Here is a 194796-nt window from a genome sequence, read left to right as displayed (position 1 = left end):
GAAGAATAACTAGAGTCCGAAAACCTAGCAAAACAAAACGCCAGCAAAAAGATTTGCTGACTAAATGTCCAACCTCTCAACCGGGGGGTATGAGAAGCCGGAACCAATTAAATAATTGGCACTGACATTCATCGACACACTATTGAGTTCTCAAAGAACACACGCACACACTTCACCCCCGGCGCTAACCGGTTCGTCCGTGAGGCAACTGTTCCAGCCTAAACGGCATCTCTCGCAGAGTCAAGTCCGCGTGATCACCTTAGGTTTCTAGCTGATGGCCAGGCGCTCTCGTACTACCTCGTTTCCCGGTCCATCCGCTCAGCGTTCCCGCTGGGCTTCTCGGCTCCGGGTCGGTGTCCGTGTCGCTCTGACTCGAACTAAGTTACGCGGCGGATAACGCAGAGTCAAATCCACTGCTCGTGCCGGTGTTTCCCCAGGTCAACGCCCTGGTGCCGACCTGATCGGGGGCTTGAATCACACGGATGTGATTCAAGCCACCGCGATCTTCATGCACCTGCCCGCAGTACCCCCGCGAGGTTCTTCTTTCCACGCCGCAGCACCAGCCAGCGCCCATGCAGGTAGTCGCCGTCGGCGGGGGTCCATTCCAGATCCGAGACCCGCTCGTTGTTCACCGAGGCGCCGCCCTCGTTCACCGCCCGCCGGGCTGCCCCGCGACTCTCGCTCAGCCCGGTGGCGACGAGCAGATCGACGATCGTGCTCGGCTCCCCCGCACCCAGCTCGGCCACCGCGGCCTCCCGCAGCGCCGCACCCAGCGTCGGCTCGTCCAGGTCACGCAGCTCGCCGCGCCCGAACAACGCCTGACTCGCCAACTGCACCGCACTCGTGTTCGCCTCGCCGTGCACCAGCGTGGTCATCTCCGCCGCGAGCTTGCGCTGCGCTTCCCGCGCGTGCGGCCGCTCGGTCGTGGCCTGTTCGAGCTCGGCCAGTTCCTCCCGCGACAAGAAGGTGAACCAGCGCAGGTACCGCATGACATCGGCATCGGCGGTGTTCACGAAGTACTGGTACCAGGCGTACGGGCTGGTCATCTCCGGATCGAGCCACAGGCTGCCGCCGCCGGTCGACTTGCCGAACTTCTTGCCGTCGGCCGAGGTGACCAGCGGAACGGTGAGCGCGTGCACGGACGCGCCGTCGACCCGCCGGTTCAGCTCGACGCCGGCGATGATGTTGCCCCACTGATCGGAGCCGCCGACCTGCAATGTGCAGTCGTACTGCCGCCGCAGCTGCAAGTAGTCGTTCGCCTGCAACAGCATGTAGCTGAACTCGGTGTAGGAGATGCCCTCGCCGTCGAGCCTGCGCTTGATGGTGTCGCGGGCCAGCATGACGTTCACCGAGAAGTGCTTGCCGATGTCGCGCAGGAAGTCGACGGTGGACAGTTGCGCGGTCCAGTCCATGTTGTTCGCGATCACCGCGCCGGTGGTCGGGTCGTCCAGGTCGACGAAGCGTTGCAGCTGCGAACGGATGCGGCCGGCCCACTCCTGCACGGTGTCGGTCGAGTTCATCGTGCGCTCGCCGACATCGCGCGGGTCGCCGATGAGTCCGGTGGCGCCGCCGGCCAGCACGATCGGCCGATTGCCCGCGCGCTGGAACCGCTTCAGCGCGAGCAACGGAACCAGGTGGCCGGCGTGCAGGCTGGGCCCGGTGGGATCGAAACCGGCATAGACGGTCAACCGTCCCGCGTCCAGGGCCGCACGCAGCGCGTCCAGGTCGGTGGATTGCGCGATCAGTCCGCGCCAGGTCAATTCGTCGATGATGTCGCCGCTCACGGTGTCCCATCTTTCCGCACGGGTAGTAGGTGGTTGGACTGCACCTCAGTGTGTCGAGGTCCGCCGCCCCGGGTCGAGCGAATTACCCGCCCACAACGAACCTCCGGCGCCGGGCGAGCTGACCGGCTGGGGTCGCGAGGGTGCCCGAGGTCGCGGGATGCGCGAGCAGCGTCACGCGGAGTCCGTGTGCCATCGCGGTCACGGCATCGGTCCACGGCCGATCGCCCGCGGGCAGCAACTCCGCCATCGATTGCTCCCCGCCGGGTCCGCACGCTGCCCGGGCACGAGATGGCAGCGTCGCCGCGCCGAGCCGGCCGACCCGCCTGGATGGCGCGCATCGCCCCGATCGAGGAACGCCGCTACGAACGCATCCGGCACCTGGTGGGCGAACCGACCTTGAACGCCGTGTACCGGATGATCGCGGAAGATGCTCTCTCCCAAGCGATTACGGAACGACCCCGCAACCCAGCAGAACGATCGACGGACCGAGGTCCGCCGATCGTCCGCGAATCGTTCAGCGAGACAGCGCGCCCCGCAGCGCGATGATGGTGTCGCGCCGCTCGTAGGCGATCCAGGCGAACACCACGGCCAGCACCAGCGGGAAGGGCGCGAGGGCGGGCGCGTCCAGCAGGAACGCCTGGGTCGCGGCGGCCAGCACCATGGTGATCGACAGCCCGGCCGCGGCCAGCCCGCTGAGCCGCGGCACCAGCAGGCCGATGCCGCCGGAGAGTTCGACGATGCCGGTGAGGTAGCGGAACCAGTCGCCCCAGCCGATGTCGTCGAAGGACTGCACGGCGTCTTCCTGGCCGAACAGCTTCGGCAGCGCGGAGGCGATGATGAAGAACAGGCCGAGCAGGATCTGCAAGGTCCAGAGCACGCGGTTCAGCGTCTTGCCGGGGCGAGCGGTGGGGGCGGCGGGCACGGCGGTCATGATGTCTTCCTTCAGGTCGGTCACGCTGGGCGTTAGCGCGTTCACCTGATAGGACGTGGTCCCCCGCAAAAACTCATCGCCGGTCGCCGAAGAATTTTCAGGACGCCTCGGCGCGCGGCGCACGCGGACTGCGCCGGTAGGTCGACACCGCCGGCGAGGACGGTAGCCAGAACCGCCAGGCCAGATCCGCCGCGGTGCTCACGCCGACGCGCGGACCGCTGGCGATCTGCTTCGCGGGAACAGCCTTGCCGAGTTCCAGCCGGATCGCCGAGTTCGCGTCGAACAGCGGAGTTCCGTAGTCGCTCAAGGTGATTCCCAGCGCACTACCGAGATTGCCCGGCCCCCTGGCCAAGTCGGCATCGGAACGAGCGGCAGCCCGCCGAGCTCGCGCCTCGTCCGCTCCGGCGATCACCTCACCGGACCTGATCAACGCGGCGCTGGCGATCCCGTCCGGCCCGCTGGTCACATTGATACAGGTGTGCATCCCGTAGCTGAGGTACACGTACAGCACCCCCGCCGGCCCGAACATCACCGTGTTCCGTTTGGTCCGCCCGCGCCCGGAGTGCGACGCGGGATCCGGCCACGGCCCGGCGGGATCACCCCCGTACGCCTCGACCTCGACGATCCGCACGCCGACCGCCCCGGACCAGAGGGTGGCCCCCAGCAGTCGGCGGGCGGCGACGGGCGGTTCGACGGCTAGTTCATCGGCACACACAGCCGCCATTGTCCAAGACGACGGCTACGGCAGATCGACCAGCCACTGCTCGACTCCCTTGTGCCCCGAGCAGGTGCCTTTGCGGGTCAGGCTGGAGCTGTAGGTGCCGTCCTTGCACTTCGCGGTCGCCCCATCCGGCGGGGTCGCGGCCTGTTGCGGGCGCGGCACACACTTCTTGTCGATGTTCTCGTACTGACTCGCCGGGCACCCCGCGTGCAGCACCGGCGTCGCCGCCGCGGGTGCGGACAGCAGGGCGCCGATGCCGGCGATGGCCGCGAACAGCCCGAGCAGAGGTTTCGTTCTCATTGCGAAATTCCTTGCGACAGAATGATATTCGCAACAACTTAGCGCGGGCGCAGGACGGTCCGGTATCGGTCACATGATCTACACGTAGGAGCTGTGCTGACCGCTGCGCAGGGTGATCAGGTCATCGATGATGACCGCGGCATAACCCACCGCGACCAGCGCCGCCAGCTGCCCCCACGACACCCACACCACCCCGATCGGCGTGGTCGCGGCGACCGCGGCGGCGGCGATCAGCCGGCTCCACGCCCGCGGCAACCGCAGCGCCCGGCGGAAGAAGAACTGGCCGAGGAAATACAGCGCGACCCCACCGGACAACGCGGCCGCGGTCGCGACGGACGCGGGTTCATTGCCGTGCGCGATGCTCATCTGAATGCCCGCCGCCGTCACGATGATGCCGACGAGCAGGACGTACAGCGAATATCCGTACCCGAGCACGGCAGGCCGGGACCGCTCCCGCTCCGGCACCGCCGCGAGCGCGTGTTCGCCGCGCTCGTCATCGATGCCGAAGTACGCCCACCACAGCACGTAGGCGAGGCACAGCCCCAGCGCCACGTTCGCGATGAGCGGCACCGTGATCTCCTCCCCCGCCAGCCCCACGCCGATCGCGACGATCGACTCGCCGATCGCGACGATGATCACCAGCCCGTGCCGCTCACAGAAATGGCTGGCCCGGATCCGGAAGTCGCCGGTATCGACCAGGTAGGGGCTCACCACCTGCACCGCGAGCGCCGCACCCCACAGCGCGTACTGATGCCAGCCGTGCACGAATCCACCGGCCAGCACCAACCCGGCGGCGAGGGTATTGAGCGGCGCGATCCGCTTGATCGCGAGGACGGCGGACTCACCGCCGTTGCTGTAGAACAGCGCCGTGTGCACCGCGGTGATCACGAAGTAGCCGACGCCGAAGGCCACGCCGGTGCCGTGGAAGGCGTCCGGAATGGCCAGTGACACCACGAAGAAGCCGAACATGCCGATCAGCAGCCAGGTGCGCCGGGCCGAACTGCTCGGCGCGACCTCGTTGGTGAGGAAGACGAATCCGCTGTACATCCACCAGATCACGCCGAACAGCAGCGCCACCTGACCCAGCGCCTGCCAGCCGGGGTGATGGGTGAAGACATGGGTGAGCTGGGTGATGGTGAAGACGAACACCAGATCGAAAAACAGTTCCAGCGTCGAAGCCCGCAGCTGTCCCCCGTCTGCGGACGGGGTCGCGTTCTCGTTGGTCACCGCAGGAGCCTAAATCGGACACGCCGTCCACGCCCGGTGGAGGGTGGGCGCGTCGCGTCAGCCGAGCGGTTCGATATAGAGCCCCTTGAGCTTGCCTGGGTTCACCTGGAACCGCAGATTCTGGATGCGGCCGTCGACGATGTCGTAGGTGAACGCGCCGCCCGGATTCCCGCCCAGGCAGGCGAGCGTGCCGAGTTCGCCGTTGATGTAGGCGGATTCGAGTTCGAAGCCCGCGGACACCGGCTTGGCGAACACGCCGAGCAGCCAGCGGGCCACGTGATCCGGGCCGTGCAGCGGGCGGCGCGCGGCCGTGACCACGCCGCCGCCGTCGTTCCACAGGGTGACGTCGGGGGCGAGCAGATCCATCAGCGCGTTGAGGTCGCCGCCGGCGCAGGCGGCCATGAACTGGGCGGTGATGTGGTCGCGTTCGGCTTTGTCGGTGTCGAAGCGCGGGCGGCGGGCCTGCACGTGGGTGCGGGCGCGGTGCGCGATCTGCCGGATGGTCGGTTCGGGGCGGTCCAGGGTGTCGGCGATCTCGGCGTGCGTGTAGCCGAACACCTCGCGCAGCAGGAAGACGGCGCGTTCGACGGGGCTCAGGGTTTCCAGCACGACCAGCATCGCGGTGGAGACGGTGTCGGCCAATTCGGTCTCCTCGGCGATGTTCGGGGTGGTGAGCAGTGGTTCGGGAAGCCAAGGGCCGACGTAGTTTTCGCGGGTGGCCCGGGCGGAGGTGAGCCGATTCAGGGACAGATTGGTGACGGTGCGGACCAGGTAGGACTTCGGGTGCCGCACCGTCGTGTGATCGGTGTCGTGCCATTTGAGCCAGGTGTCCTGGAGGATGTCCTCCGCGTCGGTGACGGTGCCCAGCATCCGGTACGCGGTGGCGAACAGGAGGCGCCGGTGTTCGAGGAAGGGATCCGGCTGGGCAGTGACGTCGACCATCTGGTCATGCTCCCAAATCGGTTTCCGGTCGAACAACGCAGGTCAGGGCCGGACGGCCGACCTTCAGCTTGATCGGGACGTTCATCCGGCGGCTGAACCGGAAGACCGGGACGGGGCTGGCGCTGACCGACTCCTTGTACGCGGCCGCCATCCGACCGGTCAGGTAGAACCGGCCGGGTGTGTCGTCCGACTTGGTGAACTGGATGACGCCGTCGCGGCGGCCGAGGCTGACCGGCTGGTGGAAGTAGCCGAAGCGGAAGGGGCGCACCGCCTTTCCACGCAGGCGCCGGGCGATGGCGTCGGCGGTGTACGCGGCAGTCGGCAGGCCGCTCTGACAGGTGCCGTGGATCTGGCCCCACGGCATGCGCACCGCGGCCGCGTCGCCGATCGCGTGGATGTTCGGGTGCGAGAGCGAGCGCAGCGTCTCGTCGACCACGATCAGCCCGCGGGCGTCGGTCTGGATGCCCGCGCGGGCGGCCAGTGGTGAGACGCGGACGCCCGCGGTCCAGAGGGTCAGGTCGGCGGGAACCAATGTGCCGTTGGCCAATTCGACCGCGTCGGGCAGGACCTTGGTGACGGCCTGGCCGGTTTCGCGGTTGACGCCGAGGCGGTCCAGGGTCCGGTGCAGGTAGGCGCGGGCCTTGTCGCCCATCATCGCGCCGGGTTCGCCGGTGCTGATCAGCGTGACGCGCAAACCCGGGTGACCGTCGGCGATTTCGGCCGCGGCCTCGATGCCGGTCAGGCCGCCGCCGCAGATAGCGACCGTACCGCCTTGGGCCGCAATGGCATTCAGTTGTCCGGCGAACAGGTGGGCGATGCGTGGGTCGTTGAGGGTCCAGGCGTGGTCGGCGACGCCGGGGACAAGGGTGGTGTCGGTGACGCTGCCGAGGGCGTAGACCAGTTCGTCGTAGGGCAGGGTGACCACGTCGTCGATGATCACCCGCTGGGCCTCCGGATCGATGGAAGTGGCCCAGCCCTGGACGAATTCGACGCCGGTGCCGGTCAGGATGTCGGCGATGCGGTGGTCGGCGAGTTCCTGGCCGGCGGCGATCTGGTGCATGCGCAGGCGTTCGGTGAAGCGCGGCGACGGGTTGACCAGCGTGATCCGGACGTTCAGCTTGCGGGTGCGGCGAGCCAGTCGCGCGGCGGTCAGCAGGCCGGTGTAGCCGGCGCCGAGGATGACGATCCGCTGTTCGGTGTTCATGGCGTTGCTCCGATGGTCCGGTCACCGGGGTTGGTGACGACCATGGGACAAACAACCCTCGGCAGACGTGACAGAGTGCTTATGTGACCTGAGTCACGTCTTCTGATCAGGCCTTATTCGGTCTTTCGGGCAACCCCACCCTGGTCCGGTTGTCTGGAAGTCAGGGGTGAATTAGGGACGCTCCCGGATGTGCTGCGGGGGCGGTGATTTCTACCGTCAGCGGATGGTTTCGGTTTCCCGGCCGCGCAGGTGGCGGCGGTTGTTTCTCGGTCTGGCCGCGTTCGTGGCGCTGCTCGCGCTCGCGATCGGTGGCGGCGTCACGCTGGTGTATGTGAATGCGGACGTATCCACGGTCGGCACTACCGAATTCAGCGATGAGCTTGCCATTCCCCCACTCGCAGAGGGACAAGTGCGACCGGACGGGACGCGCGAGTTCCAGCTCGATATGCGTTCGGGGCGAACGGAATTCAAGCCCGGGCAGGCGACCGAGACTTGGGGATTCAACGGCAGTTACCTCGGTCCGACCTTGCGGGCCCGGCGCGGGGAGAAGGTCGCGGTGACCGTCCGCAATCAACTGCCCGAGGCGTCGACGGTGCATTGGCACGGCATGCATGTGCCCGCGGCGATGGATGGTGGTCCGCACCAGATGGTTCCGGCGGGCGGTACCTGGAATCCGCAGTGGACCGTCGACCAGCCCGCCGCGACGCTCTGGTATCACCCGCATCCACACGGCGCGACCGAGCAGCATGTGCGGCGTGGGCTCGCCGGGATGTTCCTGCTCGACGACGAGGTGTCCGACGCGCTGCCGCTACCGAAGAACTACGGCGTCGACGATCTGCCGGTCATCGTCCAGGACGTGAAATTCAAAGGGGCAAAGCTCGATTCGGCGCGGGCGATCTTCCGGGACATCGGCTTTCTCGGTGATCAGACCATGGTCAACGGCACACTCACGCCGTACCGCAACGTCGGCGACGAGCTGGTCCGGCTGCGCCTGCTCAATGCCTCGACGGCGCGGATCTACACCTTCGGTTTCGCCGACGAGCGTCAGTTCTCGCTCATCGCGACCGACGGCGGACTGATGGAACGTCCGGTCGCACTGGATCGAGTGCAGCTGTCGCCCGGCGAGCGGGCCGAGATCATCGTGCGGGTGCGCCCAGGTGAGCGAACGGTGTTGCGCGGCAACAAACTCGACGCCGGGCTCGATTTCTGGGGACAGCGCTTCGCCGGCGGCGACGACACGTTCGACATTCTCGAACTGCGCGCCGCCGATACCTTGCGACCGTCACCGGAATTGCCTGCGGCACTTGCGCATCCGTCTACTCCGGACGGCTCGGACTCGGTGCAGGAACGCCGCTTCGATATCACTCTCGCCGGCATCAACGGCAAGCCGATGGCCATGGACCGGATCGATCTGACCGTCACCCGCGGCACAACCGAAACCTGGATCGTGCACAACAACGACGGCATGCCGCACAACTTCCACATCCACGACGTGCAGTTCCGCGTGCTGGCTCGCAACGACGGCCCACCCCCGGCCGAACTCACCGGCCCGAAAGACACCGTCTTCCTGCCGCCGAATGCCACGGTGAAGCTGGCCACGCGTTTCGACGGGCCCGCCGACCCGAACACGCCTTACATGTATCACTGCCACCTGCTGTGGCACGAGGACCAGGGCATGATGGGCCAGTTCGTGGTCGTCGAGCCGGGCAGCTCGGCCGGCGCTCCGCCCCAACACCACGGGCATTAGGCAGACACGCCGAAACCAGCCATTCAACCCTTGCCGTTGCGGCATACCCGCGCTAAATTCATCACACAGTGAATTCAACACTCGATGAATTGAGGCGACCATGTCGCAAAACACCTCATCACCTGCGGTCGAGGTGCAGAACCTGACGGTGCGGCGCGGCGGACGCGAAGTTCTGCACGACGTCTCGCTGACGATTCCGCGCGGTTCGATCACCGGCCTGCTCGGTCCGTCGGGCTGCGGCAAGACCACGCTGATGCGCAGCATCGTCGGCACCCAGATCGTCGAGTCCGGGGCGATCTCCGCGCTGGGCCGGCCCGCGGGGTCGGCGGAGCTGCGGCGGCGGATCGGTTACGTCACGCAGGCGCCGAGCATCTACGCCGATATCAGCGTGCACGAGAACGTCGCGTACTTCGCCGCGCTGTACGGGCGCGAGCGTGGCGCCACCGACGACGCGATCAACGCGGTCGGCCTGACCGAACACGCCTTTCAGCGCGGCGATCAGCTGTCCGGCGGGCAGAAGACTCGCGCCTCGTTGGCGTGTGCGTTGGTTGCCCAGCCCGAGTTGTTGATTCTCGACGAACCGACGGTCGGGCTGGATCCGGTACTGCGCGTCGATCTTTGGAAGCAGTTCCGCGAATTGGCCGCCAACGGAACCACTTTGATGGTGTCCAGCCACGTCATGGATGAGGCGGAGCATTGCGATCGGCTGCTGCTGATGCGCGACGGTCGCCTGCTCGCCCAGCTGAGCCCGGACGAATTGCGCGCCGAGACCGGCGAGCAGAATCTCGAACGCGCGTTCCTCTCGCTGATCACGAAGGCGCATGCCGCATGATCACCCTTCAGCACCGTTGCGCCACAACAGCACCGACTTCCAGGCAGGAACCATGACCGCCATCCTCGAGCCGCCGACCCGGCGGACGCCCACCCTTCGCCCGTATCTCGCGACGACCACCCGCATCCTGCGCCAACTCCGCAACGACCACCGCACCGTCGCGATGATCGTGGTGGTCCCCGCGCTGCTGATGACGTTGCTGTATTTCATCTACAAGGACACCCCGGCCAACCCGTTCAACCCGGTGTCGCTGTTCGACCGGGTCGGCATCAGCATGCTCGGCATCCTGCCGTTCATCGTGATGTTCCTGATCACCGCCATCGCCATGCAGCGCGAACGCACCTCGGGCACGCTGGAGCGGCTGCTCACCACGCCGCTGGCGAAACTCGATCTGCTCGGCGGTTACGGCACGGCGTTCTCGCTGGCCGCGGCGGCGCAGGCGGTGGTGGCGTGTCTGGTGTCGTTCGGTCTGCTCGGTCTCGACTCGGCCGGTAGTCCCGGCTGGGTGGTGCTGATCGCGGTGGTCGACGCGGTCTGCGGGGTCGCGCTGGGTCTGCTGGCAAGTGCGTTCGCGCGCACCGAGTTTCAAGCCGTGCAGTTCATGCCCGTGGTGGTGGCGCCGCAGATCTTCCTGTGCGGCTTGCTCGTTCCGCGCGGCGAGCTGCCCGGCTGGCTGGAGGCGATCAGCAATGTGCTGCCGTTGAGTTACGCCGTCGATGCGCTGCAACAGGTTTCGACGCATACGAACCCGACCGGCGCGATGTGGCGCGACCTGGCGGTGGTCGCCGGGTTCGCGATCGTCGCCCTGTGCCTCGGCGCGGCGACGCTACGGCGGCGCACTCCGTGACGGCGAACGGTTCCGATACCGGGGATCGCCCCGCCCGCTCCGGCCGCCGGCCCGGCCAGTCCGGCGCGCGCGAGGCGATCCTGGCCGCGGCCCGGGCGCGGTTCTCCGAGGTGGGTTTCGACAAGACGTCCATCCGCGCCGTGGCCTCGGACGCGGGCGTCGACCCCGCGCTGGTGCACCACTACTTCGGCACCAAACAGCAGTTGTTCGGCGCGGTCGTGCAACTGCCGGTCAATCCCGAACTCACCCTCTCGGTCGTCGACGCCGCCCCTCTCGACCGGCTCGGCGAAACCATCCTGCGCGCGGTCCTCGGCGTCTGGGACTCCCCCGCCGGCCCCGGCATCGTCGCGATGGTCCGCAGCATCATCGGCGGCGGCGACAACACCCTGGCCCGCGCGTTCATCCTGGAAGTCGTCATGGAACGCGTCCGCCAACGCATAGCCACCCCTGAAGACGACGGCCGCCTACGCGTATCCCTCCTCGGCTCCCAAATGATCGGCCTCCTGATGGCCCGCAAGGTAATCGGCATCGAACCCATGGCCTCAACCGAAGCCGAAACCCTCATAGCCGCCATAGCCCCCACCCTCCAGCGCTACCTCACCGGCGAGATCGATACTCCCCCAACACAACCCAACTGAGCTACGAACGCGGTCGATGCCGACCTGGTCGAGGATGCGGCCATTGCACTGAACAGGACATGGTCATGGCAAGAGCCGAAGCAGAGCGCCTCATCGAAGGGCCTCGACAGCCGCACACCTTCTTGCCTGCCGCACACCGACTCGCCGCGCCAACACGCGTGCGTATGTCAAAAGGTGTGCGGCCGTGGGCTCTAGCCTCGGGTGACCGGGGAGTCGTCGCGCTCATCGCCATCGGCGAGATCACGGGACTCCGCAGACGCATACCTTCTGATTGCCCGCACACCAACTTGCCGCGCTGACACGCGTGCGTATGTCAAAAGGTGTGCGGCGGTGGGTTCAGGCCTCGACCGGCTGCTCGATGAAGTCGTTGTGCTCTTCGTCGGAGACGTCGCGGGCCTCGTCGATGAGCAGCACGGGGATGCCGTTGTCGATGGGGTAGGCGCGGCGCAGGCGGGGGTTGTAGAGGACGGTGCCCTCGGTCGCGCGGACCAGCAGTAGTGGGCCCTTGTCCTGGGGGCAGGCCAGCAGGCTCAACAGCGTGGCGTCCAAGGTGTGCTCCGGCATGAGCAAAACCTACCCGACGGCGTGGTCCGGTTCGACCGGTGGTCGGCGCCGGAAGGAGATGTGCCGGTGGCCGAAGTAGCTGGCGACGGCGACCAGGGCCATCACCACGACCGCGGCAGGCTTGTCCGGGAAGTGCCAGACCGAGACGGCCAGCTCCAGCAGCGCCATATTCAGCAGCAGCCCACCGGAATTGACCGCGACGAACCGCAGAAAGTCGCGCAGCAGATGTCCGCGCACCCGGAACACCAGCGTCCGATGCAGCACGAACGCGATGACGATGCTGACCGCATAGGCGGCCGCCACCGCGACGGACGGCGGCACATTGTCGCCGAGCACCGCCAGCCAGACAATCGTCAGCCCGATCCCGAGCGCGGTATTGAACCCACCGACCGCGGCGAACGCAACCTCCTGCCGCTGCACGAGCCGCAACAGTGGTCCAGGCTTTGCCGGCTCGGTCGCATCGAGGTCGTGCGCAAGATCAACAGACCCCGCCGCCGAACGAGAAGCGTCAAGGTCACGGGCTGAACCAACCGATCCCGCCGCCGAACTCGAAGCATCGCCATCACAGGCTGAACCAACCGATCCCGCCACAGGACTCGAAGCACCGCGATCACCCTCGCGACCAACCGGTTCCGCCGCCGAGCGCAGAACATCAAGGTCGTGCGCTGATTCAATCGGTTCCGTCACCGGGGTCGAAGCATCAAGGTCCGCGCTGCGCACCCCCGACCCATCGGCATCGGCCAACGACCGCACGTCTCGCGTAACCGTCGGCGCAACCCCGTCCCCACCCGCGGACGCCGCACTTCGCTCACCGTTGAAACCCATCAGACGCCCACCTCCAGTCGCGCCAGGCACTCTATCGCCCCACCCAACCAGCCGATCGGCGGGCGCACCCAACCCACGCAAAAACCCACCCCACCCACACACCCCTCGGCCCGCAACCCAGCCCCCAGCCGCACCACTTCTGATTTCCCGCACCAGAATTCGCATGCAATTCCCGGTGCGAGAAATCAAAAGTAGTGCGGCAACGCGAGCCAGCCCCCCGCGCCCAGCAGGGCAGCTGCACGTGCCAGCTCCCCGCATCCAGCAAGATGGCTGCGCGAGTCAGCTCTGCATCATCAGGTTGGATGCCTCGTCAACAATGCACGCCCTCGATGCGGGCGACAGCATGTCCTGGACCCAGGACTACCCGCAGCCGCACACTTTCTGATTTCCCGCACCAGAAATCGCATGCCAATTCCGGTGCGGGGAATCAAGGGTGGTGCGGCTGGTTTGGTGTTTGCGTTCGCCGAGGCTTCAGTGTGCCGGGTTCGACCGACCTGACGATCGGGTCCGCCGGCCGGGCACCACCGGGTCGATTCGCGCGGTTTCGAGGCATCGCTGAATCAGGGGGTGGGTCGATTCACGCGACCTCAGCTCTTCGCGTCGACCAGGTCGGGTTGGGGGGTGGTGGGTTCGTCGGTGTCTTCCGGCGAGTCCAGGTCTTCGTCGCGTCGCCGACTCCGGAGGAACGCCCACTGGAGCGCGCCGACTCCGAGCAAGCCGAGCAGGATCGATGCCCCGCCGATCTTCCAACCGGGGGGACGCCAGGTCAGCTCCAGGTCGCCGTTCTTGGTGCCTGCCGGGATATCCAGTGCGACAAACGTTTTCGCTACTACCCTGATCGGGATATCCCGACCGTTGAGGGTTGCTCGGTACCCTGGCCAGCCGAGGCGGGCGAAGACGACCTGGCCGCCGTTGTCCGAATTCACTCGAACTCGGCTGTCCATATCCGATTCGGAGACGGACGTCGCCACCACACCCGACGTCGCCGCTACCCGCCCATTGCGGGTCGAGATCGGCCCGTTCACCCGCTCCAGCACGGAGATGTACTGCTCGTGGCCGGGGTAATCGACCCACTTCCACCCCTCGGGCGCGGGCAGGTTGCGTGCGTCGGGGTACATCGACCGCTGCAAGACCACCCGATCGACCTTCATCAGGTCGACGATCGTGCGCCCGGTGGTCGGCTCGACCTCGAACGCCCGCCGGAACGCATCGGGGCAGACACTGGTGTCCCACCGCATGCAGAGCATCTCGCCGAACCAGAAGTGCCCGTTCGGCGTGTACCCGCTGACGTAGGTCAGCTCCAGATCCTTGGCGTAGTTGCCGAACACGAGCGACCCGTAGGCCCCCTTCAGGTTCTTCTCCGCCGGCGGAATCGGCCCACGATCGGCGAGTTGCAGTGTGGTGCCGGGGAAGTCCGGGAACGCCGCCTTCATCTCCGACCGATTCTCCGGCAGATTCCAGCTCATCGGCGTCGGCTGCACGGCCCACACCTGCACATAGGCGATCGGGAACACCGCGACCAGCGTCAGCACGCAGGCCGCGACCATCCCCTTGGTCCGCGCGAGCCACACCACCGCGGCCCCGAGCGCGGCCACCGAAACCGCCGCGAGCACATGCCAACCCAGCTCCCGCGGCGCCGCGGAGAACGACCGCACGAACAGCAACCCGATCAGCACACCCGCCGCGACACCACGCCGCCGCCAGCCATCGAACGTCGCGTACCGCCCGAGCAACACACACACCAGCACCAGCAGCCCGAGCGCCACCATCGGCAACACCCGCGCCGGCCAACGCAGCGGCCCGATGGTCCCCGGCCCCGCGGTCCACATCAACCCCATGATCGCGACGAGCGCGATCGCGGTGAACTCGCGCCAGTTCTCCCGCGCCTTGTGCCAATCGATGAACGCCAGCGCCGGAATCAGGAACCACGCGATATAGACCACCGGCATCGGCTGCACATAACCCCACCAGGAGCTGTACGCGGGCAACGTGCTCGGCAGGCTGGCATTGAGCGATTCCGACCACGGCACGGTCAGGAACTGATCGTTGTTGATCTGCGCGGTCCCGCGCCAGGTCACCTTCGCGGACAGAATGCTCGGCAGGTACGTCGCCAGACCGGCCAGCGCCGCACACGCGGACACCGCGAGTAGCCACAGCGACGGCACCCACTTGCGTTGGTAGACAACCTCACCGACAGCAACCGCGCCGATCATCAGCCCGGCCTCGACCGCCGGGAAGATGTACTGCACCGAGATCGCCAGATACAGGAAAACGAACGTCGGAATCGGCCCACTGCGCCCCCGCGCATAACGAACACCCGACGCCCACGCATGCACCAACCACGCCGTCCCGACAAACGCGGTGTACCAACTCGCCTCGTCGAAGAACAACAACCACCCGGTGAACGGAATCGCAACGCCCGCAACCGCAGACCACGGCGCACTCGCCCCGTACTCCAGGCACACCCGGTACACACCGAGCCCGAGCACGATCGCGAAGAGCAGCTTGACGATGGTGGCGTAGAGCGCGACGTTGTCCACCGAAGGCGCGATCAGATCGATCAGCAGCTGCGGCGGATTGAGCAGACCCGCCTCTTCGATGGCGTAGTTGCCGGCCATCCAATGTTCGGGAACCATCGCCGGGAACTGCCCGTCCCGCAGGCGATTCCCGAGCATCACCCACAGCGGGGCGTACTGCGACTCGGTGTCGTCGGTGTAGAAATGCCGGACGTTGGCCAGCAGGACGGCACCGTATCCGGCCACCACGCCGAGCGCGGTTATGAGGCCCCACTTGTACACGTCCCGCCGGGCGAGGGCGCTGCTTTCCACCACGAGTTCCAGACCCTACAGGGCCTTCGCACGCCGCCGGGACCGCACGTACAGCCAGTGCAGCACGCCCGTGCCGACCACACCCGCCGCCAGCGCCGCGATGCCGATCTTCCAGCCCGGCGGACGCCAGGTCAGCACCAGTTCGGCGTTCTGTGTGCCGGCGGGGATATCCACGGCGACAAACGATTTGGCCACGGTGGTGATCGGAATCTGCTTGCCGTCGATAGTCACTCGATAGCCGGGCCAGCCGAGCCGGGCGAACACCACGCGGCCGCCGTTCGGCGAGCTGACCCGCACCCGGCTGGTGGTGTCGGTTTCGGCGATCGACGCCGCGGTCACGTTCTTCGCGGCCGCGACCCGACCGTTCACCGTGGAGATCGGCCCGTCGACCCGTTCCAGCACCGAGATGAACTGCTCGTGGCCGGGATAGTCGACCCACTTCCAGCCGTCGGGCGCGGGCTGGTTGCGCGCGTCCGGGAACAGCGCGCGCTGCAACACGATCCGGTCCAGCAGCATCAGATCGGCCAGGTTGCGCCCGGTGGTCGGCTCCGGGGTGAACATCCGCCGGAACGCGTCCGGGCAGACGCTGCTGTCCCAGCGCATGCAGAGCAGTTCACCGAAGTAGAAGTGCCCGGTCGGGGTGTAACCGTTGACGTAGGTCAGCTCCAGCGACTTGGCGTAGTTGCCGAAAACCAAGGAGCCGTACGCGCCGTCGAGGCTCTTGTCCCCCGGTTGGACCAGTCCGCGCTCGGCGAGTTGCAGTGTGGTGCCGGGGAAATCCGGGAACGCGGCCTTCGCGTCGGAACGGTTGGTCGGCAGGTTCCAGGTCATCGGCGTCGGCTGCGCGGCCTGCACCTGGAAGAACGCGATCGGGAACATCGCCACGATCACCAGCACGCACGCCGCGGCGATCCCCTTGACCCGATCCAGCCACAGCACCGCGGCGCCGAGCGCGCCGAGCGCGACCGCTGCGAGCACATGCCAGATCACGTCGTGCGGATCGGCGGAGAACGACCGCACCCACAGCAGCAGGATCAGCACGCCCGCCGCGATACCGCGGGTCTTCAGATCCTTGGTCGTCCCATAGCGCGCGAGCAGCACGCACACCAGCACCAGCAGCCCGATGGCCAGCATCGGCAGCACCCGGACCGGCCAGCGCAGCGGACCGATCGACCCCGGCCCGGCCGCCCACATCAGCATCACGACCGCGAAGAACGCGACCCCGGACAGTTCCCGCCAGCTCTCCTTCGCCCGTCGCCAATCGATGAACGCGAGCGCCGGAATCAGGAACCAGGCGATGTAGACCACCGGCATCGGCTGCACGTATCCCCACCAGGAGGTGAACGCGGGATGCGTGCTCGGCAGGCTGGCATTCAACGATTCCGACCACGGCACGGTCAGGAACTGATCGTTGATGATCTCCATGGTGCCGCGCCAGGTCACCTTCGCCGAGAGCATGCTCGGCAGGAAGGTCAGCAGACCCGCGAGCCCGGCACACCCGCCGACGATCGCCAGCCGCAGCACCGGCCACCACTGCCGCCGGTAGACGACCTCCCCCACCGCGACCGCGAGCAGCATCAGCGCCGCCTCGACCGCCGGGAAGATGTACTGCGTCGAGATGGTCAGATAGAGATAGACGAAGACCGGGATCGGCCCGCCCTGGCCGCGCGTGTAACGCACCGACGACGCCCACGCGTGCACCAGCCACGCGGTGCCGGTCAGCGCGGTCATCCAGCTGGCCTCGTCGAAGAACAGGAAGAAGCCGGACAGCGGGAACGCGACGCCCGCCACCGCGGACCACGCGGGCTTGCCGCCGTAGACGAGGCAGATCCGGTAGACGCCGAGCGCGGCGATGATCGCGAAGACCAGTTTGACCACGGTCGCGTAGAGCGCCATGTTGTCGACGGACGGCGCGATCAGATCGATCAGCAGCTGCGGCGGGTTGAACAGGCCCGCGTCGTCCATCGTGTTGTTGCCCGACATCCAGCGCTCGGGCACCAGCACCGGGAAGGTGCCCTCGCGCAGCGCGTGGCCGAGGCCGACCCACAATCCGGTGTACTGGGATTCGGTGTCGTCGGTGTAGAAGTGCCGAGCGTTGGCGAGCAGCACCGCGACGTAGCCGAGGACCACGCCGACGGCGGTGATCAGGCCCCAGAGGTAGACGTTGCGGCGGGCGGCGCGGTCGGGATCGTCCGGGGCGGCGACGACCGCGGCCTCGGCGGTTCCGGCCGGAACTTCTGCCTCGGCCGGGTCACCCCCTGTGACCTCGGCGGACCCTGGGCGCGTCACCCTCGACACTGCACTATCCGTCACGAGTTCCAAACCCTACACAGCAGTGTGGCGCTTGGCATCCGGCCGCCGACGCGATGATGATAGGGGGATGCCTCGGCCCCGATTCCGAAACCCGCACCATGCTAGAGTTCTGGGCGGCTCGGGCCCTGCTGTCCTGCGGGGGACACCGGCACGCACCGTCATCGAAAGTCGATCCAGCTGATGCCGATTCCCTCCCGCACGCCCCGCCCCGCCGCGGTCACCTCGAACGGCAGGCCGTCTCGGTCCCATGCCATTTCGGTGGTCGTGCCGATCTATCGTGGCGAGGACACCATCGGCGGACTGGTCGCCGAACTCCACGAGCTGACCCGGCCCACGCAGACGCCCGGCGGCACCACCTTCCAGGTCGACGAGATCATCCTGGTGCACGACCGCGGCCCGGACCGCTCCGACGTGGTGCTGCAAGAACTCGAGCAGGCCTACCCCGAGGTGCGCACCATCTGGTTGAGCCGCAACTTCGGCCAGGACGCCGCGACGATCGCGGGCATGTCCGCGGCCGGCGGCGACTGGATCGTCACCATGGACGAGGACGGCCAGCACGATCCCCGGTTCATCGGCACCTTCCTCGACGCCGCGCTCACCGAGCGCGCCGAGCTGGTGTATTCGAAGCCGAGCAACACCCGCCCGCACGGCTTCCTGCGCAACATCACCTCGCGCGGGGCGAAGCTGGTGCTCGCGACGCTGTTCGCGTTCCCGGATTCCACCCGGTTCGAAAGCTACCGGCTCATTCGCGGCGCGATCGGCCGGCAGCTGGCCGACGTCGCGTCCAACGGCGTGTATCTCGACGTCGCGCTGACCTGGGTGGTCGGCACGGTCGCGCAGGCGCCGGTGGTGCTGCGCGCCGAGGGCCGCGAGGAATCCGGCTACAACTACCGCCGGCTGTTCTCGCTGTTCTGGAAGATGGTGCTGTGCAGCGGAACTCGCGGCCTGCGCCTGGTCAGCCTGCTCGGCGTGACGCTCGGCCTGGGCGGCGGCGTGATGGCGGGTGTGATCGTCTACGAGGCGCTCACCACCGACAACTGGGCGCCCGAGGGCTGGGCCTCGATGATCGTCGTGCTGCTGCTGGTCTCCGGCGCGATCCTGTTCTCGCTCGGCCTCATCGCCGAATACCTCGGGGTGGCGTTGCATATCCTCGTGGGTAAGCCGCTCTATCTGACCGTCGATTCACCGACGCCGCGACCGGCCGCCGCGACCGACTACCCGGACGATGCCCGGGAACTGACCACGACCACCGCGAACAAGGGGAACGACCGGGTTGAGCACTGACCGCATCATCTTCAGCCGCCCGTTCCGGGCTCGCCGCGAACTGGCCAACCTCGAGACGGTGCTCGGCTCCGACCAGAGCCACGGCGACGGGCCGTTCACCGCGACGGCGACCGAGAAGCTGAAGGTCATCACCGGCGCGCCGCACGCGCTGCTGACCACCTCGTGCACCTCCGCGCTGGAGATGGCCGGTCTGCTGCTGGAACTGGGTCACGACGACGAAGTGATCGTGCCGAGCTTCGCGTTCACCTCCACCGCGACCGCCATGGCGTTGCGCGGGGCCACCTGCGTGTTCGCCGACATCGACCTGGCCACCGGCAACCTGGACCCGGCGTCGGTGGCGGCCGCGATCACCGAGCGGACCAAGGCCGTGGTGGTCATCCACTACGGCGGCGTGGCGGCGGAGATGGATCAGCTGCTCGCCCTGGCCAATACGCACGGCTTCGCCATCGTCGAGGACAACGCGCACGGCCTCGGCGGTCGCTGGCAGGGCCGCCCGCTCGGCACCCTCGGCAGCCTGGGCACGCTCAGCTTCCACGACACCAAGAACGTGCACTGCGGCGAGGGCGGCGCGCTGCTGCTCACCGACGAGATCCTGATGGCCCGCGCGGAGATCATCCGGGAGAAGGGCACCGACCGGGCCCGCTTCCTGCGCGGCGCGGTGGACAAGTACTCCTGGCAGGACATCGGCTCCAGCTACCTGCCCAGCGAGTTGAACGCGGCGGTGCTCGACGCGCAGCTCGACGAGTTCGACACCATCCAGGCCGGCCGGCACCGGGTGTGGAACGCCTACGCCGCCGCGCTCCCGGAATGGGCCGCCCGCAACGACGTTCAGCTGATGACGGTGCCCGCCGACCGCGAACACACCGCCCACCTCTACTACCTGCGCACCCCCACCGAGGAGCGCCGCGACGACCTGATCGCGCACCTGCGCGCCCGCGGCATCGTCGCGCCGTTCCACTACGTCCCACTGGACTCCAGCCCCGCCGGCCTCAAACTCGGCCGCACCCCGCACCCCTGCGTGCGCAGCGCGAAGTTCTCCGGAACCGTTGTCCGCCTGCCCCTCTGGCCGGACCTCACCGACGATCAGGTCGGCCGAGTCATCGAGGCCGTCACCGACTTCACCGTCTGACGCTCGAACTCGGTATCCGCGTTATCGATCGTCGACGGGTCCACCGTCGCGGAAGACCAGCCGGATGAAGGTCTCGACGTATCTGCAAACCCGTCTGACCGTCAGTCGCGTTTGCGGTAGTGGAGCAGCAGGCACTGGGCGGATCGATCGCTGTCGTGCAGCTCGAAGTGCTGGAGGGTGCCGTCGTCGACGAACAATCGCCGCCCCCGGCCGGCCAGGTTCGGCGCTACGACCAGGCGCAGCTCGTCGACGAGGTGCGCGGCGAGCAGGGACCGGGCCAGCTCGAGGCTGCCGTGGATGCCGATGTCGCAGCCGGTTTCTCGTTTCAGTTCGGCCACCACGGATTCGGCAGGCTCGGTGACACGGGTGGTCGCCGTCCATTCCCGGGCGAGTGGTTCGCTGGACCAGACGAGTTTCGGCGTGTGGTTGACGAAGTCGGCGAACGGCTGCATCGTCGACTCCGGCCAGTCGACCGACCAGGCGTCGAAGGTGCGTCGGCCGAGCAGGACGGTGTCCTGGCCGGCGATGATGTCGCCGCGGGAAAGCCTGACCCAAGCTGGACAGCTCACGACTGAGTTCGCGGTCGCGAACGTTCGCATCTGCCGCGGTATAACCGGAGTGAGGCTGTGCGGGTTTTCGGACTGTGTGGCGCTGGTGTCTGCCGCGAAGTTCGTCCAGTGTTGATTCAGGACCGAGTCGCGACGAATTTGAAGTTCGTCTGATACTTCAGTTCGATCGATCCTGACAGGGTCGTCACACGGGTGCCGCTCGCGCAGCTAGGGAATGCCGCGTACCTGCCGCTGGGGTGGAAATGTGTCTGATATCCGAGGGTGGCGACGCCAGGGCCGCTCGTGCCGATCCTGATTTCGATCGGTCCATCATCCGAGTACTGCTGGCCAGCGGGGGTGGTGACAGTCTGTGCCATCCTGCCCTTCAGGTGCGTCGGAGTGAATGTGATGGAGTAGCCATCAATTGCCTCATCATTCCGATTGGTCAGCTTGGTCAGGGTGAAGGCGGTATCCAAACTATCCGTGCCGACATAGTCGGCCACCGCGGACCCGCAGACCGGTGCCGCATGTGCCACGGGCACCGCGACCGCCAAAGTCGTAGTAGCCAAGCCGACAACGACGACGGCAGAGCCGAGACGTGTTCGATCCAAATGCATGGCAGTTCCCATCCTCATACGTAGCTGGGCTGACTGATGGCTGATCGGCATTTACGAACTTCAGCCCGGTCGGCGACGCCGGATCCGCTACTCAGCTGAAGTTGATTCAGGACCGAGTCATAACGAATGAGTATCGGGTCTCCGTATCCAGTTCGAGGCGCCCCGACAATTTGGTTACCCGGGTACCGCTCGTGCAACTGACGTCCGCCGATCCCTTACCGTTCGGGCCGTAGTGGGAGAGATACCTGACCATGGCGACGCCCGCGTCCATGCTCCCGATCACGATTACGATCGGTCCCTCGTCCGTGTACTGCTCGCCGTCGGGGTTCTTGATTGTGTAGGCCATCCGGCCGCTCGAGTCAGTCGGAGTGAATGTGATGGAGTAGCCATCAATTGCCTCATCATTCCGATTGGTCAGCTTGGTCAGGGTGAAGGCGGTATCCAAACTATCCGTGCCGACATAGTCGGCCACCGCGGAACCGCAGACCGGTGCCGCATGTGCCACGGGCACCGCGACCGCCAAAGTCGTAGTAGCCAAGCCGACAACGACGACGGCAGAGCCGAGACGAGTTCGATCCAAATGCATGGCAGTTCCCATCCTCGCAGGTAGGCAGACTCAACCAGACGGAATTACGTTACTGTCGAACAATTCGATTGTGTCGCCGACACGGCCGCGACACTCGGGTTGCGGCCTTGCGAAAGGCGCACACGGTCTGACTGCCTATTCGTCACCGTGAAGGTTCTGGATGGGCACAAATTTTCAACCATCGCCGACATCACCACCGCCATAGCGTGTGGAGCCAAGCGGCTGTTCCGAAACATCCGGCAATGGCCTTCCGACAAACGCACGCGTGTCAGGGCGGCGAGGCGGTGTGCGGGAGGTCAGAAAGTGTGCGGCGGTTAGGGATTGGCGTCGAGGACGTAGAGCTTTTCGCGGCCGCCGGCGATCAGTTCTTGGCGGACCACCTGTGACTCGTACGGGCGGAAGAAGTCGTCGAGGGTGGGTTCGGTGAAGCGGTGGGCTTGGACGCCGTCGCCTGCATTGGTGAAACGCTGGCCGACGGCAGCGAGGACGCGGTTGTCGCTGCTGGCCATGTTGCGGACCGGTTCGGCGATGATCACCTGTTTGCGGGCGGCGGCGAGCATGCGGTCGAGTACGGGAGTGGCCTCGGGGAGGAAGTGGTAGAGGCTGGCCTGCATGAGGACGTAATCGGCTTCGGGCAGCGGCTCGGCGGAACTCAGGTTCCAGACCTTGCCCTGCCCGTCGGCCTTGGTCAGCTTGCCGACGAAACGGTCGTTGCGGTCGAGGCCGGTGTAGTCGACCGACTTCTGCCGCAGGTAGCGGGTGTAGAGCGTCGCGGGTCCGCAGCACAGGTCGAGCACGCTGGCGCCGTCCGGCACGAGGGCCGCGACGGCACGGTAGCGGGCCGTGTAGTACCGGCCGTAGAGCGCGCGGATCAGCAGCTCGTAGAGGGTGGCGTTGCGATAGATGAGGCTCGTACTCACACCAAGTACTCCTGACAAATCGGGCAGCAACGTCAGCGTCGGATGGTACGGCGCAGGGTACCCGCGCGCACGACCGGGTCGAGCGGCCGAACCGGTGAATCCGGCCGCTCGACAACTCGATTCAGTGCGTCAGCTGTCGCCGAGGATCCGCGCCGCGTCGTCCTCGGTGAGGATCTCGTAGGCGTCGGAGGTCCGATTGAACCACCAGGTGTCGGGGCTCGGCACCGGACGTCCCGCGGCTTGCACGGCCCGTGTGGACGGCCGGTAGGACGAACTGCGCGGGATCTCGTCCACCACATAGACCAGATCAGGTCGCTTGCTGGGTTCGAGCGCACGCAGCGCCTCGGTCACGTCCTTCGGCTCGACCCGGAAACCCTTGCGCACGCTGATGGCAGCAACAGCGATGCAGTGCTCCCCGACTCCGAGCCCATACGCAACTTCCATATCGATCGCGGTGATGTCATTGAGCACATCGACGATCGGCTGCCCGTAAACCGGCCCGCGCGGCGTATGAATCACCGTGTCCTTGCGGTCGATCAGCCAGTAATCACCCTCGCTGTCGCGCCGGAACAGATTCTCCGTCGGCATCCACGAATCACCGGGCGCGAACACCCCGCGCAACCCGCCCGCGGAGATGTCCACCCCTTCGGAGGCCTTGCCGATCAGCAACCCGACCTCGTTGTCCGCGCAACGCCGGGCGTACCCCGAACCGTCGACCAGGATCTCCTCGGCGATCGGGTCGTAGGCGACCAGCTCGACCCGGGCGGTACCCGGCACCGGCCTGCCCTTGCAACCGCGCTTCACGCCCTTCACATTGGCCAGCACCACGTCGCCCTCGATCGAGGCGTAGAACTCCAGCACCCGGGCCGGGGCGAACTGCTCGGTGGTGCGCCGCCACAGCCCTGCGGGCATGCCGGAACCGATGAACAACCGGATCGGATGCCGATGCCCGGCGGGGAACACCTCGGCGTCAAGGATGTCGCGCAGCATCGTCCAGGTGTAGGTGACCACGGTGACGCCGTAGCGGTGCACCTCCTCGGCGAACTGCGCCGGATCCAGCGAACGCGCCAGCGCGATCCGGCTGCCGCCCGCGATCGCCCCGCCGAGGCTGACCAGTAGTCCGGACGAATGATGCAGCGGTGCAAGGCAATACACCGTGTCCCTGCGGTTCAGATCGGCGGTCGTCGCGGTGCCGAACGCGGACAGCGCCCAGCGATGATTGCTGATGAACTTGGTCTCCAGCCGATCACCGGTACCGGTGACGAGCACGAACGCCAGCTCGCGCGCCAGACCGGGATCTGGCCGATACCAACCGGGCAGCCTCACCTGCGCCGGATCGATCTGCTCGAGGTCGATCACCTTGTCGCTCAACGGAATACCGAGCTGACGGGAATCGCCGCCGCCGAGCACCAGCACCCGCGCACCGGTCGACGCCGCCTGCCGCAGATTCTCCGGATCCGCGACCACCGTGTCCACGCCGGTGATTTCGAGCGCCCGAGCGAGTTCACTGCCCGGCGCGAGCAGCACCGCCACCGCGCCCAGCCTCGACAGCGCCGCGACCGTGGCCAGCGCACTCGGCCGGGTCTCCATGATCACGCCGACCCGCATCGCCGGCCGGATCCCGACCGAGATGAGCCCGCGCACCACATTGTCGATGCGCACGTTCACCGCGGCGTTGGTGTGCACCCGATCCTCGAACAGGAACAGATCCTTCAACGGCGCGCGCCGGCCCTGCTCGGCGATCAATCGCCCGAGCGAGATCCGGGTATGCGGCTGGATCATGCCGAGCCTGGTCAGCCGCGGCAGCGCCCGCGCCGCCTCACCGGCCAGCTCGACCGAGCCGCGAACGGTATTGCTCGCGATGCCTTCCAGCGCCTTGCCGACACCCGCTCCCGCTTCGGCCAGCGTCGCGGCGGTGTGCACCATGCGGGTGGCCGCCGAACGCGGCCGGTTGCTGTCCACATGCTCGGCCATCCGGTGGATCTCCGGCGGCAGCACCTTGTCCCGCTCGAGCCAGTCGATCCACTGCCGCACCAGCGGCCAGGTGTGGTTGGTCGCCGTGCTGCCCGCCACCAGGCCGAAGTGCCCGGCGACCAGGTTGGCCTCGTACACCTCCGCGTTCGGCGCGGCCCGCACGATGCCGCGCACCGCGGCGGGCTGGCCGATGTCGTCGACCTCGCCGACGAACGCCAGGATCGGGCACTTCAACTCGGCGAGCGAGACCGGCTGATCGCGAATCACGAAGCCGCCCAGCATCAACCGGTTGTGCGCGACGAACTGCTTGAGCAGGTCCGCGGCCGCCGGCCCGGCGTAACCGACCCAGCCGTCGTTGTTCAGGAACCGGCGCTGGCGCTCCTTGGGCAGCAACGCCTCCCGGTCGTGCAGCTGACGCAGGAAGTCGATCCTGGCCTTGGCCGTCTTCATCGGGTCGAGCATCTGGAAGCCGATGCGCACCATGGAATCGGTGATCGGCAGCCGGGTGACCACGTGATCGGCCAGGAAGTCGGCGACGTCGGACACCATCCCGTAGGGCAGCCCGAACGGCATGCCCGCGACCACGTCGACCGGGCTGCCGAAGGTCACGATGCTCTGCACGCCCTTGCCGTACCGGTAGGCGGCGACCTGGTAGGCGAACATGCCGCCCTGCGAGTAGCCCATCAGGTGCACGGCGCTGCCGGTCGCCTCGGTCACCGCGTCGATCGCGCTGCTGACCGCGAGCACGTGATCGGCGAGGTCGCGCTCCCAGCCGCCCTCTTCGCTCGCCGGTGAACCGAAATCGACCACCCAGCAGTCGATTCCGCCGCGCTGCAAGATGCCGACGGCGCCGTCCTCGACGTTCACGTCCCAGATGTCGGCGTTCACCATCAGCGGCGGCACGAGCAGCGCGACCGGGCGGCCCGGCGTGGTGTCGTCCGGGAAGTAATGCCGCAGCCGGTACATCCGCCGTCGCTCGACCACCTCGAACGGGGACGACTCGACATCGTGGGTCAACCCGCCGAAGCGGATGACCTCGAGGCCGTTCTGCGCGGTCGCCATCAACCGCTGCACCGATCCGACCAAATCCTTCGCACTGAACTTCAAGATCGCTCCTGGCCCTACCCTAGAACGTAACCCTCATCCGCATCCGCGTACTCCACCGGAGGGATACCCTTCGGTCCCCAAAGAAGTACGCGGCGATGTTTCAGACGAGCTTCCCACATCGTGTGTCCATTATGTGTCCGCTGTGACCCGATCCATGCACGTAATGCCGGGTCAGTGACCGATTATCGGCAGATTCACAGCGACGCGCGCCGCGCACGGTAGCTACCGGACGGCGATCTGTCCGCGGTTCGGTCGATTCCCGCCCGGAAGTTATGCCCCGGCGATTCGATCGGCAGCGTGTCGTAACCATCCGCGACGGCATCCGCCGTTTCGCTGCGTGCGGCGCGCTGTCCGGCCTACGATCGATGCCGTCTGGAACGCACTGTCGCGTAAGCCATTTCGCTCGAGTGACTGGTTTCGCGGGCCGTATTGCCCGCTTGTTTTGCTGTGCAGAATAACCGTCGCCGCATTACGGGGTGACCCTCTCGAGGTGAGGACAACGCATGACTATCGAAATGCCGGTCCAAACGGAAAACAACCACCGCAAGAGCCTCAGCACCTCGGCCGCGGCCAAGCTGGCGCACACCACCAAATCCGAACCCCAGATGCAGGGCATCAGCTCGCGCTGGCTCACCCGCATGCTGCCGTGGACCCAGGTCAAAGGCGGTGTCTACCGGGTGAACCGGCGGCTCACCCACACCGTCGGCAACGGCGAGGTCGAATTCGACGTGGACGGCCCGCAGGCCCGCGTCATTCCGTCGGAATTGCGCGAACTGCCCGCGCTGCGCGATTTCGACGACGAAGAGGTGCTGCACGCTCTCGCGCAGCGATTCCAGCAGCACGATCTGACGCCTGGCAGCATCGTCGCCGAATTCGGTAATCCGATGCATCAGGTCGTGCTGGTCGTGCACGGCAAGCTGAGCAAGAACGGTACCGGCGAATACAACGAACGCACCATGCTCGGCATTCTCGCGGGTGGTAATTTCTTCGGCGATCAAATCTTCACCGACCCGCATGCGGTCTGGCCGGTCACCGTCAAAACCGTCACCAGGACAACCCTGCTGGTGCTCCCCCGGCAGGCCCTGCACGACCTGCTCGGCAACTCGCCGCGGCTCCGTGAGCAACTGTCCAGAATGGCCGAGGCGCCGGCCCACCCGCAGAACGCCAAGGGCGAGGCCGCGATCGAGATCACCTCCGGCCACGCCGGCGAGCCGCTGCTCACCGGAACCTTCGTCGACTACGACGCCGCACCGCGCGAATACGAGCTCAGCCTCGCGCAGAGCGTGCTGCGGGTGCACACCCGCGTCGCCGATCTGTTCAACGATCCGATGGATCAGGTTGAGCAGCAGTTGCGCCTGACCGTCGAGGCGCTCTACGAGCGCCGCGAGCACGATCTGGTCAACAATCCCGACTTCGGGCTGCTGCACAACTGCGACCTCAAGCAGCGCATCTCCACCGAGTCCGGCCCGCCGACGCCCGACGACATGGACGAGCTGCTCAGCATGCGGCGCAGCACGAAACTCTTTCTGGCACACCCGAAAGCGATCGCCGCGTTCGGTCGCGAGTGCAGCAAGCGCGGCCTGTACCCGGACCCGGTCGACGTCGACGGACACCGCGTGCCCGCCTGGCGCGGCGTGCCGATCTTCTCCTGCGGCAAGCTCGGGGTCAGCCCGACCCAGACCACCACGATCCTCGCCATGCGCACCGGCGAGAAGGATCAGGGCGTGGTCGGCCTGCACCAGACCGGCATCCCGGACGAGTACGAGCCGAGCCTCAACGTCCGGTTCAAGGGCATCGACGACCAGTCGATCATCTCCTACCTGGTCAGCTGCTACTACTCCGCCGCCGTACTGGTGCCCGACGCGCTGGGCGCACTCGACAATGTCCTGGTCGCCCGGCAAAGCGACTGACGGGGTGATGAGCCATGTCGATGCTCTCGCGCACGCTCGCCTTGCCCGCGACCCACGAGGTCGCCACCGCCGTCGCCGCGCTACTGTCCGACCTCGGTGGTGGCGCGCCACCGGTCCTGGGCGGCAACGCTGCACCCACACCGGCAGCACCCGAAGCGGCCACGCCGGACGTACCCAGCCCACCAACTCCAGATACGCCGGCGCCGACACGAATACTCGGCCCGCGCGGACTCGGGACCGCGACGCTACTGTTCACCGCGCCGGTCACAGAGCCGGGATCGACTGTCCCGCCGTTCATTTCAACGACAGCATCGGCACCACCCAGCGTGCAGACCACCGGCACGGCAATCCCCACCGCCCCCTCCGGATCGAGCACCAGGACGACGCGCCACAACAACACCGAATCCGCGGCCCGCGCAGGCGTGGAGCAGCCGGCACCGTCGACCAGCTCCCTCGACCTCGCCCGCACTCCACCGGTCGGCCGATCCACCGAGTCGACCGGAAGCCGGATCCCCACCGGCCCAACTGGATTAGGTAGTGCATCGGCTCGTCGCACCACCGGGGGTTCCGCGATCCCTCCGCTCTACTGCCCACCGCCGATGCGCGACGACCCTGTGCTGGCTGCCGTGGTCAACGAGCGAATTCTCGCTTGGGCCACCTCCATCGGTCTGTACGAAGGGCGATTGGACGATCTGCGTGACGCGGGCTTCGGCCGGTTGATCATGCTCGCCCATCCCGACTGCGACGACCCGGATCGGCTGCTCGCCGCGGCGAAATGCGCGGTCGCCGAATGGTCGGTCGACGACTACTACTGCGACGCCGGGGCCAGCGACACCGCACCCGACGGCACGCCGTCCAGCGCCGAGGCCGAACTCGGCCCCCGCCTCGAACTGGCCGCCGCCGCAATCGATCCCGTGCATCTACCCGCCCGCTATGCCGCCCGGGTCGAGCGCGCATTGCAGGCGGATCCGATCCTGCGCGCGTTCCGCAGCGGTTTCGCGCACCTGGCGCAGTTCTCCACCCCCGCGCAACTGGGCCGGCTGCGCACGGAGATCGCGGGCTGGTTCATCGCGCTCGGCGCCGAGGCGGGCTGGCGGCAGGCCGACCGGACACCGCAGGCCTGGGAGTACCTCGCCAACCGGCAGCCACACAGTTTCCTGCCGTGCATGGCGCCGATCGACACGGTCGGCGGCTACGAACTCCAGGCCGCCGAATACACCGATCCCCGAGTGCGCCGGGTCATCACCACCGCCGCGCTGGCCAGCCAGCTGGTGAACGACCTGTACTCGATGGCCCGCGAAGACCGCTCGGACGGAAGGGAATTCAACCTGCCGACGGTGCTGGTCGCGGCGGAGGGCTGCACCAGGCGCGAGGCGGTGCTGCGCACGGCCGAGTTGCACGACGAGCTGATGCACCGCGTCGAAGCCGAGGCGGCTCCCTTGGCCGCCGCCGGCTCCGCCGAACTACGCCGGTTCCTCACCGGCGTCTGGGCGTGGCTCGGCGGCAGCCGCGCCTGGCATGCGGAGAGCAAACGGTACGCCGACAAGTAGATCGCCGAAGCCGTAACACCTCGGCAGCGGTGATCTCCGCCGATGAAATATCCAGTGCTGCAACGAGAGAGGGTGAATTTGCATGACCATTCTCAATCCGGACACCGATTCCGTGCTTCAGACCAGCTACCAGAAGTCCGTTGCCGCGTACTGGAACAACAATCCCAACGATGACCGGGTCAACACGAAACTCGGTGAGGTGGACGGGCTTTACCACCACCACTACGGCATCGGCGCCCCCGATCTGTCGGTGCTGACCGGGCCGGAGGAGACCCGGCAGGAGCGAATCGTGAAGGAACTGCACCGTTTGGAGACCGCGCAGGCGCAGCTGCTGCTCGACCATCTCGGTGCCGTCCAGCCCGACCAGCGCCTGATGGACGGCGGATCCGGCCGGGGCGGCACGAGTTTCATGGCGAATCAGCGCTTCGGCTGCCAGGTCGACGGCGTCACCATCTCCGAGTACCAGGTCCGCTTCGCCAACGAGCAGGCCGCCAACCGCGGCGTGGACGACAAGGTGCGGTTCCATTTCCGGAACATGCTGGAGACCGGTTTCGAGCCGTGGTCGATGCGCGGCATCTGGACCAACGAGACCACCATGTACGTCGATCTGTTCGACCTGTTCCACGAGTTCTCCCGGCTGCTCGAACCGGGCGGGCGCTACGTCTGCATCACCGGCTGCTCCAACGACGTGACCGGCGGCCGCTCGTCCTCGGTCAGCTGGATCGACGCGCACTACGGCTGCATGATCCATCCGCGCAGCGAATACTTCCGCGCGATGGCGGAGAACAACCTGGTCCCGGTCGACGTGACCGACCTCACCCCGGCCACCATCCCGTACTGGGACCTGCGCACGAAATCCGAGCTCGCGACAGGTGTCGAGCAGCCGTTCCTCACCGCGTACCGGGAGGGCAGCTTCCAATACCTGCTGATCGCCGCCGATAAGGTGGGCAGGTGACCGACACCGCTACCCCGGCCTTCACGGATCGCGAGGCCCTGCCCGTCGAGCTCGTCGACGACGCGGGGCACGCCATCGGCACCTGCCCGGTGTCGCAGGCGCATCAGGCGCCCGGCCGACTGCACCGCGCGTTCTCGGTGCTGCTGTTCGACGACGCCGGGCGGGTGCTGTTGCAGCAGCGGGCGGCCGTGAAGACCCGGTTCCCGTCGCGGTGGACCAACACCTGCTGCGGCCATCCCGCGCCGGGCGAACCCGTCGCGGCGGCGGCCGCGGTGCGCTTGGCCGAGGAGATGGGCCTGGCCACGCCCTTCACCGAGGTGGGCGTGTACCGCTACCGCGCCCAGGACCCGTCGACCGGCCGGGTCGAGTTCGAATGGGACCACGTGCTGGTCGGCCGGCTCACCGTCGGCGCCCCGCGGCCGAATCCGGACGAGGTCGCCGACTATGTCTGGATGGAGCCCGGCGCGCTACGCGAGGCGATGGCCGCCGAGCCGGACGCCTACACGCCGTGGCTGGCCGGCGTGCTCGAGCTGGCCGAGCGGGCACTCACTGAAACGTGGCAGCGCTGAGCCGTCCGACGCCGGTGCGCAAGCCGGGACCGAGGCAGCCGCCGACCATGGCCGGCGTAATCATCTCGTAGTCGGCGGTGATCCGGACCCGGCTGCCCTGCCCCAGGCCGTCGACCACGTCCAGGGTGCCGATCGTCGGCTGCTGCATGGTGACCGGCCACGGACCCCACAACCTGCTCGTCTCGCCGTTCGACCAGAGCACGTCCACGGTGATCGGGCCGTCCGCCGGACGCATGCAGTCCGACGTCGCGACGTGCGTACCGGTGAAGGTGCCGCCGGTGATGCCTCCGGGCCCTCCGGAACAGTCGCGCAGCGTGCCGACCGAGGTGAAGGTGAGCGCGTGCGGCGTCATATCGATCGCGCCGTCCACCGCGGTCCAGCGGAAGTCGCCGTTCGCGCAGGTACCCGCGGGCGGCAGCGCGGACGCGGCGGGGAGGTCGAACGGGACCAGCAATGCCGCGGCCACGGCGGTCGTCAGGGCGATCTTCCCGAGCATCAACACTCCGGCACCTCTTCTCGCGGGCGGTGTACCTGCAAAAACGGGTGGAGCACGAGCAGGGGAAGAATCCCATACCGTCCATGCTGTTTTTGGTCCGACACACGCTGAACTGAGCCTTGATACGTGGGGCGACCACATTGATAGATGCGCATATCTACGTAAAGCCATGTCCTAAACCCTGAGAGAAATCATAGGAACGGCACAGGCTATGACCAGGTCCGTCCGGCATTGTGAGGTCTGTAGGAGTTGTCGGCGAAGTGAGGTGCGCGATGGTCGAAATCGAGGTCACGGGGACGACTGTGACGATCCAGGTGGTCGGTGGGCATCAGGTCCTCGCCCTACGCGAGCACATCACCTTCGATCTGGCCGACATCACCCAGGTGGTCCGGGCTGAGGTAGACCTGCGCCCGCCGTGGGTGCGCGCGCCGGGCACCTTCTTCCCCGGCGTGATCGCCGCAGGCACCTTCCGCGGCAAGGGCCGTAAAGAGTTCTGGGACACCAGGTTCGACGGTCGCGCCGTCCGCATCGAACTCGACGGTGGCCCATTCACCCGCCTCGTCGTAGACGTCGATGACCCCGACCTGATCCTGCACGCCCTCCACACCGCCGTCGCCGCCTGACCCGCACGCCTTCTGATTTCCCGCACCGGATTTCGCATGTGATTTTCGGTGCGGGAAATCAAGAGTGGTGCGGGAACCAGGGCTTATCCGCCGAAGCGACGCAACAGGCCGGTATACGGCTTGGGCGGGGGCGCGGCGAACTCTCCCCTACCGGACTTGCGCAGGCCGAGCGTGATCAGCGACTGCACGGTCAGCGTCGCTGCCGCCACCCCATCGATCACCGGCACGCCGATCTCGTCGGCGATATGCGCGCACAGGTCCGCCATTCCCGCGCAGCCCAGCACGATCGCGTCGCAGCCGTCTGCGTCGACCGCCTCGCGGCAGGCTTCGGTGACGATCTTGCGGGCGTCCGGATCGGAGTCCAGCGCGAGGACCGGCAGCTCACAGGCGTGGATGCCGAGGCAAAAGCGTTGCCGCCCATATCTTTCCACCAGATCGCCAGCCCGTCCGATGGTCCGGCTCAAGGTCGTGACGACACTGAACCCGCGGCCGAGGTGACTGGCCGTCGCCATCGCCGCCTCGGCGATCCCGATCACCGGTCCCCCGGCCAATTCTCGCGCGGCATCCAATCCCGGATCACCGAAGCAGGCGATCACATACCCGTCGACGCCCTCCTCCTCCCCGCGCCGGATGGCGGCGAGAATCCCTGGGACGCTGAGGGCTTCGTCGTAGTGACTCTCGATCGACGCGGGCCCCATCTCGGCGGTCACCGCGTCGAGCAGTGTGCCCGGACCGGCGACGGCCCTGGCACACTCCTCGATCGTGTCGGTCATCGCCCGGGTCGTATTCGGGTTGACCACACGGATACGCATCAGGCAGGTACTCCCTTCACCGCCAACCTCGTTCGGGTGGCCAGCACGTAGTAGACGGCGAACCCAAAACCGCAGCCGATGAACCAGCTGTACTGCGCCGCGGTGTACATGCCGGTGATGTCCTTGGCCAGCACCGGAATCACGGCGATCACGGCGCCGATCGCGGTGGCGAGGACCGCCGCCGGGTTGTATCCCTTGCTATACCAATAACTTCCGGCCTTCGACATGGTGAACAGGTCGTCCACCACCACGTGCTGCTTGCGCACCAGGTAGTAGTCGGCGATGAGCACGCCGAACAGCGGACCGATGAACGCGCCGAGCACTTCGAGCGTGTAGTGGATGACCTCGGGGTTGTTGTAGAGGTTCCACGGGGTGATCAGCACCGAGCCGACCGCGGCGATCATGCCGCCCGCCCGCCAGCTGATCCGCTGCGGGCTCACGTGCGAGAAGTCGAAGGCCGGCGAGATGAAGTTCGCCACGATATTGATGCCGACGGTGGCTACGGTGAAGGTCAACGCGCCCAGCACGATCGCGAACGTGCTGTCGATGCGCGCGACGGTCGCGACCGGGTCGGTGATCAGCTCGCCGTACACCGGCACGGTCAGCGAGGCGGTGATCACCACCAGCAGCGAGAACAGCAGGAAGTTGACCGGCAGGCCGAGCAGGTTGCCGCGCCGCACCGCGGCGAAAGTCTTTCCATAGCGGGAGAACCCGCCGAAGTTCAGCATCGGCCCGGAGAAGTAGGACACCACCAGCGCGATGGCGCCGAGCATCACCGGCAGCGAGTCCCAGCCGGTGTACTTCACGTCGCCGAGGTTCAGATCGATGGCGCTCCAACCGGCTTTCGCGATCAGGTACCCGCAGAGCAGGAACATCACCACATAGACCGCGGGCCCGCAGAAGTCGATGAACTTGCGGATCGATTCCATGCCGCGCCAGAACACGCACGCCTGCACCACCCACAGCGCCAGATAACTCCCCCAGCCGAGCAGCGAAAGACCGAGGAAGCCATAGTCGTCGACCACCGCGTACGGCGCCAGACCCGGAAAGAGCTTCACCAGAACGACATCCAGCGCCGCCGACGCCAGGAACGTCTGAATCCCGTACCAGGCCACCGCGATCAAGCCGCGAATGATGGCCGGGATATTGGCGCCGATCACCCCGAACGCGCTGCGGCACATGACCGGATACGGCACGCCGGTCACCTGGCTCGGCTTCGCCACCAGATTGCAGAAGAAATAGACGATGGTGATGCCGATCAGCAGGGCCGCCAGCACCTGCCAGCTGGCCAGGCCGAGCGCGAACAGGCTGCCCGCGGTGACGTAGCCGCCGACGCTGTGCACGTCCGACATCCAGAAGGCGAAGATGTTGTACGAACCCCAGGTTTGCTCGCGCAGCGGTGCGAGGTCGGCATTGGTCAGTCGTGGATCGTAATTCGGCAGCGTGGTGTCGGAAATGGCGACGGGTGGCGGTGCCGCGACGCTCGGTGCCGCGATGGTTTCGGTCATTGTGTTTCCCATCCGGGAGTGAAACTGTGATCGAAACGACGGTAGGGATTCGCCATTGCCCGCCCGTTGCGCCGTTATTGCCCGGCTATTGCGCGGCAGATATATCTTCCGGCGCGAGCAGCCCGGTATCCGTCGGCAGGGTCGCGATGACGGTCTCCAGCCTGCGGTGATGGCGTTCGGCGATGAGCAGCAGCCGATCCACGTCCCGGGCCAGGAACGCGTCCATCATGAGCGCGTGGTCGGTGTGCAGCCGCACCCGATCGCCCCGGCTGATGTGCACCATCGACTGCACCGGCTCGGTCACGTTCCACGCCGATTCCAGCATGTGCAGCAGCCGGAACATGCGCGACGGCCGGGTCAGCGCGACGTGGAAGTTGCGCGATTGCCGGTGGTAGGCGGCCGGATCGTCGTCCCGGATCGCCTGCTCCAGCAGCGCGTTAACCTCGATCAGCTCGGCCCGGTCGGCGGCGCTCGCGTTCAGCGCGGCCGCGGCCAGCGAGGCGTTCTCCAGGGTCTCCCGCACGATGTACATCTCGCGCAGCTCGGCGGCGGTCAGCTGGGCCACCGCGTAGCCGCCGTGCGGTTCGTGGGTGACCAGCCCCTCCCCGATCAGCGTCTTGAGCGCCTCCCGGACCGGGATGTGACTGACCCCGAACAGCTCGGCCACCTCGCGCAGCGGGATGACGGTGCACGGCGGCACGGCGCCGTCCAGGATCACCCGGCGCAGTTCGCCGAGGATCACTTGCGGTCGGCCGGGTGCGTCGACAACCAACCTCGCGAGCAGCGCCGAACGTCGTCTCGGGGGCATGCGAAACACGCTAGGCCAGGCGTGTTGCGGTTTCGGTCAGCTGTGTGACGCTGAGGAAACGTATTCGGACAGAACCAACCGGTCACGCAGGAGGACCTTTGCGACGATTCGGCCCGCCCGTGTAATTCTGGATCGGACACGTACTACAGAGAGTTCTCGATGACGGTTTCGGCAGCACAGTTCGTAGATCGCCGGTTCGCGACCCTGGTCGCCGAGTTCGACCGGCTCTTCCGGCGACCCGGCGACGGCGGTGGGGCGCTCGCGGTCTACCTGCACGGCGAGCCGGTGGTGGACGTCTGGGCCGGGTACGCGCAGCCGGCGGTGCCGTGGGCGCACGACACCGTGGCAATGGCGTATTCGACCGGCAAGGGCGTGGCCAGCACGCTGCTGCACCGGCTGGCCGAGCGCGGCCGGGTCGACTATGACGAGCCCGTCGCGACGTACTGGCCCGCCTTCGCCGCCGCCGGCAAGGACCGCATCACGGTGCGCGAATTGCTCAGTCACCGAGCGGGTTTGCACCGGCTGCGCGGCATGCTGCCCGGCCCGTACCACCGATTCTTCGACGACGCCGCGGTGACGGCGGCGCTGGCCGCGGCCGAGCCGGATCCGCGCCGCCTGGTCACCAGCGGATATCACGGCATCACCTTCGGGCACTTGGTCGCCGAGCTGGTGCGCCAGATCACCGGCACCGAGTTCACCGAGGTGCTGCGCACCGAGATCGCCGAACCGCTTGCCGCCGAAGAGCTCTGGTTCCGGGTGCCGGTGGCCGAGCGCGACCGCATCGCGACCAACTTCCCCCGGCTGACCGTCGCGGGAATGAGCTGGGAGAACAGCTCGCGGCTGCTCGGCCGGACCCGGTTCGCGGCCGCCATGGACACCACCCCGAAGGGCTTCGCCGACCTGGTTTCCGATCCGCGCCTGCACGATTCGGTGATGCCGGGCCTCAACGGCGTCTTCTCCGCCCGCGCGCTCGCCCGCGTCTACGGCGCGCTCGCCAACGGCGGCGAACTCGACGGCTACCAGCTGCTCCGCCCGGAGACCATCGAGCTGATCACTCAGCGTCAGGTCTTCACCCCGGATTACGTTCTGGCCCTGCGCGTTCCGTGGGCGCTCGGCTACCACGCCGTCCCGATGAAGCCGTCCAAGGCCGACCCGATCTCCGCCTTCGGCCATTTCGGCCTCGGCGGCTCCGGCGCCTTCGCCGACCCCGCCACCGGCATGTCCCTCGGCTTCGTCACCAATCGCCTCGGCGGTCGCCTGACGCCACTGGGCGACGCCCGCCTCGCCCGTCTGGGCGCGGTCGCCCACAATCTCGCGAAGGCGGGCTGACGGCGGCGGGCCAGTCTTGGGGACGAGACACCCACTGGGGAATCGTGGGACGTATCGGCCCGGGGGTGGCAGCATGTGCGGCATGGAGTTGGTCGGTATGGAACGAATCGCCGCTGCCGCGGAGTTGCTCGCGCCGGTGATTCGGAAGACGCCCATCGTGGCGTCGCGCGTGCTGTCCGAGCGCGCAGGCACCGAGGTGTGGCTCAAGTGCGAGAACTTGCAGCGGACCGGGTCGTTCAAGCCGCGCGGCGCCTATAACCGGATCGCCAACCTGCCCGCCGCGGACCGGGCTCGCGGGGTGGTTGCGGCGAGCGCGGGCAACCACGCGCAAGGGGTGGCCTGGGCGGCCACCTCGCTCGGCATCACCTCCACGGTTTTCATGCCGGTGGGCGCCTCGCTGCCCAAGCTGGCCGCGACCAAGGCCTACGGCGCCGAGGTGCGACAGGTCGGCGAGACCATCGAGGACGCGCTGGACGCGGCCAAGGAACTCGCCGAGCGCACGGGTGCGACGCTGATCCACCCGTTCGACCATCCGGACATCGTGGCCGGGCAGGCGACGGTGGCGCTGGAGATCCTGGAGCAGATCCCCGACGTCGGCACGGTGCTGGTGCCGACCGGCGGCGGCGGGCTGCTGGCCGGCATCGCGGTGGCGCTGCATCAACTGGCCCCGCAGGTGCGGGTCATCGGGGTGCAGGCGAAGGAGGCGGCGGCCTGGCCGGGCTCGCTGGCGGCGGGCAAGCCGGTGCGGGTCGGGCGGATGTCGACGATGGCCGACGGCATCGCCGTCGGGCAGCCGGGCCAGGTGCCGTTCGTGCATGTGGCCGAGCATGTTTCGACGATGCTGACCGTCGACGAGGACTCGCTGTCCAAGGCGCTGCTGCTGTGCCTGGAGCGGGCCAAGCTGATCGTCGAGCCCGCGGGCGCGGCGGCGGTCGCGGCGTTGATGAGTTGTACCGCAACAGAACTGGCGTTGAAGGGCCCGGTGTGCGCGGTGCTGTCCGGCGGCAATATCGACCCGCTGCTGCTCACCCGCCTGATCGGCCACGGCCTCAGTGCGGCGGGACGTTACCTCGATGTGCGCGTGACTATTTCGGATCGACCGGGCGGCCTGAGCGCGCTGCTCGGGGTGGTCGGCAAGACCGGCGCCAGCGTGGTCGACGTGGCGCACGCCCGCACCGGCACCCGCCTGGCCCTGGGCGAGGTAGAGGTCTCGCTCACCTTGGAGACGCGCGGCCCGAACCACCGCGACGACGTCCTGAACGCCCTCGCCAACGCGGAATACTCGGTCCGAGTGGAGGACTGACGGCCATCTCGCCGTGATCGGATCTCGCCCAACTCGATCCGATCACGGCGAGGTCCCGTCGGACACCCTCCCGCACAACCGAACTCACGCTGGACTATCGGACGCTCAGCTGCCCAAGAACAACATGGGGCTCACGATGGCGGCCATCGGCAGCAGCACGGCGTCCATGATGGAGCCGCCGATCGGAAAAGCGACGGCCAGGACGGCGGCCATGAACATTGCCAGGGTGTTGCCCACTAGGGATCCGATCATTTCCTCTTCTCCTTCTGTTCGTTACTTCCGGTAGCTGTCGAGCTGTACGAAGACTCGAAGTGCCATCAAGCAGAGAACCGGGTAGAGGCCACCTCGCCTGATCAAAGGCGAGGTTCACGGCCGCCCAGCAAAGGGGCGCCGCGAATCATGATAGGTCACGAATAGTCCGTTTTGAGTGTTTCCGGATATTTGCTGAAGACCCGCGTCGGCGCGGGGCCAGCACCCGTGCCGACCGGACGCGAGGGGGCGTCCGGTCGGCCCCTCATCGGGCAACCGTCAGCACTTCCGCTTGTAGAAGTACTTCGAGTTGGCGTCCATATCCGCCTGGGTGATGGCGATCATGTCGGTCTGGATGTTGCGGGTGACCGGCTTTCCTTCGATCGCCGCGGCCGCCTGATCGACGCCCTTGGCGCCGATGCCCGCCGGGTCCTGGGCGATAAGGGCTTGCACCGTACCGGCTTTCAGATCCTCGACCTGCTTGGGACTGGCGTCGAAGCCGACCAGCTTGACCTGGCCGAGCTTGTTCGCGTTGCGCAGACCGGTGGCCGCGCCCTCGGCCGAGCTGAGGTTGGTCGCGAAGATGCCGGCCAGGTCCGGATGCGCGGCCAGCGTCGCGGTGACGATCGACGCCGCCTGTGCCGCTTCGTTGTTGTTGTACTGCACGCCGAGCGAGGTGATGCCGGGGAAGCTCTTCACCGCCTCCTCGAAGCCCTGGGCCCGCGCGTCGGTGGTGGACGTGCCCGCTTTGGTGTTGATCACCAGCACCGGACCCTTGTCCCCGACCAGCTTGGCCAGGGTCTGCGCCGCGAGCGCGCCGCCCTTCTTGTTGTCCGACGAAATCGACGACAGCGCAATGGAAGTGTCGTCCAGCGCGGTGTCCACCTCGACGATCTTGATGCCCGCGTCCTTGGCCTGCTTGATCGGATTGGCCATGGCGGTGGCGTGCGTCGGCGCGATCAGGATGCCGCCCGGCTTGTTCGCCACCACGCCGGTCAGCACCGGGGTCTGCGAGCCTGCGTCGAACTTGGTCGGCGCCTGCGTGTCCAGCTTGTAGCCGAGCTTGTTCGCCTCGTCCTGCGCGCCGCACTGCATCGAGATGTAGAACGGCTCGTCGGCGACACCCGGAATCAGCACCAGCTTCTTGCTGTCGCCGCCGCCCGAATTGCTCACCTGCCCACTACAGGACACCAGCAGCGCGCCGACCGACACCATCGCGCCGATCACCACCGCTGTCCGCTTGGCCACCCTCATTTGGCTACCTCCGCCGTATTGTGTTGTTCCACTGTCGAATTCCTACTTCCGGTCGCGGGCCCGGCGGCGGAGCTGGTCGAACCAGACCGCCGCGACCAGCACCACGCTCACCGCGATCGGCTGCCAGAACACCGGCACCTGCGCGATGACGAACCCCTTCTTCAGTACCGACGGAATGAACACGCCGATCACCGTGCCGACGATCGACCCGACCCCGCCGAACAGGCTGGTGCCGCCGATCACCACGCCCGCGATGGCATCCAGGTTGTCGGTGGTGTGCCCACCGATCGTGGTGGTGCCGAAGTAGGCCAGGTTCATGAAGCCGGCCAGGCCGGCCAGCACGCCGGTGAGCAGGTACACCGTCACCAGATGCCGGGTGACCGCGATGCCGGAGCGGCGGGCGGCCTCCTCGTTGGACCCGATGGCGTAGGTGTAGCGGCCGAAGCGGGTGGTGTGCAGCACCCAGGCGGCGAGCACGGTCACCACGGTGGCGACCAGCACCAGGTTCGGGATGCCGCCCAGCGTGGTGCCGAAACCGAGAGTGTCGCGCAGGTTTTCGGGCACCGTCCGGGTGTCCACGCCGCCGGTGATCAGCTGGGCCGCACCGAGCGCGGCGCCGAACGAGCCGAGGGTGACGATCAGCGGCGGAATCTTGGCCTTGGCCACCAGCAATCCGTTGATCAGGCCCCAAACACCGCCGCCCGCAATGGAAAGCAGGAAGCCGATCGCGATGATGCCCCAGCCCGCGTTGGTGGCGTCCTGGTCCGGGCTGAGCCACTCCATCGACTTCGCGCCGATCACGCCGGAGAAGATCAGCACCATGCCCACCGAGAGATCGATGCCGGAGGTGATGATCACGAACGTCATCCCCACCGAAAGCACCAGCAACACGGAGGTTTCGATCAGCAGCGTCTGAAAGGTGAAGCGGGTGGGGAACGCATCCGGGCGCAGCACGCTGAACACGATGCACAACGCGACCAGCACGACGCCGATCCACACCGTGCTCGCGCCGAGAAGTCGTTGCAGGACAGTGCGTTCGGGTAACTCGGGCCCGCCGCCGTTGCCGTTCCCGTCGACACCGACGGACTTGACCTCACTCATGCCTGCGCCTCGCTGGCGCTCGGCTCCGGCATGTGCGATGCACACTGTGACATGATTCGTTCGCTTCGCTCACTCATTGTCCTGCACCTCAGGGAAATTCGACGCCGTGGGGCACGGATGTCTCACGCCGCCCCCTCCTGTGACAACGCGCCGGTCATGGCGCCCACCAAATGTTCGAGCGTGGCCTCGGCCGCGGTGAACCGGGCCACCCGCCGGCCGAGCCGCAGTACCTCGATGCGGTCCGCGACGGCCAGCACCTCGGGCATGTTGTGGCTGATCAGCACCACCGCGATGCCCTGGTCGGCGACCCGGCGGATCACGTCGAGCACCCGCTCGCGCTGCACCACGCCGAGCGCGGCGGTCGGCTCGTCCATGAATACGACCTTGCTCGCCCACATCACCGCCCTGGCCACCGCGACGCTCTGTCGCTGGCCGCCGGACAGTGAGCCGATCGGCACGTCCGCGCTCTGCAAGGTGACGCCGAGGCGCCGGAAGTGTTCCACCGCCTGGGCTCTCATCGCGGTGCGATCCAGCATGCCGAGCTTGCCCGGCAAACCCTTGCGCACCAACTCCCGGCCGAGGAACAGGTTCGCGGCCGGGTCCAGATCGGGGGCGACCGCGAGGTCCTGATACACCGTCTCCACGCCGAGTTTGCGCGCGGCCGTCGGAGTATTCAGCACCACCTGCTTGCCGTCCAGCACAATCCGGCCGGAATCCGGCTGCTCGGCGCCGGAAAGGCATTTCACCAGAGTCGATTTACCCGCGCCGTTGTCGCCGATCAACGCGACGACTTCACCCGCGCTCACCTCGAAGTTGGCGCCGCGTAACGCCTCGACCCCGCCATAGCGCTTCACCAACTCCTCGGCCCGCAGCACCACGGCGGAATCCGCAGCGGTTTCGGCCGGTTTCACGGCATCGTCCGAGGTCATCGGCCACATCCGTGCGCGCACAGCTGAGCAAACGTCCAGTCCATCCCGCGATGCTACGTTCGCCCCATCGTCTCGTGGGACGTATTCGGCAAAATACGGACGACGCAATGCAATCCAGGTTTCCGGGCCGAGAAAACAATGCACTCAATACCCGAACGTCCATCCCATCGGGTAGTGGATCAGCAATCGCTCAGTTTCACTGCTGAAACTCATCGGGATTCACCGGAACCATTGCCCTGCACCCCATATCAAACGGTAATGCATGACGTTACGTCACCGTGGAAAAAGTGCGCCGTTCGATCAATGCTGGCCGCCGAGTTCGAGGGCGAGTACGCCGATGATGACCAGGGCGATACCGCCCACTTGGATCAGCGTCAGGCGTTCGTCGAGGAACAGCGCGCCGATGATCGCGATGGCGGCGACCCCGACGGCGGACCAAATGCCGTAGGCGACACCGATTTGCATGCCGCGCTTGAGCGCCTGGGAAAGGAACCAGAAGGCGCTGCCGTAGCCGAGCACGACCAGGATCGACGGGATGACCTTGGTGAATCCGTCGGAGATCTTCAGCGAGACGGTGGCGGTCACCTCGGACGCGATGGCAATGGCCAGCAGCAACAGGGTCATGGCGGCAGCGTAGCGAGTGGCGCAGAATGGGAGGTTGGCGCGCTATCGGATGCGTAGCGGCCTGGGGGTACTCGGGGATCGAGGCGTTGCTTCGACGACCGGCGACAAGGAGTGGGGGGATCGGTCATGGATCCAGTGGAGCTCGGTGTCTACGCGTGTGTGGGTCTCGCGGTCGTCGCGCCGGCCGCCATTATCCTGCTAGCCGTGCGCAACGATCATCAACGCCGGAATGCGCTGTGGGAGTGGACGACAGACAACAACTGGACCTGCACGCAGAATGCCTACGCGAACTGGACGGCCAGGCTGCCCGGCGGCACCAAGGGCCGGCTCGACCTGGCGATGACCGGCCGGTTGGGCGACCGGTGGGTGACCGTGGCGGACTACCGGTATCAGACCACGCGCGTCACCTACGACTCGGACAACAATCCGTCGAAAAAGGTCACGACGCACCACTACAACGTCGTTGTCGTCCACCTGGACCGCCCGTATCCGCCGATCGCGGTCGTCCCCCGCGGCCCGCTCTCGCAGCTCGCCCGCACGATGTTCGGCGACAAGCCCACCGCCACCGGCAACCCGGACTTCGACTCCCGCTACCGAATCCACACCGGCGAACCCGACTACGCCCGCTGGCTCATCGGCAAACCGCTCATCGACGCCCACCTGTCCGGCGTGATACCCCACTGGAGCCTCGGCGGCCACGAACTACTCACCTACCGCGCAGGCCGCCTCCAGCACCCCGACGCGATCCCATCCCTCGCCGCGCCCCTGCTCCACATAGCAGACCTACTCCCCCGCTGAACAGCACACCCGCACTCTCTCTCGGGATTTGCACTCGCTCTAGGGCCCTAGAGCGAGTGCGTATCCCGAGAGGGAGTGCTGATCTGGGCGCGGAGGTCAGCCGAGCCAGGTGCGGAGTTGCGCTGTGGTGGCGGCGATTTCGTTGAGTTGGAGCGCGACCTGGGTGCCTGCGGTGCCGCCGCGGGCGTTGCGGGAGGCGATGGAGCCGTGCACGGTGAGGACCTCGCGGACCTTCGGCGTGAGCGCCGGGTCGATGGCGGCGAACTCCTCGTCGGTGAGTTCATCGAGACCGACCCCGCGAGACTCGGCGGCGCGCACACACGCACCCGCCGCCTCGTGCGCGACCCGGAACGGAACACCTTGGCGGACCAGCCATTCGGCGATATCGGTCGCGAGCGTGAAACCGGCGGGGGCGAGTTCGGCCATCCGGTCGGTGTGGAAGGTCAGCGTGCCGACCAGACCCGCGATGGCAGGCAGCAACAACTCCAGCTGCGCGACCGAGTCGAACAGCGGCTCCTTGTCCTCCTGCAGGTCCCGGTTGTAGGCCAGTGGCTGCGCCTTCAGCGTGGCGAGCAACCCGGTGAGGTTGCCGATCAGCCGGCCCGCCTTGCCGCGGGTGAGTTCGGAAACATCCGGGTTCTTCTTCTGCGGCATGATCGAGGACCCGGTCGACCAAGCGTCCGCGAGCGTGATGTAACCGAATTCCGGTGTGCTCCAGAGGATCACCTCTTCGGCCATCCGGCTGAGATCGACGCCGATCATGGCCAGCACGAACGCGGCCTCGGCGGCGAAGTCGCGCGCGGAGGTGGCATCGATCGAATTGGCCGCGGACGCATCGAAATCCAGTTCGGCGGCGATCGCCTCGGGATCGAGCCCGAGCGACGAACCGGCCAGCGCGCCGGAACCGTACGGCGACACCGCCGCCCGCTTGTCGAAGTCACGCAGCCGGTCGATGTCGCGCAGCAGCGGATGCGCGTGCGCGAGCAGATGGTGCGCGAGCAGTACGGGCTGCGCGGCTTGCAGGTGCGTCTTGCCCGGCATCACCGCGTCCGGATGCGCGCTCGCCTGCGCGACCAGCGCGTCGACCACGTCGAGCACACCGGCCGCGACCCGGCGCACGCCGTCGCGCAGCCACATCCGGAACAGCGTGGCCACCTGATCATTCCGGGACCGCCCGGCGCGCAGCCGCCCGCCGAGTTCGGCGCCGACCCGTTCGATCAGCCCGCGTTCCAGCGCGCCGTGCACGTCCTCGTCGGAGTCGGCGGGCGCGAACGCACCCGAATCCACGTCCGCGGCAAGCCGATCCAGTCCGGCGAGCATGCCCGCCAGGTCGCTCTCGGAGAGCAACCCGGCCTTGTGCAGCACGCGCGCATGGGCTTTGGACGCGCGCACGTCGTACGGCGCCAGCACCCAGTCGAACTGGGTCGACTTGCTCAGCGCCGCCATCGCCTCGGCCGGTCCGGACGCGAAGCGCCCGCCCCAGAGCGCCCCCGTGTTGGTGCTGCCGCTCTGCGTCATGGTGTGCTGTCTCCTCCGGGTCGGGTTGCGGTCATCAGTAGGTGGGTGCGCATCTGTTCGGCGACTTCGCCGGGTACCTCGCGGCCGCGCTCGGTCAGCACGGCGACCGGGTCGGCGCGCACCGCCGTCCAGCCCTGTTCGGTGAACCAGCCGACGGGGTCGCTGCGCCCCTCGATCGGGTACCAGAGCGCGTTGACGTCGAGATCGATGTCGAGGGTGGCGAGCAGCCGGTCGCGGCCGTCTTCCGGTTCGGACCGCGACGGCGCCCGGTCGTCCTGGGTCATGTTGAGCGCCACCCGGCTACCCGGCGCGCTGAGGGCCGCGATGGCGGTCAGGAGCCGATCCTGCGCGTCCGCCGGGAGGTAGCGCAACAGCCCTTCGACCAGCCAGCCGGTCGGAATCTCGGGGTCGAAACCGTTGTCGCGCAAGGCCGTCGGCCAGTCGTCGCGCAGGTCCACCGGCACCTCGCGGCGATCGGCGGCGGGCTTGCGCGCGGCCAGCGCGGACGCCTTGAACTGCAACACCTTCGGCTGGTCCAGCTCGAAAATCGTGGTGCCGGAGGGCCAGTCGAGCCGATACGCCCTGGCGTCGAGCCCGGCCGCGACGATGACGATCTGCCGGATGCCCGCGGCGGCCGCCGCCTCGAGATAGTCGTCGAAGTAGCAGGTGCGGGCCACCAGCAGATCGCCGAGCGCGCCGTAGGAGCGCACCAGCGACTGGTCGATCTCACCGATATCGCTCTGGCTCAGTCGCGTCCACGCGGCCGAGCCGACCGCGCTCACCATCAGTTCGGCGTACGGATCATGGAACAACGCGTCGGTCCGCCGGCTTTCGCCCGCGCGCAGCGCCGCGACGCCGAGGGCCGTCGCGCCCACGCTGCTCACGATGTCCCAGCTGTCGTCTTCGGTCCGCATCGTCGCTCCCTTCGAGTCGAGCCGATTCCTCGACCGCCCTGAGACTACGACTGCTTCCCGAGTGGGCCGCCGATTGCCGGGCGGCCCACTCGGAGGCTGGGCGTCGCGGCTTACTTCTGGTTCAGGTCCCGGCGCGCGGCGACCTTGGAGGACAGGCCGTGGATCTGCACGAAGCCCTTGGCCAGCGACTGGTCGAAGGTGTCGCCCTCGTCGTAGGTGGCCAGGTTGAAGTCGTAGAGCGACTGCTCCGAGCGCCGGCCGTTGACCACCGCGTTGCCGCCGTGCAGCACCATCCGGATCTCGCCGGAGACGTGCTCCTGGGTTTCGCCGACGAACGCGTCCAGCGCGCGCTTGAGCGGGGAGAACCACAGGCCGTCGTAGACCAGCTCGCCCCAGCGCTGCTCGACCTGCCGCTTGTACCGGCCCAGCTCGCGCTCGACGGTGACCGCCTCCAGCTCCTGGTGCGCGGTGATCAGCGCGATGGCGCCGGGCGCCTCGTAGATCTCCCGGCTCTTGATGCCGACGAGCCGATCCTCGACCATGTCGAGGCGGCCGACGCCCTGGCGGCCGGCCCGGTGGTTCAGCTCGACGATCGCCTCGAGCACGCTGACCGGGCGGCCGTCGATGGCGACCGGGATGCCCTTCTCGAAGGTGATGATCAGTTCGTCGGGCGCCTCGAAGTTGACCGTCGCGTCGGCGGTGTAGTCGTAGACGTCCTTGGTCGGCGCGTTCCAGAGGTCCTCGAGGAAGCCGGTTTCCACCGCGCGGCCCCAGACGTTCTGGTCGATGGAGAACGGCGACTTCTTGGTCACGTTGATCGGCAGCGAGTTCTCCTCGGCGAAGGCGATGGCCTTCTCCCGCGTCCAGGCGTAGTCGCGGACCGGCGCGATCACGTTCAGGTCCGGCGCGAGCGCGCCGATGCCGACCTCGAAGCGGACCTGGTCGTTGCCCTTGCCGGTGCAGCCGTGCGCGACCGTGCTGGCGCCGTGGAACTTGGCCGCCTCGACCAGGTGCTTGACGATGAGCGGGCGGCTGATCGCCGACACCAGCGGGTAGCGGCCCATGTACATGGCGTTCGCCTGGATGGTCGGCAGGCAGTAGTCGTTGGCGAACTCGTCGCGCGCGTCCACCACGATGGCCTCGACCGCGCCGCAGTCCAGCGCTCGCTGGCGCACCACGTTCATGTCCTCGCCGCCCTGGCCGAGGTCGATGGCCACGGCCACCACCTCGGAACCGGTCTCCTTGGCAATCCAGCTGATCGCCACGGAGGTGTCCAGCCCACCTGAGTAGGCGAGTACGACGCGTTCGGACATGGTCTGTGTGCTCCTTGTTTTCGATGCCTGTGTGCGCAAGTACGGACCGGCTTCCCGCCGCAGCGGCCCGCATGTCCTGCAAATGATTATGCACGATGATGCAAGCCCATTCACAACGGGGGTCCGGTAAATCCCGTCACAACCCCCGATCGTTCGCGAAAGTCACTGCCCATCAAGCGAATTACCCCCTTGGCGAGCCCACCCCCATGTGCGACCCTGAAGAGCGGAATCCTCCGGCGGGTAGAAGGACGGACGCAATGCTGCACCTCATCGCGCAAGATTTCAGCACCCTCGGCAACGATGTCCTCAACATCGGACGAGCCGTAGTCGACCTCGTCCAAGACATCATCAACGTCGGCACCCCAGGCAAAGGCCCAGGCGGCGGCACCGGCCAATACCCGTTCTCCTGACCTGAGGTCAGGCGATCTCCTCGATCTTCGCCGCCAGTTCGGCGCCGGTGAGGGGTTCCCGGGCGATCACCGCGATGGTGTCGTCGCCCGCGATCGTGCCGACGATGTAGGGCAGGGCGGCGCGGTCCAAGGCGCTGGCCAGGTAGTGGGCGGCGCCGGGTGGGGTGCGCAGGACCGCGATGTTGCCGCTGTGGTCGGTGGAGACCAGTAAATCGCCGAGCAGCTTGGCGAGGCGGTCGGTGCCGCCGATGACGCCGCGGATGGGGTTGCCGTCCTCGGGGACGACATAGACGCCGGCGCCGCCGTCGGCGGCGCGCAGCTTCACCGCGCCGAGTTCGTCGAGATCACGCGAGAGCGTGGCCTGGGTGGTCTCGATGCCCTCGGCGGACAGCAGCGCGGCCAGCTCGGTCTGGCTGCGGACCGCGTGCGCGGTCAGCAGTTCGACGATGCGGGACTGCCGACCGGCGCGGGTGCGCGCGATCTCCGGTCCGGTCTTGCCATGTTCCGGATGCGCCACGCTCACGACTGCGCCTCGCTGACGCTCGGCTCCGTCGTTCCCGTAGACGCTGTGTCGATGGTTCGTTCGCTGCGCTCACTCACGATCGCACCTCACATCGGTCGCACTCCATCACGACAGACCACCATTTCGCTTGGCCAGCAACCACACCAGCAGCGCCTTCTGCGCGTGCAACCGATTCTCCGCCTCGTCCCAGACGACGCTGTGCGGACCATCGAGGACCTCGTCGGTGACCTCCTCGCCGCGATGCGCGGGCAGGCAGTGCAGCACGACGGCGTCCGATTGCGCGTGCGCGAGCAGCTCGGCGTTCACCTGAAACGGACGGAACGGGCCGACCCGGTCGAGGCCGTCGTTTTCCTGCCCCATCGAGGTCCAGGTGTCGGTCACCAGCGCGTCCGCGCCGTCGGCCGCGGCGATCGGGTCACCGGTCAGCGTGATGGTGGCGCCGGTGTCGGCGGCGCGCTTGCGGGCGGCCTCCAGAATCCACGGCAGCGGCTCGAAACCCGCGGGCGAGGCGATGGTTACGTTCAAACCGGCGGTGACGCCGCCTAGTAGGAGCGAGTGCGCCATGTTGTTCGCGCCGTCGCCGAAGTAGGTGAGATTGCGCCCCGCCAGGTTCCCCTTGCGCTCGACCAGCGTCTGCAAGTCGGCCAGCACCTGGCACGGATGGAACTCGTTGGACAGCGCGTTCACCACGGGAACCGTTGCGGTCAAAGACATTTCGTCGAGCCGGGACTGCTCGAAGGTGCGCCACACGATGGCGTCGACGTAGCGCGACAGCACCGTTCCGGTGTCGCCGAGGGTCTCCTCGCGGCCGAGCTGGGTGTCACGCCCGTCCACCACCACCGCGTGCCCGCCGAGCTGGGCGATGCCCACCTCGAAGGAGAACCGGGTGCGGGTGGAGTTCTTCTCGAAGATCACCCCGACGCCGCGCGGCCCTTCCAGCGGACGCTGAGAGAACGGCGCCTGCTTGAGTTCGGCCGCGAGGGTGAGGATTTCGGCCTGCTCGGCCGGGCTCACATCGTCGTCGCGGAGGAAGTGCCGTACCGCGTGCTGTGCTGAAGTCATTGCGCCGCAGCCTCCTTCGCATCTTGGGTCGCCGCGTCCAGAATTTCCGGCAGATCGGCGACGAAATTGTCGGCCTGGGTTTCGGTGAGGATCAGCGGCGGTGCGAGCCGAATCACGTTGGGCTTGGCCGGGTTGACCAGGTATCCGGCGGCCCGGGCGCGGGCCTCGACCTGCACGGACACATCGTCGGTGAGCACGATGCCGAGCAGCAGTCCGGCCCCGCGCACGTGCTCGATCAGCGGATGCTCCAGCAGTTCGATGCCGTCGGCGAGCCGCTTGCCGACCGACTCGACATAGGCCAGCAGACCCTCGTCGTCGATGGTGCGCAGCACCGCGAGCGCGGCCGCCGCGCAGACCGGGTTGCCGCCGAAGGTGGTGCCGTGCAGGCCCGGGGTGAGCAGTTCGGCGGCCCGGCCGGTGGCCAGCACCGCGCCGATCGGCAGCCCGCCGCCGAGGCCCTTGGCCAGGGTGATCACGTCGGGCACGATGCCGACGGCCTGGTGCGCGTAGAACTTTCCGGTCCGGCCGATGCCGGTCTGCACCTCGTCCAGGATCAGCAGCGCGCCGTGTCTGCTGGTGATCTCGCGGGCCTTGGCCAGGTAGTCGATCGGCGGCACGACGACGCCGCTCTCGCCCATCATCGGCTCCAGGAACACCGCGGCGGTGTCCTCGTCGACCACGGCTTCCAGCGCCGCGGCGTCACCGTAGGGCACGTGCACGACGCCGGCCGGCATCGGCTCGAACGGCGTGCGCTTGGCCGCCTGCCCGGTGAGCGCGAGCGCGCCCATGGTCCGGCCGTGGAACGCCTCCTCGCAGGCGACGATTTTGCGCCGCCCGGTCAGCCGCGCGATCTTGAACGCGGCCTCGTTGGCCTCGGTGCCCGAGTTGCAGAAGAACGCGCGGCCGCTGTGCCCCGCGTCGGAGGAACCGTCGCCGAAGTGCGCGAGCAGCCGCTCGGCCAGCTCGACGGTCGGCTGGTTGATGTAGAGATTCGAGGTGTGCCCGAGCGTGCCGAGCTGCTCGGTAACCGCGGCCAGGATGGCCGGGTGCGCGTGGCCGAGGCTGTTGACCGCGATGCCGCCGAGGAAGTCGACGTAGCGGTTGCCGTCCGCGTCGTAGACCACCGCGCCGGCGCCGCGCACCAGCGCGAGCTTCGGGGTGCCGTAGTTGTTCATCATCGCGGCGGTCCACCGCGTCTGGAGGTCTTGGTCTGTGCTCATTCTTTCGTCACCATCGTTCCGATTCCTTCTCCGGTGAACAGTTCCAGCAGCATGGCGTGCGGCACGCGACCGTCGATGACGTGCGCGGTCGGCACCCCTCCTTGCACGGCGCGCAGGCAGGCCTCCATCTTGGGCACCATGCCCGCATCCAGGCGGGGCAGCAACTCGGCCAGCGCCGAGGTATCGATGCGGGTGATCAGCGAGGTGCGGTCGGGCCAGTCGGTGTAGAGGCCCTCGACATCGGTCAGCACCACCAGTTTTTCGGCGCCGATGCCCTGGGCGAGCGCGGCGGCCGCGGTGTCGGCGTTGATGTTGTGCACCACGCCGTCCGCGTCCGGCGCGATGGTGGAGACCACCGGGATGCGGCCCGCGTCGATCAGGTCGAGCACCGCGTCCGGGTTGACCGAGGTGACGTCGCCGACCAGGCCGATATCGGTCGGCACGCCGTCCACCTCGACGGTGCGGCGGGTCGCGGTGAACAGGTTCGCGTCCTCGCCGGAGATGCCGACCGCGTACGGGCCGTGCGCGTTGATCAGCCCGACCAGCTCGCGCCCGACCTGACCGAACAGCACCATCCGCACGACATCCATCACCTCCGGGGTGGTCACCCGGAAGCCGCCGCGGAATTCCCCTTCCAGGCCGAGCTTTTTCAGCATCGCGCTGATCTGCGGGCCGCCGCCGTGCACCACCACCGGGTGCACACCGACCGTGCGCAGGAAGGCCATGTCGGCGGCGAAGGCACGTTCCAGTTCCGGATCGACCATGGCGTTGCCGCCGAACTTCACCACCACGATCTTGTCCCGGAACTTCTGCAACCAGGGCAGCGCGTCGGCCAGGACGTGCGCCTTGTCCAGCGCCGAAAGGTCGTGGTGGAGTTGGCCGGTCATGAGCTGTAGGCCGAATTCTCTTCGACGTAACCGTGGGAGAGGTCGGTGGTGCGGATAGTCGCCTGCCCGTCACCGACATTCAGGTCGATGCGCACCTCGATGTCCATCCCGGACAGGTCGACGTCGCGGGCGCCCGGTGCGCCGACGCCGTCGATGCAGACCGGACTTCCGTTGAACGACACCGAGATCCGATTCGGATCGAGGGTGATCGGGGCCATGCCGACCGCGGCGAGCACCCGGCCCCAGTTCGGGTCGGAGCCGAAAAGCGCGGTCTTGACCAGGCTGTCGCGGGCGACGGTGCGGGCGGCGGCGACCGCCTCTTCCTCGCTGACCGCACCGGCGACGGTCACCAGCACCCGCTTGGTGACACCCTCGGCGTCCGACATCAGTTGCGCGGCAAGGTCGTCGCAGACTGCGAGCACGGCGGCGTCGAGGTCGGCCTGGCTCGGGGTGACCTCGCTCGCGCCGTTGGCGAGCAGCAGCACGGTGTCGTTGGTGGAGCAAGAACCATCGACATCGAGGCGATCGAAGGTGCGCCCGGTTGCGTTGCGCAGCGCCTGATCCAGTTGCTCGGCGGTGACGGCGGCGTCGGTGGTCAGCACCACGAGCATGGTCGCCAGCGAGGGGGCGAGCATGCCCGCGCCCTTGGCCATGCCGCCGACGTTCCACTTGTCCCGGTGATGGAAGGCGGCCTCCTTCGGCACCGTGTCGGTAGTCATGATGGCGTGCGCCGCGTCCAGGCCGCCGGACAGGCCGCCGCCCATTTCGTGCACGATCTCGGTGATCGCGGGCAGCAGCTTGTCCATCGGCAGCCGGTCGCCGATCAGACCGGTGGAGCAGACGGCGATTTCGCCGGCGCCGGTCTCGGAACCCCAATTGCTCAGTGCGGCAGCGAGTTCCTCGGCGGTCTTGTGCGTGTCCTGGAAGCCGCCCGGGCCGGTACACGCGTTCGCGCCGCCCGAGTTGAGGATCACCGCACGCAGGCGGCCGCCGGAGAGCACCTGCTGTGACCACAGCACCGGGGCGGCCTTCACCTGGTTACGGGTGAACACGCCCGCGGCCGCGTATTCCGGGCCCTCGTTGAAAACCAGGGCCAGGTCCGGCTTTCCGCTCGCCTTGATGCCTGCGGCGATACCGGCCGCACGGAAACCGAGCGGGCCGGTCACGCCCTGGTTCCGCACCAGCTTGCCGGTTTCGATCGATGCGGATGTCGTCACGGTGCCACTCCTACGGTGGAAAGTCCTGCGGTCTCGTCGAATCCGACGGCCAGGTTCATGGATTGCACCGCGGCGCCCGCGGTGCCCTTGGTCAAGTTGTCGATCGCGCCGATCACCACGAGCAGGCCCGCGTCGGCGTCCACCGCCACCTGCAAGGTGACGGCGTTGGAGCCGAGCACCGAACCGGTCTGCGGCAGTACACCTTCCGGCAGCAGGTGCACGAAGGGTTCTTCGGCGTAAGCCTTTTCATAGACCGCGCGCGCTTGCGCGGCATCCACGGTGGTCGGCGCCGTGCAGGTCGCCAGGATGCCGCGCGGCATCGGCGCGAGCACCGGCGTGAACGACACGGCGACGTCGACACCGCCTGCCGCGGACAGGTTCTGGGTGATCTCCGGGGTGTGCCGGTGCGCGCCCGCGATGCCGTAGGCCCGCGCCGAACCCATCACCTCGGAACCGAGCAGCCCGACATCGAGCTTGCGGCCGGCCCCCGAGGTTCCGCTCACCGCAACGACATTCACCCGCGGTTCGATGATGCCCGCCGCGATGGCGGGCGCGAGCGCGAGGCTGGCCACGGTCGGGTAGCAGCCGGGGACCGCGATCCGGCTCGCGCCGCGCAGCCGGTCCCGTCCGCCGGGCAGCTCGGGCAGGCCGTACGGCCAGCTGCCCGCGTGCTTGCTCCCGTAGTACTTCTCCCACGCCGCGGCATCGGTCAGCCGGAAGTCGGCGCCGCAATCGATGATCACGGTCGACTCGGGCAGCTGCCGCGCGATCGCCGCGGACTGCCCGTGCGGCAGCCCGAGGAACACCACATCGTGCCCGGCCAGTTCCTCGATGCCGGTCGGCGCGAGCACTCGATCGGCGAGGGGCAGCAGATGCGGCTGCAACTCCCCCAGCAGGCTCCCGGCGTTCGCCCCCGCGGTCAGCGCCCCGATCTCGAGGCGCCCGGCTCGATACGCCGGATGCCCCAGCAGCAGCCGCAACACTTCCCCGCCCGCGTACCCACTCGCCCCGGCCACCGCAACCCGCAACGCAGGCCCGCCCGGCTCCGGCGCGTGCACCGAATCAACCATGTGATGATTATGCACGACCATGCAAGCTCATTCACCACGTGGGGTGGTGCGACCGCCCCGATGCTACGTAGCGGGGCGGGTGATCCAGGCGATCAGGTCGTCTTCGACCTGGTCACGGTTGGTCTCGTTGAGGATCTCGTGGCGAGCGCCCGCATAGACCCGATAGGTGAGGTCGGTAAGGCCGGCCGCGCGGTAGCGGGTCAGCAGGAGTTCGCTCAGGCGTAGTTCGTCGTTGAGCGGGTCCGCGTCGCCGACCATCACGTACAGGGGTAGATCGGCGGGGACGGTGACCGGTTTCGCCAGACGTTCGGCGGCCACCGTGGCCAGCGACGCCATGTTCGCGGCGTCGATCTCGAAACCACACCAGGGATGGGCCAGGTAGGCGTCGACCTGATCCTCGTCGCGGCTGAGCCAGTCGGCGGTGGTGCGCGTGGGCTGGAAGCGAGCGTTGAACAGCCCCAGCAGATCCGTGCCGGACTCGGCGATCATGACGAAGAGCTGGTCGACCGAGGTGGTGCCGCACAGGACGACGTCGTCGATCAGATCCGCGTGATCGAGGATATATTGCTGAACCGCGAAGGAGCCGAGGCTGTGACCGAACAGCACGACCGGGAGGCCGGAGTGCTTGGCGCGCAACAGCTTTGTCAGCGTGACGAGATCCTCGACGAGCAGGTTCCAGCCGTCGCTGCCGAGTTCGCCCGGCTGACCGGTGATGCTGTGGCCGTGGCCGCGGTGATCGTCGGCGTAGACGGCATATCCACGGCCGGCGAGCTTTTCGGCCAGATGGCCGTAGCGGGCGGCGTATTCGCCCATCCCGTGCGCGATCTGGACGACGCCGATCGGCGCGCGGTCGGCGGGCAGCCATTCCTGCACGTGAATGAGGATGCGGTCGCTGCTGGAAAAGGTGAACATCGGGATACGCCGACCTTCCGATTGGGCGGAACTGCCTCGCCGAAATCGTCGCATCCCGATGTCGCCGAGCATATGGGTGCGCGGAACAAGATTGCCGGGAAGCCGATTGTCGCCGGGGACGAGATGCGCCCGCGCGGTGGCGGCGGTGGCCTGTCGGACCGCACCGCTACCCTGCACCGAAAGGCACTGCACGAGACGGCGATCGGGGTTGGCAGATGGGCATGGTGGTCTCGTTCACGCGGGTGACGAGCGCGGAGCTGGCGCGAATCAAGGCCGCCCCACACGACGCGACCGACATCATCGACGCCCGCGAGCGCACCAGGAAGGAACCCAGCGGCTACATCGACAAGGCCTGGGGCGGCCTCGAGTACCTGTTCGAACACGCCCGCATCGGCGTCGACCTGTTCGCCGACGGCGAGCTGATCGACGAGGACCGCATGCTCTACGCCTGGACCGCCGGCTTGGTCAGCGCCACCGCCGAGCAACTCCGCGCTACCCCGTTCACCGAACTGGCCGAACACTTCGACGCCGAAGACATGGACGACTCCGACGTCTACCCGACCATCTGGGTCCGCGACGGCGACGACCTAGGCCTCGGCTACCTCCGCCTCCACTACACCGAACTGACCCGCTTCTTCGAGTACGCCGCCAAATCCCGCTCCGCCGCGATCATGACCTTCGGCTGACCGGATCACCCTGCGTCAGAGGCATTTTCACCGCACGGGGTGGGCACGTACCTCATTCGACGAGATAGCGCAGCATTGTCGCGGAGTTGAAGTGCTTCGTCTCGGCCAGTCGGAGCCGGATGCGCTGGTCCAGCGACGGGAAGAACGGGGTGCCGCCGCCGAGCACTACGGGCATGACGAACATCTGGTATTCGTCGATGAGCCCGTGCGGCAACAGCGCGGCCGCGAGGCTCGCGCCGCCGACCTCCAGGACGCCGTCTCCGCCGGCCTTGAGCCTGCGCACCTCCTCGACCGCGTTCTCGCTGACCAGCGTGCTGTTCCAATGCACTTCGGTGAGCGTCCGGGAGAACACGACCTTCGGCTTCTCCGTCCAGAGCCCGGCGAACTCACGCTGGATCGGCGGCGCGTCCGCAGGCACATGCGGCCAGTACTCGGCCATCAGTTCGTACAGGCGACGGCCATGCAGCGAGATCTCGATCACGCGGTAGCGATCGTTGTGGAACTGGTGCAGTTCGTCATCCGGATCGGACCAGTCGATGCTGCCCTCGCGGTCGTTGATGTAGCCGTCCAGGGACACGCTGAACCCGTAGATCAGTTTCCTCATGACTGGACAGACCTCCCACGCGCTCGAAACTCATCGGCGGACATCACTGACAGTGACAGATTCGCCGCCTCGTCGCAGCCGATGTGACAAACCACCACGATCGTCACCGGTGGCGGGCGTCGACCGTATTCGAAATCAGAGAAGCGCCCCTCCATGGGTGCCGGTTCATCCAGCGGACCAATTCATATGACGTCGCGGTCATCGTCGTTAGGTTGGAAATCGCCTATTGCAATCCTTTTCGTCGCGGATGCTTCGCGTGAATATCACAAACGGCAGACCGACTCCTGAGGAGACATTCATGCCTAACGAAAATCCTTCCAACGATAACGACAACCGGACTGGCACGCCCCCGGCGAACGGCGTCGGCCGCGGTGAAATCTTGCCAGGGCCTGACTGGCCCGCCGAAGCGGCGGAATTCGCCCGACGGCAGGCCGGGACCGTCCGGTCGGAACCTGTACTGGCGGTGCATCGTGACGCCGCCGCGTCCTGGCTTCAAGAGAAAGCCAATGGATTCCGGAATGACGCCGGAGCACTCGTGGACGAGGTCATCGCACGGGCCCTGGCCCGCCCCGATCAGACAACGCTGCTGGAAACGCACGCCCTGCTGACCGAACTGGGCCGCGACCCGGAGATCTCCGCCCTGATCACCGAGCGACTGACCGGCGACGTCGTGCAACAGATCATGCAGCTCAGCGCCGCCGGCCGACCAGAGGAGGACTGACCGATGACCGTCCAGGCAACCACCGTCAACTACAAGGGCCCCAACCAGACCGGCGAGTCCAGCTACGGCTATCTCGCGCAGGGTGACCGCTATGGCCACCAGAACAGCCACGACCTCCAGGAAGGCGGCTTTTACGAGCAGATCAAATCCGTGAAACTGTTCGACTCGTCGATCCAGGATGTCTGCCAGATCTTCTTCACCGGTGACCAATACGACAACGTCTACCAGGCGTGGTACACGCTCAAGGGGAAGGGCTATATCAATGTGACGGGCGGCTGGGGACCCGTGCGCAGTTATATGCTGGTCGCCACGTCCCGGGACGGAGAGAACGAGCTCAGGTTGAGTTATCGGGACCTGTTCTTCAGGGATTGGATCACCATGATCGACGAGATCAAAGGTGACTCCATTCGCCGAGACGTCGACCCGGTTCTCACCTGGGAGATGTTTCCCACCGACCCGCGCTACACCTGGCTCGACCCGAAGCTGCCGTATCTCAAGGTCCATCAGGACCTCATGGCGCTCGTGCCTTGGCCGTACACCGACTACCACATCTGGATGGAGTACTGGATCTATCTGTACCCCAGCGGCACGGGCGTGCGGGCGCACGTTCCGCAGTACTGGTGGTACGTCGACGGCGGCGCTCTGCACGAAAACATCCGCGACAGATTCGTCTGGCGGGTGCGCGACGGCGCCGTGGCGCTACAGAACAAACTCAACGAAAAACTGGCCCAGTTCGACGGAATGGCGCCCAACGGAGTGCACGACGTGTACTACCTGCCCGGCAGAGCGCTGACCCGGCCCTCCGGCACCGGTTTCAACGACGGGAACGTCACCACCAGCGATATCACCATCATCGCCACCGCTCAATGACCGTTCGGCGGGGATGCGCTATCATTAGAACATGCGTTCGAACGGAGCCTTTGAGGAGCAGGTCAGCGCGCTGGAGCGTGCGGTGACGGCGCTGCGCGGGCTGGACGTTTCGCGGGCCACCGAGGAGGAGTTGGCCGAGTTGCTGGAGCGGTTGGAATCGGCGGCTCGGATGATGGCGGGGATCATCTCGCGGGTTGCGTATCGGCTTCGGCAGTTGCGGGATCCGGCGTAGGGCCGAGTTCGAGGGCGGACGGTTCGATGCCCAGCAGGGTGTGCAGGCCGGACGCGCCTTTCGGGGTGACGCGGATGGCGCGGCCGGTGCCGACGCGGGTGATCCAGTCGAGTTCGTGCAGGCGGCGGCAGAGGTGAGCGCCGGCGGTGCCGCCGAGGTGGGTGCGGCGTTCGGTCCAGTCCAGGCAGGCGCGGGCGAGGGGGCGGCGGGTGGCGTGTAAGTCGGCGGGTCGGACGCCCAGCGGTCCGGTCAGCCAGGACATACCGGCTTCGGTGAGCGCGAAACCGCCGTCCTGATCGAGCAGGGAGCGGGTGGTCATGGCGTCGGTGATCGCGACGCCGAGGCGACCGGCCAGGTGGTCGTAACAGGTGCGGCCGCGCGCCAAAGCCGCGGCGACAGTGGCGGTTCGGAGGTTGGTCACGACCGGGCGGGGCGGGTCGAGGTGGGTGACCATGGACTCCAGCAGCTCGGCCACCTGCGGGCCCGCGAGTTGCACGTAGCGGTGCCGGCCCTGCCTGCGTTCGACGAGCAGCCCGCCGTCGAGCAGGCGGTTGAGATGTTCGGTGGCGGTCGACGCGGCCACGCCGGCGTGGCGGGCCAGCGCACCCGCGGTCCACGCGCGGCCGTCGACCAGCGCGAGGCACATGTCGGCGCGGGTGCGGTCGGCGAGCAACGCGGCCAGGCCGGCCAACTCGGCTCCTCTGGATGACACCACCCCATGATGGTGCGCCGACGTTTCGGCGGCCACCGAAACGACCCGGAGTTACGGTCACCGCATGAATCGGACAGTTCCGCTGATCACCGACCCCGATCAGGTACGCGCCACCTTGATCGACGCACCGGTACCCGCCGTGCCCGCGGTGGACGCGCCGGTCGGCATCGCCTGGTTGCGCGCGCATGTGCCGCGCTTCAGTACCGGTTCCGAGCATCAGCGTTTGCGCGCGTTGGTCACCGAGGAACTCGACCGGCTCTCTCCGGCCGACCTCCGTGAGCGCGCGCGGGCAGCTGAGGGGCCACTGCCGCACGTCCGTGCGCTAGCGGAAGCTCTTGGACTGCAAGATATTTCCGTCGAAACCGTTGGTTTGGTGGCCGCGCACTATCAACCGTTCGAGCCGGACAACCCCGCCGCCGACGACGCCGTCGTCGAATTGGTCGCGGCCTGCGGGGGTGTCGCCGATGACGCCACCGCGGCTCGAATCTGCCTGCTGGTTCAGGCCTGCGCGGCGACCAGCGCGTTGGTCGCCAACGCTCGGCAGTTGGACGCACCGGGTACGGCCGAACAGCTCATCGAGCGAACCATGAACGAGAACCCACCACTGCGCTCGACCAGAAGAGTCGTCGACGGCGAGGTCGTCGAGCTCGACATGCGCCACCCTGGATTAGGTTTCGGCGCAGGCCCGCACGCCTGCCCCGGCCGAGCACACGCCATCGCCATCGCCACCGGAATCATCGAGGGGTCCGAATGAACAAGACGAAGCTCTTCCACGAACTCCATCACGGCGACCAACCGCTGGTCCTGCCGAACGCGTGGGACTACGGCTCCGCGGCATTGCTTGCGGCCGAAGGCTTTCCGGCGATCGGCACCACCAGCCTCGGCGTCGCCGTGGCGGCGGGCCTGCCGGACGGCACCGGCGTAACCAGTGCGGCGACCCTCGCGCTGGCCACGCTGCTCGCCCGCCTGCCCGTGCCGGTCACCGTCGACATCGAGGGCGGCTTCAGCGAAAACCCCACTGCCGTAGCCGAATACGCCGCGCAACTCGCGGACCTGGGGATCGCCGGCATCAACCTGGAGGACGGCCGCGCGGAAAGCACCCTCGCCGACCCGGAACACCAAGCCACCCTGATCACCGCGATCAAACAACGCGTGCCGGACCTGTTCATCAACGCCCGAGTCGACACCTACTGGGTGAAAGACGACATCGCCCGCACCCTCGACCGCGCCGAGCGCTACACCGCCGCAGGCGCCGACGGCATCTTCGTCCCCGGCCTCACCGATCCCGAGGGCATCACCCAACTAGTCACCACAATCCCGCTCCCCATAAACATCCTCTACTCCCCCACCGGCCCCGCCATCGCCACCCTCGCCACCCTGGGCGTCCGCCGAGTAAGCACCGGCTCCCTCCTCTACCGAGCCGCCCTGACCACAGCCCTCGACACCGCCCGCGCAGTCCGCCAAGACAACCCGATCCCGGTCGCGGCCCCGCCCTACACCGAAATCCAAGCCCTCACCGACCCCGCCTGACCTCCCCGGAATTTACCGGTCCGCAACTGCGCGCGGGGATTCACTGCGCGGCGACCAGGTCATACGCCACCGGATCTCCCGCCGACGAGCGGGGACATGGCCGAGTCAAACGTCGCGCCTCTCCGGCGAATCCCCATTCAGTGGCACATGGTGGCGGCAAAACGCGAGAAGGTCCCGCCATGGTGTGCCACTGAATGGAGATTCAGCCGGGCTGCTGCGATAGGAGTTTCTTGGCGGTGGTTTCTAAGTTTCGTCGAGGAGGACGGTGTCGGCAGCGGAGACGCTGATGTCCCGCTCAGCCGGTCACCTGGGCTGATTCTGGCCTGGCCGAGACATACCGGGATGAAGGGTGCGAGGCGATGCGCTCGTGTCCCGTTTGAGGGGAGGGTGTGGCTAGAGATTCGCGGGGAGAAATTTCGGAAGCGGTGTCGATGTGGTGGGGAGCCGTTCGTGTAGTCGGTGACGCCGGCTATGGGTCGGTCTTATCGAAGGAGCTGGGATGGGCAGGATTACTGCGTTCGAGCATGTGACGTTGGACGGGGTCATGCAGGGGCCGGGGCGGGCCGATGAGGACACTAGAGATGGGTTCGGGTTGGGTGGGTGGGCGCATCGGTTCAGTGATTCGGTGCAGGGCAGGGTGATGGGTGAGCACATGGCGGGGCATGAGGGGGCGTTGGTGTTCGGGCGGCGGACGTACGAGGACTTCGCGGGGTTCTGGCCGTATCAGACCGATAATCCGTTCACCGGGGTGCTCGACAAGACGCAGAAGTACGTCGCGTCGCGCACGCTGACCGAGCCACTGCCGTGGCAGAACTCCACGTTGCTGCCCGGCGACGCCGTCACCGCGATTGCCGAACTGCGCCGCGAACTCGATCTGGTGCTGCTCGGCAGCGGCGATCTGCTGCAATCGTTGATGCGGCGCGATCTGGTCGACGAGTACGTGTTGCTGATCAGCCCGACCGTGGTCGGCGCCGGCCGTCGTCTCTTCGACGGCGTCGAACTGGGCGACCTGCGGCTCGTCACGTCGAAACCGACGACAACGGGCGTCATCATCGCCACTTACCAGCGCGGATGAGGAGGACCACGATGCCGCAATACCTGCTCAGCATCAATCAGCCCGACGGCGAGGGCGTGCCGGACAATATCGACGAGATCATTCGCGATCTCGATGCCGTCAACGCCGACCTGCGCGCCGCGGGCGCCTGGGTGTTCGCCGCCGGACTGCACGCCCCGAGCACCGCAACCGTGTTGCACGCCAAGGGCGATGACGTGCTGATCACCGACGGACCGTACGTCGAGGGAAAGGAACATATCGGCGGATTCACCATCATCCAGGCCGCCGATCTGGACGAGGCCCTGGAGTGGGGTCGCCGGCTGGCCGCGGCGATCACGCTGCCGATCGAGGTCCGGCCGCTCCGGGACAGCTAGATGGCCGAACCCGTGACCGCCGCGGTCATCGAAGCGGTGTTCACCGAGCACTACGGCCGCGCGGTCGCCAGCCTGATCCGCGTCTTCGGCGACATCGGAATCGCCGAAGACGCGGTGCAGGACGCGTTCACCGCGGCGGTGCTGCGCTGGCCGGCGGACGGGCTGCCGCCGAGCCCGCCCGGCTGGATCATCACCACCGCCCGCAACCGCGCGATCGATCGGCTCCGCCGGGAGGCCTCGCGCGCCGACCGCTACGCACAGGCCGCGCTGCTGCACGCCGACGACGACGAACCGGCCGAGGAGGGTGCGGTGCGCGACGACCGACTGCGGCTGATCTTCACCTGCTGCCACCCCGCGCTGGCCCGCACCGCACAGGTGGCCCTCACCCTGCGGCTACTCGGCGGCCTGACCACTCCGGAGATCGCCCGCGCCTTCCTGACCGCGGAATCGACTATGGCGCAACGGATTGTCCGCGCCAAGGGCAAGATCCGCGACGCCCGCATCCCCTACCGCGTACCCGCCGACGCCGATCTCCCGGCGCGGTTGCAGGCCGTCCTCGCGGTCATCTATCTGATCTTCACCGAGGGGCACACGGCAACCTCCGGTGATCAGCTCGTCCGAGCCGACCTGTGCGCCGAGGCAATTCGCCTCGGCCGCCTGCTCACCGAACTCATGCCCGACGAGCCGGAAGCCGCCGGCCTGCTCGCGCTGATGGTGTTGACCGAGGCCCGCCGCCCGGCCCGCACCGCCGCCGACGGTTCGCTCGTACCGCTACCGGAACAGGACCGCACCCGCTGGGACCGCGAACACATCGCGGAGGGCCACGCCATCGTGCGAGAGTGCTTGCGCCGCAACCAACCTGGCCCCTATCAAATTCAGGCCGCGATCAACGCCGTGCACACCGACGCCCCGATCGCGGCGGCCACCGACTGGCCGCAAATAGTGCAACTCTACGACCAACTGACCGCGCTGACACCGAGCCCGATCGTCGCGCTCAACCGGGCCGTCGCCGTAGCCGAAGTCGACGGCCCCGCAGTCGCGCTCGCGCTGCTCGATGCTCTCGACCTCGAAAACTACTACCTGTACTACGCGATTCGAGCCGACCTCCTCGAACGCCTCGGCCGCACAACGGAAGCCGTATCCGCCTTCGACGCCGCGCTCACCCACACCGAGAACGCCGCCGAGCGAGCCCTTCTCACCCGCCGCCGCGAATCGCTCACCGAACGCGACTGAATTCCGGGCCGCGCCCGCCTTTTCCTCCACCCGACAAACGCATATCGACCAGCAACTCCGCATTGTTGACTACCATCGAAATCAGCGGCCGATGGCCGAAAGGGGGTCGCTATGTTCGAGAGATTCTCCGATCAAGCCCGCCGGGTAATCGTGCTCACCCAGGAAGAGGCGCGCGAGCGCGGCCACGACTACATCGGCGCGGAACACATGCTGCTCGCCGTCCTGCGCGCCTGCGAGATCGGCTCCGCGGCCACCACCGCGCGCGCCCTGACCGAGCTGGGGATCGATCCGACGACGGCCAGGGTACAGATCGCGCTGCCGCCCGGCACCGCGGATCACAGCATGTCCGGGCACATCCCGTTCACCAAGCAGGCCCGAAAAGCGCTGGAGAACAGCCTGCGCGAAGCCCAGGCGCTCAACCACGTGCACATCGAACCGAGCGACCTGTTGCTCGCGTTGACCAGCACCGCCGCCGACGATCCCGAGACACCGGTCGGGACCGCCGTCACCGCGCTCGGCCTGACGCACGAGAAACTGCGGCGGGCGCTGCGCGTCGGCGCGACCTATCAGGCCGCGCCCTCGATCACCCCGCACTTCACGACCAAAGCGCAGCAGGCATTGGCCCGCGCCAACATCGAAGCGCGAAAATCCAGCGGCAGCGGGGTCGATACCGGGCATTTGCTGCTCGGGCTCCTCGCGCAGGAGGACGAGGTCGTTCATCCCGCGCTGCAAGCGCTCGGCATCGATCCCCAGCAATTGGCGACCGAAATACTCGATCGGTTGCCGCACGCGGAATAAGCCTCGCGCCGAACAGATTTCACGCCAGTCGGCCGCCACCGTCGACATGCAGCGTCGTGCCGGTCACGAACGGATTGGTCAGCGTGAGCAAGGCAGCTGCCGAGATGTCGGCCGGATTGCCGACGCGGCGTGCGGGATTGGCCGCGGCGATCCCGGCGAAGAAGTCGTTCTTGTTCTCCCCCAAGCCATCCCACACACCCGAGTCGATGATGCCGGGTGACAGCGCGTTGACCCGGATCGGTGCGAGTTCCACCGCGAGAGCCTGGGCGAGGAAGCTCACCGCACCGTTGGTCGTCGCCATCACGGCGCGTTCGGGTGCGGGCCGCCACGCCGCGAATCCGGAGAACAGCAGTACCGCACCGCCTTCGCGGATGTACGGGGCGAAGTGCTTGGCCAGCAGGATCGGTCCGATCACCTTGGCGTCGAACGCCCGCGTCACCGCGGCCCGGTCCAGGCCGGCCACCGGTCCGTTGGCGTGCGCGGCGGCGACGGACACCAGGTAGTCGATCTCCCCTACCTCCTCGGCCAGCCGCGCGATGGATTCCTCGTCGCCCAGATCGACGGCCGCATTGCTCGCGCGGTCGCCGAGATCGACGAACGTTCCCGGGTTGCGCCCCGCCAGGACAACCGTCGCGCCCGCGTCGATCGCGTCGGCGGCGATCTGCCGTCCGATACCGGAACTGCCGCCGATGAGGACCAGTTTCTTGCCGTCCATCGAGCCTGTCATTGCTGTCTCCTCGGTTGTGGTTGACCTACACCGAGTTCCAACGCGGTCGTTCGACGGAGCAATCCCGTCGTCATATCGATTGTTTCTGGCTGTCCGATAGAATTTGCGAATGGCAACACTGCGCGCGCTCGAATGTCTCGTAGCCGTGCTCGACTACGGATCGGTGACCGAGGCGGCCGCGCGCCTGCACATGTCGCAGCCTGCGCTGTCGCATCAGCTCGCCGCGCTGGAGCGGGAGATCGGCACCCCCGTGGTGGAGCGGTTGCCGCGCGGGGTGCGGGCGACGGCGGCGGGGCGGGCGATCGTGGTGGATGCGCGGGCAGCGCTGGCGGCGGCCGAGCGAGTGGTGACCACCGGGCGGGCCGTGGCGGCCGGCGCGCAGGGGCAGTTGCGCATCGCCTGCGCCGAGAGCATGACCGCGGGGCTGCTCGCGCCGGTATTGCGCGGATGGTGGCGGCGGCATCCTGACGTGCACGTCATGCTGAACGAAATGTCCAGTGCCGACGCACTTTCGGAGCTGGTGCGGGCGGGCGCCGCGGATCTCGGTCTCGGACCGCGACCAACCCGATGGGACGGCCACCTGGAGGTGATCGGTCGCGAGGAGATCGTCGCCGCCCGCGCCGCAGCGGATACCGCGAAACCGTTGACCCTCAACGACATTGCCGCCGAACCGGTGGTGCACTATCACCCGGACAACGGACTCGGCGCCTGGCTGGACGACATCGCCGCCGACCGCGGCGTCACCCTCACCGCCGCGACCCGCACCAAGCAGGCGAACACCGCGGCGCAACTCGCCGCCGCCGGTCTCGGTACCGCGCTCGTGCCGACCTCCGCGCTGTCCGCGAGCTTCCCCGGCGTCGTCCGCAGCCTGCGCCCGCCGATCTTCCGCGACGTCGTCTGCCTGACCAGCACGCCGAACGACCCACTGGTGCAACGGTTTCAGCACGAGGTGCGCAAACGCGGCGTCCCGGTCCCGGCGGCGATCGCCGCTCAGCTCACACCGCAGCGCTGAAACCTCAGTGCTTGCGCACGACCCGTTCGCCCTGACCCGGCTTCCAGATGGTGATGTCGAGATGGTCGTCGACGACCTCGACGGTCGACGCGCTACTCAAGTCCGCGACGTAGAAGTGGTCGAACTCCTGCCCGCGAATATCGAACCCCGTGTCATCGAACAGTTGCTGTGCGAACCGGACATGCACGTCCTTGTCCGGCAGGTCGACGACGGTGCCGAACAGTTTCGCGTCACCGTCGCTGACCTTCGTGTCGATGGTCGCGGTGTGCAGGCAGAACCGCGGATCGCGCGCCAGATCGCGGAACTTGGTCGTGCCCGGCATGCCCGAGAGCACCAGCATGTCCTCGAAGAACCGCGGTTCCACCGGACTGATCCGCGGGAACCCGTCCGAGCGGAGGGTGCCGAGCATGCACAGGTTGCCGGTGGCGGTGTGCCTGCGCACGAACAGGTCGGAGATGCGCGGTGCTTCTGCGGTGAATTCGCTCCAAGTGGTCATATCTCCGACGATACGATCGATCCTTGACATCTTCTGTCATATTTTCCGACTAATCTCGACCCATGCGCGCGAGTCGACTGGTGCAGTTGCTGCTGATCCTGCAAACGCGGGGCCGGACCACGGCCGGCGAGCTCGCCAAGGAGCTCGAGGTGTCGGTGCGCACCGTGTATCGGGATGTCGAGGCGCTGTCCGCGGCCGGGGTGCCGGTGTACAGCGAGCAGGGCCGGGCGGGCGGCGTGCAGTTGGTCGACGGGTACCGCACCCGGTTGACCGGGCTCACGACCGACGAGGCGGATGCCGTGCTCCTCGCCGGATTGCCCGGCGCCGCAGCCGATCTCGGACTCGGCACGGTGCTCGCCACCGCCCAGCTCAAGGTGCTCGCCGCGCTGCCGCCCGAATTACGCGGCCGCGCAACCAGAATCGCCGAGCGAGTACACATCGACGCACCCGGCTGGTTCCGCCCGCCGGACGAAACCCCCACCCTGAACCTCGTCGCCGACGCACTCTGGCACGACCGGCGATTGCAGGTTCGATACGGCCGCAAGGACAAGGTCGTCGACCGCCGCCTCGACCCGCTCGGCCTCGTCATGAAGGCCGGCACCTGGTATCTGGTCGCCCGAGACGGCCCGGCAGTCCGTTCCTATCGCGTCAGCAGGATCATCTCCGCCGAACCGACCACCGAATCCTTCACCCGCCCAGCAGATTTCGACCTATCCGCGCATTGGTCCAGGTCAGCCGACGATTTCGCCCGTTCGATGCTGCGCGTCCGCGCCCGCTGCCGAATCCCCGCCACCCACCTACGCCTGCTCCGCCTCTGGCACGAACCCGTCGCCGTCGCCGAAGCTCTGGCCTCAGCAACCGAACCCGACGCCGAAGGATGGGTCGAACTGACCCTCCCCTCCGAGTCCTACGACGTCCTCGCCCACGCCATCCTCCCGCTCGGCGAACACTGCGAGGTACTCGATCCGCCAGAACTACGGGCCAGAATGGCGGAGACGGCGGCACTGATGCACGCCCGTTACGACAGCTAGCGACCGCAACGCACCCGCACACGACCTCGGCGCACCGCCACCCGTGCGGCGTCAAACCGCGTGCGGCCGCGCAGGGCGATCGTGACCAGCGAGCATCTGCCGCATCAGCCGCACACTTTCTGACCTCCCGCACAGCAACTCGCCGACATGACACGCGTGCGGATGTCAGAAGGTGTGCGGCTCCGAGAAATGCATGACCGCAGCAACGTGTCGGACCGCGGCGGCTACCGACTTAGGACAGTCTCGTTCCTAACCGTCTGCCATCCTGAACTACATGCTGGAAACATCAGCGCGCCTGCTCAAACTGCTCGCCCTGCTGCAAACGCACCGCGACTGGACGGGCGCGGAGCTCGCCGAACGCCTCAACGTCACCGGCCGCACCGTGCGCCGCGACGTCGACCGCCTGCGCGAACTCGGCTATCCCGTGAACGCCACCCAGGGCACCGGTGGCTACCGGCTCGGCGCCGGCGCGGCCCTTCCCCCGCTGCTCCTCGACGACGAAGAAGCGGTGGCGGTAGCGGTCGGCCTACGCAGCGCATCCGACGGAACCGTCGCAGGCATCGAAGAATCCTCGCTGCGCGCACTCACCAAACTGGAGCAAGTCCTCCCCCCGCGCCTACGCCATCGCGTCCGCACCTTGCGCGGCGCCACCCTCCGAGTCGCCGCCCCCGGCACCCCCGTCGAACCGGAGACCCTGATGGCCATCGCCGAAGCCTGCCAACGCCACGAACGCCTCCGCTTCGACTACCGCGCCCACGACGGCACCACCACCGTCCGCACCGTCGAACCGCACACCCTGGTCAACTTCAGCCGCCGCTGGTACCTCGTCGCCTGGGACACCGACCGCACCGACTGGCGCACCTTCCGCGCCGACCGCATCACCCCCCGCACCCCCACCGGCCCCCGCTTCCCCCCGCGCGACCCACCCGAAGGCGATGTCGCAACCTACCTTTCCCACCAACTCTCCACCCGCACCTGGCCCCACCGCGCCACCGTCCGCCTACACGCCTCCGCCGAAACCGCCGCCCCCAACGTCTGGCCGGGCATGGGCGTCCTCGAACCCCTCGACTCCACCACCTGCCACCTCCACCTGGGCGCCGAAACCCCCGAAGCCCTCGTCTGGATGATCACCGCAGTAGACCTCGACTTCACCCTCCTAACCGGCCCCCCACAACTAGCCACCGCCCTCCGCACCCAAGCCACCCGCTGCCACAACGCCCTAACCAATTTCCCTGTACCGGAGAAAGATTCATGACCCCACCAAACCCACCCCGCCCTCGCCGGACTCATCACCATCGGACCTGATCACCTGCGTCCCGTTGTCCCCGTCAGCACCGACCTCGTCATCGGTATACCCCTCGAGGCCGGTGTCAGGTAAAGCCCCATCGAAGTACTTCACCAGGAAGGACATCACCGTGCAGCTGCTGACCGGCAATCCATGGCCCGACCTGTTCGGACGGTGCCAACGGGAGGCGTTCCACTTGGAGGTCAAAGACACCTAAGCGGTGCCGAACGAGTCGGAACCGTTGCGGCGCTTCCTCGATGACGAACCGAACGACAACGCTTGGTTCGAGCCATGGGGTCAGCTCGTGCGAGAGACGACGAGCCGGGGCGTGCGGGTGACCCGAGTCCGTGTCGTCACAGTCCCGCACGTCGACTATCAACGATGGCTGCTCGAGCTGACAACCCTGAATGCCGAGGCAGGAGAAGACATCCGGTACCTACCCCGGCACGAGGTGAGCGCCGATTTGGTGCCGGCAGATGACTTCTGGCTGCTCGACGACAAGAGGGTGGTGTTCAATCTCGTTGACGTGAATGGCCGGGCCGCTGGGGCCTGCGCACTCACCACCGACCCCGGCATCGCCAACCGCTGCCATGCAGTCAAGCAAAACCTGTGGCCGCTAGCGAGCCTTCCATCTCGAACAGCGGGACTCGTACGCCGTGCCTGCCGAGGCGGAACGGATCAAGCGCTACCTTGCCGGCGAAACACCTCCGGTCAGCACCAACCGAGAATGGCCGGACCTAATTCACGAGGCAACAGGGCGTGGAGTTACCGTTTCCCGAGTCCGCGTGGTTACGTTGCCTCACAGTGACTATCACCGCTGGTTACTGTCCGTGACGAACATTCGGGTGGACGACGGCGAGGATATTTGCTATTTGCCACGTCACCTCGCCGGCGAAGTTCCGCCGGACGATTGGTGGCTGTTCGATGATGCGAAGGTCGCCTACAACCTGGCGAACGAATCCGATGGCCCAGCCGGACTGGCAACAACCACCGATCCCCGGATAGTCAGGTACTGCGCCGACGTGAAAGAGCGCCTGTGGCAGCTCGCCATTCCGTACACAGAGTATCTGGAAAGCGACTTCGCCCAGCAGTGACGAAGCGGTCCTCAGCAGGTCCAGTCGAGGATTGGGGACAGGGAGTTAGCTTGGGTTGAGGTGGGGAGGAGGCGGAGGGCGGTGTTGCGGAGGGTTACCAGTGGGGGGAAGGAGAGTTGGGCGAGGGTGCCTAGGTGGCGGGAGCGGGATACGAGCATTTGGGTGCGGGGGCGGCGGAGGGTGTCGTAGCGGGTGAGGGTGGGGTCTTCGGTGGCTACTCGGGCGAGGATTACGGCGTCTTCCAGGGCCTGGCAGGCGCCTTGGCCGAGGTTGGGGGTCATGGCGTGGGCGGCGTCGCCGAGTAGGGCGATGCGTTCGGCGACATAGGTTTTCAGGTCGGGGAGGTCGTAGAGGTCGTGTTTGAGGACGGCGGATTCCTCGGCGGCGGCCAGGAGGGCGGGGATGGGGGCGTGCCAGGCGCCGAAGCGGCGGCGTAGTTCGGCGAGGCCGTCGCCGGAGGTGCCTGCGGGCAGGTTGGCGGTGGCGAAGCAGTAGACGCGGCCGTCGGAGAGCGGCGCGTAGCCGAAACGTTCACCCCGGCCCCAGGTTTCGCCGAGATCGGCGAGCGGTTCGGTGGGGGTGACGATCAGGCGCCAGGCGGTGTAGCCGCGGTAGCGCGGGGTGATGTCGCCGACGACCGCGCGGCGGACCACGCTGCGGAGGCCGTCGGCGCCGACGATCAGATCGCCTTCGGCGGTACCGGCGGAATGGGTGACGGTGCCGTCGGGGTTTGCCGAGGTCACCGAGATGCCGGTGCGCAGTGCGGTTTCCGGGAGGGCCGCGCGCAGGATGTCCAATAGATCGGCGCGGTGCATCATGATCGGGCTGCCGAATCGGGTGCGGATGGCTTCGGTGTCGGCGCGGGAAATCCAGTGGCCCTTGCTGTCCCGGATGCCGGCCGAGTTCTGTTCGATGGCCCGCGCGCGCACCTGGTCGCCGAGGCCGAGCGCGTCCAGTGCGCGAAGCGCGTTCGACCACAGCGAAAGTCCCGCGCCGACCTCGGCGATCGTGGTCGCCCGCTCCAGCACCTCGACGTCCCAGCCTCGCCGGGTCAATGCGACGGCCGCTGCCAGTCCGCCGATTCCGCCGCCCACGATGATCGCCTTGGCCATCTCGCAACTCCTCCTGCTCGGATGATCACGATCGTAAACCTCGGCTCGTGCGGTGCCGGAAACACCGATGCGGGGCTGGACAACGGTGGAGACCACCAGTTGTCCAGCCCCGCATCGGGTTCGAAACGACCTACCGCTAGCTGACGATGGCGAACAACACCGCCGCCACCGCGAAACTCACCACCGACAGGATGGTTTCGAGCACGGTCCAGGTTTGCAGCGTCTGCTTCACCGACATGTTGAAGAACTTCGCGATGATCCAGAACCCGCCGTCGTTGACGTGACTGAGAATGATCGACCCCGCCGCAATCGCCATGGCGATCAAGGCGATCGACATCTGCGAGTAGTCGTGACCGGTCACCAGCGGAGCCACGATGCCACCGGTGGTGACGATGGCGACAGTGGCCGAACCCTGAGCGATGCGCAGACCACAGCTGATGATGTAGGCCAGAACGATCACCGGAAGCCCGGCCGCGGACATGGTGTCGGCCAGCGCCGTGCCTATTCCGGTGGCGGAGATGACCTTTCCGAAGAACGCGCCCGCGCCGACGACCAGCAGCAACATGCCGACCGGACGCAACGACTCCGCGGTGAGCTCACTGAGCTCCTGCACGGTGGACCCGCGCCGCACGCCGAGCACGTAGAAGGCGATGAGTACCGCGATGAGCAGCGCCACCGCAGGCGTGCCGAAGAACGTCAGCACCTGAAGCAGCTGAGAGTCCTTGTCCAGCAACTGAGTACCGAACGTCGCGCCCAGGATCAGCACCAGCGGGATGGCGATGATCGCACCGATCAGGCCGACCGACGGCGGAGTCGTCGTCACCGGCCGCTTGGTGGCGACGCCGCCGGCACCGTCGGAAACCCGCTCCCCCTCATCGGGAGCGGTCTCCTTCTCCTCGTCCTTGCGCACGAGAAACTCGTCCGGCACCTCGACCTGGATGCGCTTGCCGATGTAGCTACCCCACACGATGCCCGCGGCGATGAATCCCGGGATGCCGCAGACGAATCCCATCAGGATCAGCCAGCCGAGGCTCACCCCGAGCAGGCCGCCCAGCGCCACCGGACCGGGGTGCGGCGGCAGGAACGCGTGCGTCATGGACAACCCGGCCAGCATCGGCATGGCGTACAGCACCAGCGAACGCCCGCCGCGCTTGGCGGCCACGTAGATCAGCGGCGCGAGCACGAAGATGCCGATGTCGAAGAACACCGGGATGCCGAAGATGAGCCCGAGCAGGCCCATGGCGACCGGAGCGCCCTTCTCGCCGAACAGGTTCAGCAGCTTGCCGGTCAGAACGTCGGCGCCGCCGGATCGTTCGAGGATCGCGCCGAGCACCGTGCCGAGGCCGATGATGACGGCGATATGCCCGAGGATGCCACCGAATCCGGTCTCCAGGATGGAGTCACCGGCTTTGATCGCCGTGCCGACGATCTTCGACACCGGCAGCCCGGCGGCGAGCGCCAGCGCTAGACCGGTGAGCAGCAGCGCGATGAACGGCTCCAGCTTGACCTTGATGATGGCGAACAGCAAAACCGCGATCGCAAGCCCACAGAGCACAAGCAGCCCCGGGGTGGTAGTGCGCAGCCAATCGACGGTAGCGCCCATGGTGGACCTCTCAATTCATGGATCGAACGAACGACGCCGCGCGGGAAGCGATTTCGGACCAACGGCCCGCGGCGACATCGGAAGGGGAGACGACGTCGGTTCCCGCGGTGACCGCAATCGCGCCCGCAGCAAGGAATTCGGCGGCATTACCCGCATTGACGCCACCGGAAGGGATGAGCGCCACGTCAGGGAACGGACCACGCAGGTCCTTCAGGTAGCCAGGGCCCAGGGCCCTGGCGGGGAAGATCTTCACCGCGGCCGCGCCGAGATCCAGCGCGGTGAGCACCTCACTCGGCGTGAAAGCGCCCATCACGACGGGAATGTCGTGCTGTGCGGCGACCTCCGCGACATCGACCCGCAGCCCCGGCGTGACCAGGAACTGCGCGCCACTGTCGATGGCGGCCTTGGCTTGTTCACCGGTCAGCACGGTGCCGACCCCGAGCACGGCCCCCTCGGCGGCTCTTGCCGCGGCCAGATAGCCGAGCACGCCGGGCGTGGTGAAGGTCAGCTCCAGCGCCCGGATCCCGGACGACGCCAGCGCTTGCGCGAGCGCGACCGGATCGGGGATCTCCGGCGCCCGAACCACGCTCAGCACGCGATCGGCACGGATCACCTCTATGGCCGTGGTCACAATGTCTCCTTCCGCGAGGCGTCCATGCGCAGCGCACGTCCGGCGAGATTCCCGGTGGGCGCGCCGTTCTCGATGGCGAACTCACCGTTGACGAGCACGTGCCGGATGCCGCGCGCCTGCTGTTTCGGGTTGTCGAAGGTGGCGGTGTCCACCACGGTCTCCGGGTCGAACACGACCAGATCCGCGGCGTACCCGGCGAATACGAGCCCGCGATCGCGCAACCGCAACCGATCGGCGGGCCGGCCGGTCAAATGGTGCACGCAGTCTTCGAGTTCGAGCACGCCCAGCTCGCGAACGTAGTGCCCGAGGTAGCGCGGGAAGGTGCCCCAGGCCCGCGGATGCGGCCGGGCCGGCGCGAGCAGCGCATCGCTGCCGCCCATGTGCCCGGGGTGCACCATGATCGCGCGCACGTTCTCCTCGTGCCCGACATGCTGCAGGATGCTGGTCGCGAACTGATCCCGGCGCAACAGATCGAAGAACACCTCGACCGGCGCCATCCCCCGGTCCACGGCGATCTCGTTCAACCGCTTGCCGACATACCGGTCGAGTTCCGGGTTGGCGACACCGCTGATCTGAATGGTCTCCCATTCGACGGTCACGCCGTGACAACCATCGGACCCGTTCACGTTGACATCCAGGGCAATTCGCGCCCGGGTCGCTTCATCGTCGAGCCGCGCCAGCGCCGCATCCGGCCCGCCGGACATCGCCCAGCTCGGCAGCAACGCCGAAAGGGTCGTCGCGCCAGGCAGATACGGATACGTGTCCAGGGTGATGTCACACCCCTCGGCCCGCGCCGCATCGATCAAGGCCAGGAATTCCGGTGCCCGCCCGGCATTCACGTGGAAGTTCATCGTGGCGTGCGTGAGGTGCAGCGCGCAGCCGGTGGTCTTGGCCAGCTCGACCATCTCCGCGTACGCCTCGAGCGCACCCGCACCGTAGGACCGGGTGTGCGGCGCATAGAACCCGCCGAACTCGGCGACCACCTTGCACAGCTCCGCCAATTCCCCGGTGTCGGCATACATTCCGGGCGTATAGGTCAACCCGCTCGACATTCCGACCGCACCCTCGCGCAACCCCTGCGCGAGCAGTTCCTGCATCCGGCGGATCTCCGCCGCCGTCGCGGCCCGCTGCTCCGAGCCGACCACGAGCAACCGCAACGTGCCCTGCGGCACGAGATAGGCCGCGTTGGGCGTGATTCCGCGATCGAGCCGATCGAGGTACTCCCCGACGGTGCGCCAGGAGAAGTCGAGATCGGCGGGATTGCCGTTCCACCCGGCGATCTGCCGGCGCACCACCGCGAGGGTGGCGTCGTCGATCGGCGCGTAGGACAGTCCGTCCTGACCGATCAGCTCGGTGGTGATGCCCTGGCTGACCTTCGGGAAATGCCCCGGCTCGGTGAGCAGATGCAGATCCGAATGGGCGTGCATGTCGATGAAGCCCGGGCACAGCACCGCACCGGGGCCCGCATCGATGATGCGGTCGGCGTCGGCGATGCTGCCAGGCTCGGCGATCCGCGCGATGCGTCCCTGCTCGACCAGCACGTCGCCGCGGAAGCGCGGCGACCCGGTGCCGTCGATGATGTCGATGTCGCGAAAGAGTAAGTCCGTCATAGTCTTCGGCTCGTCAGAAGAACGTGTGCAGCAGGTCGACGACCCGCGGCGACTCGGCGTCGGCGGCATCGATCACGGGAATGAGCCGCCACTTGTCGAAGGCGGTACACGGATGCGACAGCCCCAACCGCACCACCGCGCCCACCGGCAGGTCGCTGCCCGCGGGCAGCCGCAGGAAGGTGTGCTGATCGTTGAGCGCGGACACGGTCGCCGCCGGGTCCAGGGCCGAACCCGGTTTCCCCGCAACGAGTTGCGGCACCGGCAGCCCCTCGTCGTAGGGCAGGTCGCGCTTACCGGCGTCCAGCAGCGCCAAGCCCGGCTCCGGACGGGAGACGGCCCGCGCCCAGCCGTGCATGGCCGAACGCAGCGGGTGGTCGGTGCGCGACGCGGCGAACGGGGAAATGCCCGAGTAGAACCCGTCGTCGTGAATGATGTACGCCCCGGACCGCAGCACGATCGAGGTCGGAATACCCTGTGCGCCTTGCTCATCGGCCAGGCCGGCCAGCCGTTCGACGACCAGGTCCGGGTAGGCACTGCCACCCGCGGTCACGATCGCGCCGTCCGAATACTGCCCGGCGGCGGCGATCTCACGATGTAGGCGGGCGAGTTCGTCGAGGTAATGCCGCACGGTGTCGACGCCCTCGGTAGTGCGGTCGTGCGCGAGTGTGCCCTCATACCCGCCGACTCCGGCGAGCGTCAGCCGTCGCGCATCGACAATCGCGGCCGCGACCGCGTGCGCCTGCTCGACGGTGCGGGCGCCGGTACGCCCGTGCGGCCCACCGAGTTCGACCAGAACCCGGACCTTCGCCGAGCCGGGCGCGGACCGCAGGTGCTCGTCCATCAACTCGACGGTCTCGACACTGTCCGCCCAGCAGACGAACTCGAAACCCGGGTCCTTCGCCAATTCGGCGGCGACCCAGCGTAATCCGACCGGATCGACCAGCGCGTTGGCCAGCAGCACCCGGCCGACGCCGAAGGACCGCGCCACCTGCACCTGCCAGATGGTGGCCAGCGTGATACCCCAGCACCCCGCGGCCAGCTGCTGCGCCCACAGCTGCGGCGACATGGTGGTCTTACCGTGCGGCGCGAGTTGCACACCCGCGGCGCGCGCCCAGTCGGCCATGAGGGCGACGTTCGCCTCCACCGCGGACCGGTCGATGGTCAGCAGCGGTGTCTCGAACTGATCGAGACTCGGTGCGGTGGCGAGGAATTCGCGCACGGTGCGCCCCCAGGCAGCGGGCGGCAGCCCTTTGTGCTCGGGACCGATCGTCCGGTCTCCGAGTCCTGCTACGACGTCTTCGTCGATCGCCACGGCATTCCTTCCCAGCGAATTCGCCTCATTATGCATAGCGTCTTGCTATTGCATATTTTGCAATGCTTGTTGCGCATCGTGTTTCGTGTGGTTATTCTGCACGGGATGGCCGGTGGCCGCAAGCACAGGAAGGAGATCGGTGTGACGTGGCCTACGTCGACCCGCTCACGGGCGGTAACTGTCGGCGAGGGACTCGCGGTGCTGGTGGCGCAGCCGGGACCGCTGGAGGAGTCGGAGATCTTCGAACGGACCGCGGGCGGCGCGGAGGCGAACGTGGCCACCGTGCTGCGTCAGCTGGGGGTCGACACGGCCTGGCTGTCCAGGGTCGGCGACGACGGCTTCGGCCGCTACCTCGTAGCGCATCTGGCCGCGCACGGTGTCGACGTGTCGGCGGTGGTCACCGATCCGGGCCGGCCGACCGCGGTGTACGTCAAGGAGCGCGGGAGCGGCTCGGGCAAGGCCACCGATCTGGCCGAGCGGGCGAGTCGCATGCTCTACTACCGGACCGGCTCGGCGGCCAGCGCGCTCTCCCCCGCCGATCTCGCGGCGACCGCGGCGGCCGAGCTGCTCGCGCACTGCGGCCTGGTCCACTTCACCGGGATCACCACCGCGCTGTCCGCGACGGCGACCGGTCTCACCGAGGCGCTGCTCGCGCTCCCCCGCAACGGCAGGCTGGTCAGCTTCGACCTGAACTTCCGCCCCGCGCTGTGGGCCGGCCGCGGCGAACTGGCCGCCGAGGTGCTCGCCCGGCACGTGCGCGGCAGCGACGTGGTCTTCCTCGGCGCGGACGAGGCCGGCGCGGTCTTCGGCACCGACGACGCCGACGAACTGCGCGCCCTGTTCCCGGAACCCGCGCAGCTGATCGTCAAGAACGACGCGCACACGGTCACCGGATTCGCCGGCGCCGAACGGGTCGAGGTGCCCGCGCTCGGACTGGAGATCACCGAACGGATCGGCGCGGGCGACGCGTTCGCCGGCGGCTACCTCGCCGCGCTGCTGCACGACCGGCCGCTGGTGCAGCGCTTGCGATTCGGGCACCTGTGCGCAGCGGCCGCCCTGACCGGAACCGGCGACGGCGCCGAACTGCCCGCGACGGCGATCCTGGAACGGCTGGCCATGCTGGACGAAATCGCCTGGGCCGGGCTGCATTACAACGACAGCGTCATTCAGAATGTGGCGTCATGAGCCATCCCGAGGAGTCTCAGCCATGAGTCAGAGTTTGTCGCGTGCGTTGACCATTCTTGTTGCGCTGGGCGAGGATTCGCGCTCGCTCGACCAACTGGCCACCCAGCTCGGCGTGCACAAGTCGACGGTGCTCCGGTTGCTGCAGACGATGGAGGCCCAGCGCTTCGTCACCCACGACAGCCAGCACCGCTACGTGCTCGGGTCGCGGCTGTTCGAACTGGCCAACCGCACCCTGGAGCAGCGCGACGTGCGCACCCTCGCACGCCCGCACCTGAGCGCGTTGAACGCCGACACCAAGCAGACCATCCACCTCGCCACCTACGAGTCCGGCGACGTCATCTACATCGACAAGCTCGACGCGACCCAGAGCGTGCGCATGTACTCCAGGGTCGGGCGCCCGGCGCCGCTGCACTGCACCGCCGTCGGCAAGGTGCTCATCTCGGCGCTGCCCCGCTCGGAGTGGCGGGTCATCGCCGAGAAGATCGACTTCCATCCGTTCACCGAGCGGACCATCCGCACCCCCGAGCGCTACCTGATCGAACTGGAAAAGGTTGCCGCGCTGGGCTATGCGGAGGACCACGAGGAGCACGAGAGCTTCGTCAACTGCATCGGCGTCCCGGTGCGCAACGGCACCGGCGCGATCGTCGCCGCGGTCTCCATGTCGGTGCCGGACATGTTGCTCGACCACGATCAGGTGCTGGCCGAACTGCCGCGGGTTCGCGCGGCCGCCGACGCCATCTCCGCCGAGCTCGGCTGGATCCCCGGCCGCGCAACCACCCCCACGAAAGGCTGACCATGAGTGAGAAGATCGCCGTCCGCACCACCGACGCGCCCGCACCCGCGCACACGTTCTCCCAGGGCGTGCGCAAGGGACCGTTCGTGCAGGTCTCTGGACAGGGTCCGGTGGACCCGATCACCAACGAGTACCTGTACCCGGGCGACGTTGCGGCACAGACCATCCGCACGTTGCAGAATGTGAAGGCGATCGTCGACGCGAGCGGGGCGACGTTCGACGATGTGGTGATGCTGCGCGTCTACCTGACCACCCGCGACGACTTCGGCGCGATGAACGAGGCCTACGGCGAGTTCGTGAACGCCAACACCACCGGTGACGTATTGCCCAGCCGCACCACCGTTTTCACGGGACTGCCGCGGGCGGAGATGCTGGTCGAGATCGACGCGATCGCGATCGTCACCGAGTAGAGACGAAGCAGCCGCCCCGACCAGAAGGTCGGGGCGGCTGGGCCGCGTCGCGTAGTCAGCCGCGACGCGGAGCCTCGGTTCGGCTGCGGGCCTTAGACTTTCGCAGCCAGTTCACTGTCGACGGAAGCCTCGACGTCATCGGCTTCGTCGCTCTTCTCCACATTATCCGGCACCGCGTCGCCGACCACACCGGTTCCGGGAATCGCGTCCAGCAGTTGGCGCGTGTACTGATCGGCGGGCGCGGTGAGGACTTCTTCGACCGGTCCCTGCTCCACCACTCGCCCGTCCCGCATCACCACGACGTCGTGCGCCAGCGCGCGAACCACCGCCAGGTCGTGCGAGATGAACAGGTAGCTGACGCCGAGCCGCTCCTGCAAGGACGCGAGCAGCGTCAGGATCTGGTCCTGCACCAGCACATCCAGCGCCGACACGGCCTCGTCGCACACCACGAGCTGCGGCTCGATGGCCAGGGCCCGGGCGATCGCGACCCGCTGACGCTGGCCACCGGACAGCTCGTTCGGGTAGCGATGCGCCATCGCGGCCGGCAACGCGACCTGCTCCAGCAGTTCGGAAACCCGCTTGCGCCGCGCCGCGCGATCACCGATGCCGAAGGCGCGCAACGGTTCCGCGATCAACCGCTCGACCGTCCACATCGGATCCAGCGACGCGTACGGATCCTGGAACACCGGCTGCATGGACAACCGCGCCGCGCGCAACGGCGCACCGCTGAGGCCGACCATGTCGACACCGTTCAGCTTGATCGTGCCGGAGGTGGCGGACACCAGGCCGAGCACCATCCGCGCGGTCGTGGTCTTGCCCGAGCCGGACTCGCCGACGATCGCCGTGGTGCGACCGCGGGTGATCGAGAACGACACGTTGTCGACCGCACGCAGCACGCCGCCGCGCCCCCGGATCTTGTACTCCTTGCTGATGCCGGAGACCTCGAGGATCGGCGAAGCCTTGGCGGGCTCGACAATTGCGGGCTCGGCTTCGGCGACCTTCTCGACGGACACCTTCGCGTCGTCGGTCTCGACCCCGGCCGCCTGGTCAGCAGCGTCGGCCTCGATCGACTTGTCGTCAGCGGCCTTCGCGCCGTCGACCGCCTCCGTTTCGGCAACGCTCTTCGCGTCAACGGCCTTCGCGTCGGCCACCTTGTCGTCGCCGGCGGCTTCCGCCTCATCGTCGGCAACCTTCTCGCCGCCAACGACTTCCGCCTCGGCAACCTTGTTATCGCCGGCGGCCTCTGCCTCAGCGACCTTCTCGCCGCCGGCTACCTCTGCGTCGGCAGCCTTGTCGTCTGCCTTCTCGGCAACAACTTCCTCGTCGGAAACCTTTTCGCTCGAAGGCTTCTCGGCGGCAACCGCACCATCGGCTGCCTCGGACTTCTCGGCTACTACCTTCTTGGAAGCCACCTTGCCGTTGGCGGACTTGCCATTCGCGGCAGCATCGACGGCCGTCTCCTCGGCAACGTCGCCCTCATCGACGACGCTGCTCTCGACCGCCTTCTCCTCGGCATCCGTACCGTCAGAAGCCTTTTCGCCGACAACCGGCTCGGCGACAACCGTCTCGACCGCGGCCTGCTCCTCGAGCACCTCATCCACCACAACCGGATCGGCCCGCCGCGGCGCGATCAACGCCGGCGCCGCCGCGACCAGCCGCCGCGTGTACTCCTCCTGCGGATCCGTCAGCACCTGCCGAGCCGGACCGGACTCGACGATCCGCCCATCCGACATCACCACGACCCGGTCCGCCCGCTCAGCGGCCAACCCGAGGTCGTGCGTGACCAGTAGCAGCGCCGTGCCCAGCTCCTGCGTCAGCTTCTCCAGATGGTCCAGGATCTGGCGCTGCACAGTCACATCCAGCGCCGAGGTCGGCTCATCGGCGATCAGCAGATCCGGCCGGCAGGCCAGGCCGATGGCGATCAGCGCCCGCTGGCGCATACCGCCGGAGAACTCGTGCGGGTACTGCCGCGCGCGCCGCGCGGGCTCCGGCAGCCCGGCCTGGCCGAGCAGCTCGATGGCCCGCTCCTTCGCCTCGCTGCGCGAGCAGATCTTGTGCGCCAGCAGGGTTTCCGACACCTGACGGCCGACCCGGGACACCGGGTTCAGGTTCGACATCGGATCCTGCGGGACGAGCCCGATCTCCTTGCCGCGCAACGCGCGCAGCCGCTTCTCCTCGGCGTGCGTGATGTCCTCGCCGCGCCACCGGATGCTGCCGCCGGTCACCGCGCCCGAGCCGGGCAGCAGGCCGATGATCGCATGGGCCAGGGTGGATTTGCCGGATCCGGAGGCGCCGACCACCGCGACCCGCTCCCCCGGCTGCACGACCAGGTCCGCGCCTTTGACGGCGTTCACCTCGCCGAAGGACACCCGCAGATCGCTGATCTCCAAGAGTGGTTCTGTCATTGCGGGCTCCTTCAGCGCCGTGTCTTCGGGTCGAGCGCGTCCCGCAGGGCGTCGCCGAAGAGGTTGAATCCCAAGCAGATGATCGCGAGCGCCACACCGGGGAAGATGCCCGGCCACGGCGTACGGAGCAGGTACTGCTGTGCGTCGGACAGCATGATGCCCAGGCTGGGCGCGGGCGGCTTGATGCCGAGTCCGAGGAAGGACAGGATCGCCTCGCCGATCACCGCGGTCGGCATGATCACCGTGGCCTGCACGATGATCGGGGCCAGCGAGTTGGGCAGGATGTGCTCGCCGAGGATGCGCCAGGACGGCACGTCCATCGTGGTCGCGGCGAGCACGAAGTCGGTTTCCTTGAGCCGCAACGTTTCCGCGCGCACCACCCGCATCATGATCGGCACCTGCGCGATCCCGAGCGCGATGGCGGCGTCGGCCAGGCCGCCGCCGTTGATCGCGGTCAGGCCGACCGCGAGGATGATGAACGGGAAGGCGAGCAGCACGTCGGACAGGCGGGACAGGACCATGTCCAGCGTCCGCCAGTACCCGGCGAGCAGGCCGAGCGGCACGCCGATCAGCACCGCGCACAGCACCGAGAGCACGCCGACCTCGAGCGAGGCGCGGGTGCCGTAGAGCACACGGGAGAGGATGTCGCGGCCCAGATCGTCTGTGCCCAACAGGAATCCGACGGTGCCCGGCTGCTGGAACGGGGTGGAGAAGTGCACCTCGCTCGGCGAGTAGGGCGCGAGCAGCGGCGCGAACACGCCGACGAAGATCACGATCAGCAGCAGCACCGCGCCGACCATGCCGAGCGGGTTGCGCCACAGCTGGCGCAGCACCCGCCCGCGCACCGCGGTCAGCGGCGGGGTCTCGAGGGGCTTGTTCTCGACGCCGGGACTGGTCTCGACGACCGGGGTTTCGGTAATGGTCACTGCGCCCTCCCGGACACTCGCACGCGGGGGTCGATCACCGTGTACAGCACATCGACCAGCAGGTTGATCACGATGTAGGCGGCGGCGATCACCATGATGACCGCCTGGATCACCGGGTAGTCCCGGGTGAACACCGAGTCGAGGGTCAGCTTGCCCATGCCGGGCAGGCTGAAGATGCGCTCGGTGACCACCGCGCCCGCGATGAGCCCGCCGAGTTGCAGGCCGACGATCGTGGTGACCACGATCAGGCTGTTGCGCAGGCCGAAGCGGAAGATCACCGCGGGGCGGCTCAGGCCCTTGGCCCTGGCCGTGCGGACGAAGTCGGCGGTCAGCGTCTCCACCATCGACGAGCGGGTCTGGCGCTGCACCACCGCCGCGTGCGCGAGGCCGAGGATGATCGCGGGCAGGGTCAGGAAGTAGAGGCCGCGCAGCGGATGCTCGAACGGCGAGACGTAGCCCGAGGCCGGGAACCAGTTGAGCTGCACGGACAGGTACAGCACCGCGAGGATGCCGACCCAGAACGTGGGCACCGAGAGCGCGGCCAGGGAGAACCCGTTGGCCACCCACTCGGGCCAGCGGCCGCGGTACACCGCCGCGATGACGCCGCCGATCACGCCGGCCAGCACCGCGATGATCATCGCGTACACCGCGAGCTGCACGGTCACCGGCAGCGTGGTGCCGATCATGTCGATCACCGGCGTGCCGGTGCGGATGGACCGGCCGAAATCACCGGTCAGCGCGTGCCAGACGAATTCGAAGTACTGCACCGGCAGCGACCGGTCCAGCCCGAGATCGGCGCGCACGGCGGCGATGGCCGCCGGGTCGGCCTGCTCGCCCGCCATCGTCGTGGCGGGGTCGCCGGGAAGCGCGCGCACCCCGATGAAGACCACGATCGAGGCGAGCACCAACGTGACAGCGGACTGCCACAGACGGTGAAACACATACTGCAACATGGTTTTTCAGCCCTTCCGATCCGCGACGAACGCGGCCTTGCCGAGCCGGACAGCGCCGTCGGCGTACACCTCGATGCCCGTCACCCATGTCGAGTGCACGGTCAAGTTACGCAGCCGGTAGGTATAGATGAACGGGTTTTCCCGCGCGATGAACCGAACCGCCTGCTCATAAAGCGCACCGCGTTGCGCGGCGCTCGTACTGTGTGCTGCCCAGTTGAGGATGTCGTCCAATTCCGGTGAGTTGTATCCGCTGTAGTTACCGCTCGAGCCGGTGGTCATGAATCGAGCGGTATTGCCGTCCGGGTCGATCCGGCCCGACCAGCCGAGCAGCAGGGCCTCGTAGGTGCCGCGCTTCTGCGCGTCCAGCATGGCCGAGTATTCGGTCGGCACGATCCGCAGATCGAACCCGCCTTGCGCGACGCTGTCCCGCAGCGCTTCGGCGTACTGGAGATAGTCCTGAGTGTTGGTGACCTGCATGGTGACCGGATACGGCAGCTGCACGCCCGCCTCCTCGAGCAGCTCCTTGGATCGCTGCGGGTCGAAGAGCGGGCAGGCGGTGCTGGCTTGCGTCGCGTACGAGGTACGCGGCGCGATCGGCGTGCAGGCCGTGTCGTACCAGTTGTTGAACACCTTCTTGACCAGGGTCTCCCGATCGGTGGCCAGCGAGAACGCCAACCGCACCCGGGCATCCTTGGCGATGGCGGTGTTGATCGGCTTGACCGGCTTACCCGCGCCGTCGACATTGCCGATATTGAGATACAGGCCCTGGAACCCGAAGGACCCCGATTGCAGGACCCGCAGCTGCGGCAACTTCACCAGGCTGTCGATGTCCATCGGGGACATCGTGTCGCCCACCTGGATATCGCCGGAGCGCAGGTTCGCCGAGCGGGCCTTCGCGTCGGGCATGATCCGATAGGTGATCGAATCGAAGTGCACGTTCTTCGCGTCGTAGTACAGCGGGTCGCGAGCCACCTGGATCGAGGTGTTCGGGACCCGCTTGACGAACTTGAACGGCCCGACGCACACCGGATGATCGCCGAAGTTCTTCTCCGACTCCTTGAGCGCGGCCGGCGACATGATCATCCCGGCGCGGTCCGCGAGCGCGGCGGTGAGCGGCGCGAACGGCTCCTTGTACTTGATCGTCACGTGCGTCGAGTCGACGGCCTCGATCTCGTCGATCGGGCCCATCTCGCCGGTACGCTGGGAACCTTCCATCTTCCAGTGCCGCTGCAGGCTGGTCTGGACCGCGTCGGCATTGAACTGGGTGCCGTCGGCGAACTGGATCCCGCTGCGTACGGGAATGGTGACGGTGAGCCCGTCCGAGGAGATGTCCGGCAGCGCGGTGGCCAACTGCGGCACCAGGTTTCCGGAGGCATCGTTGTCGTAGAGCTTCTCGCAGATCGTGCTCATCACGTAGCGCATGTAGAGCGAGCTGGAAGTGGTCGGGTCGAGCTTGTCGGGTTCGTTCGACAGGCCCATCACCAGGTCACCGCCCTCGCGCACCGGCTGCGTACCTATGGGCGTGCCGTAATCGTCGACGTGCGTTGCGGTCTCGGTGGCGTGTTGCGTCGGTGCGCAGGCAGCGAGGACGGCGGCGACGACACCGAGGACCGCCATCCGAGTGGAGCGAACGAGCATGCGCTACAACATACTTCAACACGGTGCATTTTTCGCCACCACCGTTTCTTTTTGTACATTGTTCTCTTAGCCGCCACCAGCAGAAATCACGGCGAGCGGAAATCGATACGGAAAATAGCGGTCCGGCGAATCCGGACCGCTATTCCTCGTCGATGTTCGGCTATTGCGCTAGGCAGCGCCTATTCAGCTCTTCTCATCCGTGAAGGCGGCCTTACCGAGGCGGACGACACCGTCGGCGTAAGCCTCGATGCCGGTCACCCGCGTGGTGTGCACGGTCAGCACGCGGATTCGGTAGGTGTAGATGTACGGGTTCTCCTCTTGGATCACCTTTGTCGACTGCCCATAGAGTTCGGCCCGCTGCGCGGTATCGGTGGTGCGCGCGGCCTTGGCGAGCAAGTCGTCGAGTTTAGGCGAACTGAAACCGCCGTAGTTACCGCCCGAACCGGTGGTCATGAATCGGGTGATATTGGCGTCCGGGTCGAGCCGGCCGGACCAGCCGAGGAACAACGCCTCGTAGGTGCCGCGCTTCTGCACGTCCAACAGGGTGGAGTATTCGGTGGGCACGATCTTCAGGTCGAATCCGCCCTCGGCGACGTTGGCCTGCAACGCCTGTGCGTACCGGAGCTGATCCTGGGAATTGGTGACCTGCATCGTGATCGGGTACGGCAGCTGCACCCCCGCCTCGGCCAGCAGTTGCTTGGACCGCTGCGGATCATATGTGGGGCACGCGGTTCCGGCCGGCGTCGCATAGGTGCTCTTCGGCACGATCCCCGAGCACGCGGGCTCGTACCAGTTGTTGAAAACCGTGTTGACCAGGGTCTGCCGGTCGACGCTCAGCGAAAGCGCCTCGCGGATCTTGGCGTTCTTCGCGAGCGGGGTGTCGATCGGCTTGGCCGGCTTGCCGACGCCGTCGACATTGCCGATATTGAGGTAGATGCCTTGGAAGCCCAGCGATCCCGTCTGCAACAGGTGCAGGTCCGGATTCTTGGCCAGGGCGTCGACATCCTGCGGGGAGATGGTGTCGGCGACCTGGATGTCACCGGAGCGCAGGTTCGACGCGCGGATATTGGCGTCGATCATGATCCGGTAGGTGACTTTGTCCAGGTGCACGTTCTTCGCGTCGTAGTACAGCGGATCGCGTTCGACGATGATCGAGGTCTGCGGGATGCGCTTGACGAACTTGAACGGCCCGACGCACACCGGGTGATCGGCGAAGTTCTTGCCTTCGTCCTTCGCGAGTTCGACCGGGGACATGATCATTCCGGCGCGGTCGGCGAGCGCGGCGGTGATCGGCGCGAAGGGCTTTTTGTAGCGAATCACAACGTGCGACGGATCGGCCGTCTCGATCGAAGCGACCGGACCCATTTCACTGGTCCGCTGCGAGGTCTTCATGGTGAAGTGCCGCTGCAGGCTGGTCTGCACCGCGGCCGCGTCGAACGGGGCGCCGTCGGCGAATTTGATTCCGGTGCGCACCGGAATGGTGACGGTCAGGCCGTCCTCGGAGACGGTGGGCATCGCGGTGGCCAACTGCGGCACCAGATTTCCGGACGCGTCGTTGTCATAGAGCTTCTCGCAGATCGAGTTCATGACGTAACGCGTGTAGAGGGAGCTGGAGGTGGTCGGGTCGAGCTTGTCGGGTTCGGAGGAAAGGCCCATCACCAGATCGCCGCCCTCACGTACCGGCTGCGATCCCACGGGTGTGCCGTAATCATCTGTGTGCGTTGCGGTCCCAGCGGGGTGCTGTACCGGTGCGCAGGAAGCGATGGCGACGGCGGTTACGCCGAGCACCAGCATCCGTGTGAAGCGAGCGAGCATGCGCTACAAGATACTTCAACGTTTCGCACTTTTCTCGCCGGGTATTCCTTTTCGTAGAATGTTCTTGTCGACGCCATCACGCGAATCGGCCGCAACTTCCAAATGACACGACAAATAGCGGTCCGGCGTAACCGGACCGCTATTCTCCATTTAGTCGTTCAGTTATCGTCCCGCGGCGTAGCCCTGCATGCCCCGGGGATTGGCTCCCGCTGAAAGTACACCGTTCTCGCGGTCGCGAGCCACCGCGCACAACCGGCCTTCCGACCACGGCGGGCCGACGGTCACGCTGTGTCCGCGTCGTTCCAGGTCCGCGATGACCTCGGTGCCGATGCGCGACTCCACGATCACCGCACCCGGGCTCATCGCCCGCGGATAGAACGAACCGGGGAAACTTTCCTGATGCCAGTTCGGGGCATCGATGGCGCCTTGCAGATCCAGGCCGCCGCGCACTTTCTCGCGCATTGCCACGGCCAGGAAGAAATGCAGGCTCCACTGATCCTGTTGATCGCCGCCCGGCGTACCGAATGCCATCACCGCTTCACCGTCGCGCAGCGCCAGCGACGGGCTGAGCGTGGTGCGCGGGCGGCGGCCCGGCGCGAGCGAGTTGGGCAGTCCCGGCTCCAGCCAGGACATCTGTAGTCGGGTGCCGAGCGGGAAGCCGAGTTCGGGGACCACCGGATTGGATTGCAGCCAGCCACCACTGGGCGTCGCCGCGATCATGTTGCCCCAGCGATCCACGATGTCGAGCTGGCAGGTATCGCCGCGGGTGGCGCCGGAGGTGGCCACCGTCGGCTCGCCCGCGCCCACCGCGGCATCAACGGCCCCAACGGAATTGGTCTGCACGTAGCCACTCAGTCGCGGCCGCTGGCCGTCCGGGCTGCCCGGGCGCAGTTCGTAAGAAGCCTGCGGCCCGATCAGCGCGCTGCGCTGCGCGTTGTACCAAGGGGAGAGCAGGGTCGAGAGCGAGACCTGGGTGCTGTCGCCGTACCACGCCTCGCGGTCGGCCATCGCGAGCTTCGAGCCCTCGATCAGCGTGTGGTAGTACTCCGGCGTGCCGTACTCCAGTCGTTCCGGCAGCAGCGCGAGCTGTTGCAGCATGACCGGGCCCTGGCTCCACAGGCCGGGCTTGGCGACGGTCCAGCCGTTCCAGGTGTAGGTGACCGGATTCTCGTACGACGCACTGAAATTCGCGAGATCGTCACCGGTCAGCCAGCCGGCGTGGCGTTCGCCGGAGGTGTCCATGGTCGGGCGCGCGGCCGCGGCGACCAGCGCGTCGGCGATGAAGCCCTCGCGCCAGACCCTGCGGGCGGCCTCGATCTGCGCCTCCCGGTCCGAGCTTGCCGCCTCGGCCTCGGCGATCAGCTTGCGCCAGGTCGCGGCGAGCGCCGGGTTGCGCAGCAATGCGCCTGCGGCGGGGGCCTTTCCGTCTTTCAGGTAGAGCTCGGCGGAGGTGGTCCATTCGTTCTCGAACAGCTCGGCGACCGTCTCGACGGTCTCGCCGACCCGCTCGACCGCGGGGTGACCGCGCTCGGCATTGCCGATCGCGTAGGACAGCACCTCGGACAGCCGCTTCGTGCCGTGATCGCGCAGCAGCACCATCCAGGCGTCGAACGCGCCGGGAACGGCGGCCGCGAGCGGACCGGTGCCGGGCACCAGGTCCAGGCCGAGCGCGTTGTAGCGGGCGATGGTGGCGCCGGCCGGGGCGGGACCCTGGCCGCACAGCACGCGCGGCGGCAGGCCCGCGGGCGCGAGAATGATCGGCACCTCACCGGCCGGGCCGTTCAGATGCGGCTCGACCACGTGCAACACGAACCCCGCGGCGACCGCCGCGTCGAACGCGTTACCGTCGTTCTCGAGCACCGCCATCGCGGCGGCCGAGGCGAGCCAGTGGGTTGACGACACCATCCCGAAGGTGCCCTGCAAGGTAGGACGCGTGGTGAACACCTGCCGAGTATCGCCTTATAGCGGTACGTACGTCCAAGACATCTATGGCACCAAACCGATAGCCTATGGTTATGGAACGCAGGCAGCTCGAGTACTTCGTCGCCATCGTCGAGCACGGCGGGTTCACCCACGCCGCGCGGGCTTTGCGGGTAGCCCAGCCGTCGCTGTCGCGGGCGATCGGCAAGCTGGAGCGCGAGCTCGGGGTGGCGCTGTTCCACCGGGTCGGGCGCAACGCCGTGCTCAGCAACGCGGGCGAGTTCATGGCCGATCGGGCGCGGCAGGTGCTGCGCGATCTGGACGCGCTGCGGGCGGCCGCGCAGGCGGTCGGCGAGGGTGTGGTCGGGCGGGTGGATGTGGCGGCCACCTCATCGTCCACGCTGGAGCCGGTGATCAGCACCATCGCCGAACTGCGCGAGCATCACCCCGGACTGACGGTCGGCACCTGGTCGGCACTGTCCGCCGCCGAGGTGGTCGCCATGGTGTTGCGCGGGCGCTGCGAGGCGGGGGTCTGCGGTAGCGCGGAGCGCCCCGCGGGACGCGGTCTGGTGGCGCATCATCTGCGCGACGAACAGTTCCTGCTCGTCACTCCCCCGGGCACGAAGATCGGCACCGATGGCACAGTTACGCCAGAAGACTTGCGCGGCATGAGCTTTGTCATCACCCAGCCGGCCACCGCGGTCCGGGCGCGCTTCGACCGGCTCGCCGCCACTGTCGGCGATCTGCACATCGCGGCCGAGGTCGGCGACCGCAGCGTGGTGCTGCCGATGGTGCTGCGCGGCATCGGCTCCGGGCTCATGCCCGACGGCTGGCACGACCTGGCGATGCGTGCCGGAGCCGAGGTCTACCGGTTCGACCCGCCGGAGCAGCTGCCGCAATGGCTGGTGCACCGCGGCGGTCCGTTGACCGCCGCGGCCCAGGCGTTCGTCGACACCACGCTCGCCCAGGCCGAACGGGCCCGCGCGGCACAGTGATTCGCTAGCCCGAGTTGCGCAGCGCGGTGGCGAGGCCGTTCATCGTGAGCAGGATGCCGCGCTTGACCAGTTCCGAATCATCGCCCGCGCGAAGCCTTCTCAGCAGTTCCACCTGCATCTGGTTCAGCGGCTCCAGGTACGGGAAGCGGTTGTGGATCGACTCGGCCAGCGACGGGTTGTCAGCGAGCAGGTGATCGTTGCCGGTGATCGCGGCGTGCATCCGGATGGTCCGGGCGTGCTCGTCACGGATCATGCCGAAGATCTGCTCGCGCAGCGCCGCGTCCTCGACCAGTTCGGCGTAGCGGGCGGCGATGTCGAGGTCGCTCTTGGCCATCACCTGCGCCAGGTTCGACAGCACGGTGCGCAGGAACGGCCAGCGCCGATACAGATCCGTCAGTGTCGCAAGGCGTTCGGGGTCGCCGCCGATCCACTCCTCCAGCGCGGTGCCGGTGCCGTACCAGCCGGGCAGCATCACCCTGGCCTGGCTCCAGGACATCACCCACGGGATGGCGCGCAGGTCCGACACCGAGTTGGTCGGCTTGCGCGAGGCGGGCCTGCTGCCGATGTTCAGGTCGCCGACCTCGGCCACCGGGGTGGACTGGCGGAAATACTCGACGAATCCCGGTGTTTCGTGGACCAAGCGGGCGTAGGCGGCGCGGGCGCGCTCGGCCAGTTCGTCCATGAGTTCGTAAGACGGTTCCGCGTCCTCGCCGAGGCCCTCCACGTCGAGCAGGGTGGACTCCAGGGTGCCCGCGATCAGCGACTCCAGGTTGCGGTGTGCCGCACCGGGTTCGGCGTACTTGGCGGCGATCACCTCGCCCTGCTCGGTCAGGCGCAGCGAGCCGCGCACGGCGCCGGCGGGCTGGGCGAGGATGGCGTCGTAGCTGCGGCCGCCGCCGCGGCCGACGGTGCCGCCGCGACCGTGGAAGAGCCGCAACCGGATTCCGGCCTTGCGCGCCACCTCGACGAGGTCGAGTTCGGCCCGGTACAGCGCCCAGTTGGCGGCGAGGTAGCCGCCGTCCTTGTTGGAGTCGGAGTATCCGAGCATGACTTCCTGGCGCATTCCGCGCGCGGCGACCAGGTCGCGGTACACCGGAACCTCCAGCGCGGCAGCCAGAGTCGCCGCGCCCGCGCCGAGGTCCTCGATGGTCTCGAACAGCGGGACGATGCCCACCGAGCAGCGCGGCGGGCCGTCCGGCTCGCCCGGATCGAGCAGGCCGCCCTCCTTCAGCAGCAGTGCCGCCTCCAGCATGTCGCTGACCGAGGTGCACATGCTGATGATGTAGTTGGGCACCGCCTCGGTGCCGAAGGTGTCGACGACATCGCGTGCGGCGCAGACGATGTCGACCTCCTTGCGGGCCAGCTCGCTGAGCCTGGCGTGCGGGCCGAGCAGCGGCCGGCGGGTGCGCAGTTCCGCGGCGAGCAGCTCGACGCGCTCGGGTTCGGACAGGCTCGCGTAGTCCGGATGCACACCGGCCCAGGCGAACAGCTCGGCGACGACCTGTTCGTGCACCTCCGAGTTCTGCCGCATGTCCAGGCCCTGGAGATGGAAGCCGAAGGTCTCGATGGCGTGGCGCAGCGCGGCGAGGCGGTCGTCGGCGAGCAGGTCGTCGCCGCTGCCGCGCAGGGAGGCGTCCACCGCGTCGAGGTCGTCGAGCACGGCCTGCGGGGTCGGGTACGGTTCCGCGCCGACGTCGAGTCCGTCCGGCGGCACTTCACCGAGGGCACGGCGCGCGGTCGCGGTCAGCCGGCCTCGAATGGTGTGCAGCGCACGGCGATACGGTTCGTCGGCGTGGGTGGCGGGGTCGGGATATCCGGCCTCGGCGAGGGCGGCCACCTCGGGTGTCACCTGAACCAGCCGCGCCGAGAGCGCCAGCGCCTTTTCCAGTTCCACGAGTTCGCGCAGATACCGGGAGAAGGCGACCGTCGACGCCTGGTGCCCGGCCTGACGCACGACATCCGCGGTCACGAAAGGGTTTCCGTCACGGTCGCCGCCGATCCAGGAACCGGGGCGCAGGATCGGCCGGGGCAGCAGTTCGGCGCCGGGCCAGCGCGAGCGCAGCGCGGCGCGCACCTCGGCGTTGATCGCCGGGATCACGTCGAACAGGGTGATGTCGTAGTAGCGCAGGCCGACCGAGATCTCGTCCTGGATCCGCAAGCGCTGCAACCGGATCAGCGCGGTGCGCCACAGGCTGAGCACCTGCCTGCGGATCTGCTGCTCGAATTCGGCGCGCTCCCGGTCGGTTTCGGTGTAGCGCTGACGCAGTCGCATCAGTTCGGTGATCCGGGTCTGGCTGTCGAAGACCGTGCGGCGGCGAGTTTCCGTGGGGTGCGCGGTGATCACCGGCGACACCAAGGCGTCGGCCAGCAGGTCGGCGACCTCGGCGCCGTCCAGGGCGGCCGCGTCGAGCTTGCGATAGGTGGCGGCCAGCGACGAATCCTGCGGCGGCTCACCGGCCGCCTCGTGTGCCTTGCGCCGGCGATCGCGCTGGATGTCCTCGGCCAGGTTGGCCAGCAGCACGAAATAGCTGAACGCGCGGATCAGCGGCAAGGCCACGGCGATGTCGACCCCGTCGAGCATCTCCGCCACCGCGCTGCGGTCGACCTCGGCCCGGCGCACTCGGAAGGCCTCGATGCGCACCCGCTCGATGAGGTCGAATACCTCGGGACCCTCGTGGTCGCGGATGGCGTCGCCGAGCACCCCACCGAGAAACCGGATGTCGTCGCGTAGCGGCCGGATGGCGTCGTGTTGCGTCTCGCTCGTCGATTCACCCATGATCAGACAGTATTGCCGTCCGGCCCCCGTTGGTATGCGACGCCGCCCACATCGTGTCGCCGCGGGCCATGGCACGGCGCCGCAGCACACGGGAGGACGACCATGGCCGAGCACACCCCCGACAAGCCGGGCTCGCTGACGCTCAGCGGCCGATTCGCGCATTTCGGCAGCACCCGGTTGACCGCGATCAGTCGCTGGCAGAGCCGCCTGCACAACGCGGTGTATCAACGATTCAACGGCACGGTCCTCGGAAAGTTCATGGGCCGCCCGGTATTCCAGCTGACCGTGCCGGGCCGCAAGTCGGGCGAGCCGCGCCCGGTGATCCTGATGCTGGTCCGCGACGGCGACGATCTGCTGGTCACCGGGTCCTACGCGGGCAACCCGAAACCGCCGGCCTGGTGGGGCAACCTGGTCGCCGCGGGCGGCGGGCAGGCGCGGGTCGGCCGGGAGAGCTGGCCGGTGACCGCGCAGGTGATCACCGACCCGGCCGAGTACGCCGGGTACTGGCGCAAGTTGGTAGCCCAGTACCCGGATTTCGAGACCTATCAGGCGCTCACGTCGCGCAAGCTGCCGATCGCAGTGCTGACCCGCGCCAGTTGACCCCTGGGAAGTCCAGGGGGTCAACGAGTTTCGGGCAACTCAGCCGAGGACCTCGGAGAACCGGAGGTGGTTGCCCCACGGATCGCGGAACCCGCAGTCGCGCATGCCGTAGGGCTGGGTGGTCGGCTCCTGGGTGACCTCGGCGCCCGCGTCGCGCAGGCGGGCGAAGGTGTCGTCGACGGCGTCGGTGGTGAAGATCAGCGTGCTCTGCGCGCCGCTCTTCAACCGCGCCTCGGCGGCCGCGCGCAGCGCGTCGTCGGGGACCATCGCGGGGACCTCGAGGATGAATTCGAGGGCGGGCTGGCCGACCGGTCCGACCGTCAGCCAGCGCGCACCGAAGAACGGCATGTCCTGGCGGACCTCGAGGCCGATCACGTCGCGATAGAACTCGAGCGCCTTGTCCTGGTCGCCGACCAGCAGGGCGACGTGGGACAGTGCGAGATCTTTACTCATTGTTAGTTCTCCTCAAGTAGGCGTGGCATCACTACTGACGGCGGGGCCGAGGCGAACTCATCGGCCAGGGGCGTGTCCGTCGTCACGGGTCAGAAAATATCGCCGGTAGCCGACGACTGCCTAGCGTTTCGGCCAGTACCAGGGCGGTTGGTCGAGCCTGCCTTGGCCCGCGATGGTGGTTGCGCCGTTCTCCTTGACCAGCTCGAGGGTGTGCAGCTCGGGCGCGCTCGCGGTCAGGGCGGTGACCAGCGGTTGTGCGTGGGTGACGACGACGACCTGGGTGTGCTCGGAGACGGTGGCGATGAGGTCGGCGAGTGGGGCGAGCAGTTCGGGGTGCAGGCTGGTTTCGGGCTCGTTGAGGACCAGGAGTTCGGGTGGGCGCGGGGTCAGAAGGGCGGCCACCAGGAGCAGGTAGCGCAGCGTGCCGTCGGACAGTTCGGCGCCGCCGAGCGGGCGGACCAGGCCGCGCTGGTAGAGCGCGAGTTCGAATCTGCCGTCGCGGTCGATGATCTCGACCTCGCTGCCGGGGAACGCGCGGTCGACCGCCTGGGCGAGGATGTGGGCGTCGCCGATCTCGCGGATGGTTTGCAGGGCCGCGGCGAGGTCGGCGCCGTCGTGGCCGAGGACCGTCGTGCGGGTGCCCACCTGTGGTGATCGGGCGGGTGCGTCGGCGTCGGTGCGCAGATGGTCGTAGAACCGCCAGGATCGGATGCGTTCGCGCAGGACCAGCAGGTCCGGGGCGCTCTGCGGATCGGCCAGTTCGCTGAGCATGCTGTCGAACGGTTGCAGCGTGTGCGGCACCATCGCCCAGCCGCCGTCTTCGTCGCGTAGGCGCACGACCGGACCGCCGCGTTCGGCCAGCAAGGTGGACGGGCGCAGCACCGGCCCGGCCCAGACCGCCTCAGCCTTGATCACCGGATCGAGATTGAACATCGAGGTGGCGTCCGGCACCGGCATGCCCAGTTCGGCGGCGTAACCGAAGTCTTCCCCGGCGAACCCGACCCGCACGCCGAGCGCATCGCCCTTGGCCGTTCCGTCCCCGATGCCGCCCTGCCCCGCCCACAGCGTCGACGCCACCCCGCCTTCGCGCGCCAGCGCGGCGATGGCCCCGTTGCGGGAGAAGTCGGCCAGCAGCCGCAACGTCCGATACAGGCTGGATTTGCCGCTGCCGTTGGCCCCGGTCACCACATTGAGCCGGCCCAACGGCATGGTCAGCTGTCGCAACGACCGGTAATTCTCGATAGCCAGGGTCCGCAACATGTCCCCAGGCTAACTACCGGCTACGACATGGCTACAGCTCACGGATCACCCGCGCCGGATTGCCTGCCGCGAACACCTTCGGCGGCAGATCCCGGGTGACCACGCTCCCCGCGCCCACCACAGTGTCGTCCCCGACGGTCACCCCCGGGCACACGATCACCCCGCCGCCGAACCACACGTTGTTCCCGATCCGGATCGGCGCGGCCGTCTCCCAGCGCTGTCTGCGCAGTTCATGGTCTTCCATCGGGTGCAACGCGGTCAGCAATTGACACCGCGGCCCGATCGACACGTCGTTGCCGATACTGATCGGCGCGCAATCCAGCAGGATCGCATCGAAATTCAGGAAACTGTTCGTCCCGATCTCGATCAGATATCCGTAGTCGCACTGGAACCGCGGCCTGATCCACGACCCCTCGCCGAACTTCCCGAGCAACTCCCGCAGCGTCGCCTCGCGCCCCGCCCGATCCGCGGCCTCGCTGCGATTGAACTCGTCGCACAACCGCTGCGCGCGCTCGCGTTCCGCCTCCAGCTCGGGATCGTTGTCCCGGTACAACTCCCCGCGGAGCATCCGCTCCTTCTGCTCACCCACCCCCGCCACCTTAGACGCCGAACGGGACAGGACCCGGCCCCGATTTTCGACGGCTGCCGTGGTCGTGTCCCGTTCGATGGAGATCGTCAGGCAGGCAGTCCCTGCACCGATAGTCGATGGAACAGGACCTGCTCCAGGAGGGCGACGAGCACGTCCTTGACCGATTCACGGTCGCGCGCATCGCATTCCAGGACCGGGATCCAGTCGTCGAGCTCCAGGGCCTCGCGCACCTCGCCGAGGTCGAAGTGCACGCCGTTGTCGAAGCGGTTGACCACCACCACGAACGGCGTCTGCTTCTCCTCGAAGTAGTCCAGCACCGGGTAGCAGTCACCGATCCGGCTGGTGTCCACCATGATCACCGCGCCGAGCGCGCCGTCCACCAGGTCGTCCCACAGGAAGACGAAGCGATCCTGGCCGGGCGTGCCGAACAGGTACAGGATCAGCGAGCGGTCCAACGTGATTCGGCCGAAGTCGAGCGCGACCGTGGTCTGCGTCTTCTCCGCCCGCCGGCCCGGATCGTCGATGCCGAGCGACACCTCGGTCATCGCCGCCTCGGTGACCAGCGGCTCGATCTCGGAGATCGCGCCGATGAAGGTGGTTTTGCCGACACCGAATCCGCCGCTGATCACGATCTTCACCGAGGACGGCATCGTCGGCGGTGGCGGCGCAGTGTTCATGTCAGAGTGCCCGTACAAGGTCCCTGATCCTCTCGATGGCAGCGGTAGACAGTTGATCGGCCTCGCGCACGGTCGCGTACCCACCGGCGACGAGATCGCTCACGACGACCTTCGCTACACCGACCGGAACGCGCAGCGCGGTACCGATTTCGGCGATGGAGTGTGGCTGCTGGCACAGCTGCACCACGGTGCGCTGCTCGAATTGCAGCGGTGCGGAGAGCGCCGAGGGCGGCGCCTGCACCAGGGTTTCGATGCGCAAACCGTCCATCAACGGCGTAGTGCGCCCCGCGGTGACGACAAAGGGACGCACAAACTGTTCATCACTGTCGACAAGTTCTTCGGCCGGTGGTTGTTGCTGGCCTGGGCGGTCCGGATCGAACCACCCGAACATCTGATTCATCGGGATCATCCGCGGGTCCGGCAGCCTCGGCCGGTCAGGATCTCTCATCTTCGCAACGTCTCTCGCAACTCGGATATCAACGTCGGGTCAAGGAGCGACCCGGCGCGTTCGGCCAGCACGGCCATTTCGTAGCCGACAAGGCCGACATCGCAACTGCCGTCGGCGATTACGCCGAGGCAGCTGCCGTCACCCATGGCCGAGACGAGCAGGAAGCCCCGCTTCATCTCGATCATGATCAGTTTGAGTCCGTCGAAGGAGTAACTGCGTGACGCGCTCTTGGCGAGGCTGGCCAGCCCCGAAACCATGGCCGAGAGGCGGTCCGCTGAGGTGCGGTCCAGGCCGTCCGACATCGCGATGAGCAATCCGTCCGAGGAGACCGCGACGGTGTCGCGGACACCGTCGGTTTCCCGGACGAAGTTCGCGAGCATCCAGTTGAACGTGTGCGGGTCGGCGCTCGGCAAGTGAGTGGTCACCGGTTCTCCTCTGCGGGGGTCTGAGCCTGATCGTCGGCGCGGGTGTCGTGGTCGCGGGCACCGACATACGGACGAGTGGTCGACGGCGGCGGCGGGGCGCCGCGCTCGTGTCCGGCCCGGAACGACGAAAGCATGCTACGGGTTTCGTCCGGCGAACGCTCCGGAATCGGCGCCCGATCCGGACGTTCGGCCGATCCGTTCGTGTCGCGGCGCGGATCGGCGCCCGGCGCGGTGCCCGCGGTGCGGGACTTCTTGTTGCGCTTGACAAGTCCGTTGCGCGTGGTGCGCTGCGCGGAGCCACCGGTCGCCGAACCGTTTCCGCTGTACAGGCTTTCGGCGACACCGTAGTGACCGTCCGGCGAATCGGGCAGGCGCCAGGTTCCGGTGTCGGTCAGGTTGTCCGACTGCGTCGGCATCGCCGGCGGCGGCGGAGGCGTGGAAACCGTTGGCGGGGACACAAATTGGGAGTACGCGGAGGGTGCGGGAGCGCTCGGCGCGGCATGCTGCGGACCGTTGTACTGGTCGTCACGCGGGACCGCCCGCTGGGCCGCGGTCCACGGACCCTCGGCCCGGCGGTCCGCACCGTTCTGCTCGTTCGACGAGATCGCCGGCGCCGCATGGGCGGGGCCGCGCGGGTTCGGCGGGATCGGCTCGGCGGTGTTGCCGCGGATCACGGCCGGAGAAGTCATGGCGCCGTTGGCATTCGGCGCGGGCTCCAGTTCGGGCGCGCTGTTCGACTCCGAGTCCGCGCCCCAGGACCGTTCCAGCCCGGTGCCGGAGATCTTCGCCTGCACCGCGGCCGGCCGTCGATCTTGTTCCTGCACAAGAATTTCCAGCGGCAGCGACATCCGGGCAACGATGCCGCTGACCGGCGAGACATTCAGCTCGACGTCGATGCCGAGCCGCTCGGCCAGGCGACCGACCACGTAGTGGCCGAGGTAGCGGGTCGGCGCGACGATGAAGTCCTGCTCGCCGCGCAGCCTGGCGTTGGACTGGGCCAGCTGGTCCATCGGCATGCCGACACCGTGGTCGACCACGGCCAGCAGGTACCCGTGCGGCACCCGGCGGCCGTAGATCTCGACCTCGAGATCCGGTGGGGAGAAGGCGAGTCCGTTCTCGATCAGCTCGGCCAGCATGTGCGCCAGCTCGCTGACCACCGCGCCGGTGATCATCACGTCGTCCACCCGGCGCAGTACCACCCGGCGGTAGTCGTCGACCTCGGACAGGCCGGCGCGGATGACGTCGCTCAGCGCGATCGGCTGCGCCCAGCGGCGCGGGCTCGCCTCGCCGACGAGCACCAGCAGGCTTTCGGCGTTGCGGCGCATGCGGGTGGCGAGGTGGTCGAGCTCGAACAGGTTGGACAGACCCTTGGGATCGAGCTCCTCGCGTTCGAACTCGCTGATCAGGCCGAGCTGGCGGCGCACCAGGTTCTGGTTGCGCCGGGCCAGGTTGGCCATCGACTCCGTGGTGTTGCGGCGCACCAGCGCCTGCTGCGAGGCGAGCTCGAAGGCGGTGGTCTGCACGCGGTTGAGCGCGCCTGCCAGCGCGGCGATTTCGGTACTCGCACCCGCTGGCGCCAGCACCGGCATCGGCGCCTCCGGCCTGCTGTCGTCGGCCCGCGACCAGGCCTCGATGACCTGGGGTAGTCGGCGCGAGGCCACGTCGTCGGCCTCGCCGGCCAGCGCGGCCAGCGGGCGCACGATGGCCCGCACCGAGGTGATCACCAGCGCGATCATCGCGGCGATGGCGATGGCCGAGACGACGAGGAAGGCGATCAGCTTGGTCGCCGCGGCGGCGCGCAGGCTGTCCGCGCGGGCTTGCACGTCGTCGCCGACGGCCTGCTGCACGGTGCGCTGTTCGTCGAGGACGCTGGACATCTGCGTCCACCAGGTCATCGGATCGACCTCGCGGACCAGCGGCCCGTCGCTGGAGGCGATCGCGATGCTCTCGGATTGGTCTGCCTTGGTGGCGTTCTCGCTCAGCATCGCCGCGTCCAGCTTGGCCTGCTGGCTCTTGGTCGCGTAACGGGAGAACGCGGTGAAGCCCGCGAGCTTGGTCGAGCGGATCTCCATGAACTGCACGTACTCGCCGCCGTTGAACCGGCCCGCGGTGAAGACGCCGTTGAGGAAGCCTCGTTCCTTGTCGACCTCCTCCTTGGCCGCGCCGAGCGCGTACAGGGCCTGGAGCCCGCGCTGGATCTGCGGGTCGCGGGCCTGGTCGAGGCCGAGCGCGAGCCGGTTCAGCGCGGTGACGCCGTCGGTGTAGAACTGGAACACCACCTGGCGGCTGACCCGGCGCGAGTCGATCTGCGTGCGCGTGTTCGCCAGCAGGTTCAGCTGGCCGAGCGCCGCCCGAACCTGGTCCGCGCCAGGGGCATCCCCGGCGGCGGCGCTGGTGAGCGAACCGAGCGCGGCGTCGACCTTGCCGCGCTGATCGAGCAGCGGCTGCTGCAGGCGGTTGTCGCCACCGAGCAGGCCGTTGCTCAGACCGAGCTCACGCTGGATCTGGTTGGTGAGGTCCTGCACGTTCAGCGCCAGCGAGACGGCCTTCACCGTGTCGTTGGACTCGCGGTAGTCCGAGAGTTCGCGGTAGACAGTCACTCCCAGCAACGCGAGCACCAGAATCAGCGCGAGCGCCAGAATTCGGGTCAGCTGACCGCCGATGGTGCGCGGCCGCGCGATGGCCGCAATTCTCCCGCTGGGCAACGCGGAGGGAACCGCAATAGTGAGATCCGGTGTGTCCCCGGGCTTTGGTTGCCGTAGACGTGAACGCACCAACCTGCTACTCCTCCGAAAAGCCGGCCGTGACAGCTCCACGACGAGCGCACGGAAAGTCTCCGAGCAAAATCCCATATGCCCGGTCCGGCGTCAACTCGAGAACCCCGAATAGGGAACTTTGTTCATACTTTTCAACCCGCGCTGCAACCTGTTGCCACCCGCTGTCCAGTTCAGGACAGAAAAGGTCGTACAACGTTGAAGCAGAACTTAATAACCCAGCCTGGTCGGATGGGACATCAGGAGATCAGTCGGCATCCGGGCGCCGGCCCGAAATGCCCTCGGATCGTAGCCGAGTCGCAGCCGTTCGCGCACCTCGTGCGACGGCCGCTCGCCCCGCCGCCGCGCGCAGTGACCTGCGCACGGTCGGCAACCACTCAGCTAGCGAAGGGTGGGGGGTTACGCCCCGCCGAGAATGGCGAGTACCTTCTCCGAGGTGTAGAACGGCTCCAGCCGCTCCCGAATCAACGTGGCCAGCACGCCGTTTCGCTTGGCGCCCTCGATGACCGCGGGTCCGTAGCGCAGGATTTCGGCGCTGATGTCGGCGGCGGACAGTCCCAGCTCCGGCAACATGGCCGCCAGGGTGTAATCACCGTACTTCGTGAAGAACACCTCGACACATTCGTCGACGAGCAGCCCGAAGTATTCCTTCTCCCTTGTGGTGACCGCGATTTCGTAGCAGATCAGCACCAGCTCGTTCAGGTCCTTCTGCGACAGATAATCGCGCAGGCCGCTGACCGGCTCGTCGGCGTGCAGATCCCAGAATTCCATGGCGGCGTCGTGTACCGGTGCGTCCCGCAGCATTTCGCGGATCGCGTTGTTGGTCCGCTTGAGCGCGTACACCGCGCCCTTGCCCGCCATGTCGCCGATGAAGGTGCTCTCCGTCGCCTTCTTCGCGGTCTTGGCCGCGGACTGGCCCATGGAGATCAGCGAGGAGACGCCGGGGATCTTGCCGGCGATCTGCTTGTTCGCCTCCATGAAGTCGGAGATCAGCTTGTCCACGAACTTCGACGCGACGGTGGCGACCAGCGGGCTCTCGGTGAGCCGGTCCAGGATGCGTTCCTGCGCCTGGTGCATGCCGAAGATCTTCTCCAGCAGCGCCTCGACCGGTTCGCGGTCGACCACCTGGCCGAGGGTGTAGTCGTTGTTGGCGGCGATGTTGTCGTAGATCGAATCGGCGAAAACCCCGACCATGTCGGCGATCACCGGGCTGCCGCCGATCAGATCGATGATGGTCGCGACGGTCTGCTTGGCCTGATCGACCTCGACGATATCGCGGAAGATCAGCGTATCCGCGACGCCGAGCACCGAATCGACATCGCGGGCAACGACTTCCGCGAAGCGATCACCGGTGACCTCGGCGAGCAGGAATTCCACCTGGGCATCGAGTAGCCGTTCGGCAATCTCGCGCGGCTCCGTCATCGTGTTCCACCCATCACAGTCGTAGTACGGTGCGCCCGGTCAGGTTACGGTCCGTGTGTTTCGGTATCGTTGCCGCGCAACGACTTCCGTATCTGATCCAGGCGTTCACGCGCCGCCTGCTCGCGCGCGTCCCATTGCTCGTCGACGCTGCGGCCCGCCGGGGTCTGCTGATCCAGCTCGCCCATGCCCTGCGCGGTGCCGAAGCGCTGCTCGACCTTATCGCGAACTGACCCCCAAGTAGGGACACCGGACGGCGAATATCCGCCTGTCTCAGTCGGTGCCGGGATACCGGTCGGCGGTACCGGTACCGCGGGTACCGCAGAACCGCCTCCGACCTGGCCGGATACGTCGTGCAGCGGTGGCGCGTCATGCACCGACGTGGGCATCGTGGTAGGAGTCACACCGCCTGCCGTCGTCGCATCACCGGTCTCCAGCAGGCCGAGCAGGGCGGCGTGCACGACCTCGAAGCCGGGCCGGTCCGCGGTGGCAACCAGCAGTACACCGGCCAATTCGCGGTCGGTCAGCGCGGCCAAACGGGCCGCGATCTCGCTGTTTTCAGTCATAACACCAGGCTACGCAGACGCAGGCTCACGGCCGGACGATTGCACCGGCCCAGTCACGCACCAGCTCGAACCAGGCGGAGCCGCCCACCATGAGCAGATCGTTGTGCCCGGCGCCGGGAAAGACCTTCAGTTTCTTCGGTTCCCGGGCGGCGGCGTAGAGGCGTTCGGCGTGCCGCAGCGGCAGGAGTTCGTCCTGGTCGCCGTGCATGATCAGGACCGGGGCGCGCAGCGAGCGGAGGCGCTTCTCGTTCGGGTACGCGTCGGGGACCAGCGGGCCCGGCAGGAACGGATAGACGGATCTGGCCGCGTCGCGCAGGCCGGAGAAGGTGGACATCAGCATCAGCCCGGCCGGCGGATGCGCGAGCGCGAGTTCGGTCATGACGCCGCCGCCGAGCGACTTTCCAAGGTAGAGAACGTGATTGGGATCGACGCCGGGTTGTTCGAGCAGCACCCGCCGGGCCGCCCTGGCGTCGAGGTAGGTGCCGTGCTCGGTGGGGCGGCCGGTGCTCTGCCCATAGCCGCGGTAGTCGAAGGCGAGCACATCGAATCCGGCCTCGACCAGCAGCGCGAACAGGGCGATCCGATCGCCGACATTGCCCGCGTTGCCGTGCGCGAACAGGATGTGCCCGATCGACTTCGGCGCGGGCACCCACCAGCCGTGCAGCGTTTCGCCGTCGGCCGTGCTGATCGACAGGTCGGTGTACGGCATGCCGAGGACGGCGGGCGTCTGCACGATCCGCCGATCGGGCAGATAGGTCAGCGCGTTCAGGATCGGACTGGCCGGGTGTCGCATGATGTCGTTCTTACCCCTCCGCCCGCGGTTTTGGTCACTCGACCCGCATGACTTTCGGGTGCTGCGGTTCGGTGACGTAGCTGGAGCCCGCGCCGCCGATGATTCGCAGCAGCGTGCCGCGCAGGCGGGCGACCTCGTCGGCGCCGACGATCTCGTCGAGATGGCGGTCGAACCGCTCGACCACCGCGACGCCCGCGTCGACCACGGCCCAGCCGTGTTTGGTCAGGCGGACCAGCCGGGCACGGCGGTCGGCCGGGTCGACGTCGACCTCGACGTAGCCGTGCCCCTCGAGGTGCCGGACGAGTTCGCCCATCGCCTGCTTGGTCATGCCGGCCCGCTCCGCCAGCGCGGTCAGCCGGGTGCCGTCCGGTTCGATCAGCTGGAAGACCGGGGCGTGCGCCGCGCGGACATCGTCGAAACCGGCCGCGGCGATGCCCGCGTCGAGTTCGGCGGCCAGGGTGCGCGCGGCCGCGGAGAGCAGGTTGCCCAGGGGCGCCGGGCGGTCGACCAATGGATTAGTAAGGCGCTTGACCATTTTCCCTCTCGCTCTTAGTGTTGGTAAGGCACCTTACTATCTCGAAGGGTTCTGATATGCGTACTGCCGCATGGGGTTTTGCCTGCGCCGCACTGGTCACCGAACTGGGCTGGCTGTTGTTCTTCGACGGATCGCTCGGCTGGATCACGGCGACGGCCGTTGCGGTCGTCGCGGTGCAGGTCGGCACGCTCGGACGCGTTCGCGTGGTGAGCATCGTCGTCCGGGTGGTACTCGGGTTATTGCTGCTCGGCTCGGTGGCCGATCGCTTCGGTCTACTCGGCGCGCCTGGTGCCGCAGGTGTTTCCTGGGGATCGTTCGACGCTTTCGTCGACTACACGCGAACGTTGTTGCCCGGCTTCGTCAGTGGACTGGCCTCCCCCGCCGCCGTCGCGGCCACCATCTTCGAATTCGGGCTCGGGGTCGCGCTGGTGGTCGGCCTGGTCCCCCGGATCACCGCGGCGGCCACTGCCGGATTGCTCGCGGTGTTCATGCTGGCCATGTGGACGTCGCTGGGATTCGCCGCGATGTCGGCGTACGCGGTTGCGGTCCTCGCCGGCGGTGCCGCGCTGGCTGCCGCGGCAGCGCGGAAACCCGTGGTCGAGCGCGTTTCGGCGGCCGACCGGCGGGTGCTGCCCGAGCCTGCCTGAGCGATGTGCACGACCGTGCCGCTCGCGACTCGCCGGAAATCGGGCCGCTTCGGACGGCAGCGGAACGGGTATACAAGGCGGGGATTGTCAACCGACGAAAGGGAACGTCTTTTATGCGGACAACGATTCTCGCGACTGTGACTCTCGTGACGGCGCTCGCCGGCTTCACCGCCGCAGCCGGGCCCGCTGGTGCCGTGAGCGATGCGGACACGTGCGCGTCCGTCAGCGCGACGGCCAACGAGCTGACCACCGGGATCAACGCGTCCAAGGCGAACGGCGGCGGGTCCGCGGCAGAGGTGAAGGCGGCCTTCGGCAGCGCGGCGGGCAAGCTGGACGCCGCCGCGGCCAATGCCGACGAGGGCCCGGTGAAGACCGCCATCGCGGGCGCCGTGCCGTACATGAACAAGGCGGCGACGGCCTCGGACGACCAGCTCGGCGCCGTGCTCCAGGACCAGGAATTGCAGAACGCCATGTCGAACCTCGACCAGGCGTGCCGCACCAGCTAGTCCCCGCGGCATGAATCAGGCCCGGAAGCCTCGGCTTCCGGGCCTGATCGCGTTTCGGCCTAGCCGCGCAGGACCGCGCCGACGGCGTCGGCCGCGGCCGCTACCGCGGCGTCACGGGCGGCGCTCGCTTCGTCCTCGGTCAGGGTGCGGTCGGTGGCGCGGAAGCGCAGCGCGTAGGTGAGCGACTTGCGACCCTCGCCCGCCTGGGTGCCCTCGTAGACGTCGAACAGGGCGATGTCTTCGAGGAGTTCGCCGCCGCCGGAGCGCAGGGCCGATTCCACGGAGGCCGCGGGAGTCGCCTTCTCGACGCTGACCGAGACGTCCTGCAACACCGCCGGGAACGGGGAAATCGTCGGGGCGGGACGGGATTCGAGCAGCGGCAGGGCGTCGAGGTCGAGTTCGACGGCGCAGGTGCGCGGCGGCAGGCCGGAGCGCTCCAGCACGGCGGGGTGCAGTTCGCCCGCGTAACCGACGACGTTGCCGTCGACGACCAGCTCGGCGCACCGACCCGGATGCCACGGCAGGTGGGCGGCCGGACGGCGTTCGATCGTGACACCCGCCGCGTCGGCGACCGCGTCCGCGAGGGCGAACGCGTCGGCGGCTTCGGCCTGGCGACCCTGACCCCACGGTCCACGCGGTTCCCGGCGACCGGTGAGCACGGCCGCGACGTGCACCGGCTGGGCGGGCAGCGAGTCGAGCAGATCGGCGATCTGGTCGTCGGTGGGACGGCGATCGACCGGCAGCGCCTCGACCGCGTGCACGTTGTCACCGGGCAGCACCACCTGCGCGATGCCGTAGATGGTGAGGTCGCGCGCGCCGCGAGAGATGTTGCGGGAAGCCACTTCCAGCAGCGCGGGCAGCAGGGTGGTGGCCAGCTCGGCGCGCTCGGCGTCGAGCGGGTTCAGCACCCGGGTGGTGGCCCGGCGCGGGTCGTCGGCGTCCAGTCCCCAGGTGTCGAAGACGCTGCCGGACATGAAGATCGACGCGGGCACCTCGACCGCGCCGGCCAGGGCCAGCGCCCGGCCGACCGCGCGGCGGCGACGCTGGGTGGCGGTGAGGCCACGCCCGGCGGGCGCGGTGGGCAGCACGGACGGGATCTGCTCGAGCCCCTCCAGCCGCAGCACCTCTTCGACCAGGTCGGCGGGCTGGGCCAGGTCGGGCCGCCAGCTCGGCGGGGTGACCTCGAGCTGACCGTGCCCGGTGGTCTCGTCCACGGCGACCTCGACGGTGCAGCCGATCTGGGCGAGGCGGCGGGCAGAGGTGCCGGTCGGGTAGATGACGCCGGCGACGCGGTCGGCCAGGTCGATGTCCATCCGGATCGGCGGCGCGGACGGAACCGGGACGCGGACGTCGGAGAGCGCGGATTCGACTGTGCCACCGGCGATTTCGGCCAGCAACGTGGCGGCGCGATCGAGCGCGGCGACGTTGATCTCCGGGTCGACCACGCGCTCGTAGCGCTTGCCCGCCTCGGACACCAGCTTGTGCCTGCGCGAGGTCCGGTAGACCAGCAGCGGGTTCCAGGTGGCGGCCTCGAGCAGGATGTCGGTCGTTTCGGCGCCGACCTCGGTGGTCGCGCCGCCCATCACCCCGGCCAGCGAGACCACGCCGGAATCGTCGGCGATCACCACGTCCTCGGCGTCGAGGGTGCGCTCGACCTCGTCGAGCGTGCGCAGCGTCTCCCCCTTGTTCGCGGTGCGCACCACCAGGCCGCCGGACAGCTTGGCGGCATCGAACGCGTGCAGCGGCTGGCCGAGTTCGAGCATCACGTAGTTGGTGACGTCGACGGCCGGGGAGATCGGGCGCACCCCGGACAGCAGCAGCCTGCGCTGTAACCACCACGGGCTCACCGCATTCGGGTCGATGCCGGTGACCCGGCGCGCGGCGAAGCGGGTGCACTTGGAGTCGGGTTCGAGGGTGATCGACCAGGCGTCCGCCTCGTCGTCCGGCAGCGTACGCACGGCGGGATCGGCGTAGTCGAGGTCGAAGCCGCAGGCGAGTTCGCGGGCCAGGCCGCGCACCGAGAAGCAGTAACCGCGGTCCGGGGTGATATTCAGCTCGATGACCGTATCGTCCAGGCCCAGCAGCTCGTTCGCGTCCGCGCCCGGCTCGGCGGTACCCGGCTCGAGCACCAGGATGCCCGCATGATCCTTGCCGATACCGAGTTCGGCGACCGAGCAGATCATGCCGTTGGAGACATGGCCGTAGGTCTTGCGCGAGGAGATCGCGAACCCGCCGGGCAGCACGCCGCCGGGCAGCACCACGACGACCAGGTCGCCGATGGCGAAGTTGGATGCGCCGCAGACGATTTCCTGCAGGTCCGGGTTGCCCACGTCGACCTTGCAGAAGCGGATCGGCTTCTTGAACTCGGTCAGCTCGGTGATCTCGGCGACCCGCCCGACGACCAGCGGCTTGTCGATGTCACCGGAGATCCGCTCGAGCTGGTCGACCTCTTCGACCTCCAGACCCACACGGACGAACCCCGCGTCGAGTTCCTCCGGCGTCACCGACCAGTCGGGGTTGGTGCGCTGGATGATGTCGGTCAGCCAGGATTGCGCTACTCGCACTTGACGTTTCGCTCTCTCGATCGAAGGGTGGGGTCAGGACCGGATGCCGAAGGGCAGGGTGAAGCGCACGTCGCCCTCGACGATGTCGCGCATGTCCGGGATGCCGTTGCGGAACTGCAAGGTCCGCTCCAGGCCCATGCCGAACGCGAACCCGCTGTACACGTCGGGATCGATCCCGCTGGCGATCAGCACCTTCGGGTTCACCATGCCGCAGCCGCCCCACTCGACCCAGCCCGCGCCGCCCTTCTTGTCCGCGAACCAGACGTCGACCTCGGCGGAGGGTTCGGTGAACGGAAAGTAGTTGGGCCGCATGCGGGTTCGCGTTTCCGGGCCGAACAGCGCCCGGGCGAACGCGTCCAGCGTGCCGCGCAGGTGCGCCATGGTCAGGCCCTTGTCCACGGCCAGGCCCTCGACCTGGGAGAACACCGGGGTGTGCGTGGCGTCCAGCTCGTCGGTGCGGAAGGTGCGGCCGGGGCACACGACGTAGATCGGCAGGTCGCGTTCGAGCAGCGAGCGCACCTGGACCGGGGAGGTGTGCGTGCGCAGCACCTGGCGCGAGCCCTCGGGGGCGATATGGAAGGTGTCCTGCATGGTGCGGGCCGGGTGGTCGGGCAGGAAGTTGAGCGCGTCGAAGTTGAAGTGCTCGGTCTCCACCTCGGGACCCTCGGCGACCTCCCAGCCCATCGCGACGAACACGTCCGCGACCTGCTCGGAGATGACGGTGATCGGATGCCGGGCGCCGAACGGGTGCCTGCGCGCGGGCAGCGTCACGTCGATCGCCTCGGCGACCAGTACCGCCGCGTCCCGCTCGGCGAGCAGCGCCGCGTGCCGCGCCTCGAACGCCTCCGACACCCGGCCGCGCGCGACGTTGACCCGCTTGCCCGCGTCGGCCTTCTCCGTCTTCGGGATGCTGCCCAGCGCGCGCTGCGCCAGCGCGAGCGGCGCCTTGCCGCCGAGGTGCTCGGTTTTCGCGACCGCGAGCGCATCCAGGTCGGCCGCAGCGGCAAACGCCTTCTCGGCGGCCGCCGCCGCCGCGGCCAGTGCCTCCTCGGTCAGCGTCGCGTTCTGCTCGACTGCGTCGTTGTCGTCGGCCACGATGGTTCGACTCTCCCCTGGGGATCGGTTCGCGGGTACGGCTCGTTCCCTACCCACATTGCTGCTGGTGGAATCCTATTGGATGCGTCATATCCGATTCACGCGGATTCCCCGGTCGGCGGTGGCACGCCGATTACGCTGCATGTCAGCGGTGACATTGCGACGACAGTCACGTTCCCCGAAGAACAACTGCGGCCGATCCGTTGAGCCGGCCCCCTCAGCCTGGCTACCGGATCGGCCGCAGCCGATGGTCTGCCGGGTCCGCGACAACGCTGTCGCCGAGCGCCACAGACCTGCCGATGCCTGCCGCTCCCCCTGCTGCGGCAGACATCGGTGTCTTGCACCCGGTCAGACCTGGGTGATCTTGGCGGGCAGGAGGAGGGAGAGGACCGCGCCGACGGCGACGATGGCGGTGCCGACCCAGATCGCCGGGACCAGGCCGTCGACGTAGGCCTGCGGGCTGAGATACGAACCGTGCGAGGCGAATACGGAGGCGAGGACGGCGATGCCGAGCGCAACGCCGACCTCACGCAGGGTGCTGTTCGTGCCGGACGCCATCGCCCGATCGTCCGCGGCGGCGCTGGCCATCACGACCGAAGCACTCGGCGGCAGCGTGAGCCCCATGCCTATCCCGGCGAGCAGGAACGGTCCGACGAAAGCGCCGTAGCCTGCGTCGACGGTGGTGATCGCCGCCATCCAGCCGAGCGCGACCGCCAGCAGCAGCTGACCCGAGGCCAGCAGCGTGCGCGCACCGATCCGGTCGACCAGCAGACCCGAGATCGGGGCGACCACCATCGGCACCAGCGTCCACGGCATGGTCCGGACGCCCGATTCCAGCGGGCTGTAACCCTGCACCACCTGGAAGTACTGCGCCAGCAAGAAGATCGATCCGAAGACGCCCATGGCGAAGGTGAAGCTCGTCGCATTGCTGATCCGGTAGGCCCGCGAGCGGAACAGGCGCAGCGGCAGCATCGGATCGGGCGTCCGCAGTTCCCACGCGATCAAACCGGCCAGCAGCACCGCGCCGCCGATCAGGCTGCCGAGCACGGTGAACGAGGTCCAGCCGTCGTCAGCGCCGTGAATCACGCCCCACACCACCGCGAGCACACCGCTTGCCGACAACACCAAGCCGACCAGATCGAGCCGCCTGGTGCCGCCGTAGGACTCGCGCAGCACCCGGGCCGCGAACGGCACGACCGCCAGGCCGATGGGCACGTTCAGCCAGAAGATCCACTGCCAGCTCAGCCCGTCGACCACCGCGCCGCCGACCAGCGGCCCGACCGCGACGCCGAGTCCGGCGATGCCGCCCCAGATGCCGATGGCGGCGCTGCGCATCCGCTCCGGCACGGCCGCCGACAGCAGGGTCAGCGACAGCGGCATGACCGCGGCGCCGCCGAAGCCCTGCACCACCCTGGCCGCGATCAGCATCCACGGCTCGGTGGCCAGCGCGCACGCCGCCGACGCGACCGTGAACAGCGCGATGCCGGCCAGGAAGATCCGGCGGCGGCCGAGCCGGTCACCGATCGCCGAGACGGTGAGCAGCAGCGAGGCGAACGACAGCGTGTACGCGTTGATGAACCACTGCAGATCCGACAACGAGGCGCCGAGTTCGGTGCGGATCACCGGCAGCGCGTTGGTCACCACGAGGTTGTCCAGCGTGACCATGAACATCGGGATGCCGACGGCCGCGAGCACGGCCGCGACCGCGCGGCCGCGCATCGGCTCGGCGGGCTCGACGGTCGCCGGCGAGACGGCGGGTTCGAGAGTTTCGGTCATGACGCGCCCTTAGTTGTAATCGACTGATAACTAGTGACCGAAGAGTATGCATCGACTGATAACATGTCAATACCGAGGGGGCGGGGCGAACGGAATGGAGCACGATGTCGAGTCCGACCAGAGTCCGGATGACCGCCTCCGAGCGGGGCGAGCAGGTGTTGCAGGCCGCCGTCTCCGCCTTCGCCGAGTCCGGCTATGCGGCTACTCGCACCGACGAAATCGCCAGGCGCGCAGGGGTTTCCCAGCCGTACGTGATCCGGCTGTTCGGCACCAAGCAGCACTTGTTCATCAGCGCGCTGCATCGAGTGTGCGATCGGATCGAAGAGGTGTTCCGCACGGCACGCGAAGAGGCGGCGCCGGACGCCACGCCGGAGGAGGCGCTACACGCCCTCGGCCACGGCTTCGGCATCTTCCTGGCCGACAAGGAATTGCTTCAACTGTTCCTGCACGGCTTCGCGGCGAGCGGAGAGGCGGCGATCGGCGACGAGGTACGCACCCGGTTCGGCAAGATCTACCAACTGGTGCGCGACCTCACCGGCGCCGAGATCCACGAGGCCCGCGAGTTCATCGCCACCGGAATGCTGCTCACCGTGCTGAGCGCGATACAGGTGGCGGGTCCGAACGCCGCCGAGGTGCCGTGGGCGCTCGAACTGCTGAACGATTGCACACAGTCGGCCGACTGAGCGCGATCGTGCGGTGGTCTACTTCGCGTAGCGCACGCGGGAATTCGCGTACAGGCAGATGGCGGCCGCGGTGGCCAGGTTCAGGCTTTCCGCGCGGCCGCGGATCGGGATGCGGATGCGGTGGTCGGCGCGCTGGGCCACGGCGGGATCGAGTCCGTGCGCCTCGTTGCCGAACAGCCAGGCGACCGGCCCGGTGAACAGTGCGTCGGCGTCGTCCAGGTCGACCTCGCCGTTCGCGGCGGTCGCCAGGATCGTGATGCCCGCCGCCGCAAGGGAATCCAGCGTTTCACCGACGTCGCGATGCCGGGCGATCGGGACGTGGAAGAGGCTGCCCGCGCTGGCGCGCACGCACTTCCCGTTGTGCGGGTCGACCGAGTCACCGGCCAGCACCACCCCGTCGACGCCGACCGAATCGGCGACCCGGATGAGGGTTCCGGCATTGCCGGGTTCGGCCATCTCGACGGGTACGGCGAGCATCCGCGGCTGCGTCGCGAGCACCTCGGCCAGCGGCACGTCGATCAGTGCGCACACCGCGACAAGGCCTGGCGCGGTAACGGTTTCGCCGAGCTGCTGAGCCGCGCGATCGCTGACCAGCGTGGTCCGCACGCCCATCCCGGCCGCGCCGGCGACCAGTTCATGCTCGCGCGCGGCCGCGCCGGCGGAGTAGAACAACTCCTGGACCCGCCCCGTATCCAGCGCGGCGGCAACGGAATTCGCGCCTTCGGCCAGGAACTGCCCAGCCTTGCGGCGCTGCGCACCGCGGTGCAGCTTGACAGCCGAAACGACCCGCGGATTGCGCTCGGAGAGCGCGTCCACGGGTCGTTCCGAAAGGTATTCGCTTGTCACCCGGTGACTTACGCGGCGGGCGCGTTGACGTCCTGGGGCAGGGCGGCCTTGGCGATCGCGACGAGACCGGCGAACGCCTCGGCGTCGGACACGGCGAGCTCGGCGAGGATCTTGCGGTCCACCTCGACACCCGCGGCCTTGAGGCCCTGGATGAAGCGGTTGTAGGTGATGTCGTTCAGCCGCGCCGCGGCGTTGATGCGGGCGATCCACAGCTTGCGGAAGTCACCCTTGCGCGCCCGGCGGTCCCGGTAGGCGTAGGTGAGCGAGTGCAGCTGCTGTTCCTTGGCCTTGCGGTACAGCCGCGAACGCTGGCCGCGGTAGCCCTTGGAGGCCTCGAGGATGGAACGACGCTTCTTCTGAGCGTTGACGGCCCTTTTGACGCGTGCCATGGGTCAGTCCTTTGTCGATCTAGGGGGCGCATGCGGGCACCCGGAGTTTGTCAGTTGGTCGGCGTCCGGAATCCGGAACGCGGTGTGCTCGCGGGCTCTTTCGAGCGACCGGCAAGCAATCGCTACCGGTCTCTCAGAGACCGAGCAGCCGCTTCACGCGCGGGACGTCGACGGACGCGACGGCCTCCGTGCCATCCAGACGACGAGTCCGGCGGGACGACTTGTGCTCGAGCAGGTGGCGGCGGTTCGCCTGCTGGCGAAGCAGCTTGCCTCGGCCCGACACCTTGAATCGCTTCGAGGCGCCGCTGTGGCTCTTCATCTTCGGCATGGATTCCTCTATCTGTCTCGTCCCGGCGGCCCTTGCGGACCGCCGGCTCTTATCGGTATTACTGCGGCGGGTCGGCCTGCTCGGCCGGAGCCGCGGCGGGCGTCGTGTCTGCGGCGACGGCCTCAGCGGGCGCGGGGCTCGGCTGCGCAGCGGGCTGCTGCGGCCGCGGAGCTGCGGACTCCTGCTGTGCCTTCACTCGCGTCTTCGCACCCTTGTGGGGGGCGAGGACCATGGTCATGTTGCGACCGTCCTGCTTGGCCGAGGTCTCGACGAACCCCAAGTCAGCCACGTCCGCCGCGAGCCGCTGCAGCAGCCGGTAGCCCAGTTCGGGCCTGGACTGCTCACGTCCACGGAACATGATGGTGACCTTGACCTTCGACCCCGCCTCGAGGAAGCGCATGACATGGCCCCTCTTGGTCGCGTAGTCGTGGTCGTCGATCTTCGGGCGGAGCTTCTGCTCCTTGATCACGGTTTGCACCTGGTTCTTCCGAGACTCGCGCGCCTTCTGCGCCGTCTCGTACTTGAACTTGCCGTAGTCCATGATCTTGCAGACCGGCGGACGTGCATCCGGAGCGACCTCGACGAGATCGAGATCTGCCTCCATGGCGACGCGTAGTGCATCTTCAACACGCACGATCCCAACCTGCTCGCCGCTGGGTCCGATAAGCCGGACCTCGGGAACACGGATGCGATCGTTGATGCGGGTCTCAGTGCTGATGGGGCCTCCTAGGTCAAGCGGTGTCGTCAGGACGACCGCACGCAATAACTGCAACCCCTTTTCAACACAAAAGCCCCGGAGCGGTATTCCGCTGCGGGGCCCGAGTCGACCGGTCAGCGCACGCCAAAGCTTCGCGTGCGATCTTGTGCGTGGCTCTCGCGAGAGAACCCCGGCACAAGAAACCCGCCTTCGAGAAGGCGGGTGACCGGACCGTTTGACCTGACGATCGCTCGTCGGCAACGGTGGGAGTCGGGCTCCACTTATCAGCCCCAGGCTCGAAATCTTGGAAGAAGACACAACCAGGGGCGGTCGTCAGCGAAAAGTCTAACATTGCGTTCGGCTATCGCCGAATCGGCCCGGTGCCCGCGCGTCGAGCTCGGCCGATTCCCGTGGCCGCGGGTCGCGTCGCTAGCCTGATGAGCATGACAGAAGAGCTCGACAACTCCGTGCGCGAACTGGCCGACATCCCCGCGGTCGAGGTGATCAGCCGGGCCGCGGTGATGCTGATGAGTTCGGCCGCGGAGAAGCTCGGGCTCGCGGACGAGGACCCGGAAACCAGCACGCGGCGCGATCTGGACGAGGCGCGCCGGGTGATCACCGCGCTGGCCGGGCTGGTCACCGCGTCGGTGGAGTACCTCGGGCCGCATGCCGGGCCGATTCGCGAGGGGTTGCAGTCGTTGCAGCGCGCGTTCCGGGAGGCGTCGGCGCATCCGGATGAGCCGGGCAAGGGGCCGGGCGAGAAGTACACCGGGCCGGTCTACTGATTCCCTTTCGGCGCTGACCTTGCCTTTCGCGCAGGTCGGGCGCTGCACAATATTGCCCGGCGGGAAAACTTTCCCGCCGGGCACGTTTTTTCGGTAGCCTGTGGTCATGCCGGAAGACGAAGTGCTCGGTCTGCGCGAACGCAAGAAACTCGATACCCGCATGGCGTTGAGTACGGCCGCGCTGGAGCTGGCCTTCGAGCGAGGGTTGGAGAACATCACCCGCGAGGACATCGCGGCGCGGGCCGGGGTATCGGTGCGCACGTTCAACAACTACTTCACCGGTAAGCACGACGCGATCGTCTATCGCCAGTCGGTGCGCGTCCGGCGCAGTCTGGCGATCTTGCGGGATCGTCCGGCGGATGAGCCGCTCTGGACCGCGCTCACCGTCGCGATGCTCGAGCCGCTGGAAGACGACGGGGCGCAGTTCGTATTGCCGAGTCCGGAGCAGTTGGCCGAGATCCGGAAGTTGTTCAGCGTCGCGGAGTTACGGCAGGCCCTGTCCAAGGAGTTGTCCGACGATTGGCTCGAGCTGATCGCCGAACGCACCGGCACCGACCCGCTGCGCGATGTGTATCCGCGCCTGGTCACCGGCGCGATCGCCAGCGTCGTCGAAGCGTCCATGGTCGCCTACGCCTACGCGGACCCGCCCGTGCACATCACCTCCGTGATCCGCCGCGCCCTCGATCAGGTCGCCGCCGGGCTCCCCGAACCGCCGCGCTGACCTAGCGCCGCCCACACCGAAACCCACTATCGAACAAGGGGTGTATTTGTCATGCCTGAAAACTCTGTCGACGTAGTCATTTCCGGGGCCGGACCGAACGGGTTGATGCTCGCCGGCGAACTCGCGCTGGCCGGGGTGCACGCCGTTGTGCTGGACGAGTTGCCCGGGCCGAGTGCGCAGCCGAAGGCGAATGGTCTTGTCGGCCAGGTGATTCGGTTGCTGGACATGCGTGGTCTGTACCACGAGTTCGGCGGCCCGCCCGGTGCGCCGCAGCCACTGCCCCACTACTTCTTCAGCGGGCTGCCGCTGTCGTTCGCCGGGCTGGCGGACAATCCGATGTCCGTGCTCGGTCTGCCGCAGCCGAAACTTGTTCGGGGGCTGGAGAAGTGGACGGCCGGGTTGGGAGTCGAGATTCGGTGGGGGCACCGGCTTTCCGCGTTGACCCAGCGCGATGGTGGCGTCGACATCACTGTCGCGGGACCGGATGGCGACTATCACCTCGGCGCTCGATACTTGATCGGTGCAGACGGCGGCAAGAGTGTCGTCCGTAAACAGGTCGGCATCGAATTCCCGGGTTACACCGCGACCGACAGCATCGCGCGGATGGGACATGTCTGGCTGCCGGACGAGTTGCGGACGGGCGACGGTGGAATCGAAGTGCCCGGGTTCGGGCGACTTCCGTTCGGGCACAATCGACTGGAACGCGGCGGGTTCGTCTTCGCCGAGCTGGAGCCGGGCCGACCGCTCATCGCGACCGTGGAGTTCGGCGGCGAACCGGTTGATACCCCGATGAGCATCGAGGAACTGCGCGGCAGCGTGCGCCGGGTGCTCGGCGTCGACCTGCCGCTGGAAGCGCCGCACGGGCCGGGCCCGCATGCGCTGCGCCGCATCGAGAATCAGAACACGCGGCAGGCCGAGCGGTACCGCGAGGGCAATGTGTTCCTCCTCGGCGATGCCGCGCACGTGCACTCCGGAATGGGCGGACCGGGACTCAACCTCGGCTTGCAGGATGCGGCCAATCTGGGTTGGAAACTCGCCGCGGCGATAAAGGGTTGGGCGTCAGCAGAATTGCTCGACACCTACCACTCGGAGCGGCATCCGGTCGGCGTGCGCGTGATGATGAGTTCACTTGCACAGACCGCGCTCTTCGCGCCCGGACCCGAGGTCACCGCGATGCGTACGCTCCTCGGCGAACTGCTGGAGCGGCCCGAGAACACCGCGTACATCGCTCGATTGATGTCAGGTTCCGATACTCGCTACGAGACCGGAGACCCGCACCCACTCGCCGGTCGAATGGTCCCCGACCTAACCCTCGAAACCCCCGATGGCACACAACGAGTCGCCGAACTCCTGCGCAAGGCGCGACCTGTCTTGCTCACGCTCGCCGACAACCCGAACTTCTCCGAGGTCACGTACGCGTGGCGCGACCGAGTGGACACCGTCGCCGCGACCAGCGCCGACGCGCCTGCCACAGCACTATTGATCAGACCGGACGGCTACGTGGCCTGGGCGGCCGACGACGCCGACCGATCCGACCAGGATCGCTTGCGGGCAGCACTGACCCGCTGGTTCGGCACACCAATGTCTGTCCCCGCCAACGGATAGCGCGATCCCGCGGCGGCGCGGCCGCTCGAGCGGCCGGGTACGCGGCGCGAGCCTCCGATCGGAGTCGATCGGCCCGACGCGGACCTCCACCGCGCAGCAGGCATTCATCGGCCATGCCGCGCAGCGGTTTACCGTCGATCACACCGGATGTACCGATCACTTTGGCGTCGGTCGGGCGTAATGCGCCGCGGATTCCGGGCACCGCCGATGCTCACGCTGACCAACCGGTTCGGCTCGCCCCTGAACCGACGCCGGCACTAGGTGAGCCACCGCTTCGCGTACGAATTGGCTTGCTGCGCAACGGATCGCGCAGCCGGACGATCCGTGCGCGACATTACGCGGTCGGTTACCGGGTGGGCTGCTCCTCGAGGAGGAACTTCGAGACGGTGTCGGTCTGACCGAGGATTGCGTGTCCGGCCTCGGGGAGGACGTGGACCGTTGCATGCGGGACGCAGCGGCGGACGCGTTCGGCGGTGACCGCGGAATCGAGCATGACGTCACGGGAGCCGACGATCACCAGCATCGGCATGGTCAGTCCGCGTAACGCATCATCGGAGAATATGGGCAGGCGCTCGGTGCGCGGTTTGAACTCGGCGAAGGTCAGGACCACGTCGTCGAGGACCTCCTCGGCCAACTGGATGTCCAGGCCGGTGACGATGGCAGCCGTGCGGCGCACGCCGCGGCGACCGAAGAGGCGCAGGAACAACGCTTTCGGCAGCCAGCCCATCATCTGTGCGCCAACGCCGCCAGGGCACAGCAGGGCGAGCCGAGTGATCCGGCCCGGCCTGCGGATGGCGTAGTCCAACGCCACCCAACCACCGAGGGACATCGCCACGACCGAAATGTCGCTGAGCCCAAGGCCTTCCATCACATCGTCGAGCCACAGCGCGACCCGATCGGAGTCCAGGGGCGGACGGGACGGCGCACTGGCACCGGGCTCGCCGATGATGTCGACGGAGTAGGTGCGGAAATGCGTTGCCCAGGAGGCGATATCGCCACGCCAGTTCGAGGCGTTCCCGCCGGAACCGTGCAGCAGCAACAGCGGCGGCGCATCTTCCGGACCGGAGACCAGGACAAAGGTCTCCCCTTCCCGAGTCGGCACACGCCGTCGTTCGGCGGGTATCGGCCAAGCCTCCAGCAGTTCCGCGTAGCGCTGCCGAACCTTGCTCGCGCCGCGCTCCGACTTGTAGATCGCGGTCACGCCGCCTCCTCCCCCACGCCCGGAATCCGCCGTGACGATGTTCCGCTCGCTCATGACGCGAGCACCCCTTCCATGTAGTCGAACAATCGAGCCGTATCCGCAAGACCGCCCAGGACAATGACTTTCAGGCGCGCCCGCTCCGCGTCGTACAGCGTCTCGATCCGCAACGGCGCGTCCTCGCCGGAGCGAGTGTTGGCCGCCGCTAGCAGCAGCGTGGTCACGCGGTCGGCCAGCTCCCGACTGATCGCCTCGACCTGAACGATGCTCGACACCTCGGTGTGCCGCTGCCGCCCCACCGTCTCGCGCACCGGCGCAGGCACCGGCAACCCGGTGAACGCCAGCAGATCCGCCTCCGCGATCCGATACTGCTTCCCGATCCGCACCGCATTGAGCCGCCCGTCCCGTACATAGTTGCGGATCGTGCGCACATGCAGCCCGAGCCGTTCGGCCACCTGTTCCACGGAGTAGACGCGATCAGTCATCAAACTACCTTAAACTTCCCTATCGAACATCTCAATAGGGAAGTTTAAGGAATAACAGCCACTCAGTCGGTGCTGCGGGGTGGGTTCACGGTGACGGTGTCGATGTGGCAGCGGCGGCCGTCGGAGGTGGTGGGTGGGGTGAGGGTGCCGCCGGTGCCGGTGTAGGTGAGTTCGGGGGTCAGGCAGGCTTGCTGGGCGGCATCGCGGAAGGTGATGGTGGTGTCGGTGAAGACGAGGCGGTTGGGGATTCGGGCGTTGTCCCAGGGTTCGATGGCGAAGAGGGCCATGTTCTGGGCTTGGGCGCGCAGGTTGATCGAGTAGCGGACCGTGCCGGATTGGCCGGTGATGGTTTGGGTCCATACGCCGGTGGCTTGGTCGAGGGCGATGTCCATGTCGAGCGCCTCGCCGACCTTGACCGACATTGCCCGGCCGGAGTGGCAGTCGGCGTAACGGGGGTCCTTGGAGTACACGTTGACGTACTGGCCGGAAATCCACCAGGTCGAATAGGTCGGTGGTTGCTGGACCGGCGCACAGGCGTCACCCCAGGTGAGCACGGGCTGCAAGACGCCGAGACCGATCGGGTAATAGTTCCGGCCGCCCTCACGCGGTTCGAGGCCGGGCCACAGGAACATGGTCCCCACCCGAGACGGCTTGGCCGGAACGACGAAATGCGTCTGCATCCGGACCATTTCATTCGCCGACGGAATCTTGAAATAGATCCGCGACTGCTGATCCGGTTGCAGCGGAATCGGTTGCGTCCGCGGCGCCATCGTTCCCGGCGGCGCCGGCGCAGTCGGCGGCTCCGCCACCGAACTCGGCACAGCAACGAAACCCGCTGCCACTATTGCGATTACAACCGTGATGAGGTGACGAGCCGCAGCTCTACATTTAAGGTTCACACTTGCAAATGGAAACACACGTTAATGCCACAACGAGCGCCCCCGACTGGGGAAGAACAAAACCCCAGGCCCAACCGTCCCCAATCACCTTCCACTAAAGGCAATTACCGGAACCCCTACCTCAATTCTCCCGAAATCCCTTCGCGCACATAGTTGATCCTTCGAATACCTCTCAACAGCTCGAGCGCAGTGCACAAACCGTCTGTGCATATCGACCAAAGCGACAAATCCGCGCACCCTTTCGGGATCCGCACCGGCTTTAAGGCCCTATTCCGAGTGCGGATCCCGAGTGAGAGTGCGGATTTCGAAACCTTGTGCGCGGCGCGGACGGATCAGCGCAACGCGGCTGCCTTGCGCGACAACCGCTTCGCGGCGGTCTTCGCTGCCGCTTGCGCCTCGGTCGGCTTGTCGGCCGGTGTCTTGGCGGCAGCTTTCTTCGCAGGTGCCTTCTTGGCGGGAGCCTTGGCGGCCGTCGTCTTGGCCGCCGCCTTCTTTGCGGGCGCCTTCTTGGCCGAAGGTGCGTCCGCCTGCTCCAGGGCCTCGCGCAGGAACTGCCCGGTGTAGCTTTCCGCCACGGCGGCAATATCTTCCGGGGTACCTTCGGCGATCACCGTGCCACCGCCGGAACCACCCTCAGGGCCCATGTCGATGACCCAGTCGGCGGTCTTGATGACGTCCAGGTTGTGTTCGATGACGATCACCGTGTTGCCCTTGTCGACCAACCCGTTGATCACCTTGAGCAGCTTGCGAATGTCTTCGAAGTGCAGACCGGTGGTCGGCTCGTCGAGGATGTACACGGTGCGACCGGTAGAACGCTTCTGGAGTTCAGCGGACAGTTTGACGCGCTGAGCCTCACCGCCGGACAGGGTCGGCGCGCTTTGTCCGAGCCGGACGTAACCGAGACCGACCTCCACCAACGTCTTGAGGTAACGGTGGATCGAGCTGATCGGCTCGAAGAACTCCGCACCCTCCTCGATCGACATGTCGAGGACCTCGGCGATGGTCTTGCCCTTGTAGTGCACCTCGAGGGTTTCCCGGTTGTAGCGCGCACCGTGGCAGACCTCGCACGGGACGTACACGTCCGGCAGGAAGTTCATCTCGATCTTCAGCGTGCCGTCACCGGAGCACGCCTCGCAGCGACCGCCCTTGACGTTGAACGAGAATCGGCCCGGCTGGTAGCCGCGCACCTTCGCCTCGGTGGTCGACGCGAACAGGGTGCGGATCTTGTCGAACACACCGGTGTAGGTGGCGGGGTTGGAGCGCGGGGTGCGGCCGATCGGCGACTGATCCACCTGGACCAGCTTGTCCAGGTCGTCGAGGCCCTTGATCCTGGTGTGCCGGCCGGGCACCTGCCGGGCGCCGTTCAGCTTGTTCGCCAGCACGGTCGCCAGGATGTCGTTGACCAGCGTCGACTTGCCGGAACCGGACACGCCGGTGACCGCGGTGAGTACGCCGAGCGGGAAGTCCACGTCGATGTCGCGCAGGTTGTGCTCGGTCGCGCCGACCACGGTGAGCAGGCGCTTCTTGTCGATCGGCCGGCGAACCATCGGCAGCTCGATCCGCTCCCGGCCGGAAAGATAAGCGCCGGTGAGGGATTCGGGTTCGTTGAGCAGTTCCGCGTAGGTACCGCTGTGCACCACGCGACCACCGTGCTCGCCGGCCAGCGGGCCGATGTCGACCACCCAGTCCGAGGCGCGAATGGTGTCCTCGTCGTGCTCGACCACGATCAGCGTGTTGCCGAGATTGCGCAGCCGGGTGAGGGTTTCGATGAGCCGCCGGTTGTCCCGCTGGTGCAGGCCGATGGACGGTTCGTCGAGCACGTAGAGCACACCGACCAGGCCGGAACCGATCTGCGTGGCCAGCCGGATGCGCTGCGCCTCACCGCCGGACAGCGTCGCCGCGGCCCGCGAGAGGGACAGGTACTCCAGCCCGACGTCGAGCAGGAACCCGAGCCGCGCCTGCACCTCCTTGAGCACCTGCCCGGCGATCGCGGCCTCGCGCTCGCCCAGTGTCAGGGAGTTCAGGAACTTCGAGCACTCCCCGATAGACAGGTCGCTGACCTCGGCGATCGACTTGTTGTCGCCGCCGGCGTCGATGGTGACCGCGAGGATCTCCGGGCGCAGCCGGGCGCCGTTGCAGACCGGGCACGGCACGTCGCGCATGTACCCGTCGTAGTGCTCCTTCATCTGCTCGGACTCGGTGCTCTCCATGCGCCGCTGCAGGAACGGCATCACGCCCTCGAAATCGGCGTAGTACGAACGCTTCCGGCCGTACCGGTTGGTGTAGGAGACGTGCACCTGATCGGAACTGCCCTCGAGCACGGCCTTGCGCGCCTTGAGCGGCAGCCGCTCCCACGGGGTGTCCATGGAGAAGCCGATGGAGGACGCCAGCCCGGACAGCAGTCGAGTGAAGTACTCCGCGGTCTGCCCGCGCGACCACGGCGCGATGGCGCCGTCGTTCAGGCTGAGCGCCGGATCGGGCACCACCAGGTCCGGGTCGACCTCTTTACGAATGCCGAGACCGGAGCAGTCCGGGCAGGCGCCGTAGGGCGAGTTGAACGAGAACGACCGGGGTTCCAGGTCTTCGATGTCGAGCGGGTGCCCGTTCGGGCAGGCCAGGCGCTCGGAGAAGCGGCGCTCGCGGTCGTGCGCGTGCTCGTCGCGATCGACGAAGTCGAGCACCACGATGCCGTCGGCCAGCCGCAGCGCGGTCTCGATCGAATCGGTGAGGCGCTGTTTGGAATTCGATTTGACGGCCAGGCGGTCGACCACCACCTCGACGTCGTGCTTCTCCTGCTTCTTCAGCTTCGGCGGGTCGGTCAGCGGATACACCACGCCGTCGACCCGGACCCGGGAGTAGCCCTGGGTGTTCAATTGCTCGAAGAGATCGACGAATTCACCCTTGCGGGTGCGCACCACCGGCGCGAGCACCTGGAACTTGATGCCCTCCTCCATCGCCAGCACCTGGTCGACGATCTGCTGCGGCGTCTGCTTCTGGATCAGCTCGCCGCACACCGGGCAGTGCGGCGTACCCGCCCGCGCGTAGAGCAGGCGCAGGTAGTCGTAGACCTCGGTGATGGTGCCGACGGTCGAGCGCGGGTTGCGGTTGGTCGACTTCTGGTCGATCGACACCGCGGGCGAGAGCCCCTCGATGAAGTCGACGTCCGGCTTGTCCATCTGCCCGAGGAATTGCCGCGCGTATGCCGACAGCGACTCCACGTACCGCCGCTGTCCCTCGGCGAAGATCGTGTCGAACGCCAGGCTCGACTTGCCCGAGCCGGAGAGTCCGGTGAACACGATGAGACTGTCGCGAGGCAGGTCGAGGTCGACCCCCTTCAGGTTGTGTTCCCGAGCACCGCGCACAGTCAGGCGTTCCGCCACCAGGTGATTCCCTTCTCATCGTGTTCGGGTGAACCGATAAACGGCTTCCAGACGTATCCGGCCGTCATGCTAAACGCGCCCACCGACAAGTTTCGCTCGCGCGACGCGTACCAGCTACAACAGCGCTGACGCCGGCAATATTGCGGCGGTTGCCGCCAGGGGTGGGTGCTAACTCCGCCGCAGGTCACCGGATAAGCCGCGGACTTGCCAGCCCTCCGCGTCGACGGTGACCGACAGCACGTCCGAGCCGACCCGCAGCCCGCCGACCCGCAGCGGGAGATAGCGAGCGGGGACCACCGGCGCGACCGACAGCACCCCCTCCGGAACGCTCGGTTCCAGTCTCAACAGCGTACGCAGAAACAACAGCGGCGCGGCAGCGGCCCAGGCCTGCGGCGAGCAGGACGTCGGATACGGGACGGGGACGTCGAATTCGGCGCGGTCGAAGCCGCTGAAGAGTTCGGGCAGCCGGTAGCCGAACCGGGTCGAGGCGTCGAGCATGGCGGATACCACCTGATTCGCGTGCTCGGTGAATCCGTAGCGCATCAGGCCCGCGGCGCAGATCGCGTTGTCGTGCGGCCAGACCGAGCCGTTGTGATAGCTGACCGGGTTGTAAGCACCCATTGACGTGGCCAGCGTGCGGATCCCCCAGCCGCTGAACATTTCCGGCGAGAGCAGATGGTCGGCGACCCGCTGGGCCTTGTCGTCGTCGACGATCCCGGTCCACAGGCAGTGCCCGATATTGGAGGTGAGCGCGTCGATCGGCCGCTTGTCCCGATCCAGGCCGATCGCGTACCAGCCGCGGTCGGGCAGCCAGAAGGCCTCGTTGAAGGCGGTTTTCAGGTGCGCGGCCTTGGCCCGCCACAGGTCCGCGGCCGAGTGGTCGCCGGTGCCCGCGGCGAGCGTCGCGCGCGCGAGGTAGGCCGCGTATGTGTAGCCCTGCACCTCGGCCAAGGCGATCGGCGCCTCGGGCAGCGTGCCGTCGGCGAAGTTGACCCCGTCCCAGGAGTCCTTCCAGCCCTGATTTGCCAGGCCGTGATCGGCGGCACACTGGTATTCGACGAAACCGTCACCGTCCGCATCTCCGTAGCGTTCGATCCAATCCAGTGCACGATCCGCGTGCGGCAGCAGGTCGTCGCGGATCTTCGGGTCCAGTCCCCAGCGGTACAGCTCGCCGAGCAGCATCACGAACAGCGGGGTCGCGTCGGCGGTGCCGTAATAGGCGGTGCCGCCGCCGAGCAATAGCGTGGCCGCCCGGCCGAACCGGACCTCGTGCGGGATCCGGCCCGGCTGCTCTTCGGTCGCGGCCTGTACCTCCTTGCCTTGCAGATCCGCCAGGCTCTGCAAGGTGCCGACCGCGAGCCTGCGGTCCAGCGGCAACACCATCCACGAGGTGAGCAGCGAGTCCCGGCCGAACAGCGCCATGAACCAGGGCGCGCCGGCCGCGACCACCGCGCGCTCGGGATGGTCGGGGTCGAAGATGCGCAGCGCGCCGAGATCGGTGAGGGTGCGTTGCAGGACCGCGGCGAGGGTTTCGTCGTCGGTCTGCACGGTCGGCGAGTTCGCGTACCACTCGCGCAGTCGTTGCGCGGGCGCGCTGCGGCTCACGGGTGTCCCGCACGGATAACGCGGCGGCGCGGTGTCGGTGCCGAGGGCGGGCAGGTACTCGATGCACGCCGACCATTCGCCGCGTCCGGGAAGTGTTACCTCCCAGCACAATTCGTGACCGTCCGCCGTGGCACCGCTGCCGCTGACGGTCACCGCCACGCCCAGCTCGGCCCGGCTGATCTGCACCGCGTTATCCATCGCCCGCGCCGCGGTGATCACGTCGTGGCCGGTGCGTCCCTCTTTGACCTCGAAGAGATCGGCGAAATCGGCGTCCAGTTCGAGTCTGATCGCGCACTCGAGCGGCGCGCCGGACAGGTTGCGCACCACCAGGTCCTCGCGCATCCCGTCGCCGACGTGCCTGCCGATGATCACCAGCGCGGTGCTGTCCGCGGTACCCGGCCGCGGCGCGGTCCGGGCCAGCAGCGTCGCGCTGTACGGCTCGTCGTAGCGCACGGTCAGCGGCTGCGGTTCCAGCCCGTCGACGGTCAGCCGCCAATGCGAGAGCACCCTGGTGTCCCGAACGAACAAGCCCGCCGGGCGATTCGGGCTGATCCCGCCGCTGGTGTCGCTGATGCAGAAGGTCGAGCCCTCGACCAGGGTGACCCCGGCGTTGATCGCCGTCGGCGCCTCCGTGTCCGAGCCGTCGCCCCAGGGGTGGGTCACGCCGCTGTCCCCGGCAAACTCACGCCACCGTGCTGGGCGCCATGACCCGGGTCGTCCGCTCGGCCAGGATGCGGCGATACAGCCGCTCGTGATCGCGGGCCATGCGCAGCCGGCCGAACCGCTGCTCGGCGGCCGCGCGACAGTCCCGCCGGTCGAGGGTGTGCACCTGGTCGAGCGCGTCCACCATCTCGTCGGCGTCGCGGCACAGGAATCCGGTCTTGCCGTGCTCGACGATCTCCGGCGCGGCGCCGTTGGGGAACGCGAGAACCGGTGTGCCGCAGGCCAAGGCCTCGGCCATGACCAGGCCGAACGGTTCGGGCCATTCGATCGGATTGATCAACGCGTCGGCGTGGCGCACCAGCTCGACCCGGCGCGCGGTGGGTTCCTCGCGCGGTTCGGGATCGTCGGGGCCCATCAGTGGACGCACCCGCTCAGTGTAGTAGCGACGCTCCTCCGGTTCGCGCATCTTGGTGATCATGAGCAGCTTGCGCCGGGCCAGCCGGGCGATCTGCACCGCCCGGTGCACGCCCTTCGTCTCGTTCATCCGGCCGACGAAGACCACGTAACCGCCACCGCCAGGGCCGAATCGGTGTGCGTCGAGGTCGATGCCGTGATGGATCACCTCGGCGATCGGCACACGGCCGGCCATCCGGCGTTGCGCCTCGGAGATCGCGACGATGCTGGCGTGGCGCGCCATCGACCGGAACAGTTCCTGGCGCATCTCGGAGAACGGCCCGTGGTTGGTGACCACGACCGGCGGCGAGTTCTCCAGCGCGCCGACGAACGGGCCGAGCGAGGTGTGGTCGTGGATGATGTCCACGTCGGCCAGGGTCTCGTAGGCGGCGAGCACGTGCATCAGTTCGGCCTCACCGACGCCGATCTGCGTGGTCGGATGCTCGTAGAGCGAGTACCGGCGCACCGGGCAGGTGGATTCGCCCACCGTGAACAGGTGCACGTCGTGGCCGAGCTGGTCGAGACCGATCGCGAGGTTGCCGACCACCGCTTCGGTACCGCCGTAGGCCGGCGGCGGCACCGGGACCCAGGGCGGGACGATCTGCCCGATTCTCATGGGCGCCTGCGTTCTTCGACGCCACGCCCTTCCTCGGTGGAGCCCCAGTGTGCGCCGCAGCCGCCGCAGCGCGTCAGGACATCGGGTAGTTGGTCGAAGGTCTCGGCGCCGCAGCCCGGACAGGCCCGCGGCGATCCGAAGATCGCACTGAAATCTAGTGTCGCTGAATATGTCATCGCTCGAGTTCCCACGCACATATGAGCCTTATGGCTCCGCTGCCCACGGCCCCTCTGGTTGACTTCATTGCAAGCTTACCCGGAACCTCGTTATCTACCCGTGGTATTCGTGGGGGCTGCTTTCGTCCGGTAGGCGACGACAAGGAGGCCGACATGCTCCAGGTATTTCTGGTCGACGATCACGAAATCGTCCGGCGCGGTCTGATCGATCTGCTGGAGGGTGATCCCGAGCTGACCGTGATCGGCGAGGCGGGCGACGTGGCGCAGGCGATGGCCCGAATCCCGGTGCTACGTCCCGATGTCGCGGTGCTAGACGTGCGGCTGCCCGACGGCAACGGCATCGAACTGTGCCGTGACCTGCTCGCCGAGGTGGAGGGGCTGCGCTGCCTGATCCTCACCTCCTACACCGACGAGCAGGCGATGCTGGACGCGATCCTGGCCGGGGCCAGCGGCTACGTGGTGAAGAACATCAAGGGGATGGAGCTGGCCGCCGCGATCAAGACGGTCGGCTCGGGCCGTTCGCTGCTGGACAACCGGGCGGCGGCGGCGCTGCGGGCCCGGTTGCGCGACGGCGTGCCCGACGACGACGGCCCGCTGGCCGGGCTCACCGACCAGGAGCGCAAGCTGCTCGCGCTGCTCGGCGAGGGCCTGACCAACCGGCAGATCGCGGCCCGGATGTTCCTGGCGGAGAAGACGGTCAAGAACTACGTGTCGCGGCTGCTGGCCAAGCTCGGCATGGAACGACGCACCCAGGCGGCGGTGCTGGCCAGCAAGCTCGGCGAGCGCTGACTCCGCGCATGACGGACGCCGTGCCGCACAGCGTGTTCGACACGTTGCGCACGATCGTGGACACCGCGACCCGGATCGCCGACGACAACGCGCGGCTCTACGAGTGGGCGCGCACCCGGCAGGCGTGGATCGAGGCGAACCGGGACATCGCCACCGAGTTCCTGGCGGGCACCGAACCGCACCGGGTGCTCGCCCAGGTGGTCGAGCACGCGCGCACGCTGACCAGGTCGGAGCAGGCGATCCTCGCGGTGGTCGAGTCGGGCGTCCCACCCGAGGAGGCCACGGAACTCGTTGTGGCGCAATGGTCCAGAGCCGATGAGCCGGACGAGGGACAGGTCGTGCGGCTCACCGGCACCGCCGCGGGCAAGGCGTTCGCGGAGCGCGCGTCCGTCCGGCTGGCCGACGCGCGCGACGTCGATCTCGGCGCGCCGATCGATGCCACCGGGCCCGCGTTGATCCTGCCGTTGCAGACCGCGGGGGTCGTGCTCGGCGTGCTGATCGTGGTGCGCGCGGTCGAGGCCGAGCCGTATTCCGACGAGCTCGGCTCGCTGGCCGCCGCGTTCACCGATCAGGCCGCGCTGGCCATGCAGCTGGCCGAGGCGCAGCGCCGGGCGCGGGAACTCGACGTGCTCGCCGATCGCGACCGGATCGCGCGGGATCTGCACGACCACGTCATCCAGCGGGTGTTCGCGGTCGGGCTCGGCTTGCAGGGCATGGCCGCGCGAGTCGACGATCCGCAAGTGCGGCAACGGCTTTCGGACGAGATCGATCGGCTACAGGAGATCGTGCACGAGATCCGCACGACGATCTTCGATCTGCACGGCGGCGCGGGCGCGTCGTTGCGCCGCCGGCTGGAGGACGCGGTCCGGCAGCAGACCGCGGCGACCCCGATCCGGGCGCGGCTACGCGTCGACGGGCCGCTGTCGGTGGTCGGGCCCGCGCTGGCCGATCACGCGGAAGCCGTGGTGCGCGAATCGGTCAGCAATGCGGTGCGGCACTCCGGCGGGGACGCGGTGACGATCGAGATCACCGTGGCCGACGAGCTGACCATCCTGGTGCAGGACAACGGCTCCGGCGTGCCGGACGACGTAATCGCCAGCGGCCTGGCCAATCTCGCGCAGCGGGCGGCCGAATCCGAGGGCCGGTGCAGCATCGAGCAGGCGCCGGCCGGTGGCACCCGGGTGCACTGGTCGGTGCCGCTGAGCTGAGGTTCAGGCCGGTTCGACGAGCGAGAGGTCGCCGTCGTAGCGGCGGTACAGCAGCCGGCCGCGACCGCTTTGCGGCTCGGTGAAGAACAGGAACGGCAGTCCGTGATGACACAGCACGTGCGCGGCGCGATCCTCGTCGAGCACCTGCGCCGGCTCCGAATCCGCCGTCAGCGGAAGCAGATTCACCGTCGGCGGGATGCGCACCGCCACGTCCTGACGGTACAGCCGGACGCCGAGCGGATCACCCCAGGCCACCACAGCCTCCGTGCCGGACTCCGCGTCGGTGAACAGGTAGGCGTCGTAGTCCATCGCGTCCATCACCGCCGTCGCCTCCGCGGGCGAGCCGGTGAGCAGGTCGACCTGCTTGCGGCGCACGATCGGACGCGGTTCGGTGACCATGGCCAGCGGTGGCCGCGCGGGATCGGGCCAATCCCGGGACCGGGTCGTCGCGAGCCGGGCCAGCTGCCGGTCCAGCCGTTCGGCGGCGAAGGTCACCGCGAACCCGCCCGGACCCGTCACCTGCACGCGCGTGGCGACATTGCGACAGCGGATGTTGGCCTGCACCACGGTCGCCGCACCCGCCTCGGCCGGCGCGGTGACCCGCACCCTGGTGGCCGCGTCGAGGTGGTGCCTGCGCAAAACCCGGCCGATCGCCCGGACTGCCCTCGTCACGTCCACGTCCGGCACCGCGCCGAAGGTGGTCACCGCTAGATCGAGATCGCTTGCGGTGAGCCAGTGTTGTGATGACGAAGAATTCAACAGCCCCGACGACTTCATGCGACACGCCCTGCCTTCGATATTCAGATCCCGTAGCCCCATGTCACCATCGCAATGCCGTGGCGAACAGGGCCGAAAGTCCCCGAAGGGCGAACTAGACTGGCGCAAGGCGCAGTTCGCGCGCCCACCACAAGGGGAACCCGATATGACCGAGGACCACGGCAACGACCCCTACTCCGTGCGCGACACCCTCTCGCAACTGCGGTTGCGCGAATTGCTCAGCGAGGTCAAGGAGCGCGTCGAGCTCATCCTCGACTCCCGCGACCGGATGGACGGGCTGGTCGAGGCGATGCTGGCCGTCACCTCCGGCCTGGACCTGGACGAGACCCTGCGCACCATCGTGCGCACTGCGATCAGCCTGGTCGACGCCCGCTACGGCGCGCTCGCCGTGCGCGGGCACGACCAGCAGGTGGTGCAGTTCATCGACGAGGGGATCGACGACGAAACCCGCAGGGCCATCGGGCGATTGCCGGAGGGGCACGGGGTGCTCGGCGTGGTGTTCAACCAGTCCAAGCCGCTGCGGCTCGAGGAAATCTCGAAACACCCTGACTCCGTTGGTCTTCCACCCAACCACCCGCCGATGCACACCTTCCTCGGGGTGCCGGTGCGGATCCGCGGCGAGGTGTTCGGCAGCCTCTACCTGACCGAAAAGGCAAGCGGGCAACCGTTTACCGACGATGACGACGTATTGGTGCAGGCGCTCGCGGCCGCGGCAGGCATCGCGGTGGACAACGCGCGGCTCTACGAGTCGGCCCGCACCAGGCAGGCGTGGATCGCGGCGACCCGCGACATCGCCACCGAGTTCCTGGCCGGCACCGAGTCCGACCGGGTGCTCGCGCACGTGGTCGAGCACGCGCGCACGCTGACCGGCTCGCACCAGTCCTTCCTGACCGGACCGGATGACGCAGACGAGCCGTCAGCTCTTTCGGTCACCCAGTGGTGCGGGCCCGGCGAGGGCTACGCGGGCAAGGTGGTGAACACCGAGGGGACGGCGCTCGGCGAGGCGTTCACCCGCCGCACCCCGCTGCGCTTCGACGACGCGGGCGCGGTCAGCGTCGGCCTCGCGCTGCCCGATGCCGGGCCGCTGCTGATCCTGCCGCTGTGCACCCCGGACAGCACGCTCGGCGTGCTCACCACGGTGCGGCCGGCCGGCGCGGCTCCGTACTCCGACGAGCTGGTCGAGCTGACCGCCGCGTTCACCGACCAGGCGGCCCTGGCCATGCAGCTGGCCGACGCGCAGCAGCGGATGCGCGACATCGACATCCTGGCCGACCGCGACCGGATCGCCCGGGATTTGCACGACCACGTCATCCAACGGCTCTTCGCGGTCGGGATCACGCTACAGGGCGCGGTCGCGAAGGCTACTGTTCCCGAAGTGCGACAACGCCTTTCGACCGTGGTCAACGACCTGCAAGAGGTGGTGCAGGAGATCCGCACCTCGATCTTCGACCTGCACGGCGGCAACGGCAATCCGCTGCAACAGCGGATCGAGCACGCGATCCGGCAGCAGACCGCGGAAACCACACTGCGGTCGACCTTTTCGGTGGCCGGCCCGCTCTCGGTGCTGGAGGCCGAGCTGGCCGATCACGCGGAGGCCGTGGTGCGCGAGGCGGTCAGCAATGCGGTCCGGCACTCCGGGGCGGATACTGTCGCGGTGGAGATCAGCGTCGACGACGATCTGACCATCGTGGTGACCGACAACGGCTGGGGCATCCCGAATCACGTGGTGCGCAGCGGACTACGCAACCTGGAACAGCGCGCGCAGAAGGCGGACGGACAGTTCGTCATCGGCGCGGCCGGGAAGCCGGCCGCCGACGGCGAGGCCATGCCGGGCACCCGGCTGTGCTGGTCGGTACCGCTGCCGTGAGGGGCTCAGCCGGCCGGCCCGAGCAGCACCACCGAGTTGTTGCCGCCCATGCCCAGCGACAGTTTCGCCGTGACGCCGCCCTCGAACGGCTGCGGCCCGTCGAGCAGGCGCGGGTGCGGGGACGCGACGATGGGCGCGGCAGGCACGATGCCGCGGTCGTAACCCAGCGCCGCCGCGGCTACCTCGACACCGGCGGCCGCGCCTTGGCAGTGACCGGCCAGCGGCTTGAGCGCGTAGACGTGCGGCTGGTCGCCGAACATGTTGGTCAGCAGATCACGTTCCGCCACATCGCATTGCCGGGTGCCGGTGCCGTGCGCGTTGAAATAGCGCACGTCGTCGGCGACCACACCGGCGTTGTCGAGGGCGCGGCGCGTGCATTCGAAGATCTGCTCGTGTGTCGGTTCGACCGACACCACGTGATAGGCGTCGTTGCTCATACCGCCGCCGAGCACCGCCGCGTACGGCCGTTCCACCGAACGGCTGAGCACGAACGCCACCGACGCCTCGCCGAAGCCGAACCCGCGGCTGCCCTCCTGGAACGGACGGCAGGCGTCGAGCGGTTCGGTATCGGCCACCGCGGCGCCGAGCCGGACGAAGTGCTCGACCATGTCGGGCGTGGCGGACATGTCGGTGGCGATGCACACCACGTCGTCGGCGATGCCCGCGTCCAGCCACAGCTGCGCGGTGATCAGCGCGACGTTGGCCGAGCTGCACGCCGCGGACACGTTCATGGCCGGGCCGTGGAAGCCGAACTCCTGCATGAGCACCGAGATCGGGGTGGACGGGATCAGCCGCATGTAGTCGCGCGACCTGCGATGACCGTGATCGACCAGGTAGAAGTCGCGCCAGTTGACCACGTCGCCGAGCACGATCGCGTGCAGCAGGCCGACCGTCCGGCCCGGCTGCCAGCCGCGCGCGAGCGCGTCCGTGATCGCCTCTCTGGCCGACTCGTGCATGGCCCGCCCGTAGCGGCTGGTGCTGACCGTGTGGTCGCCGCCGTCCGGGACCAGCGACACCCAGGCATCCTCGTTGCGGCCCGGTCCGTAGCCGGACTGCACGGAGGCCGCCGACTTTCCGCTCAGCAGTCCCTGCCACAGCGCGTCCCGGCCCCAGCCGTACCCGGTGACGGCACCGATGCCGGCGAACGTCATATGATCTTGATGCTGTTGTCGGTTGTTCGGGTTGGCGCCCGGCATAGCATCGCTCCTTCACCGATTCCTCGGCCGAACCGCAATCGGCCAGATATTTCCTAGAAAACCGGTTCTGTAATGATCACCAGACAGTGCCCGATTAAGTGCCCGAACTGTGATCGAAGCAATAGCCTCGACGCTGTGATCTTCTGCACGTCGATACCAGAATAATCCCATGTTCCAATGGCCATAATCGGGTCGACGATCGGGGGTTCGAGTGGGTGAGGACAAGGTAGCCGCCGCGGTCGACGCCGCCGAGCAGCTAGCTGAGCGCTACCGTTCTCTGGTCGAGCACACGCCCGACGGCATCTGCGTGCACGAACGCGGCATCGTGGTCTACGTGAATCCGGCGACGGTGCGGTTGCTGGCAGCCGGCAGCGCCGAGGACATCATCGGCAAACCGCTCACCCAGTTCGTCGATCCCAACTCGGTCCCGGGCATGCTGGAGCGGATCAGCCACCTCACCACCAAGGGCGCCGCCTCGATTCCCACCGAGATGACGCTGGTCCGGGTGGACGGCGTGCCGGTGCCCGTGGAGACCGTCTCGGTGCTCACCGCCTGGCACGACCATCTGGCCTACCAGGTGGTCATCCACGACCTCACCGCCCAGCGCCACGCCGAGGCCGCGCAGCATTTGGCCGAGCAACATTTCACTACGGTCGTCTCGCAGTTGGAGGAGGGCGTGGTGGTGATCGATCCGGAGGGCCGCATCGAATCGGCCAACCCGGCCGCCATGCGCATCTTCGGCAACGACGACTCCGACGCCGAACTCATCGGCAAGACCATCCAGTCGCTGCCGCTGACCCTGCTCGACGCGAACGCCCAGCCGCTGCCGCCGACCCGCCACCCGATCGCCCGCACCCTGGCCACCGGCGAGACCATCACCGGCTACGTGTTCGGCGTCGACCGCGCCGACGGGCAACGCCGCTGGCTCTCCGGCAGCAGCCGCCTGCTCAACCCCGGCGACCGGCGCTCGTCCGCGGTCTCCTCGTTCGCCGACATCACCGAATTCCGGGCCAGCCGACGGCAATTGGAATACCAGGCCACGCACGACTCGCTCACCGGGCTGGCGAATCGCTCGCTGATCCTGTCCCAGCTGGCCGGCGCGCTGGCCACCAGCGAGGACCTGCCGGTGTCCACGGTGCTGTTCATCGACCTGGACGGGTTCAAGGCGATCAACGACACGCTCGGGCACGCGATCGGCGACACGGTGTTGCAGATCGTCGCGCAACGGTTGCAGCGCGCGTTGCGCGGCGACGACATCGTCGGCCGGCTCGGCGGCGACGAATTCCTGGTGCTGCTCTCCGGGGGCACCCGGCGGGTGGACATCGACGCGCTGGTCGCCCGGCTGCGTTCGACCATGGCCGAGCCGATCATCGCGCGCGGGCACCGGATCGAGGTGAACGCCTCGATCGGCGTCACCCCGCTCACCGTCGGCGACCGCCGCACCCCCGAGGCCGTGCTGCACGACGCGGACCTGGCGATGTACCGGGCCAAGCCGTCCGGGCACCGCGAGGGCTCGGCGAGCTTGGGACGCCGGCCGAACAGCACGCACGCGTCCTGACGGTCGGATCCATGATTGTTCGAGGATTTTCCGGACCGGCGGAATACCCGCGGTGCGCGCGACTGTTGCACCACTTCTATGACCAGTTCCCGGTGGTCGACGCCCGGCGGGCGGCACGACACCGGTTACACCTGCGGATACGGCGACCGCGCCGCAATCGCAGTAGACTCGACAACCTTGTTTTCCGAACGTTCGCGCGGCTATTGCCCTGCGTGTGTAGCGTTCGCTCGGCTCATCGCGGTGAAGGAGTTCAGTTTGCCCGACCTCACTCAGGACCGTGCGGCCAAGGCCGGCGCGCCCGAGCTGACCCGCGAGACCGAACAGGAACAGAAGTACCTGTCGGTGCTGTACGACCGGCTCGACGAAATGCGCGACTACGCGCGCAACCGATTGCGCACCGTGCTGCTGGAATCCGGCGGCACCCCGCAGGCGCGCAGCGAACGCGAGTCGTTCAGCCAGCTCTATAACGAGGATCTCGCCAAATACGATGCGGCAGAACACGGTCTGTGTTTCGGCCGGATCGATCTGGCCGACGAATATCGCTATATCGGCAGGCTCGGCATCCTCGACGAGAAGGACGACTACGAGACCCTGCTGCTGGACTGGCGCGCTCCCCTGGCCCGCCCGTTCTACCTGGCCACCACCGCCGCACCGGACGGCGTGACCCGGCGCAGGCACATCCGCTCGCGCAACCGCAATGTCACCGCGGTCAACGACGAATACCTCGATCTGGATACCGCCCGGCAGGCGGGCGCGGCCGACGGCGACGCCGGTGTCGGCGCGGAGAGCGCGCTGCTCGCCGCGCTGAACGCGGCCCGCACCGGGCACATGAACGACATCGTCGAGACCATCCAGCACGAGCAGGACGCGATCATCCGCTCGGAGCACAAGAGCGTGCTGGTGGTGCAGGGCGGGCCGGGCACCGGCAAGACCGCCGTCGCGCTGCACCGCGCCGCCTACCTGCTCTACACCTACCGGCAGCAGCTGGCCAAGAGCGGCGTGCTGATCATCGGGCCGAACGCCACCTTCCTCGACTACATCGGCCAGGTGCTGCCCTCGCTCGGTGAGACCGGCGTGCTGCTGTCCACCATCGGGAACCTGTATCCGGGGGTGAAGGCCAAGCGCGAGGATTCGTTGCGGTCGGGCGAGATCAAGGGCTCGCTGGACATGCTGGAGGTGCTCAAGCAGGCCGTGCGCGACCGGCAGGAAGTGCCGACGGAACCGGTCCGGCTCAGCTTCGACGGCTATCAGGTGACCCTCGATCGCAAGATCGCCACCCGGGCGCGCGGGCGGGCCCGTTCCTCCCGGCGTCCGCACAACCTGGCCAAGCCGATCTTCACCAGCGCGGTCATCGACGCGCTCACCGAACAGCTGGCCGAGACCATGGGTTCGGATCTGTCGGGCGGTCCAAGCCTGCTCAGCCGCACCGACATTGCCGAGATCCGCGACGAGATGCGGGCCGACCAGGAGATCCAGCAGGCCATCGGCAAGCTGTGGCCGCTGCTGTCCCCGCAGGACGTGCTCGCCGATCTGCTGGCCGACCCCAAGCGGCTCGACCGGGCCGCGGGCACCCTCTCGGCCGAGGATCGCGCCGAGCTGGTCCGCCCGGACAACGGCGAGTTCAGCGCCGCCGACGCGCCGCTGCTCGACGAGCTGGCCGAACTGCTCGGCGTGGACGACACCGAGGAACGCGAACGCTCCCGGCGGCGCTGGCGGGCCCAGCTGGCCGAGGCGCAGGACGCGCTGGACATCCTGACCGGTTCCGCGCCACAGGATCTCGAAGACGAGCTCGACCCGGAAATCCTGATGGCCTACGACCTGATCGACGCGAGCCAGCTCGCCGAACGCCAGGACGTGCGCGCCCGGCAGACCACCGCCGAGCGCGCCGCGGGCGACCGCACCTGGACCTACGGGCACGTCATCGTGGACGAGGCGCAGGAGCTGTCGGAGATGGCCTGGCGAATGGTGATGCGGCGCATCCCGAATCGCTGGATCACCGTGGTCGGCGACGTCGCGCAGACCGGCGACCCGGCGGGCGCCTCGTCCTGGCAGCGGGTGCTGGAACCGTATGTGGCCAAGCGGTGGAAGCTCACCGAGCTGACCGTGAACTACCGGACGCCGGCCGAGATCATGGATGTGGCCGCGGACGTGCTGGCCGCGATCGATCCGGCGGCCTCGGCGCCGCGGTCGGTGCGGGACAGCGGGAATCCGCCGCGCGGGTATCGGGTCGGCGCGGGGGAAGTGCGCGATCAGGTGGCGAAGCTGGTGGCCGGGGAGACCGGGCCGGGCACGACCGCGGTGATCGCGCCGCACACGTTGCTCGACGAATTGGCCGAGCTGGCCGATGAATCGGTGCGGGTGCTGACCGTGCACGACGTGAAAGGTCTGGAGTTCGATGCGGTGTATCTGGTCGAGCCGCAGGCGATTCTGGACGAATCGCCGCGCGGGCTCAACGACCTGTATGTCGCGCTGACCCGGGCGACGCAGCGGCTCGGTGTGGTGCACAGCGAAGAGCTGCCCGAGGTGCTGAGTTCGCTGCGCTGAACCGCAAAAGCGGCCGCGAGCAAGGCATTACCTCGCTCGCGGCCGCAATCGTTTGCTTAGCGCCCCGCCTGAATGACGGGTGGTTGATCAGCGAACCGTGTGCACGATCAGGACGTCCGAGCGGGACTTGCGGGCGACGTCCGACGGGACGGAGCCGAGCAGGCGACCGGTCAGCGTGTTCAGGCCGCGGTTACCGACCACGAGCAGGTCGGCGTCGACATCCTTGAGCAGGGTGAGCAGCGACTCGACCGGCTCGCCGACCACGGCGCGCTCGACGATGTCCTTCGCGCCCGCGGCCACGGCCTTGTCCCGCGCGGTGCGCAGGATCTCGTTGGTGGGGGCGGACCCGCGCACCTGGTAGGCCTCGTCCTTGAGCACATCCGCGGCGGCGGCCACGTCGCGATCGTCGGTCGGGTAGTAAGCACACGCGATGACCAGGGTCGCGGCGGACACTCCAGCCAGCGCGGCGGCCTTCTCGACGGCGACGTACGACGAGTCCGAGCCATCAGTACCGACAACAATGGTCCGGTAGGCGGTCATTCTCTCCTCCAACTGTGTCAGGGTGCCTACGCCCGGGTGCACCACCAAGACGTGCCCCGGCGCAGCGACTTGGGTCGACCCTAGCGGCAAACAGACCGGAATTAACAGAAATCGCAGCACATCACATTGCCGGTGTCCTGGCATTGGCGCCACACGTTCGCCAGGAAATGCGGGAAGGGCATCGGCAAGCTGGGCAGACACAATTGTCCGGCCGGGAAACTGTGATCAAGCACAACCGCGCCGAACGTTCTTGTCCCCCTGGGATATTCGTCACACACCAGGGCGGATCGGACAGACATCAGCCCGCCTCGGCGCGTAAATCACGCACCGCGACGGGCCGCTGGAGCCTGGGACTACCGTGCCATTACGGCCACTGTTGGTAGTTCGCCCAGAATAAGCCCAGAATCGCTCCGATGATGTCCATGCCTTCCTCTCCCTGCAGTAAAAAGGACGCGCAATATTAGCGCGGCAAGCGGGGTCAGAGGTCGAAAAGCGGTCCGGTGATGGTCAATCCGAGGTCGTCGACATGGGCGAAGAAGGCGAACAGCATCAACGCGGCGCCGGCCAGCGCCAGATTCTTGTTGAAGTTGACCATTTCGCCCTGTTTGGCCTGCGGATCCGTTTCCTTCCAGAACTGGTGCATCAGCACCGCGGTCACCACCAGCAGCACGGCGAGCACCAGCGCACCGAGGTCGGCCCACACGCCGAGCAGCACGCTCAATCCGCCGAGACCGAACAGCGCGCCCGAGCCGAGCACGGACAGCTTCGCCATCGGCACGCCCTTGCTCGCCGCGTAGCCCGCCATCTGCTCGGTCTGCATGAAGTGCCCGACGCCGGAGCTCAGGAACAACACCGAGAACAACACCCGTCCGATCAACACCACGACATCCATGTCCAGCTCCTTTTTTGGCTGACAGTAGGTAGTGCAACATTCAACTAGGCAACCCGGGGGTTATCCCCCGGGCCGTGGTCGAATGGTCGAATACGGTCGGCTCCGCAACTACATCCTGGTCGGGATGACCTTCGCCGTGACCTCGTTGCGCGAGCGTAGCGAATTCTTGGCGTATTCCAGTGGAGCCATTCCGACTTCCGCGGTGAACTCGCGCGAGAAGTGCGCCTGATCGAAGTATCCCAGTTCCGCGGCCAGCGTGGCGAGATCTTCGGTACGACCGCGAGCGAGCAGTTCGGCGCCGTCTTGCAGGCGATAGCGGCGCAGCACCCATTTCGGGCCCGCGCCGACGTAGCGCCGGAACATCCGTTGCAGCGTGCGGGTCGGGATGCCGAATCGGTCGGTGATCTGGTCGACCCTGGTCAGCTCCTCATCCTGCGCCATCGCGTCGATGATGCGCAGCACCAGGCGGTAGGTCGGATCGTCGGCGGCGGGGCGGGCGATGAGGAAGTCCTCGAGGACGGCACGGCGCTGCTCGTCGGTGGCGACGGCGAGGACGCGCTCGGCCAGGCCGTCCGCGTCGGGCATGACGTCGGTCAGGGCGACCGAGGCGTCCCGGAACGAGCCGACGTCGAGTCCGGTGCACGCGCCGAAGCCGCCTGCGCGGAATCGAACGCCGAACACCTCGCCCTCGCCGCTGAGTTCCCGGATGAACCTGGTGGTGCACACGCCGTTGACGAAACCGCCTGTGCGCGTGGCGGATCGCTCGAAGGTGACGTTCACGCTCGGGTAGGACAGCACCTCGGCCTGATACGGCGGGCGGCCGCGCAGGTCCCAGCGCACCGACCAGTACCACTCGACGAACCGGTCGACGGGCGGGCCTGCGGGCAGCCGGGCCAGCGTGCGGTACTTGGCCTGCTCGTCCGGGTGCAGGATGCCGGTGGTGTCCGCGGGCGTCGCCGGGTTCCGGGGCAGTTCGGAATCAAGGCCGCCGGGCATCGTTTCGCTCCCGCCGGGCACCGTGTCGCTTTCTTACAAGACCGGCAACACCCGCCCGACCAGGATTGATGACATGACGAACACCGTGAACCCCATTGCCGAGGGCTACCACTCCATCACCTGTTTCCTCGCGGTCGGCGACGGCAACAAGGCCATCGACTTCTACTCCGCCGTCTTCGGCGCCGAGGTGATCACCCGCAACGATCTGCCGGACGGGCAGCCCGCGCACGCCGAGCTGAAGATCGGCGACTCTACCTTGCAGCTGGGCATGCCCATCCCGGACAACAACGTGCTCGCCCCGAACGGCGAGTGGGTGCACACCTCGATCGTGCACTACTGCCCCGACGTCGACGCGGTGATCAAGCGGGCCGTCGACAACGGCGCCCGCAGTGCCGAAGAGCCGCAGACCTTCGTCACCGGAGACCGGTTCGGCGTGGTGATCGACCCGTTCGGGCATCGCTGGGCGGTCATCACCAAGGTCGAGGACGTCTCCGTGGAAGAGGCGAAGCGCCGCGTCGACGAGTGGCTGGCCACCCAGAGCTGACCCGCGAAGGACGCTGCCGGTCAACTCAATCCGGCGGCGTCCATGCCGCGCAGTTCCTTCTTGAGATCGGCGATCTCATCGCGCAAGCGGCCGGCGAGCTCGAACTGGAGCTCGCGGGCCGCGTTCATCATCTGCGCGGTGAGCTCCTTGACCAGGTCCGCGAGTTCGGCCCGCGGCATCGACTTGATGTCGCGGCCCTCGTAGACGCCGGCGCTGACCGCGCGCCCGGGTTCGCCCTGGGCGCGGCGGCCGCGGCTGGCGTTGCGGCCGGAACCGCCGACCGCGACCTCGGTGTCGTCGGCCTCCAGATACACCTGGTCGAGGATGTCGGCGATCTTCTTGCGCAACGGTTGCGGGTCGATACCCCGCTCCGTGTTGTAGGCGACCTGCTTGGCCCGGCGGCGATCGGTCTCGTCGATCGCGTGCCGCATCGAGTCGGTGATCTTGTCCGCGTACATGTGCACCTCGCCGGACACGTTGCGCGCCGCGCGGCCGATGGTCTGGATCAGGCTGGTGCTGCTGCGCAGGAAGCCTTCCTTGTCCGCGTCGAGGATCGCGACCAGCGACACCTCGGGCAGGTCGAGACCCTCACGCAGCAGGTTGATGCCGACCAGCACGTCGTACTCGCCGAGGCGCAGTTGCCGCAGCAGTTCGACGCGGCGCAGCGTGTCGATCTCCGAGTGCAGGTAACGCACCCGCACACCGAGTCCGAGCAGATAGTCGGTGAGATCCTCGGCCATCTTCTTGGTCAGCGTGGTGACCAGCACCCGCTCGTCCTTCTCGGTGCGCTGCCGGATCTCGTGCACCAGATCGTCGATCTGGCCCTTGGTCGGCTTCACCACGACCTGCGGGTCGACCAGGCCGGTCGGGCGGATGACCTGCTCGACCACCTCGCCGCCGACCTGGCCCAGTTCGTACGGACCGGGGGTGGCCGACAGATAGACCGCCTGGCCGATCCGCTCGGCGAACTCTTCCCAGGTGAGCGGCCGGTTGTCCACCGCGGACGGCAGCCGGAAGCCGAACTCGACCAGGTTGCGCTTGCGCGACATGTCGCCCTCGTACATGCCGCCGATCTGCGGCACGGTCACGTGCGACTCGTCGATGACGAGCAGGAAGTCGTCGGGGAAGTAGTCGAGCAGCGTCGCGGGCGCCGACCCGGCCGGGCGGCCGTCGATGTGCCGCGAGTAGTTCTCGATGCCGGAGCAGAACCCGACCTGCCGGATCATCTCCAGGTCGTACTGGGTGCGCATGCGCAGCCGCTGGGCCTCGAGCAGCTTGCCCTGGCGTTCCAGCTCGGCCAGCCGCTGCTCCAGCTCGGACTCGATGTCGCGCACCGCGCGTTCCATCCGTTCCGGACCGGCCACGTAGTGGGTGGCCGGGAAGATGCGCAGCATGTCGACCTGACGGACCACATCGCCGGTCAACGGGTGCAGGTAATACAGCGCCTCGATCTCGTCACCGAAGAACTCGATGCGGACCGCGAGCTCCTCGTAGGAGGGGATGATCTCCACGGTGTCGCCGCGCACCCGGAACGAGCCGCGGGTGAACGCCATGTCGTTGCGGGTGTACTGCACGTCGACCAGCAGCCGCAGCAGCGCGTCACGGTCGACCTCGGTGCCGACCTCGAGCTGCACCGACCGGTCGAGGTAGGACTGCGGGGTGCCGAGACCGTAGATGCACGACACCGACGCGACCACCACCACGTCGCGCCGGGACAGCAGGCTGGACGTGGCCGAGTGCCGCAGCCGCTCGACGTCGTCGTTGACCGAGCTGTCCTTCTCGATATAGGTATCGGTCTGCGCGATGTACGCCTCGGGTTGGTAGTAGTCGTAGTACGAGACGAAGTACTCGACGGCGTTGTTCGGCAGCATCTCGCGCAGCTCGTTGGCCAGCTGCGCGGCCAGGGTCTTGTTCGGGGCCATCACCAGCGTCGGGCGTTGCAGCCGTTCGATCAGCCAGGCGGTGGTCGCCGACTTGCCGGTGCCGGTGGCGCCGAGCAGCACGACGTCGCGCTCCCCCGCCTTGATCCGGCGTTCCAGCTCCTCGATCGCGGCCGGCTGGTCACCGGCGGGCACGTGCTCGCTGACCACCTCGAAGCGCGCTTCACTGCGCTCGATCTCGCCGACGGGCCGGTGCTCGGAGTGGGCGAGCGGGGTCTCGGTCGAGATCCTCTCCGCGTAGCCTTCCGTCGGAATCTCGGTTGCGAATGCCATGTTCACCAGCCTAAGCCCAGCCACCGACAAGTTTCTCCGGTCGCGTGGCGGTGGTCACCACACTCCCCGGTCGAGGGGATAATCCGCCGATGTCGTCCATCGGGATCCCGATGTTTGAACCGCGCGCGACCGCGCGACATTCCCGGAACATAATCCGCGCTTTACCGGATCAATACCGTTTCACTCCCAGACGTCGTTACGTGTCCGAAATGTCCCTTGCGGCAACACATTTCGTATCCAAAAACATATCGCGTCATTCCGCCCAACGGCCAATACCCGGGTGTACTCTGACTTGGTTGTTCGGACAACAAGTTCGGATGTGGCGAAGGACTAAAGAGCCATGAGAGGTCTGATTCCATTGCTCAATACCGTGCCGACCACCGGCTTCGCAGGAACCATCGCCCGACACCTCCGCGCCGCGGTGCCGGGCCTGAATCACAACGCCGCCGCCCCGCCGAACACCGCCTTACCGCCCGGTCACCCGCCGCATCGGCCGCACGTCGAGTACTTCAATCTCGCGGAGCTCACCAGCACCGACTGCAAGGGCTTCGTCCGCCAGGTCGAGCGCTACCACCACGAACCGTGGGGCGTGTACATGGCGCGCATCGTCCCGGTGCCGCACCATCACTACCTGGAGTCCTGGCTGCTGCCCGAGCTCTCGCTGCGGGTCACCTGTGCCCGGCGCAACCCCGCGCACCACGTCGACCACGACTTCCACCTCGACATCGGCGAGTTCACCCAGGTCGCGCCGAAACGCTGGAAGGCCGTGGACCACTACCTCGACATCGAGGTGCACCGCGGTCACCGCGTCGAACTGCTCGGCGTCGACGACCTGCTGGCCGCCCACGCGGCCGGACTGGTGGACACCGCGCAGGCGCACCGGGCCTTCGAGTGCGCGACCGCCGCCCTGGACGGACTCGCCGCCAACGACCACTGCGTCGAGGACTGGCTGGCCACCCAGGGCATCACGCTCACCTGGATGTAACCGTCAGGCCACTCGACTGCGGCGGCGCGGCGGTAGATTCTGAATGCATGACCCAGGCATCCTCCGTTGACGTGCATCGACCCAAGGTCGAGTACTTCGATCTCGCGGACCTGACGAATACGGATCCGAAGGGATTCGTGCGGCCGGTCGAGCAGTACCACGTCGAACCGTGGGGCCTGTACATGGCGCGTACCTCCGACCATGAACAGTTCCACTACATCGAATCGTGGCTACTGCCCGACCTGGCGCTGCGGGCCACCGTCTTCCACTACCACCCCGAACACCAGCGGGATCAGGACTTCTACCTCGACCTCGGCGAGTTCGGTCAGGTGACGCCCGAACGGTGGAAGTCGGTGGACCACTACCTCGACATCATCGTGCGCTCCGGGCGCGGCACCGAACTGCTCGACGTCGACGAGCTGCTCGCCGCGCTCACCGCCGGGCTGCTCACCGCCGCCCAGGCGCAGGCGGCCATCGAGACCGCCACCGGCGCGATCGACGGCATCGCCGCGCACGACTACAGCCTCGGGCACTGGCTCGAGTCGCTCGGCGTCACGCTCACCTGGCGGTAAGTGCCGCAAAGCCGTTGCGCCGCTAGCGATCCCGCCAGGCGAGCAGGCGCGGGTAGGCGGCGGCGAACCACGGTTCCTTGACGTCGATGTAGGCGGTCATCGCCGCCGGACCGACCAGCCCGGCCGCCTTCGCCTCCGCCGCGCGCTTCACCTCGAGATATTCGGCGCGCGCCCCGGCATCGGCGCGCAGCCAGTCCCGGAACAGCAGCGCGTACTCCTGCCCCGGCGAACCGGCCACGCGCACATGGATATTCGCGAGTCGGCCGGGGTCGGCGTTCTGGTGGTAGCGCTTGGTCCACAACGACACGTCGGTGCCCGCCGGATCCTGCGGCGTCGGCCGCGGGCAGTCCTCGGTGACCTCGGGGCGAACCGGAAAACCCGCCGCGCCCAACGCATCTCGCAATCCGTCCGCGACCGCGAGGTCGGCGACGGTGATCTGGAGATCGATCACGTCCTTGGCCGGCAGATCCGGCACCGACGTCGACCCGATGTGATCGATCCGCGACGCGGACGCACCGCACGCCACCCACAGCCGGGCGATGAGCCGCTGCGCCTGCGCCGGCCATTCCGGGTTCGCGGGCACGACGCGTATTTCCTTGCGACGCGCGGGAGTTCCGGTGCGCAGGTTCTGTTCGAACGGCACCAGCCGCTCCTGCCACAATTGCCGCACCGCGCCGTCGACCGCGTCCGGCGCCCCGCGATTGTCGAGCAATACGTCGGCGACGGCCCGGCGCTGTTCGTCGGTCGCCTGCGCGGCAATCCGCGCCCGCGCATCCGCCTCGGCGACGCCACGGAATTCGACCAGGCGGTGCAACCGAGTTTCCGCGTCGACATCGACCACGACGACCAGATTCATCAATGGCGCCAGACCATTTTCGACCAGCAGCGGAATATCTTGCACCACAATGGCGTCGCCGGGCGCCGCGGAAATGAGTTCGGTGGTGCGCTTTCCGACCAGCGGATGGGTAATCGAATTCAGGGTCGCGCGCGATTCGTCGTCGGCGAACGCTTTGGCCGCCAGAGCCGGCCGGTCCAAGCTCCCGTCGGCCGCCAGGATCTCCGGGCCGAACGCCCCGACGAGCGCAGCGAGGCCTTCGGTACCTGGCGCGACGACCTCCCTGGCGATCACGTCGGAATCGATGATGACCGCGCCGAGGTCGGCGAGAATCCGCGCCACCGTCGACTTGCCCGCTCCCATGCCTCCGGTGAGGCCGATCCGCAACATTCGACCAGTCTCGCATCCCGCTGCCGATGGCGAACTCGCCACCCATACGCCCGCGCCGCTGCGCGGCAGTGCCGCCGACACCGACGTTCGACTACGGCGACACAATCAACCCGATTACCCATCCGGGCCGCGCTTTCCACCTCCCACCGCCGCAATTGCCCGATCCGTGACGAGGCCGAGACCGATTCGCAACAATTCCGGCCGGACCGGGTACAGCGGCGACAACTTTCCGACACGCCGAGGCAATTACTTGCGCAAAATACTCTGCGCGGCACTTTCGTTCGGCTAATCTTCGCCCTGGCGATCGAGGCGCCAGCACCAGCAAGCAAAGGAACACCATTGGGCACCAGAACTAACCAGACGGCTCGCCACCGCCTGGGCATGGCGGGCGGCGTGCACTGCATCCACATCCCCGCCGTCGCGGCAGCATTGGCCGAACACCGCCGTACCTGGTTCACCGCGTTGATCAGCCCGGCCCGACACAGCTTCGCGGCGATGCGAAAACGCTCCGTCGTCCCGTCGGTCCGGTGGGTGCCCGCCACCGCAAGCTGACCTCATCCGTTCGAGAAGTGGCCCAGCCCCCGCCAGGGCTGGGCCACTCTCATGCCCGAACCAACCCGCTCGGCTTGCGCCGGCTTCCGGGTTGCTGTGTCGGCATCGAATTCGGCGGCACCGGATAGGGAATCCCGGTCGTCGCCGTACCCAACGCGATATTCGGGCCGCATTGGGCGACCGCGGCATCCATTTTCGGTTTCGGATCCGGCAGCACCGGTTTCGCGATATTCGGGGCCGTGCCGAAATCGAACGTGGAGGTCATATCGCCGGTGACCCCGCGTCGCCACGCGGTCACGTTCGGCACCTCCACGCCGAACCTGGTTTCCAGCAGTCGCAGCTGTGAGGTGTGGTCGAAGGTCTCCGAGGCGACCAGCCCGCCTCGGGTGTAGGGCGAAATCACCAGCGCGGGAACGCGATAGCCCAAACCTATCGGACCGGCGATGCCCTTCGCGGCGGACACGCGGTCCAGCGGCACGGTGAGGAACTCGCCCGGGGTGCCCGGCGGCGGTGTGGGCGGGGTGACGTGGTCGAAGAAGCCGCCGTTCTCGTCGTAGCTGATGATCAGCGCGGTCTTCTCCCACACCTTCGGGTTCGAGGTGAGGATGTCGAGCAGCTGCACGATCCCGTACGCGCCGAAAGCCGCTGGCAGCGCGGGATGTTCGCAGTTCAGCAGCGACGGGATCACCCAGGAGACGGCGGGCAGCGTGTCGTTGGCGACATCGGCCTGAAAGTCGTTGGGGTACACCGGGGCCAGGCCGCGGCGCGCCAATTCCGAGTTGGGGTCGGCGGATTGGGTGAAGCAGCCGAGCATGCCGTCGAGGATCACCGAGGACAGCGGGCCGACGTCGCGGTTGTTGTAGACCTTCCAGCTCACCCCGGCCTCGGACAGGTTCTCCGGGTAGGTGCGCCAGCTGTAGACGTGCTGCGGGATCATCGCCGGGGTCTCCACCAGCGGACCGCCGGCCAGCCCGTCCGGGTCGATGGTGCCGCTGATCCAGTACAGCCGGTTCGGGTCGGTGGGGCCGAGCACCGAGCAGTGATAGTTGTCGCAGAGGGTGAAGGCGTCGGCGAGCGCGGTGTGGATCGGAATGTCTTCGGGCAGGTAGTAACCCATCGCCGCGGCCGCGTTCGCCGGGCCGACGCCGGCGACCGACATCGGCATCCACTGGTCGTTGCGACCGCCGTTCCAGGCATGGTGCATGCCGGCCCAGGAATGGTCCGGGTCGTTGATGCATTCGCCGTCCAGGCTGGCGCCGCGGGTGGTGTCGAGCCGGAACGGGTTCACGAAGCCGTCCGGGCCGGGACCGGCGCCCGGCGTCCAGCCGTACTGCTGCCAGGCCGGTGACGCCTCGTCGAAGCCGCGCACGCCGGACAGGGTGCCGAAGTAGTGGTCGAACGAGCGGTTCTCCTGCATCAGCAGGACGAAGTGCTCGATATCGCCCAGTCCGCCCATGCCCGCGGGGTCGGCGGCATAGGCCCGCTCGATGATCGGGTTGGCCCACGAGGCCAACGCTCCCACCGCACCGGCCGCTGCCGCCTTCGCTAGGAATTGTCTGCGATTGAGTCCGCTGAACGGCCCCGCTGCGCACATGTCTTCGGCCGACCTTTCCGCCTGGGCTGTTAAGCAGAGTTTCGCGATCCGCGCCGACCATACCCGACGTGCTGCGACGCCGCAGAGAAAGATCGTTTAGCCGAGTCGGGAAGTGAGCAGAACCACGATGTGGGCGGCGATTCCTGAATAGTTGCTAGTCGAAATGTCGCGCCGTTCTGAGTGTTTCACCCCTTTTGCCCGCTTTCACCGAATCGATGACACGGATTCCCGCGTGGGCGTGACGATGTCGGCGACGCCGCGCTGAAACCTGCGCCACACCAGGAACGCCGTGGCGCCGAAGCCCAGGCACAGGCCGAGCCAGATACCCGGTGCGCGCCAACCGAGTCCGAACCCGAACCCGGCCATCGCGGGCACGCCGATCGCGAAATAGCCGATCAGCGTGCTCTGCATCCCCGCCTTGGTATTCCCGATGCCGCGCAGCAGCCCGATGGACAGGTTCTGCGAGCCCTTGCAGTACTGCTGAATGATCGCGAACCACAACAACGTCGAGGCCGCGGCGATGACGGCGGTGTCGTCGTGATGCGAGCCGAGGAACGGCGCGAGCACCGCACCGGGGAACAGCACATAGCCGAGGCCGACCACGGTCATGAAGGCGAACCCGAGGGTGAAGGTGCGGCGGGCGATGCCCGCCACTGCCTTTCGATCGTCCTGGCCGATGGTGCGGCTGACCAGGATCGAAGAGCCTTGGGAGAGACCGATATTGACCTGGTAGACGATGTAGGCCAGCTGGTTGACGATGTTGCTCGCGGCCAGCGCGACCGGGCCGAAGCTGCCCATCAGGACCGCGGCGATGGAGGTGATCGCCGCTTCGGCGCCGTAGGTCAGCGAGATCGGGGTGCCCATCCGGATGATTCGGGTGACCGTCGCCCGGTCGGCCCGCCAGGCCCGCAGCGACAGCAGGTCGCCGAGCAGCGGGTCGCGTTTGACGGTGCGCAGGTAGAGGCCGAAGGTCCAGAGCTGAACGAGCGTGGTGGACAAGCCGATTCCGGCCAGGCCGAGCTTCGGCACGCCGAGCCAGCCGAAGATGAACAGCGCGTTGAGCAGTGCGTTGACCCCGATCGAGAGCAGCGTCACGCGCAGCAGGGAGCCGGCCCGGCGCAGGCCGACGGCGAACTGCCGCAACACGTTCAGCCACAGCATGGGGATCAGGCCGGGTGCGAGGGTCCACATGATCGGGCGGGCCAACCGGAGTACCTCGGGGTCCTGGCCGAGCCAGCGCAACGCGTAACCGAGCGTGATCAAGATGAGCGCGCCTGCCATCGCGGTCACCGTGGCCACGAGCGCGGCGGCGCGGACCAGCCCGCGGATCTCGGCGCGCGCCTGGTCGTCGATATCGGCACGGCCGGTGCGCTTTTCGCTGCTCCCCACCGCCTGGGCGATCATGTTCCCGACGCCGGTGATCATGCCGACGCACATGGTGCGCAGCTGGTTGTAGAGCAGCAGCGCGAGGCCGCCCGCCGCGACCGCGGCGATGCCGAGCAGGCCCATCATGGCCAGGTCGACGGTGGTCAATGCCACCTGTGCGAGCTGGATGCCGGCGATCGGGGCGGCCAGCGCGATGATGGCCCGGTACTGTCGCACGTCCATCTACGCTCCCGCCCGCTCGACGGTGTACGCGGCCAGCCGCACCGATTCGTCGTAGGCCCGGCACAGTCGCATGATTCGCTGTTGCGCGGCTTCGTCATAGAGGCCGCGTTCGCGCAGCCAGTCGTCGTCGTACACGGTGTCGAGGTACTTCTCCCCCGCGTCGCACACCAGCACGACGACCGTGCTGCCCGCGGGCACGTGCACGAGGCGGCGCAGCGCCACCTGGATTGCGGCGCCGCCGGTTCCGCCGACCAGGATGCCGGTGCGGCGGGCGACCACCCGGGCGGTGGCGAACGCGTCGATGTCGCGGACTCGGCAGTCCTCGTCGATGGCGTCGTATTTCACGTTGCCGCCCACCGGGAATCCGGCCGGGCTGCCCGCGCCGGTCTGCCAGTAGCTGCCGCCGGCGCCGCCGAAGATGATGGAGCCGGTGGGTTCGACGCCGAGCGCGTAGACGCGGGAGCCGAGTCGGCGGAGTTCTTCGACTGTGCCGCAGAGGGATCCGCCGGTGCCGACCGCGCCGACCAGGTAGTCGACGTCGGTGTTGAGATCGGAGAGCAACTCTGCGGCCAGATCGTGGTAGCCCGCGTTGTTGTGCGGGTTGTTGTGCTGGTCCGGGCGGTAAGCGCCGGTGCGGGCCGCGATTTCGGCAGCGATGCGTCGGCGTTCCACGGTGCTCGGCCCGCCGGTCGTTCCGCTGTGGACCGAAACCAGCTGAGCGCCCATTGCTTTCATGGCGCGCAGCTTGTCCTTGGCGGCGTGGTCGTCGACGACGGCGGTGAAGGTGTAGCCGCGTTCGAGGGCCATCAGGGCCAATCCGGTGCCGGTATTGCCGGAGGTCGGTTCGACGATGTGCCCGCCGGGGCGCAGTTCGCCGCTGCGTTCGGCTTGCAGCACCATCTCCCTGGCCATCCGGACCTTCGCGGAGCCGGTGGGGTTGAACTGCTCCAGCTTGAGCAGCAGGCGGGTGCCGGTGCCGGTGCGGATGAGTTCGAGCAGCGGGGTGGAACCGATCAGCTCCGAGGCCGAGCGAACGACGTTTTCGCGGAGCCGCGGAAGTTGGGTGGGCAACGTCTGCGCGGTCATGTGTCCAAGCGCCACCGGAACCGGCCTTCCTCGTGGGTGATGACTACCTTCGGCGGTAGTGGGAGTTGGTGGAATTCGCTCTCGTTCTTGTCCATCTGGTACCCGGCGGTGTTCGGATACAGCAGCAGGTCGCCGTGCACCGGGCGTTGCGGCAGTGGGATTTTGCGCCAGGTGAGGACGTCGTACTCCATGCAGCTGGCGCCGCCGACGCAGGTGGCGATCGGCGCTGCCGCAGGATTCGGGTTGCGGGGCACCAGGATCGGGTCCGGCAGGAACTCGCTGCCCTTCCACTGCTCGGAGACACTCATGCTGAGCCCGTGCACGGTGGTGATGCCGTAGTCGGTGTTCTGCTTATAGCCGAGGACCGGGAATACGGTGAAGCCCGCGTCGATGAGCAGTGCGCGGCCGGGTTCGATGAACAGCTGGATATTGTTGTCACGCAGATGATTCGCGAGTGTCTTTTGATCGACGATGGTCGTGAGGATGGCGTCGAGCATGTCCGCGCCGGTCGGGCCTTGCGCGTACGGATAGAACTTCTCGAACTGCTTTCCTGCGTGGAACCACTCGCCGTTCTGGTGCGCGAGGAAGTCGTTCCAGTCATCGTCTCGGAGATAGCGGCAGGCGAAGCCGCCGCCTATCGAGATCGTGGTGAGCGGCAATCCTTGCGCTTTCGTCTTGGCGCACAACTGGATCAGGTCGTAGGCGAGTTCCGCTCGAGGTGCGACCGCATAGCCGTCCAGGTGGAACGAGAACCCGATCAGTTCGACCTGCGGCCGCATTCGTGCGCACACCTCGATCGCGGTGTCGAGATCCGTTGCCGAGAACCCGAATCGACTGTGCGGGGCATTCGGCGACAACCGCCGCAGCAGAATCCGCACCGGGCCCGCGCTGCGGGAGATCTCGGCGACCCGCGCCAATTCGTCGAGGGCGTCGATGGCGATCACGCAGTCGTGCCTGGCGGCAAGTCGGAGCAGCGCATCGGTTTTGGCCGCGCCGGTCACCCCGATATCGCGACCACGGATGCCGTTCGCCAAGGCGTGCACGAGTTCGGGCTCGCTCGCGACGTCCACGGCACCGTCGAGGTCGGCGATCACCGGCAGCCAGCAACCCGCCTTGTTCGCTTTCTTGCCGTAGTAGACCTGACCTGCGACCCCATGCCCGGCAATTGTTTTCTGGAAGGAACGGAGGTTCTCGGCGAACTGTTCCGGATAGACGACGTGGAATGGTCCGCCGACGGCATGGTGGATGTCGAAGAGCAGCTGCCGGTCCGCGCGCACCCGCCGCTGCCATTCCTGTTCCAGCGCGGGTAGTTCGATCAGTGCGGTGTTCAGGTCCACAGTTCCACCCGCTGTCCGCGTCCCGCCGCGACCGCGCGGGTCGCCAGCGCATGGGCGACCGGAATATCGGTGATGATCATGCCGCTGGCGAACGCGAACACCCGATCGGTGGCGTTGGATCGCCCGGCGGCCTGGCCTGCCACGATGTCCGGCAGTTCGGCATCGATCACCGGCTGACCATCCGGTCCGGCCAGCCGAGTACCGGTGACGCCGAGTTGTCCTGCGCTGGTGGCGATCGCGTAATCGGCCGCGCGCAGGGCTCCGCTCTCGACGCCCTTGCTGGCTACCGAGATCAGCAGACCACCCGGCTGAAGCCATTCGGTCTGCACCTTCGGATGCGCGGCCCGGCCGGAGGCCACGACGACGATGTCGGACTCGGCGACCGCGGCCGGCACATCGTCGACCATTTCGATATCCCGGTCCGGAAACCAGCGGTGCAGCGCGGCAATGCTTTCCGCGATGCCCTCCGGGTGGGTGCCGAACAGCCTCAGCCGCTCGAGCTGCGGTAGCGCGGTGAGCAAGTACGGCAACGTGTTTCGACCTTGGATACCGGTGCCGAGCATGAGCGCGCTCCGAGCGCCTTCGCGGGCACAGTGTTTCGCGATGATGGCGGTGGTGGCCGGCGTGCGCGCGGCGCCGACGCGCTGACAATCCATGAACGCGAACGGCAATCCGGTGGTGTCGTCGTAGAGGCTGATCGTCGTGTAGTACTTGTCCGCGCTCGCGCTGCCCTGGCGGTAGGAGGTCTTGAAACCGAGGTGCTCGAGCGAACTGTCGTAGCCGAGCATCGAATACGACACCGCGTCGCGCTCGGGCTTCGGGATCGGCAGCATCAGCTTCACCGGGCAGCGGGATTCGCCGCGCGCGAACGCCAGGTAGCCGTCCTCGACCAGATCGATCACCTCGGCGGGCGGCAGGTCGATATCGGCCAGATCGGTGCGGGTGAGGATATGCAGTGCGTTACTCATAGAACTCCGATGTCGTTGGGCGAATCGCGAGCAGGGTTATCGCCCAGGTGCACGATCCGATCGGTGCACACGGCGAGCAGGGACAGGTCGTGACTGATGAACAGCACGCCGACGCCGGTGGCGGCGAGGCCGGTCACGGTGCGGGCGACGGTGGCCGTGGTGGCCGGGTCGAGCATCGAGGTCATCTCGTCACAGAGCAGGTAGTCGGGCTTGGAGGCGAGGACGCGGGCGACCGCCGCTCGTTGCAATTGGCCCTCGGAGACCTGCGCGGGATAGCGATCGAGCAGATCCGTTGTCATGCCGACGGATCCGACGACGGTGTCCCAATCCACCGGTCCGCGAGCTAGTTCGGCGATGGATTGGCGCAGCTTCAGCCGCGGATCACAGGAGCGGCGTGGTGACTGGAACAGCATCGCGATCCGGCCGGTGCGGCGCCGGGGCAGTGGGGCGCCGTCGACGGTGACGCGGCCGCGGTCCGGCCTGCGCAGCCCCGAGAGGACATGGGCGAGGGTGGTTTTGCCGGTGCCCGACGGCCCCGCCAGCCCGACCACCTCGCCGTGACCGATCTCGATGGATACGTCGGTGAGGACTCGACGTCCACCGAGCAGGACCGAAATATTTTGTGCGGCAAGTGATCGTTGGGTCATGGTGGGCCATATCGGTAGTCGGCGGGCAGATTCACCAGTTCCGGAGTGCTGAACGGCAGTGGGGACAACCCGTTCTCCGGCAGCGCGGCGAGCAGGTCTTTCGTGTACCGCTCCGCCGGGTCGTCGAGAACCGTTCCGGCGCTGCCGGACTCGACGATGCGGGATGCGTGCATCACCGAGATGTCGGTGCATATCCCGGACTTGCGCAACGCGGTGAGATCATGTGTGACCAGCAGGACGCTGCCGCCGTCCGCGGCGAAGTCGCCGAGCAACCGCAGGATCGCCGCCGCCCGCTCGGCGTCGAGCGCCGAGGTCGGTTCGTCGGCGATGAGGAACGCCGGATCCCCCGCCAAGGCGAAGGCCATCGCCGCGCGCTGCGCCATGCCGCCGGAGAGTTCGTGTGGATACTGCTGCAACGCAGTAGCTTCCAACCCGACCCGGGTGACGAGTTCGACCGGATCGTGCGCGGTGCCGAGATAGCGGATCGTCTCGGCCAGCTGCGGCCCGATCCGCCGGACCGGCGTGAAGTAGGTCATCGCCGACGGCGGCACCCAGGCCACGGTGCGCCCGCGCGACGCCCAGATCTCCCGGGTGGTCAGCGTCCGATCGTTCAGCTCCAGCGATACCTCGCCGGTCATCCGCGCCCGCTTCGGCAGCAATCCGGTGACCGTCGCGGCCAACATCGACTTGCCGGAACCGGATTCACCGATCAACCCGTGCACCGTCCCCCGCCGCACCACCAGATCCGCTTCCGTCACGGCATGCACCGAACGACCGGGGGCCAGCGGAATACGCACGGTGACCTGCCGGAGGGTGAGTTCTGCCGCGCTCATGCGGCCACCTCCTGAAGCACTTGCACCTTCTGCTGCCAATGCCTGCCGAGTAGCGACACCGCGAGCGTGACGAGCACCAGCACACCGGCCGGGAAGACCAGCAACCACCAGTCGCCCAACAGGATCGAGGCCTGTGCGTCGGACAGCAGCGTGCCCAGCGACGCGCGATGCGGCGGCAACCCGACCCCGAGGAACGACAACGTCGACTCGTGCCAGATGGCATGCGGGATCAGCAACACCACCCCGATCAGCGCCTGCCCCATCGCCACCGGAACGAAGTGCCGCCGAATGATCCGCCACCGCGGCAGCCCACGCAGCTGAGCCGCCTGCACGAACTCGGCATGCCGCAGCGCGAGCACCTCGCTGCGCACCACGCGAGCGATCGAGGTCCAGTGCGTGAGGACCAGCGAAATCACAATGGCGAGCACCGATCCCCGATACATGGCCACGATCAGCAACGTGAGCAGCAGGCTCGGCAGCGAGTTCACCGCATCGACCAGCCGCATCGCGATCCGGTCCCACCAGCCGCCGAACGCCCCCGCGCTCACCCCGATCAGCACCCCGAGGACCGCCGAGCAGAGCGCCGTGGTCGCCGCGATGAGCAGAGAGATCCGCATGCCCTGCGCCACCCGGACGAACACGTCGCGCCCGGCATTGTCGGTGCCGAACGGGAATTCGAGGCTCGGCGGCCGCCTGCTGATCGAGAAGTCCACCAGCACGTCGTCCACCGGCCGCAGCAACGGCGTCAACGTGGCGTAGAGCACCGCGAGCACCAACACCCCGACCGCCAACACGAGCATCGGCCGCGCCCTACCCATCGGCGTCGATCCGCGGATCGATGAGCACCGCGGCCGCGTCGGCGGTCAGGTTGCCCAGCAGCACCAGGGCGGTGATCAGCACCGTCAGGATGGCCAGCAGCGGAAAGTCAACGCTGCGCGCCGCTTCCACGGTCGCCGACCCCAAACCCGGCCAGCTGAAGATGGTTTCGACCACGGTCGCGCCGACCACCAGTTCCGGCAGCCGCGCACCGCACAGCGCCAGAAACGGCACGACCGCGACCGGCAGCACATGCCGGAAAGCGATGACCCGCCAGGGCAATCCGCGCGCCTTCGCGCCTTTGACCGCGTCGCTGTCCAGGGTGCGGGCCACCGTCTCGCGCAGGCCGAGCACCAGCCACGGCAACTGCGTCACCCCGAGCAGCACCGCGGGCAACACCAGGTGCCGGGCCGTCGAACTGGCAGTGACGCCGCCGCCCGGATCGGTCAACCCCGCGGCCGGGAACCAGCGCAGGGTCAACGCGAACAGCAGTACCGCGCCGAGCGCCAGCACGAACGGCGGAACCGCTTGCAGCACAACCGCGGCCGCGCTGATCGTCCGATCGACGAACCCGCCGCGCCGCAGTCCCGCCCAGGCGCCGAACAACGCCGCGAGCACCAGGGCCACCACTCCACCGAGCACGCCGAGCAGCAAGCTCCACGGCAGCCGCTCGGCCAGCACCTGGGTGACCGGCTGCCGATACGACCGTGATTCGCCCAGCCGACCGTGCGCGAGCTCGCCGATCCACGACCACCACGCCTCGAACCAGTTGCGCTGCAACCCCAGTCGCTCCCGCAGCGCCGCCCGCTGCACCTCGGTGAACCCGTCACCGTGCGCGCCGAGGTAGCCGTCGAGCGGGTCGAACGGGCTGGCCGCGGCGAGCGCGAACACCGCGAGCGAGACCAGTCCGGCGAGCGGAACCGCGACGGCGAGCCGGCGAACGATCAACCTGCCTGCTCTGCCGCCCATCACCGGGTCCAGCGGGCGAGCCCGTACCACGGCCCCCACGCGACACCGTGCGAGTGCGGTTCGAGCGCCGTCGGGGTGACCCGCCAGCCGTTGTCCCGCATGACGTAGACGTGATTCGTGGTGACCAGCGCCAGCATCGCCGGATCACGGTGGTACTCGGCCTGCACCTGCCGGTACAGCTCGGTCCGCCGCTGCGGATTCACCTCTCCGCGTGCGGCATCCAGCAGCTGGTCGATCTTCGGGTTGACGTAGTCGGAGGCGTTGTCCCACTTGGATCCGACGCCCGGCGCGGCGTAGCGGGAGTGCAGTTTGGTGTAGAGCTGGCTGTCCACCGTGTACGGCTGACCGCCGCCACCCAGCATGAACGCGGTCTGCGCCAGGTACTCCGGGGTCATCCGCTTCTTGTCCACCGCGACCGGGGTGATCTCGATGCCCACCTTCTTCGCATCGGAGACCACCGCCATCGTCAGGTCCCGGCGGAGCACTTCGGTTGGGTAGTAGGCGATCTCGAAGCTCGCCCGGCGGCCGTCGCGGGCCCGGATGCCGTCCGCGCCGACGCGCCAGCCCGCCGCGTCCAGCACGCGCGCGGCCTCGTCCCGGTCGTAGCCGAAATCCTGGGCCGGATCGTAGATCTCGCCGTAGACCTGGTTGATCAGCGTCGACATGGCCGCGCCGTGACCGCCCAGGATGTGCTGGACCATTCCCGGACGGTCCACCGCGAAGTTCAACGCTTTGCGCACCGCCGGATCGCCGGCCACCGGGTTCCCGGACGGCAAAGTGATTGCGCGCCAATCGTTCGCCACCGCGGGGACGACCCGATAGCCGTCCTTGGCCGCGGCGTCGGCCAACTCCGGCGGCAGCACCGTCCCGTCGGCGCCGTCGCGCAACTGGCCGGCTCGCGCATTGTCGTCATCACTGCGCCGGATGACGAACTTCCGCACCCGCGCCCGCTCGCCCCAGTAGTCGTCGCGCGCGGTGAGTACCACCTGGTCCGGCCGGGATTCGGTGAGCGCGTACGGCCCCGTCCCGATCGGATGCCGATTGAGGTCGGCCCGGTCGGCCGGCCCCGGCTGGGCGAACGCCTCCGCCGGCGCGATCGCCAGGAACAGCCGGTGATCGAAATCGGCGTACGCGCCGGTCAATTCGAACTCGACGGTGTCCGGCCCGGTCTGCCTGGCGCTGCGCAGGAAGTCGTAGTCCGCGGCGATCGGCGCGGCGAACACCGGATCGATCAGCGAGTTATAGGTCGCCACAACGTCTTCCGGACCGAACGCGCTGCCGTCGGAAAAGGTCACGCCGGTCCGGGTGCGCACCCGCCACCGCGACAGATCCCCATTGACCGGCTCGGGCGGCCCCACCGCGAGCACCGGCACGGCCGCCGGTATCCGATCGGTTACCCCCTCCTTCACCCGATACAGGCTCTCGAAGATCTTCGATTCCCCATTCTTCCCCTGCCCGAGCAGCGGGCTGAAGTCGCCCAGCTCCTCGGTATCGATCACCACGAACTGCTCGGGATCCGCCGACGTCTGCCCCGGCGCCGAACACGCCGTCAACCCGACTACGAATGCCGTTGCGGCAGCGCACATCCCGATCCGAAATAAAGCCATGCTCAGCATCGTAGACTACTGGTAATGATTTTCATTAGCATTATCAGTGAAATCGGACACATGCACCGAGCCGGGCGCGACATACCCGCAGACAAGGCGGATACCACTACGATGGCTAACCTCGAGCTAATCTCCTGGCTGTGCCGAACCGGGATGCGGTCTCACGCTTGGTGCCGAGAGGGAAGCTGCTGCTGTGGCTGACCGCCATCGCCGTGTCCCTGCTGCTCGCGGCCGGCACCGTGTACTCCTGGACGCACGCGGGCAGCAGGCACGCGCCGGTCGCGGAGGTCGGCACGACCGTGTCCAGCTATGCCGAGGCGGAAACGGTGGTGACGCCGCATCTTCCGAAAGATCAGCTGGTCCCCCGGCTGTCCACCGGCGTGCTGCTGAACTCGCTGCAATTCGTCAACGCGCACAACGTCAAAGCCACCGGGCATATCTGGCAGCACATACCGCCGAACTTCCCGGACAACATCGAGATCGGCGTTCAGCTGCTCGAGGCCGAGGACCCGCACTGCCCCAAGAAGGTGTTCGAGTATCCGCTCGGCGCGAATCGGGTGGTGGTCTGGTCGTTCTCGACGATCATCCGCCAGCAGTTCAACTACGAGGACTATCCGCTCGATCATCAGGACATCTGGCTGCGGATGCGCCCGGTGGACATGATTCATCAGGTCCAGCTGGTGCCGTCGTTCGAATCGTTCCCGCCGTGGGACGCGCGGGCGCTCAACGGCCTGGATCCCGGTCTGGTGTTCGGCGACTGGGAACCCGATTACACGGTGTGGAGCCTGAATCGGCAGGAATACAGCATGCTGGCCCATCCCGGCCTGGCCAATACCGACGAGCTGTACTTCAATGTCGGCGTCAGCCGCGGCCTGCTCGGACCGCTGCTGGGGCGGATCGTGCCGGTGCTGTTGCTCGCCGTGCTGATGTTCCTGTCGCTGTTCGTGATCACCACCGACCCGGACCGGCGGCCGATCTCCGGCTTCACCGCGTTCGCGATCATCACCTTCTCCGTGTCCACCGTGCTCGTGGTCGCGGTCAACGACAACGCGGCCCGCACGGAGATCGGCGCGGCCGGCATCTCCTACATCGAGTACTGGTATTTCACGCTGTATGTAATGACGCTGCTGGTCGCGCTCAACGCGACGATGCTGCTGCACGGCGCCTTCGGCAAGGCGATCGCGTGGCGGGACAACCTGCTGCCGAAGATTCTGTTCTGGCCGTTGTTCACCGGGATCATGTTCGCGGCGACCGTGGGTTATCTCGGCCTCTGAGCCCGGCTAGCGCGCGACCAGCAACCACACAGGCAACAGCACCAGCGCCAGCAGCGAGGTCTTGGCGACGACCGAGGCGGCGAGATCGACGTCGGTGTCGTAGCGCTGAGCGAAGATGAACAGGTTCTGCGGCGCGGGCATGGCGGCGATCAGTACCAGATACGTCAGCCAGGTGCCGCGGATATCGAACAGGTACTTGCAGATCAGCAGGGCGAGCAGCGGGAACGCCAGGCATTTGAACGCGATCAGCGCGTATTCGTCGCGCAGCTGGCCGCACATCCGCAGTCCGGTTCCGCCGAGGTGCAAGCCGAGGGCGAACAGGGCCACGGGCGCGGCGGCGTTGCCGGCGAACGACAGCGCGTCCAGCAGCCAGCGCGGCACGGGTACCTGCGCGACGTTCGCCCCGATGCCGAGGTAGCAGGCCACGACGATCGGCGTCGCCAGTGCGGCGAGCACCCCGCGCAGCACCGCGCCGCCCGCCGGCTTGTCCGGATCGGCTTGTCCCGCACCGAATTCCATCACCGCGATGACCACGACGGTGAGCACGCAGACCTGCAACAGAATGATCGGGAAGATCGGCGAGACATCGCCGAAGAGCAACACGAACACCGGAATCGCGAAGTAGGTCGTGTTGACCTGCACGCCGGCCATGATGCGCAGCGCGACGCCGCGCGCGTCGGCCCCGGTCACCCGCCGCGACCACAACCCTACGGCCACCATGCCGAGCAGCGCGGTGACCAGATACGCGGCGATGGCGCGCGGGTCGAACAGCCGGCCCAGATCGCTCGAGTAGAGCGAGCCGACCAGGTAGCACGGGATCGCGAACAGAAAGGCGAACTCGGAGAACGCCTTCGACACCTCCGCGCCGATGATCTTGCGCCGCGCGAAGACCACGCCGGCGCCGAATACCAGCGCCACCGGCGCCAGTTTCCCGGCGGTGGCCACCAGATCGCTCACCGGCTACAACCCGAGCGAGCGGACGAGGTCCAGCATCTCGGCGTGGAAAAGCTTTGCCGGGTCCCGTGATTGGGGTACGAGATGGCCGTAGACCTCGAGTGCGACCAGGCCGTGCATGCGGCCCCACATGCGCAATGCGAGGGCGAGCGCGGCGGGCGGCAGGTCGGGAAAGTCGCCGCGCACGTGCGCGACGAGACCTTCGTCGAACTCGGACCACGTTGTGTCGCCGATGGTTTGGCGTTCTTCCGCGTGCGGCCAGGCGGCGGCGGTCAGGCCGACCAGGCCGGTGCAGGCGCGCGCTTCCGCGACGGCGGCGGGACCGCCCGGCGGCGGCTGGTAACCGGGGACCGGATCGCCGTAGACGAGCCGGAACTCGGCGGGATGCGCGATCGCCCAGTCGCGCACGGCCTCGCCCCAGGCCACGATGCGCCCGGCCGGATCGTCCGCCGGGATCGCGTCGCGGGCCGCCTCGACCTGGTCGACCAGTGCGTTGTAGACGTCGGAGATCAGCGTGGTGATCAGGTCGTCGCGGGTGGCGTAGTAGCCGTAGATCGCGCCCGCGGTCATGCCCATGTCGCGGGCGATGGCGCGCAGCGAGACCGCGTCCGGGCCGCCCTCGGCAAGCAACCGCAGCGCAATGTCCTTGATTTCCCCGGATGCCTGCTCGCGCATGCGTTCCCGGCGACTCCGTACGACCTCCACCACGGTTGACACTCTACAGCGTTTGACTACTATCTCCCGTGTCGTTACTGAACGGCGTGTAGTAACTGAACAACGTTTAGGGAGTGGATTGTGGAGATCGGGATTTTCGGTGCGACGGGTGTCATCGGTGGTCGTGCCGTCGCGGAGGCAACGCGGCGCGGGCATCGGGTGACCGCGTTCAGCAGGGACGCCTCGCGGTTTCCCGCCGAGCACGGGAGTGTGTCCTGGAAGGTCGCGGATTGGCTCGACGCCGACAGCATCGCGGGGACGATCGACGGTCTCGATGTGGTGATCAGTGCGGTCAACGCCGGGCACGGCCTCGCCGACACCATCGCCAACGCACACCAGTTCGTCGTCGGGGCCGAGGCGATGGTCAGCGCGCTCGAGCGTCATCCGCGGGTCCGGGTGATCTCCGTCGGCGGCGCGGGCAGCCTGGAGATCTCCCCCGGCCTGCAACTGGTCGACACCGGCGAGGCGTTCATCCGCACCCTCACCGAGGAGCTCGAGGTGCCCGCCGAATACGTCGAGGTGGTGCGCGCGCTGCGCTCGGCCCTGAACGTCTACCGGCTGTCCAATCGCAACTGGACCTACCTCAGCCCGTCCTCGGGCCGGATCAATCCCGGTGCGCGCACCGGTCGCTTCCGCATCGGCGGCGATCAACTGCTCATCGGCGGCGACGGGGATCTGTCCGCCGAGGATCTCGCCGTCGCGCTCCTCGACGAGGTCGAGCAGCCGCGGTTCGTCCAGCGCCGGTTCACCGTCGGCTACTGAAACCTGTCGTACCCCTCTGCCACAATAGATACAGGTCGGACGTCGATCGAGTTGTTGCCCAACGTAATTGGCAACTTGACCGAGGAGGCGCAATGCCTGACGTTCCAGCTTCGATGCCCGACCCGCGTGACCCGATGCACATCGATGTCGACCGGCTGGTTGAGCTGGTGGCTGAGATCGAACGGCATCGGCACCTGCTGCGCTCCGCCGCCGGCGACTACCGGCGGCGGGTCGCAGAACGGGTGGAATACCTGGATCCGCCGGACCGCGACATGCGCCTCGCACACGCCGAACGGCTGATCGACGCCCTGATGATCGACCCGATCCGCCACATCGACCTGGATCTCGACGCCTATCGAGCGGTACGCGACGGTGCCCCGATCGAGTTCGACGCCGAGCACCGGACCTACGTCCTGCGCCGGCCAGGCCGGGCCCCCCTCCCGATTCGCCCCGGCCTCCCAGAACATCGCCTCGGCGTAATCGCCCGCCTCGCCGGCCTCGGCCTGCGCCTGGAGCAGATCCAGGTCGTCGCCCTCACCACCGCACAGGTCAAGGCACCGAACGAGCAAGCGGAACCACCCGCCACCCCACCGGTGGTGCGCCGCGGAACGACCAAGCCGTCGCGCAGCGGAATCCACCGCCCACACCGGCGGAGGGCGCAGCGGGGAAGGTAACCCGCCCAGCACGTTCGCCCTACCTCCCCACAGCCGCACACCTTCTGACATACGCACGCGTGTCAGCCCGGCAAGTCCTTGCGCGAAATCAGAAGCTGTGCGGCTGGCACCACGCCGCGTTGCGCCCAGCGCGGCGCGCATCTGCGCTGGCCGCAGACCCTTCGCGCAGCCGCACACCTTCTGACAAACGCACGCGTGTCAGGACGGCGAGTCAGTATGCGGGGAATCAGAAGGTGTGCGTCCACCCCGCTCCCACTCGACAGTCGGTGCCGGGACCGTCCGCGGCGGCTACCGCGAACGGCCCGGGCCAGCACCTGCCGCGCACGTTTGACACACAACGCGTGTCCACCCCGGCAAGTCCGTGGACCGGAAATCAGAGGGTGCGCGGTCAACTCTGTTGGCGGTGATTCAGCCTGGAGCGAGGGCCCGGTCACCACAGCCGCACGCCTTCTGACATACGCACGCGTGTCAGCCCGGCAAGTCCTAGTGCGCGAAATCAGAAGGCGTGCGGCTGACACCACGCCACGCTCCGCCCAGCGCGGCGCGCATCCGTGCTGGCCGCAGCCCCTTCGCGCAGCCGCACACCTTCTGACAAACGCGCGCGTGTCAGGGCGGCAAGTCGTGGTGCGGGAAATCAGAAGGTGTGCGGCTGACACCACGCCGCGTTGCGCCCGGCGCGGCGCGCATCTGTGCTGGCCGCGGACCCTTCGCGCGGCCGCACACCTTCTGACAAACGCGCGCGTGTCAGGGCGGCGAGTTGGTGTGCGGGGGGTCAGGAGGTGTGCGGGTGGGGTGGGCAATTGACAGTCCCTTGCTAATTTTCCCTCGATGTTCGTATGCTGAGCCTTAGCACCTGATAGTGACTATCAGATAGCAGACTTGGAGGGGCGATGGCGGGATCTACCATGCTCGAGCGGGCGGGGACGCCGGGGGCGGCGCGGCGGTGGGGGGCGGCTGGGCGGTGGGGGGCGGCTGGGCGGTGGGGGGTTGCGATGGCCAGGCATCGCAAGGTTGTGTTGGGGGTTTGGCTGTTGTTTGTGGTGGTGTGTGGGGCGGCTTATCCGGCGCTGCACTCGCGGCTCGGTACACCGGATTACTCCGTGCCGGGGTCGGATTCGGTGGCGGTCGATCGGCTTGTCGCGGAGCACTTTTCGCGGTTCGGGATCGAGCAGGATCTGATCGTCTTCCATTCGGATGCGGGAACCGTCGATACGCCGGAGTTCCGCGCGACGATCGATCGGGTGGTCGGGGTGGCCAGGCAGACGTCGGGGATCGCCGGGGCGATCGGGCCGTTCGACGGGAATGCCGCGCAGATATCCGCCGATCGGCGAACGGCTTTCGGCATTGTCGGCGTCGACGGGGACATCGCCGAGCGGGTGCGGATCGTGCAGGGATTGCGGTCCGAGGTCGAGACCGGGTCGGGGGCCGCGGTCCAGGTCATGCTGACCGGGTATGCGCCGATTCAGGACGAGTTGATGCAGATCGAGACGAGCGATCTCCAGCGCGCCGAAACCCTCGGCATTCCGGTCGCGACCGTGCTGTTGGTGCTGGCGCTGGGTGCGCTGACCGCCGCGCTGCTGCCGATCACGGTGACGGCGGCGGGTATCGCGATCGCGGTCGGCGTGCTCTTCGGGCTGACGACCTTCCTCGCCTTCGACTCCCTGGTGCTCTCGGTGGCGACGATGATCGCCACCGGCACCGCGATCGACTACGCGATGTTCATCGTCAGCCGGTTCAACGAGGAACTGACCCGCCGCGGCGTGCGAAACCGCAAGGAGCGCAACGCCATCGAGGAGGCGGTCGGCGCGGCGATGGACACCACCGGGCGGACGGTGCTCGCGTCGGGGCTGATCGTGATGATCTCGCTGTGCTCGCTGGCCGTGGTCGGGTTGCCGATGTTGAACGGGATCGCCGTCGGCGTGGTTACCGCGGTGATCGCGACGATGACCGGCGCGTTCACCTTGCTGCCCGCGTTGCTCGCGACGCTTGGCCCGGCGGTGAATCGCGGTGCGCTGCCCGAACGACTCAGGCCAGCGGAGGTTCGATCGACGACGGCGTCCAGCGCTTGGGCGCGGTGGGCACACATCGTGATGGCGCGGCCCGTGCTGTTCGGCGCGGTCGGCGTCGCGCTCCTGCTGGCCGCGGCGGCTCCGCTCACCGGCCTTCGCTACGGCGTCGACGTCGGGACCGACGCGCTCGCCGACCGCCCCTCGGGCCAGGCGATCGCCCTGGTCGAACAGAACTTCATCCCGGGCCTGCTCGCACCGATCGAGGTGGTCGCGACCGGCGCCGACGCGTCGCCGTTGACCAACGACGCACGCGCCGAAGCCGATCGGTTCATCGGCGAACTCTCCCACGATGACCGGATCGCGACGGTGCTCCCGCAGTACGCTGACGGCCGGATGTTCGCCGCGGTAGTCCCCCGCGCCGAATTCGGCTCGACGGCCGCGACCGACCTGGTCACCGATCTACGTTCCCGCGCAGCAACTCTCGGCGACGCGGAGGTCAAGGTCGGCGGCACGACCGCGCTGTTCGTCGATGTGTCCCAACGGATTACCGGCCGATTCCCCTGGGTGATCGCGTTGGTCCTCGCGGTCTCGCTCGCCTTCCTGGTCGTCGCGTTCCGCAGTATCGTGCTGGCGCTCAAGGCAATTCTGCTGAACCTGCTGGCCACCGGTGCGGCCCTCGGAATTACGGTCGCGGTCTTCCAGCACGGCATCGGCGAGTCCGCGCTCGGCTTCCACAGCAGCGGGTTCCTCCAGATCTACCTGCCCATGCTGGTTTTCGCGGTGCTGTTCGGCCTGTCGATGGACTACGAGGTGTTCCTCATCCGCCGGATGAAGGAGCACTGGGATGTCCACCACGACAACGCGGCGGCGGTCGCCGACGGTCTGCAACGCACGGCCCGGCCGATCACCGCGGCGGCCGCGATCATGGTCGCCGTCTTCGCCAGCTTCGTCACCGCGAATGTGCTGGAGCTGAAGCAGATCGGCTTCGCGCTTGCCGTCGCCATCGCGATCGACGCGGTGTTGGTGCGCTTGGTGCTGGTGCCCGCGTTCATGCGACTGTTCGGCCGCTGGAACTGGTGGCTACCAAAGCTCCGGGCGACTACCGGAACATCATCTCGATCTGATCGATGATCGATCCGATGGCCTCGGTGTAGACGTCCTTCAACCGCCCGGCGAAACCCTTTCCGGCCCAATGGTCCAGCGCCGCCACACAACCCCAGACGGCGGTGGCCGCGGCCATCCGCACGCGTAACTCGTTGGGGTCGAAGCCGGTTCGCTCGGCGAACAGCGTGCGGAACTGATCCTCGAGCTCACGCATCTGCTTGGTCTGGCCGACCTTGATCTCCGGGATGGCCGCGGTGTATTGCAGCCGCTGCCGGATCCGCCGCTCGGCCTCCTCGGTCAGCAGTGATTCGGTCAGCAGCGGCAGCAGCATCCGGGCGACGGCGATCAGGTCCGCGGGTTCGACGGCGGTGGTCCCGCCCGCGGTGCGGACCGCGTCCAGGATCTTCGGGTCCGCCTCGTCGTAGAGGACGAGCATTTCCTTGGTGCCGAAGTAGCGATAGACGGAACTCGGCGATACCTCGGCGGCGGCCGCGACCCGCTCGATGGTCACGTTCCGGTACCCGTGCGCGTCGAAGAGATCCAGCGCGACCCGCTGGATCCGGCTCATCGCCTCGATCTTCCTGCGCTCCCAGGAAGTGGACGGAAGCTCAACAGCGGCATCGGACATCATCGTTCAGAATACCGGGAGCCCACTCCGGAAAACGCCAACTCGACCCCGAAACGGGCGAAGGCCCCGGTCCACTGGACCGGGGCCTTCGTCACACGTGCTATCAGGCGTTGCCGGAGAGCTTCTCCCGCAGAGCCGCCAGCTGCGCGTCGCTGGCCAGCGAACCGCCGGCCGACTCGGACGAGCTGGAGGAAGAGGAAGACGAAGCCTGCGAACCACTCTCGGAGGAGTAGTTCGACGAGCCGCCACCGTTCGCGGCCTCGGCCGCGGCGTCGGCCGCCATCTTCTCCATCTGAGCGGTGTGCATCTTGTGGCGACGCTCGGCCTCGGCGTACCGGCCTTCCCACTCTTCGCGCTGCTTGTCGAAGCCTTCGAGCCACTCGTTGGTGTCGGGATCGAAGCCCTCGGGGAAGATGTAGTTCCCCTGGTCGTCGTAGCTGTCGGCCATGCCGTACTTCGACGGGTCGAACTCGGCGTGGTAGTCCTCGTTCGCCTGCTTCAGCGACAGCGAGATCCGGCGACGCTCGAGGTCGATGTCGATGACCTTGACCATCGCGTCGTCGCCGACGGCGACAACCTGGTCCGGGACCTCCACGTGGCGCTCGGCCAGCTCGGAGATGTGGACGAGGCCCTCGATGCCCTCTTCGACGCGCACGAACGCACCGAACGGAACCAGCTTGGTGACCTTTCCGGGCACGATCTGGCCGATCGCGTGGGTCCGGGCGAACTGACGCCACGGGTCTTCCTGAGTCGCCTTGAGCGACAGCGAAACCCGCTCGCGATCCAGGTCGACGTCGAGGACCTCGACGGTGACCTCGGTGCCGACCTCGACAACCTCGGACGGGTGGTCGATGTGCTTCCAGGACAGCTCGGAGACGTGCACCAGGCCGTCGACGCCACCCAGGTCCACGAAGGCACCGAAGTTGACGATCGAGGAGACCACACCCTTGCGGACCTGGCCCTTCTGCAGCTGGTGCAGGAACTCGCTGCGGACCTCGGACTGGGTCTGCTCGAGCCATGCGCGGCGGGAAAGAACCACGTTGTTGCGGTTCTTGTCCAGCTCGATGATCTTGGCCTCGATCTCCTTGCCGACGTACGGCTGGAGGTCGCGGACACGACGCATCTCGACGAGCGAGGCAGGCAGGAAGCCGCGGAGACCGATGTCGAGGATCAGGCCGCCCTTGACGACCTCGATGACGGTGCCCTTGACGGCCTCGTCCTTCTCCTTGAGTTCCTCGATCGTGCCCCACGCGCGCTCGTACTGAGCCCGCTTCTTCGACAGGATCAGGCGGCCTTCCTTGTCCTCCTTGGTGAGAACAAGAGCCTCGACCTCATCACCCACGGAAACGACCTCATTCGGGTCGACATCGTGCTTGATGGAGAGTTCGCGGGAAGGGATGACGCCTTCGGTCTTGTAACCGATGTCGAGCAGGACCTCGTCGCGGTCGACCTTGACGATGGTTCCTTCGACGATGTCGCCGTCATTGAAGTACTTGATCGTGGCGTCGATGGCGGCGAGGAAATCCTCGGCGGAGCCGATGTCATTGACGGCTACCTGCGGCGAGGTGACGGTGGTGGGCATATGTCGGTTTGCTCCGGACGGATTGTGGTCGGTTGCGGACATTGGAACTTTCGGTACGCTGGCGAATTCACCGCGCTGGGTGTGAAGACGGACACTAGGAACGTACCGCACGTAACGCACATGAAACTCAGCGGGTGATTGACTCCGGTACGGCTGTACCTAAGGCACTCGCGCGTTCAGCGTACGCGACCTTGGTCCGGCCGGGCAAACCGGTCCGGTCGCCACACCGGGATACGCTGACGGCGTGTCGGAAGATCGCCATGCATATGCAAACACAGTGCTCGGGACCGCGGGGACCGCGCGCGCCCGAATCGGCTCCGCCGCTAGTCAGCAGGCCAGTCGCCGCTGGTGGGATGCCGACGCCGGCCAGTACCACGAGACGCACGCGGATTTCCTCGGCGTGGATTCCCCAGACGGCGAATTCGTCTGGTGCCCGGAGGGACTGCACGAGGGCGATATGCGATTCCTCGGCGAGCTGGCGGGCAAGCGGATCCTGGAGATCGGCTGCGGCTCGGCGCCGTGCGCGCGCTGGCTGGCCGGGCAAGGGGCGCATCCGGTCGGGCTCGATCTCTCGATGGGGATGCTGGAGCGCGGCCGGGCCGCGATGGAACGCGGCGGCCCACAGGTGCCGCTGATCCAGGCGGGCGCGGAGACGCTCCCATTCGCCGACGAATCCTTCGACCTCGCCTGCTCGGCCTTCGGCGCGATCCCGTTCGTCGCCGATTCGGCACAGGTGATGCGCGAGGTGGCCCGGGTGCTGCGCCCCGGCGGCCGGTGGGTGTTCTCGGTGAACCACCCGATGCGCTGGATCTTCCCCGACGATCCCGGCCCGGCCGGACTGACCGCCGCGATCCCCTACTTCGATCGCACCCCTTATGTAGAGGTCGACAGCGAGGGCGAGCCGACCTACGTCGAACACCACCGCACCGTGGGTGATCGAGTTCGCGAGATCGTCGGAGCCGGACTGCTCGTGGTCGACATCGTGGAACCGGACTGGCCGGAATGGCTCGACCGCGAATGGGGCCAGTGGAGCCCCCTCCGCGGCGAAATCTTCCCCGGCACCGCCATCTTCGTCACCGAGAAGCCCGCCTCACCAACAGACAGGTCAGGTGCGGAGCGGGCCGGCGAAGGGGGGTAGGGCGGCGAAGCCGGGGGCCAGGCGGGCGGTGGGGACCGTGCGGGTTACCCAGCGGCGGGCTCGGGTCAGCGGGTGGTCGGGGAATTGGTCGTCCCAGCGGATCTCGTCGGCGGCGTTGTAGGGCAGGCGACCGCTGAGGCCCGGCGCGTACGGGTGCGGCGGGAACATGTTCTCGTAGCCGATCTGGGCCATCAGGACGGCCTCGCGAACGCCGGTGGTGCCGGTCTCCGGGCAGAGGATCTGGAAGACCGCGCTGCACCGGTCCTTGGGCACGATGATCGACGCGACGAAGGCCAGGCCGTGCTGCTGGTTCGGCAGCGGGAACTTCTCCATCCGCAGCAATGCCGGCTCTTGATCGACCCAGATGACGAAAGCCTCGACCAGGCAACCGGATTCGGCGGACCGCTCGGCCAACCCGCGGCGCAGCACGTCGAGGTCCGCCAGCGGCGCGGGCAGGTCCGGCACCAGGTCGAAGTAGGTCATCGTGACGATGTCCCCGGTACTCGGATCGCCCCACGAATTGCTGTCGATCGGCCGCAGCCCGGTGGTGTCGAACGAGATTGGCACGCACTCACGGTAACCGCCCCGGACCTGGCGAACTGGTGGCGGGCAATGCCGCCACCAGTTCGCCGGCTATTTCGGTTTGCGGCCGGCCTGCTCGAGCGCCAGCCGCAGGGCGTATTCGATCTGGGCGTTGATGCTGCGTAGGTCGTCGGCCGCCCACTTGGCGATGGCCTCGTGGATGGCCGGGTCGAGCCGTAGCAGCAGCTTCTTGCGCTCAGCCATGGCGTCGGCGCTCAGTTGTAGAGGGAGCCGGTGTTCACGACGGGCTGGATGGCTCGATCACCGCAGAGGACGACCAGCAGGTTCGACACCATGGTGGCGCGGCGCTCCTCGTCCAGTTCCACTACGCCCTGTTCGGTGAGCTTGTCCAGCGCGAGGCCGACCATGCCGACCGCGCCCTCGACGATCTGGGTGCGGGCGGCGACCACCTGGGCGGCCTGCTGCCGAACCAGCATGGCCTGGGCGATCTCCGGCGCGTAGGCGAGGTGGGTGATGCGGGCCTCGAGCACCTCGATGCCGGCCAGCAGGGTGCGCTCGCGCAGTTCGACGGTGAGTTCCTCGGCCACCTCGGCGCCGTCGCGCAGGCTGGTGCGGGTGTTGTCGTGCGAGTCGTAGGGGTGCGTGGTGGCGAGGTGGCGGACCGCGGCCTCGGACTGGGTCTGCACGTACTCCTCGTAGTCGTCGACGGCGAACGCGGCCTTGAAGCTGTCGACCACGCGGTAGACCACCACGGCGGCGATCTCGACCGGGTTGCCGTCGGCGTCGTTGACCTTCAGCTTCTGCGTCTCGAAGTTACGCACGCGCAACGAGATTCGCTTGCGGTCGGTCAGCGGCAGCACGGAGAAGAAGCCCGGCTCGCTGATCGAGCCGACGTAGCGGCCGAAGAACTGGACGACCTGTGCCTCGTTCGGGTTCACCACGACCAGACCGGTCGCCGCCAGCAGCAGCACGAGCACCACGAAGCTGGCGACGATCGCGCCGACCAGCGCGGGCACGTTGTGGTTCTGCGCCATCGCGACGTAGCCGAGCGCGGCCGCGCCACCGAACACGAGGGTGAGCACCAGCCACGCCACCAGCACCAAGAAGCCGTTGACGTGGAATGCGGGCCGAAGCTTCATGACATCCTCCAAGTATCAAAGTGATATCACGAAGATAGCAGAGGTTCGTCGGCGGCGGCACTACCGAAAACCCGGGAATCTCGCCGGCGGAGAGATTCCCGGGGGCGACGGGTCAGTGGGTGGCCGGGCGGATGTTGCGGTTGAAGCGGAACATGTTGCGCGGGTCGTACTTTGCCTTCAGTTCCGCGAGGCGGGGGTAGGTGTCGGCGGCGTAGCCGGCCCGGGTCTGGGCCTCGTCGGCGTCGGCGCCCGCGCCGTAGAGGAAGTTGAGGCTGTGGCCGATGGTCCACGGGGCGAGCGCGGTGCGAATCTTGTCCTTGGCGGCGGTGTCGTCGTCGGGGTCGGTGATGATGCGGACGACGTAGGCGGCGTCGCGGTGGTCGACGACGGTGCCGGTCCGGCTCGGGGTGCTGAGCGCGCCGCCGAGGTGGCGGATGTCGACGACCGCGCCGGCGCCGGAGTCCGGGCCCGCGGCAGCGAGCAAGGCGGACAACGTTTCTCCGTCGAGTCCGCTGAGCAGCGCGTTGGTGGCGGCGTAGGCGTGCGGGTGGTCGGGGTCGCTGTGGATGGTGTGCGATTCGGTGTAGGGCATGGTGCGCAGGTCGTCCTTCAGGCGATCGCCGACCGCGCGTAGCGGGGCGACCAGGCGCTCGCCCTCCTCCGCGGAACCGTTGAACGCGATGCGGAACGAGGCGACGTAGCGGCCGCGCAGGGGGGCGGGGACCTGCGGGATGTCGGGGAAGGCCAGCATGGCGACGGTGGAGGTCAGTTCGTCGGGAACCGTTGTGGTCCACTGCTTCCAGACCTCGAGGGCCTGCTCGACCAGTGGGGTGTCGAACATGAGCTGGCCGCCGTACACCTCGGCGATCGGCAGCAGGCCCAGCTCGAGCGCGGTGACCACGCCGAAGTTGCCGCCGCTGCCGAGGACGGCGCCGAAGAGTTCGTCGCCGGGGACCAGCCTGCGCACCCGGCCGTCGGCGGTGACCAGTTCGATGGCCCGGACATGTTCGGCGGCGTAGCCGAATTCCCGTGCCAGTAGGCCGATTCCGCCGCCGAGCAGGTAGCCGATCACACCGACCGAGGGCGAGGAGCCGTTGAGTGGCGCGAGTCCGTGTGCCGCGGCCGCCTCGACCAAGGCTCCGGCGCGCACGCCGGCACCGATGCGGGCGGTGCGGGCCGCGGGGTCGATCTCGAGGGTGGTCATGCGGCGGGTGCTGATCAGCACGCCGCCGTCGGCCGCGACCGACAGCCCGTGCCCGGTCGCCTGCACCGCGACGGGAAGGCCTTGGCGCGCAGCGTATTCCACCGCCGCGCGAACATCCTCGGCGTGCACCGCACCGACGACCAGCGCGGGCCGGTGCGCGTAGGCGGTCTGGAAGCCGGCGATCTCCTCGTCGTATCCGGCGTCACCCGGACGGAAGACCGGGCCGGTGAAGGTGTCGGTGAGGTTTTCTGCGTTGTTTGCCATGCATTCGACGATTCTCCGCTTTGATCTAGAAGTACAACAGATAGATCTTCTGATAGCTAGAATCTTCAGTTATGGAACTGCGCCAGCTCCGCTACCTCGTCACCGTCGTGGAGGAAGCCAATTTCACCCGTGCCGCCGCCCGCCTGCACCTGGCGCAACCCGGGTTGAGCGCGCAGATCCGTCAGCTGGAACGTGAGCTGGGTCAGCAGCTGCTCGATCGTGGCGGGCGGACGGTGACGCCGACCGAGATCGGGGCGGCGGTGCTGAAGCACGCGCGGGCCGCCCTCGCCGCGACCGAACGCATCACCGAGACGGTGGACGAATTCGCCGGACTGCTGCGTGGGCATGTGCGGGTCGGGTTGATATCCGGCGCCGCCACCGAGGAACTCGATGTCGCGGCTGTCCTCGCCGATTTCCATGACGACCATCCGGAGGTCGGCATCAGCCTCACCGAGGACACCTCGGAACAAATGCTCGCCGCGCTGAGCCGGGGAGAATTGGACGTCGCCCTGATCGGAATGACCGGTGCACCAATGGATTCCAGCATCGGAGTGGATGTGGTGCTGGAAACCGCCGTGGTGGCCGCTGTCGCCGCCGACGATCGGACGCACAGCGAGGACATCCCGCTGATCGAACTCCGCGACCACTCGCTGATCTGCCTGCCGCCCGGCACCGGTCTCCGTGGCGTCTTCGAACGCTCCTGCGCAGCAGCTGGATTCGTACCCAACGTCGCCTTCGAGGCCGCCGCTCCCCCGCTGCTGCTTCAACTCGCTTCCCGCGGACTCGGCATCGCCGTCGTGCCGGGGCTGACGCCGGACGAGGCAAAGGCTTTCGGCGTGCGCACCATCCGGATCATCCAACCCGAACTACGCGGCAGGCTCGCCCTCGTCTGGCGTACCGACCGTCCGGCAGGTCCCGCCGCGAAAGTTCTACTGGGCCAACTACGTATCGCCTTGGGCGACAAAGCGACGACACAGCGCCACACATCCTGAAAGCGTCGCAGAGGTCCGCCCGCGGCGGTCTCCATAGTTCCAGGCATCTGGGGATCGGCCCCATTTGCGGCTGCCCAGAAGGGCATACGGAACCGGAGGAGAGTGCGGATCCCGACCAGCGCGCACCCCCTGAGACGCTCAGAGCGCCCATACGGTTCGCAAGGAAGGGGATATCCCCCGCGGACCGCATGGACGCTCTGTGAGACCTCTCAGGCCCCCGGAACAGCCGCCCTAGAGCAGCCGGGACAGGAACGCTTGAGTGCGTTCGTGTTTCGGGTTGGCCAGCAGCTCGCGCGGTGCACCCGCTTCCACGATCACGCCGCCGTCCATGAAGACCAGCTTGTCGGCGACCTCACGGGCGAAACCCATTTCGTGCGTGACCACGACCATGGTCATGCCGGACTGGGCCAGCTCGCGCATGACCTGGAGCACCTCGCCGACCAGTTCGGGGTCGAGCGCCGAGGTGGGCTCGTCGAACAGCATCAGCTTGGGGTCCATGGCCAGCGCGCGGGCGATGGCGACCCGCTGCTGCTGCCCGCCGGACAGCTGCGCCGGATAGGCATTCGCCTTCTCCGCCAAGCCGACTCGGTCGAGCAGCTCCTGCGCCTTGGCCACCGCTTCGGCCTTGGGCACCTTCTTGACCTGGGTCGGCGCCTCGATCACGTTCTCCAGCGCCGTGCGATGCGGGAACAGATTGAAATGCTGGAACACCATGCCGATTTCGCGGCGCTGCCGGGCAGCCACCCGCGGATGCAGCTCGTAGAGCTTGCCTTTCTTCTCCTCGTAGCCGACGAGTTCGCCGTCCACGTAGAGCCGGCCCGCATTCACCTCTTCGAGGTGGTTGATGCAGCGCAGGAAGGTGGATTTGCCCGAGCCGGAAGGCCCGATCACACAGAGGACTTCGCCGCGACCGATCTCCAGCGAGACGCCCTTGAGCACCTGCAACGCGCCGAAGTTCTTGCACACCCGGTCGGCGAGGATCATGGGTTGAGCGCCTTTGACGCTGTCCGTGCTCATTTCGCCTTCACAATCGTCTGGGCATCGGCGAGGTCCTGCAACTGCTTGCCGGTCAGCTGCCGGGACAGGCCACGCGAGTAATAGCGCTCCAGGTAGAACTGCCCGACCATCAGCACGCTGGTGATCGCGAGGTACCAGGTCGCGATGACCAGCAGCAGCGGGATCGGCTGGAAGTTCACGCCATAGATTTCGCGGGCGCGGCCGAAGAGATCGGTGCTCAGCGGGAGCGCGGTGACCAGCGAGGTGGTCTTCAACATGCCGATGAGCTCGTTGCCGGTCGGCGGGATGATCACCCGCATGGCCTGCGGCAGCACGGTCCTGCGCATGGTCAGGCTCCAGGACATGCCCAGCGCGGTCGACGCCTCGCGCTGCCCTTCACCGACGGAATTGATTCCGGCACGGACGATTTCGGCCATGTAGGCCGCTTCGTTGAGCCCGAGGCCGATCACCGCGAAGGTGAACGCCGCCTGCATGCTCTGCACGTCGAGGTCGATCAGGTGCGGACCCCACGGGACGCCGAACACGATGTGCTTGTACAGCGACGGGAACAAGCCCCAGAACACCAACTGCACGAAAACCGGTGTGCCACGGAAGATCCAGAGATACACCCAGGCCGCGGCGCGCAGCACCGGATTCGGGGACAGTCGCATGACCGCGAGCAACGCACCCAGCGAGACGGCGATCGCCATGGCGAGCACGGTCAGTTCGAGCGTGACCACCGCACCGTTGACGATCCGGCTGTCGAACAGGTACTTGCGGTAGGTCGACCACTGGTAGGCGTCGTTCGTCGCGGCGCCGTAGAGGAAGAGTCCGACGAGCACCAGGATGACCGCGGCGGCGATCCACCGACCGGGCCTGCGCAACGGAACCGCTTTGATCGGTTCCGGCTCCTGGGATAGGTCTGCCGCGCCGGGCCCGGGGTCACCGGGCGCCGGCATGGTTTCGTTCGAGGTCATCGATCAGCTCGTTGCGCCGTTGACGACCGACTTGGTGAGTGCGCCTTCCTCGACGCCCCAGTTCTTCGCGATCTCCAGGTACTTGCCGTTGTCGATCAGGCTCTGCACGGCCTTCTGCAGCACGCCGGCCAGCGGCGAACCCTTCGGCGTGGCCCAGCCGTAGAGGGCAGCACCGTATGCGGCGCCGGACTTCTCGATCTTGCCGTCGCTCTTCTGGATCGCGTACACGGTCACCGGCAGGTCGGCGGCCATGCCGTCGACCTGGCCGAGCACCAGCGCGTTGGTCGCGGCGCTCTGCTCCTCGAACGACTTGATGTCGATGGCGGGCTTGCCCTCGGCGACGCACTTCTTGCTCTTGTCGGGCAGCTCGTCGGTGTCCTGGATGGTGGTGGCCTGCACCGCCACCCGCTTACCGCAGGCATTGTCCGGGTCGATCGGCTTGCCCTTTTGCTGCGCCCACTGGGTACGCACGTTGAAGTAGGTCGCGAAATCGACCTGCTCTTCGCGCTCCTTGGTGTCGGTGATCGAGGACATGCCCACGTCGTAGGTGCCCGCCTGGATCGTCGGGATGATCTTCTCGAAGGCGGACTCGAGGTACTCGGCCTTCACCCCCAGAGTGGCGGCGACGGCATCCATCAAGTCGACGTCATAGCCGACGATCTTGCCGCTCGGGTCCTTGTACTCGTTGGGCTGGTACGGAACGTTGACGCCGACAACGAGCTTGCCGGACTGCTTGATCTTGTCGGGGAGCTGCGCGGCGATGGAATCGACCTTCTCGATTCCCCCCACCTTCTGCACCGCTGGTCCGGAGTCTTCGGAATTACTACAGCCCGCCAGGGCGAGTGCGCCTACGGCGAGTACGCACACCGCCTGCAGGGCGCGCCTGCCAAGAACCGATCGAACAGACACAGCAGCCCTCCACATTTCGGATTCAAGAAACCCGGGTGTCACCACCCGTTGGCAATCTAAGCGACCGAGACGCTTCGTGCTGGACAGTAACGGAACTTTCATCCGTTCCTTGCTGAACACTCCGGGCTAGCACACTCTGACTACCGGCGGTGGACCCTAGCACAAACTTGTTCGGTGAACTCGCTGGTCGACGCCAGTCCGCCCAGGTCCGCGGTGGCGATGCCCGCTTCGAACGTGGCCGCAACGGCTCGTTCGACCCGCTCGGCGGCGTGCAGCAGTGTGCTTTTGCTATCGCGAGTCCCCAACCAACGCAACAGCATTGCCGCGGACAGTTGCAGCGCCGCGGGGTTCGCGCGGTTATGCCCCGCGATCGTGGGCGCCGCGCCGTGCACGGCCTGTGCCATGGCGTGGGTGGCCGAGCAGTTGAGCGAGGCGGCCAGGCCGAGCGAGCCGCTCAGCTCGCCGGCGAGGTCGGAGAGGATGTCGCCGAAGAGGTTCTCGGTCACCAGGACGTCGTAGTCGGCGGCGTCGCGGACCAGATGGGCGGCGGTCGCGTCGACGTGTTCGTCGGTGACTTCGACGCCCGGATAGGCGTGGGCAATTTCATAGCAGACGTCGCGGAACAGGCCCATGGTCATCGGCAGCACGTTGGCCTTGTGCACGATGGTCAGCCGTTTGCGGCGGGCCGCGGCGAGCCGGAACGCTTCATGGGCGATTCGCTCGCAGGCCTGCCTGGTCACGACGCCGACCATCATCGCAACGTCCTCGGTCGGGCGGAACTCCCCCGATCCGGCGAACATATTGCGGTCGGCATAGAAGCCTTCGCTGTTCTCCCGGACGATGACCAGATCGATTTTCGGCGAGGTCGCCCGGATCCCGGCGAACGCGCGAGCCGGGCGGATGTTGGCGTAGAGCCCGAATCGCTTGCGAATGGCACCGCCCGGCGCGACCGATGTGCGGTGTTCGGCCGGGTAGGAGGCGTTGTCGTGCGGGCCGAGGATCCAGGCGTCCACCCCGTCGAGCGCGGTCAGGGTCTGTTCCGGCAGCGGGTCGCCGTGTTCCTCGATGGCGCGATGCCCCATGAGCAGCGGCACCCATTCGATCGGCGCGGCGCCGGCCGCCGCTACCGCCTCGTCGACGACCTGCCGGGTGGCGCGGACCACTTCCGGTCCGATGCCGTCGCCGTCGATGAGGCCGAGCCGCAATGCCGGTTCGGTCACGACTTCGGCCCTGTCGTCATGGGTCGCACGCCACACTCGTTCACTGCCTCATCTTCGCGCCGCGAGCATCGGGTCGGCGAACCGACCCACCGTGCGTTCGCGGACCGCTATTTCCTGGAGATCCGATCGCGGGGTGTCAGGCGGCGCTTGCCGGGGAAGAACCCTAGTAAGGACGGTCGGCGATCGCGGGTGAGTAATGTCCGTGCGCCGTCGGCCGTGGAAGATATAGACAACTGCCGGCGTTGTAGCTGGCACACCGTATACGAGAGGACGTCATGGCCACCCAGACGCTGACCCAGCAGAATTTTGACGAGGTAGTCACCGGAAACGACGTGGTACTCGTCGATTTCTGGGCTGAGTGGTGCGGCCCGTGCAAGAGCTTCGCGCCGACCTTCGAGGCCTCGTCGGAGAAGCACTCCGATGTGGTGCACGGCAAGGTCGATACCGAGTCCGAGCAGGGACTGGCGGCCGCCGCCAACATCCGCTCCATCCCGACCATCATGGCCTTCCGCGAGGGCGTGCTGGTGTTCGCGCAGCCCGGCGCCCTGCCGCCCGCCGCGCTGGAGGACCTGGTCACCCAGGTGAAGGAGCTGGACATGGACGAGGTGCGCAAGCAGCTCGCCGAGCAGCAGGCCGGCGCCGAGCAGTAACCACGCCGAACCGAAAGGGCCGTTACGCTCAACCGAGCGGAACGGCCCTTTTGCTGTCGGTCAGCTACCGAGCTTGTTGACTCCGGCAATCATCGCGCGAACCGTCGATTCGGAGCTGTCGTCGGCCAGTGCCGCGCCCCAGCCGCGCCTGCCGTTGCATTCGCACTGCACGAAGGTCGCGGTGCCTTCGTCGGTGCGACGCTGGTGGAACTGCAGGATTTCGACGTGGTAGCCCTCTTCGTAGAGGGCCGAGGTCATCGCCGCGACCAGGCTGCCGGACGCGACGACCGTGCGCAGGTGGTCGGCGAATTCCAGTGTCACCGCGAAATCGGCGCTGCGGCTACCCGCCGGCGACCAGTCGCCGAGCCGAATCGGCCCGGTGTGCTCGCAGTAGCGGTCGTGGAATTGCGCCGGGGTGAGTTCGGCGCTTTCGTGTCGCAGGCCCTTGGGGGCGGCGGCATGGAAGGCATGGGTATCGAGAGTGAGGATTGTCATTTGAAAGTAGGTCTTCCCGAGGAATGTCGTGGCTCAGTTGACAGAGGGGACCAGCACTAACAAGTCGTTCAGCCCGCAGCGAGGGGGCCGGTCCGAATCAGACCCCGCTACGGCGGGTTACTACGAGGAGAAGTCGCCGCTGCGCCACCATCGCGGTAAGCGGAATTAGCGCGGCGCTGTCGCGGTCTGCGACATTGAGCGCTGCGCTGAGGCGGGCGGCGGGAATCGACACGCGCTTGAGGATAGGGACATCCGGGCGCAATAGCAACCATATTCGGTGCCCGATTTGTCTACCGGCCGGTAGCGTTCGCGCAGCTCAGGGGGCTCTGGGCGGCGGTTCGGCCGATCACGGCGGGTGCCGCGCGGCACATGTTCAGCCGCGTGTCATGTAGTCGACATGTCGGAAGCGCGAGTCCGTGCGGCGTGTCGGGTGGTGAAACGACGAGATCCGGGCCCGCGGACCCGGATCTCGTGACGTGCGTGCGAATCAGTCGGCGAGCACCTCGTTCAGCTTGCCGGTGGCCACGTCGAAGATGAAGCCGCGGATGGAGTCCTTGTGCGGCACGAACGGGCTGGCGACGATGCGGGCAATCGATTGCCGCACATCGGTTTCCAGGTCGGAAAACGCCTCGGCCGCCCACTCCGGCTTGATCCCGACGTCCTGCTGGATCGAGGACTTGAAGTCGTCGTCGGTGAAAGTCAGCATGCCGCAGTCGGTGTGGTGGATCAGGATGATCTCGCGGGTGCCGAGCAGGCGCTGGCTGATCGCCAGCGACCGGATCTCGTCCGCGGTGATCACGCCGCCCGCGTTGCGGATGACGTGCGACTCCCCCTCGTTGATGCCAAGCGCGCCATAGACATTCAGTCTGGCGTCCATGCACGCGACCACCGCGACCTGCTTGGCCGGCGGCAAGGGCAGCGGCCCGGTGAAGGTGCTCGCGTAGGTAGCGTTGTTCTGCAGGTACTCGTCGGTCACAGTCATTGGGTGGTCCCCTGCGCTAGTCATGCGTGGCTGCTTATATGTGGCGTGGCCCACGATAGAAGCGCGCTCGGCATTGCGGACCGGTCCCGCTCACCGTGATTCGTTTACTGGCGTGGTGAGAGCGACACAAGCTCACCTCACATTGCCGACCGCCAGGCATCCCCTCAACTCCGGACATGGCGCCGCTGCGCGTCGAGCCGGCCATGGACAGACTCGACGCATGCTCAGCGGTCGATCCGGCTCAGCAAGCGACCGCCTGCCAGTTGTTGTCGATGTAGTTCGAGAACAAGGCGACCGTATCGCCCGGCACAATCCACCGGCAGGTGGTGTCTTTGTCGTAGACGTACAGGTGAACCTTGACATTGATAGCTTCGGAGCACACGTTCTTGACGTAGTACGCCCACAGGGATCCACCGTTGGACGGCCCCTCCACCGACACTCCGCAGCGACCCGGATCTGCTTGCGCGACTGTCGGCATTGCGACAACAAACATTCCGGCGATTGCGGTGACCGCTGCGGCGGAAGCGGCTATACGTTCGACGATTTTCATATCAGTTCCTTTGGGATGTAGTCGGTTCAGCAGCTGAGCGGTTGCCAGGTACGGTCACCCACCGGATCCCAGAAGGACGCGGTGTCGTGAGCGTTGACCCACTTACATGTCGCCCCATTGCCCGCCTGCGCGTCGCGCCCGATCGTGTACTGGTAGACCCGGAAATTGGCGCCCACCGAACAGTCGTTTCGCATGAGGTAGACAAAGCTGAAAACGCCGGTGCCGGTGTCACCACCGCTCGAGACCGAAACGCCGCAATGGCCGGGATCGGCGCTCACGGTCGCGCTCGGAAAGCCCAGCGCTATCGCCGATCCGGCAATTACGGTTGCCGCCATAGCCAAGCGTCTGACTTTTATATTCATATTCAACCCTCCCGATAGGCCGCGACCGCATCGAAATCCCCAGCTTGCTCCGCGGCAAATGCACTGCAACACAACGGATTTTATCCGCCGCTCGTTGCGGCAAAAGAGTAGATCGGGAACATGGCAGCCATCGTCCATTCGTTGGCAGCCTGGAGAACGCTCGCTGCCGAATCTGCGCTATTTCTAGCGAGGTTCGGGGTCGACGGCCAGGCCGGAGATGAGTTGTTCGATTACCGCGCGGAGGGCGAGGGTGTCGGCGGAGATGTCTGCGGAGTGGGCGAGGTATTGGGCGGCCTCATCGAGGGCGCCGACAATGAGCAGGGCCAAGGGGCGGACCGGCTGGCTGCGGATGCGGCCGGCGGCGATGCAACCGGACAGGGCGTTTTCGACCAGGCCGATGGTGTGGCGTAGTTCGATCTCGCGCCACAGGCGCCAGCCGAGGACCGCGGGGCCGTCGAGGAGGGCGATCCGTTGCACCTCCGGGGCGGTCGAGGCTTGCAGCCAGGCCAGGCAGCCGACGATCAGGCCGGCGACCGGGTCGGCGGCGCGGGCCTCGGCGACGGCGGTGCCGATCACTTCGACCAGGCCGCGTTCGAGGTCTTCGAAGACCGCTTCGAACAGGTCGCGCTTCTCGCCGAACTGGTGGTAGAGCGCGCCGCGGCTGACGCCGGCGGCCTCGGCGACGGCGACCGTGCTCACCGCGCCATATCCGTGCCGGCCGAACAGGTCTCGCGCCGCGCGGATGACCGCGCCGCGGGTGGAGGCCGAGCGTTCGGCTTGGGTTCGGCGGTCTGCGTTCATGGCGACGTCGAAGTCTAGGGCAGCACCGGATTTCGTCGTCGATCCGCTCACGTCGAGGGGCGACCGGTGTTACCTTACATACAGTCAACCTGTTTGTATCTTGCGAGGGACTTCTGCTCATGTCCGCAGCCATCAGAGATCTGTTCGAGCGCTATCACGCCTGCTGGGCCGATCGCGATCCCGACCGGATCGTCGAATTGCACACTCCCGACTCGATTTTCCATCTGCACTCCGGTAGCGAACCGGCGCGCGGGCGCGACGAGATCCGCGCCTCGGCGGCCCAAACCTTCACTCTGGTACCCGATCTCACGTTCCAGCAGGTCAATCTTCGGGTCGGCGAGGACTTCTGGGTGGTGCAGTGGAAGTTGACCGGGACTTCGGTCACGGGCGCAGCCGTCGACGTGGATCTCGCCGATCTGGTGCTGGTCGAGAACGGGGCGGTGCGCGAAAAGCATTCCTACGTAGACGGTGTGGCGATGCAGGCCGCCTTGTCCGCGCCCGCCGAAATCGCCTGAGCGAGCCGGGAAAACTGTTCAGCGGTAACCGATTTCGATCAGTCGACGCGGATCACGACGACCGAGGCGTTGTCGTTTCCGCCCGCCCGGTCGCAGGCCCGCAGCAGATCGGCGACGATCGCGTGCGGTGGCGTGTCACGACCGAGGAAGATCCGGAGGTCGTCGTAGCCGACCTGCTCGGACACGCCATCGCTGCACAGTAGGTACCGGTCGCCGGGGCGCAGCGTCACGCTCAGCACATCTGGTTCCGGTGCGCCGCCCCGTCCGACGTACCGGGTCAGGTGGTACCGCGCCGACGCGGCCTGCGGGGAATCGAACGGATACCAACCGTGTACGGCGCCGAGCCACGCCATGGTGTGATCCGTCGTCAGGAGTTCGAGCAGCCCGTCGCGCAACCGGTAGACGCGGGAGTCGCCGATCTGCACGATGCTGTAGCCCTGTTGCGTGGCCACCATGGCGGTCAGCGTGCAACCCGCCAAACTCCGCAACTCCTGGCCGATTCGGTTCACCCGGGCATCCGCGGCGGCCACCGCGGCACGAAACGTATCCGGCCCCGGCGTTGCCGCGCGCGTGACGTGATCGACGAACATATCGACGGCCGTCCGCCCCGCAGCCGTGCTACCCGGCCCATCCCCCATGCCATCCGCCACCACCGCCACCACCGCCAGCAGCGGTTGCGCGCGCAGGTAGGTGACATCGAAGTTCGCCGAATAGCGCTTGCCGATGTCGCTACCTAAGGCGACTTCGATCACGGGACTGCCCACCCACGAATTCTGACACGCCGAGGCGGCACCGTAGGTCGGCAATTCCCGCCGGCACGGATGGCCCGCATCCTATGCGGGTCTGGATAACGCAGCCTCGGGCGAGTTCGACGGCCGGCACCTCCGCGGGGTTGTCGACTTCGACGGCGTGCCGGTAGCTGTAGTCGTCCCGGTCGAATCGGACGGCTTTGCGATAGGTCATCAGCAAGGACCACGGGCGGATATAGGGAGACTTTCCTTGGGATTTGACGAAGTAGCTGTTGGGGCCCGCGCACCGATTTTCCAGGTAGTAGGACAGGTTTCGGCCGCTGCGGAGCATTTCCTGATGGAATCGCTCTTCGAAATCGCCTGCATCCGAGCAGCATCCGAGTACCGCGGCGCGGACCTACGCGCCCTGTTCGTGGAATACGGACTGCTGGAACAGGATTCACCGGCGACTGCCGAAGAGTGCCTGCGCCTGCTGCACGAAGTCTCCGGCTGGCTGCTCACCGACGCCGAAATCCGGATCGCCGAAGACTCCGCCGCCACCTCCATCCTCGCCCTCATCGACCCCCGCCGCGGCCACTTCGAGAACTGGCGCCGCGAATACGCCCCCGCCGAACACGCCTTCGCCCGCCGCGTCGAATACGGCACCCTCGCGCTCCTCGGCAAACTCCGCGCCGGCGCCAACTGGCACCGCATCGCCCGAGAATGGGCCTACGGCGACCGGCCCCGTACCGAACTCGGTGTGCTGGAACAGCATTGGCTCGCATCCTCGGCCGCGCCGCAGTCCCGCGAGAGCGCGGAATAGCATCGCGCACATCGGCCGAGCGATGTTGCCGACCGGCCGAACCTGCGGCTCAGGTGGTGGATGGCAGGTGGAGTGTGGTGATGCCGGCCAGGACGAGGTCGATGCCGGCCAGGAACTGATCGCGGTCGTCGTGGTCGCGGGCCTGTTCGGCGACCGCTCGGGTGAACGGATAGGTGTCGGGGTCTAAGTCTGCCCAGGCGTCCGATACGGCGGTGAGGAATTCGGTGCGGTCTACCTCGGCGCCGAGCACGCGGGCGTTCGCGGTGTACTGGCCTGCGGCGCCGAAGATGTAGTGCACCAACGCGGTTGTGGTGGTGAACCAACTGTCCTCGGGGACGCCGAGAGCGCGGACCTGGCGGCCGATGCTTTCGAGGATCTGCGGTGTCACCGGGCCCGCGGGGCTGCGGGACAGCTGCATGCCGAGTTGTGTTGCCAGCCAAGGGTGTTCGTCGATGGCGTCGAACAGGCCGAGGGCGACGGCGCGGATCGCGTCCTGCGGCGAGTCCGGCGACTCGGCGGGTTCGGTGGCCAGAGCGGCGGCGACGACGGCTTCGGTGGCGGCGGCGAGCAGCTCGCCCTTGTTCGCGACGTGCCAGTAGATCGCCCCGGGTCCGGTGGCGAGGCGTTCGGTCAGCGCGCGGAAGGTCAATCCACCCTCGCCGGCCGTGTCGAGCAGCTCGATGCCCACCTCGACGATCCGCTCCTTCGAGAGCGCGTCGGTGCGTCGTTCGGTGCGCTGTCTCTTGGTCGCCACGGGGTCCATCTTGACACGTCTGGAATGTTGTTCCAACATGGATCGCATGGAACGGCGTTCCATAGCGATCTTCGGAAAGGATCCACCATGACGACACCGGTCACGATCATCGGGGCGGGGCTCGGCGGACTCACGCTCGCCCGCGTCCTGCACGTCCACGGCATTGCGGCCACGGTCTACGAGGCCGAACCCTCCCCGGCCACGCGCGGGCAGGGCGGCATGCTCGACATCCACGACTACAACGGCCAGATCGCGGTCGAGGCGGCCGAGCTGACGAACGAGTTCCGCGGCATCATCCTGGAAGGTCGACAGGCGATCCGGATCCTCGACCAGAACGGGACGGTCCTGCTCGACAAGCCCGACGACGGCTCGGGCGGCCGTCCCGAGGTGCAGCGCGGCGAGCTACGCCAGATGCTGCTCGACTCGCTCCCCGCGGGCACCGTCCAGTGGGACCGCAAGGTCAGCGGTGCTCGCGCGCTCGAGGAGGGCAGCTACGAGGTGACCTTCGCCGACGGCAGCACCGTCGGCACGGGTCTGCTGGTCGGCGCGGACGGTGCGTGGTCCCGAGTCCGGCCGCTGCTCTCCCCCGCCGCACCCGAATACACCGGCACGTCCTTCGTCGAGACCTACCTGTTCGAGGCCGACACCCGCCACCCGGCCGCCGCGAAAGCCGTCGGCGGCGGCGGGATGTTCGCGCCCACGCCGGGCACGGAGATCCACGCGCACCGCGAAAAGGGCGACACCGTACACACTTACGCAGTGCTCGCCCGGTCGCTGGACTGGTTCGCCGCCGTCGATTTCGCCGATCCGGCCGCGGCCACCGCCCGGGTCGCGCGCGAATTCGACGGCTGGGCACCGGAACTCACCGCCCTGATCACCGATACCGACACCGCGCCGGTGCACCGCCCGCACTACGCGCTGCCGCTCGACCACCGCTGGGATCGACGGCCGGGTGTGACCCTGGTCGGCGACGCCGCCCACCTCGCCGCCCCCAACGGCGAAGGCGCCAACCTGGCCATGCTCGACGGCGCCGAACTCGGCAAAGCCCTTGCCGCACATCCCGATAGCGTCGAGACCGCGCTCGCCGAATACGAGCAGGCCATGTTCGCCCGCAGCACCGAGATCGCCACCGAGGCCGTCGAGTTCTTCGAGGGCCTGTTCGACAGCGACAACCCGGCCCAGCACATGAGCGACATCTTCAGCGGCGAGGCCGGGACGGCGAATTCGCATGCATGACGTGGTGATCGTGGGTGCCGGGCCGGTCGGTCTGCTGCTCGCCGGTGAGCTGGCCGTCGCGGGTTGTTCGGTCTTGGTGCTCGAGCGGGAGGCTGAGCCTCGGTCCCCGTTCAAGGCGAATCCGGTTGGCCTGCGCGGGTTGTCCGCTGCTTCGGTCGAGATGTTCTATCGCCGCGGGATGCTGCCCGCGTTGTCGAAGGCGTCGGGTGTCGATCCCGGCACCGACGAATCTTCGGCCCCGCGTGCCGTCGGTCATTTCGCCGGCATGATGCTCGATCCGGCCGACGTCGATGTCACCGCGCTGCCGTTCCGGCTGCCGAGCCCGGCGCTGCACGGCGTGCTGACGAGTCTCGAGGCGGTCGAGTCGGTGCTGTCCGAGCGGGCGGTGCGGCTCGGCGTCGAGATCGTCCGCGGCGCAGCGGTTTCCGCTATCGCGCAGGACGAGCAGAGCGTGGTCGTGCGGGCGGGCGCGGAGGAATACCCGGCACGCTGGGTCATCGGTTGCGACGGTGGGCGCAGCACCGTGCGCGGGCTCGCGGGTTTCGACTTCGTCGGCACCGAACCGCAGCTCACCGGCTACGTCGCACTCGCGACCATCGCCGATCCGGAGAAGCTGAACCCCGGCTTCAATCCGACGCCGACCGGCATGTATCTCCGGACTCCGGCCAAGGACTACATCGGCATGATGGACTTCGACGGCGGCGCGTTCGATCGCGCGCGGCAGCCGACGCTCGACCATCTCCAGACCGTGCTGCGCCGGATATCCGGCACCGATGTCACGCTGACCGACGTCCACCTCACTTCGACGTTCACCGATCGGGCGATGCAGGCGACGACCTATCGGCAGGGGCGGGTGCTGCTCGCGGGCGATGCCGCGCACATCCACTCTCCGCTGGGCGCACAGGGACTCAACCTCGGCCTCGGCGACGCCATGAACCTGGGGTGGAAGTTGGCGGCGACCGTGCACGGGTCCGCGCCGGACGGGTTGCTCGACACCTACACCCGTGAGCGTCATCCGATCGGCGCCTGGGCGCTCGACTGGTCGCGTGCACAGGCGGCGGTCATGCGGCCGGATCCATATCGGCGCGCGGTGCAGCAGGTGGTTCGCGACCTGCTCGGGACCCGGGATGGAACAACGTATGTGTTCGAGAAGTTGTCGGGCTCGTCGATCCGTTACGACCTCGGTAGCGAGCATCCGCTGGTCGGCCGCAGTGCCCCGGAGTTTCGGCTCGAGGATGGCACCCGTCTCGGCGAACTGATGCACGACGGGCGCGGCGTCGTGCTCGATTTCACCGGCGACCGGTCGCTGCACGATTCAGTGATGCTCCGGGACAGGCGGATTCGATATGTGGCCGGACCGGCGCGAGACGATCTCGGCTCAGGTGCCGTGCTCGTCCGACCTGACGGCGTCGTCGCCTGGGTCGGTGATCGCGACCCTGACCGGGTGGAGTTCGAGCGTGCCACCGGCCAGTGGTTCGGCAGTCCGGCAAGCCGAAAGCCGCTGTACCCTTCTGGTTCCGTTGCCGCTGGACATTTTCTCTCCTCCGCCGGATTCCGCTAGGCACCCGCAGCACGGTAGCGACCAGGCGTAGTGCCGATGATGTTGGTGAACGCCGCGATGAAACCGCTCGGGTTCGCCCACCCGCACGCATGGGCGACCCGAGTCGTGTCATGGCCGTCGGCAAGCAGGATGAGTGCGTGATAGATGCGCAACTGGGTGCGCCACTCGTAGAAGGTCATACCGAGTTCGTTGCGCAGGAGCCGGCTGAGTGTGCGGCCACTGGCCCCGATCGCGTGCCCGAGTTCGGCCAATGATGTGTTGTCCGAGGGATTTTCGTACAGCAGCTGCGCGACGGCGCGCAACCGGTCGTCGTGCGGTTCCGGTAGTTGCAGCGGCTGCTCGTCCGCCTCGCGCAGTTCGTCGACCAGCACGCGTCGCAGTCGAGCGCGGGCGGCACGGTCGTCGTCGCGGTCGTCATTGCGCGGGCCGGTGAGATTCAGCAGCAGTGCGCGGGCCAGATCGGACGCCAGGAACACCGCAGAACGATCCGGTACAGACCTGGCCAGCGAACCAGGAAGGAATTCGATCCGCATATCGGTGTCACCGTGCGCACGGTGATAGTGCGTGACCCCGGCCGGAGTCCACGCGACTCGATTCGCCGGCACGATCGACGTGCTGCGTTCGGTATGCACCGATATGACGCCACGGGCGGCGTAGACGAGATGTCCACGCGCATGGGAGTGCACCGAGCTGGTTCCGCCCGACGGCCACAGATGAGCACCGCCTGAAGGCCACAGCCGGGACAGCACTGGAGCTTGGCGGCCAACGGGCATAACTTGGCATCCTATCGGTGGCCCACCGCACCATCTGGTCGCGAGAGTGACTGCATGCGCGATAAGACGATGAAAGCCGCGGTATGTGTCGGCGCCGGCGGCCCGGAGGTACTGGAACTCCGCGAATTGCCGGTGCCGGAGGTTCGCGAGGGCTGGAGCTTGGTGCAGGTGAAAGGCACGGGCCTGAACCGTTCGGAGTTGCGGACCCGGCAGGGACATTCCCCGACCGTGCGGTTCCCGCGCGTGCTCGGGATCGAATGCGTGGGCATCGTGGCTGCCTCGACCGATTCTCGGCTGTCGGAAGGGACGACAGTCGCGGCGGTGATGGGCGAGATGGGCCGGGCATTCGACGGCGGTTACGCCGAGTATGCGTTGTTGCCGAATTCCTTACTGATGCCGATCAATTCGACCTTGCCCTGGGACGTACTGGCCGCCCTGCCCGAGACATATCTGACGGCGCATGGCGCGCTGGACGCGTTGGGCATCGCAAGAAATGGACGGCTGCTGATTCGCGGCGGGACCTCGTCGGTAGGACAGGCGGCCGCGTCGATCGCGTCCGCGCAGGGTGTCGAAACAGCCGCGACGACTCGTCGACCGGACCGGATAGCCGTACTGACCGGCGTCGACCACGCACTCGTCGACGACGGCACAACTCTGGCGGCGGGGCTCGGCGCGATTTGGCCCGAGGGCCCGGACTACGTCCTCGACCTGGTCGGAGCACAAACCGCGGTGAACTCCCTGCACCTGGTCCGTCCCGGCGGAACGGTCTGTATCGCCGGCTCGCTGAGCGGATGGTCGATCCAGGACTTCGAACCGATAGCGATGATCCCGTCCGCCACCAAGCTCACCGCATTCCACAGCAACAGCCTGACGGGCAACGCGACGGTATTGCAGCGAATCATCGACGAGGTCGAGGCGGGCAACTATCGGCCAACTATCGACCGCATCTTCGAATTGGACGATATCGTCGCGGCCCATCGATACATGGAGAACAATCAGGCCACCGGCAAGCTCGTCGTGACGCCTTCGGTACCTCGCACCAGTTGATGGCGTCCGATCAGCTCTGCTAGCTTGAAGCTTTGCTGGATAATAGCTGTATCTACACCGAATGCACCGAGGACGGGAGTCATGATGCGAGGCATTCTGAAGGTAGCGGCGATATCAATTCTGCCGATGGTCACCGTCGCGCTATCCGCCGGGCCCGCGTCCGCGGACCCGATGCATTTCGACGAGGCACACGCCGATGTCGGCCCGGGATGCGCGGGAACGGTCAATGCCGAGGTGTCGGCCAGCCAGGGACAGCAGGCCCGCGAGTTCGCGAGTTTCATCGACAGCTCGGCCAGGGTGACGGTGAATTTCAAGCCCGACGCCGCCAACAATCCGCTCGGCTCCTTGTCCGCCGCACCGGGCGGCGGAAACGACTGCCAGGTCTCCACGACGGTGACGATGCGCAATCTGGATTCCGGCGCCAGCATCACCGAGACCCGTACCACCGAGCACGACGGTCATTACGGCTGGAATGCCGCCTTCTTCACCCTGCCCGGTTCGGGCCGGGTCGCGGTCCAGGTGAGCACGAACCCCAGCCCGTCCGAACTCGTCATCGACGTGCCCGCGCCCTTCTAAACGTCCCGAACGGTGTCAGTCGCCGTGTCAGGTCAGCGTCAGGCCGGTATCAGCCGGGCCCGCGACAGTACTTCCATGACCAACACAGCGAACGCCTCGACCACCTCGACCTGGACCGGAATGGTGCCGGTCGACGACACCGCACTGTCGGTGACCGACACCCGCGGCCCCGGCCAGGCCGTCATCTACCTCAACGGCTCCTACGCCGACCAGCGCCCGTGGCGGCCGGTGATCGCCGAACTCGGCAGCGAATACCGCCACATCAGCTTCGACGAACGGGCTCGCGGCAAGTCGAAGCAGTCGGCGGACTACTCCTTCGAAGCCTGTCTGCGCGATATCGACGCGGTGCTCGCGGCGACCGGCGTGGACCGGCCGATCATCGTGGGCTGGTCCTACGGCGCGCTGCTCGCGGCGCACTGGGCCGAGCGCAACCCGGATCGCGTGCTGGGCGTGGTGTCGGTGGACGGCGCGCTGCCCTACGGCCTGACCGGCGAGGAAGGCCGCGAGCGAATCCGGAAGCTGTTCCACAAGATGCGTTTCCTGCTCCCGCTGGCTCGCCCGCTCGGCCTGGCCGCGCGCATGTCCGCCGAGCAGCACGCCGACATCAACATCGAGGCCAACGAGCTGCACGCCGCGCTCGCCCCGGTCCTCGACCACGTGACCTGCCCGATGCGCTACGTCCTGGCCACCGGATCCAACCTCGGCGGCGGCGAGGAGGAGATGGAAGCGGCGCGCGCCGCGCTCGACCCTGTGCTCGATCGCAACCCGAACATCCAGGTCAGCGCGAAGGTGCCGAGCAATCACTCGCACATTCTGCGCAAGGATTTCCGGGCCGTCGCCGATGCCATCCGGGCGACCGCGCTGGACCCGTCGAACCGATGACCGAGGCGTGGCGGCGGCGCGGTCATCCCGGCCCGTAGGGTCGAGCCAGTGGAATTGCGTCAACTCCGGTACTTCGTCACCGTCGCCGAGGAGCTGCACTTCGGGCGGGCCGCCGAGCGGCTGCACATTGTGCAATCGGCGGTCAGCCAGCAGGTTCGTCAGCTGGAACGGGAGCTGGGCGTCGAACTGTTCGACCGGTCGCCGCGCCGGGTCGTGCTGACCGACGCCGGCGCGCACTTCCTGCCCGGCGCGCGCGACGCGCTGGCCGCGGCCGCCCGCGCGAAGGCGTCGATCACCGGGTTCGTCGCGGGCGCGACGCTGCGCCTGGGCACCAGCACCGGGCTGGGCGATCATCTCGATCGCATCATGGAACGCCTGGCGCCGCAGGTACGGGTCGAGACGGTGTCCGCGTCCACCCGGATGCGCGTCGAACAGGTGCTGGACGGACGGCTCGACGCCGCGTTCCTCCGCGGCCGGATCGATCACCCCGCGCTGCGGCGCATCCCGGTGTGGGACGACCCGCTGCTGGTCGCGATCTCGGCCCGGCATCCGCTGGCCGGCGCCACGGAACTCGCGTTGGCCGATCTCGCGCCATATCCGTTGCGGCTCACCGAACGTCGCGCCAACGCACCGCTGGTCGACCTCGTCGTCGACGCCTGTCACGAGGCCGGATTCGAGCCGGTGCCGGGACCGGTCAGTTCGGCGCTGTCGGACACCCTGGCGATGATCGGCTCGGACACCAGCTGGACCGTCGTCTACGCCGCCCATGCCCGGCAACTCCGCAGCACCAGGGTGGTGTTCAGTTCGCTTGCCGCGCCGGAACTTTCGCTGGAAACCGCCCTCGTCGTGCGGGCCGCCGCCCGCCCTGGACATCCTGCTCGCCGCCTGCGAATTCGACGATCACGATCGGTGATCGCTGCGTGCGCGAACCGGCTCTTGGACAAGGCCTGGCTGTGCAGCAGATTTGTCGGTAGGCCCGCTCGACACGATGAGCGGGCACCGAGAAAGGGAATCGCAATGCCGAATGTCATTGTCCAGCAACTGCCCAAGACCGATGCGGCCAAGCGCGAGCTGGTTCGCCGGATCACCGACGCCTTCGTCGATGCGTACAAGTCGCCTGCCGAGTCGGTGCACGTCTGGATCGAGGAGTACCCGGCCGACGGGTACGCGGTCGGCGGAAAGTTCATTGCCGACAAGTAGTTTCGCGTCCGTCGGTGCGACCGGACCCCGCCGCCTGCTCGGCGGGGTCGGTCACCGGCCTCAGTGGGCGGTGAGTCCGCCGTCCACGACCAGTTCCGCGCCTGTCACGAAAGAGGATTCGGCGCTGGCGAGGAACAGCATGGCGGACGCGATCTCACTGGCGAGGCCGGCACGGCGCATGGGGGTGCGCACGATGTCGGGTTGCTCGTCGCCTTGTTCGTCGAGGATTTCTTGGATCATGGGCGTCGCGATGACGCCCGGGTGCACGGAATTGACCCGCACGCCGCGGGTCGCGTATTCGACCGCGGCGGTCTTGGTCAGCAGCCGGACCGCGCCCTTGGACGCGTGATAGGCAGCGGCGCCGCCACTTCCGATCAGGCCGAGTACCGAGGACGTGTTGACGATCGAGGCGGCGCCGGATGCGCGCAGCAGCGGCATGGCGGTTTTCATGCCGAGCCAGGTTCCGGTCTGGTTGACCGCGATCACGCGATCCCAGGAGTCCTGCTCGGCGTCCTCGATCCCCGTCCAGTCCACGATGCCTGCGACATTGATCAGAATGTCGAGACCGCCGAAGCGCCGGCGGGTCGACTCGATGACCCGCGTCCATTGTTCGGCCGAGGAAACGTCCAGCTCAGCGCTCATCACATCGGCATCGTCGGTCCGAAGTCGCGCGGCTAGCGCCTCGACCGCGGCGCTGTCGAGGTCGGTGACGACCAGTTGCGCGTCCTCACGGGCGAACAGTTCCGCGGTGGCGAGACCGATGCCGCCGGTCGCGCCGGTGATCAGCGCGACCTTGCCCGCGAGCCGTCCGGTCACTGAGCGGTCCATCCGCCGTCGACCGCCAACAGCGCACCGGTGATGAAGCTCGCCGCGTCGGAGCAGAGGAACGCGACGGTCTCGGCGATCTCCTCGGGCCTGCCGATCCGGCCGATCGGATGCGCCGACCCGAACGAGGCGAGCATCTCGCGTCCGTTGTCGACCACACCCTCCATGATGTCGGTGTCGATCACCCCGGGCAGCACGGCGTTGGAGCGAATCCCCTTGGGCCCGCCCTCAATTGCGAGCACCCGGGTGATCTGGGCCAGCGCGCCCTTCGAGGCGGCGTACGCGGTTTGGGTCGCGAAGGCGACGACCGAGGAGACCGACGCGATCGACACGATGGCTCCGCCACTGCCCTGCTCCATCACGCGAAATGCCTCGCGTGCCTGCACGAAATTGCCGCGCGCGTTGACTCGGAGGATCGAATCGAACTCCTCGACACTGGTTTCGGTGATCGGCTTGTTCAAGGTGCGGCCCGCGTTGTTGACCAGGATGTCGAGCCGCCCGAACCGCTCGACCGCCAATTCCATTGTGGCGCGGGCTAATTCCTCGTCGGAGACGTCGCCGACGAGGGCGGCCACGTGCTCCGGGTCGGGCTGGGCGAGCTGCTCGACCGCGTCGAGGCGGTCGGTGACGACCAGCCGCGCGCCCCGCGCACGCAACAGGGTGGCGGTGGCCTGGCCGATGCCGCGGGCCGCGCCGGTGACGACGGCGACCCGGCCGGTCAGATCCCAGCCGGCCGGGATGGGCATGGTTTCGCTTTGCTTGTTCTCCACGTCGCCCAGCGTGTCCGGACCGTGGTCGCGGTGGCAGGCAGCCGTTCTCGTGGGAGTAACGCACCCAGGGACGGCGTCGCGATCCGGCCTACGATGCGGACATGGCACCAACCGAGCTAGGCGACTACCTGCGCGCCCGCCGCGCACAGGTCCGGCCCGACGAGGTGAACCTCGCGACCACCGGACTCCGGCGGGTACCGGGCCTGCGCCGCGAAGAGGTCGCGCTGCTGGCCGGACTCAGCGTCGACTATTACGTCCGGCTCGAGCAAGGACGTGAACGCGGTCCATCAGCGCAGGTCGTCGACGCGTTGGCCGCCGCGCTTCGCCTGGACGAGGACGGCCGCGGGCACCTGTTCCGGCTGGCCGGACTCAGTCCGCGCGCCCTCGCGGCCGCCGTCCCGGTCCGCGTCGATCCGAGCCTGCTCCAGCTCATGGACGCGTGGCCCGACAACCCCGCCATCGTCTACAACCGCGCCTACGACGTCCTCGCCTCCAACGAGATCGCCGACGCGCTGTTCCACGACTGGACCCACTCCCGCAATCTGATGCATGTCGTCTTCACCGACCCCGCCGCGAAAACCTTCTACGTCGATTGGCAGATCGTCGCCCGCAATTCCGTCGCCGGCTTCCGCCTCGGCTACGGCGAGGCGCCCAACGATCCGCGAATCCAACAGGTGCTCACCGAATTGCTCGACCGGAGCCCCGAATTCGCCGAACTGTGGACCACCCACGATGCGCGCGGAAAAGCGTTGGAGAGCAAGCGTTTCGCCCACCACGCCGTCGGCCCGATCACCCTCACAATGCAGACTTTCGACGTTCGCTCCAGTCCGGGGCAAGCGTTGGTCGTCTATCACGCCGACCCCGGCTCCCCCAGCCTCGAAGCCTTGACGTTGCTCGGCTCGCTCGCCGCCACGGCACGCGAACGTTCCTGACCGGTTCGGTCGTTGGCGCGAGTAGAGACCAGACTTGGTTCGACGCGTAGTAATGGCGAAGGAGGGAGCCCGAACGATGGAGAAACCATACGACCGTGATCACGCTCCCGACGTACACCTGCTTGCCGCTTGGTTTGTGCTCGGCAGCCTCCCCGATGAACTGCCCTGGTGGGCGGCGCAATGGCTCGTCGAGGGCCACGATGGCCCGGCGCTGCGCGAGTTGGCCGGCCTGAACGAGCGCGACCCGCGCGCGGTCGGCGATCTCCTACCGGAGGCAATGGCCGAGATGGGTATCGCCTTGCCTGCCAACGACATCGACGCCACGAACGTACTCTTCTGCGACCTGGCCTGGCGATGTCTGTCCGGGCAACTCGATGAGCGGCAAGTCGGACAGAAAGTCACCGAAGTTCTCGCGGTAACCAACTATGACAGCGCTGCTACGCACCTCCCACTCGGCCAGTTGTATTGGATCGAAGACGAGTGGCAAGCCGGATGGGGCAGGCCGGCCGCCGAGCTGGAGGCCGAAGTGCGCAAACAGTGCACAGCCCAACTAGCGGCCACCAGCACGACCACCTAGCGCCCGTCGTATTCGGCGCGGGCGGCATCGATGCGCTCCAGATGCGCGATGCTCCACTCGAGCAAGGGGGCGGTGGCTTCGCGCAGCGTCACACCCATCGGGGTGAGTTCGTAGCTGACGTTCGGCGGCATGACGTTGTGGACGGTGCGGGTCAGGATTCCGTCGCGTTCCAGGCTGCGCAGGGTGACGGTGAGCATGCGCTGGCTGATTCCGTCGATGTCACGTTTGAGTTCGGTGAACCGGCGCGGGCCGTTGCGGAGATTGCGCACGACCAGCAGCGACCATTTGTCTCCGACGATGCCGAGCACCACCCGGGCGCGGCATGCGTTGTCCGGCTCGGTCATTGGTTACCTCCAAGGAACCCGAGCACCAAAAAGTGCCTTATTGCCCGGGACAAGTCCAGCGATCACCATTGGTCATGGTTCTCAAAGAGTACCGAGTTATGGATAGTGACCGTCAGCCTGCTGGCGTGCTCGGCAAAGGAGATCGTTCCAACCATGTCAACATTTCTGCTGGTACACGGCGCTTGGCACAGCGGACGCTGCTGGGAGCGGGTGGTTCCGCTGCTGGAGTCGGCCGGGCATCGAGTGCTCGCGCCGTCACTGACCGGCTACGGCGACAAGGCGCATCTGCTCGGCCCCGACGTCGGTCTGGACACGCACGTGGACGACATCGTCACGCTGATCGACGAGCAGGACCTCAGCGAGGTGATTCTGGTGGGTCACAGCTATGCGGGGTTGGTCATTTCATCTGTGGCGAACCAGATTCCGGACCGCATCGGACACCTGGTCTACCTCGACGCGATGGTCCTGGAAGACGGCGAAACCGCCGTCGACGTCCAACCCATCAGCCAAACCCTGATCGACCTCGCCACGAGTTCCGGCACCGGCTGGCGCATTCCCCCACTCCCCGAACACCCTTCCCCCTTCGGCCTGTTCGGCGTCACCGACCCCGCGGACACAGCCTGGCTGCGCACCATCCTCTCCGACCAACCCGTACGCTGCCTCCAGCAACCAGCCCACCTGAACAACCCTGCCGCACAACCCATCCCCCGCACCCACATCCACTGCGTCGGCGCCACCCCAGCAGGCATCACCCGCCGCCCCGTCCCCGCCACCCAACCCAACGGCTCCCCGGCCCAGATCCGAGAACTCCCCACCGGCCACGACTGCATGATCACCATGCCCGTCGAACTCAGCAAACTACTGCTCGAACTCAGTGAGTAGCGGCATGGTGCGCCCGCCGTCGGTCGGCACGGGTTGCGCTATTTCGCCGAATACCTCACCAACTACTCGAGCAGCCCATGACACGCCCATTTGTCTGCACCGACCGGCTGACATAGGCGGCCCGCCGATAATCAAGCGGTGTCCTACTTCGGAATCCAGCAATACCAACCACAATGGGCCACTGGGCTGGCCGGCGCGCGATCAAGATGCAAGGCGATTCCGCCACAGTCAAGGTCGCGATCAGCTTCGTTTTCGCCGAGGAGCGAGAGCAACCTCCCCCTTCGAACGAATGAGGTAGCCGACGAATGGACGACACATCAGGACTGCGGATCGCCGTCGTAGCATCTACTCTCCACGACTTCGGCCGTGCAGAAGGCCGGTTGGAAAGCTCCGGATATCGAGTCGTGCATGTCCGCGGCACACGGATGGCCAAGACGGCAGACCTGTTCGCCGAGTTCTCCGCGGCGTTCCAGTTCCCCTGGTACTTCGGGCAGAATTGGCATGCCTTCGATGAATGCATGACCGATCTCGATGAGTGGCTTCCCCCGGGCCCACGAGGGTATGCCGTAGCGGTGTGGCATGCCGACTCGGTCCTGATCAAAGACAAGTCAGCCCTGGAAACACTCATCAGGAGCCTGAACTCCATTCACCAGGAACTAGCTGAACCGTCAGGGTTGGTTTCAACGGGAACGGGGGTCACTCCGCCCGCATCGAGAGGCTTCCAGGTGCTGCTGCATTGCGAACCCGATGCGCGCGACAAATTGACCAAGAGATGGACCCGCGCCGGAAGCCGGCTCGACCCGCTGACCTAGTCGTTCGAAACGGTTACGCCGGCCCGCGAACGCGAGACTGTCTCGTTCAGGTTCAGGGGCCGCCCATGCTGCTGCCGATGTAATGGTGCGCCTGCGCAGGACGCAGGGTTATGCGTCGGTTGTATTCACGCAGATACGCCGCCTTCCAGCGCGGCCAGTCGAGATAGGCGTCGCCGGCGCTGCGGCGATATCGCCGATATTGCTGCTTCTTCGTCAACATCAGCGACTGCTGGGCTTCCCGTGCCGCCCGTCGCGCGCTCTCCAGACCGCGTCGCCGTTGCTCGGTCACGAGCGGGACGGGCGGATCGGTGAAGATGCTCCGCTCTCTTCGCCACCGCATGTAACCTCCTCGCGATCGAATTGCTGACCAGGTTGTCCAGCTACGCCTTTGACAGATCAAGAAGACCGCGTCACCGATATTTCAGCAACTGACGAGAGGCAGGCGAAGTCGTCCGTTACCCGTAATACACATCATCGAGACCCGCCCACCCCGGTCACGGGCGGTAGTCGAAATCTCGACGGCGAATTTGTCGATCAGCTCACACATTCACCGTTATCTGCCACTCGGGGGCCACGGAAAGCTTCCTCCCCTCGGGACGTCGTCACTGGTGGGCGGCCGAGCGAGGATCGGCCTCCGGGGTGAGCAAGACGATCGGGATCGTGCGGTCGGTCTTCTGTGTGTACTCGTCGTAGAGGGGGAAGATCTGTGCCATCTGAGGCCAGAGGGTCGCACGCTCGGCGGGGGACGCGACACGGGCGCGAGCGGTGAATCGGTGGGTGCCGGCCTGCACGCCGACGCTCGGATCGTCCAGGAGATTCTTGAACCATGCCGGGTTTTCGTCGGCGCCGGCATTGGAGGCGACGACGACGAGATCGTCGCCCGAGCGGCCGTAGATCAGGACGTTGCGGCGCGGCTGCCCGGTCTTGCGTCCGGTCGTGGCGAGGACGAGCATGTACACGCCGTCGTTCTCGTGCCCTTCGGTGCCGCCCGAGGCCATGTAGGTTCGGGTCTGCTCGGCGACCCAATCCCATTGCGAGTCGATTGCGCGGTCGAGGTCTTCGGCGACGGCCATGTCGGCGGTCCTTTCTAGTCGGTTGACGTGCGGAGTGTGACCGGCGGGTCCCTGGTGGTGTCAAGACCCGCGGCGTTCTCCTTCTTCGTCCCGCGGCCACGACGGCCGCTCTACCTCTAAGACGGAGCTGACAGGCCGTTCTCGACATCCTCGGCCACATATTCATCGAGAGCTTCGTGACCAGGCACTTCTCGCCGGAGGAGCGCCACTTCCGCAGGGCAGCGATCTGCTGATCGGGTCAGCGCCAACTCGCACTACCGGTCGGTCGGTTTGCGGATACTCATCCGCTAAGATTCGAACATGGGTTCGAGCGATGAGCCACAGTGTACCGAGGGCACCCAGCCGGAGTTGGCGTATCCGAACGCGATGGGCCACTACTACCGGACGGCGGTCGAGCAGCCGAAGCCGGTATGGGTTCGGTTGGACGCCATCGTGATTCGCGATCCAGGCACGCCGAAGCACATCAACGGATCAGGGGTGATCATGCGCGGCGAGCGCCCGGGTTTGCTCACACATTGGGTGCCGACCGTGGACGGCGATTGGCTGGGCAAGGTGACATTCACCGTGCAGTACGCCGATGGCCGGCCGGATCTCCGGGTCCCGGACCAACTGGTTCCCGCCTATGCCCTTCGCCCGCGAACCGAGCAGAGATAATTCGGTCCGCAGGCTCGGGGGCCAGCCACGTGGGCATCTCAGGTTTGCCCGCCGCGGTCAACGGTGTTCCGCCCCTACACCTTCGCCCTAATGTCGCGGCCGGAAAACACTGCCGTGCCCGTCACCGCCCGATGCCGTGGGCGGCCTGCGGGGGTGGCCGAGCAGGGACATCGGGCGATGCAGATCGATCATGCGGGTCGCAACGAGGGTGCGTTCGCGTTGGAGGATTTGGCCTACGTCCTGTACTCCGACCGACACCGTGGCGGCGCACTCACCCCCGCCCAATGCGACGAGCGCGCCGCTGCGCACCGTGGCTGTCAGTGGATGCAGCAGGAGCGCAATGACTACGTCCAGCACGATTTCCGTGACCGGGACCGCGTCGACGATGATCTCGAGCCGCGGCCGGTAGCGGTGGGTGATCTCGTGTGTGACGAGCTCGACCAGCTCTTCCCCGTATGGGTCGGTGCGGATCGCGGCCTCACGCAGGCGGCTGTATCGATCCCACCCAGCGAGCGCGACATCACCGAGGTCGATGTCGAGCAGCCCGGCGATCGCCGCGGCGATCTTCTCCAGCACGTTCGCGCGCAACTGCTCGGTCACGGCCGCCACACCGCGCAACGCGAGGACGCCGACCTCTCTCGCGCGGAGCACCTCTACCAGCTCACCCACGCCGACCGAAGGTGCGGCACCCTGGAACAACACCACTCGTGCAGAGATCGATTCCGGATACGTCATGCGGGAAACTCCTTGATACTCAGCCGTGGTTCATCGACCGTGATCCGGACACGGACCTCCGGAACTCGGGGCATGTCATGGATGCGGATCGACGGGGCCGGATCCGCGACGACGTGGACGCGGACCTGTTGTGGACGCGGGTCAAGGTCCGGGGCCGGATCGGGCGGGTGGATGCGCCCGCGCCTACCGGCAAGTACCCCCACACCGGCTGCGGCCAGGAGTCCGATGACAACGAGTCCGAGACTCACAGCCGGCCCGGAATTGTCTCTGACGGGCTGCGCAATCGGAGGCTCTGTTTCCGTAGCCGGCGTCTCCACGTCATCGATCACCGAGACGTCGGGCCTTGTTCCGGTGATGGGGTCGGGTTTGATGACCACCTTCGCCGGCACCACCGTGACCGAGACCGAGAGCTTACTCAGTTGCCTGTACGGGGATGCGCACGAGGCCGATATCGAACGCGGACCGAGTTCGGCCTGGGCGGGCACGCCGACAGTGGCCTCGAAGGAACCATCACGATTGACGATCGCGCGCAGCGGCGGCGACCAGCCCGGATCGATATTCACCGGCGAGCACGACCAGTTTTGCCCCTCGACGACGATTCGGCTGCCACGTTCGGCTGTGCTCGGTGCGGTGAGCTCGGCGTCCTCGGTGCCAGACGAAGTGCCTAAAGGCACGGGGAGCGGTGTCGTCTTCGAGACCCCGGCGGAGGACGAAGGGACCGGACTCGCAGTGGTCGTTGTCGTCCCCGAACTGGGTTGAGCCCTCGCGAAGCCAATGGGCACCACTCCGAGTAACCCAACCAGGAGAATCGCGCCGAGCAGCCCGCGAGCCTTACCCGGCCGGCCCGGGACACCGCGGCCGATTCCGGGACAAGGTGTCGTGGAAAGCCGCACGCATGCGGACCGACCTGGTCCGGCGCTCACCGCGTGCCGGCCGGCGATGGACGGGTGGCCGGCAAGCCGAGCGGAAACCCGGGGCAGTACGCCACCGGCCGCTCAGGGTTCTGTGTGGTGGCAGAGGGAAGGTTCAGCGGCATGCTGTCTCCTTGAAGGACATCGGGAGACTCCCCGATGTCTATGAGTCTTCGCCGTTACGACCGCGTGCACGCGAGTAGTGCTGTACCCCATTGACCATCGCCCCCGGCAGCACCGAAGTACTTACCTGATCAGCATCGCCGCAGATCCTCGCGGTGTCTGTCCGTCGAACACCCGACAACAGACTCCGTTAAACGCAAGAAGACCCCCAACAATGTTGGGGGTCTTCTGCAATGATGTTCCGGCGGTGTCCTACTCTCCCACACCCTGTCGAGTGCAGTACCAT

The 194796-nt window shown here is 67.5% G+C and carries 190 protein-coding genes and 3 pseudogenes; 73 read left to right on the top strand and 120 right to left on the bottom strand.

What is annotated here, in order from left to right:
• Nucleotides 1-506: 506 nt before the first annotated feature.
• The 8 genes from tyrS to AB0M22_RS39570 form a co-directional block, all read right to left on the bottom strand.
• Nucleotides 507-1784 (bottom strand): tyrosine--tRNA ligase, encoded by a 1278-nt coding sequence (tyrS, locus tag AB0M22_RS39605; protein ID WP_364737874.1) that lies wholly within the window; start codon nt 1782-1784, stop codon nt 507-509.
• An 82-nt stretch (nt 1785-1866) separates the two neighbouring features.
• Entirely contained in the window at nt 1867-2031 is a 165-nt protein-coding gene (locus AB0M22_RS39600) for a hypothetical protein (RefSeq protein WP_364737872.1), read from the bottom strand.
• 267 nt (nt 2032-2298) lie between these two features.
• The gene (locus tag AB0M22_RS39595; RefSeq protein WP_364737870.1) at nt 2299-2715 is read right to left on the bottom strand and encodes a DoxX family protein; all 417 of its coding nucleotides are present in this window, start codon (nt 2713-2715) and stop codon (nt 2299-2301) included.
• 97 nt (nt 2716-2812) lie between these two features.
• On the bottom strand, nt 2813-3439 hold the full coding sequence (locus tag AB0M22_RS39590) for a DNA-3-methyladenine glycosylase (RefSeq protein WP_364737868.1): 627 nt from the start codon (nt 3437-3439) through the stop codon (nt 2813-2815).
• Nucleotides 3440-3454: 15 nt separating this feature from the next.
• Nucleotides 3455-3736, bottom strand: a complete 282-nt coding sequence (locus tag AB0M22_RS39585) for a DUF3761 domain-containing protein (RefSeq protein WP_364737866.1) — start codon at nt 3734-3736, stop codon at nt 3455-3457.
• A 78-nt stretch (nt 3737-3814) separates the two neighbouring features.
• Nucleotides 3815-4963 (bottom strand): low temperature requirement protein A, encoded by a 1149-nt coding sequence (locus tag AB0M22_RS39580; RefSeq protein WP_364737864.1) that lies wholly within the window; start codon nt 4961-4963, stop codon nt 3815-3817.
• Nucleotides 4964-5020: 57 nt separating this feature from the next.
• Nucleotides 5021-5905 carry an RNA polymerase sigma-70 factor gene (locus AB0M22_RS39575; RefSeq protein WP_364737862.1) on the bottom strand — a complete coding sequence of 295 codons (885 nt, stop codon included), beginning with the start codon at nt 5903-5905 and terminating at the stop codon, nt 5021-5023.
• Nucleotides 5906-5909: 4 nt separating this feature from the next.
• Nucleotides 5910-7109, bottom strand: a complete 1200-nt coding sequence (locus AB0M22_RS39570; RefSeq protein ID WP_364737860.1) for an FAD-dependent oxidoreductase — start codon at nt 7107-7109, stop codon at nt 5910-5912.
• A gap of 223 nt (nt 7110-7332) precedes the next feature.
• On the opposite strand from AB0M22_RS39570, the gene AB0M22_RS39565 reads away from it, so the two are divergent.
• From AB0M22_RS39565 to AB0M22_RS39550, 4 genes are all read left to right on the top strand, one after another.
• Nucleotides 7333-8856 (top strand): multicopper oxidase domain-containing protein, encoded by a 1524-nt coding sequence (locus AB0M22_RS39565; protein ID WP_364737857.1) that lies wholly within the window; start codon nt 7333-7335, stop codon nt 8854-8856.
• A 100-nt stretch (nt 8857-8956) separates the two neighbouring features.
• Entirely contained in the window at nt 8957-9688 is a 732-nt protein-coding gene (locus tag AB0M22_RS39560) for an ABC transporter ATP-binding protein (protein ID WP_364737855.1), read from the top strand.
• 52 nt (nt 9689-9740) lie between these two features.
• Nucleotides 9741-10535 carry an ABC transporter permease gene (locus AB0M22_RS39555; protein ID WP_364737852.1) on the top strand — a complete coding sequence of 265 codons (795 nt, stop codon included), beginning with the start codon at nt 9741-9743 and terminating at the stop codon, nt 10533-10535.
• The gene (locus AB0M22_RS39550) at nt 10532-11173 is read left to right on the top strand and encodes a TetR family transcriptional regulator (RefSeq protein ID WP_364737849.1); all 642 of its coding nucleotides are present in this window, start codon (nt 10532-10534) and stop codon (nt 11171-11173) included. The genes AB0M22_RS39555 and AB0M22_RS39550 overlap by 4 nt, the downstream gene beginning before the upstream one ends.
• Nucleotides 11174-11509: 336 nt before the next feature.
• On the opposite strand, the gene AB0M22_RS39545 is transcribed toward AB0M22_RS39550, so the two are convergent.
• The 4 genes from AB0M22_RS39545 to AB0M22_RS39530 form a co-directional block, all read right to left on the bottom strand.
• Complete coding sequence (locus tag AB0M22_RS39545; protein ID WP_364737847.1) at nt 11510-11737, bottom strand: Trm112 family protein; 228 nt, start codon at nt 11735-11737, stop codon at nt 11510-11512.
• Nucleotides 11738-11746: 9 nt separating this feature from the next.
• Nucleotides 11747-12157 (bottom strand): GtrA family protein, encoded by a 411-nt coding sequence (locus AB0M22_RS39540; RefSeq protein WP_364737845.1) that lies wholly within the window; start codon nt 12155-12157, stop codon nt 11747-11749.
• A 992-nt stretch (nt 12158-13149) separates the two neighbouring features.
• A complete protein-coding gene (locus AB0M22_RS39535) occupies nt 13150-15390 on the bottom strand; it encodes a hypothetical protein (protein WP_364737895.1) in 2241 nt (746 codons plus the stop codon).
• Nucleotides 15391-15405: 15 nt separating this feature from the next.
• A complete protein-coding gene (locus AB0M22_RS39530; protein WP_364737892.1) occupies nt 15406-17520 on the bottom strand; it encodes a hypothetical protein in 2115 nt (704 codons plus the stop codon).
• A gap of 363 nt (nt 17521-17883) precedes the next feature.
• On the opposite strand from AB0M22_RS39530, the gene AB0M22_RS39525 reads away from it, so the two are divergent.
• Nucleotides 17884-18987, top strand: a complete 1104-nt coding sequence (locus AB0M22_RS39525) for a glycosyltransferase (protein WP_364737843.1) — start codon at nt 17884-17886, stop codon at nt 18985-18987.
• Complete coding sequence (rffA, locus tag AB0M22_RS39520; protein WP_364737841.1) at nt 18977-20116, top strand: dTDP-4-amino-4,6-dideoxygalactose transaminase; 1140 nt, start codon at nt 18977-18979, stop codon at nt 20114-20116. Before AB0M22_RS39525 ends, rffA begins: the two co-directional genes overlap by 11 nt.
• 101 nt (nt 20117-20217) lie before the next feature.
• On the opposite strand, the gene AB0M22_RS39515 is transcribed toward rffA, so the two are convergent.
• The 5 genes from AB0M22_RS39515 to AB0M22_RS39495 all read right to left on the bottom strand — a co-directional run bounded on the left by AB0M22_RS39515 (nt 20218) and on the right by AB0M22_RS39495 (nt 25868).
• Nucleotides 20218-20685, bottom strand: coding sequence for a dihydrofolate reductase family protein (locus tag AB0M22_RS39515; RefSeq protein ID WP_364737839.1), 468 nt, complete (start codon nt 20683-20685; stop codon nt 20218-20220).
• 116 nt (nt 20686-20801) lie between these two features.
• Nucleotides 20802-21281, bottom strand: coding sequence for a hypothetical protein (locus tag AB0M22_RS39510; protein ID WP_364737836.1), 480 nt, complete (start codon nt 21279-21281; stop codon nt 20802-20804).
• Nucleotides 21282-21387: 106 nt separating this feature from the next.
• Entirely contained in the window at nt 21388-21867 is a 480-nt protein-coding gene (locus AB0M22_RS39505) for a hypothetical protein (RefSeq protein ID WP_364737834.1), read from the bottom strand.
• Nucleotides 21868-22181: 314 nt separating this feature from the next.
• Nucleotides 22182-22787 (bottom strand): methionine biosynthesis protein MetW, encoded by a 606-nt coding sequence (locus tag AB0M22_RS39500; protein WP_364737832.1) that lies wholly within the window; start codon nt 22785-22787, stop codon nt 22182-22184.
• Between the two features lie 129 nt (nt 22788-22916).
• Nucleotides 22917-25868 (bottom strand): acyl-CoA synthetase, encoded by a 2952-nt coding sequence (locus AB0M22_RS39495; protein ID WP_364737829.1) that lies wholly within the window; start codon nt 25866-25868, stop codon nt 22917-22919.
• Nucleotides 25869-26371: 503 nt separating this feature from the next.
• Here AB0M22_RS39495 and AB0M22_RS39490 point away from each other — a divergent pair.
• The 4 genes from AB0M22_RS39490 to idi all read left to right on the top strand — a co-directional run bounded on the left by AB0M22_RS39490 (nt 26372) and on the right by idi (nt 30852).
• Nucleotides 26372-27778: a family 2B encapsulin nanocompartment shell protein gene (locus AB0M22_RS39490; RefSeq protein WP_364737827.1), complete on the top strand. Its 1407-nt coding sequence runs from the start codon at nt 26372-26374 to the stop codon at nt 27776-27778.
• Nucleotides 27779-27792: 14 nt separating this feature from the next.
• Entirely contained in the window at nt 27793-29328 is a 1536-nt protein-coding gene (locus AB0M22_RS39485; protein WP_364737824.1) for a family 2 encapsulin nanocompartment cargo protein terpene cyclase, read from the top strand.
• 82 nt (nt 29329-29410) lie between these two features.
• Nucleotides 29411-30283, top strand: coding sequence for a geranyl diphosphate 2-C-methyltransferase (locus tag AB0M22_RS39480; protein ID WP_364737822.1), 873 nt, complete (start codon nt 29411-29413; stop codon nt 30281-30283).
• The gene (gene idi, locus AB0M22_RS39475; RefSeq protein WP_364737820.1) at nt 30280-30852 is read left to right on the top strand and encodes an isopentenyl-diphosphate Delta-isomerase; all 573 of its coding nucleotides are present in this window, start codon (nt 30280-30282) and stop codon (nt 30850-30852) included. Before AB0M22_RS39480 ends, idi begins: the two co-directional genes overlap by 4 nt.
• Here idi and AB0M22_RS39470 read toward each other — a convergent pair.
• Nucleotides 30830-31354 carry a hypothetical protein gene (locus AB0M22_RS39470; RefSeq protein WP_364737818.1) on the bottom strand — a complete coding sequence of 175 codons (525 nt, stop codon included), beginning with the start codon at nt 31352-31354 and terminating at the stop codon, nt 30830-30832. The genes idi and AB0M22_RS39470 overlap by 23 nt on opposite strands.
• A 266-nt stretch (nt 31355-31620) precedes the next feature.
• Here AB0M22_RS39470 and AB0M22_RS39465 point away from each other — a divergent pair, with 266 nt between their 5' ends.
• Entirely contained in the window at nt 31621-31971 is a 351-nt protein-coding gene (locus AB0M22_RS39465; protein WP_364737816.1) for a hypothetical protein, read from the top strand.
• A gap of 83 nt (nt 31972-32054) precedes the next feature.
• Here the strand turns inward: AB0M22_RS39465 and AB0M22_RS39460 are convergent, their stop codons facing one another.
• The 3 genes from AB0M22_RS39460 to AB0M22_RS39450 form a co-directional block, all read right to left on the bottom strand.
• On the bottom strand, nt 32055-32783 hold the full coding sequence (locus tag AB0M22_RS39460; protein ID WP_364737815.1) for an aspartate/glutamate racemase family protein: 729 nt from the start codon (nt 32781-32783) through the stop codon (nt 32055-32057).
• Entirely contained in the window at nt 32783-34291 is a 1509-nt protein-coding gene (locus AB0M22_RS39455) for an NCS1 family nucleobase:cation symporter-1 (RefSeq protein ID WP_364737813.1), read from the bottom strand. The genes AB0M22_RS39460 and AB0M22_RS39455 overlap by 1 nt, the downstream gene beginning before the upstream one ends.
• A gap of 85 nt (nt 34292-34376) precedes the next feature.
• Nucleotides 34377-35099, bottom strand: a complete 723-nt coding sequence (locus tag AB0M22_RS39450) for a GntR family transcriptional regulator (protein WP_364737811.1) — start codon at nt 35097-35099, stop codon at nt 34377-34379.
• A gap of 159 nt (nt 35100-35258) precedes the next feature.
• On the opposite strand from AB0M22_RS39450, the gene AB0M22_RS39445 reads away from it, so the two are divergent.
• On the top strand, nt 35259-36428 hold the full coding sequence (locus AB0M22_RS39445) for a serine hydrolase domain-containing protein (RefSeq protein ID WP_364737809.1): 1170 nt from the start codon (nt 35259-35261) through the stop codon (nt 36426-36428).
• A 73-nt stretch (nt 36429-36501) separates the two neighbouring features.
• Nucleotides 36502-37731, top strand: coding sequence for a threonine ammonia-lyase (gene ilvA, locus AB0M22_RS39440; RefSeq protein ID WP_364737807.1), 1230 nt, complete (start codon nt 36502-36504; stop codon nt 37729-37731).
• A 105-nt stretch (nt 37732-37836) separates the two neighbouring features.
• Here the strand turns inward: ilvA and AB0M22_RS39435 are convergent, their stop codons facing one another.
• The 5 genes from AB0M22_RS39435 to AB0M22_RS39415 all read right to left on the bottom strand — a co-directional run bounded on the left by AB0M22_RS39435 (nt 37837) and on the right by AB0M22_RS39415 (nt 41888).
• Nucleotides 37837-37983 (bottom strand): hypothetical protein, encoded by a 147-nt coding sequence (locus tag AB0M22_RS39435; protein ID WP_364737804.1) that lies wholly within the window; start codon nt 37981-37983, stop codon nt 37837-37839.
• A 276-nt stretch (nt 37984-38259) separates the two neighbouring features.
• On the bottom strand, nt 38260-39234 hold the full coding sequence (locus AB0M22_RS39430; protein ID WP_364737802.1) for an ABC transporter substrate-binding protein: 975 nt from the start codon (nt 39232-39234) through the stop codon (nt 38260-38262).
• A 42-nt stretch (nt 39235-39276) separates the two neighbouring features.
• Nucleotides 39277-40335: an ABC transporter permease gene (locus AB0M22_RS39425; protein WP_364737799.1), complete on the bottom strand. Its 1059-nt coding sequence runs from the start codon at nt 40333-40335 to the stop codon at nt 39277-39279.
• Between the two features lie 122 nt (nt 40336-40457).
• Nucleotides 40458-41264 (bottom strand): ATP-binding cassette domain-containing protein, encoded by an 807-nt coding sequence (locus tag AB0M22_RS39420; protein WP_364737797.1) that lies wholly within the window; start codon nt 41262-41264, stop codon nt 40458-40460.
• 300 nt (nt 41265-41564) lie between these two features.
• Nucleotides 41565-41888, bottom strand: a complete 324-nt coding sequence (locus tag AB0M22_RS39415; protein WP_364737794.1) for a multidrug efflux SMR transporter — start codon at nt 41886-41888, stop codon at nt 41565-41567.
• 126 nt (nt 41889-42014) lie between these two features.
• Between AB0M22_RS39415 and AB0M22_RS39410 the strand changes: the two genes are divergently transcribed.
• Nucleotides 42015-42686, top strand: a complete 672-nt coding sequence (locus AB0M22_RS39410; RefSeq protein WP_364737792.1) for a hypothetical protein — start codon at nt 42015-42017, stop codon at nt 42684-42686.
• Nucleotides 42687-42782: 96 nt separating this feature from the next.
• Here the strand turns inward: AB0M22_RS39410 and argH are convergent, their stop codons facing one another.
• The 3 genes from argH to AB0M22_RS39395 form a co-directional block, all read right to left on the bottom strand.
• The gene (argH, locus tag AB0M22_RS39405) at nt 42783-44204 is read right to left on the bottom strand and encodes an argininosuccinate lyase (protein WP_364737789.1); all 1422 of its coding nucleotides are present in this window, start codon (nt 44202-44204) and stop codon (nt 42783-42785) included.
• Nucleotides 44201-45118: a class I SAM-dependent methyltransferase gene (locus AB0M22_RS39400; protein WP_364737787.1), complete on the bottom strand. Its 918-nt coding sequence runs from the start codon at nt 45116-45118 to the stop codon at nt 44201-44203. The genes argH and AB0M22_RS39400 overlap by 4 nt, the downstream gene beginning before the upstream one ends.
• A gap of 110 nt (nt 45119-45228) precedes the next feature.
• A complete protein-coding gene (locus AB0M22_RS39395) occupies nt 45229-46431 on the bottom strand; it encodes an argininosuccinate synthase (protein WP_364737785.1) in 1203 nt (400 codons plus the stop codon).
• 257 nt (nt 46432-46688) lie between these two features.
• On the opposite strand from AB0M22_RS39395, the gene AB0M22_RS39390 reads away from it, so the two are divergent.
• A complete protein-coding gene (locus AB0M22_RS39390; protein ID WP_364737783.1) occupies nt 46689-46841 on the top strand; it encodes a hypothetical protein in 153 nt (50 codons plus the stop codon).
• Nucleotides 46842-46848: 7 nt separating this feature from the next.
• Here the strand turns inward: AB0M22_RS39390 and AB0M22_RS39385 are convergent, their stop codons facing one another.
• The 7 genes from AB0M22_RS39385 to AB0M22_RS39355 form a co-directional block, all read right to left on the bottom strand.
• Nucleotides 46849-47358: an arginine repressor gene (locus AB0M22_RS39385; protein ID WP_364737890.1), complete on the bottom strand. Its 510-nt coding sequence runs from the start codon at nt 47356-47358 to the stop codon at nt 46849-46851.
• 111 nt (nt 47359-47469) lie between these two features.
• Nucleotides 47470-48426, bottom strand: coding sequence for an ornithine carbamoyltransferase (gene argF / locus AB0M22_RS39380; protein WP_364737780.1), 957 nt, complete (start codon nt 48424-48426; stop codon nt 47470-47472).
• Entirely contained in the window at nt 48423-49646 is a 1224-nt protein-coding gene (locus AB0M22_RS39375) for an acetylornithine transaminase (protein ID WP_364737778.1), read from the bottom strand. The genes argF and AB0M22_RS39375 overlap by 4 nt, the downstream gene beginning before the upstream one ends.
• Nucleotides 49643-50533, bottom strand: a complete 891-nt coding sequence (argB, locus tag AB0M22_RS39370) for an acetylglutamate kinase (protein ID WP_364737775.1) — start codon at nt 50531-50533, stop codon at nt 49643-49645. Before argB ends, AB0M22_RS39375 begins: the two co-directional genes overlap by 4 nt.
• Nucleotides 50530-51750 carry a bifunctional glutamate N-acetyltransferase/amino-acid acetyltransferase ArgJ gene (argJ, locus tag AB0M22_RS39365; protein ID WP_364737773.1) on the bottom strand — a complete coding sequence of 407 codons (1221 nt, stop codon included), beginning with the start codon at nt 51748-51750 and terminating at the stop codon, nt 50530-50532. The genes argB and argJ overlap by 4 nt, the downstream gene beginning before the upstream one ends.
• Complete coding sequence (gene argC / locus AB0M22_RS39360) at nt 51747-52820, bottom strand: N-acetyl-gamma-glutamyl-phosphate reductase (RefSeq protein WP_364737771.1); 1074 nt, start codon at nt 52818-52820, stop codon at nt 51747-51749. The genes argJ and argC overlap by 4 nt, the downstream gene beginning before the upstream one ends.
• 63 nt (nt 52821-52883) lie before the next feature.
• Entirely contained in the window at nt 52884-53732 is an 849-nt protein-coding gene (locus AB0M22_RS39355; RefSeq protein WP_364737769.1) for an alpha/beta hydrolase, read from the bottom strand.
• A gap of 215 nt (nt 53733-53947) precedes the next feature.
• Here AB0M22_RS39355 and AB0M22_RS39350 point away from each other — a divergent pair, with 215 nt between their 5' ends.
• Nucleotides 53948-54418 carry a YfbM family protein gene (locus AB0M22_RS39350; RefSeq protein ID WP_364737767.1) on the top strand — a complete coding sequence of 157 codons (471 nt, stop codon included), beginning with the start codon at nt 53948-53950 and terminating at the stop codon, nt 54416-54418.
• A gap of 52 nt (nt 54419-54470) precedes the next feature.
• Here AB0M22_RS39350 and AB0M22_RS39345 read toward each other — a convergent pair whose 3' ends face one another.
• The gene (locus tag AB0M22_RS39345; RefSeq protein ID WP_364737765.1) at nt 54471-55022 is read right to left on the bottom strand and encodes a dihydrofolate reductase family protein; all 552 of its coding nucleotides are present in this window, start codon (nt 55020-55022) and stop codon (nt 54471-54473) included.
• Nucleotides 55023-55320: 298 nt separating this feature from the next.
• Here AB0M22_RS39345 and AB0M22_RS39340 point away from each other — a divergent pair, with 298 nt between their 5' ends.
• From AB0M22_RS39340 to AB0M22_RS39330, 3 genes are read left to right on the top strand one after another with little or no spacing between them, the layout of a single operon-like run.
• A complete protein-coding gene (locus AB0M22_RS39340) occupies nt 55321-55743 on the top strand; it encodes a hypothetical protein (RefSeq protein WP_364737763.1) in 423 nt (140 codons plus the stop codon).
• Nucleotides 55744-55746: 3 nt separating this feature from the next.
• On the top strand, nt 55747-56613 hold the full coding sequence (locus AB0M22_RS39335) for a hypothetical protein (RefSeq protein WP_364737761.1): 867 nt from the start codon (nt 55747-55749) through the stop codon (nt 56611-56613).
• Nucleotides 56614-56644: 31 nt separating this feature from the next.
• Entirely contained in the window at nt 56645-56845 is a 201-nt protein-coding gene (locus AB0M22_RS39330) for a hypothetical protein (protein WP_364737759.1), read from the top strand.
• On the opposite strand, the gene AB0M22_RS39325 is transcribed toward AB0M22_RS39330, so the two are convergent.
• Nucleotides 56796-57557 (bottom strand): winged helix-turn-helix domain-containing protein, encoded by a 762-nt coding sequence (locus AB0M22_RS39325; RefSeq protein ID WP_364737757.1) that lies wholly within the window; start codon nt 57555-57557, stop codon nt 56796-56798. The two genes, AB0M22_RS39330 and AB0M22_RS39325, sit on opposite strands and share 50 nt — an antisense overlap.
• A gap of 64 nt (nt 57558-57621) precedes the next feature.
• Here AB0M22_RS39325 and AB0M22_RS39320 point away from each other — a divergent pair, with 64 nt between their 5' ends.
• The 7 genes and pseudogenes from AB0M22_RS39320 (at nt 57622) to AB0M22_RS39290 (ending at nt 62546) form a co-directional block, all read left to right on the top strand.
• Entirely contained in the window at nt 57622-58311 is a 690-nt protein-coding gene (locus AB0M22_RS39320) for a hypothetical protein (protein ID WP_364737755.1), read from the top strand.
• Nucleotides 58308-59087 (top strand): isocitrate lyase/phosphoenolpyruvate mutase family protein, encoded by a 780-nt coding sequence (locus AB0M22_RS39315; protein ID WP_364737753.1) that lies wholly within the window; start codon nt 58308-58310, stop codon nt 59085-59087. The genes AB0M22_RS39320 and AB0M22_RS39315 overlap by 4 nt, the downstream gene beginning before the upstream one ends.
• 499 nt (nt 59088-59586) lie before the next feature.
• Nucleotides 59587-60162, top strand: coding sequence for a dihydrofolate reductase family protein (locus tag AB0M22_RS39310; protein WP_364737751.1), 576 nt, complete (start codon nt 59587-59589; stop codon nt 60160-60162).
• Nucleotides 60163-60173: 11 nt separating this feature from the next.
• The gene (locus AB0M22_RS39305) at nt 60174-60515 is read left to right on the top strand and encodes a YciI family protein (RefSeq protein ID WP_364737749.1); all 342 of its coding nucleotides are present in this window, start codon (nt 60174-60176) and stop codon (nt 60513-60515) included.
• The gene (locus AB0M22_RS39300) at nt 60516-61748 is read left to right on the top strand and encodes an RNA polymerase sigma factor (protein ID WP_364737747.1); all 1233 of its coding nucleotides are present in this window, start codon (nt 60516-60518) and stop codon (nt 61746-61748) included.
• 111 nt (nt 61749-61859) lie between these two features.
• Nucleotides 61860-62042: pseudogene (locus AB0M22_RS39295) on the top strand (Clp protease N-terminal domain-containing protein); the annotation flags it as partial.
• A gap of 48 nt (nt 62043-62090) precedes the next feature.
• Nucleotides 62091-62546, top strand: coding sequence for a Clp protease N-terminal domain-containing protein (locus tag AB0M22_RS39290; protein WP_364737888.1), 456 nt, complete (start codon nt 62091-62093; stop codon nt 62544-62546).
• Nucleotides 62547-62565: 19 nt separating this feature from the next.
• On the opposite strand, the gene AB0M22_RS39285 is transcribed toward AB0M22_RS39290, so the two are convergent.
• Nucleotides 62566-63273 (bottom strand): SDR family oxidoreductase, encoded by a 708-nt coding sequence (locus AB0M22_RS39285; protein ID WP_364737745.1) that lies wholly within the window; start codon nt 63271-63273, stop codon nt 62566-62568.
• Between the two features lie 109 nt (nt 63274-63382).
• Here AB0M22_RS39285 and AB0M22_RS39280 point away from each other — a divergent pair, with 109 nt between their 5' ends.
• Nucleotides 63383-64285 (top strand): LysR family transcriptional regulator, encoded by a 903-nt coding sequence (locus AB0M22_RS39280; RefSeq protein WP_364737743.1) that lies wholly within the window; start codon nt 63383-63385, stop codon nt 64283-64285.
• Nucleotides 64286-64289: 4 nt separating this feature from the next.
• On the opposite strand, the gene AB0M22_RS39275 is transcribed toward AB0M22_RS39280, so the two are convergent.
• A complete protein-coding gene (locus AB0M22_RS39275) occupies nt 64290-64781 on the bottom strand; it encodes a pyridoxamine 5'-phosphate oxidase family protein (protein ID WP_364737741.1) in 492 nt (163 codons plus the stop codon).
• Nucleotides 64782-64843: 62 nt separating this feature from the next.
• Between AB0M22_RS39275 and AB0M22_RS39270 the strand changes: the two genes are divergently transcribed.
• The 5 genes and pseudogenes from AB0M22_RS39270 (at nt 64844) to AB0M22_RS39250 (ending at nt 68191) form a co-directional block, all read left to right on the top strand.
• Nucleotides 64844-65812 (top strand): YafY family protein, encoded by a 969-nt coding sequence (locus tag AB0M22_RS39270; RefSeq protein WP_364737739.1) that lies wholly within the window; start codon nt 64844-64846, stop codon nt 65810-65812.
• A gap of 274 nt (nt 65813-66086) precedes the next feature.
• The gene (locus tag AB0M22_RS39265; protein ID WP_364737738.1) at nt 66087-67067 is read left to right on the top strand and encodes a YafY family protein; all 981 of its coding nucleotides are present in this window, start codon (nt 66087-66089) and stop codon (nt 67065-67067) included.
• A gap of 112 nt (nt 67068-67179) precedes the next feature.
• Nucleotides 67180-67314, top strand: a complete 135-nt coding sequence (locus AB0M22_RS39260; RefSeq protein WP_364737736.1) for a hypothetical protein — start codon at nt 67180-67182, stop codon at nt 67312-67314.
• 3 nt (nt 67315-67317) lie between these two features.
• Nucleotides 67318-67707: pseudogene (locus tag AB0M22_RS39255) on the top strand (DUF6879 family protein); the annotation flags it as partial.
• A 46-nt stretch (nt 67708-67753) separates the two neighbouring features.
• Nucleotides 67754-68191 carry a DUF6879 family protein gene (locus tag AB0M22_RS39250; RefSeq protein ID WP_364737734.1) on the top strand — a complete coding sequence of 146 codons (438 nt, stop codon included), beginning with the start codon at nt 67754-67756 and terminating at the stop codon, nt 68189-68191.
• An 11-nt stretch (nt 68192-68202) separates the two neighbouring features.
• On the opposite strand, the gene AB0M22_RS39245 is transcribed toward AB0M22_RS39250, so the two are convergent.
• The 5 genes from AB0M22_RS39245 to AB0M22_RS39225 form a co-directional block, all read right to left on the bottom strand.
• Entirely contained in the window at nt 68203-69303 is a 1101-nt protein-coding gene (locus AB0M22_RS39245) for an FAD-dependent monooxygenase (protein WP_364737732.1), read from the bottom strand.
• 136 nt (nt 69304-69439) lie between these two features.
• Entirely contained in the window at nt 69440-70906 is a 1467-nt protein-coding gene (locus tag AB0M22_RS39240) for a gluconate:H+ symporter (RefSeq protein WP_364737730.1), read from the bottom strand.
• Between the two features lie 10 nt (nt 70907-70916).
• On the bottom strand, nt 70917-71537 hold the full coding sequence (locus AB0M22_RS39235; RefSeq protein ID WP_364737728.1) for a bifunctional 4-hydroxy-2-oxoglutarate aldolase/2-dehydro-3-deoxy-phosphogluconate aldolase: 621 nt from the start codon (nt 71535-71537) through the stop codon (nt 70917-70919).
• Nucleotides 71534-73147 (bottom strand): D-aminoacylase, encoded by a 1614-nt coding sequence (locus AB0M22_RS39230; protein ID WP_364737726.1) that lies wholly within the window; start codon nt 73145-73147, stop codon nt 71534-71536. The genes AB0M22_RS39235 and AB0M22_RS39230 overlap by 4 nt, the downstream gene beginning before the upstream one ends.
• A 13-nt stretch (nt 73148-73160) precedes the next feature.
• Nucleotides 73161-74459 (bottom strand): amino acid deaminase, encoded by a 1299-nt coding sequence (locus AB0M22_RS39225; protein WP_364737724.1) that lies wholly within the window; start codon nt 74457-74459, stop codon nt 73161-73163.
• A gap of 141 nt (nt 74460-74600) precedes the next feature.
• Between AB0M22_RS39225 and AB0M22_RS39220 the strand changes: the two genes are divergently transcribed.
• The 3 genes from AB0M22_RS39220 to AB0M22_RS39210 are packed head-to-tail and all read left to right on the top strand — an operon-like array spanning nt 74601 to nt 76847.
• Complete coding sequence (locus tag AB0M22_RS39220) at nt 74601-75644, top strand: sugar kinase (protein ID WP_364737722.1); 1044 nt, start codon at nt 74601-74603, stop codon at nt 75642-75644.
• A 22-nt stretch (nt 75645-75666) separates the two neighbouring features.
• Nucleotides 75667-76437, top strand: a complete 771-nt coding sequence (locus AB0M22_RS39215) for an IclR family transcriptional regulator (protein WP_364737720.1) — start codon at nt 75667-75669, stop codon at nt 76435-76437.
• 2 nt (nt 76438-76439) lie between these two features.
• On the top strand, nt 76440-76847 hold the full coding sequence (locus AB0M22_RS39210; protein WP_364737718.1) for a RidA family protein: 408 nt from the start codon (nt 76440-76442) through the stop codon (nt 76845-76847).
• Nucleotides 76848-76939: 92 nt separating this feature from the next.
• On the opposite strand, the gene AB0M22_RS39205 is transcribed toward AB0M22_RS39210, so the two are convergent.
• The 6 genes from AB0M22_RS39205 to AB0M22_RS39180 all read right to left on the bottom strand — a co-directional run bounded on the left by AB0M22_RS39205 (nt 76940) and on the right by AB0M22_RS39180 (nt 86528).
• On the bottom strand, nt 76940-79252 hold the full coding sequence (locus tag AB0M22_RS39205) for a dipeptide ABC transporter ATP-binding protein (protein ID WP_364737716.1): 2313 nt from the start codon (nt 79250-79252) through the stop codon (nt 76940-76942).
• Between the two features lie 11 nt (nt 79253-79263).
• The gene (locus AB0M22_RS39200; protein WP_364737714.1) at nt 79264-80178 is read right to left on the bottom strand and encodes an ABC transporter permease; all 915 of its coding nucleotides are present in this window, start codon (nt 80176-80178) and stop codon (nt 79264-79266) included.
• The gene (locus AB0M22_RS39195; RefSeq protein ID WP_364737712.1) at nt 80175-81119 is read right to left on the bottom strand and encodes an ABC transporter permease; all 945 of its coding nucleotides are present in this window, start codon (nt 81117-81119) and stop codon (nt 80175-80177) included. The genes AB0M22_RS39200 and AB0M22_RS39195 overlap by 4 nt, the downstream gene beginning before the upstream one ends.
• 18 nt (nt 81120-81137) lie before the next feature.
• On the bottom strand, nt 81138-82769 hold the full coding sequence (locus AB0M22_RS39190) for an ABC transporter substrate-binding protein (RefSeq protein WP_364737710.1): 1632 nt from the start codon (nt 82767-82769) through the stop codon (nt 81138-81140).
• A gap of 183 nt (nt 82770-82952) precedes the next feature.
• Nucleotides 82953-84464 (bottom strand): ABC transporter substrate-binding protein, encoded by a 1512-nt coding sequence (locus AB0M22_RS39185; protein WP_364737708.1) that lies wholly within the window; start codon nt 84462-84464, stop codon nt 82953-82955.
• Nucleotides 84465-84746: 282 nt separating this feature from the next.
• Nucleotides 84747-86528, bottom strand: coding sequence for a gamma-glutamyltransferase (locus AB0M22_RS39180; protein WP_364737706.1), 1782 nt, complete (start codon nt 86526-86528; stop codon nt 84747-84749).
• Between the two features lie 71 nt (nt 86529-86599).
• On the opposite strand from AB0M22_RS39180, the gene AB0M22_RS39175 reads away from it, so the two are divergent.
• Nucleotides 86600-87499: a LysR family transcriptional regulator gene (locus tag AB0M22_RS39175; protein ID WP_364737704.1), complete on the top strand. Its 900-nt coding sequence runs from the start codon at nt 86600-86602 to the stop codon at nt 87497-87499.
• A 4-nt stretch (nt 87500-87503) separates the two neighbouring features.
• On the opposite strand, the gene ppc is transcribed toward AB0M22_RS39175, so the two are convergent.
• Complete coding sequence (gene ppc / locus AB0M22_RS39170) at nt 87504-90275, bottom strand: phosphoenolpyruvate carboxylase (protein ID WP_364737702.1); 2772 nt, start codon at nt 90273-90275, stop codon at nt 87504-87506.
• Nucleotides 90276-90377: 102 nt separating this feature from the next.
• Here ppc and AB0M22_RS39165 point away from each other — a divergent pair, with 102 nt between their 5' ends.
• Nucleotides 90378-90875, top strand: a complete 498-nt coding sequence (locus AB0M22_RS39165; protein ID WP_364737700.1) for a nitroreductase/quinone reductase family protein — start codon at nt 90378-90380, stop codon at nt 90873-90875.
• A gap of 39 nt (nt 90876-90914) precedes the next feature.
• On the opposite strand, the gene AB0M22_RS39160 is transcribed toward AB0M22_RS39165, so the two are convergent.
• From AB0M22_RS39160 to AB0M22_RS39110, 11 genes are all read right to left on the bottom strand, one after another.
• The gene (locus tag AB0M22_RS39160; RefSeq protein WP_364737698.1) at nt 90915-91328 is read right to left on the bottom strand and encodes a VOC family protein; all 414 of its coding nucleotides are present in this window, start codon (nt 91326-91328) and stop codon (nt 90915-90917) included.
• A gap of 120 nt (nt 91329-91448) precedes the next feature.
• Nucleotides 91449-92588, bottom strand: coding sequence for an AAA family ATPase (locus tag AB0M22_RS39155; protein WP_364737696.1), 1140 nt, complete (start codon nt 92586-92588; stop codon nt 91449-91451).
• A 31-nt stretch (nt 92589-92619) separates the two neighbouring features.
• Entirely contained in the window at nt 92620-93177 is a 558-nt protein-coding gene (locus AB0M22_RS39150; protein WP_364737694.1) for a sugar O-acetyltransferase, read from the bottom strand.
• 86 nt (nt 93178-93263) lie between these two features.
• Nucleotides 93264-93827 carry an ATP/GTP-binding protein gene (locus AB0M22_RS39145; RefSeq protein WP_150407655.1) on the bottom strand — a complete coding sequence of 188 codons (564 nt, stop codon included), beginning with the start codon at nt 93825-93827 and terminating at the stop codon, nt 93264-93266.
• Nucleotides 93828-93855: 28 nt separating this feature from the next.
• Nucleotides 93856-94245 (bottom strand): DUF742 domain-containing protein, encoded by a 390-nt coding sequence (locus AB0M22_RS39140; protein ID WP_364737692.1) that lies wholly within the window; start codon nt 94243-94245, stop codon nt 93856-93858.
• Between the two features lie 53 nt (nt 94246-94298).
• Entirely contained in the window at nt 94299-94682 is a 384-nt protein-coding gene (locus tag AB0M22_RS39135; protein ID WP_150407654.1) for a roadblock/LC7 domain-containing protein, read from the bottom strand.
• A gap of 41 nt (nt 94683-94723) precedes the next feature.
• A complete protein-coding gene (locus AB0M22_RS39130; RefSeq protein WP_364737690.1) occupies nt 94724-97501 on the bottom strand; it encodes a nitrate- and nitrite sensing domain-containing protein in 2778 nt (925 codons plus the stop codon).
• 399 nt (nt 97502-97900) lie between these two features.
• Nucleotides 97901-98923: a hypothetical protein gene (locus tag AB0M22_RS39125; RefSeq protein ID WP_364737688.1), complete on the bottom strand. Its 1023-nt coding sequence runs from the start codon at nt 98921-98923 to the stop codon at nt 97901-97903.
• Between the two features lie 44 nt (nt 98924-98967).
• A complete protein-coding gene (locus AB0M22_RS39120) occupies nt 98968-99486 on the bottom strand; it encodes a hypothetical protein (protein ID WP_364737686.1) in 519 nt (172 codons plus the stop codon).
• A gap of 25 nt (nt 99487-99511) precedes the next feature.
• The gene (locus AB0M22_RS39115; RefSeq protein WP_364737684.1) at nt 99512-100279 is read right to left on the bottom strand and encodes an alpha/beta hydrolase; all 768 of its coding nucleotides are present in this window, start codon (nt 100277-100279) and stop codon (nt 99512-99514) included.
• Nucleotides 100280-100313: 34 nt separating this feature from the next.
• Complete coding sequence (locus AB0M22_RS39110; RefSeq protein ID WP_364737682.1) at nt 100314-100814, bottom strand: MarR family transcriptional regulator; 501 nt, start codon at nt 100812-100814, stop codon at nt 100314-100316.
• 56 nt (nt 100815-100870) lie between these two features.
• On the opposite strand from AB0M22_RS39110, the gene AB0M22_RS39105 reads away from it, so the two are divergent.
• Complete coding sequence (locus AB0M22_RS39105) at nt 100871-101461, top strand: hypothetical protein (protein WP_364737680.1); 591 nt, start codon at nt 100871-100873, stop codon at nt 101459-101461.
• Nucleotides 101462-101598: 137 nt separating this feature from the next.
• Nucleotides 101599-101967, top strand: coding sequence for a hypothetical protein (locus AB0M22_RS39100; protein ID WP_364737678.1), 369 nt, complete (start codon nt 101599-101601; stop codon nt 101965-101967).
• A 59-nt stretch (nt 101968-102026) separates the two neighbouring features.
• Here AB0M22_RS39100 and pheT read toward each other — a convergent pair whose 3' ends face one another.
• From pheT to AB0M22_RS39085, 3 genes are all read right to left on the bottom strand, one after another.
• Nucleotides 102027-104531 (bottom strand): phenylalanine--tRNA ligase subunit beta, encoded by a 2505-nt coding sequence (pheT, locus tag AB0M22_RS39095; RefSeq protein WP_364737676.1) that lies wholly within the window; start codon nt 104529-104531, stop codon nt 102027-102029.
• 33 nt (nt 104532-104564) lie between these two features.
• Nucleotides 104565-105626 carry a phenylalanine--tRNA ligase subunit alpha gene (gene pheS, locus AB0M22_RS39090; protein ID WP_364737674.1) on the bottom strand — a complete coding sequence of 354 codons (1062 nt, stop codon included), beginning with the start codon at nt 105624-105626 and terminating at the stop codon, nt 104565-104567.
• A gap of 348 nt (nt 105627-105974) precedes the next feature.
• Nucleotides 105975-107402 (bottom strand): MFS transporter, encoded by a 1428-nt coding sequence (locus AB0M22_RS39085; RefSeq protein WP_364737672.1) that lies wholly within the window; start codon nt 107400-107402, stop codon nt 105975-105977.
• Between the two features lie 104 nt (nt 107403-107506).
• Here AB0M22_RS39085 and AB0M22_RS39080 point away from each other — a divergent pair, with 104 nt between their 5' ends.
• Entirely contained in the window at nt 107507-108085 is a 579-nt protein-coding gene (locus AB0M22_RS39080) for a TetR/AcrR family transcriptional regulator (protein ID WP_364737670.1), read from the top strand.
• An 18-nt stretch (nt 108086-108103) separates the two neighbouring features.
• Here the strand turns inward: AB0M22_RS39080 and AB0M22_RS39075 are convergent, their stop codons facing one another.
• From AB0M22_RS39075 to infC, 4 genes are all read right to left on the bottom strand, one after another.
• Nucleotides 108104-108901, bottom strand: a complete 798-nt coding sequence (locus AB0M22_RS39075) for an RNA methyltransferase (RefSeq protein ID WP_364737668.1) — start codon at nt 108899-108901, stop codon at nt 108104-108106.
• A 38-nt stretch (nt 108902-108939) separates the two neighbouring features.
• A complete protein-coding gene (gene rplT, locus AB0M22_RS39070; RefSeq protein WP_107655317.1) occupies nt 108940-109320 on the bottom strand; it encodes a 50S ribosomal protein L20 in 381 nt (126 codons plus the stop codon).
• Nucleotides 109321-109453: 133 nt separating this feature from the next.
• Complete coding sequence (gene rpmI, locus AB0M22_RS39065; protein WP_135236040.1) at nt 109454-109648, bottom strand: 50S ribosomal protein L35; 195 nt, start codon at nt 109646-109648, stop codon at nt 109454-109456.
• Nucleotides 109649-109706: 58 nt separating this feature from the next.
• Nucleotides 109707-110420 (bottom strand): translation initiation factor IF-3, encoded by a 714-nt coding sequence (infC, locus tag AB0M22_RS39060; protein WP_364737665.1) that lies wholly within the window; start codon nt 110418-110420, stop codon nt 109707-109709.
• A 368-nt stretch (nt 110421-110788) separates the two neighbouring features.
• Here infC and AB0M22_RS39055 point away from each other — a divergent pair, with 368 nt between their 5' ends.
• From AB0M22_RS39055 to AB0M22_RS39045, 3 genes are all read left to right on the top strand, one after another.
• On the top strand, nt 110789-111130 hold the full coding sequence (locus AB0M22_RS39055) for a DUF1844 domain-containing protein (protein ID WP_107655315.1): 342 nt from the start codon (nt 110789-110791) through the stop codon (nt 111128-111130).
• Nucleotides 111131-111236: 106 nt separating this feature from the next.
• Nucleotides 111237-111851, top strand: a complete 615-nt coding sequence (locus AB0M22_RS39050; protein ID WP_364737663.1) for a TetR family transcriptional regulator — start codon at nt 111237-111239, stop codon at nt 111849-111851.
• Between the two features lie 51 nt (nt 111852-111902).
• Nucleotides 111903-113456 carry an FAD-dependent monooxygenase gene (locus AB0M22_RS39045; RefSeq protein ID WP_364737660.1) on the top strand — a complete coding sequence of 518 codons (1554 nt, stop codon included), beginning with the start codon at nt 111903-111905 and terminating at the stop codon, nt 113454-113456.
• Nucleotides 113457-113553: 97 nt separating this feature from the next.
• Here AB0M22_RS39045 and AB0M22_RS39040 read toward each other — a convergent pair.
• The 7 genes and pseudogenes from AB0M22_RS39040 to AB0M22_RS39010 form a co-directional block, all read right to left on the bottom strand.
• A pseudogene (locus tag AB0M22_RS39040) lies at nt 113554-113661 on the bottom strand (2-phospho-L-lactate transferase); the annotation flags it as partial.
• A 141-nt stretch (nt 113662-113802) separates the two neighbouring features.
• Nucleotides 113803-114711 carry an alpha/beta fold hydrolase gene (locus tag AB0M22_RS39035; protein WP_364737658.1) on the bottom strand — a complete coding sequence of 303 codons (909 nt, stop codon included), beginning with the start codon at nt 114709-114711 and terminating at the stop codon, nt 113803-113805.
• On the bottom strand, nt 114708-115139 hold the full coding sequence (locus AB0M22_RS39030; RefSeq protein ID WP_364737656.1) for a helix-turn-helix domain-containing protein: 432 nt from the start codon (nt 115137-115139) through the stop codon (nt 114708-114710). Before AB0M22_RS39030 ends, AB0M22_RS39035 begins: the two co-directional genes overlap by 4 nt.
• Before the next feature lie 62 nt (nt 115140-115201).
• Entirely contained in the window at nt 115202-115981 is a 780-nt protein-coding gene (locus AB0M22_RS39025) for a hypothetical protein (RefSeq protein ID WP_364737654.1), read from the bottom strand.
• A gap of 389 nt (nt 115982-116370) precedes the next feature.
• Nucleotides 116371-119418 carry an excinuclease ABC subunit UvrA gene (gene uvrA, locus AB0M22_RS39020; RefSeq protein ID WP_364737652.1) on the bottom strand — a complete coding sequence of 1016 codons (3048 nt, stop codon included), beginning with the start codon at nt 119416-119418 and terminating at the stop codon, nt 116371-116373.
• Nucleotides 119419-119586: 168 nt separating this feature from the next.
• Nucleotides 119587-121686, bottom strand: coding sequence for a glycogen debranching N-terminal domain-containing protein (locus AB0M22_RS39015; RefSeq protein WP_364737650.1), 2100 nt, complete (start codon nt 121684-121686; stop codon nt 119587-119589).
• Between the two features lie 19 nt (nt 121687-121705).
• Complete coding sequence (locus AB0M22_RS39010) at nt 121706-122755, bottom strand: glycosyltransferase (protein ID WP_364737648.1); 1050 nt, start codon at nt 122753-122755, stop codon at nt 121706-121708.
• A gap of 329 nt (nt 122756-123084) precedes the next feature.
• On the opposite strand from AB0M22_RS39010, the gene AB0M22_RS39005 reads away from it, so the two are divergent.
• Both AB0M22_RS39005 and AB0M22_RS39000 read left to right on the top strand, forming a co-directional pair.
• Nucleotides 123085-123720, top strand: coding sequence for a response regulator transcription factor (locus AB0M22_RS39005; RefSeq protein ID WP_364737646.1), 636 nt, complete (start codon nt 123085-123087; stop codon nt 123718-123720).
• 8 nt (nt 123721-123728) lie between these two features.
• Entirely contained in the window at nt 123729-124928 is a 1200-nt protein-coding gene (locus AB0M22_RS39000) for an ATP-binding protein (RefSeq protein ID WP_364737644.1), read from the top strand.
• Between the two features lie 3 nt (nt 124929-124931).
• Here the strand turns inward: AB0M22_RS39000 and AB0M22_RS38995 are convergent, their stop codons facing one another.
• Nucleotides 124932-125633, bottom strand: coding sequence for a sigma 54 modulation/S30EA ribosomal C-terminal domain-containing protein (locus tag AB0M22_RS38995; RefSeq protein ID WP_364737642.1), 702 nt, complete (start codon nt 125631-125633; stop codon nt 124932-124934).
• A 217-nt stretch (nt 125634-125850) separates the two neighbouring features.
• On the opposite strand from AB0M22_RS38995, the gene AB0M22_RS38990 reads away from it, so the two are divergent.
• Nucleotides 125851-127572, top strand: coding sequence for a GAF domain-containing sensor histidine kinase (locus AB0M22_RS38990; RefSeq protein WP_364737640.1), 1722 nt, complete (start codon nt 125851-125853; stop codon nt 127570-127572).
• Between the two features lie 5 nt (nt 127573-127577).
• On the opposite strand, the gene AB0M22_RS38985 is transcribed toward AB0M22_RS38990, so the two are convergent.
• Entirely contained in the window at nt 127578-128723 is a 1146-nt protein-coding gene (locus tag AB0M22_RS38985) for a beta-ketoacyl synthase N-terminal-like domain-containing protein (RefSeq protein ID WP_364737638.1), read from the bottom strand.
• A gap of 256 nt (nt 128724-128979) precedes the next feature.
• Between AB0M22_RS38985 and AB0M22_RS38980 the strand changes: the two genes are divergently transcribed.
• On the top strand, nt 128980-130326 hold the full coding sequence (locus AB0M22_RS38980; protein WP_364737636.1) for a diguanylate cyclase: 1347 nt from the start codon (nt 128980-128982) through the stop codon (nt 130324-130326).
• Nucleotides 130327-130629: 303 nt separating this feature from the next.
• Entirely contained in the window at nt 130630-132870 is a 2241-nt protein-coding gene (locus tag AB0M22_RS38975) for an ATP-binding domain-containing protein (RefSeq protein ID WP_364737884.1), read from the top strand.
• 87 nt (nt 132871-132957) lie between these two features.
• On the opposite strand, the gene AB0M22_RS38970 is transcribed toward AB0M22_RS38975, so the two are convergent.
• From AB0M22_RS38970 to AB0M22_RS38960, 3 genes are all read right to left on the bottom strand, one after another.
• A complete protein-coding gene (locus AB0M22_RS38970; protein WP_150407601.1) occupies nt 132958-133410 on the bottom strand; it encodes a universal stress protein in 453 nt (150 codons plus the stop codon).
• A gap of 478 nt (nt 133411-133888) precedes the next feature.
• Nucleotides 133889-134302, bottom strand: coding sequence for a DoxX family membrane protein (locus AB0M22_RS38965; protein WP_364737633.1), 414 nt, complete (start codon nt 134300-134302; stop codon nt 133889-133891).
• 108 nt (nt 134303-134410) lie between these two features.
• Nucleotides 134411-135298, bottom strand: coding sequence for an AraC family transcriptional regulator (locus tag AB0M22_RS38960; RefSeq protein ID WP_364737631.1), 888 nt, complete (start codon nt 135296-135298; stop codon nt 134411-134413).
• Nucleotides 135299-135371: 73 nt separating this feature from the next.
• On the opposite strand from AB0M22_RS38960, the gene AB0M22_RS38955 reads away from it, so the two are divergent.
• The gene (locus AB0M22_RS38955) at nt 135372-135842 is read left to right on the top strand and encodes a VOC family protein (RefSeq protein ID WP_364737629.1); all 471 of its coding nucleotides are present in this window, start codon (nt 135372-135374) and stop codon (nt 135840-135842) included.
• Nucleotides 135843-135862: 20 nt separating this feature from the next.
• On the opposite strand, the gene uvrB is transcribed toward AB0M22_RS38955, so the two are convergent.
• Nucleotides 135863-138055, bottom strand: coding sequence for an excinuclease ABC subunit UvrB (uvrB, locus tag AB0M22_RS38950; RefSeq protein ID WP_364737627.1), 2193 nt, complete (start codon nt 138053-138055; stop codon nt 135863-135865).
• A gap of 340 nt (nt 138056-138395) precedes the next feature.
• Between uvrB and AB0M22_RS38945 the strand changes: the two genes are divergently transcribed.
• Together AB0M22_RS38945 and AB0M22_RS38940 are read left to right on the top strand one after the other, a co-directional pair.
• Nucleotides 138396-139040, top strand: coding sequence for a DUF402 domain-containing protein (locus tag AB0M22_RS38945; RefSeq protein ID WP_364737625.1), 645 nt, complete (start codon nt 138396-138398; stop codon nt 139038-139040).
• A gap of 47 nt (nt 139041-139087) precedes the next feature.
• Nucleotides 139088-139612: a DUF402 domain-containing protein gene (locus tag AB0M22_RS38940; RefSeq protein WP_364737623.1), complete on the top strand. Its 525-nt coding sequence runs from the start codon at nt 139088-139090 to the stop codon at nt 139610-139612.
• Between the two features lie 22 nt (nt 139613-139634).
• Here the strand turns inward: AB0M22_RS38940 and coaE are convergent, their stop codons facing one another.
• Nucleotides 139635-140837 carry a dephospho-CoA kinase gene (gene coaE, locus AB0M22_RS38935; protein ID WP_364737621.1) on the bottom strand — a complete coding sequence of 401 codons (1203 nt, stop codon included), beginning with the start codon at nt 140835-140837 and terminating at the stop codon, nt 139635-139637.
• Nucleotides 140838-141176: 339 nt separating this feature from the next.
• Here coaE and AB0M22_RS38930 point away from each other — a divergent pair, with 339 nt between their 5' ends.
• Nucleotides 141177-141389: a hypothetical protein gene (locus tag AB0M22_RS38930; RefSeq protein WP_364737896.1), complete on the top strand. Its 213-nt coding sequence runs from the start codon at nt 141177-141179 to the stop codon at nt 141387-141389.
• Nucleotides 141390-141438: 49 nt separating this feature from the next.
• On the opposite strand, the gene AB0M22_RS38925 is transcribed toward AB0M22_RS38930, so the two are convergent.
• The 10 genes from AB0M22_RS38925 to AB0M22_RS38880 all read right to left on the bottom strand — a co-directional run bounded on the left by AB0M22_RS38925 (nt 141439) and on the right by AB0M22_RS38880 (nt 152854).
• Nucleotides 141439-142983, bottom strand: coding sequence for an alkaline phosphatase family protein (locus AB0M22_RS38925; RefSeq protein ID WP_364737619.1), 1545 nt, complete (start codon nt 142981-142983; stop codon nt 141439-141441).
• Nucleotides 142984-143187: 204 nt separating this feature from the next.
• Complete coding sequence (locus AB0M22_RS38920; RefSeq protein ID WP_364737617.1) at nt 143188-144591, bottom strand: MATE family efflux transporter; 1404 nt, start codon at nt 144589-144591, stop codon at nt 143188-143190.
• Complete coding sequence (locus AB0M22_RS38915; protein ID WP_364737615.1) at nt 144592-145677, bottom strand: cysteine synthase family protein; 1086 nt, start codon at nt 145675-145677, stop codon at nt 144592-144594.
• Entirely contained in the window at nt 145674-147014 is a 1341-nt protein-coding gene (locus tag AB0M22_RS38910; RefSeq protein WP_364737613.1) for an alanine racemase, read from the bottom strand. The genes AB0M22_RS38915 and AB0M22_RS38910 overlap by 4 nt, the downstream gene beginning before the upstream one ends.
• Nucleotides 147005-147982, bottom strand: a complete 978-nt coding sequence (locus AB0M22_RS38905) for an ornithine cyclodeaminase (RefSeq protein ID WP_364737611.1) — start codon at nt 147980-147982, stop codon at nt 147005-147007. The genes AB0M22_RS38910 and AB0M22_RS38905 overlap by 10 nt, the downstream gene beginning before the upstream one ends.
• The gene (locus AB0M22_RS38900; protein WP_364737609.1) at nt 147979-148629 is read right to left on the bottom strand and encodes an ATP-binding cassette domain-containing protein; all 651 of its coding nucleotides are present in this window, start codon (nt 148627-148629) and stop codon (nt 147979-147981) included. The genes AB0M22_RS38905 and AB0M22_RS38900 overlap by 4 nt, the downstream gene beginning before the upstream one ends.
• Nucleotides 148626-149462, bottom strand: coding sequence for an ABC transporter ATP-binding protein (locus tag AB0M22_RS38895; RefSeq protein WP_364737607.1), 837 nt, complete (start codon nt 149460-149462; stop codon nt 148626-148628). Before AB0M22_RS38895 ends, AB0M22_RS38900 begins: the two co-directional genes overlap by 4 nt.
• Nucleotides 149459-150262, bottom strand: a complete 804-nt coding sequence (locus tag AB0M22_RS38890) for an ABC transporter permease (RefSeq protein WP_364737605.1) — start codon at nt 150260-150262, stop codon at nt 149459-149461. Before AB0M22_RS38890 ends, AB0M22_RS38895 begins: the two co-directional genes overlap by 4 nt.
• Before the next feature lie 10 nt (nt 150263-150272).
• Nucleotides 150273-151286: an ABC transporter permease gene (locus AB0M22_RS38885; protein WP_364737603.1), complete on the bottom strand. Its 1014-nt coding sequence runs from the start codon at nt 151284-151286 to the stop codon at nt 150273-150275.
• Nucleotides 151247-152854: an ABC transporter substrate-binding protein gene (locus tag AB0M22_RS38880; protein ID WP_364737601.1), complete on the bottom strand. Its 1608-nt coding sequence runs from the start codon at nt 152852-152854 to the stop codon at nt 151247-151249. Before AB0M22_RS38880 ends, AB0M22_RS38885 begins: the two co-directional genes overlap by 40 nt.
• Nucleotides 152855-152994: 140 nt before the next feature.
• Between AB0M22_RS38880 and AB0M22_RS38875 the strand changes: the two genes are divergently transcribed.
• A complete protein-coding gene (locus tag AB0M22_RS38875; RefSeq protein ID WP_364737599.1) occupies nt 152995-154128 on the top strand; it encodes a hypothetical protein in 1134 nt (377 codons plus the stop codon).
• A gap of 6 nt (nt 154129-154134) precedes the next feature.
• Here the strand turns inward: AB0M22_RS38875 and AB0M22_RS38870 are convergent, their stop codons facing one another.
• Together AB0M22_RS38870 and AB0M22_RS38865 are read right to left on the bottom strand one after the other, a co-directional pair.
• Nucleotides 154135-155085 (bottom strand): AEC family transporter, encoded by a 951-nt coding sequence (locus AB0M22_RS38870; protein WP_364737597.1) that lies wholly within the window; start codon nt 155083-155085, stop codon nt 154135-154137.
• 3 nt (nt 155086-155088) lie between these two features.
• Nucleotides 155089-155790 carry a TetR/AcrR family transcriptional regulator gene (locus tag AB0M22_RS38865; protein ID WP_364737595.1) on the bottom strand — a complete coding sequence of 234 codons (702 nt, stop codon included), beginning with the start codon at nt 155788-155790 and terminating at the stop codon, nt 155089-155091.
• An 87-nt stretch (nt 155791-155877) separates the two neighbouring features.
• On the opposite strand from AB0M22_RS38865, the gene AB0M22_RS38860 reads away from it, so the two are divergent.
• From AB0M22_RS38860 to AB0M22_RS38850, 3 genes are all read left to right on the top strand, one after another.
• Nucleotides 155878-156558, top strand: a complete 681-nt coding sequence (locus AB0M22_RS38860) for an NAD(P)H-binding protein (protein WP_364737593.1) — start codon at nt 155878-155880, stop codon at nt 156556-156558.
• A gap of 92 nt (nt 156559-156650) precedes the next feature.
• The gene (locus tag AB0M22_RS38855; RefSeq protein ID WP_364737591.1) at nt 156651-157232 is read left to right on the top strand and encodes a hypothetical protein; all 582 of its coding nucleotides are present in this window, start codon (nt 156651-156653) and stop codon (nt 157230-157232) included.
• Between the two features lie 1037 nt (nt 157233-158269).
• Nucleotides 158270-160372: an MMPL family transporter gene (locus tag AB0M22_RS38850; protein ID WP_364737882.1), complete on the top strand. Its 2103-nt coding sequence runs from the start codon at nt 158270-158272 to the stop codon at nt 160370-160372.
• Here the strand turns inward: AB0M22_RS38850 and AB0M22_RS38845 are convergent.
• Both AB0M22_RS38845 and rpsA read right to left on the bottom strand, forming a co-directional pair.
• Nucleotides 160341-160973 carry a TetR family transcriptional regulator gene (locus AB0M22_RS38845; protein WP_364737589.1) on the bottom strand — a complete coding sequence of 211 codons (633 nt, stop codon included), beginning with the start codon at nt 160971-160973 and terminating at the stop codon, nt 160341-160343. The genes AB0M22_RS38850 and AB0M22_RS38845 overlap by 32 nt on opposite strands.
• A 103-nt stretch (nt 160974-161076) precedes the next feature.
• Complete coding sequence (rpsA, locus tag AB0M22_RS38840; protein WP_150407580.1) at nt 161077-162555, bottom strand: 30S ribosomal protein S1; 1479 nt, start codon at nt 162553-162555, stop codon at nt 161077-161079.
• Nucleotides 162556-162799: 244 nt separating this feature from the next.
• On the opposite strand from rpsA, the gene AB0M22_RS38835 reads away from it, so the two are divergent.
• The gene (locus tag AB0M22_RS38835; RefSeq protein ID WP_364737587.1) at nt 162800-163693 is read left to right on the top strand and encodes a class I SAM-dependent methyltransferase; all 894 of its coding nucleotides are present in this window, start codon (nt 162800-162802) and stop codon (nt 163691-163693) included.
• Here AB0M22_RS38835 and AB0M22_RS38830 read toward each other — a convergent pair.
• The 4 genes from AB0M22_RS38830 to AB0M22_RS38815 form a co-directional block, all read right to left on the bottom strand.
• Complete coding sequence (locus AB0M22_RS38830) at nt 163661-164260, bottom strand: hypothetical protein (protein ID WP_364737585.1); 600 nt, start codon at nt 164258-164260, stop codon at nt 163661-163663. The two genes, AB0M22_RS38835 and AB0M22_RS38830, sit on opposite strands and share 33 nt — an antisense overlap.
• A gap of 66 nt (nt 164261-164326) precedes the next feature.
• The gene (locus AB0M22_RS38825) at nt 164327-164479 is read right to left on the bottom strand and encodes a toxin-antitoxin system HicB family antitoxin (protein ID WP_150407577.1); all 153 of its coding nucleotides are present in this window, start codon (nt 164477-164479) and stop codon (nt 164327-164329) included.
• Between the two features lie 11 nt (nt 164480-164490).
• Nucleotides 164491-165375, bottom strand: coding sequence for an SPFH domain-containing protein (locus tag AB0M22_RS38820; protein ID WP_364737582.1), 885 nt, complete (start codon nt 165373-165375; stop codon nt 164491-164493).
• Nucleotides 165376-165487: 112 nt separating this feature from the next.
• On the bottom strand, nt 165488-166843 hold the full coding sequence (locus tag AB0M22_RS38815) for an FAD-binding oxidoreductase (RefSeq protein ID WP_364737580.1): 1356 nt from the start codon (nt 166841-166843) through the stop codon (nt 165488-165490).
• A 71-nt stretch (nt 166844-166914) separates the two neighbouring features.
• Between AB0M22_RS38815 and AB0M22_RS38810 the strand changes: the two genes are divergently transcribed.
• Nucleotides 166915-167835 (top strand): LysR family transcriptional regulator, encoded by a 921-nt coding sequence (locus AB0M22_RS38810; protein ID WP_364737578.1) that lies wholly within the window; start codon nt 166915-166917, stop codon nt 167833-167835.
• A 231-nt stretch (nt 167836-168066) separates the two neighbouring features.
• On the opposite strand, the gene AB0M22_RS38805 is transcribed toward AB0M22_RS38810, so the two are convergent.
• From AB0M22_RS38805 to AB0M22_RS38790, 4 genes are all read right to left on the bottom strand, one after another.
• A complete protein-coding gene (locus AB0M22_RS38805; RefSeq protein ID WP_364737880.1) occupies nt 168067-168819 on the bottom strand; it encodes an amino acid ABC transporter ATP-binding protein in 753 nt (250 codons plus the stop codon).
• Between the two features lie 29 nt (nt 168820-168848).
• Complete coding sequence (locus tag AB0M22_RS38800; RefSeq protein WP_364737877.1) at nt 168849-169790, bottom strand: amino acid ABC transporter permease; 942 nt, start codon at nt 169788-169790, stop codon at nt 168849-168851.
• Nucleotides 169791-169811: 21 nt separating this feature from the next.
• Nucleotides 169812-170717, bottom strand: coding sequence for an ABC transporter substrate-binding protein (locus tag AB0M22_RS38795; RefSeq protein WP_364737576.1), 906 nt, complete (start codon nt 170715-170717; stop codon nt 169812-169814).
• 140 nt (nt 170718-170857) lie between these two features.
• Complete coding sequence (locus AB0M22_RS38790) at nt 170858-171937, bottom strand: isocitrate/isopropylmalate family dehydrogenase (RefSeq protein ID WP_364737574.1); 1080 nt, start codon at nt 171935-171937, stop codon at nt 170858-170860.
• A gap of 275 nt (nt 171938-172212) precedes the next feature.
• On the opposite strand from AB0M22_RS38790, the gene trxA reads away from it, so the two are divergent.
• Nucleotides 172213-172587, top strand: a complete 375-nt coding sequence (gene trxA, locus AB0M22_RS38785; RefSeq protein ID WP_150407571.1) for a thioredoxin — start codon at nt 172213-172215, stop codon at nt 172585-172587.
• Between the two features lie 60 nt (nt 172588-172647).
• Here the strand turns inward: trxA and AB0M22_RS38780 are convergent, their stop codons facing one another.
• The 5 genes from AB0M22_RS38780 to AB0M22_RS38760 all read right to left on the bottom strand — a co-directional run bounded on the left by AB0M22_RS38780 (nt 172648) and on the right by AB0M22_RS38760 (nt 175777).
• Nucleotides 172648-173082: a 2-keto-3-deoxygluconate kinase gene (locus AB0M22_RS38780; protein ID WP_364737571.1), complete on the bottom strand. Its 435-nt coding sequence runs from the start codon at nt 173080-173082 to the stop codon at nt 172648-172650.
• A gap of 487 nt (nt 173083-173569) precedes the next feature.
• Nucleotides 173570-174064, bottom strand: a complete 495-nt coding sequence (locus AB0M22_RS38775) for a carbonic anhydrase (protein WP_150407569.1) — start codon at nt 174062-174064, stop codon at nt 173570-173572.
• A gap of 241 nt (nt 174065-174305) precedes the next feature.
• Nucleotides 174306-174614 carry a hypothetical protein gene (locus AB0M22_RS38770; RefSeq protein ID WP_364737568.1) on the bottom strand — a complete coding sequence of 103 codons (309 nt, stop codon included), beginning with the start codon at nt 174612-174614 and terminating at the stop codon, nt 174306-174308.
• A gap of 26 nt (nt 174615-174640) precedes the next feature.
• The gene (locus AB0M22_RS38765) at nt 174641-174949 is read right to left on the bottom strand and encodes a hypothetical protein (RefSeq protein ID WP_364737566.1); all 309 of its coding nucleotides are present in this window, start codon (nt 174947-174949) and stop codon (nt 174641-174643) included.
• A 210-nt stretch (nt 174950-175159) separates the two neighbouring features.
• Nucleotides 175160-175777 carry a TetR/AcrR family transcriptional regulator gene (locus AB0M22_RS38760; protein WP_364737564.1) on the bottom strand — a complete coding sequence of 206 codons (618 nt, stop codon included), beginning with the start codon at nt 175775-175777 and terminating at the stop codon, nt 175160-175162.
• Nucleotides 175778-175896: 119 nt separating this feature from the next.
• Between AB0M22_RS38760 and AB0M22_RS38755 the strand changes: the two genes are divergently transcribed.
• A complete protein-coding gene (locus tag AB0M22_RS38755) occupies nt 175897-176292 on the top strand; it encodes an SgcJ/EcaC family oxidoreductase (protein WP_364737562.1) in 396 nt (131 codons plus the stop codon).
• Between the two features lie 38 nt (nt 176293-176330).
• On the opposite strand, the gene AB0M22_RS38750 is transcribed toward AB0M22_RS38755, so the two are convergent.
• The gene (locus tag AB0M22_RS38750; protein WP_364737560.1) at nt 176331-177056 is read right to left on the bottom strand and encodes a PP2C family serine/threonine-protein phosphatase; all 726 of its coding nucleotides are present in this window, start codon (nt 177054-177056) and stop codon (nt 176331-176333) included.
• Nucleotides 177057-177378: 322 nt separating this feature from the next.
• On the opposite strand from AB0M22_RS38750, the gene AB0M22_RS38745 reads away from it, so the two are divergent.
• A complete protein-coding gene (locus AB0M22_RS38745; protein ID WP_364737558.1) occupies nt 177379-177843 on the top strand; it encodes a hypothetical protein in 465 nt (154 codons plus the stop codon).
• A 49-nt stretch (nt 177844-177892) separates the two neighbouring features.
• Here the strand turns inward: AB0M22_RS38745 and AB0M22_RS38740 are convergent, their stop codons facing one another.
• Nucleotides 177893-178606 carry a TetR/AcrR family transcriptional regulator C-terminal domain-containing protein gene (locus tag AB0M22_RS38740; protein ID WP_364737556.1) on the bottom strand — a complete coding sequence of 238 codons (714 nt, stop codon included), beginning with the start codon at nt 178604-178606 and terminating at the stop codon, nt 177893-177895.
• A gap of 78 nt (nt 178607-178684) precedes the next feature.
• Here AB0M22_RS38740 and AB0M22_RS38735 point away from each other — a divergent pair, with 78 nt between their 5' ends.
• A complete protein-coding gene (locus AB0M22_RS38735; RefSeq protein WP_364737554.1) occupies nt 178685-179833 on the top strand; it encodes an NAD(P)/FAD-dependent oxidoreductase in 1149 nt (382 codons plus the stop codon).
• Nucleotides 179826-181394 (top strand): FAD-dependent monooxygenase, encoded by a 1569-nt coding sequence (locus AB0M22_RS38730; RefSeq protein WP_364737552.1) that lies wholly within the window; start codon nt 179826-179828, stop codon nt 181392-181394. Before AB0M22_RS38735 ends, AB0M22_RS38730 begins: the two co-directional genes overlap by 8 nt.
• On the opposite strand, the gene AB0M22_RS38725 is transcribed toward AB0M22_RS38730, so the two are convergent.
• Entirely contained in the window at nt 181391-182167 is a 777-nt protein-coding gene (locus AB0M22_RS38725; protein WP_364737550.1) for a helix-turn-helix transcriptional regulator, read from the bottom strand. The genes AB0M22_RS38730 and AB0M22_RS38725 overlap by 4 nt on opposite strands.
• Nucleotides 182168-182221: 54 nt before the next feature.
• Here AB0M22_RS38725 and AB0M22_RS38720 point away from each other — a divergent pair, with 54 nt between their 5' ends.
• The 4 genes from AB0M22_RS38720 to AB0M22_RS38705 all read left to right on the top strand — a co-directional run bounded on the left by AB0M22_RS38720 (nt 182222) and on the right by AB0M22_RS38705 (nt 185872).
• Complete coding sequence (locus tag AB0M22_RS38720) at nt 182222-183214, top strand: zinc-binding dehydrogenase (protein ID WP_364737548.1); 993 nt, start codon at nt 182222-182224, stop codon at nt 183212-183214.
• Between the two features lie 81 nt (nt 183215-183295).
• The gene (locus tag AB0M22_RS38715) at nt 183296-183790 is read left to right on the top strand and encodes a hypothetical protein (protein WP_364737546.1); all 495 of its coding nucleotides are present in this window, start codon (nt 183296-183298) and stop codon (nt 183788-183790) included.
• A gap of 75 nt (nt 183791-183865) precedes the next feature.
• Nucleotides 183866-184672: an alpha/beta fold hydrolase gene (locus AB0M22_RS38710; protein WP_364737544.1), complete on the top strand. Its 807-nt coding sequence runs from the start codon at nt 183866-183868 to the stop codon at nt 184670-184672.
• Between the two features lie 48 nt (nt 184673-184720).
• Nucleotides 184721-185872 carry a LysR substrate-binding domain-containing protein gene (locus tag AB0M22_RS38705; RefSeq protein ID WP_364737542.1) on the top strand — a complete coding sequence of 384 codons (1152 nt, stop codon included), beginning with the start codon at nt 184721-184723 and terminating at the stop codon, nt 185870-185872.
• Between the two features lie 60 nt (nt 185873-185932).
• Here AB0M22_RS38705 and AB0M22_RS38700 read toward each other — a convergent pair whose 3' ends face one another.
• Nucleotides 185933-186688: a glucose 1-dehydrogenase gene (locus AB0M22_RS38700; RefSeq protein WP_364737540.1), complete on the bottom strand. Its 756-nt coding sequence runs from the start codon at nt 186686-186688 to the stop codon at nt 185933-185935.
• Complete coding sequence (locus AB0M22_RS38695) at nt 186685-187467, bottom strand: SDR family oxidoreductase (RefSeq protein WP_364737538.1); 783 nt, start codon at nt 187465-187467, stop codon at nt 186685-186687. The genes AB0M22_RS38700 and AB0M22_RS38695 overlap by 4 nt, the downstream gene beginning before the upstream one ends.
• Nucleotides 187468-187568: 101 nt before the next feature.
• Between AB0M22_RS38695 and AB0M22_RS38690 the strand changes: the two genes are divergently transcribed.
• Both AB0M22_RS38690 and AB0M22_RS38685 read left to right on the top strand, forming a co-directional pair.
• Nucleotides 187569-188399 (top strand): helix-turn-helix transcriptional regulator, encoded by an 831-nt coding sequence (locus tag AB0M22_RS38690; RefSeq protein WP_364737536.1) that lies wholly within the window; start codon nt 187569-187571, stop codon nt 188397-188399.
• A gap of 76 nt (nt 188400-188475) precedes the next feature.
• Nucleotides 188476-188976: a hypothetical protein gene (locus AB0M22_RS38685; protein ID WP_364737535.1), complete on the top strand. Its 501-nt coding sequence runs from the start codon at nt 188476-188478 to the stop codon at nt 188974-188976.
• On the opposite strand, the gene AB0M22_RS38680 is transcribed toward AB0M22_RS38685, so the two are convergent.
• Nucleotides 188973-189320 (bottom strand): helix-turn-helix domain-containing protein, encoded by a 348-nt coding sequence (locus AB0M22_RS38680; RefSeq protein ID WP_364737533.1) that lies wholly within the window; start codon nt 189318-189320, stop codon nt 188973-188975. The genes AB0M22_RS38685 and AB0M22_RS38680 overlap by 4 nt on opposite strands.
• Before the next feature lie 153 nt (nt 189321-189473).
• Between AB0M22_RS38680 and AB0M22_RS38675 the strand changes: the two genes are divergently transcribed.
• Together AB0M22_RS38675 and AB0M22_RS38670 are read left to right on the top strand one after the other, a co-directional pair.
• The gene (locus AB0M22_RS38675) at nt 189474-190202 is read left to right on the top strand and encodes an alpha/beta fold hydrolase (RefSeq protein ID WP_364737531.1); all 729 of its coding nucleotides are present in this window, start codon (nt 189474-189476) and stop codon (nt 190200-190202) included.
• 305 nt (nt 190203-190507) lie between these two features.
• Nucleotides 190508-191014, top strand: a complete 507-nt coding sequence (locus tag AB0M22_RS38670) for a barstar family protein (protein WP_364737529.1) — start codon at nt 190508-190510, stop codon at nt 191012-191014.
• A gap of 52 nt (nt 191015-191066) precedes the next feature.
• Here AB0M22_RS38670 and AB0M22_RS38665 read toward each other — a convergent pair whose 3' ends face one another.
• Both AB0M22_RS38665 and AB0M22_RS38660 read right to left on the bottom strand, forming a co-directional pair.
• On the bottom strand, nt 191067-191354 hold the full coding sequence (locus tag AB0M22_RS38665; protein WP_364737527.1) for a hypothetical protein: 288 nt from the start codon (nt 191352-191354) through the stop codon (nt 191067-191069).
• Nucleotides 191355-191616: 262 nt separating this feature from the next.
• A complete protein-coding gene (locus tag AB0M22_RS38660) occupies nt 191617-192087 on the bottom strand; it encodes a nitroreductase family deazaflavin-dependent oxidoreductase (RefSeq protein ID WP_364737525.1) in 471 nt (156 codons plus the stop codon).
• Between the two features lie 300 nt (nt 192088-192387).
• Between AB0M22_RS38660 and AB0M22_RS38655 the strand changes: the two genes are divergently transcribed.
• Entirely contained in the window at nt 192388-192741 is a 354-nt protein-coding gene (locus tag AB0M22_RS38655) for a hypothetical protein (RefSeq protein WP_364737524.1), read from the top strand.
• A gap of 87 nt (nt 192742-192828) precedes the next feature.
• Here AB0M22_RS38655 and AB0M22_RS38650 read toward each other — a convergent pair whose 3' ends face one another.
• Nucleotides 192829-193476 carry a hypothetical protein gene (locus AB0M22_RS38650; protein ID WP_364737521.1) on the bottom strand — a complete coding sequence of 216 codons (648 nt, stop codon included), beginning with the start codon at nt 193474-193476 and terminating at the stop codon, nt 192829-192831.
• Between the two features lie 369 nt (nt 193477-193845).
• On the opposite strand from AB0M22_RS38650, the gene AB0M22_RS38645 reads away from it, so the two are divergent.
• The gene (locus tag AB0M22_RS38645) at nt 193846-194235 is read left to right on the top strand and encodes a hypothetical protein (protein ID WP_364737519.1); all 390 of its coding nucleotides are present in this window, start codon (nt 193846-193848) and stop codon (nt 194233-194235) included.
• Nucleotides 194236-194796: the final 561 nt, after the last annotated feature.

The sequence above is a fragment of the Nocardia sp. NPDC051756 genome (genome assembly GCF_040681495.1).
Taxonomy (GTDB): domain Bacteria; phylum Actinomycetota; class Actinomycetes; order Mycobacteriales; family Mycobacteriaceae; genus Nocardia.
Note: the sequence above shows the minus strand (reverse complement) of the source record. Positions and strands in the feature narration are given on the sequence as shown.

What these genes read in the sequence shown, in the direction of transcription:
- AB0M22_RS39600 (WP_364737872.1), bottom strand. Translation starts at nt 2,031, where the DNA reads ATGGCGGAGTTGCTGCCCGCGGGCGATCGGCCGTGGACCGATGCCGTG.
- AB0M22_RS39595 (WP_364737870.1), bottom strand. Translation starts at nt 2,715, where the DNA reads ATGACCGCCGTGCCCGCCGCCCCCACCGCTCGCCCCGGCAAGACGCTG.
- AB0M22_RS39590 (WP_364737868.1), bottom strand. Translation starts at nt 3,439, where the DNA reads ATGGCGGCTGTGTGTGCCGATGAACTAGCCGTCGAACCGCCCGTCGCC.
- AB0M22_RS39585 (WP_364737866.1), bottom strand. Translation starts at nt 3,736, where the DNA reads ATGAGAACGAAACCTCTGCTCGGGCTGTTCGCGGCCATCGCCGGCATC.
- AB0M22_RS39575 (WP_364737862.1), bottom strand. Translation starts at nt 5,905, where the DNA reads ATGGTCGACGTCACTGCCCAGCCGGATCCCTTCCTCGAACACCGGCGC.
- AB0M22_RS39570 (WP_364737860.1), bottom strand. Translation starts at nt 7,109, where the DNA reads ATGAACACCGAACAGCGGATCGTCATCCTCGGCGCCGGCTACACCGGC.
- AB0M22_RS39565 (WP_364737857.1), top strand. Translation starts at nt 7,333, where the DNA reads ATGGTTTCGGTTTCCCGGCCGCGCAGGTGGCGGCGGTTGTTTCTCGGT.
- AB0M22_RS39560 (WP_364737855.1), top strand. Translation starts at nt 8,957, where the DNA reads ATGTCGCAAAACACCTCATCACCTGCGGTCGAGGTGCAGAACCTGACG.
- AB0M22_RS39555 (WP_364737852.1), top strand. Translation starts at nt 9,741, where the DNA reads ATGACCGCCATCCTCGAGCCGCCGACCCGGCGGACGCCCACCCTTCGC.
- AB0M22_RS39545 (WP_364737847.1), bottom strand. Translation starts at nt 11,737, where the DNA reads ATGCCGGAGCACACCTTGGACGCCACGCTGTTGAGCCTGCTGGCCTGC.
- AB0M22_RS39525 (WP_364737843.1), top strand. Translation starts at nt 17,884, where the DNA reads ATGCCGATTCCCTCCCGCACGCCCCGCCCCGCCGCGGTCACCTCGAAC.
- AB0M22_RS39510 (WP_364737836.1), bottom strand. Translation starts at nt 21,281, where the DNA reads ATGCATTTGGATCGAACACGTCTCGGCTCTGCCGTCGTCGTTGTCGGC.
- AB0M22_RS39505 (WP_364737834.1), bottom strand. Translation starts at nt 21,867, where the DNA reads ATGCATTTGGATCGAACTCGTCTCGGCTCTGCCGTCGTCGTTGTCGGC.
- AB0M22_RS39490 (WP_364737827.1), top strand. Translation starts at nt 26,372, where the DNA reads ATGACTATCGAAATGCCGGTCCAAACGGAAAACAACCACCGCAAGAGC.
- AB0M22_RS39485 (WP_364737824.1), top strand. Translation starts at nt 27,793, where the DNA reads ATGTCGATGCTCTCGCGCACGCTCGCCTTGCCCGCGACCCACGAGGTC.
- AB0M22_RS39480 (WP_364737822.1), top strand. Translation starts at nt 29,411, where the DNA reads ATGACCATTCTCAATCCGGACACCGATTCCGTGCTTCAGACCAGCTAC.
- AB0M22_RS39465 (WP_364737816.1), top strand. Translation starts at nt 31,621, where the DNA reads ATGGTCGAAATCGAGGTCACGGGGACGACTGTGACGATCCAGGTGGTC.
- AB0M22_RS39460 (WP_364737815.1), bottom strand. Translation starts at nt 32,783, where the DNA reads ATGCGTATCCGTGTGGTCAACCCGAATACGACCCGGGCGATGACCGAC.
- AB0M22_RS39455 (WP_364737813.1), bottom strand. Translation starts at nt 34,291, where the DNA reads ATGACCGAAACCATCGCGGCACCGAGCGTCGCGGCACCGCCACCCGTC.
- AB0M22_RS39450 (WP_364737811.1), bottom strand. Translation starts at nt 35,099, where the DNA reads ATGCCCCCGAGACGACGTTCGGCGCTGCTCGCGAGGTTGGTTGTCGAC.
- AB0M22_RS39445 (WP_364737809.1), top strand. Translation starts at nt 35,259, where the DNA reads ATGACGGTTTCGGCAGCACAGTTCGTAGATCGCCGGTTCGCGACCCTG.
- ilvA (WP_364737807.1), top strand. Translation starts at nt 36,502, where the DNA reads ATGTGCGGCATGGAGTTGGTCGGTATGGAACGAATCGCCGCTGCCGCG.
- AB0M22_RS39435 (WP_364737804.1), bottom strand. Translation starts at nt 37,983, where the DNA reads ATGATCGGATCCCTAGTGGGCAACACCCTGGCAATGTTCATGGCCGCC.
- AB0M22_RS39430 (WP_364737802.1), bottom strand. Translation starts at nt 39,234, where the DNA reads ATGAGGGTGGCCAAGCGGACAGCGGTGGTGATCGGCGCGATGGTGTCG.
- AB0M22_RS39425 (WP_364737799.1), bottom strand. Translation starts at nt 40,335, where the DNA reads ATGAGTGAGGTCAAGTCCGTCGGTGTCGACGGGAACGGCAACGGCGGC.
- AB0M22_RS39420 (WP_364737797.1), bottom strand. Translation starts at nt 41,264, where the DNA reads ATGACCTCGGACGATGCCGTGAAACCGGCCGAAACCGCTGCGGATTCC.
- AB0M22_RS39415 (WP_364737794.1), bottom strand. Translation starts at nt 41,888, where the DNA reads ATGACCCTGTTGCTGCTGGCCATTGCCATCGCGTCCGAGGTGACCGCC.
- AB0M22_RS39410 (WP_364737792.1), top strand. Translation starts at nt 42,015, where the DNA reads ATGGATCCAGTGGAGCTCGGTGTCTACGCGTGTGTGGGTCTCGCGGTC.
- argH (WP_364737789.1), bottom strand. Translation starts at nt 44,204, where the DNA reads ATGACGCAGAGCGGCAGCACCAACACGGGGGCGCTCTGGGGCGGGCGC.
- AB0M22_RS39400 (WP_364737787.1), bottom strand. Translation starts at nt 45,118, where the DNA reads ATGCGGACCGAAGACGACAGCTGGGACATCGTGAGCAGCGTGGGCGCG.
- AB0M22_RS39395 (WP_364737785.1), bottom strand. Translation starts at nt 46,431, where the DNA reads ATGTCCGAACGCGTCGTACTCGCCTACTCAGGTGGGCTGGACACCTCC.
- AB0M22_RS39390 (WP_364737783.1), top strand. Translation starts at nt 46,689, where the DNA reads ATGCTGCACCTCATCGCGCAAGATTTCAGCACCCTCGGCAACGATGTC.
- argF (WP_364737780.1), bottom strand. Translation starts at nt 48,426, where the DNA reads ATGACTTCAGCACAGCACGCGGTACGGCACTTCCTCCGCGACGACGAT.
- AB0M22_RS39375 (WP_364737778.1), bottom strand. Translation starts at nt 49,646, where the DNA reads ATGAGCACAGACCAAGACCTCCAGACGCGGTGGACCGCCGCGATGATG.
- argB (WP_364737775.1), bottom strand. Translation starts at nt 50,533, where the DNA reads ATGACCGGCCAACTCCACCACGACCTTTCGGCGCTGGACAAGGCGCAC.
- argC (WP_364737771.1), bottom strand. Translation starts at nt 52,820, where the DNA reads ATGGTTGATTCGGTGCACGCGCCGGAGCCGGGCGGGCCTGCGTTGCGG.
- AB0M22_RS39355 (WP_364737769.1), bottom strand. Translation starts at nt 53,732, where the DNA reads ATGTTCACCTTTTCCAGCAGCGACCGCATCCTCATTCACGTGCAGGAA.
- AB0M22_RS39350 (WP_364737767.1), top strand. Translation starts at nt 53,948, where the DNA reads ATGGGCATGGTGGTCTCGTTCACGCGGGTGACGAGCGCGGAGCTGGCG.
- AB0M22_RS39345 (WP_364737765.1), bottom strand. Translation starts at nt 55,022, where the DNA reads ATGAGGAAACTGATCTACGGGTTCAGCGTGTCCCTGGACGGCTACATC.
- AB0M22_RS39340 (WP_364737763.1), top strand. Translation starts at nt 55,321, where the DNA reads ATGCCTAACGAAAATCCTTCCAACGATAACGACAACCGGACTGGCACG.
- AB0M22_RS39335 (WP_364737761.1), top strand. Translation starts at nt 55,747, where the DNA reads ATGACCGTCCAGGCAACCACCGTCAACTACAAGGGCCCCAACCAGACC.
- AB0M22_RS39330 (WP_364737759.1), top strand. Translation starts at nt 56,645, where the DNA reads ATGCGTTCGAACGGAGCCTTTGAGGAGCAGGTCAGCGCGCTGGAGCGT.
- AB0M22_RS39320 (WP_364737755.1), top strand. Translation starts at nt 57,622, where the DNA reads ATGAATCGGACAGTTCCGCTGATCACCGACCCCGATCAGGTACGCGCC.
- AB0M22_RS39315 (WP_364737753.1), top strand. Translation starts at nt 58,308, where the DNA reads ATGAACAAGACGAAGCTCTTCCACGAACTCCATCACGGCGACCAACCG.
- AB0M22_RS39310 (WP_364737751.1), top strand. Translation starts at nt 59,587, where the DNA reads ATGGGCAGGATTACTGCGTTCGAGCATGTGACGTTGGACGGGGTCATG.
- AB0M22_RS39305 (WP_364737749.1), top strand. Translation starts at nt 60,174, where the DNA reads ATGCCGCAATACCTGCTCAGCATCAATCAGCCCGACGGCGAGGGCGTG.
- AB0M22_RS39300 (WP_364737747.1), top strand. Translation starts at nt 60,516, where the DNA reads ATGGCCGAACCCGTGACCGCCGCGGTCATCGAAGCGGTGTTCACCGAG.
- AB0M22_RS39290 (WP_364737888.1), top strand. Translation starts at nt 62,091, where the DNA reads ATGTCCGGGCACATCCCGTTCACCAAGCAGGCCCGAAAAGCGCTGGAG.
- AB0M22_RS39285 (WP_364737745.1), bottom strand. Translation starts at nt 63,273, where the DNA reads ATGACAGGCTCGATGGACGGCAAGAAACTGGTCCTCATCGGCGGCAGT.
- AB0M22_RS39280 (WP_364737743.1), top strand. Translation starts at nt 63,383, where the DNA reads ATGGCAACACTGCGCGCGCTCGAATGTCTCGTAGCCGTGCTCGACTAC.
- AB0M22_RS39275 (WP_364737741.1), bottom strand. Translation starts at nt 64,781, where the DNA reads ATGACCACTTGGAGCGAATTCACCGCAGAAGCACCGCGCATCTCCGAC.
- AB0M22_RS39270 (WP_364737739.1), top strand. Translation starts at nt 64,844, where the DNA reads ATGCGCGCGAGTCGACTGGTGCAGTTGCTGCTGATCCTGCAAACGCGG.
- AB0M22_RS39265 (WP_364737738.1), top strand. Translation starts at nt 66,087, where the DNA reads ATGCTGGAAACATCAGCGCGCCTGCTCAAACTGCTCGCCCTGCTGCAA.
- AB0M22_RS39245 (WP_364737732.1), bottom strand. Translation starts at nt 69,303, where the DNA reads ATGGCCAAGGCGATCATCGTGGGCGGCGGAATCGGCGGACTGGCAGCG.
- AB0M22_RS39240 (WP_364737730.1), bottom strand. Translation starts at nt 70,906, where the DNA reads ATGGGCGCTACCGTCGATTGGCTGCGCACTACCACCCCGGGGCTGCTT.
- AB0M22_RS39230 (WP_364737726.1), bottom strand. Translation starts at nt 73,147, where the DNA reads ATGACGGACTTACTCTTTCGCGACATCGACATCATCGACGGCACCGGG.
- AB0M22_RS39215 (WP_364737720.1), top strand. Translation starts at nt 75,667, where the DNA reads ATGAGTCAGAGTTTGTCGCGTGCGTTGACCATTCTTGTTGCGCTGGGC.
- AB0M22_RS39210 (WP_364737718.1), top strand. Translation starts at nt 76,440, where the DNA reads ATGAGTGAGAAGATCGCCGTCCGCACCACCGACGCGCCCGCACCCGCG.
- AB0M22_RS39205 (WP_364737716.1), bottom strand. Translation starts at nt 79,252, where the DNA reads ATGACAGAACCACTCTTGGAGATCAGCGATCTGCGGGTGTCCTTCGGC.
- AB0M22_RS39190 (WP_364737710.1), bottom strand. Translation starts at nt 82,769, where the DNA reads ATGCTCGTTCGCTCCACTCGGATGGCGGTCCTCGGTGTCGTCGCCGCC.
- AB0M22_RS39175 (WP_364737704.1), top strand. Translation starts at nt 86,600, where the DNA reads ATGGAACGCAGGCAGCTCGAGTACTTCGTCGCCATCGTCGAGCACGGC.
- ppc (WP_364737702.1), bottom strand. Translation starts at nt 90,275, where the DNA reads ATGGGTGAATCGACGAGCGAGACGCAACACGACGCCATCCGGCCGCTA.
- AB0M22_RS39165 (WP_364737700.1), top strand. Translation starts at nt 90,378, where the DNA reads ATGGCCGAGCACACCCCCGACAAGCCGGGCTCGCTGACGCTCAGCGGC.
- AB0M22_RS39160 (WP_364737698.1), bottom strand. Translation starts at nt 91,328, where the DNA reads ATGAGTAAAGATCTCGCACTGTCCCACGTCGCCCTGCTGGTCGGCGAC.
- AB0M22_RS39155 (WP_364737696.1), bottom strand. Translation starts at nt 92,588, where the DNA reads ATGTTGCGGACCCTGGCTATCGAGAATTACCGGTCGTTGCGACAGCTG.
- AB0M22_RS39145 (WP_150407655.1), bottom strand. Translation starts at nt 93,827, where the DNA reads ATGCCGTCCTCGGTGAAGATCGTGATCAGCGGCGGATTCGGTGTCGGC.
- AB0M22_RS39140 (WP_364737692.1), bottom strand. Translation starts at nt 94,245, where the DNA reads ATGTTCGGGTGGTTCGATCCGGACCGCCCAGGCCAGCAACAACCACCG.
- AB0M22_RS39135 (WP_150407654.1), bottom strand. Translation starts at nt 94,682, where the DNA reads ATGCTCGCGAACTTCGTCCGGGAAACCGACGGTGTCCGCGACACCGTC.
- AB0M22_RS39125 (WP_364737688.1), bottom strand. Translation starts at nt 98,923, where the DNA reads ATGACGGAGCCGCGCGAGATTGCCGAACGGCTACTCGATGCCCAGGTG.
- AB0M22_RS39120 (WP_364737686.1), bottom strand. Translation starts at nt 99,486, where the DNA reads ATGACTGAAAACAGCGAGATCGCGGCCCGTTTGGCCGCGCTGACCGAC.
- AB0M22_RS39115 (WP_364737684.1), bottom strand. Translation starts at nt 100,279, where the DNA reads ATGCGACACCCGGCCAGTCCGATCCTGAACGCGCTGACCTATCTGCCC.
- AB0M22_RS39110 (WP_364737682.1), bottom strand. Translation starts at nt 100,814, where the DNA reads ATGGTCAAGCGCCTTACTAATCCATTGGTCGACCGCCCGGCGCCCCTG.
- AB0M22_RS39105 (WP_364737680.1), top strand. Translation starts at nt 100,871, where the DNA reads ATGCGTACTGCCGCATGGGGTTTTGCCTGCGCCGCACTGGTCACCGAA.
- AB0M22_RS39085 (WP_364737672.1), bottom strand. Translation starts at nt 107,402, where the DNA reads ATGACCGAAACTCTCGAACCCGCCGTCTCGCCGGCGACCGTCGAGCCC.
- AB0M22_RS39080 (WP_364737670.1), top strand. Translation starts at nt 107,507, where the DNA reads ATGTCGAGTCCGACCAGAGTCCGGATGACCGCCTCCGAGCGGGGCGAG.
- rplT (WP_107655317.1), bottom strand. Translation starts at nt 109,320, where the DNA reads ATGGCACGCGTCAAAAGGGCCGTCAACGCTCAGAAGAAGCGTCGTTCC.
- rpmI (WP_135236040.1), bottom strand. Translation starts at nt 109,648, where the DNA reads ATGCCGAAGATGAAGAGCCACAGCGGCGCCTCGAAGCGATTCAAGGTG.
- AB0M22_RS39055 (WP_107655315.1), top strand. Translation starts at nt 110,789, where the DNA reads ATGACAGAAGAGCTCGACAACTCCGTGCGCGAACTGGCCGACATCCCC.
- AB0M22_RS39050 (WP_364737663.1), top strand. Translation starts at nt 111,237, where the DNA reads ATGCCGGAAGACGAAGTGCTCGGTCTGCGCGAACGCAAGAAACTCGAT.
- AB0M22_RS39045 (WP_364737660.1), top strand. Translation starts at nt 111,903, where the DNA reads ATGCCTGAAAACTCTGTCGACGTAGTCATTTCCGGGGCCGGACCGAAC.
- AB0M22_RS39035 (WP_364737658.1), bottom strand. Translation starts at nt 114,711, where the DNA reads ATGAGCGAGCGGAACATCGTCACGGCGGATTCCGGGCGTGGGGGAGGA.
- AB0M22_RS39030 (WP_364737656.1), bottom strand. Translation starts at nt 115,139, where the DNA reads ATGACTGATCGCGTCTACTCCGTGGAACAGGTGGCCGAACGGCTCGGG.
- AB0M22_RS39010 (WP_364737648.1), bottom strand. Translation starts at nt 122,755, where the DNA reads ATGAGAATCGGGCAGATCGTCCCGCCCTGGGTCCCGGTGCCGCCGCCG.
- AB0M22_RS39005 (WP_364737646.1), top strand. Translation starts at nt 123,085, where the DNA reads ATGCTCCAGGTATTTCTGGTCGACGATCACGAAATCGTCCGGCGCGGT.
- AB0M22_RS39000 (WP_364737644.1), top strand. Translation starts at nt 123,729, where the DNA reads ATGACGGACGCCGTGCCGCACAGCGTGTTCGACACGTTGCGCACGATC.
- AB0M22_RS38990 (WP_364737640.1), top strand. Translation starts at nt 125,851, where the DNA reads ATGACCGAGGACCACGGCAACGACCCCTACTCCGTGCGCGACACCCTC.
- AB0M22_RS38985 (WP_364737638.1), bottom strand. Translation starts at nt 128,723, where the DNA reads ATGACGTTCGCCGGCATCGGTGCCGTCACCGGGTACGGCTGGGGCCGG.
- AB0M22_RS38970 (WP_150407601.1), bottom strand. Translation starts at nt 133,410, where the DNA reads ATGACCGCCTACCGGACCATTGTTGTCGGTACTGATGGCTCGGACTCG.
- AB0M22_RS38965 (WP_364737633.1), bottom strand. Translation starts at nt 134,302, where the DNA reads ATGGATGTCGTGGTGTTGATCGGACGGGTGTTGTTCTCGGTGTTGTTC.
- AB0M22_RS38960 (WP_364737631.1), bottom strand. Translation starts at nt 135,298, where the DNA reads ATGCCCGGCGGCCTTGATTCCGAACTGCCCCGGAACCCGGCGACGCCC.
- AB0M22_RS38955 (WP_364737629.1), top strand. Translation starts at nt 135,372, where the DNA reads ATGACGAACACCGTGAACCCCATTGCCGAGGGCTACCACTCCATCACC.
- uvrB (WP_364737627.1), bottom strand. Translation starts at nt 138,055, where the DNA reads ATGGCATTCGCAACCGAGATTCCGACGGAAGGCTACGCGGAGAGGATC.
- AB0M22_RS38945 (WP_364737625.1), top strand. Translation starts at nt 138,396, where the DNA reads ATGAGAGGTCTGATTCCATTGCTCAATACCGTGCCGACCACCGGCTTC.
- AB0M22_RS38940 (WP_364737623.1), top strand. Translation starts at nt 139,088, where the DNA reads ATGACCCAGGCATCCTCCGTTGACGTGCATCGACCCAAGGTCGAGTAC.
- coaE (WP_364737621.1), bottom strand. Translation starts at nt 140,837, where the DNA reads ATGTTGCGGATCGGCCTCACCGGAGGCATGGGAGCGGGCAAGTCGACG.
- AB0M22_RS38925 (WP_364737619.1), bottom strand. Translation starts at nt 142,983, where the DNA reads ATGTGCGCAGCGGGGCCGTTCAGCGGACTCAATCGCAGACAATTCCTA.
- AB0M22_RS38920 (WP_364737617.1), bottom strand. Translation starts at nt 144,591, where the DNA reads ATGGACGTGCGACAGTACCGGGCCATCATCGCGCTGGCCGCCCCGATC.
- AB0M22_RS38915 (WP_364737615.1), bottom strand. Translation starts at nt 145,677, where the DNA reads ATGACCGCGCAGACGTTGCCCACCCAACTTCCGCGGCTCCGCGAAAAC.
- AB0M22_RS38905 (WP_364737611.1), bottom strand. Translation starts at nt 147,982, where the DNA reads ATGAGTAACGCACTGCATATCCTCACCCGCACCGATCTGGCCGATATC.
- AB0M22_RS38900 (WP_364737609.1), bottom strand. Translation starts at nt 148,629, where the DNA reads ATGACCCAACGATCACTTGCCGCACAAAATATTTCGGTCCTGCTCGGT.
- AB0M22_RS38895 (WP_364737607.1), bottom strand. Translation starts at nt 149,462, where the DNA reads ATGAGCGCGGCAGAACTCACCCTCCGGCAGGTCACCGTGCGTATTCCG.
- AB0M22_RS38890 (WP_364737605.1), bottom strand. Translation starts at nt 150,262, where the DNA reads ATGCTCGTGTTGGCGGTCGGGGTGTTGGTGCTCGCGGTGCTCTACGCC.
- AB0M22_RS38880 (WP_364737601.1), bottom strand. Translation starts at nt 152,854, where the DNA reads ATGGCTTTATTTCGGATCGGGATGTGCGCTGCCGCAACGGCATTCGTA.
- AB0M22_RS38855 (WP_364737591.1), top strand. Translation starts at nt 156,651, where the DNA reads ATGCCTGACGTTCCAGCTTCGATGCCCGACCCGCGTGACCCGATGCAC.
- AB0M22_RS38845 (WP_364737589.1), bottom strand. Translation starts at nt 160,973, where the DNA reads ATGTCCGATGCCGCTGTTGAGCTTCCGTCCACTTCCTGGGAGCGCAGG.
- rpsA (WP_150407580.1), bottom strand. Translation starts at nt 162,555, where the DNA reads ATGCCCACCACCGTCACCTCGCCGCAGGTAGCCGTCAATGACATCGGC.
- AB0M22_RS38825 (WP_150407577.1), bottom strand. Translation starts at nt 164,479, where the DNA reads ATGGCTGAGCGCAAGAAGCTGCTGCTACGGCTCGACCCGGCCATCCAC.
- AB0M22_RS38820 (WP_364737582.1), bottom strand. Translation starts at nt 165,375, where the DNA reads ATGAAGCTTCGGCCCGCATTCCACGTCAACGGCTTCTTGGTGCTGGTG.
- AB0M22_RS38815 (WP_364737580.1), bottom strand. Translation starts at nt 166,843, where the DNA reads ATGGCAAACAACGCAGAAAACCTCACCGACACCTTCACCGGCCCGGTC.
- AB0M22_RS38810 (WP_364737578.1), top strand. Translation starts at nt 166,915, where the DNA reads ATGGAACTGCGCCAGCTCCGCTACCTCGTCACCGTCGTGGAGGAAGCC.
- AB0M22_RS38805 (WP_364737880.1), bottom strand. Translation starts at nt 168,819, where the DNA reads ATGATCCTCGCCGACCGGGTGTGCAAGAACTTCGGCGCGTTGCAGGTG.
- AB0M22_RS38800 (WP_364737877.1), bottom strand. Translation starts at nt 169,790, where the DNA reads ATGCCGGCGCCCGGTGACCCCGGGCCCGGCGCGGCAGACCTATCCCAG.
- trxA (WP_150407571.1), top strand. Translation starts at nt 172,213, where the DNA reads ATGGCCACCCAGACGCTGACCCAGCAGAATTTTGACGAGGTAGTCACC.
- AB0M22_RS38780 (WP_364737571.1), bottom strand. Translation starts at nt 173,082, where the DNA reads ATGACAATCCTCACTCTCGATACCCATGCCTTCCATGCCGCCGCCCCC.
- AB0M22_RS38775 (WP_150407569.1), bottom strand. Translation starts at nt 174,064, where the DNA reads ATGACTGTGACCGACGAGTACCTGCAGAACAACGCTACCTACGCGAGC.
- AB0M22_RS38770 (WP_364737568.1), bottom strand. Translation starts at nt 174,614, where the DNA reads ATGAAAATCGTCGAACGTATAGCCGCTTCCGCCGCAGCGGTCACCGCA.
- AB0M22_RS38765 (WP_364737566.1), bottom strand. Translation starts at nt 174,949, where the DNA reads ATGGCGGCAACCGTAATTGCCGGATCGGCGATAGCGCTGGGCTTTCCG.
- AB0M22_RS38760 (WP_364737564.1), bottom strand. Translation starts at nt 175,777, where the DNA reads ATGAACGCAGACCGCCGAACCCAAGCCGAACGCTCGGCCTCCACCCGC.
- AB0M22_RS38755 (WP_364737562.1), top strand. Translation starts at nt 175,897, where the DNA reads ATGTCCGCAGCCATCAGAGATCTGTTCGAGCGCTATCACGCCTGCTGG.
- AB0M22_RS38745 (WP_364737558.1), top strand. Translation starts at nt 177,379, where the DNA reads ATGGAATCGCTCTTCGAAATCGCCTGCATCCGAGCAGCATCCGAGTAC.
- AB0M22_RS38740 (WP_364737556.1), bottom strand. Translation starts at nt 178,606, where the DNA reads ATGGACCCCGTGGCGACCAAGAGACAGCGCACCGAACGACGCACCGAC.
- AB0M22_RS38735 (WP_364737554.1), top strand. Translation starts at nt 178,685, where the DNA reads ATGACGACACCGGTCACGATCATCGGGGCGGGGCTCGGCGGACTCACG.
- AB0M22_RS38730 (WP_364737552.1), top strand. Translation starts at nt 179,826, where the DNA reads ATGCATGACGTGGTGATCGTGGGTGCCGGGCCGGTCGGTCTGCTGCTC.
- AB0M22_RS38725 (WP_364737550.1), bottom strand. Translation starts at nt 182,167, where the DNA reads ATGCCCGTTGGCCGCCAAGCTCCAGTGCTGTCCCGGCTGTGGCCTTCA.
- AB0M22_RS38720 (WP_364737548.1), top strand. Translation starts at nt 182,222, where the DNA reads ATGCGCGATAAGACGATGAAAGCCGCGGTATGTGTCGGCGCCGGCGGC.
- AB0M22_RS38715 (WP_364737546.1), top strand. Translation starts at nt 183,296, where the DNA reads ATGATGCGAGGCATTCTGAAGGTAGCGGCGATATCAATTCTGCCGATG.
- AB0M22_RS38710 (WP_364737544.1), top strand. Translation starts at nt 183,866, where the DNA reads ATGACCAACACAGCGAACGCCTCGACCACCTCGACCTGGACCGGAATG.
- AB0M22_RS38690 (WP_364737536.1), top strand. Translation starts at nt 187,569, where the DNA reads ATGGCACCAACCGAGCTAGGCGACTACCTGCGCGCCCGCCGCGCACAG.
- AB0M22_RS38685 (WP_364737535.1), top strand. Translation starts at nt 188,476, where the DNA reads ATGGAGAAACCATACGACCGTGATCACGCTCCCGACGTACACCTGCTT.
- AB0M22_RS38680 (WP_364737533.1), bottom strand. Translation starts at nt 189,320, where the DNA reads ATGACCGAGCCGGACAACGCATGCCGCGCCCGGGTGGTGCTCGGCATC.
- AB0M22_RS38675 (WP_364737531.1), top strand. Translation starts at nt 189,474, where the DNA reads ATGTCAACATTTCTGCTGGTACACGGCGCTTGGCACAGCGGACGCTGC.
- AB0M22_RS38670 (WP_364737529.1), top strand. Translation starts at nt 190,508, where the DNA reads ATGGACGACACATCAGGACTGCGGATCGCCGTCGTAGCATCTACTCTC.
- AB0M22_RS38665 (WP_364737527.1), bottom strand. Translation starts at nt 191,354, where the DNA reads ATGCGGTGGCGAAGAGAGCGGAGCATCTTCACCGATCCGCCCGTCCCG.
- AB0M22_RS38660 (WP_364737525.1), bottom strand. Translation starts at nt 192,087, where the DNA reads ATGGCCGTCGCCGAAGACCTCGACCGCGCAATCGACTCGCAATGGGAT.
- AB0M22_RS38655 (WP_364737524.1), top strand. Translation starts at nt 192,388, where the DNA reads ATGGGTTCGAGCGATGAGCCACAGTGTACCGAGGGCACCCAGCCGGAG.
- AB0M22_RS38650 (WP_364737521.1), bottom strand. Translation starts at nt 193,476, where the DNA reads ATGACGTATCCGGAATCGATCTCTGCACGAGTGGTGTTGTTCCAGGGT.
- AB0M22_RS38645 (WP_364737519.1), top strand. Translation starts at nt 193,846, where the DNA reads ATGACCACCTTCGCCGGCACCACCGTGACCGAGACCGAGAGCTTACTC.